The organism is Actinomadura sp. B10D3 (assembly GCF_039871695.1).
Taxonomy (GTDB): domain Bacteria; phylum Actinomycetota; class Actinomycetes; order Streptosporangiales; family Streptosporangiaceae; genus Spirillospora; species Spirillospora madurae.
Window position 1 is genome coordinate 57,672 of the sequence record NZ_JBDPLY010000006.1, and the last position, 229,269, is coordinate 286,940.

Consider the following 229,269-nt stretch of genomic DNA (forward strand, 5'->3'; position numbering starts at 1 on the left):
CGCAACGGGTTCACGCCCGTGGGAACGGCGCGGCGCCACATTCATCTGGACGGGCGCTGGCACGACGAACGGCTTTTCGAGTGCCTTGCCCCGTGGGACGACGGAATCGCCCTCGTTCCACCGACCTGATCAGGGAAGTCCGTACTGCCCTGGTGACAACTGCGCCGTCACGGATAGGTAACAAGCGCAACAGCGATCCGTTTTCGGCCCACTTCTCCCTCTAGTGTCGCGACGCGAATGTGGAGAACCCACGTGAAAGGGGCACAATGCGGCGCGTCTCACGAGGAGCGATGGCACTGCTGCTCGCCGCCGGCATGACCGGGGCGGGCGCCAGCGGGGCGCAGGCGGTCACGACCCGGGCGGGCACCGCCCCGGCGGGTGCCGCCCAGACGGGCGACATCCTCGCCCAGCTCAAGGCGATCCCCGGGATGCAGGTCACGGAGAAGGCCTCGACCCTGCCGGGCCACCGCTGGTTCTGGCTGGAGTACAGGCAGCCGGTCGACCACCGCAACCCGCGCGGGCAGTGGTTCGAGCAGCGCATCATGCTGCAGCACAAGGCGGCCGACCGTCCGATGGTGCTCTACACCAGCGGCTACGACACGCCGGAAGTGATGTTCACGTCCGAGCCGACGGCGCTGGTGGACGGGAACCAGATCTCGGTCGAGTACCGGTACTTCACCCCGTCGCGTCCCGAGCCGACGGACTGGACGAAGGACACGATCTGGCAGGCCGCCACCGACGAGCACCGGCTGATCCGCGCCCTCAAGACCATCTACAAGGGCAAGTGGATCTCGACGGGCGCCAGCAAGGGCGGCATGACGGCCGTCTACCACAAGCGGTTCTACCCGCGCGATGTCGACGGCAGCGTCGTGTACGTCGCGCCGAACGACGTCAGCAACAACGACGACCGCGCCTACGACAAGTTCTTCCAGACGGTCGGCAACGACCCCGAGTGCCGCGCCCACGTCAAGGCGCTGGCCCGCGAATTCCTCAAGCGCCGCCCGGCGATGCTCGAACGTTTCAAGGCCGCCGCCGACGAGAACGGCTGGACGTTCACCATCCTGCGCACGCAGGACCGCGCGTTCGAGAACTCGGTGATGGACTACGAGTGGGCGTTCTGGCAGTACAGCCTGCAGGCCGACTGCGCGGACCTTCCCGCGGTGAACGCCTCCGACGACGAGCTCTACAAGACGCTCGACACGATCTCCGGGCTGTCGTTCTACAGCGACCAGGGGCTCTCCCCGTACATCCCGTACTACTACCAGGCGGGTACGCAGCTCGGCTGGCCGTCGCCGAAGTTCAAGCACCTGCGCCCGCTGCTGCGGTACGAGAGCAGCTACCAGCCGCGCACCTACGTCCCGCGTGACATCCCGATGCGGTTCGACAACGGGCGGGCCATGCGCGACATCGACCGCTGGGTGCGCGGGAACGCGAACCACATGCTGTTCCTGTACGGCTCCAACGACCCGTGGGGCGCCGAGCCGTTCCGCCTCGGGCACGGCAGCCGCGACTCGGCCGTCTACGTCGCCCAGGGCATGAACCACAGCGGCCGCATCATCACCGCGCTGCCCGCCGACGAGCAGTCGAAGGCGATCGCCTACGTCCAGCGCTGGGCGGGCGTCGAGGCCGGCGCGCAGATGCTGAAGTCCGCCCCGCTCGCGGACGACCCGCTCCAGCTCCAGCGTCCTCCGCTGTAGCCGGCACATCCGGAGCGAACTCGCGGTGTGCCGCCCGTGCACTGACCCCTTGCACGGCGCGGCACACCGCGTTCGCTTGCCTGCCCCTTGCGACGAAGCGCGCTGGACGCGTTCATGGGGTTTCGAGCCAGGCCGCCGTGTTTCCGGGAAGCAGGTCGCCGTACAGCGGGGTGCTGGTCAGCAGCGGCGTGCCCGCCGGGACGCGCACGGGATTCTCCCCGAAGTTGAGGGCGACCGTGAGCGGCCCGCGGCGGAAGAACAGCGCCGTTTCGGGGGAGTCGAGCCACTCCACGTCCTCCGGAAGCCCGTCCCGCAGGCGGCGGCGCAGCGCGAGCGCCTCGCGGTACCAGGCCAGCATGGAGGACGGGTCGGACGCCTGAGCCTGCGCGGTCTTGGACGCCCACCCCTCCGGCATGGGCAGCCAGGGCCGGACGCCGTCGGGGGAGAACCCGTACGGCTCGACGGAACCCGACCAGGGCAGGGGCACGCGGCAGCCGTCCCGTCCTGCGAGCTCACCGTTCGTCCGGAACCAGATGGGGTCCTGGCGGGCCTCATCTGGCAGGTCGGTCACCTCTGGCAGTCCGAGTTCCTCGCCCTGGTACAGGTACGCCGACCCTGGAAGCGCCAGAAGTAACAGCAACGCCGCCTTGGCCCTGGCATAACCGGTACCGGGGACGCCTCCCGGCCGCTCGTAACGGGTGAGGTGGCGGACGGAGTCGTGACTGGACAGCACCCAGGTCGGGGCCGCCCCGGTAGGCGCGACGGCCTTCAGCGCGCCGTCGATGACCTCACGGAACGCCGCGGCCGACCACGGAGCCAGTTGCAGATCGAACTGGAAGACCTGGTGCAGTTCGTTGGGACGCAGGTAGAGCGCGAGGTCTTCCGGCCCGTCCGTCCACACCTCGCCTATCGCCATGCGGTCCCCGTCGTACCCGTCGAGGATCTGCCGCCACCTGCGGTACACGTCATGGACCTCCGGACGGCTGTAGATGGGGCCGTTCAGCGCGCGGCGGTCCTGCCCGCCGAGGTCGCGGAACGACTCGTCCTTGAACAGCCCGGCGGCGACGTCGATGCGGAAGCCGTCCACCCCGCGGCCGAGCCAGAACCGCAGGATGTCCTCGAACTCGAACCGCACCTCCGGGTTGCGCCAGTTGAAGTCCGGCTGCTCGGGCGCGTACAGGTGCAGGTACCACTCGCCGTCGTCCAGCCGCGTCCAGGCCGGACCGCCGAACGCGGACGGCCAGTCGTTCGGCGGCACCTCACCGCCGGGACCATCCCCTGGCCTCCCGGACCGGAAGATGTAGCGCGACCGTGCGGGCGACCCCGGCGGCGCGGCCACCGCCTCGCGGAACCAGCGGTGCCGGTCGGACGAGTGGTTCGGGACGATGTCGACGATCAGCCGCATCCCGTGGGCGTGGACGTCCGCCACCAGGGCGTCGAAGTCGTCCAGCGTGCCGAAACGCGGATCGACGTCGCGGTAGTCGGCCACGTCGTAGCCGCCGTCCGCCAGCGGGGAGGTGTAGAAGGGGGTGAGCCACAGCGCGTCCACGCCCAGATCGCGCAGATGGCCGAGCCTCGACCGGATCCCTTGGAGGTCGCCCTCACCGTTCCCGTCGGAATCGGCGAAACTGCGGACGTAGATCTCGTACACGACGGCGTCGCGCCACCACGGGATTCGCGTCATACACGGCGATCTACCCGCTTATGCCGGAGCGTTCACCATGCTCTGCGCCGCCATCGTGAAGTAGCCCCACAGCTGCCGCTCCAGGTCGTCGGGGAGGCCCAGCTCGTCCACCGCGGCCCGCATGTGGCGCAGCCACGCGTCCCGCTCCGCCGACCCGATGACGAACGGGGCGTGCCGCATCCGCAGCCGCGGATGGCCGCGCCGCTGGCTGTAGGTGGTCGGGCCGCCCCAGTACTGGATGAGGAACAGCCGCAGCCTCTCCTCGGCGGGGCCGAGGTCCTCCTCGGGGTACATGGCGCGTAGTTCGGGGTCGCTCGCGACGCCCTGGTAGAAGCGGTGCACCAGGCGATGGAAGGTCTCCTCGCCGCCGACCGCCTCGTAGAAGGTCACCTGTTCAGCCATAGCGCCCCCCACCCTATGTGAGCCGCGCCCCGGTTCTCACCATGATCCACTATGGCGCGGGGGTGGCGACCGTGACGCCCGCCTCGTCGAACGCCCGCTTGACGCGCTCGCGCAGCTCGCGGGCGATGTCGCCCTGCTTGCCCGGCGCCGTCTTCAGCACGACGCGGATCACGATCGCGTCGCCCGCGAGGGCCTGGACGCCCCAGACCGACGGCTCCTCCAGGATCAGCTCGCTCCACGCCGAGTCGGCGGCCATCGTGTCGGCGGTGGCCTGGAGGATCTCCTTGACCTTCTCGGTGTCCTCGTGGATGTCGACCGGGATGTCCAGGACGGCGCGGCCCCAGTTCTGCGACTCGTTCCCGACCTTCTTGATCTCGCCGTTCGGGACGTACCAGACGATGCCGTCCACGTCCCGCATCCGGGTGACCCGCAGCGTGACCGCCTCGACCGTGCCCTTCGCGGTGCCCACGTCGATGAAGTCGCCCACGCCGTACTGGTCCTCCAGCAGCATGAACAGCCCGGCGAGGAAGTCCTTGACGATGTTCTGCGCACCGAAGCCGACCGCGACGCCGATGACGCTGGCGCTGGCCAGGATGGGGGCGAGGTTGAGGCCGAGCGAGCCGAGGATGCTGAACGCGGCCGTCCCCATGATGATGATGGACGCGACGGAGCGCAGCACCGAGCCGAGCGTCTGGGCGCGCTGCGCCCGCCGCTTGTTCAGCAGGGCCGGGCTGCCCTCGAAGACCGTCCGGGACCGCTCCCGGACCCTCTCCGACATGGTGCCCTCGGCCATCCGGAGCGTGACCCTGGTGATCATGCGGTGCGCGATGTTCTTCACGATCAGCGCGATCACGAAGGTGACGATGACCAAGAACAGGGTGCTGAGCGGCGTGTCGAGCCAGGTGGCGTAGAACCGGGTGAAGTCGACGCTGTGGCTGATGTTCCAGACGAGCCGGCACGTCGTGGTGGGGTCCTGGCTGTTGCAGGCCTTCTCGGGGGTGCCGTCCTGGGCCCAGGGCAGGACCCCGGCGGCCGGCGACGCGGCGAGCGACACGCTGAAGGGCGCGGCGAATGACATGTGTGGCAGACCCTCCCCGGCCGTTGTGGTGCCTCGACACCTCGCCGTGGACCCGCGGCGGGTACGAGCCCGATCGTAGGGGACGGGGCCGACCGGTTCGTACGGCGCCTGGGCGAGGTGACGCGAACCGGCCGGGGAGGGACTCCTGGCGAACGTGTCCCGCGGATCCGCGGCTGCCGCGCCGTTCCGCCGCGGCCCGCGGGACACGCCCGGTCTCGGGGGTTAGGAGCGTCCGCCGACCTCGTGGCGCAGCGGCTGGAGGACGTGCGCCAGCTTGAGGGCGGCGCCGCCCACGTCGTCGACGTGATGCATGCGCTCCCCCCACGACCACCAGAAGTAGTGGTCCTTGGTCTCGGGAGCCGGCGCGCAGGTCACGTCCTCCGCGAGGCTCGCGGCCTCGGGATTCACGACCCGCAGGAAGGCCGGGCCCGAGCGGGTCCGGACGACCCGGGCGACGAGCCCTCGCGTGTCGAGCTCGTGCTCCAGCTCCTCCAGGTAGCCGACGCGTCTGTCGCTGACCACCTCTCGCACCCCCTCCGTTAAGGCGAGCACACCTCTTGGCGAGCTCCGCGGCGGGCCCATCCTTGATCGACTCTGCGGATCCGTCCGGTCACTCGCCGCGAGAATTGCAACTCTCACGGTGGCCGGTCAAGAGACCGGCCGTCCCGCGAAGTACCGGATTACCCCACCTCAGGGGAAGGCTCCCTCCCTGCGGAGGAAGAATCTCTACCCGCGGGGGAGAAGGCGGCCCGCGGACCCCGCCGGTTCTCCCGAATCGCTTGGCCGGGAGTGTGACCAGGGTTACGCTGCGTGCGCGAGAGATTATCTGTCGTGGTCGTAAAGCGACCGGTCGCCGTGGCAGGGACGATCGTCCACCCCCGACGGGGCGGCGTCCCGATCCGACGGTGAGGAGGCCGGAGGATGTCGGATCCCCCCCGAAAAGAGACCGACGTGGCTCGCCGGATCCGCGCGCATGCCCTGGCCCGAGGTCGTTCCCCGGTCGAGATCGCGCAGGAGATCCACGAGCAGTGCGGGCCTCTGTTCGGCACGAGCCGGGTCAAGGCGCACCGCCTGGCCCACGGTGTCGCGCTGTCAGACATCGTGGCGCAGGTCAGGGCGCTCTACGAGGTCGACGGCAAGCCGCCGCCCCGGCTCGGGGAGACGCTGCTGTCCGCCTACGAGAGCGGGTACAAAAGGCCCGGTCCCGAGTACCTGCACTACCTCTGCGCCGTCTACCGGGTCGAACCGGACGCCCTCGACTACCAGAGTCCCTGCATCTGCGGCCGCGGCCACGCGGTCCGCACGGGCGCCGTGAGCGTCCCGCAGCCGCGCACGCCGGAACGGCGCGCGGCATCCGACCCCGGCGCCCTCGTCGGGGCCATCGTCCCCAGGAGCGAGGAGCGCCCCTGGGCAACCGTGAACGAGATCCGGGGCGCCGACCGCGCCGGCGCCCCCCTGACCATTGATGTAGGAGAGGAGGACATCGTGCTTCGTAGGACCCTTCTGCAACTTCTGGCCGGAGCGGGCGTGGCGCTCGACGGTCAGTTCCTGGGGGCGGTCGACAACCTGCGCCGCAAGATGGACGACACGCTCGTCGGCGCGACCGTCTCGCCGACCATGCTCGACCAGTGGGAGGAGACCACCTACGGTTACGGCCGCCAGTACCAGGCGACCCCTTCCCTCCGGATGCTCTGCGACGTGCTGCTCGACTTCAGCGAGGTGCGCCGCATGTGCGACAAGCGCCAGCCCGTCGAGTTGCAGGAACGGCTGTGCCGGATCGCCGCGCAGCTGTCCGGGCTGTCCGGCCTGATCATGATCAACCTGGGCGACCACCGGCTGGCCCGCTCGTTCTTCCGGACGGCGCGCACCGCCGCCGACGAGACCGGCGACCGGCAGCTGCGCGCCTGGGTGACCGTCCGGGAGTCGCTGGTGCCGATGTACTACGGCGACCCCCGGGAGGCGCTGCACCTGGCCCGCAAGGCGCAGGACCTCGCCGGCCGCACCCCCGGCGTCGCCGCCGCCATGGCCCCCGCCGTCGAGGCGCGCGCCCTCGGCATGCTCGCGATGCGCGGACGGGGCGACGCCGCCCCGAGCGCCCGCCGCGCCCTCGTCCGCGGACGCTCGGTCTTCGACCAGCTCTCCAAGACCGACACCTCCGACCTCGTGTTCGGGTTCACCGACCGGCAGATGGCCTTCTACGAAGGTGACACGTTCACCAATCTCGGCGACCACCAGCACGGCGACGAGGTGCTCAGCCACGCCCTCACCCTCTACGCGCCCACCGACCGCGTCGACCTGACCCTGGTGCGCCTCGACCGCGCGATGTGCAAGCTGCACGCCGGGGAGCCCCAGGCCGCGCTGACCGCGGGCCGGGAGGCCATCCTCGATCTGCCGACCGACCACCGGTCCGACATCCTCGTCCACCGGGCCCGGCAGATCGGCGCGGCCGTCAACGCCAAGTGCGGTGAGATTCCGGAGCTGAAGGACTTCTACGAGGCGCTGGCCGGCCCCTGGGTGAAGAGTCCGACCCAGAACCAGCCCGCGGTCCGCCCGGGTGAGCAGGTCTGACCGGGCATGGGCACGCCTGACAGCACGTCCTGGCGGGGCCACCCCACCCTCCTCCGCCTCCAGGACCAACCACCGGTGTGGAGCTATGGAGACCTGAGACTGCGCCGCTACAGCGCCCCCGACCACGGCACCGTCCTCGCCCTGCACCGCGCGGGCCTCGCCCAGGTCGGCCTGCGCCCCGGCGACGGCGTCTACTACGACCACGACTTCTTCCGGATGGAGGACATCTATCTCCGCAACGACGGCGAGTTCCTCGTCGGCGAGCTGGACGACCGGATCGTCGCGATGGGAGGTCTGCGCCGCGCCGACCTGATCCCCGGCGGCCACGCCCGCGCCTACGGCGGCTACGCGCCCGGCACCCCCGCCCTCGACGCGGTCGAGATGGTGCGGCTGCGCGTCCTGCCCGCCGTGCAGCGCCGCGGCTACGGCGCCGCCCTCGTCCAGGCCCTGGAGGAACGCGCCGCCGAGTACGGCTACCGCGTCCTCCGCGCCGACACCACCGAGCTCCAGGGCCCCGCCCTCGCCCTCTACCGCAGGTTCGGCTGGACGGAGACCCGCCGCGAGACCATCGGCGGCATCGTCAACATCTACCTGGAGAAACGGCTCCGCTGAGACCCCCGAGCCGCGGCGGCACCGGTAGCGCGGCCCGGTCCCGCCGCGGCTCCGGGTTTTTTGCTTTTTTCTCCTCCTTCGGGCCTGGCGGCCCACAATCAATACGAAACCCCCTCCTGGAGGCTTCCCAACCCCAGGAGGGGGCGTTCGTGGGCACGGTGTCCGTGCGTGTGGTGGGAGGGTAGCGCGAACCTCGGCAGCGTCCTAGAGGCTGGGGGGCGGGCGCCGTCCTCCGACCATCTGCATCAGAGGGTAGCGGCGTCGGCGGATTTCAGTGAATCCCCGGTCGGTGAGCGCGGCGGTGACTTCCTCGTCACCGAAGACGGTGAGTCCGGTGGTGTGGCGGAGGAGTTCACCGCCCACGCGGGTGGTGGGGACCCGGGACGGGCGCCGGGACGTGAGGATGACCAGGCGTCCGCCGGGTTTGAGGACGCGGGTCATCCCGTCGACGGCCGTCCACGGGTCGTCGAAGAGGTAGAGGGCGCCGAAGCAGCAGACGGCGTCGAACACGCCGTCGCGGAAGGGGAGGTCGGCCGCGTCGCCGCGCACGTAGCGGACGTCGTCGCCGGGCGCGGTGTCGGCGACGGCGCGGGCCAGCATGGTCTCGGACGCGTCGAGCCCGACGACCAGGCCGTCCGCGCCGATGCCGGCGGCGAGCGCGCGGGTGACGTTGCCGGGGCCGCAGGCCACGTCCAGCACGGTCGCGGGCGGGCGGGCCGCGTAGCCGGGGTGCGCGAGGCCGAGCCAGTCGCGGGCCATCGCGTGCTCTTCGGCGGTGTCGGGGCCGAGGGGCCAGCCCTTCGCCAGGTTGAACCCGACGGGCCGCCACACCTTCTCGTAGATGCGGGGGAGGAACCTCGACTCCATCACCGACTGGGCGAGCGACGGCGGCGCCTTGGGGGACGGGCCGAGCAGGTCGAGGTACCCGGCGGACACGTCCGGGACTTCCGGCGGTTCGCGGAGCAGGCCGAGTACGCGTTCCATGGTGCCGCGCACCATCGTCTCGCTCATCCCGTTATTAGACCATCCGTCAACTCGTCCGGCCCGCCGGGGTCCAGGGAGAGGCCGGTCTGCGCGGCCATGAAGGTGAGCGTGTCGGTCATCAGATCCACCGACCGGCTCACCGACCGGGCGGAATGCCCCACTTCCGCCTCGTCCCGCAGCAGGATCGGCGCGTCCGACGCCGTCGCGTGCTGCAGCGCCGCGCACAGCTTGCGGGCGTGCAGCGGATCCACCCGGGTGTCGCTGCCGAAGGTCGTGAACAGGACGGCCGGGTAGGCGGTCCCGGCGTGGACGTGGTGGTAAGGCGAGTAGCCGATGAGCCAGCCGAACTCCTCGGGGTCGTCGGCCGTCCCGTACTCGTCGTTCCACGTCTGGCCGAGGCCGAACCGCTCGTACCGCACCATGTCCAGCAGCGGCGCCGAGCAGACGACGGCGCGGTACAGGTCGGGACGCTGGGTGAGGGCGGCGCCGACCAGGAGCCCGCCGTTGGACCCGCCGGAGATCGCCAGCTGCGACGGCGTCGTCAGGCCGTCCGCGATCAGCTTCTCGGCGGCGGCGTGGAAGTCGTCGAACACGTTCTGCTTGTGCTCCCGCATGCCCGCGCGGTGCCACTCCTCGCCCTCCTCGGACCCGCCGCGCAGGTTCGCGACCGAGTACACGCCGCCGGCCTCGACCCACGCGAGGATGCTCGCCGAGTAGGCCGGCGTGAGCGAGATGTTGAAGCCGCCGTATCCGTAGAGGATCGCGGGCCGGGGGCCGGACAGCCCCGGGCGGGACGCGACGAGCATCCGCACCTGCGTCCCGTCCCGCGAGGTGTAGACGACCTGGCGCGTCTCGATGTCCGGAACGTCGACCGTCCCCGGCGCGGACGCCCACAGGGCCGTCTCCCCGGTGCGCGCGTCGTACCGCATCACCGACGACGGCGTCACGTTGTCGGTGTAGCCGAACCACGCCTCGTGCCCGCCCTCGGGACGCTCGATGATCCCGCCGATCGAGCCGAGCCCGGGTGTCGGGACGGTCCCGATCCGTTCCCCCGACTCCAGGTCGTGCACGGTGATCTCGCTGACCGCGTGGCGCGTCCAGCCGGCCAGCAGCACCGGCGAGTCGAGGCCGTCGAGGATCGCGTAGTCGCTGAGGACGGCCTCCGGGTCCTGCGGCACGAGGTCGCGCCACGTCCCGTAGGACAGGTCGGACGGGTCGGCGACGCACAGCCGGGAGCGGGGCGCGTCGCGGTCGGTGAAGACGTACGCGCGGCCGTCGCGTCCCACGTGCACGCTGGTCTCGGCGTCGACGCCCTCCTGCACGGCCCGCAGGGCGGGCGCCTCCGGCGAGGACGCCGACAGGTCCGCGATCCACAGGTCGTTGCGCGGCGCCGTGCCCTGCGACGCCGAGATCGTGAGCCAGCGCCCGTCGCGGCTCACCCCGACCCCGTAGTAGTCGGTCTTGTCCCGCCCCTCACCGAAGATCAGGACGTCGTCGGTGTCGGGCTCGGTGCCGACGCGGTGCAGGTAGACGCGCCGGTGGTACTGCTCCTCGCCCTCCGGGACGTCCCGCGCGGGCAGCCGCCGCGTGTAGTAGTACGCCGCGCCGCCCGGCAGCCACGCGACCGACGAGTAGCGGGCCCGGTCGATCGGCCCCTCCACCCGCGCCCCGGTCGCGACGTCCATCACGTACAGCAGCGACTCCTCGTCCCCGCCGGTCGAGATCTTGTACGCCAGCAGGCGGCCCTCCTTGTCGGGCTGCCAGCCGTCCAGCGTCGTCGTCCCGGCGGGATCGAGGGCCATCGGGTCGACCAGGACCCGCTCGGACCCGTCCGGATCGACCGTGTAAAGCACCGGATGCTCCTGCTCGGCGCTGCGGCGGGTGAAGAACCGCCGCTCGCCCCGCCACACCGGAGACCCGACGCTCCCCGCACCGAGCAGTTCCACGAGCCGCGCCCGCAGCCGCTCCCGCCCCGGCAACGCGTCCACGACCTTGTGGAACAGCCGGTCCTGCGCGGCGAGCCATTCCCTGGTCTCGTCGCTGCCGGCGTCCTCCAGCCAGCGGTACGGGTCCGCGACCCGGTGACCGTGGATGTCCTCGACGATGTCCTGGCGCTGCGCGGGCGGATACGGCGTCATGAATGCACCTTATTGGCCGCCCGTGGTGGACGCTCCCACCAGGACATGCGTTCGAGTCGCCCCCGGCGGGGGATGAATGGGGTAGCGAACGGGCTCCCTCAGACGCCACACTGATGTGGTCGGGTCGCCCCTGGGGAGGTCCTCATGGCGAGTGAGCAGGTGCCGGAGACGATAATCGGGCCTCGGTGGGAGGCGCGCCCAGACGCGCCCACCGAGGCGACAGACCAGCAGAGCCCGGTGGAGGGCGTCTGATGAGACAGGTCCTCCTCCTGAACGCGACGTACGAACCACTGACCACGCTCCCGCTCAGGCGGGCCGTCTGCCTCGTGCTTCGCGAGAAGGCGGAGATCGTCCATCACGACACCTCCGGCGCCGTGCTCCACTCCGCCACGATGACGGTCGAGGTCCCCTCCGTCATCCGCCTCCGCCGCTACGTCCGGATCCCGTTCCGCACCCGCGTCCCCCTCACCCGCGCCGCGCTGATGCGCCGCGACAACTTCCGCTGCGTCTACTGCGGCCGCCGCGCCGAGACGATCGACCACGTCCACCCGCGCAGCCGCGGAGGCAAGCACGTCTGGGAGAACTGCGTCGCCTCCTGCATGACCTGCAACCACAGCAAGGCCGACCGCCTCCTGTCCGAACTCGGCTGGACCCTCAGCGTCACCCCCGCCGTCCCCCGAGGCGCCCACTGGCGCCTCATCGGCCTGGTCCACGACGGCGACCCCCAATGGGCCCCCTACGTCACCGAACCAGCGGCGTGATCTCCCCGGGGGGCGACCCCCTGAAACCCCCGTCACGAGCCGCTCCACGCGCCTGCCCGTAATGGTGGCTGAGGTCGACTCCAAGGGGGCCGGTCCGGGGGCGTTATTCTTGGGGCGTGCCTCGTTATGACTATCGCTGCCGTGCGTGCGGGTCGACCTTTGAGGTGTCCCGGCCGATGATCAACGCTTCCGATCCGGCGCCTTGTCCGGACGGGCATGACGACACGGTGAAGCTGCTCTCGACGGTCGCCGTCACCGGTGCGGCACGGCCTGCCGCGTCCCCACCGGCCGGTGGGGGCTGCTGCGGTGGAGGGTGCTGCTCCTCCTAGCCGTTCTGGGCGGCGCGCAGCGCGCGGCCGGTGGCCGCGGCGTCGTAGTCCTCCGGGACGCCCTGGAGGAGGACGGCCGTGCCCGGGATGTTGTCGGTGCGCATCGGCAGGATCGCCTGGTAGGCGTCCGATTCGTACCAGGCGCGGGCGCTGTCCATGTCGGGGAACTCGATCAGCACGTAGCCGCCGTCCAGCGGGCCCTCGATGACCTCGGCGGCCGTGTTGTGGACGAGGAAGCGGCCGCCGAACGGGTCCATGGTGGCCTGAATGCGCTCCATGTAGGTGAAGACGTCGTCGTGCAGCGGCGACGTGGGGCGCAGGTGGGCGAGGGCGTAGGCGGTCATCGGGATCTCCTTGAGCGGTGGGCGCCGGCCTGTCCGGCACCCACCACTCTGGCGCCCGCAGGGAATGCGGGCGATTACCCGACGGGTAATGCTCAGAGGCGGTCGAGCTGCGACACGTCGCGGGCGGCGCCCGTGGACGCGGACGTCGCCATCGCGGCGTAGGCCCGCAGGGCGGCGCTGATCGGGCGGTGCCGGTCGCGCGGGCGGTAGCCGCCGAGGTCGGCGAGGAGCTTCTCGCGCCGGATCTCCAGCTCGTCGGACGGGACGTCCAGCTCCAGCACCCGGTTCGGGATGTCGATCACGACGCGGTCGCCGTCCTCGACGAGGGCGATGATGCCGCCGCCCGCGGCCTCGGGGGAGGCGTGCCCGATGGACAGCCCGGACGTGCCGCCGGAGAACCGGCCGTCGGTGATGAGGGCGCACGCCTTGCCGAGCCCGCGGCCCTTGAGGAAGCTCGTCGGGTACAGCATCTCCTGCATGCCGGGGCCGCCCTTCGGGCCCTCGTAGCGGATCACCACCACGTCGCCGGCCGTGATTTTGCCGCCGAGGATGCCCTCGACGGCCTGCTCCTGCGACTCGAAGACGACGGCGGGGCCGGTGAAGGTCCAGAGCTCCTCCTCGACGCCGGCGGTCTTGACGATCGCGCCGTCGGGCGCGATGTTGCCGCGCAGGACGGCCAGGCCGCCGTCGGCGGTGTAGGCGTGCTCGGCGGAGCGGATGCAGCCGTTCTCGCGGTCGAGGTCGAGCGACTCCCAGCGGGCGCTCTGCGAGAAGGCGGAGGTGCTGCGGACGCCGCCGGGCGCGGCGTGGAACAGTTCGACGGCCTCCGGCAGCACGCCGGGGGAGCGGACGTCCCACTTGGCGACGAACTCGTCCAGCGACGCCGAGTGGATCGAGTGGGCGGAGCTGTTCAGCAGCCCGGCCCGGTTCAGCTCGCCGAGGAGGGCGGGGATGCCGCCGGCGCGGTGGCAGTCCTCGACGTGGTACTTGCCGGTGGCCGGGGCCAGCTTGCAGATGCACGGGACGCGGCGCGACACCGCGTCGATGTCGGTGAGCCCGAAGTCGACGCCGGCCTCCGTCGCGGCGGCGAGCAGGTGAAGGATCGTGTTGGTCGAGCCGCCCATCGCGACGTCGAGGACCATCGCGTTCTCGAACGCGTCGCGGGTGGCGATGCTCAGCGGCAGGACCGACTCGTCGTCGCCCTCGTAGTAGCGGCGGGCGACGTCCACGACGGCGCGTCCGGCGTTCTCGTAGAGGCCGCGGCGGGCGGTGTGGGTGGCGAGGACGGTGCCGTTGCCGGGCAGCGCCAGCCCGATCGCCTCGGTGAGGCAGTTCATCGAGTTGGCGGTGAACATGCCGGAGCAGGACCCGCAGGTCGGGCAGGCGCTCTCCTCCATCTCCAGCAGCGTGTCCTCGGACGTGGAGGCGTCGGCGGAGGCGATGATCGGGTCGATCAGGTCGAGCTTGTTGCCGCCCATGACGCCCTCGACGGGCTTGCCGGCCTCCATCGGGCCGCCGGAGACGAACACGGTCGGGATGTTCAGCCGCAGCGCGGCCAGCAGCATCCCCGGCGTGATCTTGTCGCAGTTGGAGACGCAGACCAGGGCGTCGGCGCAGTGCGCGTTGACCATGTACTCGATCGCGTCGGCGATGACCTCGCGGGACGGCAGCGAGTACAGCATGCCGTCGTGGCCCATCGCGATGCCGTCGTCCACGGCGATGGTGTTGAACTCGCGGGGCACGCCGCCCGCCTCGCGGACCGCGCCGGCGACGACCTTGCCGACCTCGTCCAGGTGGACGTGGCCGGGCACGAACTGGGTGAAGCTGTTGGCCACCGCGACGATCGGCTTGCCGAAGTCCTCGCGTTCGACGCCGCTGGCCCGCATGAGCGCGCGGGCGCCCGCCATGTTCCTGCCATGGGTGACGGTGCGTGACCTGAGCGGTGGCATTGTGACCTCTCCAACGTGTGACGTGCCGGGACGACGGGCCGCGCATGGTTCGGCGTGGCGGTACGGGTCGCCTGGGAAAGCGTGCTCGCAGCGGCGGGTCGCGGCGCTGCCGCCGGCTCAGCGGAGGTCGCGCGCGGGCCGGCCCGCCCCCGATGCTACCAACCGGCCGACGGCGTGAAAAAAGCCGGGACGACGGTGTCCCGGCCTGATCGTGCGGTGGGCGGCCCGGAAGGCAGGCCGCCCGCTCACTCACTCGGGGTACTTCGGCGGCAGGGCCTGCTCGGCGGCCTGGAAGATCCGCTGGACGTCGCCGTCGGTGAGGATCTTCGGGCGGCGGCGCAGGTACGAGCGCGCCCGGTTGCCCGCGTAGACGTCCACCTCCCGGACCCGCATGACCTTCCACGGGATCGACGGGCCGTAGATCGCCACGGACGGCTGGACGGGCACGTCGAACCCGACCCGCTCGCCGAGGATGCTGCTGGCCTGCTGGGCCTCCCAGCGCGCCTCGTCCAGGCGGTCCTTCTTGTTGAAGGGGCCGTGGAAGAGCTTGAGGTGGGACATGGTGCGCACGGGGAGGCGCTTGTCCCACTTCTCCGAGTCGATGGCGTAGACGCCGCTCGGCCCGATCACCAGGTGGTCGATCCGCCCGTCGCTGACGCCCTCGTCGTCCCGCGGGACGGCCCGTGCATGCAGCACGAGGTAGCCGTTGCGCTGCAGCGACTTCAGCTGCCGCTCGGTGCGCCGTTCGGCGGCCGAGGACTTCTGCCAGGCGGTGACGGAGGAGCTCTTGCGGGACTGCCGGACGACGTCGCCGATGACCACGAGGACCGCGACGGTGAGACCGAGCCGCCAGCCGACCACGAGCACGACCGCGAGGCCGGCGACGACGGCCACGCCGATCCGCCACATCCACCGGCGCATCCGGGGATCGTCGAGCATCGCCGCGGCGGTGCGCTCCTCGGGTCGCTCCTTCACCGGAGCCTGCTGATGGTGCTCACGCCTCTCCTCCGAGCGCGTCTCCTCGGTGCCGGCCTCGGGCCGTGCTCTGGCTGCTCCCTGCATGTTGCCCCGCTCCATGATCGCCATTAGTGACGCTCCGTATTCCTCTCCCATCGGGGGCATGATCCTCCGTGCGCAGAGTAATCACCGATCGGGTCGTCGCCTAGTCATGGGGGGTTCATAGTTTTGTCGCCCCGGGACGGTGATTCACTTACGGCGCGGACGGGTAGGCCGGTATTCTTCGCCTTTCTTTGCTGTTGTCCTGTCTGCCCTCTTTGATGCCCACGCACACGGCGTCTAGCGTTCCGGTTCGTGACACAAACCCATGACCTCAGCGCCACCCGGATGGCGACCGCCGTGCGCACGAGGGAAGTATCTCCGGTCGAGCTCGCCGACCACTATCTGGCCCGCATCGAACGGCTCAACGAGCAGGTCGGCGCCTATGTGACGGTCACCGCCGAACGCGCCCGCGAGGAGGCGCGCCGCGCTGAGAAGGCGGTGACGGACGCCGCAGACCCCGCGGACCTGCCGCCGCTGCACGGCGTCCCGGTGCCGATCAAGGACCTCAACATGGTGAACGGCGTCCGGATCACGTTCGGCTCGGCCGTCTACGCCGACCTGACCGGCTTCGCGGACGACAACGTGGTGGCCAAGCTGGCGGACGCGGGGACGGTGCTGCTCGGCAAGACCACGACGCCGGAGTTCGGGCTGCCCTGCTACACCGAGGGGGACGTGTCGCCCCCGGCCCGGACGCCGTGGGACACCTCCCGGTCGGCGGGCGGCTCCAGCGGCGGCGCCGCGGCGGCGGTCGCGTCCGGGCTGGCGCCGGTCGCGCAGGGCAGCGACGGCGGCGGCTCGATCCGGATCCCGAGCAGCGCCTGCGGGCTCTTCGGGATCAAGCCGACCCGCGGCCGGATCTCGCAGGGGCCGGTCATCCCGGACCTGTTCGGGCTGTCCACCAACGGGCCGATCACCCGGACCGTCCGCGACGCCGCCCTCATGCTGGACGTGATGTCGGGCCACATGCCCGGCGACCTGTTCCGGGCGCCGGAACCGGACGCTCCGTTCCTGTCCTACGCCGACCGGGCGCCCGGCCGGCTGCGCATCGCGCGGAGCCTCCAGCCGCCGGTGCCGGACGTCGAGGTGCACCCGGACTGCGTCGCCGCCTACGAGGACGCGTCCGCGCTGCTGGAGGAGCTGGGTCACGAGATCGTCGACCTGCCGCAGGTGCTCGGCTCGGACCTCGTCCCCCACTTCGCGACGCTGTGGGGCGCGATGGCGACGATGACGCCCGTCCCGGAGGAGAGCGAGCACCTGCTCCAGCCGCTGACCCGCCACCTGCGCGCGTACGGCGACAGGACGCCGGCGCCGAAGCTGTTCCAGGCGCACGCCGCGCTCCAGGGCGCGCTGCGCGCCGCGTTCCCGGTGATGGACGAGTTCGACGCGATCCTGCATCCGACGCTGGCCATGCCGCCCGTCCCGATCGGGTACTTCCACGATCTGGACCCCGCGGAGAACTTCCGGCGCCAGACGCACTTCACGCCGTTCTGCGCGATCTACAACATCTCGGGGCAGCCGGCGGTGAACGTCCCGCTGCACTGGAACGACGAGGGCCTGCCCATCGGGGTCATGCTCGCCGGGCGGCTCGGCGGGGAGGGCACCCTGATCTCGCTGTCCGCCCAGCTGGAGGAGGCCCGCCCCTGGATCGAACGCAAGCCCGCGATCTGGACGGCGTGAGCCCGCCCGCACCGGGCATGGTGCAGGCGTGGCCGACGACGAACTGAGCAGGCTGGCCGGCAGGCACGGGGTGGCGACCCGGTACGAGGACTGGCGCGGGCGCGACACGGCGGTGGCGCCGGACACGCTCGTCGCCGTCCTCGCGGCGCTCGGGGTGGACGCCTCCACGTCCGCCGCCGTCCGGGCCGAGCTGGAGCGGCACCGGGAGCGGTCGCGCGGGCTGCCGCCGAACCTCCTCGTCCACCACGCGGCGGGAGAGACGGCCGGCCGCGTCCGCGCGGCGCTCCGGCGGCATCTGGAGTCCGGCGAGGACGCCGAGGCGGAGATCAAGACCGGTGTGGACGAGGTCCTCGCGCCGCCGCACGATTCCGGGGAGCGGCCGTTCGAGCCGCTGCCGGGAAGCGGGGACGTCCCGCTCGGCTGGCACCACCTGCGCGTCCGGCACGGGTCGACGTGGCTGTCCACGATGCTGCTGGTCGCCCCGGACTCGCTGCGCCCCCCTCCCCGGGAGTGGGGATTCACGGCGCAGCTGTACTCCGTCCGCTCCAGCGCGTCGTGGGGGCTCGGCGACCTGCGCGACCTGGTGGACCTCGCGACGTGGAGCGGCCGGGAGCTCGGCGCGGGTTTCGTGCTGGTCAACCCGTTGCACGCGACGGAACCCGTCCCGCCGGTGGGGCCGTCCCCGTATTCGCCGATGAGCCGCCGCTTCCCCTCGCCGCTCTATCTGCGGATCGAGGACATGCCGGAGTACGCGCTGCTGCCCGCCGAGGACCGGGAGCGGTTCGGGGCCCTCGCGGCCAAGCTGCGCGCCCAGGAGGGCCTGCTGGACCGGGAGGCGGTGTGGGCGGCCAAGCTGGAGGCCTTCGAGGCGATGTACCGCGTCCGGCAGGAGCGCGACCCGGGTTTCGAGGAGTTCCGCCGGCGAGAACGCGACGCCCTCGGCCCGTTCTCCACGTGGTGCGCCATCAGCGAGGAACAGGGCACCACGGACTGGCGGCGCTGGCCGTCCCGCCTGCACGACGCCCGCGACCGCGGCGTCCTGGAGGCCCGCGAGTACGACCGCCGCGCCGCCTTCCACGCATGGCTCCAGTGGCGGCTGGACGGGCAGCTCGCGGACGCGCAGCGGGCCGCCCGCGACGCCGGGATGGCGGTCGGGATCGTCCACGACCTCGCGGTCGGGGTGCCGCACGGCAGCGCCGACACCTGGATGTACGGCGGCCTGTGCGCGCCCGGGATCAGCGTCGGCGCGCCCCCGGACGAGTTCAACCAGCGCGGCCAGGACTGGGGCCAGCAGCCGTGGCGGCCCGGCGCGCTCGCCGGCGGCGGGTACCGGCCGTTCCGCGAGATGGCGGCGGCGGCGCTCCGGCACGCCGGCGGGATACGCCTCGACCACGCCATGCAGGTGTCGCGGCTGTGGTGGGTCCCCGAGGGCGCGTCGCCCGCAGAGGGGACCTACGTCCGCTACGACCGCGAGGCCCTGCTCGGCTGCCTGGCGTGGGAGGCCGAGCGGTTCGGCGCCGTGGTCGTCGGGGAGGACCTCGGCACCGTCGAACCCGGGCTGCGGGAGGAGCTCGCGGACCGCGGCGTCCTCGGCACGTCCCTGCTCTGGTTCGAGCGCGACGCCGGCGGACGGCCCAAGCCGCCCGGCCAGTGGCGCGAGCTGTCCCTGGCGACCGTCGGAACCCACGACATGCCGCCGATCACCGGCTTCGTGCACGGCGACCACATCGCGCTCCGCGACCGCCTCGGCCTGCTCACCCGCTCCCGGGCCGAGGAGGAGGACGACCACCGCCGCCAGCTCGACGACTGGCTGGCGGTCCTGCATGCGCAGGGCCTGCTCGGCAGCGCGCCCGCCGACGTCATGCGGGCCCTGGCGGACGGCTCCACCGCGTACGACGAGGAGATCGTCACGGCCCTGCACGACTTCCTGACCCGCACCCCGGCCCGCCTCATCGGCGTCTCCCTGGCCGACGCCGTCGGCGAACGGCGGACCCAGAACCAGCCCGGCACCACCGACGAGTACCCCAACTGGCGGGTCCCCCTTGCCGATCAGGACGGCGTGCCCGTCCTCCTCGACGACCTCCGGACGGGAAAGGCGCTGAGGCTCTTCAGGAGAGCGTCGACATGATGCGCTTCGTGACGTCGTGGAGCAGCGTGTCGGGGTGCAGCTCGGCCGCGGCGATCGCCGAGAACAGCGCGGGCAGCCCCGGCAGCGGGTAGGAGTCGTCGGTGCCCGCCAGCGCCGCCTTGCCCAGGGGGTGGCGGGACAGGGACGTGCGGGCGCGGCTCCATGCCGCCTGGACCTCCTCCGGGGACGGGACGCCGAAACCGTGGCCGACCGGCGCGGCATGACGCAGCTTCACCAGAGGGCTGTCGGCGAAGTCGGCGGCGAGCTTGCAGCGGCCGGTGAGGTCGGCCCGGACGAGGTCGTCCAGGCGCGTCACGACCGTGCAGGGCGTGCGGCACCGGGCGGCGCAGTCACCGAGGGCGGAGGACACCTGGCTGTGCTGCCGGTCGAGATACGCGCGCCAGCCGGGCCCCGGCTCCTTGGCGACCCGCAGGGTGCGCTCGCAGGCGGAGCGCTCCGGCCGGGTGTGGTCGCACATGCGCGGCGTCCCGGGCTCGATCGGGACGCCGAAGCGGCTGCCGTCCCCGCCCACGGCCGCGCCGATCAGCGCGGGGTCGCCCGCGTGGCCGAGCACCGGCTCCCACGCCAGCATCGGCAGGTACTCGCCGGCGATGTGGACGGCGGCGACGAGCGCGGCCATGTCGCGGCGCCGCCAGCGGATCTCGATGACCTCCAGCAGGAGGCGGTAGGCGGGGCGGAGGCTGGCGAGGGCGCCGCGCGGCCGCTCCCGCGGCGCCTGCGGCATGCGGCTCGCGCGGGCCCGGTCGAGCAGGTCCGGCGACACCTCGCCGGCCTCCTCGGGCATGCCGAAGTCCTCGGCGTCCAGGTCGAGGACGCGCTGCCCGAACGCGCAGAGCGCCGCGACCGCGGTGGAGCGGCCGTCCGCGGCCAGGGTGCCCTGCGTGATCAGCGCCTCCAGGTCGCCGAACGCGTAGCGCCGTGCCAGAGCCGCCAGAACGTCCTGAGCCGTCTCCAAGCCGCCTCCCCGTGACCGTCGTCCCCCGTGGCCTTGCAACTTTCGCACGGTCACGGGGGACGGGAACAGGGGCAGCCGGACACAGGGTCAGGCGGACACAGGATCAGGCGGACGCCGCGTCCTTGGCGCGGGCGCGCAGGGCGCGGGCCACGCCGTCACGGCCCTCCGACAGCAGCCGGGTGAGCGCCGCGGGCGGCTGCTCGTCGGCGATGTAGGACTCCGTGCGGTCGATCGTGGACTGCTCGATCACCAGGAAGGGGTAGGCGGCCTCGGCGAACGTCTGGGACATGTCGCTGGACCACTCCTTCCACACCCGGCCGACCTCGGCGAAGTACCGGTCCACGTAGGGGACCAGCAGGTCGGCCTGGTCGGGCTCCACGAAGCCGCCGAGCGTCGCCCGGTAGACGGCGTTCGGCAGGTCTCCGGCGACGATCCGCTCCCACGCGGCGGCCTTCGCCTCGGCGGTCGGGATCGCGGCCTTGCAGGCGGCGGCGTGCCGCTCCCCGGCGGCGGTCCTGTCCCGCTCCAGCTCGGCGTCGATCTCGGACTCGCCCGCCTTGCCGGTGACGACGAGGCGGCGCAGCAGCGCCCAGCGCAGGTCGGTGTCGACCGTCAGGCCGTCGAGGACCTGCGCGCCGTCCAGCAGGTCCCGGACGAACGCCAGGTGCTCGTCCGTGACGGCGGACGCGGTGAACGCCTGCGTGTAGGCGAGCTGGAGGTCGGAGCCGGGCTCGGCCTCGCGGGCGAGGTCCCAGAGGGTGTCGGCGAGCAGCGCCAGGCCCTCGGCGCGCCACTCCGGCGCCGCGTACTGCTGGACGGCCGTGCGCGCCTGCCGCAGCAGCGTCTGCGTGACCGAGATGTCGGTGACGCCGCGGATGCCCTTCGCGACGAGCCGGACGTAGTCGCGGGTCGCCATCTCGGCGTCGCGGGTCATGTCCCATGCCGACGACCAGCACAGAGCGCGCGGCAGGCTCTCCTTCACGTCGCCGATGCCCGCCTGCTCTTTCAGGGGGGCCGGCCCCCCTGTACCCCCCGGAACCGCAATGAGCGTCTTCAAGGACTGCTCATCCAGCCTGATCTTCGCGTACGTCAGGTCGTCGTCGTTGACGAGCACGAGGTCGGGCCGCTTCTTGCCGACGAGCTGCGCCACCTCGGTGCGGGGCCCGACGACGTCCAGCTCGACCCGGTCGCGCCGGACGATGCCTTCCGCGGTCCTGTCGTACAGCCCGATCGCTAGCCGGTGCGACCGCACGGTCGGGTAGTCGGCCTTGGCCTCCTGCAGAACGGCGAAGGACGTGAAGTTGCCGTCGGCGTCCACCTCGTACTCGGGACGCATCGTGTTGACGCCCGCGGTCTCCAGCCACTCCTTCGACCACGACGCCAGGTCGCGGCCGGACGTCTCCTCCAGCGCGCCCAGCAGGTCGGTGAGGACGGTGTTGCCCCACGCGTGCCGGTCGAAGTAGCGCCGGACGCCCTCCAGGAAGTTGTCGAGGCCGACATAGGCCACGAGCTGCTTCAGGACGGACGCGCCCTTGGCGTAGGTGATCCCGTCGAAGTTCACCTCCACCGCGCGGATGTCGGGGATGTCCGCCGAGATCGGGTGGGTGGACGGCAGCTGGTCCTGCCGGTACGCCCACGCCTTCTCCAGGTTCGCGAACGTCGTCCACGCGCCCTTCCACTTGGTGGCCTCGGCCATGCACAGGACGCTCATGTACGTGGCGAACGACTCGTTCAGCCACAGGTCGTCCCACCAGCGCATGGTGACCAGGTCGCCGAACCACATGTGCGCCATCTCGTGCAGGATCGTCTCGGCGCGCCGCTCGTAGGCCGCGTCGGTGACCCGGGACCGGAAGACGTAGTCCTCCAGGAACGTCACACAGCCCGCGTTCTCCATCGCCCCGGCGTTGAACTCGGGGACGAACAGCTGGTCGTACTTGCCGAACGGGTAGGGACGGCCGAACACCTTCTCGAAGTAGGCGAACCCCTGGCGCGTCACGTCCACGATCGCGGGGGCGTCGAGGTGCTCGGCCAGCGACGCCCGGCAGTACACGCCGAGCGGGATCACGGTGCCGTCGTCGCGGCGGTACTCGTCCCGGACGACGTGGTACGGCCCCGCGACGAGCGCCGTGATGTAGGTGGAGACCTGCGGCGTCGGCAGGAAGTGCCACCGCCCGCCCTCGGCGGTCTCCGGAGCCTCGTTCGTGATCACCTGCCAGTCCTCCGGCGCCTTCACCGCCAGCTCGAAGGTGGCCTTCAGGTCGGGCTGGTCGAAGCAGGTGTACATGCGGTGCGCGTCGGCCGTCTCGAACTGCGAGTACAGGTAGACGCTCTCGTCCACGGGGTCGACGAACCGGTGCAGGCCCTCGCCCGACCGCGAGTACTCGCAGTCGGCCACGACCCGGAGCTCGTTGTCCGCGGCCAGGTCCGGCAGCGGGATCCGGCCCTTCCCGGCGTCGTAGGACGCCGGGTCCAGGGCCGTGCCGTTCAGCGTCACCTCCCGCACGACGGCACCGTGCAGATCGATGAACGTGGACGCGCCGGGCTCGGCGCTCCCGAACCGGACCACGGTCGTGGACCCGAACCGCTCCGCGCCCGTGGTGAGGTCCAGGTCGACCGTGTACGACTCGACGGTGAGCAGCCGGGCCCGTTCCCGCGCCTCGTCGCGCGTGAGGTTGCCTGCCACATGAACTCCTTGGTCGGTTCAATCGCTTGCCGCCCCCATGTCTACCAACCGGACGCCGATCCGGTGGCTCCGCCACGGTGCCCGGCATGGTGCCGGCGGCCGGGAATCGGAAGGGGCGCGCCCCGGTTGTCGCTTCACGTACCCCCGTTTCGCTGTAGGAGGCGACATTGGCCGAGAACGCCCCCACCCCCGTGGACTTCTGGTTCGACCCCCTGTGCCCCTGGGCGTGGATCACCTCCCGCTGGATTCTGGAAGTGGAGCGGCAGCGCCCGATCGAGGTCCGCTGGCACGTGATGAGCCTGTCCGTCCTCAACGAGGACAAGGACATCCCGGACTCCTACCGGACGATGCTGGCCGACGCGTGGGGCCCGGTCCGCGTGTGCATCGCCGCCGAGCAGAAGTACGGCCCGGAGGTGCTCGGACGGCTCTACACCGAGCTCGGCACCCGCCGCCACAACGACAAGCGGAAGTTCGACCGCGCGTTGATCGAAGAGGCCCTGACGGCGGCCGGCCTTGACCCGGCGCTCGCGGACGCCGCCGACTCCACCGACTACGACGAGGCCCTGCGCGCCTCCCACAAGGACGGCATCGACCGCGTCGGCCAGGAGGTCGGCACCCCGGTCATCGAGGTCGAGGGGCACGCCTTCTTCGGCCCGGTCGTCACCCCGATCCCGCGCGGCGAGGCGGCCGTCAAGCTCTTCGACGGCGTGATGGCCGTCGCTTCCACCGACGGATTCTTCGAGCTGAAGCGAACGCGCACCAGGGACCCGATCTTCGACTGAGCGGAGCCAGGGAGCAGGCGGGCAGCAGGTATCGCACCGGTCAGGTAGTTGCGACTTAGTTGCAACTACGAGTCGTACGCCCCAAACTGGTCCTGCAGCCACGAAGAGGTAGGACGGTGAGGGACGTGCACGTACCGGACGGATTCATCGACGCGCCGGTGTCGGTCGCGGCCGGTGCGGTCGCGGTGGCCGGCGTCGGGGTGGCGCTGCGCGGGGCGCGGCGGGAGCTGGACGACCGGACCGCGCCCCTCGCCGGGCTGACCGCCGCGTTCGTGTTCGCGGCCCAGATGATCAATTTCCCGGTCGCGTCCGGGACGAGCGGCCACCTGCTCGGCGGGACGCTCGCCGCGATCCTCGTCGGGCCGTACACGGGCGTCCTGTGCGTGTCGGTCGTCCTGTTGATGCAGGCCCTCCTGTTCGCGGACGGGGGCCTGACCGCGCTGGGCGTCAACATCACGACGATGGCGCTCGTCACGGTCGCCGTCGGGTACGGGTTGTTCCGGCTCCTGCTGCGGGTGCTGCCCAAGACGCGCACGTCCGTCTCGGTGGCGTCGTTCACCGCCGCGGTCGTCTCGGTGCCCGCCGCCGCCGTCGCCTTCACGCTGATCTACGCGGCCGGCGGGACGGCGGACGTCTCCCTCGGCAAGGTCGCCACCGCGATGATCGGCGTCCATGTGCTCATCGGGATCGGCGAGGCGCTGATCACCGCCGTGACCGTGTCCAGCGTGCTCGCCGTCCGGCCGGACCTCGTCCACGGCGCCCGCGGGCTGATGAAGCCCCTGGAGCTGCGGACCGCCGGGGACCGGACCGCCGAGCCCAAGCCCTCCCGGGCCTGAGAGGGGACCGCGATGACCACCAAGCGCTTCTTCGCCGGCTTCCTGCTCGTCTCGCTCGTCCTGGCCGGGGTCGTCAGCTACTACGCCAGCGCCGCCCCCGACGGCCTGGAGAAGGTCGCCGAGGACAAGGGCATCAGCGCCAAGGAGAAGGACCACACGTTCAAGGACTCCCCGCTCGGCGACTACGGGGTCAAGGGCGTCGACGACGCCCGGCTGTCCGGCGGGCTGTCCGGCCTGGTCGGCGTCGGCGCCGTCCTGCTGGTCGGCGGCGGCCTGTTCTGGGCCGTCCGGCGCAGGGGGCCCGCGGACGCGCAGGCGGCGCCGGAGCGGGACGAGCAGGTGCCGTCCGAGACGTCCCAGAAGGGCTGATGGGCGCGGGCCACGCGCACCGGCTGTACGTGCCGGGCGCCTCTCCGGTGCACCGGCTGCCGCCGCAGTGCAAGCTGGTCGCCGTGCTCGCCTTCGTGCTGCTGGTCGTCGCCACGCCGCGCGAGCGCATGTGGGCGTTCGGCGTGTACGCGCTGCTCCTCGCGGCCGTGGCGGCGGCCGCCCGCATCCCGCTCGGGACGGTCGCCCGCCGCATCGTGATCGAGGTGCCGTTCGTCGCGTTCGCGTTCCTCATGCCGTTCGTCGCGAACGGCGAGAAGATCACCGTGCTGGGGCTGCGGCTGAGCGAGAGCGGGCTCTGGGGCGCCTGGAACATCCTCGCGAAGGGCACCCTCGGCGTCGTCGCGTCGATCCTGCTGGCCGCGACCACCGAGCCTCGGCTGCTGCTCCTCGGCATCGAGCGGCTCCGGATGCCGCAGCTCATCACGCAGATCGCCACGTTCATGCTGCGGTACGGCGACGTCGTCACGGCCGAGCTCGGACGGATGAGGGTGGCGCGGGCGTCCCGCGGCTTCGAGGCGCGCGACCTCCGGGCGACGGGCGTGCTCGCGAAATCGGTGGGGGCGCTGTTCCTGCGTTCCTACGAGCGGGGCGAGCGCGTCCACCTGGCCATGATGAGCCGCGGCTACGACGGCCGCATGCCCGTCACGCACGACGTCGCCGCCACGGCCGCGCAGTGGGCGGCGGCGGCCGTACTGCCCGCGGCCGCCGCCCTCGTCGTCGTGGCCGCTTGGACGGCCCCATGACTCCGTCACTGGAGGTCCGGGGCCTCGCGTACGCCTACCCCGACGGCACGCAGGCCCTCTACGGCGTCGACCTGACGATCGGGCGCGGCGAGCGGGTCGCGCTGCTCGGGCCGAACGGCGCCGGGAAGACCACGCTCGTCCTGCATCTGAACGGCATCCTGCACGGCGGGCTGGGCGAGGTGAAGGTCGGCGGCCTCTCGGTGGACCCGAAGGACAGGAAGGCGCTGCGGGAGATCCGGCGCCGCGTCGGCATCGTCTTCCAGGATCCCGACGACCAGCTGTTCATGCCGACCGTGCGGGAGGACGTGGCGTTCGGGCCCGCCAACCTCGGCCTGCGCGGCGCCGAGCTGGACCGCCGGGTGCGGGACGCGCTCGGCCGGGTCGGCATGCTGGACGTCGCCGACCGGCCGCCGCAGCACCTCAGCTTCGGGCAGCGCCGCCGCGTCGCCGTCGCGACCGTCCTGGCGATGGAGCCCGAGATCCTCGTGCTGGACGAGCCGTCCTCCAACCTTGACCCGGCCAGCCGCCGGGAGCTGGCCGAGATCTTGCTGTCCCTGGACGTGACCGTCCTGATGGTCACCCACGACCTCCCGTACGCCGCCGAGCTGTGCCCGCGGTCGGTGATCCTCTCCGGCGGCGTCATCGCGGCCGACCGCTCCACCCGCGAGCTGCTGACGGATGCCGCGCTGCTAGCCGAGCACCGACTGGAGCTTCCGTTCGGCTTCGATCCCGCAGCGGCACTTGCCGGGGGGCGTGGGAGCTCGTCCCCCCACTGAAGGTGGGCTGCCGTTTCCTGAGCCGCCGTCTTCCGGGTCGCGTGTCCGGCCGTTCCGCTTGCCTCGCCGTCCGCGCTCCGCAAGACTCGGTGCTCTGACACTGGTAACGGTTTTCATATCTCCACTTTGGGGGCATTCGTGAAGGTTGCGTTCGTCGGCAAGGGCGGCAGCGGCAAGACCACCCTGTCGTCGCTGTTCGTCCGGCACCTCGCCGGCCGCGGGCTGCCGGTCGTGGCCATCGACGCCGACATCAACCAGCATCTCGGCGTCGCGCTCGGCCTGGACGAGGCGCGCGCCGCCAAGATCCCCGCCCTGGGCGACCGGCTCACCGAGATCAAGGACTACCTGCGCGGCACCAACCCCCGGATCTCCGGCGTGTCCGCGATGGTCAAGACCACCCCGCCCGGTCGCGGCTCGCGGCTGCTGCGGTTCCGCGGCGAGGACCCCGTCCACGAGGCGGGGCAGGAGGTCGACGGCGTCACGCTGCTCGCCACCGGCCCGTTCAACGACGACGACCTCGGCGTGGCCTGCTACCACTCCAAGACCGGCGCGGTCGAGCTCTACCTCAACCATCTCGTCGACGGGCCCGGTGAGTACGTCGTCGTCGACATGACCGCGGGGGCGGACACGTTCGCCTCCGGGCTGTTCACCCGGTTCGACCTGATGTTCCTGGTCGCCGAGCCCACCCGCAAGGGCGTCGGCGTGTACCGCCAGTACACCGAGTACGCCCGCGACTACGACGTCGCCATCCGCGTCGTCGGCAACAAGGTCCAGTCCGAGGACGATGTCGCCTACCTGCGCGAGCACGTCGGCGACGACCTGCTGACCTGGCTCGGCCAGTCCGCCGCCGTGCGGGCGCTGGAGCAGGGGCGGTACGGCGTCGCGCTGGAGGACGGCAACGCCGCCGCCCTCGACCGCATGCGCGCCGAGGTCGACGCGTGCGTCAAGGACTGGGACGGGTTCCAGCGGCAGGCCGTCGAGTTCCACGTCAAGAACGCCCGGAGCTGGGCGAGCCGGGCCGCGGGGGAGGACCTCGAAGCGCAGGTCGATCCGGACTTCCGCTTCCCCGCCGCGGCGGACGCCGCATACTCCGGGTAGTCCGGGGCCTACCGGCGGAGACGAATGGGCACTACTCTGCCCGCCATGACGATGCGGCGGATGCTCGCGATGACGGGCGGCGCGTTGGTTCCCCTTGCCGTCCTCGCTCTTCTCGTGGGCAACCAGTGGGTGCTCGACGCCATCGCGAAGAGCGGCTTCGACTTCGGCGACGGCATCGGGCCGCTCGTCTCCTGGCTGTTCACCCTCGCCTGGCGGTTCACGCCGCGTCCCGCGGCGGACTGGCGCTCGGTGGTGACGGAGGACTTCTCCCTGCTGGTCCTGTTCGCCGTGCTGGTGGTGCTGGTGGCGGTCGGGGTCCGGCTCGCCGACCCCGAGCGCGGCCCGGCCGGCGCCGTCATCACCGGCTGGTGGGCGACGGTCGTCGCGGCCGGCGTGTCGGGCCTGGTGTCCGGGCCGCTGACCTACTGGGCGCTCGAGTTCCCCAGCGGATCGATGGGCAGGGTGGTCTTCGCACAGATCAGCCAGGGCGCATCCTTCGGGCTCGCGTTCGGGTGGCTCGCCGGCCTCGGTGCGCTGGGCGGGCTCTTCCTCGACCGCCGGCGCGGAACCGGCCCGCGGCCCTCGGGCGTCCAGCAGCCCTACGGTCCGCCGCAGCCGTACGTGGTGCAGCCGGGCATGCCCATGCAGCAGCCCTACCCCCAGCAGGCGCCCCCTCAGCAGGCGCCACCGCAGCAGATGCAGCAGCATCCGTCGGCCGTCCCGTACGTCCCCCCGCAGGGGCAGCCGCCGCAGCCCGGCTGGGGCGCCGCGCCCGTCCCGCAGCAACCGGGCCAGCCGGGAGGGCAGTTCGGCACGCCCCCCGTCCCGCAGCAGCCGTCGGCGCCTCCCCAGGAGCAGGCGCCGCCCGTCTCGCCGCCCGCCCCGCCCGCCTCGCCCGCGGAGCCGGAGGAAGCCCCGCAGGACGCGCCGAAGGGCGGCGGTGAGGACGCCCCCGAGGAGGCCGGGGACGACACGCCGAAGGACGACCCGAAGGACGAGCCCGCCGACGGCGGCACGGACGAGGGGGGCCAGGACGACGGGGACGACGACCTCGACCTCGCCGACCGGACGGTGATCGACCGCAGGCGCGACGACACCTGACCCCCGCGCGGCGCACGCTTCCCGGGCCTGCGAGAATCGGGCCCATGCGCGTGTTTCTTGGATCCGACCATGCCGGCTACGAGCTGAAGGAGCACCTGGTCTCCTGGCTGAAGGAGCACGGGCACGAGGCCGTCGACTGCGGGGCGTTCGAGTACGACGCCGCCGACGACTACCCGCCCTTCGTCCTGCGGGCGGCCGAGCGGACGGTGGCGGAGCCGGGCACGCTCGGTGTCGTGATCGGCGGGTCCGGGAACGGCGAGGCGATCGCGGCGAACAAGGTCCGGGGCGTCCGCGCCGCCCTGGTCTGGAGCGAGGACACCGCGACGCTCGCCCGTGAGCACAACGACGCGAACGTCATCGCGCTGGGCGCGCGCCAGCACGATCTGGACACCGCGGCCCGGTTCCTGGAGCTGTTCGTCGAGACGGCCTACTCCAAGGAGCCGCGCCACACGCGCCGCATCCAGATGCTGAGCGAGTACGAGGAGACCGGCGAGCCGCCCCCGCTGCCGCACGAGGGCTGACCGGCGCCGCCGGGCGCTACAGCCCGTTCTCCGGAGGCTTGTGGGGGCCGCGCTTGCCGAGGCGGCGCCGCTCGTTCTTGGCGGCCTTGGTCCGCTTCGCCGGCTCGCCGGACCCCCCGGGTCTCGGACGCGCCGCCGCCGGATCGGCGGGCGGCGCCTCACCGTCGGGCCGCGGGCGCGAGATGTCCCGGGCCCGCATCGCCGCGTCCACCGTGATCCTCATGCCCGGCTGGACCATGCCGCCACTCCTCTCCCGGGGAGATCATCCACCCCGGAGGCATCCCTACCCGGATATCGTGTAGCGGGACCGTCGCGAAGGGTGACCGGTGCGCTCGGATACTGACCGGGCGGGGGCAATGCTCGATACAGTGCCGGAGTCATGCTTCAACGACTGGTGCAGCTGCTCCCGCCGAGAGTCCGAGCCGTGCTGCGCAGGATCCCTTTCCTGGTGATGCTGTACCGGTGGCTCCGGCGCGGGAAACTGACCAGGGAGCGGTACGTCTTCGCCGCGCTGGCGGTCGTCGCGATCGCGATCGGGCTGGCCACCTCCAGCGAGTCGCGCGGGCTGGCGCCGTCCGGCGCGCTGGTGCTGATCGTGCTCGTCGGCGGGCTGCTGCTGAAGGTGCGGAGCCTGGTCGCGCTGCTCGGCGTCGTGGTCGCGGTGACGGCCTACAACGCCTGGGAGGAGGTCGCCTCCATCGGGCCCGGCATGATCGCCACGCTCACCATCACCGCGGTGCTCGCGCTCACCCTCGCGCGGACGCGCCAGCAGCTCGGCGTGCAGGGCCTGCGCGGCGACTCGATGCTGCTGGAGCTGCGCGACCGGCTGCGGCGGCACGGCGAGATGCCCGAACTGCCGGACGGCTGGAACGCCCAGGTCGTGATGCTGCAGGCGGGCGGGTCGTCGTTCGGCGGCGACTTCGTGGTGTCGGCGTCCGACGGCGACACGCTGGAGGTCGCGCTGGTCGACGTCTCCGGCAAGGGCACCGACGCCGGGACCCGGGCGCTGATGCTGTCCGGGGCGTTCGGCGGGCTTCTTGGATCGGTCCAGCCCGACCGGTTCCTCCCTTCTTGTAACGGCTATCTCCAGCGCCAGCGGTGGGACGAGGGGTTCGTCACCGCCGTCCACGTCGTGGTCGACCTGACGTCGGGGGAGTACACGGTCGAGTCGGCGGGCCACCCGCCGGCCGTCCAGTTCGACTCGGGCAGCGGCGCCTGGCGGGTCAGCTCCGCCAAGGGCGTGGTGCTCGGCGTCGTCCCCGACCTGAACTGCGTCCCCGAACAGGGGCAGCTGCGGCCGGGCGACGCGCTGCTGCTGTACACCGACGGGCTCGTGGAGTCCCCGGGCAGCGACCTCGACGCCGGGATCGACCGGCTGCTCGGCGAGGCGGAGCGGCTCGTCCCGCAGGGCTTCGGGAGCGGCGCGCGGGAACTGGTGGAGACGATGGCCGCGACCCGCGACGACGACTGCGCGCTCGTCCTGATCTGGCGCACCTGACCGGGGGCGCGGCGCCGCGTCAGCCGCGCCTGTGCCTGCCCGCCGAAGGCAACGGCGGATGATGGCCCCGGCCCTGCGTGCGGCCGGCGAGGATCGCCCCGATGAGGACGGTGCCGGCGGCCCCGACCCTCGCCAGGAGCCGGGAGCGCGCGGACGGCGGCGGCCCGGCCACGTCGGGCGGCGTGAACGCCATGGTGTCCCTCTCCTCGTGGGGCGCCCGGACCGGCGGCGGGGCGGCGTCCGGGGCGGGCCGCGCGGGCCATCCGCCGGACCGCGGCTGCCCGACCAGGGCGAGCAGGAGATCGGACGCGCTCGGGCGGTCCGCCGGGTCCTCCGCCAGCGCCCACCGGACGGCCGGGACGAGCGCCTCCGGCAGCCCCGACAGGTCCGGGTCGCCGGCGGCGGTGCGCAGCGTCGCGGGGTCCCCGCCGATCGGCATCCGTCCCGTCCCGGCGTGGGAGATGAGGCAGCCCCACGCGAAGACGTCGGCCGCCGGGGTCGCGTGCCCGCCGACCATCACCTCCGGCGCCATCCAGCCGGGGGTGCCGAGGAACCGGCCGCTCGCGCCGGGCGGTCCGGGGGAGTCCTGGCGGGACGCGATGCCGAAGTCGATCACGCGGCAGCCCGACAGGGTGAGCATCACGTTGGCGGGCTTGAGATCGCTGTGCACGAGCCCGGCCGCGTGGATGGCGGCGAGGGCCGACGCGACGCCGACGGCGACGCCGTGCAGGTCGGCGGCCGGCAGCGGCCCGCCGCCGGCGAGCCGGTCGTGGAGCGAGATGCCCCCGACGTACTCGGTGACGAGGTAGGGGCGGCCGTCGTCCTCCCCGTGGGCGATGACCCGCGCGGTGCAGAAGGAGGCGACCCGGCTCGCGAGGTACGCCTCGTCCTTGAAGCGCCTGCGGTAGGACGGGTCGCCGGCCAGGTGCGGGTGGATCGTCTTCACCGCGACCCGGCCGCCGGATTCGGGATCGGCGCCGAGGTAGACCGTGCCCATCCCGCCGGAGCCGAGCCGGCCGAGCAGCCTGTGGCCGCCCACCTGGCGCGGATCGGCGGGTTCGAGCGGCCGGATGTCTGCGTTCATGGGGCGTTCCCGGCCCCCCTTCCGTCTCTCCCGTCCGACCATCCCCGTTCGTGAGCGGATTATGGCGATTCCGCGGAGGAAGTGCGGAAACGTGATTGTCACGCCGATGTAGCACCGCGTGCACCGGACGGGTGCAGAGTGGAGATCAGTTCGGCAGCACGGCCGATCCCGTCGGATCCTCCTCGGCGCGCGGGTGGCGGCCGGCTGGCGGCACCGAAGGCGGTGTCCGCGCGGACGGCTCCCCAGGGGTGGGAGGCGCCGTCCGCGCGGGCGCCGGTCCTATGTTTCGTACGGCAATGGGGAGGTAACAACCAGTTCTGCGCTCACCCCCCGGCGCTGGACGCGGCGCGCGGCGCCGGCCGCCGCGTGCGAGCCGGAAGGGGGAGAAGCGCCGGTTGCGGAGTCTCGGGGACCTGCTGTCGCCGTCGTGCTGGTCGGTAAGGACCCGCGTGACCGCCGCCGCGACCCTGATCGTCGTCATCCTCTTCACCGTCGGCGTCGTGCTCTTCTACCAGACCGTCCGAAACACGGTCTACCAGGGCCTGCACGATCGCGGCACCTACGCCATCGCCGACCTGAGCATGCAGGTCCGCGACAACGACCCGCGCGGCACGCTGCACGTCCATGATCCCGACTTCATCCTCCTGCAGGTCGTGGACGACAACGGCATCGTGCTGGCGCACAGCGAGCCCCTGCGGACGAGCCCTCCGCTCGACGTCCCCGTCACGCCGGCCGAGGGCATGCTCAGGTACCACGCGACGGAGGTTCCGGGGTACGCCGAGGTCTATGTCGTCACCGAGCGGGTGCGGACCCGGGCGGGGCCGCGCACCGTCCACGCCGCCGCGCCCGTCACGGAGTTCCACCGCTTCAAAGGCCTGTTCGTCGCGCTGCTCGCGCTGTCGGTCCTGCTGGCGACCGCGGTGGTCGGCTGGATCGTGTCCCTGGCGATGCGCCGGGCGCTGCGGCCGGTGCGGGAGATGAGCTCCGAGCTCACGGAGATCACCGGCGGGGAGACCGACAGGCGGGTGACCGTCCCGGCGCCGGTGGACGAGGTGTCCGAGCTGGCCCAGTCGGTCAACGTGACGCTGGACAGGCTGGAGGACGTCCTGAGCCGGCAGCGCGCGTTCGTCGCCGACGTCTCGCACGAGCTGCGCAGCCCGCTGACCGGGCTGCGCGCGCAGCTGGAGGTGGCGCTCGAACATCCCGGGGACGAGGACTGGCCCGCGGTCGCGCGGGCGGCCCTCGCGGACGCCGACCGCCTGCAGGGCATCGTCGGCGACCTGCTCATCCTGGCGAAGCTCGGCGCGGGCGTGCACGTCCCGCGGGAGCCCAGGGATCTCGGCGAGCTGGTCCGGGCGGAGGTGAAGCGGCGGCCCCGCCGGGTTTCGGTCGAGGTCGAGGCGGACGAGGGCGTCCAGGCGCTGGTCACCTCGCACCACATGGTGCGGCTGCTGACCAACCTGCTCGACAACGCCGAGCGGCATGCCAAGTCGCGGGTGTGGGTGAGCGTGGCGGCGGACGGGCCGGACGCCGTGGTGGAGGTGCGCGACGACGGCGCCGGCATCCCGCCGGAGTTCCGCGAGCGAATCTTCCGGCGGTTCCAGCGGCTCGACGAGGGCCGCGACCGCGATCCCGGCGGCACCGGCCTCGGGCTGACGATCTCCCGCGACATCGCCCGCGCGCACGGCGGCACGCTCATCGCCGCGGACAGCGACCAGGGCGCTCGGTTCGTGCTGCGCATCCCCCGCGACGAGCTGTGACCTCCGCTAGCCCGCCGCCACGGGCGGGCGGCGCGCCGCGTGCCGGGTCGCCTGCTCGAACGCGTGCCCGATCCGCAGGACGGCGAGGTCGGCGCGGTACGGGCCGACGATCTGCAGGCCGACCGGCAGCCCGCCGGAGGTGAACCCGGCGGGAACCGACAGCGCCGGGCACCCGGTCACCGAGATCAGGAAGCACGACCGCATCCACTCCAGGTAGTCGTGCATCGGCTGCCCGGCGACCTCCTCCGGGTATTCGAGCGCGGCGTCGAACGGCGGCACCTGGCTGACCGGCATCAGGAGCGCGTCGTACCGGCCGAAGAACTCGCGCATCCGGTGGAACAGGGCCGTGTGCAGCGTTTCGGCCCGCGCGAGATCGGCGCCGGTGAGGGAACGTCCGGCATCGATGTTGGCGGCCAGGGACGGTTTGAAATCGGCGCGGCGCTCGTCGAGGAGGGGGCGCAGGGTGGTCTCCCAGTGCCAGGCCCGCAGGGTCCGGAACACCTCGTCGGCGCCGGTCAGGTCGGGCGCCGCCTCCTCGACCGCGCAGCCCAGCTCCTCGAACACCTTGACGGCGGGTTCGAGGACGCCGGTGACGGCGGGGTCGACGGGGATCGTCCCGCCGAGGTCGGGCGCCCAGGCGACGCGGAGCCCGGCGAGGTCGCGGTCGAGCGGGGCGGCGAACGCCGAGCCGGGCGTCTCCAGGGCGATCGGGCTGCGCGGGTCGGGGCCGGCGAGCACCGACAGCAGCAGCGCCACGTCCGCGACCTCCCGGGCCATCGGGCCCTGCACGCCGAGCGTCGACCAGGCCGCCGCCACCGGCCACGACGGCACCCGCCCCGGCGACGGGCGGAGCCCGGCGACGTTGCAGAACGACGCGGGGTTGCGCAGCGAGCCGCCCATGTCGCCGCCGTCCGCCAGCGGGTGCATCCCGCACGCGAGGGCCGCCGCGGCGCCGCCGCTGCTGCCGCCCGCCGACCGCGCCGGGTCGTAGGGGTTGCGGGTGAGCCCGAAGACGGGGTTGAACGTGTGCGACCCGGCGGCGAACTCCGGCGTGTTGGTCTTGCCGAGCGTGACGGCCCCGGCGGCCCGGATCCGCTCGATGACCAGCTCGTCCTCGGCCGGGACGTGGTCGGCGAAGATCGGCGAGCCGGACGTGGTGCGGATGCCCGCGGTGGCGTGGGTGTCCTTGTGCGCGATCGGGAGGCCGTGCAGCGGGCCGGGTTCCTCCCCGGCCGCGAGCCGCTCGTCGGCGGCCCGCGCCTGGTCGGCCGCCCGCTCCGCGGCCAGCGTGACGATGGCGTTGACCCGCGGGTTCGTCCGCTGGATCTGGTCGAGGTGCGCCTGCAGGACCTCGCGCGCGGACAGCTCGCGGGTGCGGATGCGGCGGGCCAGGTCGCGGGCGGACGCGAAGCAGATCTCCTCGGACACGTGCCTTCCCTTCTGCCGGGTTCCTCCCAGTGTCCACCCCGGATACCGGAGGGACCCGCGCTGAGGTCATCATGCAGGGGAGACCGGCGGAAGGGGACCCGTGACGGAACGTTCCGGGGCGCGCGAGCTGCTGCGCCGCGTGCTGGACGGCGGCGCCTGGACGTCATGGGACGCGCCGCCGGCGGAGCGGCCCGACCCCTCGTCGCCGTACGGGCGGGACCTCGCCGCCGCCCGCGAGCGCAGCGGATGCGACGAGGCCGTCCTCACCGGGGAGGGCCTGCTGCGGGGCCGCCGCGTCGCGTTCGTCGTGTCGGAGTTCCGCTTCCTCGCCGGGTCGATCGGCCTCGCCACCGCCGACCGGATCGTCGCCGCCGTCGAGCGGGCCACCGCCGAGCGCCTGCCGCTGCTCGCCGCGCCGTGCTCGGGCGGCACCCGGATGCAGGAGGGGACCGCGGCGTTCGTCCAGATGGCGCGGATCACGGCCGCCGTCATGGCGCACCGCGCCGCCGGCCTGCCCTACCTGGCGTACCTGCGCCACCCGACGACGGGCGGGGTGTTCGCCTCGTGGGGGTCCCTCGCCCATGTGACGGCCGCCGAGCCCGGCGCGCTGATCGGGTTCCTGGGACCGCGCGTGTACGAGGGGCTGCGCGGGGAGCCGTTCCCGCCGGGCGTGCAGGTCGCCGAGAACCTCGCCGCCAAGGGGTTGCTGGACGCCGTGATGGGCGTCGGCGACCTCGCCGAGGTGGCGTCCCGCGCGCTGGACGTCCTGTGCGGAAGCCCGCCCTGGTCCCCTTCCGCCCTGCCGGAGGCCACCCTGCTGGAGGACGCTGTGCCGAGCGGGACGGCGTGGGACTCGATCGAGCGTTCCCGCAGGTCCGACCGTCCGGGCGTCCGCGAACTGCTCTGCCACGGGGCGTCCGATGTCACGCCGCTCTCGGGCACCGGGGAGGGCGAGGCGGACCCGGGCCTGCTGCTCGCGCTGGCCCGCTTCGGCGCGGCGCCGTGCGTCCTCGTGGGCCAGGACCGGCGCAGCCAGCGCGAGGGCCGCCCCCTCGGGCCCGCCGGCCTGCGCGCCGCGCGGCGCGGGATGCGGCTGGCCGCCGAGCTGCGGCTGCCCCTGGTCACCGTGGTCGACACCCCCGGCGCCGACCTGTCGGCGGGCGCGGAGGAGGGCGGCCTCGCGGGCGAGATCGCCCGCTGCCTCGCCGACCTGATCACGCTCCCCGCGCCGACGCTCTGCCTGCTCCTCGGCGAGGGGACGGGCGGCGCGGCCCTGGCCCTGCTGCCCGCCGACCGCGTCCTCGCGGCGAGGCACGCCTGGCTGTCGCCGCTGCCGCCGGAGGGCGCCTCGCTGATCGTCCACCGCACTCCGGACCGGGCGGCCGAGATGGCCGCCGCGCACGGCGTCCGCTCCGCGGACCTGCTGCGCACCGGCCTCGCCGACGCGCTCGTCGACGAACGCCCCGACGCCGCGGACGAGCCCGGGCCGTTCTGCCGCCGCGCCGCCGCCGCGATCGAGGCGGGCCTGTCCGGCCTCGCCCCCACCGGACCCGCCGCCCGTCAGGCCCGCTACCGTCGGGCGCCATGACCGACACCGACACGCGGGCGGCCTACGACGCCGTGGCCACCCTCTACGCCGACATGTTCCGCGACGCGCTCGACGACCTCCCCCTGGAACGCGGCCTGCTCGCCGCCTTCGCGGAACTGGTCCCGGCCGGCGGGAAGGTCGCCGACATCGGCTGCGGCCCCGGCCACGTGACGGCCCACCTGCGCCGCCTCGGGCTGGACGTGTCCGGCGTCGACCTGTCACCCGCGATGATCGCCCGCGCCCGCGCGGACCACCCGCACCTCCACTTCGCCGAGGGCTCCATGACGGCCCTCGACCTCCCGGACGGCGCCCTGGACGGGATCCTCGCCTTCTACTCGATCATCCACCTGGAGCCGGCCGAGCTCCCGGCGGTCTTCGCCGAGCTGCACCGCGTCCTCGCCCCCGGCGGCCACCTGCTGCTGGCGTTCCAGTCGACCGACGGCGCCGAGCCGGACCCCTTCGACCACAAGGTCGTCCGCGCCCACCGCTGGCCCATCGGCCACCTCGCGGACCTGGCGGACCGGGCCGGCCTGGTCGAGATCGGCCGCCTCATGCGACGCCCGAAGGAGACCGAGCACTCGCCGGCCGGTCACCTTCTCCTCCGCAAGCCCTGACAGGGCTAGGAGAGCCTCCGGCCTCCGGCGTCCTGCGGTACGACCCGGCCGTTCCTGGGCTCGGACCGCGGGACGGCGGCGGCCCGGAGCGTGCGGTGCCAGGGACGCGGGCGGCGGCGCCGGCCGCGGTGGCCGCGGGGGGCGAAGGAGGCGATGAGCGCCGCCGCGGCGGCTCCGACGAGGGCGGCGAGGATGTAGGTGGCGACCTTGGGGATCCGCCACCTCCGGGCGGCGGCTCCGCTCGCGAGTTCCGGAACGCTCCCGGAGGAGCCGCCCGTTGCGGACTTGTCGGCCATGTCTCGCTTTCCTGTTCCTCTGGTCCCTTCGCTCTCCCCCGCGCCAGTTTGTCACACCCCGCACACCGACGCCCGGGATCTTCCCACCGACACGCCCGTCACCCGGGCTCGCGCATGGCGTCGTCGAGGAGCCCGGCGCGGTGGGCGAGGATGGCGGCCTGGACGCGGTTGGTGAGCGACAGCTTCGTCAGGATGCGGCTCACGTGCGTCTTCACCGTCGCCTCGCTCATGTGGAGGGCGGCGGCGATGTCGGTGTTGGCGAGACCGCGGCCGACGGCGACGAGGACCTCGCGCTCCCTGGCGGTCAGCGGGCGCAGCCGGGCCTCGGAGCCGGAGCGGCCCTCGGCGGCGAAATCGCGGAGCAGGCGGCGGGTCACCTTCGGGGAGAGCATCGCGTCGCCGCGCGCGGCGCTGCGGACGGCCGCGAGCATCTCCGGCGCCGACGCGTCCTTCAGCAGGAACCCGACCGCGCCGTGCCGCAATGCGGTGCGCACGTACTCGTCCAGGTCGAACGTGGTCAGGACGACGACGCGGTGCGCGCCGGCGAGGCGCTCGGTCGCGGTGAGGCCGTCGGCGCGGGGCATCCGGATGTCCATGAGGATCACGTCCGGGCGGTGCGCCGCCGCCTCCCGGACGGCCTCGCCGCCGTCCGCCGCCTCGCCGACGACGGTGATGTCCGGCGCCGTCTCCATGATCGTGCGGAGCATCGCGCGGACCATCCACTCGTCGTCCACGATCAGGACGCGGATCACAACGGCACCTCCGCGCTGACGCGGTAGCCGCCGTCCCCGGTCGGGCCGGCGGTCAGGTCGCCGCCGAGCAGCCGGACGCGCTCGGCGATGCCGAGCAGCCCGTGGCCCCCGCTCGGCAGCCCGGGGACGGGGGCGCGGCCCCGGCCGTTCGTCACCGAGAGGTGGAGCGCATCCGGCGCGTGCCGGACGACGACCGTGCTGTCGGCGTCCCCGGCGTGCTTGCGGACGTTCGTCAGCGCCTCCTGCACGACCCGGTACACGGCGTGGCCGGCGAGCGCCGGAGGCGGGGTCCCGGCCTCGTCCACCACGGTCAGCGTCACCCGCATGCCGGTGCGGCGGGACTCCTCGACCAGGCCGGCCAGGTCGGCGAGGCCCGGCTGCGGGGCAAGCGGAGCGTCGCCGGCGCGCAGGACCTGCACGAGCGACCGGAGCTCTTCGAGCGCCTCGCGCCCGATCGTGCCGATCCGCCGGCCGATCGCGAGCGCGTCCCGTCCCTCGGACGCCTCCAGCGCGGTCGCGTGCAGGACCATCAACGACACCCGGTGCGTGACGACGTCGTGCATGTCCTGCGCGATCTGGGCGCGTTCGTCGCTGCGGGCGCGCAGGACGCGCTCGTGCTGCTCCCGCTCGGCGCGCTCGGCCCGCTCCCGCATGCCCGCGATCAGGTCGCGGCGCGTCCCGGTGTAGAGGCCGAGCAGCGCGGGGGCGAGGCAGATCGCGGCGATCAGCGGGGCGGTCGCGTCCAGGCCGCCGAGCCGCCAGATCGGCATGCCGACGAGGGCGGCGGCGACCGCCACGGCGGCGGCGGCCGCGCGGCGCGAGCGCGTCCGTTCCGCGAAGGTGTACAGGGCCACGATGACGGCGACGAACGCCGCCAGCGTCACCCACGCGACCAGGGCCAGCGCCAGCAGCGCCCGGTTCCGCCGCCACCAGAGAGCGGCGCCGGCCAGCAGCCCGAGCGGGACCGCGAACCACAGCGGCGGAGTCCAGTCGAACGCGGCGATGTCGCGGTCGCCGATCGACCGTCCCCCGCCGAGGTCGCCGGACGCCGTGCTCGCGGCCACCACGACGGCGAGGACCGCGTCCAGCACCGTCCGCCGCCTCATGCGGCTCACGCTAACCCGGGCCGCGTCGCCCGGTCATCCATAGAAAGTTGTAGACGGCCTCCGGCGGTCCGCCGACCTCGAAGGCTGGGAACGGCCGATGTGCCGCCGCCCGCGCCCGGCGACGCTGGCCGCATGCCGAGAACAGAGACGCCCGGCCGCCCCGACGAGATCAGGCGCGGTATGCAGTTCGCCTTCGCCGCCTTCTCCCTCGTGGCCGCCGCCCTGCTGTGGAGCTACGACGAGACCGCCTACCCGGCCATCAAGACGGCCGGAATGTCCGGCCACCTCCTGGCCTCCGCCCTCGTCGCCGGCGCCGCCCTCGCCGCGGCCCGCCGCACGCTGATCGCCTTTCACCTCCTGTTCCTTCCGGTGCAGTTCCTGTTCCTGTTCGCCGGAGGGCTGGAGGAGGTGGCCGGGATGGTCTTCTCCGCGGTGATCGTCGGGCGGATGCGGCCCCGCTTCCCCCACCTGAAACGCCTCTCCCGCCGGGTGTGGCTGACCCTGCACGTCGGCGTCAGCGTCGGCTGGCTGGGCCTGGCCCTGGCGATGACGACCCTCGCGATCACGGGCGCCACCGCGGACGACCACGCGGTGCGCCACGGCTCCTACGAGCTGATGCACGTCTTCGACCTGACCATCGTGATCCCGAGCGTGGTGCTGGCCGTCATCACCGGGCTCGTGGTGTCGCTCGGCACGCCCTGGGGCCTGGTGAAGCACTGGTGGGTGCTGGCGAAGTTCGTGATCTCCCTGGTCATCCCCGTCATCGCGACGGTCCAGAGCGGCTGGATCGAGGAGCTCCAGCACCGCACGGCCGACCCCGCCGCCGATCCCGGCGGCACGGGGCTCGTTCTCGTCCTCTGCATGCTCCTCTACGCGGCGCTGCTGTGGACGGCGGTGGTCCTCTCCGTCTTCAAGCCGGGAGGGAAGACCCGGTGGGGCCGGAGGGAGCGTTCTCAGCGTCCGCGGCGGGGACCGGTGCGGGCCGATCGGGGCGGAACGCCGGAGAGTACGGTGTCCGCAACCCCCTAGCCGTGGAGGATCGCGTGGCGCAGTTGACCGAGTTGGTTCCGCTTTCAGTGGCGGGTGGGCTTCTCCGTTCCGTGTTCGGACTGCCGGCGCCCGTGCGGCGCCTGATCGCCGGGGCGCCGGTGCGGCGGGACGGGCAGCTGCTCTCCCTGGACGCGCAGCTGCTCCTCCGGATGATGAAGCTGGAGGACGCGGGCCTGACCGCGCCCACGGTGGAGGAGGCCCGAGCCGGGGTGGTCCGGGGGATGGCGTACCTGCCGAAGGTGCCGGCGCGGCCGGTCGCCACGCTGGAGGTGGACGCGGGGGGCGTGCCGGCGCGGCTCTACACGCCGAAGGCGCTGAAGGACGGGTCGCCGCTGCTCGTCTTCTACCACGGCGGCGGCTGGGTCGTCGGGAACCTCGGCACGCACGACACGCTGTGCCGCTATCTGGCGGTGCACGCGGAGGTGCGGGTGCTGTCGGTGGACTACCGGCTCGCGCCCGAGCACCCGTACCCGGCGGCGACCGAGGACGCGCTGGCCGCTTACGCGTACGCGGCGGAGCACGCGGAGGAACTGGGCGCCGACCCGCGGGCGATCGCGGTCGGGGGCGACAGCGCCGGCGGGAACCTCGCGGCCGTCGTGGGGATGCTCGCCGACCGCACGCCCGACTTCGCGCTGCTGATCTACCCCGTGACCGACATGACCGTGCGGCGCCGGTCGCGGGAGCTGTTCGGGGAGGGCTACTACCTGACCGACGCGGACATGGTCTGGTTCAGCGACCACTACTGCCCGGACTTGGAGCGGCGTGCCGACCCCGCGGCCTCCCCGCTGCTCGCCGGGGACCTGAGCGGCTTCCCGCCGTCCTACCTGGTCACGGCGGGATTCGATCCGCTGCGGGACGAGGGCGAGGCGTTCGCGGGGCGGCTCAAGGAGGCCGGCGTGCCGGTCGCGCTCCGGCGGCAGGAGGACCTCATCCACGGATTCGCGAACATGTGGTCTCTCGGCGGGCGGTTCCTGGAGGCGGTCTCGGAGGCCGCGGGGGCCCTGCGCACCGGCCTGTACGCAGGGCCCCGCGTCCGGTCCTAGAGGGGGAGCCCGGTGAAGATCATGACCTTCTCCTCGGTGTAGTCGGCCATCGCCGACCGCAGCCCCTCCCGGCCCACGCCGGAGTCCTTCACACCGCCGTACGGCATCTGGTCGGCGCGGTAGGACGGGACGTCGCCGATCACCACACCGCCGACGTCCAGCTCCCGGTGCGCCCGGAAGGCGATGTCGAGGTTCCGGGTGAACACGCCCGCCTGGAGACCGAACTTGGAGTCGTTGACGAGGGCGAACGCCTCGTCGACGCCGTCCACGGGCTGGACGAACATGACCGGCCCGAAGACCTCCTCGCGGGAGACCTTGGCGTCCGGCGGGACGTCGGCGAGGACGGTGGGCGCGTACGCGGCGCCCTCGCGGGTGCCGCCCGTGAGGACCTTCGCGCCCGCCGCGACGGCCTCGTCCACCCAGGACTCGACGCGCTCGGCGGCCTCCTGGCTGACGAGCGGGCCGACCTGCGTCTTGTCGTCCCACGGGTCGCCGGTGACGAGGGAGGCGACCGTGTCGACGAGCTTGGGCACGAACTCCTCGTACACGGACCGGTCCACGTAGACGCGCTGGACGGCGATGCAGCTCTGCCCCGCCTGGTAGTTGGCGAACAGCCCGACCCGCCTGGCGGCCCAGTCGAGGTCGGCGTCCGGCAGGACGACCGCCGCGCCGTTCCCGCCGAGTTCGAGGGTGACGTGCTTGCGCGGCGCCTGGTCGTTGATCGCCCAGCCGACGGGCACCGAACCGGTGAACGACACGATCGGCAGCCGCGGGTCGTCGACGAGCGCGGGCGCGCGGTCGTTCGGGACCGGCAGGATGGAGAACATCCCGGCGGGCAGGTCGGTCTCGGCGAGCAGCTCGCCGAGCAGCAGCGCCGACAGCGGCGTGGCGGGCGCGGGCTTGAGGACGATCGGGGCGCCCGCCGCGATCGCCGGGGCGATCTTGTGGGCGGCGAGGTTCAGCGGGAAGTTGAACGGGGAGATGCCGAGCACCGGGCCCTTCGGCACGCGGGTGATGTAGGCCATCCGGCCCTCCGCGGCCGGGTCGGTGTCGAGCCGCTGCGTGGTGGCGCTGAAGCGGCGGGCCTCCTCGGCGGCGAATCGGAACGTGGAGACCGCGCGGGCCACCTCGCCGCGCGCCCACAGCAGCGGCTTGCCGTTCTCGCCGGTGATCAGCCGGGCGATCTCCTCGGCGCGCTCGGCGATGCGCGCGGACACGTGCGCGAGCGCCTCCGCGCGCACGTGCAGGGGCAGCGCCGCGGCCTCCTTGCGGATCGCGTCGGCGGCGGCGATCGCCTCCTCGACCTGGGCGGGCGTCGGCACCGCCGCCGTCCCGACCACGCGGCCGTCGTAGGGATGCGTAACGGTCAGCTCACCGTCACCGGTCTCGGGCCGGCCGGCCAGCCAGAATGGGGTCACGTTCATGCGTTCACGCTATCTCCGGCGCGCCCGAATGCGAGTCTCCAGGCTGTCCATTCCGACCCTCCTGATTGGACGCGATGGCGAGCGCGACCCACAGTTCGGCGCGGACGGCCGGGTCGTCGGGATCGCGCCCGAGCACCTCGGCGGCCTTGCGCATCCGCGACCGCAGCGTGTGCCGGTGGACGCCGAGCGCCCGCGCCGCCGCCTCGCCCTGCCCGTTCGCCGCCACGTACGCCCGGACGGTCTCCACCAGGTCCTCGGCGTGCAGCGGGGCGAGGAGCGCGTCGGCGAAGGCGCGGCCGAGGCCGGGGTCCAGCAGCGCGAGCACCCCCTGCCCCGGCAGGTCGGCGTGGTGCAGGACGTTCCGGTTCGCCCGCACGGCCGCGGCCAGGGCCCCTTCGGCCTGCCGCAGCGCCGCCCCGAGGTCCCCGGCGGCGGTGTCGCTGACGCCGACCGCTCCGGTGGAGGCCAGGAGGGGCTCGACCGTCCCGAGCAGCTCGTCCGGGACGATGACGGCGGTGTGCCCGTCGAGCGGCAGCGCCGGGCAGCGCGCCCCCGCCGGGTCGGACTCCAGCGCGTCCAGCACGGCGGACCCGCCCGCGCAGGCCAGCACCCGGACCGGCCCCCGCGGCACGGACGGCCCGTCGTCCGGCCGGCCGAGCAGCAGCGCCGCCAGCGAGGCGCGCAGGTCGCGGGCGGTGCGCGGGGTCTCCGACTGGAGCGTCAGCAGCGCGACGGCCGCCCCGACGATCGTGTGCGCGGCGGGCGGCAGCGGCGCGGCCGTCCCCACCGCGAGGAAGCCGCGGGGCCGCCCGCCCAGCCCGACCCGCTGCACCACGACGTTGTCGTCGGGGACCGCCAGCGCCACGCTCGCGGCCGGGTCGCCCTTCCCGGGGCGCCGCCGCAGCCGGGCCAGCTCGGGCGCGAGGTCGGCGGCGCGGTCGCGGACGCCGGCCGGCTCGGCGTGCTGGACGGCGCCGGACGCGTCCAGCAGCAGCGCCCACCCGCCGAGCAGCCGCGCCAGCCGGGCCACGAGGGCGCCGGGGCCGGTGAGCGCCGCGCGGGTCAGCTCCCGCTGCGCCTGGAACGCGCGGGTCACGTCCTCGTACCACTCGGCGGCGAGCATCCGCGAGACGGCCTTGCCGACGGCGATGAACGGGGTGGGGCGCGGCACCTCCAGCAGCACGAGCCCCTGCTCGCGGGCGGCGGAGAGCAGGGCGGGCGGCACCTGGTCGTGGATGACGCCGACCGCGAACCCGAGCCCGGCGACCCCCCGCCCGACCAGCCGGGACACGTAGCCCGCGGCGCTCGCCGGGGTCAGCCGCATGCCGGTGGTCAGCACCAGCTCGCCGCCCTCCAGGAACGGGGTCGGGTCCTCCAGCTCGCTGACCGCGACCCACACGACCGGGGTGGAGGGCAGCGGCCCGGTGAGCGACCGGAGGCCGAGCTGGGGGAGGGCCGCGACGGCGGCCAGCGTGGGCGGCATGGCAATCCCTGTGCAAAGTGTCTACCTCGCCGGACGGATTTCGCCGTCCCGTACTGTTCATCGTAGGCGGCGCCCGGCTTATGTTCGGCGCATGACCAGCCAGGACCCTGCCCTGCCGCAGGAACGCCGTGTCGTGACCGAGATCCCCGGCCCGCGCTCCCGGGAGCTGCACCGGCGCCGCACCGCGGCGGTGCCGCCGGGCGTCGGCAGCGTCCTGCCGGTGTACGTGACGGACGCCGGCGGCGGCGTCATCGTCGACGCGGACGGCAACTCGCTGATCGACTTCGGGTCCGGCATCGCGGTGACGGGCGTCGGCAACGCGAACCCGCGGGTCGCCGCGCGGGTGAAGGCGCAGGCGGACCGGTTCACCCACACCTGCTTCATGGTCGCGCCGTACGAGTCGTACGTCGCGGTGTGCGAGAACCTCAACCGGATCACGCCCGGCGACCACGAGAAGCGGTCGTTCCTGGTCAACAGCGGCGCCGAGGCGGTGGAGAACGCCGTCAAGATCGCCCGGTACGCGACGGGCCGGCAGGCGGTCGTGGTGTTCGACCACGGCTACCACGGCCGGACCCTGCTGACGATGACGCTGACGGCGAAGAACATGCCGTACAAGCAGGGCTTCGGCCCGTACGCGCCCGAGGTCTACCGGATGCCGCTCGCCTACCCGTTCCGGTGGCCGACCGGCCCGGAGAACTGCGGGCCGGAGGCGGCGGCGCAGGCCGTCGACCAGATCACCAAGCAGATCGGCGCGACGAACGTCGCGGCGCTGCTGATCGAGCCGATCCAGGGCGAGGGCGGGTTCATCGAGCCCGCGCCGGGCTTCCTGCCCGCGCTCGCCGAGTTCTGCCGGGCCAACGGCATCCTGTTCATCGCCGACGAGGTGCAGACGGGCTTCGCGCGGACGGGCGACATGTTCGCCTGCGAGCACGAGGGGATCGTCCCCGACCTCGTCGCGACCGCGAAGGGCATCGCCGGCGGGCTGCCGCTCGCCGCCGTCACCGGGCGCGCCGACATCATGGACAAGGTGCACGCCGGCGGGCTCGGCGGCACCTACGGCGGCAACCCGCTCGCCTGCGAGGCGGCGCTGGCCGTGCTGGAGGAGATCGAGGACGGCAAGCTGGTCGAGCGGGCCCGCCGCATCGGCGAGATCATGCTGCCCCGGCTCCGCGCCCTCGCCGCGCGGCACCCCGCGATCGGCGACGTGCGCGGGCGCGGCGCGATGACCGCGATCGAGCTCGTGCGGGAGGGGACCAAGGAGCCCGACCCCGAGCTGACCGCGAAGGTCGCGCGCCGCTGCCACGAGCGCGGGCTGCTCGTCCTGACGACCGGGACCTACGGGAACGTGCTGCGCTTCCTGCCGCCGCTCGTCATCCCCGAGGACCTGCTGACCGAGGGCCTGGACGTTCTGGAGGAGGCCTTCGAGGGGTAGGTCAGGCCGGGGTGAGGCTCCCGGCGTACAGGTCGGCGAGGAGGTCGTAGGAGCGGAGCCGGTCGGCGTGGTCGTAGACCTGGGTGACCACCATGACCTCGTCGACGGCCGTCCGCTCGATCAGCGCGTCCAGCTGCTTGCGGACGCTCTCCGGCCCGCCCACGACCTGGTCGGCCAGCCGAGCGTCGATCATCTGCTGCTCGAGCGGCGTGTAGGGGTAGGACGCGGCCGCCTCGGGCGTCGGCAGCGGCCCCGGGCGGCCCTGCCGGAGGTGCAGGAACGCGAGCGCCTGCGGGGCGGCGAGCTCGCGCGCCCGCTCGTCGGTGCCGGCGGCCGTGACCGACACCCCGATCATCGAGTACGGCTCGTCCAGCGCGCCCGGCCGGAACGACTCCCGGTACAGCGCCAGCGCGGGCACCGTGTTCTCGGCGCTGAAGTGGTGCGCGAACGCGAACGGCAGGCCGAGCAGGCCGGCGAGCCGCGCGCTGTACCCGCTGGACCCGAGCAGCCAGACCGGCGGCTCGTTCCCGGCGGCGGGGGTCACCGTGCTGTCGGCGCCGAAGTAGCCGCGCAGCTCGATGACCTGCTCGGGGAAGTCGTCCACCGACAGCGCCTCCGGGGACCGCCGCAGCGCCAGCGCGGTCGCCTGGTCGGTGCCGGGGGCGCGGCCGAGGCCGAGGTCGATGCGTCCCGGGTACAGCGCCTCCAGCGTCCCGAACTGCTCGGCGACGACCATCGGCGCGTGGTTCGGCAGCATGACGCCGCCGGAGCCGACCCGCATCCGGGAGGTCGCCGCCGCGACCTGCCCGATCAGCACGGCCGTCGCCGAGCTGGCGATGCCGGGCATCGCGTGGTGCTCGGCCAGCCAGTACCGGTGGTAGCCGAGCCGTTCGGCGTGCCGCGCCAGGTCGAGGGTGTTGCGCAGGGCCTGGCCGGACGTGGAGCCGCTGACGACGGGGGCGAGGTCGAGGACGGAGAAGCGCACGCTCATACCGGGTGCCAACCCGCCGCGCACCCGTCCTCTTCCCGCTAGCCTCCCAGCGCCACGAGGATCCCGGCCGCGACCGCCGCGAGGACGACGGGGACGGTGATGCTGAGCCAGGACCAGTTCACCAGCGTGCGGGCCCGCGCGGGGTCCTCCGCGAACCGGACCTCGGCCCGCGCGTACAGCAGCGCGGCGACGACGACCAGCGGGAGGAAGGCGAAGGTGGTGAGGAGGCCGAGGACGAAGGCGGCGACCTGCCCGAACCGGGTGTACGTGCCGTCCGGGCCGATGCCGAACGCGAGACGGGGAGCCGCCGCGGGGGCGGAGACGGCTTCGGTCATGATGCGCACCGTACCGATCACTAGTGCCACTAGGAATGTGACCTGGATCATACGCTTCGTGATCAGTCGTAACCAGGGGCCGGCCGCCACTTTCTTGGACGGCCGGCCCAATAGGTGCGGTCAGCGGAGGTCGAGGCCGAGGAGCACCGGGTCGTGGTCGGCTGCCGAGCAGCAGGAACCGCAGCGGGCGGCGGCTAGGACGCCGGCTCCTCCAGCAGGGTGATCAGGCGGGCGAGCCCGTCGTCGCCGTGGCCTTCGGCCACCGCGCGGTCGAGCAGGTCCCGCAGCGGGAGCAGGTGCCCGGGGTCGACGCCCTGGTCGCGGCTCGTCTCGATCAGCCCGGGGAGCGCCACCTGGCTGGTCGCCACGCTGGAGACCGCGGTGCCGAAGTCCCCCGCGTCGACGGCGCGGGCCTGCTCGGGGAACGACGCCATCATCGCGGTCAGCCACGCGGTCGCCATCGGCTCGAAGTCGGCCGCCGCGACCTTCTCGGAGCGGACGAGCGCGACCGCGTGCTGGAACCCGGCGAACATCCCGTACATCGCGTCCAGCAGGGCCAGGTCGAACAGCGGCGCCAGCCCGGGGTCGGCGCCGAGGAACCGCGCCCCGCCGAGCACGGCGAGGGTGTCCCGGTGCCGCTCGAAGGCCTCGTCGTCGCCGCTGTAGAGGATCAGCGCCTCGGGGCGTCCGATCATCGGCGGGACGGCCATGATGCCGCCGTCGACGTACCGGCCGCCGTGCCCGGTGACGCGGCCGGCCAGGGCGCGCGCCTGCCGGGGCGTCCCGTTGGTGAGCTGGACGACGGTGCGCCCGGACAGGACGTCCCCGGCGAGGATCTCCTCGGCGTTGGCGTACACGGACAGGCACACGATCACCAGCGGGCTCGCGGAGACGGCCGCCGCGGCGGTCTCCGCCTCCACCGCGCCCTTCACCACGAGCGGCCCGGCCTTGGCGCGCGAGCGGTTCCAGACGGTCACGCTCCGCCCGGCGTCCAGAAGTGCCTCGGCGAGCGCGCTGCCCATCAGGCCCAGCCCGAGCACGGTCACGGATGTCTTCATGGGACTCTCCTTTTCGTCAGGGGGTCCAGCCTGCGGCGGGCGTGTTCGGGAATCGTTCGGGCCCGATTACGGTGGGCGTATGCGCTTCGGGGTCCTCGGTCCGCTGGAGGTGCGGACGGAGGACGGCAGGCCGGTCAAGGTCGCCGACCGGAAGGTGCGCGCACTGCTCGCCGGCCTTCTCGCCCGTGCCGGACGCGTCGTCCCCGCGGACCGGCTCATCGAGGACCTGTGGGGGAGCGCCCTGCCCGCCGATCCCATGGCGACCCTGCGGGCCCGCGTCTCGCAACTCCGCCGGACGCTGGAGGACGCCGAACCGCACGCCCGCGCCCTCATCGAGGCCCGGTCCCCGGGCTACCGGCTGACCGCGCGGACCGACGCGCAGCACTTCGAGGACCTGGCCGGACGGGCGGCGAGCGAACCCGATCCGGGGATCCGGGCGGGCCTGCTCGCCGACGCGCTGGCCCTGTGGCGCGGCTCCGCCTACGCCGACTTCGCCGACGCCCCGTTCGCCGCCGCCGAGATCGCCCGCCTGGACGAGCTGCGCCTCGCGGCCGTCGAGGAGCGCGCCGAGGCCCGGCTTGAGCTGGGCGGGGACGCGGCCCTCGTGGCCGAGCTGCGCGGCATGGTGGCGGAGCATCCGCTCCGGGAACGGCTTCGCGCCGCTTACATGCGGGCTCTGTACCGGTCGGGCCGTCCCGCCGACGCGCTCGCCGCGTACGACGACCTGCGCGTCCGGCTTCGGGACGAGCTGGGTCTCGACCCCGGCCCCGAACTGGCCGGCCTGCACGCGGCCATGCTGCGGCACGACCCGGCGGTCACCGGGGCGCGCCACGATCTCCCGGCCGACGTGACCGCGCTCGTCGGCCGGGAGGAGGCCGTGCGGGAGGTGACCGCTCTGCTGGACGCGTCGCGGCTGGTGACCCTGCACGGAACGGGCGGCGTCGGCAAGACGCGGCTCGCGGTGGCGGTGGCCCGCGGCGCGCGTGCCCCGGGCGGCGTCCGGATGGTCCGGCTCGACGAGGGCCTCGGCGCGGGCGCGTCCGCCGGCGAGGTGGCGTCGTTCGTGGCCGGGGCGCTGGGGCTGCGCGACGACGCCGGCTCCGGCGCGGACCCGGCCGCGAGGCTCGGGGACGCCCTGCGCGGCGCGCGGACGCTGCTCGTCCTCGACAACTGCGAGCACGTGGCCGAGCCGGTGGCGCGGCTGGCGGCGGTGCTATTGCGGGACGTCCCGTCCCTGCGCGTCCTCGCCACGAGCCGGGAACCGCTGGCGATCAGGGGTGAGCGTGTCTGGACCGTCCCGCCCTTGGAGGCCGAGGCCGCCGCCACGCTGTTCGCCCAGCGGGCGGGCATCGCACCGGGCTCCGGGCACGCCGGGGAGATCGCGGCCATCTGCGAACGGCTCGACGGCGTCCCCCTGGCGCTGGAGCTCGCGGCCACCCGCGTGCGGGCGCTCGGGGTGGCCGGGCTCGCGGCGCGGCTGGACGACAGGTTCCGGCTGCTCTCGTCCGGTGCCCGCGACGCCCCGGCCCGGCAGCGGACGCTCCGCGGGCTGATCGACTGGAGCTGGGAACTCCTGGACGACCGCGAGCGGGCCGTCCTGCGGCGGCTGGCGATCCATGCGGGCGGATGCAGGCTGGAGGCCGCCGAACAGGTATGCGGCGCCGATCTCGACGTGCTCGCGAGCCTCGTCGACCGGTCGCTCGTCGTCGCGGCCGATGGGCGCTACCGGCTGCTCGAATCGGTGGCCGCGTACTGCGTCGAGCGGCTCGACGAGGCGGAGGAGTACGACGCCACGCGGCGCCGCCATGCCGCGTACTACACCGGCCTGGCGGAGCGCGCCGACCTGCGCGGGCCCGGCCAGCGAGACGCGCTCCGGCGGCTGCGCGCGGAGACCGGGAACCTGCGGGCCGCGCTCGACGGCGCCGTCCGGGGCGGTGACGCCGGCCTCGCGCTGCGGCTGGTGAACGCGATGGGCTGGGCCTGGTTCCTGTGGGGACGCCCCGGCGAGGCGCGCCGGGCCTTCGAGCGGGCGCTCGCCGTCCCGGGCGGGACCCGCGGCACCGGCACCGCTGCATGGAGGGCACGGACCTGGCACATCGGGTTCACGATGCTCGACGGCGACGCCGCGGACCGCGACGCGCGGGTCCGCGAAGCGCTGGCCTCCGACGACGATCCCTGGGCGCGATGGTTCCTCGGGTTCGTCCGGGCCGGGTTCGGTGACCTGGAGGCGATCGGCGGGCTGGCGACCAGCGCGCTGGAGGGCTTCCGCGCGGCCGGGGACGTCTGGGGAGAGGCGGCGGCGCTCGCCACCCGGGCCGCGCGGGCGCTGTCGGCCGGCGAACCGGGACGGGCAGGACGCGACGGCGAGCGAGCGCTGGAGTTGTTCCGCAAGGCGGGCGACCGCTGGGGACGCCTCCAGGCGACCGAGACCCTCGGCCTTCTCGCCGAGGTCACCGGCGACTACGCCCGTGCCCGGGAACTGCACGAGAGCGGCCTGCGCGACGCCGAGGAACTCGGGCTCTGGACGGAGGTCTCCGGACGCCTGTCCCGCCTCGGCCGCATCGCGCTGCTCGAAGGCGACCTCGCCGCGGCCGACGACCTGCACGAGCGCGCCAGGCGGCTGGCCGTCCGCGAGTCCCACAGGCGGATGGAGAACTTCGCCGACATCGGCCTCGCCCTCGCCGCGCGCCGGCGCGGGCGCCTGGACGAGGCCGAGGCGATCCTGCGCCGCTGGCTCGACTGGTGCCGCGCCATCGACGGCGCCCCCGGCCTGGCGTTCCTGCTGGCCGAACTGGGCTTCGTCGCCGAGCTGCGCGGCGACGCCGGCCGAGCCCTGTCCCTCCACGAGGAGGGCCTCGCGGCGGCCCGCGCCACCGGCAACCCGCGCGCGATCGCCCTCGCGCAGGAGGGCCTGGCGGGCGCGCTGTCCCTGGCGGGCGACCGCGACGGGGCCGCGGCCGCGCTCGCCGCCGCGGCCGGCGCCCGCGAGGCGGCCGGAGCGCCGCTGCCCGCCGCGGAGCGCGGCGACGTCGAGCGCATCAGCGCCCGCCTCGCCGGCTGACCGTCAGGGGCACGGCGAGGAACATCACGCCGGCGGTCAGCGCGAAGGCGGCCGGATAGCCCGTCTGCGCGGCGGCGAGCCCGAACGCGACGCCGCCGACGCCCATCCCGCCGTCGAAGCCGATGTTCCACAGCGCGCTGACCGTCCCGTATCCGGAGGCGGGCGCCCGCTCGAACATCACCGCCATGCTCGCGTTCTGCGCGACCCCGAAGCCCGCGCCGAACAGCGCCATCGACGCGAAGACGGCGACCGGGTGCGGCACCAGGAACAGCAGCGCGATCCCGGAGGCGGCCGCGGCCACCGCGGGCGGGAGCAGCCGGCCCGCGCCGTGCCGGTCCCCGACCCGGCCCGCCCACCAGCGCGACAGCGTGGCCGCCGCCGGCTGGACGAACAGCGCCGCCGCCGCGACGCCGCCGGGGACCGCGTCCGGCAGGAACGTGACCAGGACGCCCGCCGCCATCGCGGTCGCGGCGAACGCCGCCGCCGGGCGCAGCAGCGCCGCGGACCGCAGCCCCGCCGCGATGCCGAACGGCCGGTCCGCCTCCGCGTCCGGGACGTCGACGGTGCGCGGCAGGCCGGGCAGGACCGCCAGCGCGGCCAGGGCGAAGGCCGCGCCCGCGACGAACACCGGCGTGTAGCCGACCTGCCCGGCGAGCCACACGCCGAGCGGCAGCGCGAGCAGCGACGGCACCCCCGCCACGACGCCGAACAGGCCGAGGCCCTCGCCGCGCCGCTCCGCCGGGACGAGCGCCGCGACCAGCGCGCCCGTGACCACCACGGCGACCGCGAACCCGAGGCCCCGTACCAGGCTCACCACCGTGATCATCGCCATCGAGGACGACAGGGGCAGCGCGAGCGCGGGCAGGCCGAGCAGCAGCACGCCCACCACGAGCACCCGCCGCTGCCCGAACCACGTGAGCAGCCGGGGGAGCGAGAGCTCGGCCAGCACCGTCGTCAGCATCAGCGCGCCGGTCGCGGCGCCCGCCCCCACGCCGCCCGCCCCGCCGGCCGCCGCGTACATCGGGACGACCGAGAACAGCAGGAAGAACCCCGTGAGCATGCTGAACGCCGCCGCGAACACGAGCGCCAGGTGCCGCCCGACCAGGCGCGGACGCGGGCTGGCGACCTTCGGAAGCTGGAGTGTCTCGCTCATGTCCACGACCGTATGAGACGATCCGGCCTCCTGTATGGTCCGGTTTCATGGCGATCGAGTGGGCCGGTTCACCACCGGAGCTGCTGCTGCCCCTCGACCGGGGCGCGGCCGGAACGCTGCGCTCCCAGCTGGAGGGCGGGCTGCGCGACGCGATCTGCAGCGGGCGGCTGAAGGCGGGGGAGCGGCTGCCGTCGTCCCGCGAGCTGTCCCGCCAGCTCGGGGTGTCGCGCGGCCTCGTCCAGGAGTGCTACGGCCAGCTGGCGGCCGAGGGGTACCTGTGCGCGAGGGCGGGCTCGGCCACGCGCGTGGCGCCCGTCCGGGTGCACCGGGAGACCGGGCCGCCGGAGGCGCCGGCGCCCGCGCCGCGGCTGCGCGTCGACTTCGCCGCCGGCGTCCCCGACCTGGCGTCCTTCCCGCGCGGCGACTGGTGCTGGGCGCAGCGGGAGGTGACCCGCACGGCCCCGAACGCGGTGCTCGGCTACGGCGACCCGCGCGGCAGCGAGGTGCTGCGGGACGTCCTCGCCGGCCACCTCCGCCGGGTGCGCGCGGCGCTGGCCGAGCCCGAGGACATCGTCGTCTGCTCCGGCTTCGCCCAGGGGCTCGCCATGGTCCTGCACGTCCTGGCCCGCCGGGGCGTCCGGCGTGTGGCGTTCGAGGACCCCGGCTACGGCGACGGCGCGACCATGGCCGCCGCCGAGCGCGCCGGGATCGAGGCGGTGCCCGTCCCCGTCGACGGCCTCGGGCTGGACGTGGACGCGCTCGCCGCCACCGGCGCCCGCGCGGTCGTCGTCACCCCGGCGCACCAGTGGCCGACGGGCGTCGTCCTCGCCCCCGAGCGCCGCCGCGCCCTCGCCGACTGGGCGGCCGACCGGAACGCGCTCGTCGTCGAGGACGACTACGACTCCGAGTTCCGCTACGACCGCGAGCCCGTCGGCTCGGTGCAGGGCCTCGCGCCCGGCCATGTCATCGGCATCGGCACGGTCAGCAAGTCCCTCGCGCCCGCCGTCCGGCTCGGGTGGATCCTGTGCCCGCCCGCGCTGACCCGCGCCGTGGCGGAGGAGAAGCGGCTCGCCGACCGCGGCTCGCCCGTCCTCGACCAGCTGGCGCTCGCCGCGCTCATCGAGTCGGGCCGGTACGGGCGGCACCTGCGGCACCTGCGCCCCCTCTACGCCGGGCGGCGCGCCGCCCTCGTGGACGCCCTCGCGCGCCACGCCCCCGGCGTGCGGCCGTCCGGCCTGGACGCCGGGTTCCACGCCGTGGCCCACCTTCCCGGGGGGAGGGACGAGCGGCACGTCGTCGCCGAGGCGCGCAAGCGGTCGATCGGCCTGTACGGGATGAGCACCTACCGGACGTCCGGCGCGGCCGACCCGCCGCAGATCGTCCTCGGCTTCGGCGACCTCACCGAGAACGCCATCCGGGACGGGATCCAGGCGGTGGCCGACCTCCTCGGTTAGTGAGCTGAGTGCTAATAACGGCGCTTCAGCATGTGAGAGGACTTCATTCCGCGCGTCACGGGCGGTGGGTCACAGTCGTCTGACCCGTCCCCGGAGACAAGGAGTCCTGCCCATGACAGCGGGCGTCGCCGACGTCGGCAGCCGAACCCCGCAGCCGGACATCTCCGGCACCGTCCCGTTGCCCGAGCGCATCGCGGTCGTGGTGTTCGTCGTCGCGCCGATCATCGGTCTGCTGGCGGCCGTCCCCTTCCTGTGGGCTGGGGCCTCGGGTGGACGGATGTCGCCATCTTCGCTTTCCTCTACCCGCTCAACGCCATCGGGATCACGGTCGGGTACCACCGGCACTTCACCCACGGCGGCTTCAAGGCCAAGCGGTGGCTGCGGATCGCGCTCGCCGTCCTCGGCGGGCAGGCCATGCAGGGGTCGGTGGTCCGGTGGGTCGCCGACCACCGCCGCCACCACAAGTACTCCGACCGGGAGGGCGACCCCCACTCGCCGTGGGCGTACGGGCCGGGCGTGTGGGGGCTCACCAAGGGCCTCTACCACGCGCACATCGGATGGCTGTTCACCAAGGAGCGCACCTCCCGCAGCAAGTACGCCCCCGACTTGCTGCGGGACAAGGACATCCGGTTCCTGTCCCTCGATCCCGTGTACGCCGTGATCGTGCTGTCGACATTCCTCGTCCCGATGGGCCTCGGCGCGCTGCTCACCCTCTCCTGGCATGGCGCGCTCACCGCGCTGTTCTGGGCGGGCCTGATTCGGGTGTTCGTCGGCGAGCACGTCACGTTCTCGATCAACTCGATCTGCCACGTGTTCGGCAGGGAGGACTTCACGACCCGCGACAAGGCCCGCAACGTGTGGTGGCTGGCGATCCCGTCGTTCGGCGAGTCCTGGCACAACCTGCACCACGCCGACCCCACCTGCGCGCGGCACGGCGTCCTCAGGGGCCAGATCGACATCAGCGCCCGCGTCATCTGGATCTTCGAGCGGCTCGGCTGGGTCTGGGACGTCCGCTGGCCCGATCCGGGGCGCCTCGCCGCCCGCCGCGTCCGGCGCGGCGAGCCCACCACGCCCCCCTCCTGACCCTGGTCTGGATCGACGTTCATGGACTACTTGGCTTCCTGTCCCGCCCGAAGGCGGGTGAGTCCAGCGGTCACCCATCTGCCCCGGTTTTGCAGAAATATCTTTCCTCCCCCGCCTGCGGCCGGGGGTCTCCATGGAGGAATGCAGATGACCGAACTGCCCGCACTCGACCGTACTCCGCTGATAGAGCGGCTCGCCGGGTTTGTCGATGACTTCCCCGAAGATCGGGCTTACACCTTTATGGATTACAACTTCGACCCCGGCGGCGTCGCCACGGACGTGACCTGGGGCGAGCTGGACCGCCGGGCCCGCTCCATCGCCGCCGCGATCCGCCGCGCCACCGAACCGGGACGGCGCGTGGCGCTGCTCGCCCCGCAGGACCTCCACTACGTCACAGGGTTCCTCGGAGCCATGTACGCCCGGGTGATCGGCGTCCCGCTGTTCTCCCCGGACCTGCCCGGCCACGGTGACCGGCTCCTCGCCGTCTACCAGGACGCCGAGCCCGACGTCGTGATCACCACGAGCGCGTCACTGCCGCACGTGCGGTCGTTCCTGGCCGACAACTCCGTCCGGGAGCCCGCCGAGGTCATCGTCGCCGACGAGGTGGCGGACCGAGACTGGACGTTCGAGCCCATCGACCCCGACGACATCGCCTACCTCCAGTACACGTCCGGCTCGACCCGCACCCCGGCGGGCGTGATCATCACGCACGGCAACTTCGCGGCCAACGCCGAGCAGCTGTGGCGGGCGTTCGACGGCATCCCGCGCGAGTCGTCCGGCGTGAACTGGCTGCCGGTCTTCCACGACATGGGCCTGGTCACCACGGTCGCGCTGCCGCTGGTGTACGGCAACCCGGGCGTGATCATGGACCCGGTGGCGTTCATCATGCGTCCCGTCCGGTGGCTGGAACTTCTGAGCCGGCAGAGGCATGCGTTCACCGGAGGCCCGAACTTCGCCTACGAGTACCTCACCGCGCAGGTCACGGAGGAGGAGAAGGAGACCCTCGACCTCAGCGGCGTGCAGGTCTTCATGAACGGCGCCGAGCCGATCCGGGAGAGCACGCTCACCGGTTTCTACGAGGCGTTCAAGGACTGCGGGCTGCGGCCGGAGGCGCAGGTGTGCGCGTACGGGCTGGCCGAGGCGACCGTCTATGTGTCGGCGTCGTCCCGGTTCAAGGAGCCGACCCGCACGGCGTTCGACCACGAGAAGCTGCGCCGCGGCGTCGCCGAGCCGTGCGACACGGACGCGCCCGGCGCGATCCGGCTCATCGCCTGCGGGACGTCCTGGGGACAGCGCGTCGCCATCGCCGACCCCGAGACCGGCGTCCGGCTCGCGGACGGGACGGTCGGCGAGATCTGGGTGCACGGCCCGAACGTCGCGGCCGGCTACTGGGGACGTCCCGAGGCGACTCGGGAGACGTTCGCGGCCGAGCTCACACAGGTTTCCGGGGAGTCTGGGGGGTCGTCTCCCCAGAAAAGACACGCCGATTCTGGCGAGTTGCCAAGCGGGCCGTGGCTGCGTACCGGCGATCTCGGCGTCCTGCACGGCGGGGAGCTGTTCGTCACCGGCCGCATCAAGGACCTGATCATCGTCGACGGCCGCAACCACTACCCGCAGGACATCGAGGTCACCGTCTCCGGCGCGCACAAGGCGATCCGCCGCGAATACACCTGCGCGGTGTCCGCCGACACCGGCGACACCGAGGGTCTCGTGGTCGTCGCCGAGCGGAACAGGCGCGTGCCGATCGCGTTGCTCGATCCGGACGAGGTGGCGCAGGCGGTGCGCACGGCCGTGAACCAGCAGCACGATCTGCCGGTCCACGACTTCGTGCTGATCGAGCCGGGCGGGCTGCCGCGCACCAGCAGCGGGAAGATCGCCCGGTCCGCCTGCCGCCTCGCCTATCTCGAAGGGCGGCTGCCGGTCACCGAGCGGTTGGCGGCCCGCCTGGAGTGAGCGGCCGGCTCACGCGTGCTCCCCGTCCTGGCCGCTGCTCAGCCAGACGGGGAGCAGCAGCATCAGCTCCAGCCGGATCGCCGGGTCCTCGAGGTCGTAGTCGAAGATCTCGTGGAGCTGCGCGAGCCGGTACCGGACCGTCTGCGGGTGGACGCACAGCGCCTCGGCGGCGTCCGTCGCGTTGAAGCCGTGCCGGAGGCACTCCAGCAGCGTCGCCGCCAGCCGGGCGCCGCGGTGCGGGCCGAGCGCGGCGAGCGGGGCCAGCCGGCGCCGCGCCGCCGCCTCGGCGAGCGTCCGGCCTTCCTGCAGCAGCAGGTCGGGCACGTACCGTTCGGCACGGACGAGCGTGCCGGACCCGGTCGGCCCGAGCCGCCCGGAGGCCACGAGGTCGAGCGCCCGGTGCGCCCAGTGCAGCGAGACCCCGGCCTGGTCCGCCGGCACCGACGGCCCCACCGCGCCCGTCCACCCGCCGAGGGCGGCGGTCAGCCGGCCCGGCCCGCCGGGACGGTCCGGGTCGGGCATCACCAGGCAGGGGCGGCCCCGGTCGAGCCCGCTGAGCAGGGACGGCGGTAACCCCGCCGGGCCCTCCCCGCCGCTGCCGGGACGCGGGCTCAGCACGATCACCGCGAGCCGCTCGGGCAGCGCCCAGCCGGCCAGGTTCGCCTGCTCGACGACGATGTCCTTCGGCGCGGGCGGGTCCGACAGCAGCAGGCTCAGCAGCCGGCTGCGCCGCTGCTCCCGCTCGCCCGCCGTCTTCTCCCGGGCCCGCGCGTAGCCCTGCGCGGCGGCGGACGCCAGCAGGTCCAGGTAGGCGAAGTTCACCTCGGTCAGCGCGATCGCCAGCTCGCGGGGCTTCTGCAGCCGGTCGGCCTCCCGCGACAGGTACCGCCACGCCGTCCGGGACGCGACGCGCAGCGCGTTCTGCAGGTGCTCCAGCCCCCGGCCCTCGATCGCCTCGCCGTAGCCGATGTCGAAGAAGACCTGGTGCACCTCCTGCCAGGACGCGTCCGGATCGGCGATCATCTGCACGAAATGGCCCATGCCCTGCGCGACCGCGAGCCGCATCACCTCGGTGTACACGGGGTCGTCCGGCCGCGCGTACTCGGGGACGTGCCGCAGCACGCCCTCGACCATGGAGTCCACCAGGGCCGGAAGGTGCGGGCGCATCCACTGCGCCTCGTCCCGGGGGACGTCGCGCCAGGGCTCCTTCGACAGGCCGTCCGCGGCGGACCTCTCGTACAGCTCCGTCAAAGTGTCACCTCCATGAGCGGACACCCGGGCCGCCAGGCTAGGTAACACGCGTCACCCACGACACTCATATCGATGACAAGACCGCCGGATTCCTTGTCACATTTGCGTCAGCGCCGCCTGTCAGCGCCGCCCGTCAGCGCGCCGCGAGCGACAGCATGACGACGGCGGCCGCCGCGCCGCCGAGCCCGGCCGCCTGCGTCCGCGAGAGCCGCTCGCGCAGCGCGAGCACGCCGAGGAGCACCGGCACCACCGGGTACAGCGACGACAGCACGACCGCGATCACCACCAGCTGCTCGCGCGTGGCGAGCAGGTAGCAGACGAGCGCCGCCGCCGCGAGGCCCCCGTTCACCGCCGACCAGAACCACAGCCCCGGGGACGGGGACCGCCGGCCGGACGACCACATCATCGGCGCGATCGCGAGGACGGCCGCCGCCCGTCCGGCAGCCACCGGCCAGAGGCCCGATCCGCCGGCCTGCGCGAGGGCCAGGTACTGGATCCCGATACCGCCGCCGGCGAGCAGCCCGTCGACGAGCGCCGCGCGCACCCTGCCCTGGTCGTCCGGCCGCGACCGGGACACCAGCCACAGGGCCGGCGGCACGATGACGATGCCCGCCCACGCCGCCGCCGAAGGGCGGTCGCCGAGGAACACGACGCCGGCGACGACCGGCAGCGCGACCCCGCCGACCGCGCTGACCGGGACGACGACGCTCAGGTTCCCCCGGCCGATGCCGCGGTAGAGGAACACCATCGCCAGGCCCGTCCCGACGCCCGACAGCGCGCCCCATCCGAGGTCCGCGGCGGCGACGCCCGGCGCGGGGACGGCGAGCGCGGCGGCGACCGCGCACGCGAGCCCGCCGACCTGCCCGAGGAGCGCGACGACGGCGAAGTCGGCCCGGCGCGACAGCAGGCCGCCCCAGACGTCGGCGATGCCGTAGAGCAGCGCCGAGGCGAGGGCGGCCAGGATGCCGATCACCCGCCTCCCGCGTCGCGCTCCGCCTGACCGACCGGACAGACCGCGCCGGCGGTGCAGCACCGCCGGTCGCAGAGCCGGCACATCAGCTCCGAGTCGCCGATCCGGTCGTAGAGGCGGGCCAGCAGCGTGGCCAGGAGGCCGGCCAGCGTCTCGCGCTCGCCCTCGTCCAGGGCGGCCAGCGCCTCGGCCAGCGGTGCGTCGCGGGCGTCGAGCATCGCGCGCACCGCGTCCTCGCCCTTCGGCGTCAGCCGCACGTGGACGGCCCGTCCACCGCCGGGCCGGCGGCGGGCGAGGCCGGCGGCCTGGAGCCCGTCGACCATCCGGGCGGCGGCGGACTGGGTCAGCCCGACCCGCCGCCCGAGCTCGGTGACCCCGAGATCGGGCGCGTTCGACAGGACGACCAGCGCCGCGGCACCGGTCGGGCCGACCCCTCCCGCGGCCGTGGCGCCGGACAGGACGAGGTCGGTCACCGCGAGCGAGGCGGCGCCCAGCAGGTTCGCCAGTCGGTCATGCATGACTCATGCATGCTAGCAGACGGCCGGTGTGTCCAGCCTCGGCGGGGCGCCGTTTGCGTGCCATGCTGGCGGGTAACGCTGGTGTTCGGAGGTCGCCTGATGGATCGCGGAGCCGCACCCGACGCGCAGGTCGACGGGCGGCGCAGGATCGCCCGCACGGACGTGCTGCTCGCCGATCCGCGACTCGCCGAGGCGGCCGGCCGGCTCGGGCGCGGCGTGGTGAAGGCGGCCGTCGTCGCGGCCCAGCGCCGGGCCCGGAGCGGCGAGATCCCGCCGGACGCGGTGGCCGCCGCCGCCGTCGCCGCGCTGCCGGAGACCGCCGCCGGGCTCCGCCCCGTGATCAACGCGACCGGCGTCCTGCTGCACACCAACCTCGGGCGGGCGCCCCTGTCGGACGCCGCCCGGGAGGCCGTGGCCGTGGCGTCGGGCGGCACCGACGTGGAGCTCGACCTGGAGACCGGCAGGCGCGCACGGCGGGGGCGGACCGCCCTCGCGGCGCTGCTGGAGCGGGTCCCGCAGGCGGAGGCCGCGCACGTCGTCAACAACGGCGCGGCGGCGCTGGTGCTGGCCGCGACCGCGCTCGCGCCCGGCAAGGAGATCATCATCAGCCGCGGCGAGATGGTGGAGATCGGGGACGGCTTCCGGATCCCCGAGCTGCTCGCCGCGACGGGCGCCCGGCTCCGCGAGGTGGGTACCACGAACCGCACCGCGCCGGAGGACTACGCGGCGGCCGTCGGCGACGGCACGGGCCTCATCCTCAAGGTGCACCCCTCGAACTTCCGCATGACCGGCTTCACCCGGGCCGCCGACGTCGCCGAGCTGACCGGGCTCGGGGTCCCGGTCGTCGCCGACATCGGCTCCGGCCTCCTCGCCCACGAGCCGCTCCTGCCCGACGAGCCCGACGCCGCGTCGATGCTGAAGGCGGGCGCGCACCTGGTCACCGCCAGCGGCGACAAGCTGCTCGGCGGGCCGCAGTGCGGGCTCGTCCTCGGCCGGGACGACCTGGTGCGGCGGCTGGCCCGCCACCCGCTCGCCCGCGCGCTCCGGGTCGACAAGCTGACGCTCGCCGCGCTGGAGGCGACCCTGCGCGGGCCCCGCACGCCCACCGGCGAGGCGCTGCACGCCGATCCGGCGGTGCTGCGGGAGCGGGCGGGACGGCTCGCCGCCCGCCTGCGCGACCGGGACGTGGACGCGGCGGCGGTCGAGAGCGAGGCGGCGGTCGGGGGCGGCGGCGCGCCCGGCGTCGTCCTGCCGAGCGCGGCCGTGTCGCTGCCCGAGCCGTACGCGGCCCGGCTGCGGCGCGGCGCCCCGGCGGTGATGGGACGGGTCGAGGACGGCCGCTGCCTGCTCGACCTGCGCTCGGTGCCGCCCGGCCTGGACGGCGCGCTGGCCGACGCCGTGGCGGCGGCGCGATGACGCACGTCGTCGCGACCGCCGGCCACGTGGACCACGGGAAGTCCACCCTCGTCCGCGCCCTCACCGGGATGGAACCCGACCGGCTGGAGGAGGAGCGCCGCCGCGGCCTGACGATCGAGCTGGGGTTCGCCTGGACGACGCTGCCGGGCGGCGGCCGGCTGGCCTTCGTCGACGTCCCCGGCCACGAGCGCCTCGTCACCACGATGCTGGCCGGGGTCGGGCCGGTCCCGGCGGTCATGGTCGTCGTCGCGGCCGACCAGGGCTGGCAGCGGCAGTCCGAGGAGCACCTCGCCGTCCTGGACGCGCTCGGCGTCCGGCACGGCCTGCTCGCCGTCACGCGCATCGACCTCACCGACGCGGCGACCGCCGGCCGGGTCCGGGACGAGGCGCTCGGCCACATCGCCGCCACGTCGCTCGGCGAGGTCGAGGCGGTCATGGTCAGCGGCGCCGGCGGCGACGGCCTGGACGAGCTGCGCGCCGCCCTGGACCGGCTCACCGCCTCGCTTCCCGGCCCCGACGAGGACGCCGACGTCCGGCTCTGGATCGACCGGGTCTTCACCATCCGCGGCCGGGGCACGGTCGTCACCGGCACGCTCGGCGCCGGGACGATCAGTGTCGGCGACCGCCTCGCCTCCGGCGGCGAGATGCTGCGCGTCCGCGGCCTGCAGAGTCTCAAGGAGGACCACCGGCGGGTCGGCGCCGTCGCCCGCGTCGCCGTCAACCTGCACGGCAACGCCGGCGGCCTGGGCCGCGGCGACGCCCTGCTCACCCCCGGACGCTGGCTGGACGCGGACGTCGTCGACGTCCGGCTGCACGGCGACCCGGCCCGCGACCTGCCGCGCGAGCTGCTCTTCCACGTGGGCTCGGCGGCGGTGCCGGCGCACGTCCGCCCGCTGGGGGACGACACTGCCCGGCTCTCGCTGCGGCGCGCGCTTCCGCTGCGCGTCGGCGACGTCGCCCTGCTCCGCGACCCCGGACGCCATCGCGTCCCGGCCGGGGTGACCGTCCTCGACGTCCGCCCGGAGGCCTTCACCCGGCGCGGCGCCGCGGCGTCCCGGGCCCTCGTGCTGGCCGCGATGACCGGCCGCCCGGACGGTGCCGGCGAGCTGCGGCGGCGCGGCCTGATCAAGCGGGCGGACCTGGTCGCGATGGGCGTCCCCGCCCCGTCCGAGCCGGTGGCGGGCGACTGGCTCGCCGACCCCGGCCACTGGGACGACCTGCGCAGGCGGCTCGAAACGGCCGTCGACGAGCACGCCGCCGCGAACCCGACCGACCCCGGGCTGCCCGCCGACGCCGCCCGCCGCGCGCTCGGCCTGCCCGACCGGGCCCTCGTCGAAGCCCTCGCCCAGGGCATGCGGCGGCGCGACGGCCGGATCTACGGCCGGACGACCGCGCCCGAGCTTCCCCCGGACGTGCGGAAGGCCGTCGACGCCGTCCGCCGCGACCTGGACGAGCACCCGTTCCAGGCGCCGGACGCGGGCCGGCTGGCCGAGCTCGGCCTCACGCCGAAGATGATCGCCGTCGCCGCCGCGACCGGCGCGCTCTTCAAGGTCGCCGACGGGATCGTCCTGCTGCCCGGCGACGACGCCCGCGCCGCCGCGCTGCTCGCCAAGCTCGGCGGCCCCTTCACGCTGAGCGAGGCCCGGCGCGCCCTCGGCACGACCCGCCGCGTCGCCGTCCCGCTCCTGGAGCACCTGGACGAGAAGGGCTACACGGTCAGGGTGGACGACCTCCGCCGCCGCTGCATCGAAGGGACGACATGACGAGGCTGACCCAGTACGCGCACGGCGGCGGCTGCGCCTGCAAGATCCCGCCCGGCGAGCTCGAAGACGTCGTCGCCGGCCTGACCAGGTCCCCGGCCGAACCGAATGCCGAGCTGGTGGTAGGACTCGACACGGGTGACGACGCGGCCGTCGTCCGGCTCCAGGACGGCCTGGCCACCGTCGCCACCGCCGACTTCTTCACGCCCGTCGTCGACGACCCCTACGACTGGGGCCGGATCGCCGCCGCGAACGCGCTGTCGGACGTCTACGCGGTCGGCGGCCGCCCGGTCGTCGCGGTGAACCTCCTCTCCTGGCCGCGCGAGGTGCTGCCGTTCGACCTGGCCCGCGAGGTGCTCCGCGGCGGCCTGGACGTCGCGTCCGAGGCGGGCTGCCATGTGGGCGGCGGGCACAGCGTCGACGACCCCGAGCCCAAGTACGGCATGGCCGTGACCGGTGTCGCCGACCCCGCCCGGCTCCTCCGCAACGACACCGGCAAGCCCGGCACGCCCCTCTCCCTGACCAAGCCCCTCGGCCTCGGGATCCTGAACAACCGGCACAAGGCGACCGGCGAGGTCTTCGAACAGGCCGTCGCGACCATGGTCGAGCTGAACCGCGACGCGTCCGCCGCCGCCCTCGCCGCGGGCGCGGTCTGCGCCACCGACGTGACCGGGTTCGGGCTCCTCGGGCACCTCTACAAGATGGCCCGCGCGTCCGGCGTCACCGCCGTGGTCGACGCGTCCGCCGTCCCCTGCCTGGACGGCGCCCGCGAGTCCCTCCGCGCCGGCTACGTCAGCGGCGGCACCCGCCGCAACCTCGACTGGGTCGCCCCGCACACCGACTTCGGCGCGACCGGCGAGGACGACCGCCTCCTGCTCGCCGACGCGCAGACGTCCGGCGGGCTCCTCGTCGCCGGCGAGATCCCCGGCGCGCCGGTCATCGGCGAGCTGGTGCCCGCCGCCGAGCACCCGCTGGTCGTCCGCTAGGGCTCGGTGCCGGTCCGGTCCGTAACGCCGGCGCGCTCCCGGTACTCGCGGACCAGCGCCACGGCCTCCGCGCCGCGCGGACGGCGGCCCGGCCGGATGTCGACCGACAGCGCCTTCGCCTCCTGGATGTGGGTGTTCGGATCCAGGGAGAGGTGCAGCAGCTCGTTCGCGGCGTCACCGGTGCTGTAGCCGTTCGGTCCCCAGTGGTAGGGCAGGCCGACCTGGTGCAGCGTCCGGCCGTCCACGACGAGCGGCTGCATCCGCCGGGTGACCAGGACCCGCGCCTCGACGACGGCGCGCGGGCTGACGATCGTCGCCCAGCCGCCGTGCTCCAGCCCCCGCCGCGCCGCCAGCTCCGGCGAGACCTCGCAGAAGAACTCCGGCTGCAGCTCCGCCAGGTACGGCTGCCAGCGGGACATGCCGCCCGCCGTGTGGTGCTCGGTGAGCCGGTACGTGGTCACGACGAACGGGTACACGTCCGCGCCCGGCTCCGTGCCGCTCGGCCCGTACCGGTTGTCGGGGTGCGGTTGCAGCAGGTGCCGGACGGGGTTGCGCTGCTGCCCGTACAGCGGGTTGGTGAACGGCGACTCCTGCGGCTCGTAGTGCGTCGGCAGCGGGCCGTCCATCAGCCCGGCCGGGACGTACAGCCATGCCTTTCCGTCCGCCTGCATGATGAACGGGTCGTCGCCGGCGAGCGCGTCCGGGCCCGTCGCCTCCCGCGGAGGCTTGTGGTCCGGAGGACGGTCGGCGATGAAGTCGGGCACGTCGTGGCCCGTCCAGGCGCCCTTTCCGGCGTCCCACCAGACGAGCGCCTTGCGCTCGCTCCACGGCTTGCCGTCGGGATCGGCGGACGCCCGGTTGTACAGGATGCGCCGGTTGGCGGGCCACGCCCAGCCCCATTCGGGCGCCACCCAGTGCTGGTCCTTGCCGGGCTTGCGGCGCGCGGGCTGGTTGACTCCGTCGGCGTAGCAGCCGCAGTAGATCCAGCAGCCGCACGACGTGGACCCGTCGTCCTTCAGCTGCGTGTAGGACGACAGCGGGTTCCCGTCCGCGTCATGCCCGTTGATCTCGGCGAGCACCGCCTCGGCGTCGGGCTCGTCCAGGCTCCCGTGCGTCGGGTAGTCCCAGGTGAGGTCGAGGACCGGCCGGTTCATCTCCTCGGTGGAGCCGGCCAGCTTCTCCCGGATGATGCGGCCGAGGTGGTACATGAACCACAGGTCGCTGCGCGCGTCCCCGGCGGGCTCCACGGCTTGGTGGTGCCACTGGAGCATCCGCTGCGTGTTGGTGAAGCTGCCGTCCTTCTCGGTGTGCGCGGCGGCGGGCAGGAAGAACACCTCGGTGCCGATGTCCTCGGCGCGCATCTCGCCCGTCTCGATCTCCGGGCCGTCCTTCCACCACGTCGCCGACTCGATCAGCGAGAAGTCGCGGACGACGAGCCAGTCGAGGTTCGCCATCCCGAGCCGCTGGATCTTGGCGTTGGCGGACCCGACGGCCGGGTTCTCGCCCATGAGGAAGTAGCCCTTGCACACCCCTTCGATCTGCGCCATCGCCGTCTCGTAGGTGCTGTGGGAGCCGGTCAGCCGGGGCAGGTAGTCGAAGCAGTAGTCGTTGTCCTCCGTCGCGGCGTCGCCCCAGTACGCCTTGAGCAGGCTGACGATGTAGGACCGCATGTCGCCCCAGAACCCCTTGCGCGCCGCCTCCGCCTGGATGAACGCGTCCAGGTCCTCGTTGGTGTGGGCGTGCGGCATCGGGATGTAGCCGGGCAGCAGGTTGAACAGCGTCGGGATGTCCGTCGAGCCCTGGATGGACGCGTGCCCGCGCAGCGCCAGGATGCCGCCGCCCGGACGCCCGATGTTGCCGAGGAGCCCCTGCAGCACCGACGCCGCCCGGATGTACTGGACGCCGACGGTGTGCTGCGTCCATCCCACCGCGTACGCGAACGCCGACGTCCGGTCCCGGCCCGAGTTCTCGGTGAGCATCTCGCAGACCTGGAGGAACTGCTCCTGGGAGACACCGCAGATCCGCTCCACCATCTCCGGCGTGTAGCGGGCGTAGTGCCGCTTGAGGACCTGGAACACGCAGCGGGGATGCTCCAGCGTCGGGTCCCGGTCCGGATGCCCCTCGCCGATCGCCGCGCCGCCGGAGCCGTGCTGCTCGCCGCGTCCCGACTCCGCGACGGCCTCGACCCGGTCCTCGTACTCCATGTCCCGCTCGCCGGCGGCCGACTGGACCGACATGCCCTCGTACTGCCACGTCCGGTGGTCGTAGCTGCGGTTCTCCGGATTCAGGCCGGAGAAGACGCCGTCCAGGTCCTCGGTGTCGAGGAACTCCTCGGAGAGGATCACCGACGCGTTGGTGTAGGGGACGACATAGTCGCGGAAGTACTTCTCGTTCTGGAGGACGTAGTTGATGATCCCGCCGAGGAACGCGATGTCACTGCCGGCGCGCAGCGGGACGTGGACGTCCGCGAGCGCGCTCGTCCTCGTGAACCGCGGGTCGACGTGGATCACCTTCGCGCCGCGCGCCTTCGCCTCCATCACCCACTGGAACCCGACCGGATGGCACTCGGCCATGTTCGAGCCCTGGATGACGATGCAGTCCGCGTTCTGCAGGTCCTGCTGGAAGGTGGTCGCGCCGCCGCGTCCGAACGAGGTTCCCAGACCGGGAACGGTGGAGGAGTGTCAAACGCGGGCCTGGTTCTCGATCTGCACCGCGCCGAGCGCGGTGAACAGCTTCTTGATCAGGTAGTTCTCCTCGTTGTCGAGGGTGGCGCCGCCGAGGCTCGCGACGCCCATCGTGCGCCGCACCCGCACGCCCTCGTCCTCCCACTGCCAGCCGTGCCGGCGCGCCTCGATCACCCGGTCGGCGATCATGTCCATCGCCGTGCCGAGGTCGAGCGGCTCCCACTCGGTGCCGTGCGGGCGCCGGTAGAGGACCCGGTGCTCGCGGGCGGACCCGGTGGTCAGCTGGAGGCTGGCCGAGCCCTTCGGGCACAGCCGCCCGCGGCTGACCGGCGAGTCGGGGTCGCCCTCGATCTGGGTGACCTTCCCGTCCTTGACGTAGACGTCCTGGCCGCAGCCGACCGCGCAGTAGGGGCAGACCGACTTCACGACCCGGTCGGCGGTGCTCACCCGCGCCTGGAGGCGCTCGCTGCCGGCGCTCTTGGCCGCCGCGCCGCGCCCCAGCGGATCGCCGCCGGTGAACTGCCGGTAGACGGGCCACGACTCGATCCATGTGCGAACGCCCACGTCACCGCCCCTTCTCACCTCGGCGCGCGGTCCACCTACCCGCCGCCCGGACCGCGAAACGCACCGGACGGCGGTACCCGGTGTCCGAGGTCACCGGGCGGCGAAGGCGGCCAGGTTCACTGAGATCGGCTCGGGCCTCCCGCCGTTCTGGACGGCGGACGCGGTCAGCACGTCGAGGTGCTGGTACCCGGGCGCGACGACGTCGCCGGGCCGCGGATCGCTGAAGAGTCCGTCGCCGGCCTCCAGGTTGAGCGTCGGGTTGGCGGTGAGGCCGTTCTCGTGGACGGCGTCGTCCGCGATGCCCGGCGCGTCGGCCAGTGCGATGTCGGTGACCATCTTCGTCGGGAAGTAGCGCTCGGTGAAGTCGAGCGGATGCTCCGACAGGCTGCGGGCCAGCTCGGCGATGTCGGTGACCTCCTTGCCCGCGGTCGTGAACGGCGTGCCGTCCTTGGACTTGTGGACGGGGTCGTCGGGCGCGCCGACGCGGTCGAAGTTCCGCCACGTGAAGAGAGGGCCGCCGGGCTCGTCCGGAATCGCCTTCTTCTCCTTGCCGAGCAGCCTGGACAGGCCGCCGAGCCCGATCTCCTCCAGGTCGTTCGGCGCCGGGAACTCCTTGTCGACGATCCTGCCGCCGTCCCAGAAGCCCACGCTGGCCTGCATGAACGCGAGCGGCTCGGAGTTGTCGTCCAGCAGCCCGCCGAGCGCGGCGGCGCCCGCGCCTTCCAGGATGCCCGGCTGCGCGACCAGGATCCGGTCGGCCCGCGCCGAGTCCGCGGGCCCGTCCTTGTGCCGGAACCGCAGGTACGACAGCCAGTCGCAGGCTTCCGGACGCGGTCCCGCCGACGCCGGCAGCGGCACCCTGACCCGGACCACCGACTCGCTGACGGTCACCGGCGAGGTGGAGGCGACCGGTGCCTCGGACCGGCCGGCCTCGCGGGCGCCGGCCGGCCCGGCCGCCGCTCCCGCGATCGGCACGGACGCTCCTGCCACCACAGTGATCCATCGTGGAGTCACCACGTTCTCCTTCCGGGGATGCGCGCCGGATGTCAGGAGCCCACGATGAACCTGTCGTTTTCGTGACGACAGATGCCTATATGCACAACTTGCGGGCCGTTCCTATCGGCCCGTGACAGATGCGCCCGTCAAACCTGGAGAACGGTCAGCGGAGGACGGCGGAGCCGATCGCGCCCATCCGCTCGGCGAACTCGGCGCGCTCGGACGGCGCCAGCGCCCGCTCGTAGACGGCGGCACTGAGCCGGTCGGTGATCTCCTCGGCCTCCGCCCGCCGCGGCTTCAGCGGCGCGCAGTCGGGGAGGTCGCCCTGCCAGCCGAGGAAGCGCGCGGTGTCCGGCCCGTCCTGGGTCAGGATCGCCTCCAGCGGCGACAGGCCGACCGCGGTCGTCGCGACGAGGTGCAGCCCGCCGCGCAGCTCCCGCAGCACCTGCACGAGCTGCATCAGCCGGGCCGGCCCGCTCTCCGGCAGCGGCTCGGCGCGCCAGCCGCAGAACAGCGGCAGCCCGGACCCCTCGGCCGCCCCGGCGACGCGCTCGGCGAGCTCGCAGAGGCGCGGGTCGTCCGGCAGGTGCTCCTCGCCCCAGGCCGCGCAGCCGAGCGTGTACCGCCGCGCCGCCTCGCGCGCCCCGGCGACCGCCACCCCCTCGTCCCACTGGACGCGGACGAACCCGGGCTCGAACCAGCCCAGCGCGGCGGCGACCACGCCGGCGTCCACGTCGCCCAGCACCCCGCCGCGCCCGGCGAAGTAGAACGCGAACGGGTTGGCGTACCCCTGCTCGGCCCCGTGCTCCGCCGTCCGCCGGGACAGCATCCACCGCGAGCCGACATCGTGGATGATCGTGTCGGCCGCGCGGACCGTCTCCGCCGCGCTCAGTTCTCCCATGCTCCGCCTCCCGGATCCTCGTCGCCGAAGTAACCGGCAGGTTACTGGCCGGCCGCGGCGGCCCCCACCCCGGGTCCCGGGGGCCGGCAGTGTTGACATTCGGGCGAGTTAGCGCAAACATTCGGCCTGTAACGATGGGACGGCGCGGGGAGGCGATGTGGCCGCCGAATCACCGGAGGCGCCCGACGGCCGGCGGCTGGCGGTGATGGAGGACGTGGCCGCGATGGCCGGCGTCTCGGCGATGACCGTGTCGCGCGTCCTGAACACCCCCGAGAAGGTCCGCCCGCAGACGCGCGCCCGGGTGATGGCGGCCGTGCAGGCCCTCGACTACCGGCCGAACTCGGCGGCCCGGGTGCTCGCCACCGGCCGGTCCGGAGTGCTCGGTGTGGTCAGCTTCGACACCACGCTGTACGGGCCGGCGTCAACGCTGTTCAGCATCGAGCAGGCCGCCCGCGAGCACGGCTACACCGTCAGCATCGTCAGCCTGAGCTCGCTGAACCGGCGCTCGATCGGCGAGGGCGTGGAGCGGCTCCGCGCCCAGTCCGCCGACGGGATCATGGTCGTGGCCCCGCACGAGTCGGCGGCCGACGGGCTGAAGGAGTTGCCGGCCGACACCCCGCTGGTCGCGGTCGGCGCGGGCGGCGACGTGCCGTTCCCGGTCGCCGCGGTCGACCACCGGGCGGGCGCCGAGCGCGCGGTCCGGCACCTGCTCAGCCTCGGGCACGAGACGGTCGTGCACCTGGCCGGCCCGGCCGACTGGGTGGACGCGACCGGCCGGGTGGAGGGCTGGCGGGCGGCGCTGCGGGACGCCGGGCGCGACCTCCCCGAGATGCCCGCGGGCGACTGGAGCGCCCGGTCCGGCTACGAGCACGGCCGGCAGATCGCCGCCGACCCCGACGTCACCGCGGTGTTCGCGGCCAACGACGCGATGGCGCTCGGTCTGCTGCGGGCCTTGCGCGAGGCCGGCCGGGACGTGCCCGGCGACATCAGCGTCGTCGGCTTCGACGACGTCCCGGAGGCCGCCTACTTCCCGCCGCCGCTGACCACCGTCCGGCAGAACTTCGCCGAGGTGGGGCGGCGCGCGTTCGGCCTGCTCCTGGACCGGATCGGGGGAGGCCCCCCGCCGGCCGGGAAGGCCGCCGCGGCCCGCCGCGTCGTCGAACCCGAACTCGTCGTCCGGGAGAGCACCGGGGTGCGCCGCCGGACCTGATCTCGTCCCGACCGGGCCACGGCTTCTGCCACCGCCAAGATGTTAGCGCTAACAAGGAGTGGACATGCCAGAGTCTCCTCCGGGGGCGGCCCCCGAGACCCCCGGCGCGGAGCGCTCGGACCCGGGCGGGGCGATCGCCGTGCTCCGCACGGAGCTCGCCGCCCTGCACCGGATGCTCGTCGAGAGCGGCCTCGTGGTGTGGACGGCCGGGAACGTCTCCGCCCGCGCCGGCGAGGACGCCTTCCTGATCAAACCCAGCGGCGTCCCGTACGAGGACCTCACCCCGGACGCGATGGTGCTGTGCGACCTGGACGGCGAGCCGGTCGGGGAGGCGGCGCTCGCGCCGTCCAGCGACGTCTACGCGCACGCGTACGTGTACCGGCACCGCCCGGACGTCGGGGGAGTGGTCCACACCCACTCGACCTACGCCACCGCGTGGGCGGCGCGCGACGAGCCCATCCCGTGCGTGCTGACCGCGATGGCCGACGAGTTCGGCGGCGAGATCCCCGTCGGCCCGTTCGCGCTCATCGGCGGCGACGACATCGGCCGCGGCATCGTCGAGACCCTCGACGGGCACCGCAGCCCCGCCGTCCTCATGCGCAACCACGGCGTCTTCACCATCGGCGCCGACGCCCGCGCCGCGGTCAAGGCGGCCGTGATGTGCGAGGACGCGGCCCGCACCGTCCACGTGTCCCGCCAGCTCGGCGAGCCGCTGCCGATGGCCGCCGGCGACGTCGACCGGCTCTACGACCGCTACCAGAACGTCTACGGGCAGAAGGGCCGACCATGAGCTTCCCGAACCGCGAGATCTGGTTCCTCACCGGCAGCCAGGGCCTGTACGGCGAGGACACCCTGCACCAGGTCGCCGCCCAGTCCCGGGAGATCGCCGCGCGGCTCGGCGAGGCGCTCCCCGTCGCGCTGACGTGGAAGCCCGTGCTGACCGGCGCGGACGCGATCCGCCGCACCTGCCTGGACGCGGGCGCCGACGACTCCTGCATCGGCGTGATCGCGTGGATGCACACCTTCTCCCCGGCCAAGATGTGGATCGCCGGCCTGGACGCGCTCGGCAAGCCGCTGCTGCACCTGCACACGCAGGCGAACGTCGAGCTGCCCTGGCGGACGATCGACATGGACTTCATGAACCTCAATCAGGCCGCGCACGGCGACCGGGAGTTCGGGTACGTCCAGGCACGGATCGGCGTCGCCCGCAAGACCGTCGCCGGGCACGTCGGCGATCCGGCGGTCGGGGCGCGCGTCGCCGGGTGGGCGCGGGCCGCGGCCGGGTACCACGAACTGCGCACGCTGCGGCTCGCCCGGTTCGGCGACAACATGCGGGACGTCGCGGTCACCGAGGGCGACAAGGTCGAGGCGCAGCTCCGGTTCGGCGTCTCCGTCAACACCTACGGCGTGAACGACCTGGTGGAGGTGGTGGACGCCGTCCCCGACGACGACATCGCCGAGCTGGTCAAGGAGTACGAGGACGTGTACGACGTGGTCCCCGCGCTGCGGGCGGGCGGCGAGCGCCACGACGCGCTCCGCTACGGCGCGCGGATCGAGCTCGGCCTGCGGACGTTCCTGGACGGCGGCGGCTTCCAGGCGTTCACCACGAACTTCGAGGACCTCGGCGGGCTCCGGCAGTTGCCCGGCCTCGCCGTCCAGCGGCTCATGGCCGACGGCTACGGCTTCGGCGGCGAGGGCGACTGGAAGACCGCCGCGCTGCTGCGGACGCTGAAGGCCGCATCCGCGGGGCTGGCCGGCGGCACCTCGTTCATGGAGGACTACACCTACCACCTGGAGCCCGGCAACGAGCTGATCCTCGGGGCGCACATGCTGGAGGTGTGCCCGTCGATCGCCGCCGGCCGCCCGGCGCTGGAGATCCATCCGCTCGCCATCGGCGGGCGGGAGGACCCGGTGCGCCTGGTGTTCGACGCCGAGCCGGGCCCGGCCGTGGTGGCCGGCCTGGCCGACATGGGCGACCGGTTCCGGCTCGTCGCCAACGAGATCGAGGTCGTCGCGCCGCCGGAGCCGCTGCCGAATCTGCCGGTCGCCCGTGCGGTGTGGCGCCCGCTGCCGGACCTGCGCACCTCCACCGAGGCGTGGCTGACGGCGGGGGCGCCGCACCACACCGTGCTGTCCGCCGCGCTCGGCGCGCAGGAGCTGGACGACCTCGCCGAGATGGCCGGGGTCGAGCTGCTCACCATCGACGCCGGCACCACCCTGCGGCAGTTCACCAAGGAGATCCGCTGGAACCAGGCGTACCATCGCCTGGCCCGCGGCCTGTAACCGGCTTTCTGCGAGGAGGAGCCATGAGCGCGGACGAGCGCTACGTCGTCGGCGTCGACTTCGGGACGCTGTCGGGCCGGGCGGTGCTCGTCCGCGTCCGGGACGGCGCCGAGGTCGGCGACGGGGTGCACGAGTACGACCACGGGGTCATGGACAGGGAGCTTCCGGGCGGCGCGGCGCTCGGGCCCGACTGGGCCCTCCAGGCGCCGGGGGACTGGCTGGACGTGCTGCGCTTCGCCGTGCCGAAGGCCCTCGCCGTCGCCGGGGTCCCCGCCGCCCAGGTCATCGGCATCGGCACCGACTTCACCGCGTGCACGGTCCTGCCGACCACCGCGGACGGGACGCCGCTCTGCGAGCTGTACCCCGACCGGCCGCACGCCTGGCCGAAACTCTGGAAGCACCACGCCGCGCAGCCGCACGCGGACCGGATCAACGCCCTGGCCGCCGAGCGCGGCGAGCCGTGGCTGCGCCGCTACGGCGGCAAGATCTCCTCGGAGTGGGAGTTCGCGAAGGGGCTGCAACTCCTCGACCAGGACCCCGACCTGTACGACCTGGCCGAACGGTGGATCGAGGCCGCCGACTGGATCGTCTGGCGGCTCACCGGCCGGGAGTCGCGCAACATCTGCACGGCCGGCTACAAGGGCATCTACCAGGACGGCGGCTACCCGTCCCGCGAGTTCCTGGCCGCGCTCGACCCCCGCTTCGCCGGCTTCCCCGCCAAGCTGGGCCACGACCTGGAGCCCCTCGGCGGCCTCGCCGGCACGCTGACCGCGGAGGCCGCCGCCTGGACGGGCCTGCCGGAGGGCATCGCGGTCGCGGTGGGCAACGTCGACGCGCACGTCACCGCCGCCGCGGCCGACGCCGTCCGGCCCGGCCGGATGGTCGCGATCATGGGGACGTCCACCTGCCACGTCATGTCGTCGGACCGGCTCGCCGAGGTCCCCGGCATGTGCGGCGTCGTCCAGGACGGCATCGTCCCGGGCCTGTGGGGGTACGAGGCGGGTCAGTCCGGCGTCGGCGACATCTTCGCCTGGTTCGTCGACACCTGCGTCCCCGCCGCCTACCATCAGGCCGCGGCCGCCGCCGGGCGGACCGTCCACGAGCACCTCACCGCGCTCGCCGAGCCCCAGCCGGTCGGGCGGCACGGCCTCGTCGCGCTGGACTGGCACAACGGCAACCGGTCGGTCCTGGTCGACCACGACCTGTCCGGCCTGATCGTCGGGCAGACGCTCGCCACCCGGCCCGAGGACGTCTACCGCGCGCTCATCGAGGCGACGGCGTTCGGCACCCGCATGATCGTGGAGACGTTCGAGGGGTCGGGCGTCCCCGTCGAGGAGCTCGTCGTCGCGGGCGGCCTGGTGAAGAACACCTTCCTCATGCAGGTGTACGCCGACGTCCTGCGCCGCCCGCTGTCCCTGATCGGGTCGTCGCAGGGCCCGGCGCTCGGCGCCGCCATCCATGCCGCCGTCGCCGCGGGGGCGCACCCCGACATCACCTCGGCCGCCGCCGCGATGGGGCGCCGCGTCCCGTCCGCCTTCGTCCCGGACCGGGCGCGGGCCGACGCCTACGACTCCCTCTACGAGATCTACCGGTCGCTGCACGACCACTTCGCCGACGGCGCGATCATGCACCGCCTCCGCGCCCTGCGCTAGATCCGGTACGGGGCGGCGGGGCCGGTGCTGCGGCGCACGATGAGCTTGCTCGGCACGAGCTTGGGCGCGTCCGGCGCGGCCCCGGCCCCGGTGAGCTGCGCGATCAGCAGCTCGACGCAGTGCCGGCCGAGGGCGGTGAAGTCCTGCCGGACGGTGGTGAGCGGCGGGGTGAGGAACGCCGCCTCCGGGATGTCGTCGAACCCGATCACGCTGACGTCGTCCGGCACCCGGCGGCCGCTCTCGTGGATCGCCCACAGCAGCCCGAGCGCGATCTGGTCGTTCGCCGCGAACACGGCCGTGACGCTCCGGTCGGCGGCGAGGACCCGGCCGCGCTCGTAGCCGGACCGGGCGCTCCAGTCGCCGGGCGCGCACCCCGGGACGTCCGCGCCCGCCTCGGTCAGCGCGTCCCGCCAGCCGCGGGTCCGCTCGTTCGCCTCCGACCAGTCGGCCGGGCCCGGCAGGTGGTGGACGGTCCGGTGCCCGAGCTCCAGCAGGTAGCGGGTCGCCTCCCGCGGCGCGAGGTAGTGGTCGGCCGACACGGTCGGCACGGCCGCCCGCGGGCCCAGCAGGACGGTCGGCAGGTCGTCCGGCAGGTGCCGCAGCGCCTCGTCCGCCGGGACGTGCCCGGGGATCATGATGATGCCGTCCACGCCCTGGTCGCGGAACCGGTCGACCGCCCCCGCGACCGCGCCGTGCCCCGGCGACTCCAGGCTCGCGACGCTGGTGAAGAAGTCGGCGGCGCGGGCGTTGCGCTCGATCGCCGCGATGATCGAGGCCGGGCCGAACAGCGCGGTGTCGAAGCTGACCACGCCGAGCGTCCGGGACCGGCCGGTGGCGAGGGCGCGGGCCGCCGCGTTCGGCCGGAAGTCCAGCTGCGCCGCCGCGGCCAGCACCCGGTCCCGGGTCTTCTGGCTCACCATCGGATGGTTCTTGAAGACCCGGGACACGGTCTGGTGGGAGACGCCGGCGAGCCGGGCGACGTCCCGCAGGCCGGGCCGGGCGGGTGGCGTGGCGGTCATGTCCCTCCGGAAGATACCGGGTCGCCCGTCCCGCGGCCGGGTGCTCAGCGCGCCGTCCCGCTGCGCCGCTTGGCCCAGATGTCGAACGCGACCGCCGCGAGCAGCACCAGGCCCTTGATCAGCATGACCCGCTCGCTCGGCGCGCCGAGCAGCGACATGCCGTTGTTGATCACGCCCATGATCAGCCCGCCGGTGATCGCGCCGATCACCTTGCCGACGCCGCCCTGCACGGCCGCGCCGCCGATGAACGCCGCCGCGATCGAGTCCAGCTCGAAGTTCGTCCCGGCGGTCGGGCCGGCCTGGTTCAGGCGCCCGGCGAACACCACGCCGGCGATGGACGCGAGGACGCCCATGTTGACGAACAGCCAGAACGACACCGACTTGACCTTGATGCCGGACAGCTTGGCCGCGAGCGGGTTGCCGCCGAGCGCGTAGAGGTGCCGTCCGAACACGGCCCGGTTGGTCACCAGCGTGTAGCCGAGCACGAGCACGCCCAGCAGGACGAGCACCCACGGCATGTTCTTGAACCGCGCGAGCTGCACGGCGATGAACATGACCACGACGACCGCGAGGGCGTTCTTCAGCGCGAACACCGCGAGCGGCTCGACCCTCTGCCCGTAGCCGATGCGCCCCTGCCGGTTCCGCCATCCGAGCCCGACGTACCCGCCGACCAGCGCGAGCGCGACCAGCAGGGTGAACAGGTCGGCGCCGCCGAGCGGCCCGAGCGCGATGTTGCCGAGGTAGCCGGACAGGAAGCCGTTGGCGATCGTGCGGACCTCGTCGGGAAACGGGCCGATGCCCTGGTTGCCGAGGACGGTCAGGGTCAGCGCCCGGAACACCAGCATCCCGGCCAGCGTCACGATGAACGCGGGGATCTCGAAGTAGGCGATCCAGTACCCCTGCCACGCCCCGATCGCGGCGCCGGCGAGGATCGTCAGCAGCACCGCCAGCGGCCACGGCACGTCGTGGTTGACCATCAGCACGGCCGAGACGGCGCCCGTCACCGCCACCACCGACCCCACCGACAGGTCGATGTGCCCGCCGATGATGATCAGGATCATCCCGATCGACAGGATCAGGATGTAGGAGTTCTGCACGATGATGTTCGAGATGTTCTCCGGCGACAGCAGCCGCCCGTCGGTGAGCACCGCGAACAGCGCCACGATCAGCGCGAACGCGATGTAGATCCCGCTCTGCCGCAGGTTCACCGGCAGGGCCCGGCCGGGGGCCGGCCGCTGCGCCGGAGGCGGGGACACGGCCTTGTCGGCCGGCGCCACGCTGCTCATGTCCTGGTCTCCTCGGTCTGGGTCATGTACTGCATCAGCCGCTCCGGCGTCGCCTCCGCCCGGCTCACCTCGCCGGTGATCCGCCCGCCCGCCATCGCGTACACGCGGTCGCAGATCCCGATCAGCTCGGGCAGCTCGGAGGAGATCACCAGCACCGCACGGCCCTGGTCGGCCATCCGGTTGATGATCGAATAGATCTCGTACTTCGCGCCGACGTCGATGCCGCGGGTCGGCTCGTCCAGGATCAGCACGTCGGCGTCGGTGAACATCCACTTCGACAGCACGACCTTCTGCTGGTTGCCGCCGCTGAGCTGCCCGGCCGGCGTGAGGACGTTCGGCGTCTTGATGTTCATCTCCTTGCGGAACCCCTCCGCGACCTCGTACTCGCGGTTGTCGTCCACCCAGCCCGCCTTCGCGAGGCCGCGCAGCCCGGCCGCGGAGACGTTGCGCTTGACGTCCTCGATGAGGTTCAGCCCGTACTTCTTGCGGTCCTCGGTCGCGTACGCGAGGCCGTGCCGGATCGCGTCGCTGACCGTCCGGACCGCGATCTCCCTGCCGTCCTTGTAGATCCGGCCGGTGATCCCGATCCCGTAGCTGCGGCCGAAGACGCTCATCGCGAGCTCGGTCCGGCCCGCGCCCATCAGGCCCGCGAGCCCCACGATCTCGCCGCGGCGCAGCATGAGGCGGGCGCCCTGCACGACGGTCCGGCCCCGCTGGGTGGGGGAGTGGACGGTCCAGTCCTCGATCCGCAGCACCTCGTCGCCGATCTCGGGCACGCGGTCGGGGAACCGGTGCTCCAGGTCGCGGCCGACCATCCCGGAGATGATGCGGTCCTCGGACACGTCGCCGCTCATGTCGAGCGTCTCGATCGTCCGGCCGTCCCGCAGGATCGTGGTCGAGTCGGCGATCGCGCGGATCTCGTTCAGCTTGTGCGAGATGATCACGCAGGTGATGCCCTCGTCCCGCAGCCCGCGCAGCAGGTCGAGCAGGTGCGCGGAGTCGGCGTCGTTGAGGGCCGCGGTCGGCTCGTCCAGGATGAGCAGCTTCACCCGCTTGGACAGCGCCTTGGCGATCTCCACGAGCTGCTGCTTGCCGACGCCGAGGTCCATCGCGGGCGTCACCGGGTTCTCGTGCAGCCCGACCCGCTCCAGGAGCTTCGCGGCGTCGGCGTTCGTCCGGTTCCAGTCGATGAGCCCGAGCCGTCCCCGGCGCTCGTTGCCGAGGTAGATGTTCTCCGCGATCGACAGGTACGGGCTGAGCGCCAGCTCCTGGTGGATGATGACGATCCCGTGCTGCTCGCTGTCGCGGATGCCGGAGAACCGGCACGGCTCGCCCTCGAACTCGATGTCGCCGCTGTACTCGCCGTGCGGGTACACCCCGGACAGCACCTTCATCAGTGTCGACTTGCCGGCCCCGTTCTCGCCGCAGATCGCGTGGATCTCGCCCCGCCGCACCTCCAGGTTCACGTCCTGCAGGGCCGTGACCGCGGGAAAGGTCTTGGTGATGCCGCGCATCCGCAGTATCGCCTCGGTCATGGTCGTCCTCCGGTGGAGCGGGCGGGCGCCGAGGTGCGCGCCCGCCCGGGTGGCGCTACTGCAGCTGGTTCGCGGTGTAGTAACCGGTGTCGATGAGCTGCTGCTTGTAGTTGCCCTTGTTCACGATCACCGGGTTCAGCAGGTACGACGGCACGACCTTGACGCCGTTGTCGTAGTCCTTGGTGTTGTTGACCTCGGGCTTGTTCCCCTTCAGCACGGCGTCGGCCATCTTGACCGTGACGGAGGCGAGCTGCCGGGTGTCCTTGTAGATCGTCGAGTACTGCTCGCCCGCGATGATCGACTTGACCGAGGCGACCTCGGCGTCCTGCCCGGTCACGATCGGGTACTTCTGGCCGCCCGTGCCGTAGCCGCTGGACTTGAGCGCCGACAGGATGCCGATCGACAGCCCGTCGTAGGGGGACAGGACGCCCTGCACCTTCGTCCCGCCGCCGTAGTAGCGGGTGATGAGGTCCTCCATGCGCTGCTGCGCGCGCTCCGCGCTCCACCGCAGCGTCGCGATGGTCTTGAAGTCCTTCTGGCCGCTCTTGATGACGAGGGTCCCCTTGTCGAGGTACGGCTTCAGGGTGTCCATCGCGCCGTTGTAGAAGAACGTCGCGTTGTTGTCGTCGGGGGAGCCGGCGAACAGCTCGATGTTGAACGGGCCCTTGGCCGTCCCCTCCGAGCCGTCCTCCTTCTTCAGCCCGAGCCCGACGAGCAGCGACGTCGCCTGCTGGACGCCGACCTTGTAGTTGTCGAAGGTGGCGTAGTAGTCGACGTTCGGCGAGTTGCGGATCAGCCGGTCGTAGGAGATGACCGGGATGTCCTTGTCCGCCGCCGCCTGGAGCTGCGTGGTGAGCGCGGTGCCGTCGATGGAGGCGATGACCAGCAGCCGGGCGCCCTTGGTGATCTGGTTGTCGATCTGGTTGGCCTGGGTGGGGATGTCGTCCTGGGCGTACTGGAGGTCGACCTTGTAGCCGAGCTGCTCCAGCTGCTTGCGGACGTTGTCGCCGTCGTGGATCCAGCGCTCGGACGAGCGCGTCGGCATCGTGACGCCGACGAGGGCGCCCGCCGCGGACTTGTTCTGGGCCTTCTCCTTGTCGACGGTTTTCTCCGCCGACCCGCACGCGGTCATGCCGAACGCGAGGCCGAGGCCCAGCGCCAGGGTGACGAGCTTCCTACGCTTCACGTCTCACCTCGGGGGTGGTGCCGGTGTCCCGGGACACACTGTTACCGGTCACACTTCCATGTCAAGAGCCCGCTGTGCGCCGCGTCACCGCCGTGACCGCCCGCCCGGACGAACTCGCCCATCGATTGTTAGCGTTATCACTCCGCGCGTCAACACTCCGGCGGCCCCCGATCCGGCCGGGCGGCCTTGAGCAGTCAAAACAGGCCGAATCAGGCCGATGTCCAGGGGCGACTCTTGACAGTGCGGATGGTTAACGCAAACATCGGCGTGCGTTCGCTCGCACCGGGACGAGTTCCATCTCGACGTGGGGCCGCCGCGTTCCGGCAGGCCGTGGCCGCGGCCGGGGTCCCCGACGACCGCGTCCACTTCGAGCTGTTCGACGGCGGGCACGGCGCCATCGAGTACCGCCACCCCCTCGCGATCACGTGGCTCAGCGGCAGACCGGCCGGCTGACCCGGCGGCCGGTCCCGGACGGTTCGGGAAGGCGTGCCGGTGGGGCCGAACCGGACGTTCCCGCCGCGCGTACGAGCTAGGGGGGTGGTCCCCGCGGGACCCACACGTCGGGACTCTGAATGGACAGCGATTCGTGGAACCAGCGCAGGGCGGCCGGTGTGGGTGAACGGGCGGGTGGCGCCGCCCAGTGGGCGCGGCTTCTGGACGGGCTGGAGACCGACTGCGGGACCTGTGGGGGGACGGGCACGACTCCGAACGAGCGGTGGGTGGAGTGGCACCGGCGGGCCGGCGAGCTCGTCGCGGTCGCCCAGGCCGCGCGCCGCGCCCACGAGCTGCGTCCGGCCCATGGCGCGGTCCCGGTCACGGTGCCGGACCTGCCGCTGGCGGGGGAGCCCGCCATCGTGACCGCCGTGGAACGCGCCATCGACGATCACATGAGGGCCCGCCCGGCCGAGCCGGAGGAGGACACCTGCCCGGCCTGCCGCGGGCTCGGCCGGGAGCTCACCGCCGCCGGGCGCGAGCTCGCCGACCTCCTCGCCCGGCACGGCTTCGTCCGCCGGACCGGTCCCGGCGGGGCGGGCGGCCCGGACTGAACGGGGGTCAGCGCCGCGGTCGCGGCGGGGTGCCGAGGAGGATCTCCAGCATGCGGTCCTGCGGATCGGGGTCCGTCCCCGGGACGAGGTAGCCGCCGGCCCAGGCGCGCAGCATCAGCAGTGCCCGCAGCCGCGCCTCCTCGCCGTCGAAGCCGAGGCCCTCCAGGCAGGCGGAGATGTGCCCGAGCAGCGCCCGGTCGGCGTGCCGGACGGCCTCCTCGGCGGCCGGCTCGTGCTGCGCCCACAGCCGCATCGCCCGGTCGACCGGCGCGATCTCGCGGCCGAGCGCCTGGATGCGGCGCAGCCGCTCGCGCGGGTCGGCGGTGCTGCCGAGGGCGAGCCCCAGCACCTCGTCGGTCCGCTCGTGCGCCCACCGGTCCAGCAGCGCCCGCATCAGCTCGGGGCGGTCCTTGAAGTGCCAGTAGAAGCTGCCCTTGGTGACGCCCAGCCGGGCCGCGAGCGCGGCGATCGTCACGGCGCGCTCGCCGGCGCGGGCCAGCTCGCGGTACCCGGCCTCGATCCAGTCGCGCCGCGCCACCCTGGTACGGGCCGTCATCGCACCACCATTTCCCCCGCCCGGGACGCCGTCACACGAGGACCACCGAGCCGGGGTCCAGCCCCAGCTCGATCCTGCCGTACAGGGTGTACGCCGCGTCCGGGTCGAACACCACGTGCCCGGAGATCGTATTCACATCGCGCTGCGCCCGCTGGAACGGGGAGCTCGTGAACTGGGCGCTCGCCCCGGCCGCCGAGCACAGCTCGTTGACGACGCGGCGGGACGTCCCGGCCACGTGCGCGGCGACGAGCCGGGCCCTGGCCCGCAGGCGCAGGTCGCAGGCCCCGCCGGCGACGGCCGTGACGACGTCGCGGAGCGCGTCCTCCAGCAGCAGGCGGGCGGCGGCGAGGTCCGCGCCGGCCTGCGCCAGCCGGATCTGCGCGCCCGCCAGGTCGCGCTGCCGCTCGCCGGAGTACGCCATCACCCGCCCCCGCATCCGCTCGGCGAACCGCGCCAGGACCCCCTCCGCCACCCCGAGCACGGGCGCCGCGCCGGTCAGGGCGAACACCGGCACCAGCGGGGTCCGATAGAGGGCGCCGGGGTGGACGCGCGACCCGGGCGAGCGTCCCTCGGCCAGGTCCTTGAGCGGCACCGACCGGTGGGCGGGGACGTGGACGTCCGCGACCTCGATGTCGTTGCTGCCGGTGCCCCGCATCCCGCTGGTGTGCCAGACGTCGTGGACGGTCACCTCGGCGCGGGGCAGCAGGAACAGCCGCGGCTCGATGCCGCCGTCCGCGGTGACCAGCGCCATGACCATGACGTGCCCGGCGTGCATCACCCCGCTTCCCCACGACCAGCGCCCGGTGACCCGGTGTCCGCCGTCCACCGGCTCGGCGGAGCCCGTCGGCGCCAGGACGCAGGGGATCAGCGCGTACGGCCGGTCCGCCCAGACCTCGGCCTGCGCCTGCTCGGAGAAGAGCGCGGTCATCCAGTTGTGCAGCGTGTAGATGACCGCCAGCCATCCCGTCGAGGCGCAGCCGGCGCCCGCCTCGCGGCACGCCGCCGCCATGGTCTCGAAGTCCCCCTCGCCGCCGCCGAACCGCCGGGGCACCAGCATCTGCAGCAGCCCCGTGCCGGCGAGGTCGGCGATGGTCGCGTCGGGGAGCCGCCGCGCCTCCTCGGCGCCCTGGGCGCGCTCGGACAGCACCGGCGCCAGCTCCCGCACCCGGCGGACGATCTCGTCTCCGTACTCCATGGTACGGAACCATACTCCAAGGTATGGTACGCGCGCGCGTTCCCCCCGCCGTGCCCATCGGCCCTGGTCCGAGGGACCTTCGGCTCTGCTCCCGCCCGCCCGCGTCCGGTCGTCTGGAGATGAGGGAGGGAGAAGAGATGCAGACCACGAGGAGCACGGTGCGGGACGACATCCTCCGGGCCGTCGGGGACGCGGTGTGGGGGCCCTCGGTGCACAACACCCAGCCGTGGCGGTTCGGCGTCGCCGGGACGCGGATCAGCCTGCGCGCGGACCCCGACCGCCGGCTGGACGTCGCGGACCCGGACGGCCGCGAGATGCTGATCAGCTGCGGTGCCGCCCTCTACACCCTGCGGCTGTCGCTGCGCGCGCTCGGGTACGCGCCCGTCGTCACGATGCTGCCCGACCCCACCCGCCCCCACCTGCTGGCCGACGTCGACCTGGAGCCGGGCGAGCCCGCGGACCGGCAGACGCTGCTGGCGCACGCGCAGATCGCCCGGCGCCGCAGCCACCGCGGCGGGTTCCGGGCGGACCCGGTGCCCCCGGAGGTGCTGGACGCCGTACGGTACGACGCCGGGCACGAGGGCGCACGGCTGATCGAGGCCGTCGACCCGCACGTCACGAACGCGCTGGCCGCCCTGACCGACGCGGCCGAGCACGTCCAGCAGCGCTCGCCGGCGTACGCGGCGGAGATCGCCCGCTGGGCGCCGTCGCCCCGCACGTCCCGCCAGGACGGCGTCCAGGAGCGCGCCTATCCGCAGACCGTTCCGCAGACCACGCCGAACTTCGCCGCCCGGGACTTCGCGCGCGGCCACGGCTGGGGTGTGCCGAGCACTCCGGACGCGGAGGCGGCGGGAGTCGTCCTGCTCCTGGTGACACCCGCCGACACGCCGTCCGACTGGCTGCGGGCGGGGCAGGCGCTCCAGCGCGTCTGGCTGCGGGCCACGGAGAGCGGGCTCTCGGTGGCGCTCCACTCCCAGGCGTTCGAGGTGCCCGAGCTGCGGGAGTTCATCCGCGCCCGGTTCTGCGCGGGCGGCCGGCCGCAACTGCTGCTCCGGCTGGGCGTCGCCGACGCGGAGGCACTGGGGACCGTGCGCCGGCCGGTCGAGGAGGTCGTCACCGAGGAGACGTGACCCCGCGCGGGACGAAGGTCCCTAGCGGCGCCCGGCGGCGTCCAGCAGGGTGAGATCCGGCGGAGATCGATCATGATTGCGCGGTTCCGGACCCGGGAAGGGCCACCGGAAGCGGCCGGACGGCGGAAAGCGGGAAGGCACTGTGGCGGAGATACGGCGGGAGCGCACTCCCGTACCGGCGCGTCCGGGACGGGCGGCGCCGGCGCGGCCCATGGTCATGCTGGTGATGGCCACGGCCGGGTTCGCGGTGAACTTCTGGGCGTGGGCGCTGCTCAGCCCGCTCGCCCCGCGGTTGAAGGAATCGCTGGGGCTGTCGTCGTTCGAGCAGTCGCTCCTGGTGGCCGTGCCCGTGGTGGTCGGGTCGCTCGGGCGGATCCCGGTCGGGGCGCTGACCGACCGTTTCGGCGGCCGGGTCATGTTCCCGCTGGTGTCGGTGGCCACGATCGTGCCCGTCCTGTACTTAGGGCTGGCCGGGAACTCGTCGCTTCCGGCCCTGCTGGTGGGCGGCTTCTTCCTCGGCGTCGGCGGCACGGCGTTCGCGGTGGGGGTCCCGTTCGTCAACGGGTGGTTCCCGCCCGAGCGGCGCGGGTTCGCGGTCGGGGTGTTCGGCGCCGGCATGGGCGGGACGGCGATCAGCGCGCTGACGACCGTGCGGCTCGTCGACGCGCGGGGCACGGCGGCGCCGTTCGTGCTGACGGCCGCGCTGCTGGCGGCCTACGCGGTGGCGGCGTGGTTCGTGCTGCGGGAGGCGCCGGGGCGGACCGCGCCCGCCGAACCGGTGGCGAAGCGGCTCGCGGCGACGGCCCGGCTGGGCGTGACGTGGCAGGCGTCGGCGCTGTACGCCGTGCTGTTCGGCGGTTACGTGGCGTTCTCGGTTTACCTGCCGACGTACCTGAAGACCGAGTACGGGCTGTCGCACGCCGACGCGGCGAACCGGATGGCGGGCTTCGTGCTGCTGGCCGTGCTGATGCGGCCGATCGGCGGCTGGCTCTCCGACCGCGCCGGCGCTGTGCCGGTCCTGGCGGCCGGCCTCGCGGTGACGGTGGCGTGCGCGGCCGTGCAGTCGTTCGCGCCGCCGCTGAAGCCGCTCGGCACCATCGCGTTCCTGGCGATGGCGGCGGCCCTCGGCGCGGGCAGCGGCGCGACGTTCGCCCTGGTGGCGAGGCTGGCGCCGGCGAACATGGTCGGCTCGATCACCGGCGTGGTCGGCGCCGCGGGCGGTCTCGGCGGGTTCGTCCCGCCGCTGGTGATGGGCACGATCTACGGCGCCTACGGGTCCTACGCGTTCGGCCTCGCGCTGCTGGCCGTCGTGGCGGCCGCCGCCGCGCTGTTCACCGGGACGGTCGTGCGGCGCGCCGCGGCCGGCCGCCGGGCCGCGGTCTGAACCCGGCCCGGATCACGACGAGAGGAAGGGTGGCGGAGGGGTGACTTCGACCGAGGGCCGGCCGGGCCTGGACGGCCCGCTGGAGGACGCGCTGGTGAGCACCCGCAGGTTCTTCACCCGCGCGCGGGTGTCGCCCGACCTGCGGACGATGACCAGGAAGGGTGGGCGGCAGGCGGACGCGTTCTACCGGGACCGCTGGTCGCACGACAAGGTCGTGCGCTCCACGCACGGGGTGAACTGCACCGGATCGTGCTCGTGGAAGGTGTACGTCAAGGACGGCATCATCACCTGGGAGGCGCAGCAGACCGACTACCCGTCGGTGGGCCCGGACCGCCCCGAGTACGAGCCGCGGGGCTGCCCGAGGGGCGCGTCCTTCTCCTGGTACACCTATTCGCCGACCCGGGTGCGGTACCCGTACGTCCGGGGCGTCCTGCTGGAGATGTACCGGGAGGCCAGGGCGCGGACCGGTGATCCGGTCGAGGCGTGGGCCGCCGTCGTCTCCGACCCGGAGAAGGCCCGCGCCTACAAGGAGGCGCGGGGGCGGGGCGGCCTGGTGCGGGCTTCCTGGGACGAGGCGACGGAGATGGTCGCCGCCGCGCACGTCCACACCATCAAGGAGTTCGGACCGGACCGTGTCGCGGGGTTCTCCCCGATCCCGGCGATGTCCATGGTGTCGCACGCGTCGGGTGCCCGGTTCGTGTCCCTGGTCGGCGGGACGATGCTGTCGTTCTACGACTGGTACGCCGACCTCCCGGTGGCGTCCCCGCAGGTGTTCGGCGACCAGACCGACGTGCCGGAGTCGGGCGACTGGTGGGACGCCGGCTATCTGATCATGTGGGGGTCGAACCTGCCGGTGACGCGGACCCCGGACGCGCACTGGATGACCGAGGCCCGCTACCGGGGCCAGAAGGTCGTCGCGGTCTCCCCGGACTACGCCGACAACGTCAAGTTCGCCGACGAGTGGCTGCCCGCCCGGCCGGGCACGGACGGCGCCCTGGCGATGGCGATGGGGCACGTGATCCTCAAGGAGTTCTTCGTCGACCGGCAGGTGCCGTACTTCACCGACTACGTGAAGCGCTACAGCGACCTGCCGTTCCTGGTGCGCGTGGAGGAGCGCGACGGTGTCCGCGTCCCGGGCAAGTTCCTCACCGCGGCCGACCTGCCGGGAGCCGAGGCGGAGTCGGAGAACGCGGCGTTCAAGACGGTGATCCTGGACGCGGTGACCGGGCATCCGCTCGTCCCGAACGGGTCGCTGGGCTTCCGCTACGGCGAGTCCGGCGAGGGCCGGTGGAACCTCGACCTGGGCGGCGCGGACCCGCTGCTGTCGGTCGAGGGCGGGGACGCCGTCGAGGTGAGCCTGGCCTGTTTCGACGGCGTCGACGGCTCGCCGGGAACGCTCCGCAGAGGGGTGCCCGTCCGGAACGTCGGCGGCCACCTGGTCACGACGGTGTTCGACCTGCTGCTCGCCCAGTACGGGGTGGGACGGGACGGGCTGCCCGGGTCGTGGCCGTCCGGGTACGGCGACGCGTCCGAGCCCGGCACCCCCGCCTGGCAGGAGGGCATCACCGGCGTCCCCGCACAGGCCGCCGAGCGGATCGGGCGCGAGTACGCCGCCAACGCCGAGGAGTCCCGCGGCCGCTCGATGATCATCATGGGCGCGGGGACGAACCACTGGTTCCACTCCGACACGATCTACCGGACGTTCCTGGCGCTGACCACGCTGACCGGCGGGCAGGGCGTGAACGGCGGGGGATGGGCCCACTACGTCGGGCAGGAGAAGTGCCGCCCGGTGACGGGGTGGGCGCAGCTGGCGTTCGGGCTGGACTGGTCCCGCCCGCCGCGGCAGATGATCGGCACCGCGTTCTGGTACCTGCACACCGACCAGTTCCGCTACGACCGGTTCGACGCGGGCACCCTGTCGGCCGCGACCGGCGGCGGGCGGCTGGCCGGGAGGTCCACCGCGGACGTGATCGCGCAGGCGGCCCGGCTGGGCTGGATGCCGTCCTACCCGACGTTCGACCGCAACCCCCTCGACCTCGCCGACGAGGCGTCGGCTGCGGGCAAGGACGTCGCCGCGCACGTGGTCGACGAGCTGAAGGCCGGGCGGCTGGCGTTCGCCTGCCAGGACCCCGACGCCCCCGAGAACTTCCCCCGCGTCCTGTCGGTCTGGCGGTCGAACCTGCTGGGGTCGTCGGCCAAGGGCAACGAGTACTTCCTCAAGCACCTGCTCGGCGCGGCGTCGGCGGTGCGGGCGGAGGAGGCGCCCCCGGACGTCCGGCCCGAGGAGGTCGTCTGGCGGGACGAGGCCCCGGCCGGGAAGCTCGACCTGCTGCTGTCGCTGGACTTCCGGATGACCAGCACCACCGTCTACTCCGACATCGTGCTGCCCGCCGCGACCTGGTACGAGAAGCACGACCTGAACACCACCGACATGCACCCCTTCGTCCACTCGTTCAACCCGGCGATCGCGCCGCCGTGGCAGACCCGCAGCGACTGGCGGGCCTTCCAGGACATCGCCGCGCAGTTCAGCCGCCTCGCCGGGGCGCACCTGGGCGTGCGCAGGGACGTCGTCGCGATGCCGCTGCTGCACGACACGCCGGACGAGATGGCCACGCCGCACGGACGCGTCCTCGACTGGGCCAAGGGCGAGTGCGAGCCCGTCCCCGGCGTGACGATGCCGAAGCTCGTGACGGTCGAGCGCGACTATCCCGCGGTCGCGGCGAAGATGACCGCGCTCGGCCCGCTGGCGGAGCGGCTCGGCGCGACGACGAAGGGTGTCACCTTCCAGCTGGAACGCGAGGTCGAGTACCTCAAGCACAAGAACGGCGTGGTGCGCGGCGGGCCGGCCGACGGCCGCCCGTCGCTGCGGCGGGACGTGCACGCGTGCGAGACGATCCTGGCGCTGTCCGGCACCACGAACGGGCACCTCGCCACCCAGGGCTTCCGCACGGTGGAGCGGCGCACCGGGCGGCGCCTCGCCGACCTGGCCGCCGAGCACGAGGGCAAGCGGATCACGTTCGCCGACACCCAGGCCCGCCCCGTCCCGGTCATCACGTCCCCGGAGTGGTCGGGGTCGGAGAGCGGCGGGCGCCGGTACTCGCCGTTCACGATCAACGTCGAGCGGCTCAAGCCGTGGCACACCCTCACCGGGCGGCAGCACTTCTACCTCGACCACGACTGGATGGCCGAGCTGGGCGAGCAGCTCCCGGCGTTCCGGCCGCCGCTGAACATGGCCGCCCTGTTCGGCGAGCCCGAGCTGGGCGAGACGGGCGAGCTGGGGCTGACCGTCCGGTACCTCACCCCGCACAACAAGTGGTCGATCCACTCGGAGTACCAGGACAACCTGTTCATGCTGTCGCTGTCGCGCGGCGGCCCGGTGATCTGGATGAGCGGCGTCGACGCGGCGAAGATCGGCGTCCGCGACAACGACTGGATCGAGGCGGTCAACCGCAACGGCGTCGTCGTCGCCCGCGCGATCGTCTCCCACCGCATGCCCGAGGGCACCGTGTACATGTACCACGCGCAGGACAAGCTGATCGACGTCCCGCGGGCGGAGGCCTCCGGGCGGCGCGGCGGCATCCACAACTCCCTGACCCGGCTGCTGATCAAGCCGAGCCATCTCATCGGCGGGTACGCGCAGCTGTCGTTCGCGTTCAACTACCTCGGCCCGACGGGGAACCAGCGCGACGAGGTCACCGTCATCCGCCGCCGCTCCCAGGAGGTGACCTACTGACATGCGCGTGATGGCCCAGATGTCGATGGTGATGAACCTCGACAAGTGCATCGGCTGCCACACCTGCTCGGTGACCTGCAAGCAGGCGTGGACCAACCGCAGCGGCGTCGAGTACGTCTGGTTCAACAACGTCGAGACCCGTCCCGGCCAGGGCTACCCGCGCCGGTACGAGGACCAGGAGCGCTGGCGCGGCGGCTGGACGCTGAACCGGCGCGGGCGGCTGGCGCTCAAGGGCGGCGGCCGGCTCCGCAAACTCCTGACGATCTTCTCCAACCCCAAGCTGCCCGGGATCGACGACTACTACGAGCCCTGGACCTACGACTACGAGACCCTCACCGACGCGCCCCTCCAGGAGCACACCCCGGTCGCCCGGCCGCGGTCGCTGCTGTCCGGCCGGGACATGAAGGTGTCCTGGTCGGCGAACTGGGACGACGACCTCGGCGGGTCCGTCGAGCACGGCGACAAGGACGTCCTGCTCAGGGAGATCTCCGACAAGGTGAAGATGGAGTTCGACAAGACCTTCATGTTCTACCTGCCGCGGATCTGCGAGCACTGCCTCAACCCGAGCTGCGCGGCGTCCTGCCCGTCCGGCGCCATCTACAAGCGCACCGAGGACGGCATCGTCCTGGTCGACCAGGACCGCTGCCGCGGCTGGCGGATGTGCGTGTCGGGCTGCCCGTACAAGAAGGTGTACTTCAACCACCGGACCGGCAAGGCTGAGAAGTGCACGTTCTGCTTCCCGCGCATCGAGGTCGGCATCCCCACCGTCTGCTCGGAGACCTGCGTGGGGCGGCTCCGCTACATCGGGCTGATCCTCTACGACGCCGACAGGGTCCTGGAGGCGGCGTCCGCCCCCGACGACACCGACCTGTACGAGGCGCAGCGGCAGGTGTTCCTCGACCCGCACGACCCGCGGGTCATCGCCGCCGCCGAACGCGAGGGCATCCCGGCCGACTGGATCGAGGCCGCCCAGCGGTCCCCGATCTACGCCCTCATCAACACCTACAAGGTCGCGCTGCCGCTGCATCCGGAGTACCGGACGATGCCGATGGTCTGGTACATCCCGCCGCTGTCCCCGGTCGTGGACGTCGTCCGCGACACCGGCCACGACGCCGAGAACGCCGGGAACCTGTTCGCCGCGATCGACGCGCTGCGCATCCCCGTCGAGTACCTCGCCGAGCTGTTCACCGCCGGCGACACCGCCCCGGTCGACGCCGTCCTGCGGCGGCTGGCCGCGATGCGGTCCTACATGCGCGACATCAACCTCGGCCGCGAGCCCGACGCGTCCATCCCGGAGGGCGCCGGGATGTCCGGGGAGGCGATGTACGACATGTACCGGCTGCTCGCGCTCGCCAAGTACGACGAGCGGTACGTGATCCCGCCCGCGCACGCCGAGCAGGCCCACGGCCTGGAGGAGCTGGCCACCGAGTGCGCCCTGGACTACGAGGGCGGGCCCGGGATGGGCGGCGCCGGGGCGGGCGGCGGCTCCGGCCCCTTCGGCGAGGCGTCCGGCGGCGCCAACCCGATCGCGGTCGAGAACTTCCACATGCTGCGGGAGCGGCAGACCTCCGACAACCCGGTCGACCCGGCCGACAAGCACACCCGCGTCAACCTGCTCAATTGGGACGGCAAGGGCGCCCCGGCCGGCCTGTTCCCCGCCCGCAGGCCCGAGAACCCGCCCGCCGACTCCGGTGACGCCGAAACGGAGCCCAAGCCGTGAGAACCCGACCCGCGAAGACCACCGACGCCCAGCTGGCCGCGGCCTGGCAGGTCGCGTCCCTGCTGCTCGGCTACCCCGACGAGGAACTGCTCGGCCGCCGCCCGCTGCTCCGCCGGGCCGTGGCGGGCCTGCCCGCGACCGTCGCCGAGCCGCTGGGCCGCGTCCTGGACCACCTGGACGCGGCCGCGCCGCGGGATCTGGCCGCCGACTACGTCGCCACGTTCGACCACCGCAAACGGTGCTGCCTCTACCTGACGTACTACGCCTACGGCGACACCCGGAAACGCGGGATGGCGCTGCTGCGCTTCAAGCAGGCCTACGACGCGGCCGGGCTCGTCCTGGACGGCGGCGAACTCCCCGACCACCTCGCCGTCGTCCTCGAATTCGCCGCGACCGGCGACCTCGCCCAAGGGCGCCGGCTGCTGCTCGAACACCGCGCCGGGCTGGAACTCCTGCGGCTGTCCCTCAGCGAGTCCGGATCGCCGTGGGCGCCCGTCCTGGACGCGGTCGCCGCGACCCTGCCGCCGCTGACCGGCCGCACCGAGGGGGCCGTCGCCCGCCTCATCGCCGAAGGGCCGCCCGAGGAGGAGGTCGGCCTCGCCCCCTACGGGGCGGACGCGACCGCCACGGGCCCGGTCCTGCTGCCCGATCCCGTCGTTGGAGCCCGCTCATGACCGGCAGTGCCGGCGTCCTGGCCGCCGAGAACGGAGGCGATCCCGGTGTCGCCGGGATCCTGCTCTGGGTCGTCCTGCCCTACGTCACCCTCGCGGTGTTCGTCCTCGGGCACATCTGGCGGTACCGCTACGACAAGTTCGGCTGGACGACCCGCTCGTCCCAGCTCTACGAGCGGCGCCTGCTCCGCATCGGCAGCCCGCTCTTCCACTTCGGCATCCTCGTCGTGCTGCTCGGCCACGTCGGCGGGCTGGTCATCCCCGACGGCTGGACCGAGGCCGCCGGGATTACCGAGCACATGTACCACGTCGTCGCCGTGGTGCTCGGCACCGTCGCCGGGTTCTGCACGCTCGCCGGGCTCGCGATCCTGATCTACCGGCGCCGCACCGTGGGGCCCGTCTTCTCCGCCACGACCCGCAACGACAAGCTGATGTACGCGGTGCTCACGCTGACCATCGTCCTCGGCCTGGCCGCCACCGTCGCGGCGAACATCGTCGGCGGCGGCTACAACTACCGCGAGACGGTCTCCCCGTGGTTCCGGTCGATCTTCTACTTCCAGCCGGACCCCGACCTGATGACCGATGTCCCCATCCTGTTCCAGCTCCACGCCCTCAGCGCCCTGGCCCTTTTCTGCGTCTGGCCCTTCACCCGTCTCGTCCACATGCTGACCGCACCGCTCGGCTACCTGACCCGGCCCTACATCGTCTACCGGAGCCGCGACGAGCAGCTCGGCATGCACCGCCCGCGCCGCGGCTGGGAGCAGGCCCGCTGACCGGCCCCGAAGGCGGTCCGCAATGAAGTGGAAATAATTCCTCCATTTACCTTGCGGGCGTGCGGCGGCCGTGGCACGGTTAAGTGGAGGAAATTACACCGGTTACTGCTACACGCACTCGATCTGGAGCGATCATGACCGCCGACCTGCCGCCCCGCCTCGCGCGGATGAGCCGCGTGCCCGCCCGCCTGCTCTCCCGGGGCGTCCCGATGGGACCCCTCCGCCTTCTGCGCACCACCGGCAGGCGCAGCGGCCTGCTCCGCACCGCCCCCGTCGCCCTGCTGAAGTTCGACGGCCGGGAATGGCTCGTGTCGCCGTTCGGCGACACCCACTGGGTCCACAACGTCCGCGCCGACGGCCGGGCCGAGCTCGGACGAGGACGCCGCTTCCGGCGGGTGCGCCTGACCGAGGTCACCGGCGGCCGCGAGCAGGCCGTCCTGGACGCCTACCGCCGCAAGTTCAGGATCGTCCCCTTCGTCCGCGACACCTTCGACGCCCGCCCGGACGCTCCCCGCCCGGTCTTCCTGATCGACCCGCCGACGTAGCGCGTCCCGGCGCCGGCACGGAGCCCCGCGCGGTCGCCGGAGTGCGATGGTCGGGACCGGGTAACGAACGCGCCATGGGTCATCCATCGAGCACCACCGCGCGACGGGTCCGCTGGCTGGTGCCGGCCGTCCTGCTCCTCATCTGGCTGGCCATCGGAGGTGCCCTCGGTCCCTACGCCGGAAAGCTCGGTGAGGTCGCGACCAACGACCAGGCGTCCTTCCTGCCGCGAAGCGCCGAATCCACGCGGGTCATCGACGCGCAGCGCGCGTTCAGCCGCGAGGAGGCGCTGCCGCTGATCGTGGTCTGGACCGCCAAGGGCGGCGATGGCCCGGTCGGCGAGGAGCAGCGGGACGACGCCACGCGCGCGCTCGCGTCGCTGGCAGGCGGGCAGGGCATCACGGGGCAGCCGTCCCCGGCGATCGCGTCCCGGGACGGCAAGGCGCTGCAAGGGGTCGTCCAGCTGCGGCCGACCCTCGGCGACGAACTGCCGTCAACGCTCGACGACGTTCGGCGGGCCGCCGCGCAGGTGCCCGGAACCACCGCCCAGCTGGCGGGACCGGCCGCGTCCCAGGCCGACCTGTCCGAGGCGTTCTCCGGAGTCGACGGCCTCCTCCTGCTCGTGGCGGTCGTGACCGTCCTGGTCATCCTGCTGCTGGTCTACCGGTCCCTGCTGCTGCCCTTCGTGATCATCCTGGGCGCGATGTTCGCGCTCGGGCTGGCCGGCGGCGTCGTCTACCCGCTCGCGGACCACGACGTCGTCCGGGTGGACGGCCAGGTGCAGGGCATCCTGTCCATCCTCGTGATCGGGGCCGCCACCGACTACGCCCTCCTGCTGTCCGCGCGCTACCGGGAGGAGCTGTCCCGGGGACCGGACCGCATGCGGGCCATGTGGACGGCATGGCGGCGGTCGCTCGGCGCGATCAGCGCCAGCACGGCGACCGTCGCGCTGGGCCTGCTGGCGCTCCTGCTCAGCGATCTCACCAACACCAGGGCGCTCGGCCCGGTCGGCGCCATCGGCATCGTCTGCGCCCTGCTCAGCACGCTGACCTTCCTGCCCGCCGCCCTCGTCCTGCTCGGCCGGGCCGCCTACTGGCCCACGAAGCCGCGTCCGGGCGAGACGGCCGCCGCGGGCGCCGGCGTGTGGCGGCGGATCGCCGGGCTGGTCGACCGCCACCCGCGGCGCGTCTGGTCCCTCGCGCTCCTCGGCCTGCTCGCCGGCGCGGCCTTCGCGCCGACGCTGAACTCCAAGGGCGTGCCTCTCGACGAGGTCTTCGTCAACGACGCGCCCTCGGTGGCGGCCCAGAAGACCCTCAGCGCACACTTCCCCGGCGGCTCCGGGAACCCGGCCATCGTCATCGCGGGTGCCGGCAAGGCGGAGCAGGTCGTCGCGGCGGCCCACGGCGTCGACGGCGTCGCCCGGGCCGCGCCGACGTCCGACTCCGGACGTCCCGGTGGCCGGCCCAAGGTCGTCGACGGCCGGGTGCGGATCGAGGTGACGCTGCGCGCCGCCGCCGACAGCGACGCGGCGAAGGCCGCCGTGCGGGACCTCCGCGGCGCCGTGCACGCCGTCCCCGGCGCCGGTGCCCTCGTGGGCGGCTACACGGCCCAGCAGTACGACACGCAGCAGACCGCCGAGCACGACCGAAAGATCATCGTTCCGGTCGTGCTGGCGGTCATCGTGGTCATCCTCATCGGGCTGCTCCGGTCCCTGCCGGTGCCCGCCGTCCTGGTGGCCACGGTCGCGCTGAACTTCGCCGCGACCCTGGGCGTCTCCGCCCTCGTCTTCGAGCACCTCTTCGGCTTCACCGGGACCGACGCGTCGGTGCCGCTGTACGGATTCGTGTTCCTGGTGGCCCTCGGCGTCGACTACAACATCTTCCTCATGTCCCGCGTCCGCGAGGAGTCCCACCGGCACGGCGTCCGCCGCGGCGTCCTGCTGGGCCTGACCTCCACCGGCGGCGTCATCACCTCGGCCGGCGTCGTGCTGGCGGCGACGTTCGCGGCCCTCGGCGTCATCCCCCTGGCCTTCCTCGTCCAGATCGCCTTCATCGTCTCCTTCGGCGTCCTTCTGGACACGCTCGTCGTGCGCTCGCTGCTGGTGCCCGCCCTCGTCCGCGACGCGGGACCCCGCATCTGGTGGCCCGGCTCGCTGAGCCGGAGGCCCGACCCGTCCGATCCGCCGCGCTGACGCGCTACTGCGCCGGCGCGCCGGCGCGGTGGTAGACCTTGTTGGCGATCCGCCACTCGCCATCGACCTGGAGCAGCACGAAGCCGTCGGTGAACACGCTGTCCCCGTGGTACAGCGTCATCGTCGCGGTCGCGACGGTGCCGTGCCACCGGACGTGGTCGATACGCCGCCGGCGGGTGGCCTCGTCCTCCGCGGGACGTCCCGTGAAGACCTCGCAGTACTCGTCGAGCGTCCAGGACACGAACCGGCCGTCGCGCACGCCCTCGATGTGGGCGGTCGGCCAGAAGGCCAGGCGGTGATGGTCCGCCTGCCCGGTGGCGTGGCCGGCGACGTAGTGCTGGAGGGGCGCGAGCACTTCCGGTGGGGCGCTGACGCCCGGCGCGAGCGACAGGCCGTGCGGCCGTTCGGTCTCGGGGACGACGGTGAACGCCGCGATGTCGTCGTCCGCGCCGACCGAGCCCCCGTCCAGCGCGCCCTGCACCTGTGCGTGCAGCTCCGCGGCCGAAGGTGCGGTGCCGGCGAGCAGCGCGAGGTCTTTGGCGAGTGCCGCGGCGGTGAAGTCCCCATCGTCGAACGCCCCCTTCTCCAGCCGCTCCCGCTTGGCCCGGACCATCCCGCCGAGCGCCGTGCGCTCGAGCACCGACCAGGCCTGCTCGGAAAGCCCGAGCTCGTCCGCGAACCCCTTGCCGGCGCGCAGTGCCAGGAGCGTGTTGCCGAGTGCGCCGTTGGCCAGCAGCTTGGCCGCCGCGGCTTCGGCGGGGGAGGAGAGCACCACCGTCTCGCCGAGCGCCGTGAGCACCGGCGTGGCGGCGGCGGGCTCCGCGCCACCGCTGAGGATCGTGAGCGTGCCCGCGGCGACCGCGGGCAGCGACCCGATGACCGGCGCATGGACGTATTCGGCGCCGGAGTTCCCGACCGCCCTCGCGAGTGCCTCGGCCTCGCGGGGCGACACCGTGCTCGTGTTCACCACCACGGCGCCGTCCAGCCGTTCGCGTATCCGGTCGATGACGTTGAAGCACGCTTCGCCGTCGAACAGGCACAGCAGCACGACGGACGCGCGGCCGACCGCGGCGCCGGGATCGGACACGGTCGTGACGCCCCGCACCTCGCGCCCGGAACGGGTCCAGCCGACGACGGAGCATCCCTGGCCGGCGAGGCGGGTCGCGATGGCGGTGCCCATCCGGCCGAGGCCGAGGACGGCGATGTCTGGTGTGTCCGCAGAACTCATGCGCCGATCCTCCCGGCGGACGAGCCCCGCAACAAGCGCAGGTTTCTCCTACCTCCCATGCGAGGCGCGCATGCCTTCGCGGCCGTCCACGTTCCGTCCACGTAATGCCCAACGGCCCTTGGCAGCCTTGGCGGATGGACGTCGAGTTCGCCTTGCTGGGGCCGTTCGAGATGCGGGCGGGCGGGCGGGACATGCCCGTGGGAGGCCCCAAGCACCGCTCCCTCCTCGCCGCTCTCCTGCTGCGGGCGGGCCAGCCGATGCCGGTGGAGGACCTGGTCGAGGTGATCTGGGGTGACGAGCCGCCCGGAAACCCGCGCCGCGTCGTCCAGCTGTACGTCACCCGGCTGCGGAAGATGCTCGACCCTTTCGTCTCGTGCGCCGTCATCACCACCTCGGTCGACGGTTACCGCCTCCGCGTCGCGCCGGGACAGACGGACGTGATGCGCTTCCAGGACTGGCTGAGCGCGGCCGAGCGCGCGGCCGCCGAGGACGATCTCGACGCGGAGTCGGAGGCGCTCGGGCGCGCGCTCGCGCTGTGGCGCGGCGAACCGCTGGCCGGTGTGCCCTCCGACCGGCTGCAGCGCGAGGTCGCACCGCAACTGCGCGAGCAGCGGATGCGGACGCTGGAACGACGCTTCGAGGTGGAGCTGCGCCGCGGGATGCACCGTGAGATCGTCGGCGAGCTGTTCGCCCTCACGGCGCAGCACCCGCTCCGGGAGAAGCTGTGGGCACAGCTGATCACGGCCTTGCACGCGAGTGGCAGGCGCAACGACGCTCTGGACGCCTACCACACGGTGCGGCGGAACCTCACCGACGAGCTCGGGGTTGACCCAGGGGAGGAGCTCCGGACTCTGCACGCCGTGGTTCTCGACGGCCGCCCTGGCGCCGCCTCCTCCACGAGGTTCCCGCCGGTGCCGAGGCAGCTTCCACCGGGCGTGTCCGGCTTCACCGGCCGGGGCAGGGAACTGTCCTTCCTCGACACTCTCCTTGGGCATCAGCGTCGGGACGCCTCCGCGACGCGGATCTGCGTGATCTCCGGTACCGCGGGCATCGGCAAGACCGCCCTCGCCGGTCACTGGGCGCACCGTATCGCCGACCAGTTCCCGGACGGCCAGTTGTGGATGGACCTCCACGGCCACGACCCGGCAAGGTGCCTTTCCCCCGGGCAGGCCCTCAAGAGATTCATCCGGGCGCTCGGCACACCTGCCGAACACATCCCCTTCGACGTGGACGAGCAGGTCGACCTTTACCGCTCGCTCATGGACGGTCGGCGCACACTGGTGGTCCTGGACGACGCGGAAAGCGCCGCGCAGGTACGGCCGCTGCTTCCCGGCGCGACGGGCAGCCTCGTCGTGGTCACCAGCCGGGAACCCCTCACCGGCTTGATCGCCGCGGAGGGAGCGCGCCCGCTCGCCCTGGCCCCGCTCAGTCCGGGTGAGGCCCGCTCCCTGCTGACCGCGCGGCTCGGTGCCGGCCGGGCCGCGACCGAGCCCGCCGCGGTGAAGGAGATCATCGAGCGGTGCGCCACCTCACCGCTGGCGCTCACAGTCGCGGCGGCCCACGCCGCGCTAGGCGGAGACGCCTGAGATGAAGCAGATCTGACGCTTGCGCAGTGCAACATATGTTCGGTCGCACGCGGATGGTGAGCGGTATGCAGCGGGTGTCGAAATCCCTGCCTTCGGACGGGCGGACGGCCGCCGTGCCGGACGGCGCGCCGCCGCCGTCGGCGCGGGAGCCCCGGGAATCCCGCGGTTCCGGCATGCGCTTCCGGGTGCTCGGGGCGGTGGAGGTCGCCGACGGGGAGCGCCCCGTCCCCGTCAGGGCCGGCAAGCAGCGCATCCTGCTGGCCACCTTGCTGCTCAACGCGAACCGGATCGTCTCGACCGACGAGCTGATCGAACGGCTCTGGGACGAGCCGCCGGGGGACGCCCGGGGGACGACGCAGACCCATCTCCAGCGGCTCCGCCGCACGCTCGGCGGCGGCCGGGGCGCGGGCCCGCCGATCAAAACCGGGCCCGGCGGCTACCTGATGGAGGCCACCGCCCGGAGCCTCGACCTCGAACGGTTCGACCTGCTCACCGAGCGGGCCCGGGCGGCCGCCGGGAACGACGACCTGCCGGGCGAGCTGGAGCTGCTGACGGAGGCGCTCGGCCTGTGGCGCGGCCGGCCCCTCGCGAACGTCGATTCGGACCTCCTCCAGCGCGTCGAGGTGCCGCACCTGCTGGAACGGCGCGCCCGGGCGACGGAACGGCGCTTCGAGCTCGAACTCCTTCTCGGCCACCACGCGGACGTCATCGCGGAACTGTCGGCGGCGACCCGGGACGAGCCCCTCCGCGAACGGCTGTGGGCGCTGCTGATGACGGCTCTGTACCGGAGTGGCCGCCAGTCAGAGGCCCTGCGCTGTTACGCCGAGGTGAGCCGGCTCCTGCGAGACGAGCTGGGCGTCGACCCCGGTGCCGAACTGCGGGACGTCCATGAGGCGGTCCTGAACCATTCCCCGGAGCTGTCGGTGCCACCGCGAAACCAGCCGGTGAGGCTCGGACGCGCCGAGAGGAGGCCCCGGCCGCACCGGTTGCCTCCGCCCGTCGCCGATTTCGTGGGGCGTGCGGGGGCTCTGGAGCGGCTCGGGTTCCATCTCGGCGGCGGGGGATCCGGCGGCGGCTCGGTCGTGGTGGTCCACGGGCCGCCCGGCGTGGGGAAGACCGCGCTGGCCGTGACGGCGGCGCACGCGTTGCGGACCCGCTTTCCCGGCGGGGTCTTCCATGTCGGGCCCGGCGAGCCGCCGGGCGTGCGGCCCGCTCCGCCGGCCGGCGACCGGCGTGCGCTGCTCGTCCTCGACGGTGCGGCGGATACGGAGCAGGCGCGCCGCCTCGCCGCCGGCTGGACCGGCTGCGACGTCCTGATCACGAGCCGGCGCCGGTTGACCGGCCTGCCGAGGGCCGCGCGGGTGCGGCTCGGCGCCCTGCCGCCGGACGAGGCGCTGGAGCTGCTGGGGCGCCTGGTGGGTGGCCGCGTCCGGAGAGAGCGGAGGGCGGCGGCGGAGATCGCGGCACTGTGCGATCACCATCCGGCGGCCCTGCGAGCCGTCGGCCGGCGCCTCGCCCTGCGCCCCTCGGCCCGGCTCGCCGAATTCGTGCGGCGCCTGCGACCCCGCCCAGGGCGGCTGCACGAGCTGTCGTCGCCGGACGTGGACCTCCCAGGCATGTTCGACAGTGCCTACGCCGCCCTCGGCTCCGGCGCCCGCGCTCTTCTCCGCCGGCTGGGGATGCTCGCGGGGCAGGACTTCGCGGAGTGCGCCGCCTGGTGGCCCGCCGATGAGGCCGGCCCGCGGGCGCTGGACGAGCTGATCGAGGCGAGCCTGGTGGAACCCGCCGACCCCGGCGACGCGGGCGAACAGCGGTACCGGCCGGCGCCGCTCGTCGCCCTGTACGCGGGCGACCTGTTCGGACGGCAGCCTCTCGCCGACCGCGAGCAGGCCCTCGACGACCATCTCGACGCCCTGGAGGGGGTCGCGGCGCTGGCCTACGCGCGGTCCGGACGTTCGTTCGACGCGCTTCCGGCCGATGACGTCCGGGTGATGTCGGCGTCGGCCCAAGGGGCGCGGTGGCACGGCCCAGCGGATCCGTCCCGCCACGTGCTCTCCGAACGCGCCGCCATCGCGGCCGCGGTGGAGGAGGCCGGCCGGAGGGGGCGGCACGAGCAGGCGGCGCACGTCCTGGACACGGTCCTGCCCGTTCTCCTCCGGCACGGGCACTACGCCCTGCTCATCCGGTCGAGCGTCGAGGTGGCGCGGTCGGCACGCGCCGCCGGCGACGACCGTCGCGGCTCCCGCGCCGACCACCAGCGGGCCGTTCTCCTCGCCAGGAGGGGAGAGGTGCGGCTCGCCGCGGATCTGCTCTCCGACTGCGTGACCACGTTCCAGCGCCTCGGAGCGGACGGCGAACTGGCCCGCTCGCTCGCCGTCCTGTCCATGTGCCGGTCGTGCCAGGCTCCCACCGCGGAGCCGTTACGCCTGGCGCGACGCGCGCTCCGGACCGCGCGTGCGGCCGGCGAGCCCGGTGCGGAGATCCTCGGACTCGCGGCCACCGCCCAGGCGCTCGCACGCCGCGGCCAGGACGGGGCCGCGGTCCGCCTGCTCACGATCGCTCTTCGCCGCGCCCGCGAGCTGGCCGAGCCGGAACCGCAGGCCGCCGTGCTCGACCGCCTGGCCTGGGCGGCCGCGCTGGCCGGTGATCCGGGCGGCGCCGACGAGTACGGCGCCGGGTCGATGACGCTCGCGGAGGCGATGGGCGACGCCCACGCGGTCGCATGGGCGCACTGCTGGAAAGCCGCCGTGGAGAACGGCAGAGGCAGGCACGAGGAGGCGATCCGGCGCGTGTGCCGTTCTCGCGAGGTCTTCGCGGATCATGGAGACCGGCGCGGTCACGCCTGGACGCTGCGCATCGAAGCGGAGGCCCTTCTCGCCATGGGCCGTGGGGCGGGCCGGGCCTCCGGGCTGTTGTCGTCCGCGCGCGACCGGTTGCTGGAGGTGGGCGCGGACGCCGAAGCGGCACAGGTGCACGCCCTGCTCGCCGCGAACGGGCTCATGCGGTCCCCGTAGGCCCGCCGCAGCCGCGACCGGCGAGGGCGTCGAGGAGCGAGGTGGGGCCGCCCCGCCGATCGGCCCCGCGAGCGATCACGGTCGTGCCGGAGACGGGTGGACGCGGTCGCGTCCCGGCCCGGCGCGCCCCGGGCGGGCCGCACTGCGCGGGGCCGGCCTGCTGCGGCGCGAGGAGCCGCTCGGCGAAATCGAGGCCGAGGATCTCGCGGAACAGGATCCCACCGCAGCAGTTCGCATACGAGCTGTGGATCGGCAGGCCGAACACGCCGGCCTCGATCGCCCAGGCGAGCCCCTTGTCCTCGGGCGAGTCGCAGATCGTGTCCCGCTGGATGCAGAAGTCGACGACCTTCGACTGGACGTCCGGCGGAAGGGCCCGCCTCGCGAGGACCCCGGCCCCCGAACGGACGGCGGCGCCGCCGGAGATGCCGACGCTCTGGTCGTAGAAGGTGTCCCCGCCCGCGGCGGGGTCGGCGAGCAGCAGGACCGCGTGGATGTGCTCCCTCTCCTGCCGCGTCAGCCCGACCAGCACGGAACTGACCACGTGCGCGCCTTGCGAGTAGCCGATCAGGCCGATCCGGCTGTCCGGGCAGTCCCTCACCAGTGCCCGCACGTCCTCCGTCAGCATGTCGATGCCCACGCCCAGCGAGCGGAGGTAGTCGGGACCGACCGCGCTGGCCGGGTAGGGCAGGGAGATCATCAGGGACCGGTCCTGGGGGAGGTTCTCCCAGGCGACCTCGGCGTACGGGCTCGCCTGCGACCCCATGTGCATCGATCCGTCCTGGGGCTGGCCCGAGCCGCGCAGCCCCCAGGTCACGTAGGGCTTGTCGCAGGGCAGCGGCACTGGGTCGTCGGCCAGGATTCCCGCCGGGCGCGGCTTCGCCGCCAGCGCCGTCCCGGGCAGGGCCGGCACCAGCGCGGCCAGCGTGAGCGCGGCGCCGAGCGAGGCCAGGGCGCTCTTGATCCGGTTGTTCATCGGCCCGTCTCCCGTGTGGCTGCCATCCGGGCGCCGGCAGTGCGGCCTCCGCAGCGTCGCAGCCGCCGCCGACGTCCGCCCGACGCCGGGCCGCGCGGGCGGCGCACCGCTCCGCGTCCCGTACCCGGCCGGAGTCGGCGGGACGCCGGTGCCGGGGGCTAGCTTCGCCGGCGGTTGGCATGTGCAGGCGAACGCGCCGCCGCGACGGAGTTGATCAGATTGACGTTCTCAGCAGGCCCGGGGCGCGCTGCCGGCCCCGGCACGCCGGACGGGCCCGGCCGGACCGCGGCCCGGCCTCCCGCGCAGGCTCTCGCCCGCCGCCGTTTCCTCCGCGCCGCCGGCGCCGTCCTGTCCGGCGCGCTGGCCGCGGTGACCCTCGGCGGGTCGAGCGGCACCACCGATACCCGGAACGCCGCGGGCCGGGGCGCCGGCGGCAGGGGCGCCTCGCCCCCGGCGCCGTCCGGCGGGTCCGGCCCGTCCCGGGCGGGCGGCGACTCGCTGACCGATGCCGAAGTGGCGCTGGTGCTGCAGGTCGCCCGTGTGGGTGCCGCCTACCCGGCACCGTTCCCGCGGTTCGGCGAGCGAGGCCCTGCCACGGGACGCGCGACGAAGGCCCGGCTGGACGCCCGCCTGCCCGAGCTGTCGGCGCAACGGCTCGGCCAGGTCCGCGAGGGCGCCCAGAGCCTCATCTCGGCGGGACTGATGAACGCTCCTCGCGATGCGCTCCTGGACGGCATCGGCGCGCGCATGGCCGGGACGGAGACGAAGGCGCCACCCGGACTCACCGCCCTGCTCGCCCTGGCCATCGCGACCGTGTCCAAGAAGTTCGACCCGCATTCCGATGGCCTGGCCGAGGTCTGGCTCGGCACGGTACGCCGCCGCCACCGGCGGCTGAAGCGTTGAGGGAGCTGGGGATGAGCCGTAGTGATACTTAAATCCGCCCAAAGGAACGAGCTGGCCCTCGCGAAAAAGGCGGTCCTGCGCGCCTTCGGCAAGGACCCCAACGTCACCGCCTTCGGATACGGCTTCCGGCGCCGCGGCGGCCGCCTGACCGACGAGCCCGCCGTGATCGCCTCGGTGGCGAGGAAACGGCCGCCCGGATACCTGTCGCGCGGCCGGATGCTGCCGAAGACGGTGGAGGTCGGCGGGCGCCGGTACGGCGTGGACGTCGTCCAGGCCGGTCCGTTCTCGCTCGCCGGCGGGGCGCTGCCGGCGGCGGCCGGACGGGGCGTCAGCGATCCGATCTCCGACCGGTTCCGCCCGGCGCGGCAGGGCTGCGTCCTCGTCAACCGCGGCACCGGCGAGCAGGCGACCTTCGGATGCCTGGTGCGCGACACCGGATCGGGGAACACCGTGATCCTGACCAGCGGGCACGGGCTCGGATCGCTCGCCGGCGCCCGCCCCGGGGACCGCATCGCGCAACCCGAGGACGATGACGACGTCATCGGAACCCTCCTGCGCTACAACGCGCTCGGGAAGGACCGCGTCAACCCGACGAGCGCGGCTCTCGTCAGCGTCCAGGAGAAGGACGTCGACACGCTGGTCGCCCGCAACCTGATGACCCCGATCCAGCAGAAGCACCCGATTCTCGGGATCCACATCGCCAATGGCAGCGACGGTTCGAGCCTCTTCGCCAGGATCAGGCCGACGATGCGGGAGATGGGCGTCGATTTCTGGGGCAACGAATCATCCCTCATCTGTGACGCCATCGATTTCAACATGAACGTCGACAAGGTCGGCTCGCACACCGGCTACACGTCGAGTGTGGTCGTCGGAATGGGCGTCACCCCGGTGGGGCTGAGCCATTTGGGCGACAGCGACTACCTGGTGTTCGACGACCTGGTGCAGGTGGACATGGGGTTCGCGCTGTGGCGTGACCGGGGCGCGGTGGTCTGCCTGGGAGGGGACGGCCAGACGCGGGCCCCGCTTCAGCCGTTCCCCTGCAGGATGCTGACGGGTGCGGAGGAGGTCACCGGCCTTCCGTTCGCGGGTGACGAGGAGCTGGCCGACAAGTTCCGCGACGGTTTCCTTGGGCAGAGCAAGACCGGCCGGATGCTCACTCGTGCCTTCTATGTCAACTATGAGGAACTCGCAGGCCGGTACGACCAGATGGAACTCACCCCGACGGAGAAGGACCATCTCGGCGCCCTTTACGACCGTTACCGGCAGATCGCGCAAGGTGCCCTGAGCACGCCGAACAGTCCCGGGTACGTGGTGACCACGGAGCACATCGCCGACGCGTCGAACGCCCTCTACTACCTGACCGTCGAGATGCGGCCGTCCTGGCTCAGCGTCGAGGAGCTGAACGCCGCCTGGGAACTTCTCGAGATCTTTCAGCGCACCGAGGGGATGAACCGCGCCCAGCTGACCGCCATGCTCAACGACGACGCGGTGTACCGCGAGGTGCACGGCATCCTGGCGGCGGTTCCGTCGATCAAGCATCTCGGGCCGCTCGGTGCCGACGAGTGAGCCGGAGGGCCCGCCGCCGCCGCTGCGGGAATTCCGCACCGGAGTCGTGGGACGGATCCGGGAGCTCGTGGCCACCCTCCCCGCCCCGCTCGGCCAGGCCACCGCGCCCCTCACCGACAACCCCGGGAAGTGCCTGCGCTCGACCCTGCTCGGAGCCTGCGCCCGGTTCGGGCAGCACGACCCCTCGCGCGCCGTCCGGCTCGGCGCCGTCGTGGAACTGCTGCACCTCGCGTCCCTGCTCCACGACGACGTGGTCGACCGGGCCGCCGTCCGGCGGGGGCGACCCGCGGCCCACCTCGCCTCGGGGAACGAGATGGCCGTGCTGGCGGGGCTGGCCGTCATGGCGCTCGCGGGGATGGAGGCCGCGGACCTCGGCGGCGGCGTGGACGCCGCGGTGGCCGCCGCGGTGACCGACCTGTCCTACGGCGAGATGCTCGACGTCGAGCGGGCCTTCGACACCGGGTTCGGGCTGCCCGGCTATCTCGAGCTCGCCGAGCGCAAGACCGGCGCGCTGTTCCGGCTGAGCTGCGTCCTCGGCGCGGCGGAGGCCGGCCTCGGGGACACCGGGCGGCGCGCGCTCGGGCGGTTCGGTGCCGAACTCGGCATCGCGTTCCAGATCATCGACGACTGCCGCGACCTCGAACCGTCCGCGGCGGACAAGCCGAGCGGGACCGACCACATGCTGGGCCTCTTCGGCGCGCCGACCCTCTGCGCCCTGCGGGAGGACCACGACCGCGAGCTCACCGCGCTCCTGCTGGCGCCCACGCTGGCGTCCCGCGACCTGCCGTCCGTGCGGCGACTCGTGCTGGCGCGCGACGGCGTGGCGGCGGCCATGGAGATCGCCCGCCACCGCCGGGCGCGGGCGCTGGAGGCGCTCGGCGGGCTCGACCCGGCCGTCCACGGCGAGGCGCGCGACCTGCTCGTCCGGGCGTCGGCTCCGGCCTGGCGGATCCCGTGACGCCGCGCGAGACCGCCGTCCTCGTGGCCGGCGCGGGACCCGCCGGCGTCGTGACGGCGGCCGAGCTGCGGCGCCACGGCGTCGACGTCCTCCTGGTCGGGGACGAGCCCGCCGGCGGCGCGTACGACGCCGTGCTGAGCGGGCCCATCATGCGGACGCTGGCGACCCTGGACGGCGGGATCTCCGGCGCACTGCGGCCGATCCGCGCCGTCGACCTGCGGTTCGACGCGGACGGCCCGTCCACCTCGCTGATCGCCGACGCGGCCGCCTGCGACGACCGGCGCCTGCGGGCCGACCTGCGCCGCCTCGTCACGGCCCGCGGCGGCGCCCTCGAACCCGGCCGACTGGTCTCGCTCGACCGGGATCCGTCGGGATGGACGGCCCGGGTACAGGGTGAGGACCGCGTCCGCACGGTCGTCGCCCGCCATGTCGTCCTCGCGCTGGGGTGGGCGGCCGGCTCCCCGCTCCTCCCGCCGAAAGCCCGCCACGCCGTCGGCGTCACCTGCGCACGGCGGTACGGCGGGGTGGACCTCGGCGGCCGCCTGATCCTCCGCCCCCTCCCGCCCTCGCCCGTCGACCCGCACGACCACCCCGCGTGCGTCTGGGCCGTGCCCGGGGAAGGACCCGGCACGTTCACGGTGGGGATCACCGCAGTCGGAGGAGGCGGTGCCGACCGCCCGGAAAGCCTGATGGCGTCGGCGCTGGAGACGCTCGCGGCGTCCGACCCGCGCTTCGCCGCGGCCATGCCCCTCGGCGCCGTGACGAGCGGCCCCGTCAACAGCGGATTCGCGCCGGAACACGCGGTCCGCGACGGCCGGCTGCTCGTCGGCGACGCCGCGGGGCTGGTCAACCCCTTCACCGGCGAGGGCCTCGGCAACGCCCTGCAGAGCGCCCTGGTGGCGGCTCGCGCCATCGCGGAGAACCCGGCCGATCCCGAGGCGGCCCGCGCCGCCTACAAGCGGGGACTCGCCGCCTCCTTCATCGGCTACTTCGAGACCGCCCGGCACGCGGCCCGCCGCTACCACCTCGCCTGGCGCGTGCTGGGGGCCACCGCGGGCGACGATCATCCGTTCTACGCTCTCGGCCGCCGGGCGATGCTCATGCCGGACGGCGTGCTCGGCCCGTTCGCCGGCGAGGCCTCCTTCTCCCGCCGGGACGCGCTCTTCGTCCACCCCTTCCTGGCGGCGTGCGACGAGATCGCGGTGGAGGCGGTTCGCCGGGAATGGCCGTTCATCGCCCGCATACTCGCCGCCGGCCCGCACCGGGCCGTGCGGGTCCGGCCGGCGACGCTGTTCCTCGCCGCGCTCGCCGCGGCCGGCGCGGTCCCCGGCGACGGCCGCGCCGCCGTCGGGGCGGCCATGGACCTCGCCGCCCTCGGCTCGCTGACGTTCTTCGGCCCGATCCGCGGCGCCGGCCCGATCCGCGGCGTCGACTGGGGCGCGGCGGTGATCGTGCTGGCCTGCGACTTCCTGCTCGCCCAGGCCTCACGGCTGGTCTCCCGGGCCGCGCCGGAAGCGGCGTGGGCGTTCTCGGACTGGCTGGCGGAGATGGCGGGGCTGCGCGCCGCCCACCTCGGCGGCGACCCCGCGGTCGGCGCGGCGGACCTCACCGCGTGCCTGTTCGAGTTCCCCGCCCGCCTCGGCGCCGAGCTCGGCGGCGCCGGCCCCGAGACGGTGGCGCGCGTCCGGGAGATCGGCCACCAGTGCGGGCGCGCCTTCCTCTTCGCCGAGGACGCCCTCGCGCTGCGCGGCCTCCGGACCAGGCTCGACACCACGAGCGGCGCCATGCTCGCCGGGAGGATCTCCACCGTCCCCCGCCTGCTCGGACGGGACGACCTCACCGCCGGTGAGTTGTCGGCCGACCCGCACCTCCGCGCCGCGGCCGTGGCCGCCGCGACGGCGGCCTGCCGGGACGCCGCCGGGACGGCCCTCGACCTGGCCGCCGGCGTGCCGCATCAGGCCGCCGCGCGGATCCTGCGCGCGCTGGTCAGGGCGATCGCGCCGCCGTTCGTCCTCGCCCCCGAGGACGCACCACCCCCCGCCGCCCTTCGCGGAGAGGAGTCAGCCCGATGAGAGACCGGACCGTCCTGAGAAGATTCGCCGTGCTCGCCGCCCTGCTGGCCGGACTCACCCAGGCGGGCGGCGCGCCCTCCGCGGCGGCGCAGCCCCGTCCCGGCCCCCGGGAACTGGCCGTGGCGGCGGCCGACCGGCTGGTCGCGGGCGATCCCGCCCTCGTCCACCGATCGCCCCGCGACGCGATCGTCCGGCTGGGCGTGGTGGCCGGCGCCCGCGGCCTGCACTACGTCTCCTACGGACGCACCTACGCGGGCCTCCCGGTCCGGGGCGGTGACTTCGTCGTCGTCACCGACGCGGCGGGCCGCGTCCTGAGCACCTCCGTCGCGCAGACCCGGGAGCTGTCGGTGCCGACCGAGCCGACGATCCCGCCGGCGATGGCCGCGAAGCGCGCCCGCGGCCCCCTCGACGAGGTGACGGACCGCACCGATCCGCGGCTGGCGGTGGTCGCGGAGGGAGCGGGCCGGCTGGTCTACGAAACGGTGGTGAGCGGCGTCCGGGACGGGAGGCCGAGTCGCTTCCACATCTTCGTGGACGCGAGAACGGGGGAGGTGACGGAGAAATGGGACGAGGTGCTCGACGGGATCGGCAACAGCCACTTCCACGGCAGGGTCGAGTTCCAGACCACCCGCTCCGCCACGTTGTTCGGCATGTCCGATCCGGTCCGGCCGGGACTGCGGTGCGGCGGCACCGACGGCCGCACCTACACCGATTCCGACGACACCTGGGGTAACGGGAGCGGGACCGACCTGGTGACCGCGTGCGTCGACGCGATGTACGAGGCGCAGAAGCTGTGGGACATGCTGGGCGGCTGGCTCGGCCGGTCCGGCCTCGACGGGAACGGCCGCGGATATTCGATGCGGGTCGGCTACGACATCGTGAACGCCTTCTTCAACTACTACTTCGCCGGATTCGGGCGTAACGCGGCCGGAACGAAACAGATGACCGCCACGGACGTGGTCGCCCACGAACTCGGGCACGCGATCTACAACGCTTCTCCGGGCAGCACCGTGCCGTCCTCCCTGCACGAGTCGACGGGCGACATCTTCGGCACCCTGACCGAATGGTATTTCGGCGATTCACCCGACTACACGGTGGGCGAGGACGTCGACACCGTCGGCGACGGACCGATCCGCTATATGTACAACCCGGCGATAATGCCTTATCACGCGAGTTGTTACGATGATCTGATCGGCGAGCCGCATGCGGACGCCGGAGTGCAGAACCACTGGTTCTACCTCCTGGCGGAGGGATCGCACCCGAACGATCCGTCCCACGGCAGGCCCAACAGCCCGACTTGTAATGGTGCCTCGGTGTCCGGCGTCGGCATCGTGCGGGCCGGCATGGTCTTCATGGAGACCCTCAACCGGAAGACCACGGAGTGGTCGCACATAAAGGCACGGCGGGCCTCGCTGGAGGCGGCGCGGCAGCTCTTCCCCGAGGAATGCGCCGTGTTCACCACCGTCCGCGACGCATGGGACGCCGTGAGCGTGCCCGCCGACCCCTACGAGCCGCCCTTCTGCTCGTGAAGCCGATCTGAAGTCGCCGGATGCTCTGATGGAGGTCCGGCAGGCACCTCGGGCCGGAAGGCCGAGGTGGGTCAAGGAGGGTGGAAGGCAATGCTCACGAAGATCGAAAGGCTCGGCGACCGGCTGCTCAGCCTGGTGGTCCCGCACGCCAACGCGTCCGCCGAATGCACGTGCACCTACGTCGGGGACTGCGACATCAGCCGCATCAGGTGGTACTGCTGCCGGTACACCCCGGCGGGGCAGAGCTGCTACTACGAGTGCAACTACCGCAACCCCTGCTGACCACGGTGCCACGAAAGGGATTCGTTCGATGATGCCCGCCACCGCCGCGCTGGCCGTCCTCGCACTCGCGGTCGGTCTGCTGGACCTGGTTCTCACGCTCGGCGTGATCCGGCGGCTCCGCGAGCACACCGAGCTGATCTCGAACCTGTCGTCCGGGGGGCGGCGGCCCTACGCGATCCTCGGCGAGGGCGAGACCGCCGGGCCGTTCGAGGCCGTCGCCACCACCGGTGAGCCGGTGTCCCGGGACCTGCTGTCCGGCCGGACCCTGGTCGGCGCCTTCACTCCGCGCTGCTCCGCCTGCGAGGAGAAGCTGCCCGCCTTCCTCGACTCCGCGCGGACGTTTCCCGGCGGACGCGACCAGGTGATCGCCGTCGTCGTGGGGCCGGAGGACGAGGCGGAGACCTACCGCGAGCGGCTGGAGCCGGTCGCCCGGGTCGTCGTCGAGCCGCCGGCGACCGGTGCGGTGGGCACGGCGCTGGCGCTCGGGTCCTTCCCCGCGTTCGGCGTCCTCGACCAGTCCGGAACGGTGGTCGGCAGCGGCGTGGAGCCGGGCGGGGCGCCCGCCGGCGCCTCGCCCGCCGGCACCGGCGTGTGACCGTCGCTCATGGGCGACGGTCTGGGCGGGGCCAGGACGGGGCCCAGGGCCGGTGCCGCCAGGATCGGGCACGCGCTGGCTCTGGCCTGGCGCGCCGGCCGGTACCAGATCCTCGGCTACGGGACGCTGGAGCTGACGGCGGCGGTTGTGCCGGTCGCGGTGGCGTGGCTGACCAAGCTCGCGCTGGACGCGATCGTGGGACCGTCCACCGGTGACCCGCGTCTGGCCTGGATGGGCGGCGGGCTCCTGGCCGCCGGAGTGCTGGCCGCCGTGCTGCCGCATCTGTCCCGTTACCTCCGGCAGGAGCTCGAACGCCGGATCGGCCTGACCGCCCAGGACCGGCTCTTCGCGGCGGCCGAGCGGCTTCCCGGTCTGGCCAGGTTCGAGGACCCGGTGTTCCTGGACCGGCTGGCGCTGGCCCAGGGGGCCGGCGGCAGCACACCCGGCATGGTGGTGTTCGGCGTGCTGGCCGTCTGCCGCGGCGCGATCACCATCGTCGGGTTCCTCGGCTCACTGCTGCTGATCAGCCCGTGGCTGGCGGTGGCGGTGACGCTCGCGGCCGTCCCCGCGCTCGCCGCCGAACTGCGCCTGTCCCGGCTCCGTGCGGCGATGATGTGGCGGATCACCCCGATGGAGCGGCGGGAGATCTTCTTCCAGCGGATGCTGTGCAGCGCGCAGGCGGCCAAGGAGCTGCGCCTGTTCGGGACCGCCCGCCATTTCCGCGGGCTGATGACCGGGCAGCGGCGGGAGGCCAACGTGGAGCGGCGCCGGATGGACCGGCGCGACCTGGTCACCCAGTCCGGCCTCGGGGTGCTGGCCGCCGGGATCGCCGGGACCTGCCTGCTGTGGGCGCTCTTCACCGCCCGATCCGGCGGCTTCACGGCGGGCGACGTCCCGCTGCTCATCGCCTCGGTAGCGGGCGTCCAGGCCGCCGCGGCGTCCCTGGTGAGCGAGGTGACGCAGGCCGATCACAAGCTGGTGCTCTTCGACCATTACCTCACCATCACGGCGGGCGGGCCGGACCTGCCGGTGCCGACCGAGCCGCAGGCGATCCCGCCGCTGCGGCGCGGCATCGAGCTGCGCGGGGTGTGGTTCCGCTACTCGCCGGAGCATCCCTGGGCGCTGCGCGATGTGAATCTCACGATTCCGCACGGCCGGGCGGTAGGCCTGGTGGGCCGCAACGGCGCTGGGAAGAGCACGCTGGTCAAGCTGCTGTGCCGGTTCTACGACCCCGATCGCGGCGCGATCCTGTGGGACGGAGTGGATCTGCGCGACATGGACCCGGCCGACCTGCGGTCGCGGATCGGGGCGGTGTTCCAGGACTACATGGAGTACGACCTGACCGCGGCCGACAACATCGGGCTCGGTGACCTCCGCAACCGGGACCGCGACCGCGTGCGGGCCGCCGCACGACAGGCCGGAGTGGACGACGTCCTGGCCGCTCTGCCCAACGGCTACGACACGCTGCTGTCGCGCCTGTTCTCGGCGAAACCCGGAGACGACGACCCCGAGGTCGGGGTCCCCCTGTCCGGGGGACAGTGGCAGCGGCTGGCGCTGGCCCGCGCCTTCCTGCGCGACCAGCGCGACCTGCTGATCCTCGACGAGCCCAGCTCCGGCCTGGACGCCGAGGCCGAACACGAGATCCACACCGGCCTGCGCGGGCATCGCGCCGGGCGCACCAGCGTACTGATCTCGCACCGGCTCGCGGCCGTCCGGGACGCCGACCTGCTCGTCGTCCTCGACCAGGGACGGATCGTGGAACAGGGCACCCACGCCGAACTGATGGCGGCGGACGGAAAGTACGCCCGCCTGTTCACGCTGCAGGCCGACGGCTACCAGCCGGACCACCCGGTCGTGGACGTGCCGGCGCCATGACCTGGATCGCCCTCGCCGCCGCGACCGCGCTCGCCGGGACCGCCGCGCTCATCGCCTGGCTGCGCCGCCGCTACGTCGTCATCGACGTGGACGGCCCGAGCATGCAGCCCACGCTTCACGAGGGCGACCGCGTTCTGGTGCGGCGCCGTCCGCTGGGCCACGTCCGGGCCGGCGACATCGTCGTCGTGAAGAAGGCCGCACGCCACCGGGCGGCCCGCCGCCCCGGCATCGCCGCGCTCGCCCGGCCGAGGGGCTCCGGGCGTCTCTCCCGCCACAGGTGGGTGATCAAGCGGGCGGCCGGGGTGCCCGGAGATCCGGTGCCGTCGGTGATGGCCGCGACGGTCTCGGTCGCCGCCGACGTCACCGTGCCGGACGGGCGGCTGCTCGTCCTGGGCGACAACCCCGACCGCAGCCTCGACTCCCGCCACTACGGCTACCTTTCCGGCGACGGCGTGCTCGGCGTCGTCGTCCGCCGGCTGGAGCTCCCGGAGAAGGAGCCCGTTCATCACCGAGCCGCCGGCCGCCGTGTCAGCCGCCCTTCCCGCGGCATCCGAGGGCGATGAGGCTGGCGTGGACGTTCTCGGCCTTGACCTCGCCCTCGTAGGCCAGGCCGAGGTCGTCGAGAATGGTCAGGGCGCGCTGCCAGTGGTGGCAGGCGCGGTCACGGTCACCGAGCGCGTGGTGCGCGTGGCCCAGGCCGTCATGGGCGCGGGCCTGCTGCCCTTGCTGGTGGAGGTTCCGCGCCATTTCGAGGGCTCGCTCGTGCAGGTTGAGCGCCTGGCCGGACCGGCCGGTCGCGACGCATGTTCTGCCGAGACCGTAGAGCGCCTCGAACTCGTAACTGGGTACTCCGATGTCCCCGGCGAGGTCGAGAGCTCGTTCGTAGTACCCGGTGGCGCGGTCGTATTGCTCGCGGAACCGGTAGGTGTGGCCGAGTCCGCACAGCGCCTGGACCTCTCCGGAGCGGTGGCCGATCTCATCGGCGATGCCGAGCGCCTGCTCGTAGCGGTCGATGGCGCTGTCGTACTCCGCTCGCACCCTGTGGGCGTGGCCGAGCCCGCACAGCGCCTGGAGTTCCCCGCCGCGGTCGCCGATCTCGCGGGCGATGCGGAGCCCCCGGCTGAAACAACGGCTCGTCTCCTCGTGCCGTCCCGTCTGGTAGTGCAGCAGCCCGAGCGTGCAGAGGACCTGGAGCTCGCCCCTGCGGTCGCCGATCTCACCGGCGAGCCGGAGGGCCTGCCCGAGGATGTCGGTGGCCGGTCTGTTCCGGCCGGCCAGGTAGCGGCTGCGGCCGAGACCGCGCAGCGCGGCGAGTTCGCCGCCGCGGTCACCGATCTCGCGGGCGAGGGCGAGGGCACGCTCATGGCCTTCGGTCGCCGCCGCCAGACGGATGGTCGCCTGGTACGCGTCGGCAAGGCCGATCGTCGCCCACATCTCGCCCGCGCGATCACCGGTCTGGAGAGCGGCGTCACGGGCCCGCTCGTGCAGGGTTTCGGCGTGCGAGAAGTGCGCCCGGGTATGCAGGTGGACCTGGAGCGTCCGGGACAGGCTGAGGACGTGGCCGGGCGCATCGTGGTCCGCGGCGTGTTCGGCGGCTGCGAGCAGGTTGGCGAGCTCGGCGTCGAGCCAGGCCGCGGCCTGGGGCGGTGTGGCCGGCCCTGGAGCGGATCCGACCGCCGGTGCGGTATCGCGCCGCTGCGGCGTCCGGGGAGCGTAGAGCACGTCCACCGCCAGGGAGACGGTGCGTGTGTAGTGGTCGAGCAGGCGGGCGAGCGCGTCCTGGCGGTCCGGCTCGCGTTCCTCTTCCCGCGCGATCCGCATGGCGTGGAGGCGGACGAGGTCATGGAACGTGTACCGGCCGGGGGCGGTCTCGTTGAGGAGCTGAGCCCCCAGCAGATCGTCGAGCGCCTCCTCGGCGCGCTCCCGGGGCATGCCGGTCAGGGCCGCGGCCGCGTCTGTGCCGAAGACGGCACCGGGATGCAGGCCGAGGAGCCGATAGGCACGCCGATGCCGGGCGGTGAGGTGACGGTAGGACATGTCGAGGGCGGCGCCCATGCTGCGCTGCCCGGCCTGGAGTTCGGCCAGGCGCCTGTCGTGGTCGCCCAGCCGCTCGATGAGCTGTTCGGCAGTCCAGGCCGGGTGCGCGCGCAGGCGGGCGGCCGCGATGCGGATGGCCAGGGGCAGCCGCCCGCACATGTCCACGATCTCGCTCACCAGGGGCGACCGGGCGGTCAGATCGTCCCGTCTGACGGTACGGGCGAACAGGTCGGCCGCCTCGGAGAGGGACAGGACGCCGACCGACACCAGGTGCGCGTCGTCGAGACCGGCCAGGCGGTGCCGACTGGTGATCAGCGTCAGGCATCCGGGCGTTCCGGGGAGCAGCGGCCGAACCTGGACGTCGTCGGCGGCGTTGTCCAGCAGGAGCAGCACCCGCCGTCCGGCCAGGGTGGAACGCAGCATCGCGGAGCGGTCCTCCAGATGGGCCGGAATCCACTCGCCCGGTACCCCCACGGCGCGCAGCATCCGCTCGAGCGCGTCGGCCGGATCGAGCGGGGCGACGCCGGGGGTGAAGCCGTGGAGGTCGAGGAAGAGCTGACCGTCCGGGTAGTGAGCGGCAAGACGGTGCGCGGCCTGCACCGCGAGGGCGGTCTTGCCGATCCCGGCCATCCCGTCGATCGAACCGATCACGACCGTCCCGGCGTCCGGCAGACCGGTGAGTTCGGTCAGCTCGCCGGCGCGGCCCGTGAAGACCGGGGAGGCCGCGGGCAGCTGACGCGGCGTCAGGCCGGATCTCGCCGGCCCGGCCGGGTCATGGGGCGCCGTCCGCGGGGCGGGGTCCAGTTTGGACCAGGGGGGAGGCGCCGGCCGGTCAAGGGAGGGGTCGTTGCGCAGGATGCCGAGGTGGAGCCGCTGCAACTGGTCGCCGGGGTCGACCCCGAGCTCGTCGCTCAGCCGCTGCCTGACCTCCTGGTGGACGGTGATCGCATCGGCGGTCCGCCCGCTGCGATGCAGTGCGAGGATGAGCTGGGCCGCCAGATGCTCCCGGAACGGATGGCGGTCGACCAGCTCCGTCAGCTCGGCGACGATCTCGGCGTCCTCGCCGCAGGCCAGCGAGGCGTCGTACATCTCCTCCAGCATGGTCAGCCGGAGCTCGGTGAGGCGGCCGACGGTCGCGGTGATGGAATGGCTGGGAGGCACGTCGGCGAACGGGGCACCGCGCCACAGCCGGTGCGCCCGCCGGAGCGTGGCGAGACGGTGCTCGGCCCGTCGCGTCCGCCGCTCCTTCCGGGCGTCCGCGACCAGCTTCTCGAAGACGTGCAGGTCGAGTTCCTCGTCGTGCACCTTCAGGCAGTAGCCCGGCTTCCGGGTGATGATCCGCTCGGCGGCCGCCTGCCCGGCCTCGCCGGTCCGCAACGTCCGCCTGATCCGGGAGACGTGACCGCGCACCAGCGCCCGTGCCTGCGAAGGGGGCCGGTGCGGCCAGAGCTCGTCGACGAGCTGGTCGACGCCGACCAGGTCGTTGGCGTGCACCAGCAGGATGGCCAGCACGGTGCGGTCCTGCGGGGCGCCCAGAGGCAGGGACGTACCGTGGTCGCCGACGACGAGCGGTCCGAGAACGCCGAATCGCACGTGCACCTCCGGCGAGAACGGGTTTCGCCATTCTGCCCGCGGCGCACCGCCTTCCAGCGCTCTCCGGGCAAGCGTCCCCTCGATGCCCGGTCAGTGTCCGCTGTATGCCCCTTCTCACCCGGTGGCGCCGGGTGCGGCGGCCCTTTCGCCGGACGGGCCGGCGGCCAGGCCGGCGAACGGCAGGGGGCAGTCCTCTTCGGCGGCGCAGGCGACCAGGTCGTCGCATCCGGCCTCCAGGGCCTGGCGCAGCGTGCCCGCGATGACCCGCAGATCGCTGATCTTGGCTTCGACCTCGGCGAGCTTGCTCCGGGCGCGGCTCTGCAGCCCCGCGTCGGGCCGCCGGTGCCGGTGCGTGCCGGCCTCCAGCAGCTCGGCGACCTCGTCCAGGGTGAAGCCCAGCCGCTGCGCGGTCTTGATCACGCGCAGCAGCGTCACCGCCTCGGCCGGATACAGCCGGTGCCCGCCCGGGCTGCGGTCGGGTTCGCGCAGCAGGCCGCGCCGCTCGTAGTAGCGCAGCGTCTGCGGGCCGATCCCGGCGGCGGCCGCGAGCTGCCCGCTGCGCAGCCGGCCGTCCGGCTCCACGGCGGGACCGGTCATGGCCGTGCCCCCGGGGAGGCCGCGCTCATCCGGGTGGCGCGGCTGGTCAGCGCGTCCAGCACCCCGGCGTGCCGATCACCGGCACTGACGTCGAGGGTCAGCTCACCACCGGTCGCGGTGAGGGTGAAGGTGAAGAAGGAGCAGCAGCCGGTCTCCCGCGCGGCCAGCTCGGCCGCCCGCCCGGCCACCTCGGGCCCCGGACGCAACACGAACCGGACCCGGCCCGGTCCGTCCGGCCGCACCTCCCGCACCGCCTCGGTGAACAGCGCGTCGAACTCGGCCACCCGCAGTGGCCGCTCGGCCGTCGGCAGGGTGCACGCCCGCGGCGCCCACCCCTGGTCGTCCTGCCCGGCCGGTACCTGGTGGAGTTCCATGTCTTCGACGGTAAGCCTGTACCCGGGTACCGGATGCAACTCCCGGCCACCGATCCGACCCGATGGCCGAGGTCGGCCCTCCGGAGCCGGTGCGTACGACCCCGGGACCGCTTATTCTGCGATCCTCCGCCTCCGCTCGACGATCACGGAGGGCATCGTGGCGATCGGCGCGCTGGTCATCTACCTGGTCTTCGCCGCGCTCGCGTTCGGGCTGCGCACCTGGGTGCAGTGGCGCCGCACCGGCGACACCGGCTTCCGCGGCGGCGACCTGGCCAAGGGCAGCACGCAGTGGTGGGCCCGGGTGCTGTTCACCGCCGCCTTGCTCATCGGCGCCGCGGGCCCCATCGCCGCGCTGGCCGGGCTGCCCGCCGTCGGCTTCCTCGACCATCCCGCCGTCCAGGCGGCCGGTGCCGTGCTGGCCGTCGCGGGCCTCGCGGGCACGCTCGCCGCGCAGGCCTCGATGGGCTCCTCCTGGCGGATCGGGGTGCAGGAGGAGGAGCGCACCGAACTGGTCACCGCGGGCGCGTTCGCGCTGGCCCGGAATCCCATCTTCACCACGATGGCCGTCACCGCGGCCGGGCTGGCGGGCATGGTCCCCAACGCCGTGACGCTGTTCGGCCTGGCGCTGACCATCGTGGCCGTCCAGATGCAGGTCCGCGCCGTCGAAGAGCCGTACCTCCTGCGAGCCCACGGCGACGCCTACGCCGCTTACGCCGCGCGGGTCGGCCGGTTCCTGCCCGGCATCGGTCGCCTCGGCCCCTGACCCGCGGCAGTGACGCGCTTCCCGTGCCGCGTCCGCCACCCGTGGAGCGGAGGGGAAGCGATATGCCGATTCATCCCGCCGATGCCGGGGTAATCAAGATCGGGGCCACCGCCGTCGAATTCCAGGAGTTCGTTGTGCTGATCCTCACCGGTGCGGCCGCCGCCGCGATCCGCAACCTGTCGTCGCAGTCGGGACTGGCGCGGGACGGCGGGATGCGCATCGCACCGGGGCAGGACGACCCCTCGCTTCTCACGATGGCCGTCACCGACCGCCCCGCGTCCACCGACGAGGTGATGGAGGTCGACGGGACCCGGCTGTTCCTCGAGCCGACCATCACCGCGACCCTCCGGGGCAAGGTGCTCGACGCGCGGATCGGTGAGCACGGTCACGTCGTCTTCGTCATCAACGCGCCCTCGCGCTGACCGGCGGGGCGGCCGTCATGAACGCGACCGGGCGCTCTCCCGGTCGTTGGCCTTCTGGATGGCCTTCACGAGCTCCTTCTTCGACATCGTCGAGCGGCCGGAGATGTCCAGCTTCTTCGCGACGTCGTACAGGTGCTTCTTGGAGGCGTTGGCGTCGACGCCGCCCGCGGTCGCGCGCGACGTCCCCACGCCGCCCTCGGCCTGCTCGTCGGACGGTCCCTTGGCGCCCTTCTCCTTGGGCTCCCAGTGATCACCGATCTTCTCGTGGGTGTGCTTGAGCGCCGCGTACGCGACCCGGTGGGCCCGCTGCCCCTCGCCGTACTCCTTGACGGCCGAGTCGTGCGCCTTGGCGAAGGTGCGCTGGGCCTTGGCGTCCGACCGCTTGATGGTGTCGGGAAGCTCGCTCTTCTTGGCCTGTCCCTTGCGGGTGCTCTTCGGCATCCCTCTGACTCCTCAGTCGCTGCGAATTCTTGGGCGCCTGCTTACCCGTTGCAGGCCGATATCCACATGTCACGGTCCGTGCAACCATCGGCCACGTCGGGCGGGTCGTTAGAGGCGGACGTGGCCGGGTAGCCGTAGCGCGACGGCCGGGCGAGCCGGCCGGTCATGCGACAGAGGGGGGCGGATGACCACGCCGGAGGAGAACGCGCCGAAAACCGAGGACACCGATCAGGTGGTGATGAAGCCGGGCGGAGACCCCGACCGGGACCCTGATCAGAACCCCGAGCCGCGACGTCCCGACGTGCGGACCGAACTCGGCGCAGAGCTCGAAGACAAGATGGCGGAGAAGGGACTGTCGCGGGACGACTTCACCGAGTCCTGAGCCGATCCCGACCGAGGAGCGCCGCTTCTAGCTGCTCCGCGTGCCGTCGGGGCGGATGACCGCCCGCACGCAGTCGTCCTTCTTGTGCTTGAACATGTCGTAGGCCTGCGGTGCGTCGTCCAGGGCCACTTCGTGGGTGGCGAGGTGGCGCGTGCTCAGTTCTCTGTTGGCGATGCGATCCAGGAGCATCGGGATGTAGCGCTGCCCGTGCATCTGGGCGCCGCGCAGGGTGAGCCCCTTGTTCATCAGGGCGCCAAGCGGGAACTTGTCGACGGCGCCGCCGAAGACCCCGAGGACGAACACCGAGCCGCCCTTGCGGCAGGCGTAGATCGCCTCACGGACGGCGGTCGGCCGGTCGGTCTGCATCCGGAGCTGGTGTTTGACCTGGTCGTAGGCGTGCTCAGGGCCGGGGCCGTGCGCCTCCATGCCGACCGCTTCGATGCACACGTCCGGGCCGCGCCCGCCGGTCCGCTCGCGGAGTTCGGCGCCGACGTCGGTGGAGGTGTAGTCGATGGTGTCGGCGCCGGCGTGCTCGCGGGTCATCGCCAGCCGCTCGGGGAACCGGTCGATCGCGATGACGCGTTCGGCGCCCAGCAGCATCGCCGCGCGGGACGCCATCTGCCCGACGGCCCCGCAGCCCCACACCGCCACCACGTCGCCGGGCCGGACACCGCCCAGGTCGGCGCCCATCCAGCCGGTGGGCGCGGAGTCGGAGGCGAACAGCGCGCTGATGTCGTCCACCCCGTCCGGGACGCGGAACGCGCCGTAGTCGGCGAACGGGACGCGGGCGTATTCGGCGTGGCTGCCGCGCAGGCCGCCCATGGCGTGGGAGTACCCGAAGATCCCGCCGGGGTCGTATCCCCACATGGCCTGGGTGATGCCCGGGTTGGTGTTGGAGTTGTCGCACAGCGACCACAGGTCGTTGGCGCAGTACCAGCACCGCCCGCAGCCGACGAACGAGCACACCACGACCCGGTCGCCGACCTGGTGGCGCCGGACGGCCGGACCGGTCTCGACGACCTCGCCGAGGAACTCGTGGCCGATGACGTCGCCCGCGCGCATGGCGGGGATGTAGCCGCCGATCAGGTGCAGGTCGGAGCCGCAGGTCGTCCCGGCGGTGACCTTGACGATGACGTCCTGGTCGTTGCGGATCCGCGGCTCCGGGACGTCCTCCACCCGCAGCTTGTTCACGCCTTCCCAGCACAGTGCCTTCACAGCCGTCCCTCCCCACCCGCGCGGCGGGTCGCCAGGGCCACCAGCTTCCCGCCGGGGGTGCGACGCGCGGTGGCGGGCGCGTCCGCCTGGAAAATCTCGCCCGTCTCGATCAGGGACTTGGCCTCGCGCAACGCCTGCCGGACGCGCTGCCGGGGATCGTCGCCGGTCAGCCGCTCCAGCGTCCCGCCGGCGGTGCTCTCGCGCAGCCGCGCGGCGAGCTCGGTGCCCTTCCCGCCGGGCGCCGGCGCGGTCCTGATCTCGACGTGGTCGGCGAGCCTGGCCAGCGGGGCCGGGAGCTCGCCGAACCGTTCGGGCGGCCGGTTGACGGTGACGGTCAGCCACCGGTTCGGCTCGGGCCCGGACCCGGCGGTCCGGGACCGCAGCCGCCGGACGGCGACCCCGGCGCCGACGAGCGCGGCGGCCGTGGCCAGGGCGCGTTTCATGAAGTCTCCAGACTGAGTGGGGCCGTCCTCGCTTCGATCACTTGCCGTCGCGGGCGTCGCGGATCATGTCGCGGACGCGGTCGACGGTGGCGGCCATGGGGCCGGCGAGCAGGTTCTTGGTGGCGCTCTCGGTGCCGGGGTGGGGGCGCGTGGGTGCGGTGGCCTGCGCGGCGCGGACGGCGGCGGCGAAGCCTCTGAGCTGGGCGGAGCTGAACTCGTCCTTGAGCCGGTCGAACTCGTAGCGCTCTTCGGCGCGGGCGTGCGTGAGGACGTCGATGCGGAGTTTGTCGACCGATTTGAGGAACCGGGGGTCGTCGGTGTCCATGCCGTCCAGTTCGGAGAGCAGTTCCTTGGCCTCGCGCTCTTCGGCCAGCCGGTCGTCGACGATGCCGTCGCCGCCGGGCAGCCGCCGGGCCATCGGGTGGATGAGTTCCTCTTCGGCGGTTTCGTGAATGGCCAGGAGTTTGACCAGGTCCTGGAAGGCGTTCTTGCGGTCGTCGCCGTCAGTGTGCAGGACCTCGTCGAACAGGTCCCGGATCTGGCCGTGCTGAGCGCGCAGCAGGTCGACGACGTCTTCGGTGGTTTCGGCATTGGCGGGCGTGGTCTGCATGAATGTCCCCTGCTCGGTGGTGCGGGTCCGGTGATACCCGCCGTGCCGTACCCGAGCCCGGCGCCCCTATGCAGCCCGATTCGGTGGGGGTGGACTGGGATGTCCACTCGGTGACAAAGATCGTGTAATGCCGGGCCGGTAAAGGTGCGGAACGTCTCGTGCCGGGTACCGGCAGCGGGTGTCGCATCCGATCTCGTCTCGAGACGAAAGGTGAGCCTGGTGGCCTTCAACCCGCTCGAACATCGCGGTATCCCGCTGGACGACCAGTTGCGGAACTGGGCGCAGCTGGACGTCGCCCCCGTCGATCCCGACAGCTCTGATCCCTACACCAAGTGCCGGATCATCACGATGAACGGGATCGAGGTGGAGGCGATCATGTTCAGCCACCACTTCGCCCGGGTCTGCCCGGACGTGGAGGTCAAGCAGCAGCTGGCCGCGGTGCGCTACATCGAGGCCCAGCAGCAGAAGGTCGTCAACTGGCTGCTGCCCGGCCAGGCCTCGGTGCTGGAGACCACCATCAGCTACGAGCAGGTCGCCGTCGACCTGACCGGATGGGTCGCCCGCCAGGAACCCGACCCCTACCTCAAGCAGGCCTACAACTTCGGGCTGCTGGAGGACTTCGACCACCTGTACCGGTACTCCAACCTGTACGAGATGATCGAGCACCGCAAGGCCGAGAAGGTCATCGACCAGCTCACCGAGGTCATGCCGGGCCGCCCCGGCTACCTGCAGCACCGCAACCCGCTCGACAACGTCCGCGAGCCCTACGACCGCGAGGCCGCCGAGCCGATCTCCAAGCTGCACGCGCTGACGATCATGTCGGCCGAGCAGCAGACGATGAACTTCTACATGAACGTGGGCCCGATGTACATGGAGCCCATCGCCCGGCAGCTCTACCAGGAGATCGGCCTCGTCGAGGAGGAGCACGTCACCCACTACGAGTCGCTGGTGGACCCGGGGGAGACCTGGTGGGAGCGGCTGGTCAACCACGAGTACAACGAGTGCTACATGTACTACTCGTTCATGCAGACCGAGTCCGACCCCCGCGTCAAGGGGATCTGGGAGCTACACCTGAACATGGAGCTGGAGCATCTGCGGATCGCCTGTGACCTGATGCGCCGCCACGACGGCCGCGACCCCGAGAGCGTGCTGGCGCCGCACCTGCCCGAACCGGTCACCTTCGAGCCCAACAAGCAGCTGCTGCGCGAGCTGCTGGCCACCCAGATCGACTGGACCACCCTCGGCACCGGCTACGTCCAGGAGGCCCACCAGCGGTTCGAGGCCTACCAGGACAAGATCAACGCCGAGCGCGGCGCGCAGGAACGCGTCATCGACGAGCACCGCGACAAGTTCGGCGACGAGTACCGCCTGGAGACCGACGGTCCCCACCCGGTCGAACGCCTCCGCGACAAGCCCGCCAGGTGACCGTCCGGCCGAGGCAGTCTCGCCATCAGTGGGAGCGCCCTGCTACGGGCGCGTGCTGCCTCGGCGGACGATCGACCACGAAGCTGATTCGCCGGGTTCCTGCCCCAGCGCCGCGTGCGCGCAGGCCGCGCCCTGCTCGCGCAGCGACTGCGCGACCGTGGTCAGGCCGAGCTGGGCGGCCACTGCCGCGTCGTCCCACCCGGTCACCGCGACATCGTCCGGGACGGCGCGGCCGGCGGCCCGAACCGCGCGGACGACGCCGGCCGCCTGCTGGTCGCTCATGGCGGCGATCGCGTCGGGCGGCGCGGCGGAGGCGAGGAGGGACGCCGCGGCGCGCTCGGCCTCGGCGGTGTCGTTGCGGGCGCACACCGCGATGACGACGTCGCGCCACGCGGTACCGGCCGCCTCGATCGCCTCCCGGTAGCCGTCCAGCCGGTCCCGGGTCACCGGGAACGAGACCTCCGGCAGGTCCGCGCCGCCGATGACCGTGCTGACGCGGTCTCGGGTAAGCGGAAAGCTCACGATCGCGGGACGCTCGGCCCCCGCGAACGCTAGCGTGCCCACCGCGCGTGCCGCGGCGCGGTTGTCGATGCCCACCGACCCCATGCCCCGGACGGCCGGCCCGCCGTGAACCACCGCGGGGCGTTTCATCGCCTCGACGGCGGCCAGGACCGGATCGTCATCGGACGTGGTCCAGACGATGAACCCGTCGACGGCGGCGTCGGTGATCCGCGAGATGTCCGCGGCGGCGCCGGTGATCGGCAGGATCGTCATGCCGTAGCCGTGGTCGGCGCAGACGTCCGCCACCCCCGCCAGGAACGACACCGCCTCCGGGTCCTCGAACGCGTAACTCAGGTGCTCGCCCATCACGACCCCGAGCGTGCGGGTGCTGCCGCGGCGCAGCGACCGGGCGCTCGGGTCCGGCCCGGCGTACCCGAGCCGGTCCGCCGCGGCGAGCACCTTGGCCCTGGCCTGCTCCGAGACGCGGCCCGGCCGGTTGTAGGTGTAGGACGCGGTCATGACCGACACTCCGGCCAGCTCCGCCACCTGCGCGAGCGTCACCCGCTTCGAGCCCCGGGACGACGATGCCATGCGGCCAGCCTAACGGTCCCTTCCGAGGTTGTGTATCGTTACACACATGCATGCCCCCTCGTCCCGTCACATGATCGTTTCGGTGGTCGTGGCCTTTGCCGTGTTCGGTGCGTTCTGGGGGGTGTGGGGAGCCTCCGTCCCGCGGGTCCAGCACCAGGCCGGCGTCAGCGACGGGCAGCTCGGTTTCGCGCTGCTGTTCGTGGGCGCCGGAGCTCTGCCCGCGATGCTGCTGACGGGCAGAGCGCTCGATCGATGGGGCCTGGCGGTCTCGGCCGTGGTCATCGCCGCCCTCGGCGTCGCGGGCGCCGCGCTGGCCCTGACCGCGGTGGACGCCGCGAGCCTGTGCGCCGGACTGGCCGTCGTCGGTGCCACCAGCGGGGCGGCGGACGTGTCCATGAACGCCGCCGCCGGACGGGCCGAGAAGGCGGCAGGCCGTCCCGTCATCACCCGGGCCCACGGCGTCTTCTCCAGCCTGGTGGTCTTCGGGAGCCTCGCCACCGGGCTGGCGTCGTCCGCGTCGCTACCGCTCGCGGTCCCGTTCGCGGCGGTCGCCGTTCTCGGCCTGCTGGCCGGTGGCTTCCTGGTCAGGGCGCTGGCCGGTCATGCGTCCACTCCTCTGCAGGAGCGGACCCCGACCGCGGACGCGGCACCGTTCGGGCGCCGCGAGATCGTCCCGTACCTGCTCATCGGGGCACTGGGCGCGCTCGCGTTCGCCAGCGAGAACGCGCACCAGAGTTGGAGCGCGGTCTTCGCGCACGACGAGCTCCGGTCGAGCACGGGGCTGAGTGCCGTCGCGCCCGCCGTGTTCGCCGGCACGGTCGCGGTCACGCGGTTCTCCTTCGGAGGCCTCAGGGCCGAACACGCACGGACCGTCCTTCTCATCGGCGCGTCTGCCGCCGCAATCGGCGCCGCCCTCATCGCCGCCGCGCCCACATTGCTCATCGCCGGGCTGGGGCTCGCGGTGGCCGCCGCGGGAACCGCGGTGCTGTTCCCGACCCTCCTCGGCGTCGTCTCGCGGAACGTCGACGAGTCCCGCCGGGGCCGCGCGACGTCGATCGTCACGAGCGTCTCCTACCTCGGCTTCCTCGTCGGTCCGGTCTACGTCGGGCTCTGGGCCGATGCCGTGGGACTGCGCGGCGCCATGGTCGCGGTCGCGGTCTTGGCGGTCGCGCTGGTCGTCCTCACTCCGGCGCTACTGCACCTCAGCGGCTTCGGTTCCCGAGGCGTGGACGTGTCGGCACGCCAGGAGCCGATGAGCTCCCAGAGGGAGGACCGGCCCGCAGCCAGGCGCTGATCCACACCGCTCCCGCTAGGGTCTGCGGTTGTGGAAAGTGCGGCGTAGGTCGCTCACCCAGGCCTCGGGGTTCTCCCAGGGGATGAAGTGGCCGCCGTGGTCGTGGGCATTGACGTTGACGTGGTTGAAATAGGCGGCCAGCGGGCCCGCCTTGAACGCCTGGACGCGCTCGTCGGCGGTGTGAATGCCGGGCGGGTTCTCGTAGGAGACGAAGGTGAGCCCCACCGGGGCCTCCACGACGGGAGTGCGGTCGTGGGCGGGGACCCAGGGGTAGCGGTTGGCGTTGGCGTAGTAACGCATCGACGTCGCGATGGAGTTGTTCACCCAGTAGATCGTGGCGTGGGTGAGCAGATCGTCCTTGGTGAAGACCGACTCGACGTCCCCGCCGTTGTCGCTCCAGGCGTTCCAGCGCTCCAGCAGCCAGGCGAGCAGGCCGGCGGGCGAGTCGCTCAGCCCGTGGGCCAGCGTGGCGCCGTCGAGCATGTGCACGGTGAGGTGGGACGCCCAGCGGTGGTCCATCTCGATGATGCGGGCGCGGACGTCGTCCGGCTGGTCGTTGGTGAGGGGCCGGTTCCGGGCGAAGTCCCAGGCGCGGGGCCCGGAGAAGAAGTTGAGCGGCAGCCCGGAACCGATGTGGACGCCGTACAGCTCGCCGGCGTATTTGTGACCGAGTTGGCTGGAGACGATCCCGCCGATGTCGCAGCCCCCGGCGGCGTACTTCTCGTACCCCAGGGTCTCGGTCATCAGGGTGTGCCAAAGGTCGGCGACCTTCCAGAAGTTCACGTCCGGGAAGCCGGCGAGCGGGCCGGGGAAACCGAAGCCGGGCAGTGACGGCACGATGACGTCGAACGCGTCGGCGGGGTCACCGCCGGACGCGCCTGGATCGGCGAGCGGATCGATCACCTTCGACCAGTGCCAGAACGTCCACGGCCAGCCGTGGGTGAGGATCAACGGGATCGGGCGAGGCCCGCGGCCGGGCTTGCGCATGAAGTGCACCGGAACACCGGCGACGTCCACCTGGTAATGCTCGTAGGCGTTGATGGCGGCCTCGGCCTTGCGCCAGTCGTATCCGTCCCGCCAGTAGGCGACCAGCCCGCGGAGATAGCTGTCCGGCACGCCGTAAGACCAGTCCTCGTTCCCCTCGTCCAGCGGCGGACGGGTCGAGGCGAGACGGGCGCGCAGGTCATCAAGGGCCTCGTCTGGCACATGGATCGGTGTCGGCTCCAGCGGGAAGCCGTGTGAGGAGGTCATGGCGTGGTTCCTTAGCGTGGAAAGCGGTGCCGTGGGCCTGTCGGCGATCGATCCGCCGACAGGCCGACAACGCCATGCTGTCGCTGGCCCTCCGACCACCGCAACCTGCGATGGACCAGCGCACTACCTGATCAGCCGGCGGGCTCGCCGAACCAGCGGGAGAAGTGGGCGTCCAGGTCCTGCTGATCGTCGCCGACCCAGGCGACGTGACCGTCAGGACGTAGCAGGACGCAGGGAACGTCCAGCGCCGCGGTCGGATCCGCGAGGTGGTCGACCCGGTCCGACCAGCCGCCGGCGGTGAGGCGTCCGGTGCGGTCCAGCAGCAGGCCGCGGCCGCGATGCAGCAGATCGTAGAGGCGGCCCTGCTTCACCTCGATGTCGCGCAGGCGGCGGCCGAGCAGGGCGGGGCCCTCGCCGACGTCGTAGCGGACACCGATCCCGGCGATCTTCTCGATCAGGTGGCGGTTCACCTCGTCGAAGTCCATCAGCTCGGTGAGCAGCCTGCGCACGGCCTGCGGGCCCGGTTCGGGGGAGAGCAGTTCCATCTGGGCGCGGGTGTTGTCCAGCACATCCGCGGCGACCGGATGACGTTCGGCCTGGTAGGTGTCGAGCAGTGTGTCCGGGGCCCAGCCGCGGATCTGCGCGGCCAGCTTCCAGCCCAGGTTGAATGCGTCCTGAACGCCCAGGTTGAGGCCCTGACCGCCGATGGGCGGGTGGATGTGCGCCGAGTCCCCGGCCAGCAGCACCCGGCCGACCCGGTAGCGCTCGGCCAGCCGGGTGGCATCGCCGAAGCGGGACAGCCAGCGCGGGGAGTGCACGCCGAAATCGGTTCCCGCGATGGCGCGCAATTGCTGTTTGAATTCCTCGAGGGTCGGTGGTTCCGCGCGATCGCTGACTCCCGCGGCGGGGACGACGACGCTGTAGACCTTCTCGCCGAAGGGCCTGAGCCAGAACCGCCTGTGGATCTCGCCGATTTCCCTCACCCTGGCGCCGATCTCGTCCCGCGGCGCGCCCACTTCCATCTCGCCCATCAGCGTGTCGTTCCGCGAGGGCTCGCCGGGGAAGCCGACGCCGAGCAGTTTGCGTACCGTGCTGCGCGCACCGTCGCAGCCGACGAGGTAACGCGACCGCAGCCGTTCCCCGCCGGCCAGTTCGACGGTCACGCCTTCGTCGTCCTGCGTGAAGCCGGCCACGGCACAACCGTGCCGGACCTGCGCACCCAGGTCGATCGCGTGGTCTTCGAGCAGGCGGACGATGACCGGCTGCGGGATGCCCACCAGATAGGCGTGGGCGGAATCCAGCCCCTCGGGAGCGGGTTTGTTGATGGCCGCGAAGAAGCCGCCGGCCGGACGCCGCCTTCCGTGTTCGAGAAGGCGATCGAGGAGCCCGCGCATGGCCATCAGCTCAAGGCTGCGGATATGCAGCCCGACGATGCGGACGAACGACGCGGGCTCGGTGTCCTTCTCCAGAAGGAGTACCCGTACATCGTGCAGCCGCAGCTCGGCGGCCAGCATCGCACCGGTCGGCCCGCAGCCGGCGATGATCACGTCGAACGTGGGGGGCGTGCCATCGGGGGAGGCCGACCGCCGTCCGGGGACGGCGTCGCGCTCGGCCGCATCGCTGGACGACGGCTCGGGGGTGAACTGCGAAGAGTGCATGGGTGTTGCCTTTCGAGAGTGCCTTTGGCGAGGCGCTCCCGGCGACACCTACATCGATCGCCCGACCGTAACGGGAAGGGGGAGCACCCCCATCGATACAGCGTTCATGGGGACTCACCTCCTCGGTCAGCGTCACGGCCACCCGCAAGCTACAACCCGGCCCTCACCGCGTCCACTCTTTTTCCACTCGCATGATCATTCCGTCAAGAGGGCACGGCCATGCTTATGTGTCAGCTAGACGTCGTTCGTCGACATTTCTGCACGCGTCGCCGTCGGGGTGGACAGGCCCGCGACCTCGTCGTAGAAGCGCTCGGCGGGAGGACCGAGCAGGGAGTGCGCCTCGAGGAACATCTCGTGGGCCTCGCGGCCGACCCAGCCCGCCGGGAGCAGCTCGACCGGCAGGTCCGGGTCGCGGAACGGGAACTTCCGGTAGTCGTACGTCAGCCGCATCCGCTCGATCAGCGCCTCCTGCGGGCTCAGGTGCCCCGCGCGGTAGGACGCCAGCCGGCCGCGGTAGGTCCGCATCAGCGCCCGGTAGTCCTCGTTGAGCGTGTCCAGATCCCAGCAGCGCGCGGCCATGTCGCGGTCGACCGGCAGGCCGCGCGACTGGCAGCGCAGGGTGTCCAGCCGCACCACCGGCTCGTCGGCGAAGTTCTCCAGCACCTGCTGGACGCGGTCGTGCGGGCAGATGTACGTCGAAGGCGCCAGCGGCCCGAACCCGAGCCACGCCAGCTCCTTGCGGATCCGGTCCCGGACGGCGCGATCGGTCTCGGGCACCGAGTAGATGACCATGTGCCAGGTGCGGTCCCACTCGTCCCGCACCCGGTCGAAGATCCGCGAGCGGCCCTCGTCCAGCAGGCGCAGGCTGCGGGGATTCAGCGCGTAGACGCTCTCCCGCCCCTCCCGGTGCGCGTCGAACCAGCCCTCCTTGCGCAGCCGGGACAGCACCACCCGAACCGTGCTCTCTCCGATGTCGAAGCACCCCATCAGGGTGCCGAGGGTGCGCATCCGCGCGGACCCTCCGCGGTACCGCACGTAGTCACCGAAGAGATCGAACACCACGGACCTGGGCTTCACCGGTGGACTCCTCCTGTCGACGCGTGCTCACCGACTATCTCATGCTCGGCGGCCGTCGCCAGAGTGACTGATGACGGAGCAGAACCAGTACTGGCTCGCCCTCGATCAGTTTCATTCTATTGACGTACGTCATTCAGATGACACATACTCCTGGACATCTTCCCCCCGGCCCTGGAAGAGGGAGGCCGCCATGAGCCCACCACCTGCGCGAATCGCCCGGCGCACCGAGCTGACCGTCATGTCCCTGTGCTTCGCGGTGATCGTCTTCGACGGCTACGACCTGATCGTTTACGGGGCGACCCTCCCCGGCCTGCTGGAGTACCAGGACTGGGGGCTGACCAAGACGGAGGCCGGCGCGATCGGCAGCTACGCGCTGATCGGGATGCTCGCCGGGGCGCTCGTCGCGGGCGCGGTCACCGACCTCATCGGCCGCCGCCGCGTCCTGATGATCGGGGTCGGCTGGTTCTCCGTCGCGATGATCGGCTGCGCCCTCGCCCCGGGCCCCGGCTGGTTCGGCCTGTGCCGCCTGCTCGCCGGGCTCGGCCTCGGCGGAGTCATGCCGACCGCCGTCGCCCTCACCGCCGAGTACTCGCGGGCCGACCGGCGGAGCCTGAACAACGCGATCATGTTCTCCGGCTACTCGGTGGGCGGCGTGCTGGCCGCCGTGCTGACCATGAAGCTCATGCCCGAGCACGGCTTCCGCGTCATGTACTGGACGGGCGCGGCCCCCTTGCTGCTGGTGCCCGTGCTGTGGCGGCTGCTGCCGGAGTCGGCGAGCTTCTTGGCCGCGCGCGGCCGCCACGCGACCGGGGCCCGCGCCGGCGCCCGGCCCGGCACCGCGGCCGGAACGTCCCGGCGGCACCTGGCCGAGCTGTTCGAACGGCGGCACCTGACGCCGGCCCTGCTGTTCGCGCTGACCAGCTTCCTCGGCCTGCTGCTGGTGTACGGCCTCAACACCTGGCTCCCGCAGATCATGAAGTCGGCGGGCTACCCGCTGTCCGGCTCGCTGCTGTTCCTCGTCGTGATGAACGCCGGCGCGGTGTTCGGCACGATCCTCGTCGCGCCGCTGGGGGACCGGCTCGGCATGAAGCCCGTGACCGCGTCCGCGTTCCTCACCGCGGCCGTCTCCATCACACTGCTCAGCCAGACCACGGCCAAGCCGGTCATGTACGCGCTCGTGGCGGTCGCCGGCTTCGGCACCGTCGGCACCCAGATCATGGTCAACGCCTATGTGGCGATGCACTTCCCCGCCCAGGTCAGAGCGACCGCCCTGGGGTGGACGCTCGGGATCGGCCGCCTCGGCGCCATTCTCGGGCCGACGTTCGGCGGGTACCTGCTGGCCGCGGACGTCGACGTGTCCTGGAACTTCTACGCCTTCGCGATCCCGGCCGCGGCCGGTGCCGCCCTGGTGCTATTCCTGCCCGCGAGGGAGAAGGCGGCCGTCCCGGCCGAGACGGGGGTCAAGATGCCCGCCTGACGTCCGGACGGCCGCCGCCCCCGGCGACCGTCCAGACCTGCAACAACCGGCAAAGACCGGCGGCGCGGCAGATTGCCGGAACGGCCGTACGGGGAGCTTCGACAGGAGGCAGGTGTCCCAATGGTGTCCAGGATCGCGTGCGTGGGAGGCGGCCCCGGCGGGCTGTTCTTCGCGACGCTGATCAAGCAGGCCGACCCCTCGGTCGAGGTCACGGTCTTCGAACGCAACCGGCCGGACGACGTGTTCGGGTTCGGCGTGGTGTTCTCGGACGCGACCCTCGCCGGCATCCACCGGGCCGACCCGGTGCTGCGCGAGGCACTGGCCGACCAGGGGAGGCACTGGGATTCCATCGAGGTCCGGCTGAAGGGCGAGCGGGTCACCTGCGGCGGCAACGGCATGGCGGCGATCCACCGCAGGACGCTGCTCGCCCTGATGCGGGCCCGCGCCACCGAGGTGGGCGTCGACCTGCGTTACGGCGCCGAGGTCTCCGGCCCCGAGGAGCTGGCCGGCTACGACCTGATCGTCGCCGCGGACGGGACCAACTCGCGGTTCCGCGAGCGCCTCGCCGCGGAACTGCGCCCGCGGGTCGACGTCGCGACCGCCAAGTTCATCTGGTTCGGCACCGACTACATGTTCGACGGGCTGACCTTCGTCCATCAGCGCGGCCCGCACGGGGTGTTCGCCGTCCACGGGTACCCGATCGGCCCGGACGTCAGCACCTTCATCGTCGAGACCGACGAGGAGACCTGGCGCGCCGCCGGGCTGGACGAGTTCGACGTCGCGAGCCCGCCGGGCCCGAGCGACGTGAAGACGAGGCGCTACCTGGAGGAGCTGTTCGCCGAGCAGATCGACGGCCGCCGGCTGCTGGTGAACAACTCGCGCTGGGCCAATTTCCGCACCCGGCGGGCGCAGCGCTGGCACGCGGGCAAGGTCGTCCTGCTCGGCGACGCCGTGCACACCGCCCACTTCTCCGTCGGGTCGGGGACGAAGATGGCGATGGAGGACGCCGTCGCGCTCGCCGCCGGCCTCGCCGCCCATCCCGGCGACCTCGAAGCCGCGCTGGCCGCCTACGAGGCGGCCCGCAAGCCGCCGGTGGACAGGATCCAGGGCTCGGCCCGCCCGAGCCTGGCCTGGTGGGAGCATTTCGGCCGGTACCACGACGCCTTCGAGCCGCTCCAGTTCGCCTTCCACTTCCTGTCCCGCAGCATCGGCAAGTCCAAGCTGGCCCGCCGAGACCCGGCCTTCGTCGCCGACGTCGAAGCGGACTGGCGCAGGCGGCAGGGCTCGGCGCCGCTCGACTCACCGTTGAAGGTCGGCCCTCACCTCTCGACCGGACGCCTGGCGACCGTCGAAACGTCCCAGGACGGTGCCGTCGCGGCCCTGCCGGGCGGCGCGCGTGTGCCGTTGCGGGACACGACGGCACCCGGCGCGGGCCAGGGCCTCTGGCTCGCCGCACCGGAGGCCGAGTCCGACCTGTCCGGCGTGTTCGGACGCCTCGCCACCGCCGTGGAGGCCGGCCCACCACCGCTGGTGGCCGTCCACGGCGGGACGCCGCTCACCCGCGTTCTGCTCGGCGAGCAGGCCCGGCTGGGACACGGCGTCCCGGCCCTGATCGTGGAGGAATCGCTGAACGACGACCGTGCCGAGACGCTGCTGCTGTCCGGCCGGGCCGACCTGGTCGGCTCGCAGACCGCCGGGCGGCCCGCGTGAACGGAGACCTGACCCCCCTGTTCGCTCCCTCCGGCGTCGTCGTGGTCGGCGCCTCCCAGCAGGGGAACAAGCTCGGCGCGGCCATGGCGCGCTCGCTCGCGGGGTTCCCCGGCGCCCGCGCGCTGGTCAACTCCCGCAACCCCGACCCGGCGGCCGGCGTCTTCGCGTCCGTCGCGCAGGCCCGCGCGCACACCGGCGCCGGCCTCGACCTGGCCGTGCTCTGCATTCCGGCCGCGGCCTGCGCGGACGCGCTCGCCGAGGCCGCGGCGGCCGGCTGCCGAGCCGCGCTCGTCTGCGCGGGCGGCTTCGGCGAGATCGGCCCGGCCGGGCGGGAACCCGAGCGCGCCCTCCGCCGGGTCGCCGCGGAGACCGGCGTCCGGCTGCTCGGCCCCAACACCTCCGGCTTCCTCGCCCCCGCCCGGGGCCTCACCGCGAGCTTCGTGCCCGGCGCGGCCCTGGTGCCGTCCGGCGGCATCGCCGTCGTCGCGGCCAGCGGCGGGGTCAACCACGCGCTGGCGTTCGAGCTCGCCGCCGCCGGCAACGGGCTCAGCCTCGGCGTCGGCATCGGCGCGGGGCTGGACGTCACCGCCGCCGATGTGCTCGACCATCTCGCCGGGGACCCGGAGACCGCGGCGGTCGCCCTGCATCTGGAGACCGTCCCGGACGGGCCGCGGCTGGTGGCCGCCCTGCGCCGGCTGACGGCGGTGAAACCGGTCGCGGCCCTGGTGGTCGGCCGGACCGACGTCGGCGACTTCGCCCGCTCCCACACCGGCGCGCTCGCCACGTCCTGGCACACCACCCGCGCCGCCGTCCGCGCCGCCGGAGCCGTGGTGGTCGACGACGAGCGGGAACTCGTCGACGCGCTCACCGCGCTGTCGCGGGTCCGGCTGCGTCCGGCCGCCGATCCCGGCCTCGGCATCGTCACCGCCCAGGCGGGCCCCGGGCTGCTCCTGACCGACCGGACCCGGGCCGACGGCGTCCGCGTCCCCGAATTCTCCGCCGGCACGCAGGCCCGCCTCGGCGAACTGCTCCCTCCGCTGACGTTCCAGCGCAACCCGGTGGACACCGGACGTCCGGGCGAGACGTTCCCCGCACTGCTGGAGACGGTCACCGCGGACGAGCAGGTCGACCTGCTCGCGGTCTACGCGCTGACGGAGCCGGGCAGCGTCGACCTGGCCGCGGCCGCGGAGGCGGCGGGCCTGCCATCGGCGGCCCCGGCCGTCGTCGCCGCCGGCGGCCCGGACGATGAGGTGCGCGAGCAGCGGGCCCGGCTCCACAAGCTCGGTGTGCCCGCGCTCACCACTCCGTCGGCCGCGGCGAACGCCGTCCGGGCGCTGGTGACGGACGCCCGGCAGCGCGCCGAACGCGGCACCGGCGAGGAGCCCGCGCCCGGACACCCCCTCCCGCCGGGCCCCCTCGATGAGCACGCCGCCAAGACCTTCCTGGAGAAGCTCGGCGTACGTACCCCGCGACGCCGCGCCTGCGGTTCGCGGGAGGAGGCGCACCGGGCGCTCGCGGACCTCGGCGCGCCGGTGGCGGTCAAGGTGCTGGACGCAGGGATCCTGCACAAGACCGAGGCGGGCGGCGTGCGGCTCGACGTCCGCACCCCGGCCGACCTCGACACCGCCCTGGACGCCATCGGCGCGGACCGCGTCCTCGTCGAGGCCATGGCGCCCGCGGGCGTCGACCTCGTGGTGGGCGTCCGCCGCGACCCGGTGTTCGGGCCCGTCGTGCTCGCCGGCCTCGGCGGCACCGCGGCCGAGGCGCTCGCGGACGTGGCGATCAGGCTCGCCCCCGTCTCCCCGGCGACCGCCGCGGCCATGCCGGACGACCTGGCGGCGGGCGCGCTGCTGCGCGGATGGCGCGGTGGCCCCGTCCTTGACCGGCGAGAGTTCGGCGTGCTGGTCTCGGCCCTGTCCGCCGCGCTGGCCGCGAGCCCCGACGTCGCCGACATCGAGATCAATCCACTGCGGCTCACCGCCGACGGACTCATCGCACTGGACGCCGTCGTCGTCCGCCAGGAGGAAGAGGATGCCTGAAACGACACGCCCCGCAGGGCCGAGCCCGACGTCCGACCATGTCGTCCCGTGGCCGGAGGACGCGGCCCGGCGCTACGTCGAGGCGGGCTACTGGCGCGGCCGGACCATCGGTGACGAGGTGCTCGCGGTCGCCGACGCCCGCCCCGACGCGGTCGCCCTCGTCGAGGACGGTCGCAGGCTGACGTACCGGGACCTGATCGAACGCGCCGACGCCGCCGCCCTGCGCCTCGCCGGACTCGGGCTGCGTCCGGACGACCGGATCGTCCTGCAACTGCCCAACACCATCGAGTTCGCCGTCCTGACCCTCGCCTGCCTGCGCCTCGGGGTGATCCCCGTGATGGCGCTGCCGGGCCACCGCAGGCACGAGATCGCCTACCTCACCGAGCACGCCGAGGCCGTGGCGATCGCGGTCCCGGACGAGCTCAAGGGCTTCGACCACCAGGCGATGGCCGCCGCGATCCAGCAGGACGCCCCGTGGCTCCGGCACCTGCTGGTGCTGGGCAGGCCGGCGGCTCCGGGCGCGGTGGACATGCACGCGCTGTGCGCCCCGCCGGACGGGCCGGCCCCGCGGGCGACCGTGGACTCCTACCGTCCGGACAGCCGGTCGGTGGCCCTGTTCCTGCTGTCGGGCGGCACCACCGGCCTTCCCAAACTCATCGTCCGCACCCACGACGACTACGTCTACAACGCCAGGCGCAGCGCCGAGGTCTCCGGCTTCGGACCGGACACGGTCTACTACGCCGCGCTCCCGCTCGCCCACAACTTCCCGCTGGCCTGCCCCGGACTGCTCGGCACGCTGCTGTGTGGCGGCCGCACCGTGATGGGGTCGCACCGCCCCGAGGACGCGTTCGCCGCCATCGAACGCGAGCGCGTCACCGCCACGGCCGTCGTCCCCGCCATCGCCCAGCGCTGGATCGACCACCGTCCCGCCGACCCGGACCGCGACCTCGGCTCACTGAAGGTCCTGCAGGTCGGAGGCGCACGCCTGGCCGACGAGGTGGCGCGCCGCGTCCGGCCGGCACTCGGCTGCACCCTCCAGCAGGTCTTCGGGATGGCGGAGGGTCTGCTCAACTACACCCGCCTCGACGACCCGGACGACGTCGTCTGCACCACGCAGGGACGGCCGATGTGCGACGACGACGAGATCCTCGTCGTCGACGAGGCGGGCCGGCCGGTGCCCACCGGCTCCCCGGGCCTCCTCCTGACCCGCGGTCCCTACACGCCGCGGGGCTACTACCGGGCCGAGGAGCACAATGCGCGCGCGTTCACCGCGGACGGCTGGTACCGCACCGGCGACATCGTGCGGCTGCGCCCGGACGGCAACCTCGTCGTCGAGGGCCGCGACAAGGACATGATCAACCGTGCCGGGGAGAACATCTCGGCCGAGGAGATCGAGAACTTCGCGTACCGGGTGCCCGGCGTCAGCCTGGCCGCCGCCGTGGCGATGCCCGATCCCGAACTGGGCGAACGCGTCTGCCTGTACGCCGTCACCGACCCGGGTCACGGCCTGGCGGTGCAGGACGTCCACGACGTCATGGAACGAGCGGGCGTGGCCCGCTTCAAGTTCCCCGACCGGGTGGTCGTGGTGGACGCCCTTCCCGCCACCAAGCTCGGCAAGATCGACAAGAAGGCGCTGCGGGCCGACATAGCCCGGCGGCTGGACGAGGAGCACCAGGCAGCAGGCTCGGCGCAGATGAGATGACGGTTCTCGCCGATGAGTTTCGCTTCGGTCGACGGTCACCATCAGCGACAGCCCGTTCGAATTGAGCTGGGGGAGCAGCATGGTCATCGTCGCAGGACACATCGTCGTGGATCCGCAGCAGCGCGAAACCTACCTCGCGAGCAGCGTGAACGTCGTGGAGCTGGCCCGTCATGCACCCGGCTGCCTCGACTTCGCCATCTCCGCGGACCTTGTCGATGCGGGTCGCATCAACATCTTCGAGCGCTGGGAGTCGCAGGCGGCCGTCGAGGCGTTCCGAGGCAGTGGCCCCAGCGACGAGCAGAGTGCGGCGATGCTCGCCGCCTCGGTGGCCGAGTACGACGTCGCCGACGTGCGCTCACTGATCTGAGCGGAGTGCGGACGATGTGATCCTAGAATCGGCCGCCGAGCTTCCTGCTGGAGTGGTCATAGTGAGTTACATCTTCGACATCGACGACGAGACGGTCTGGAGTCCGGCACTGCGGGTTGGGAAGCTGTACGTCAACCTTGCAGAAGCGCTCGCTCGTACGTTGGAGATTCCGACGGGCCTGGAGGCGGTCGCTGAAGACATGTACGACATCAATACCGCTGTCTTCAGTGACTTCACCCGTGCCCTCATGTCCACACGCCACGTCATCGCTCAGGAATTGTTGCGCGGTGTACTGCTGACCTCCCTGGTGATGCTTCAACGAGGCGGCGTGGAGATCACTCCCGACAGCGAAGAGCAAGAAGCCTTCTGGCAAGCTCTGCCGGAGTTCGCGAGAAGAATGCCGACGTGACGATGTTGCGGAGGAGCTGCTCAGCGCAGGACGGCCGCCAGGAGGTCGGTCCCCAGCGCCGTCAGATCGGGCAGATTGACGCTGTAACGGACGTAGCGACCCTGCCGCTGGGACGTGAGCAGGCCCGCGCGGCGCAGGACGGCGAGGTGGCGGGAGACCTCCGGGGGTGACAGGCCCCACGCGTGGGCCAGCTCACCGGTGGTGTGCGGGCCGCGGGCCAGGGTGCGCAGCAGCCGCAGCCGCACCGGATGCGCGAGGGCCTCCAGCCGTAGCGTGACCGTCTCCAGCGTTACCGGCTCCGACGGACTCGGCTCCGCGACGGGGTACTGCACCACCGGCCGCCATCCGCGCGCGTGAATCGCCACCAGGTGCGGGCGGCCGAAGACGCTGGGGACGAACGTGACCCCGGTGTGGTGGGCGGCGATCGCGTTGTCCTGCAGCTTGTCCACGATGATGCAGTCGCCGTCCGGCGCCAGGGTGACGGCGCTGGAGACCGACGCGAGCGCCGCCTCGATGCCCTGGCGCTTCAGCAGGTCGTTCTTCAGGCGCAGATCGGTGGCGAGTTGCACGGCGACGCTCGTCCAGGCGGCGTCGAAGAAGGCCTCGGCGCACTGTTCGAGGGTGTGACGCACCCGCGCCCGCACGGCGGACGGGTCTGCGAGCAGCCGTTCCGCGAAGGCCTCTTGGAGCGCCCCGCGGGCCTGGGCCAGGTCCAGGGCCCGCTCGCGCGCCACCGCGTCCGCGAGCGGCGACGGCGCACCGAAATGGACCCGGTTGCTGCCGCACGTCGTGGTGAGCGCGGCGGCCACATAGGCCTCATCGTCGATCTGGTCCATGTCGTCCAACTCCTCGGCGAGGGTCGGCCGGGGACGAGCAGGGACCAGGAAGTCTGCTCGTGAGGAGCGCCAGAGGAACTCCGCTTCCCGGAGCCGCTCGGCCAGTTCCGGCGGCAGCCCGGCCCAGACGTCCCCGGCCCACCCGGCGAGCCGCGGGTGATGCCCGGGCTCGGCCAGCACGTGCAGCATCGCGGTCAGCTCGGCCAGCGGGGAGGCGGCGAACCGCAGCCGCCCCGACGGCCGGCCGCCGATGTCGATCCTCAACGCCATTCGCACATTGTCCCTGGTCGGACGATCGACGACCGCGTCGATTGACGGTGTTCGTCAATCGACGCGGGCTGTCCGGCGGCCGAACGCACCGTTGACGCCATGGCCACCACCACCCGAATCCGGCCGCGCGCCTTCGTCCGCGCCTCCGGAGGCCCCCGCTATGCCGTCGCACTGGCCGTTGACGCGCTAGGCACCGGCTTGCTGCGGCCCTTCCTGCTGCTCTACGGCGTGACGGTCCTCAAGCTGTCCGCGCCGGTCACCGGCACCGCCATGACGGTCGGCATCGTCGCGGGTCTGGTGTGCATGCCCGCGGTGGGCCGATGGCTGGACCGGGGCGCACGCAGCACAGTCGTGGCTGCGTCGATGCTCGTGCGAGTTCTAGGTGTGGCGCTGCTGCTGGCGGCCCCCGCGGGCCACGTCCTGCTCTTCGCGATGGCGGCGCTCTTCCTCGGCATCGGCAACCAGGCTTGGCCGGCCGCCCACGCAGCCCTCGTGGCCACGGTCGCCCACGACCGCGAACGCGACGCCGCCCTCGCACTGGCCCGCGCACTGCGCAACGCCGCCCTGGGGGTCGGAGCACTCCTCGCCACCGTCTTCCTGGCAGGCGGCACCACCGCCCTGCGGGCGCTGGCAGCCGTCACTGCGCTCACCTACCTTGCCGCAGCCGCCCTGGCGTGGTCAGTCCACGTGAGCGCGAATCCAGTGGAGACCGCTCAGGCCCAGGACCGGGACGGCGAGCCCCCACCCCGGATGTTCACGCTGCTCGCCGCCAACGTGATCTACGTCTTCTGCCTCAACGTCCCCGAGATCGCGATCCCCTTGGTGCTGGTGACGCAGTTCCACGCATCCCCGGTGTGGTCGGCAGCCGTCTTCGTGGCCAACACGGTGCTGGTCGTCACCCTGCAGGTGCCGGTCACCGTCCTGATGTCCCGCTTCTCCCGGCGGACCGTGCTGGCCGTCTCCGGCGTGGTCCTCACCGCGTCCTACCTCGGCTTCCTCGCGGCCGCCTCTTTGGGACGCGGCTGGGGTACCCCGGCCATCGCCGCGATGTCCGTACCCTGCACCCTCGGCGAGATCCTCTACGCCGGCAGCGCCACCGCGCTGGTCACCGCACTCGCCCCGCCCCACCTGCTGGGACGCGCCGTCGCCCGCTTCCAGCTGTCCACGGGCTTCGGCCTCGCCGTCTCCCCGGCGGTGATCACCGCTCTCGCCACCCGCGGCCCGGCCGCCCTCTGGGGCACCCTCGCCGCCGCGACGCTCCTCTCCGCCTCCGCCGTCCGCGTTCGCGCTCAACGGCTCGTCCGCCCGTGAGTGGTGCACGACCAGCTCGCCGTCAGCAGCGCAGAGTCCTCCGCATAGAGGTACCGGCAAACAACGACAGAACTGAGCTTCAGTGCGAGAGCGGCGGCGAGCCCGTGAGGAGAGTGCCCGGCAGCCGCGCCCCCGCCGTCGCAGTGGACAGGGAACCCACTGCGACGGCGGCGCGCCACGGTCAACGGCCGCTCGGTCGCCACCCGGTGTCGCGGCCCGAGGCGGCAAGCGCCCGCTCGAAGGGCGATGCGTTCTCGCCGACGGGGACAGGGCCGGCGAAACCGTCGTACTGGCGGTACATCTCGGCGTTCTTCTCCACGATTTGGAGGATGAACCGACCGGTTTCGGGTGAGACGCGGTACTCCTCGCCCACGGCCTTCGCGACGTCCCAGCCGTGCAGGGCCATCTCCATGATCATCATCACGGCGATGTCGGCGGCGGGAGTGCCGGCGATCTCCCCGTCCCATACGGACGGGTCCGCCCAGGCCGCGACCGCGCGGTCGAGCTGCACGGCGTACTCGTGCGACCAGGTGGCATCGGCGGTGAAGTCGCGTTCGGTGAGATCCTCCGGAAGCTCCTTGCGCAGCGCACGATGCTCAAGCCCATGGGACGTGTAGAGCACAAGGTGGTTCACGAGCGTCCGGAGGTCGAACGCTCCGCACGGGGTCGGATCCGTCAACCGGTCCTGCTGGACGGTGTGGGCGACGCGGGCGGCCTCGGAGGCGCATTCCTTCATGTAAGCGTGGTTTTCATTCATGTGCTGCACGCTATGAGGGCCCATGGGTGCATCTCTTGGACAAACGCGCCAAGTACCCTGGTCACGTGGGTGGTGAACTGGGGCGAGGGGTGCTGTACCCACGGGAGCAGGCGACCGTCGCCACCGTCGACAGGGCGTCTCCGAGCCCCGCCCTGGCGCGTTTCGTGGACTTCTACTGGCACGTCCGATGGCGGACGGAGCAGCCGTACGAGACGAAGGTGCTGTCCCACCCGAACGTCCATCTCGTCTTCGAGGAGCCGTCTCCGCTGATCTACGGCGTGGACAGGACGTTGTTCGTCCGGCGGCTTGAGGGGCGCGGCCAGGTCCTCGGCGTGAAGATCCGGCCCGGCTGTTTCCGGTCGTTCACGGCGGGGCCGGTCATCGACCTCGCCGATCGAAGGCTCCCGGCCGCAGACGTCCTCCGTCCCGATGTCGAGGACGTTAACCGCGCCGTCCTCCAGCACACTGATCTCGATGCGATGGTGAAACTGGCCGAGGAGTTCCTCCAGGAAATCCTTCCCGAACCGGATCCCGTAGCCGAAGAAGTGGCCGGCATGGTCGACGCCATCACCGCCGACCCCAGTCTGTTCCGGGTCGACCAGGCGGCGGAAGCGCTGCATGTCTCCGTCCGAACCCTGCAGCGGTTGTTCGCGGAGTACGTGGGCGCGAGCCCCAAATGGGTGCTGCGCCGGGCACGTCTCCACGAGGCCGCGGCCCGCGCTGACCAGGGCGGCGACATCGACTGGGCCACGCTGGCCGACGACCTCGGCTACTGCGACCAGTCACACCTGACCCGCGACTTCACCGCAGCGGTAGGCGTCTCACCGGCCAAGTACGCCGGGGCCGCCATTCTCCCCGAGCCACAACAGCATCAGTAAGCCTTCAGCCGCCGCAGGCATACGGGCGGCCGCGCCGTGGGCTCGTCGGGACAGCATCGGCGCCCGGCGTGAGGGTGAGCCTGCACCGCAGAGGCCTGTCGGGGAAGGACCTTTGCCCCTAGGACAGGCACCATCCGGCGACGAACTCTGGAAACAGGCGGCCAGCAGCTTCGATGTGCCCCGGTTCGGCCCAAGAGCGAGATGAGGGGAGTTCGATGCCCGCACCGATCGTCATAGGCACCGACGGTTCGGATGAGGCGACGCGTGCCCTCGATTGGGCTGCCGCCGAAGCCGTCTTGCGTGAGCGTCCACTGCACATCGTCCACGCCATCGAGAGCTGGCCGCCCCAGCCGCCGTACTCCGCCCGGCCCGAGACCACAGAGTTCATGAGACGCATGGGCCACGCGATCCTGGCGACCTCCCGCGAACGCGCCCGGAAGCGGTGGCCGGACCTTGAGACGGCGACCGCTCTGCTGACCGGGGAACCATGGCAGGTCCTGACAGAGCAGTCGGAGAAGGCGTTCGAGCTGGTGGTGGGAAATCGCGGCCAGGGTGGTTTCGTCGACCTGTCGCTGGGGTCCACGAGCCTGCGCACGGCTGAACGCTCCGCCGTCCCGGTGGTGATCGTGCGCGGGGACGCCCCCGAGGGCGGCGAAATCCTCGTGGGCATCGACCCGGTGCGGGATGCAAGCGCGATCCTCGAATACGCATTCGGCGCCGCCACGCTCCACCAAGCAAGGCTCCACGTCATCCACGCTTGGCAGAACCTCGCGACCTTCATCGAGGTGGGTTACTCCAACGCCGACCAGGTCGAGGCAGATCTAAGGCAAGAGGTCGTTAACGCATACCAGCCGTCACAAAACAGGTACCCGGAAGTCGAAGTCATCGACGACACCGTCTTGGAGCATCCGGTGACCGCCTTGTCCAAGGCCTCCAGTAAGGCCTACTTGCTGGTCGTAGGTGCCTACGACTGGCACTGGAGCTCGCCCCAGCTCGGTTCTGTCAGTCACGGTGTCGTGCACCACGCGCAGTGCCCCGTAGCGGTCGTCCCTCCCCGCTGATCGGCCATGGGCGGGACCTTCGTCCCCGACCTGGGGACCTCAGCCCCCTCGTGCCGCCAGTGCGACCCGGCCAGTCTCGATAGCGAAGGGTGGACTCGACATCTGGAAGGGAGACCCGTGCCCGATGAAGCGACCGACGGTGGAGACGGTCATGACATCCGATGTCGTGACGGTATCGCCCGAAGACTCCCTCAAGGACGTGATCACCACTCTCGCCGATCAGGAGATCAGCGGGGCGCCTGTCGTGGACGGCGAGGGCCGCGTCGTCGGCGTGGTCACCGAGGCGGACCTGCTCCGCAATGCGCCTGCCGGCCGGGAACGGGCCGACGCCACCATGGTCGGGGAGGTCATGAGCACGCCCGCGATCACCACGACTCCCGGCACCACGATCGCCGAAGCAGCACGAACGATGAGCCGCTATGGCTACAAGCGGCTTCCGGTCGTCGAGCCGGACGGCCGCCCAGTCGGCATCGTCAGCCGAGCCGACGTGCTGCAGGTCTTCTTGAAGCCGGACGCGCAGATCCAACAGGAAGTGACCCACGAGATCGTCATCCGAAGCCTCTGGCTCGACCCTGCCGAAATAGAGGTCGAGGTGCACGACGGCGTAGTCACCCTGCGAGGCCGCGTGCCGCTAGCAAGCCTCGTCCCCATCGCCGAACGCCTGACGGCGTCCGTCGACGGCGTCATCCAGGTGATCAACAAGCTCGACTACGACGAAGACGACACCGCACACCCCCACCGCCCCCGCCCACTAGCGACCCACCGATCCGTCTAAAGGACGGCGCGGACGTCAGGAGGCGCCCCCTCGCGGCATCTCCTCCGGACGGCCGGATCGGCAGAACGGGATCGGAAGAGCCCAGCACTACAAGTCCGTGGCGTACCCCTCGATGAAGTAGGACTTGCCGGCCTCGGGAGGTGGGCAGGCCAGCACCTCAATGAGTTGTGGCCAGTGCTCGGCCGCGACCTTGTACGAACCCGCCGCGAACCACTCGTCGTCGCCGTTGTCGAAGATGCGAAGCTCGCGTACCCGGATGAACTGCTGCCGGGTGATGGGGGAGGTCCCGCTGAGCCGCCCGTCGCTGTCATCGAACCAGATGAGCTGCCACGCCATCTTCAGACCGTCGGCGTAACGAGCAGGGTCCCCAGGCACACTGCGATTCTGGCAGTGACTCGGACTGCGGTGCGCCCGGCGTCCGGATGATGACGATCCGGCGCATGATGCATGCACGGCCAACGCCGCCGCCGGTGCTCGGCGCCCCCACCGCACGCCCGAGCGACCAGCCGCGACGCCGCGCAGCCCCCCAAGCGCCCGGCCCCTTGACTGATGCCTGGCTACTGCATGCCGTCCTCGCTGATCAGTCGGTCGCCCAGCACACCAATACAAGAACTGCGCCCTGTGCTGCTGCGGTCGCAGTTCTTTCCACTCGCCGGTCCCACATCCCCTGGTATCGAATTACCTCGGGCTACTGAGGTACTTGGAGGTGATCGTGTGGCTGCCACGAAGCCCACAACGGGACGGGCCACCGTGCCCCTGAAGGTGGACTGGGACACAGATGAGCTGATCACTAATGGTGCTCACTTCCTCTCCACCTCGGACATTAACCGGTCATCCTGCCCGAACCTTGGCCTCCACATCAGTGTCGCCGCCGCCTGGCAACGCACCCGCGCCGGCGACTGGACTGCCTACGCCGCCGAGTTCAACCGACGAACTCCGCAGCCCTGACCAGACCACCTAAACCGAAAGGCACCATGGCCCCCATGCCGAGCGAGGGACCGCACGAGGAACCGTTGATCGGGGATGGCGTTACTCCCAACATCGTCCGTGTCGCCGGCACCGTCCGCCGTCCGGTCAGGCCCTTCACCACCACCATCCAGGCCTACCTCGCACACCTGCACCAGGCCGGCTTCTCCGCCGCCCCAAGCCCTTGGGGATCGACGAACAGGGCCGCGAAGTTCTGTCCTTCGTGCCGGGTGAGGTCCCGCGCGAGCCGCTCCCACCCGAAGCGACCGGCGAAGACGTCCTCGTCGCCTTGGCCCGCCTCATCCGGCGGCTGCATGACGCCGCGCAAGGCTGGACACCACCCCAAGGCGCAGTCTGGGCGACTCTGCCCGGGACAGAGGCCATCCCGCTCGTCGACACCGACGCCGAACTGGTCAGCCACCGCGACTACTGCCCCGGCAACGTGGTCTTCCGCGACGGACTCCCCGCGGCCCTCATCGACTTTGACCTCGCCCGACCGACCACCCGGATCTACGACATCGCCAACGCCCTCTACTGGTGGGCGCCGCTGCTGCACCCCACCGACCGCACCCCCGCCCTCGTCGATGCCGACATCCCCCACCGCGCAGCCGTCTTCGCCGACGCTTACCAAATGACCGAACAACAGCGCCACGACCTGATGCCCCTGGCCGAACGGATGGTTCACCGCTTCCATCTGACCAGCCGCGCCGCCGCGGAAGCCGACCCCGCGTTCCGGCGCTTCTGGAACCAAGGCGTCAAAGACCGCATGCCCCGCGCCGAGGCATGGCTCGCGCAGGAAGGCCCCGCCATCGCCGCCCGGCTCACCGGAACCACCCCGGACCGGAACCCATGAAGCAAGCATCCGCAGAGTTGAGACATCTGAGTCCGCCCGAGCACACCCTCCCCACCGCCGACGAAACCGCCCTAGATGGTGCCCACTTCCTCGGATGACCAAGAAAGATCTGGCGTTGAGGTCGGGACTGTACGGTTTCCGGTGTAACTCCTGATCAAGGAGTGACACCTGATGATGACCGGAGTGAACACGGAGGCCTTGGTGGCCGAGCCCGACATGAAGCCCGGTCCGGCGGCCGCGGTTGAGCAGGAGCTGGTCGGCCGACTGGTCGCCCAAGCCCGCGAGCAGGGCCTGGAGCTGACCGGCGAGGGCGGTCTGCCGGCCGAACTGACCAAGCGGGTGCTGGAGTCCGCGCTCGAGGGCGAGATCACCGATCACCTGGGCCGGGACCGCCACGAACGGGCCGGCGACGGCGGGGGGAACACCCGTAACGGGCACCGGTCCAAGACCGTCACCACCGAGGTCGGGCCCGTCGAGATCGACGTCCCGCGGGACCGGGACGCCACGTTCGAGCCGAAGATCGTCCGCAAGCGGCAGCGGCGGCTGACCGGCGTGGACGAGATGGTGCTGTCCCTGAGCGCCAAGGGCCTCACCCACGGGGAGATCTCGGCGCACCTGGCCGAGGTCTACGGTGCCTCGGTGTCCAAGCAGACGATCTCGACCATCACCGACAAGGTCCTCGACGGCATGACCGAGTGGCAGAACCGGCCGCTCGACCCCGTCTACCCGGTCATCTTCCTGGACGCCATCCACGTCAAGATCCGGGCTCTGGCGCAAAGTCCGTGATCTCACGCGGCGTGAAGCGTTCGTTTTCGGAGGAGGTCGAGCTTTGCTCTTCCGAACATTTGGCGTTTGAGCATTTTAGAAGTTACGTGGAATCTGGCTGTGGGGGTGATCATGTCTCCCCGGTCCTGACCACGTGACTTGGGAGATGACTTGAGCGGCACGGTGGTGCTGGAGGAGAAGTGGCCGGTGCTGGGCCGGCACGAGCGGGCGGCCGAGTGGTTGCGGATCTGGACGGATCTGGGGAGGGCGCCACGGACGATCGACGCCTACGCGCGCGGACTGGCTGAGTACCTGGAGGTGTGCGAGCGGGAGGGCGTCGCCCCGGTCACGGCGAGCCGGGCGCACATCGGTGTGTTTGTACGGGAGTTGACCGAGCGGCCCAGCCGTCGCGGCGCGAACGTTGTCGCGCTTGATTCTGGCTCGGGCTTGTCGAACGCCACCATCCAGCAGCGGATCGTGCCGGTGCGGCTGTTCTACGACCACCTGATGGAGGAGGGGCTGCGGGACTCCAACCCGGTCGGACGCGGTCGTTACATGCCAGGCCGTCGTGGCGGATCTGGTGGTGGGCGTCAGCGCGGCCTGGTGCCGCGGCTGACGAAGCTGCCGTGGATCCCCACCGAGCAGCAGTGGAACGCTGTCCTGGCGGTCGCGGCCGAAGAGCAGATCCGTAACCGCGTCATGCTCGCCCTGGCCTACGATGCTGCGCTGCGGCGCGAGGAGTTGTGCTCGCTGCGCACCGACGACCTGGACCCCGCGCATCGCACCCTGCGGATCAGGGCGGAGACCACCAAGAACCGGCTGGAACGGGTGGTGCCGTACTCGGCGGCGACCAGCGTGCTGCTGTCGGGCTATCTGGCGCATCGGGCGACGATCAGCCGGGCTCGGGGGCCGCTGTTGTTGTCGGAATCGCGGCGCAACCACGCCCAGCCGCTGAGTTTGTGGACTTGGTCGAAGGTCGTGCGCCGGATCGCCCTTGCCGCCGAGGTCCCGCAGTTCTCCACGCACACGACTCGGCATCTTTGCCTGACGGACCTGGCCAGGATGGGCTGGGAACTGCACGCGATCGCGACGTTCGCCGGGCATCGCCATACCGACTCCACGCGTCCAGTACATCCACCTGTCGGGTCGGGATCTGGCCGACAAGCTCAATCGGGGCATGGAGCACATCCACGCCTGGCGGATCGCGGCGCTCACCGGGACCGCCCCCGCGACGGCCCGGCCTGCTGGGACGACGCGGTGACCGCCGCGCAGCATGAGACCGTCGAAGACTCCGGTGATCGTTGGCGGTCACCGCTGGCGGGTCACCGTTTCGACACCACGATCGAGATCCGGCCCGAAGAGATGCGGGCCATCGGCGAGTTGGGCGTCCGCAATCTGCGGCGGCTGCAGTATCACGACTCCTCCGCGCCCGGATGGACGGTGATCAGACGGCTGCTGCGGCCGCTGGAGGTTGTCAACGCCGGGCTCGACGGCCCGGTCACCCGGCATCGGCACCGCGCCATGCTGGACGTCGTCGCGGTCCTGCTGCTGCGATGCGCCGACCAGAGGCGGACGTTCTGGGGCTGGACCGACCAGGAATGGGTGCGTCTCCTCGGCCGTGACCAGGCCGAGTTCCATCGGAACGCGCCGGCTTGGGCCGGCGACGAGGTCCGCCCCTACCTGGCGACGCACGCCTACCTGCTCGGCTCGTTCACCGGCTTCGACCAGCTGGTCAGCTTCCAACGGCTCACCCTGGCGCGTCAGATCTTCGGGCGTGCCCGGCTGAGCACCGAGATCTCCCGAGTTCGGGCCGTGCTGTCCGAGTGGGGCTACCGCCTGGGCAGCGACGATGACACCCTGCTGCCGATGGTGGCCTGCCGGTTGTTCCTGCTCAACCGCAGCCCGCACCTGGACGATCTGACGACCGAGCTGTTCGACAACGTCCGCCGAGATCGTCTCCTGCCCGACACGCAGATGAACACGCTGCACGCCCTGCAACGCGCGGTGAGCGTGCTCGGGTTCTGCGACCCGCCCCGCCAAGGCACCGGCCGCCACTCGGCCCGGGCCAGCGGCGGCGCACCCGAATGGGAACGATGGGTGGACCGCTGGCACGCCACCTCGACATTGACGCCCCGCACCCGCGGCAGCGTCCGCTCCAACCTTCTCAAAGTCGGCCGCTGGCTGCAGGCCGAACACCCTGAGGCAGCCGACCCGGCGAACTGGACACGGCAGACCTGCGCGGCCTGGGTCGCCCGGCTCGAGCGGATGAACGTCGGCGACTACGTCCAACGCACCGTCGGCCTCAAGGACCGCATCGGCAAGCCGCTGGAGGCCAGCAGCAAGGAGGGCCAGCTCGCCGCACTCCGGAAGTTCTTCACCGACTGCCAGGAATGGGAATGGCTGCCCCGCCGGTTCGATCCGCTGCGCGCGCTGGCAACCCCACGCAGCATCGCCGCCCTACTGGGCCCGAACCCCCGCGTGATCGCCGACGAGATCTGGGCCAAGCTGCTCTGGGCGGGCCTCAACCTCGACTCCGGCGACCTCCCGCAGACCAAGTCCGGGCACTTCTATCCGATCGAGCTCGTCCGTGCGATCACCGTGACCTGGCTGTTCAGCGGGCTGCGCAGCGACGAGATCGCCCGGCTCCGGGTCGGATGCGTCCGCTGGCAGCACGACGACGTCCCGATCTCCGGCGACTCCGACCAGGTCCTGGTCCGCGACGCGGTCTGCCTCCTGGACGTCCCCACCCACAAGACCGGGACCGCGTTCACCAAACCCGTCGACCCGATCCTCGGCCAGGCCATCGAGGCGTGGCAGGCCGTCCGCCCCGACCAGCCGACCTTCGTCGACCGCCGCACCGCCGAACAGGTGCACCTGCTATTCGCCTTCCGGGCCCGCCGGGTCTCCTCCTCCTCCTACATCAACAACACCGTCATCCCGATGCTCTGCCGCAAGGCCGGCGTCCCGGTCGCCGACGTCCGCGGGAACATCACCAGCCACCGAGCCCGATCCACCATCGCCAGCCAGCTCTACAACGCCAAGGAGCCCATGACGCTGTTCGAGCTGCAGGCCTGGCTCGGGCACCGCTCGCTGCAATCCACCCAGTACTACGCCAAGCTCACCCCCACCACGCTGACGCGGGCCTACACCGACGCCGGGTACTTCGAACGCAATGTCCGCACCATCGAGGTCCTGCTCGACCGGGACGCCGTCACCTCCGGCCAGGCAGCCGCCGGGGAATCGTGGCAGTACTACGACCTCGGCCACGGCCTGTGCTCATACACCTTCTTCGAGCAGTGCCAGCACCGCATGGCCTGCGCCAAGTGCGACTTCTACACTCCCAAGGACTCGACCGAGGCTCAACTGCTGGAAGCCAAGGACAACCTGCAGCGCATGCTGGTGAGCATCCCCCTCACCGATGACGAACGCGCCGCCGTCGACGACGGCCAGGCCGCCTTGGACAAGCTCCTCGGCCAGCTCACCGACATCCCTACTCCGGCCGGGCCGACTCCCCGCCAGATCGGGGTCCCGGCGAGCGCGACCCTTCTACCGATCATCTCGGTGAAGCCGACCGAAACGGAGTCGAACCGAAGATCGTGATCCGCATAGGCTGCCCGATGGCGGCAGCCACCATAAGCAGGCGAGATGGGGATCTTGCACATGAACGACGGCCAGGGCGGGTCCGCGCGGACCCGCGAACGAGGATCACCGCTCATGCACGCTTCCCTGGCGGGGTTGTCGGTCGGTGACGCCTTCGGCGACCAGTTCTTCCTGCACACCAATCGCCATCTGACCGCCGCAGACCTTCCTTCGCCGCCATGGGAGTGGAGCGACGACACCGAGATGGCCTGCTCGGTCGTCGGGTGCCTCGACATTCACGGCCGCATCGACCAGGACGCCCTGGCCGCCGCGTTCGCCATCCGCATGGACACCGGACGACGCTATGGAGCCGGGGCTCTGGAACTCCTCGAACGCATCCGCGACGGGCACCCCTGGCGGGTCGCTTCAGTCGAGTCATTCGGCGGGAACGGCTCCTTCGGCAACGGCGCCGCCATGCGCGTCGCCCCCTTGGGCGCCTACTACGCCGGAGACCCCGAACGCGCCGCCGCCGAGGCCGCCCTCCAAGCCGAGATCACCCACGCCCACACCGAGGGAATCGCAGGAGCCGTTGCCATCGCCGTCGCCGCCTCCCTCGCGGCCACCAACACCACTCACGCCCTGATCGAGGCAGCACTTGATCACACCCCTGGGACCTACGTCCGACGAGGTCTTCAACGGGCGCAAAGCCTTAAGAGAGCGACACCGGAACAAGCGGCACAGGCCCTGGGCAACGGATCCCGAATCACCGCCCAGGACACCGTGCCGTTCGCGCTCTGGGCGGCCGCTCGGCACCTGGAGGACTATCCGGCCGGAATCCGCGCCTGCGTCACCGCGGGCGGCGACATGGACACCACTGCCGCAATCGTCGGCGGGATCATCGCCGCCAGAACCGGAACCGACGGCATCCCACCCGACTGGCTCGCCTCCCGCGAACCCCTCCCAGAATGGCTGGAGAACCACCCAGTCGCTTGACATTTCTGATTCCACATAATCACGCGGTTGACGTGTCCTTCGACTGGGCCGGAGCTATGGGACATGGTCAGTCCGTTACGGACGGCGTCGTAGTCACGCCGCAGATTCCGCGCGAACCCGGCTATCGCGGTGAGGTTGTCCTTTTCGACGCGGGTAATCCAGTCATCGAGTTGGTGGCCTTCAAGTTGGGTGAGCATCACAGCGAAATCCTTCACGTGCCTGGTCAGGCTGCGCAAATCTCGGCTGAGGCGCTGCATCTCCCGGAATCTGACAGCCGACTCCTGGTCGAGGTTTTCGGGATTGGACATGATCCAGCGTGTGAGGTCCCGGACGGCCGGTGGCCGGGGAGGTGGAATCTCGACCTCGCTCGTTCCAGCAGGCCGGAAACGACGTAGATAGCGTTGGACTTGTTGTGCTGTTCCGCGATAACCCAGTGCGGTGATCTCTCTGGTGAGTTGGGTGGCGTTGCGGATGCCCTCGTTCCACCTGCGGTGCAGATGCTCGTGATAGCCGTCTAGAATGCTGGCGCGCTGCTGGTTGGCCGCAGTGACCTCCTCGACCGTCGCGTTGGCGTATTTGCGGACCGTCGCCTGATGCAGGCCGAGCCGTCGTCCGATCGCGGCCTTACTCAGTCCCTGATTGAGGAGTTCGTGCACAGCGGCATGATGCTTCCGGATCCGTGCCACCACCTGCAGCTCACGATGATTGACCACCGTGGGGGCGTCGCTGGTGCGCCGTGACTCCACAGCGGCCGCCAACGCCGCTGCCAAGCCCGCCCGGACTGCCGAGACGTCCTTCTCCACCGCTTGGCCGAGATTGCGCCACAAGTGGAAACGGTCGGCGACCTGCAATGCGTCCGGCGCTCCCTGCCGGGCTCCCTCCGCGTAGCCGCCGGCTCTGTCCCGGCAGATCACCTCCGGCAGCGGCCGGGAACGCAACCATGCGGCCAGAGCGTCGCCGTCCCGGCCATCGATCAGATCGACCGGACGCCGCGTTCCCAGATCGATCAGGATGGTTCCGTAGTTATGTCCTCGCCGAATGGCGAAATCGTCCACACCCAGGATCTGAACCTGGCCGACAGGTGGATCCGGGATCGCTCTGATCAACCGCAAGAGCGTGTCCTTACCGACTGCGATCCCCAAGGTCGCAGCCATCCGAACTCCTGCCCGGCCGGCAAGTGCGAGCCCGATTTCGGTGAGCAGGTTCCGCAAGGACGTGGTCGCCCGGGCATACGGCCGAGTCAGTCCCGGGATCTGCTCGGTAAACGTGTTCACCGAGCACTCGCTGCTCATGCACCGGAAACGGCGAACCCTCAATTCAAGTCTTACGGAACAGCCGGACGCGGCGACGTCTTGGAGGCGCCGCACATACCAGCCATGCCTTCGACCCGACACCACCTCGCACCGCCAGCATGACGCGGCCGCCGAATTCGCCCTCGCCTGGACCACCACAGCGCCGTCACGTCGTTCGCAGTGCTCCACCTGCAGCGATGCCCATTGAGGGAAGAAAAGCTCGACAACGTCTGAATCACACAGAGATCATCTTCGTGCATCAGGTTCCCCGAGATCACACGGTTTGCGCCAGAGCCAAGATCCGCGACGGGCAGGTCGCCAACCGGCCGATCTACGTCGCGCTGGCGGTGACGGTCGACGGCACCCGCGACATCCTCGGGCTGTGGGCCGGCGACGGCGGGGAGGGCGCCAAGTACTGGCTGCAGGTCCTCACCGAACTCAAGAACCGGGGCGTGGACGACGCCTGCATGGTGGTGTGCGACGGACTCAGCGGCCTGCCCGACGCCGTCGGCAACGTGTGGCCCCGAGCGCTGGTCCAGACGTGCATCGTGCATCTGCTGCGCGGCTCGTTCCGGTACGCCGCCCGGCAGGACTGGGACAAGATCGCCAAGGCGCTCAAGCCCGTCTACACGGCCCCGACCGAGTCGGCCGCGACCGAGCGGTGGCTGGAGTTCGCCGAGACCTGGGGAACCAAGTACCCGGCGATCGTGCGGTTGTGGGAGAACGCCTGGGCCGAGTTCGTCCCGTTCCTGCAGTTCGACCCCGAGATCCGCAAGGTGGTGTGCTCCACCAACGCCATCGAGAGCGTGAACGCCCGCATCCGCCGGGCGGTCAAGGCCCGTGGGCACTTCCCCAGCGAGCAGGCCGCGCTCAAGTGCGTCTACCTCGCGGTGATGAGCCTGGACCCCACCGGCACCGGCCGCAAACGCTGGATCATGCGCTGGAAGGCCGCCCTCAACGCCTTCGACATCGCCTTCGAAGGCCGCCTAACCGCCGCCCGCAACTGACCCGAGCAAGATCGAGTTACACCGTTAACTGGACAGACCCCGTCGGCTCAACGGGTCCTGCGAGCGACCGCGGCATCCCGCTACTGACCCCCCCCGACAGGCACTGGGCTGTCTGCAAGCTGGGGATTAGCGGGTGATTGCGTAAGTGCGGAGCGCGTTGTCGTGAAACATTGCGCGGCGTTCCGCCTCCGTGAAGTCTGAGGTGAAGTCATCGAATGCCGACCAGAGGCCGCGGTAGGAAGTGAGGGAGCGGTCGACCGGGTAGTTGCTGCCGAACACGCACCGGCTCGGGCCGTAGGTCTCCACGGTCTGCTGAACCAATGACCGCGCCCCGCCCGCGGTCCACGACTCCGCGCAGAGTCTCATCCCGGATAGCTTGACGACGGACCATGGAACCTCGCGGGCGAAGCGGGTGAGGTTCGTCCGCCACAGATGGTGGCCGCCGGCGCTGCCGGGCAGCCCCATGTGTTCCACAATGACCGGCAGATCCGGTAGTTCTCGCAGCAATTCCGCGGCCCGGGGCAACTGATCGGGCCACACCATCAGTTCGAAGAGCAGCCCCCTGCTCGCGAGGAGCCGTAGTCCCCTGGCCCATGCGGGGTCCGCCAGCAGGTCGGTGTCAGGCATATCCGCCCTGTGCTGGGCTCCCGGGGAGAACCACGCCTCCTGCCGGATGCCGCGGAACAGGGGGTACCTGGCGTGTCGATCGAGCACGTCGGCGAGCGCCGGGTCCCGGAGGTCGGCGTAGCCGACGCACACCGTTGGCACGCGGTCGCCGGGACCGTCGTCCGCGAGGGTGTCCAGCCAGGACGTCTCACGGACCGGGTCGACGTCGTGGTCCATTTCGGCCTGGACGTGCACCGTCGCGACGATGTCCAGCCCGTCGGCGTCCGACGCCCAGTCCGCTGGGAGGTAATCGCTTCGAAGGTCCGACACCCCCTCGTCGTCGAGCCAGGGATACCGGAACCTGCCGAGGTCCCAGAAGTGGAGGTGGGTGTCGACGATCTCCAACGGGGACGTCATGAGCTGAACTCGAACGTCGACAGCCCGTCGGGGCTCATCGACACGAGTCCGCCGTCGACCAGGACGTCGGTGCCCGTCACGAAGGACGAGGCGTCGGAGGCGAGGAACGCGATCACCTCCGCCACCTCGGAGGGTTCCCCGCACCGCCGCATCGGGCAGTACGCCCCCCAGACCGGCTCCCACTTCTCGCGATCTCCGCCGGCGCTCCGGTCGAGTACCTCGGTCCAGATGTAGCCGGGGCTGACGCTGTTGACGCGGATGCCGTGCGGCGCGAGGTCCAGGGCCTGGCAACGAGTCAGGGACAGGATCGCGCCCTTGGCGGAGTTGTAGGTCCACCGGTCGGCCTGTGACACATGTCCGGAGACGCTGGCCACATTGACCACGGCGGCGCGCCGCGAGCGGGCCAGCGCGTCCGCCGCGGCGGCCACCAGTTGGGCGGGTGCCTTCAGATTGACGGCGAGAGTGCGATCCCAGTCGGCCTGTGAGGCGGAGACGCCGGCCAGCAGGAACACCGCCGCGTTGTTGACCAGGACATCGAGGACCCCGTCGCCACCGGCCGCCTGGGTGATGAGATCGGGATGCCGCTCGGTCTCGGTGATGTCCGCGACGAGGGGAGTGAACGTTCCGGGCCCGCCGAGCGAGCGACCCACTCGCTTCAGTCCCTCGGCGTCGATGTCGACGGCCGTGACATGGGCACCCTCGTGGACGAACTGCTTCGCCGTCGCGGCTCCGATCCCGCTGGCGGCCCCGGTCACGAGGACGCGTGCATCCGCGAACCGTTCCGGGACGGCGTCCTGCTGAGGCGCCTCGGCAGGACGGGTGAGGGTCGAAGGGTCGTTGTACGTGGTGAGCGAGCCGATGCGGTCCCCCTCCAGCCGCATCACGTTCACCCCCGAGAGGGGATAATGCTCCCCCTCCCGGTCGGTGAACACCGCGGTCCATTCGATGGCGGCCTCGCGGTCGTCGCCCAGCACCCGGCCGACCTCGACCCGCAGGCCGGGGAAGCGCTCGATACTCTGCTCGTAGAAGCTCCGGATCTCCTCATGCCCGGTGAGGTCCGATCCCGGCCCCTGCCATTGCGCGTTCTCGGTGAAGAAGGACAGGATGCGGTCGATCTCCCGGGACTCCTCGGCGCGCCAGTAGTTCCGGGCGACCTCACCGATAGTGCTCACGGTCTTCCTTTCGACGTGCGGGTCCGCGTTCGTGCTGATCGGGGGCCTCCAGCGGGTGCCGGGCCAGGGGCCGGACGCGGATCGTCATGAATTCGAACAAGGGCAGCGACGCCAGGTGCCCATGGAGCTCGCTCGCGTCGGACGCGGCCCAGACTCCGATGTTGTTCGCGGTCCCGGGCACGCGCCAGATGCGCTGGATGACGCCGTCCGCGGCGAGCCGGGCGCCTTGCGCCGCCTCGTCCGCGTAGCGCCGCTCGCGTTCTTCAACGGGCAGGTCCGCGGGAACGGCGATGTCGATCTCAACTAGGAACTCCATGGTCTCCGTCCCACCGCCTTCCGGAACGGTCATCCGCTGATGAACTGGCCTCCGTTGACGTCCATGGTGTGGCCGGTCACGAAGGAGCTCTCCGGCCCGGCGAGGAACGCGATCGCGCGGGCCACCTCGTCGGCCGAGCCCAGCCGGCCCAGGGGGATCTTGCCTCTCAGCAGTCCCAGCCGCTCGTCGCCGAACGTGTCGGTCATCGGGGTCTCGATGATTCCGGGTGCCACGCTGTTGACCCGGATACCGCGTGCGGCGAGCTGGCCGGCGAGGCTCATGGTGAGCCCGATCACGCCCGCCTTGGAGGCGACATAGGCGGGGGAGGAGAAGGTGGACGCGGTCCGCCCGCTGATCGACGCGACCGTGGTGATCGTGCCGCCTCCCGGAGAGAAGTGGGGCAGTGCGGCACGGCATACCCGCATGGTGCCGGTGAGGTTGACCTCGATGACCCGGGCCCAGGCGTCATCCGTGCAGTCGTCGATCGATCCGGTGTGCACGATGCCGGCGCAGGTGACGAGTGCCGTCAGAGGCCCCTGGGCGGCCACGGCCTCCATCAGGGCGTCGACGCTCTCGCGCGAGGTGACATCGAGCGTCCGGCCCTCGGCGGTGAATCCGTCCGACCTCAGCTCCGCCACCGCCGCCTCGACGCCGTCCGCGTGCACGTCCGCGACGAGGACACCGAACCCCCGGCGCGCGAGTTCCCGGCAGGCCCGCAGGCCGATGCCGCCCGCGCCGCCGGTGACGACCGCCAGCCCGCCGCCTGTTTCAGCCACGGTCCACGCTCCCGATCATGCTGGAGATCGCGGCGAGCCGCGCGGGGGACGGCTGCAGGAACTCCAGGGTGTTCCCGTCGGGGTCGTGGACGTAGCAGGCCGCGCCACCCGAGTTCGCGCCCTCGGTGATGCCGACCGGCGGATTGCGCAGGACGGCGCCCGCCTCTCCGGCCCGCGCGGCCAGCGCCTCGACATCGTCGACGAGAAAGCCGAGATGCGCCACGCCTACCTGGTTGACCGCCGTTGCGGGGGCCTGGTGCCCGGCCTGGACGTACTGGATGAGTTCGATGTCGTGGGTCGAAACGCGCCCGAGTCCGTTGGGGATCCGGAGCTGGGCCACTTCGAGCACGGCGGTCGGAACACCAACGAGCACGGGGGTGTAGGCGTTCTCCTGCCGCTGGCGATGCACGAGTTCCAGGCCGAGCACGCGGGTGTACCAGTCCACGGCCACGTCGATGTCGCTCACTGTGATCCCGTGGTGCAGGACTCCCAGAATGGTCATGTGTTCCTCTTCGTCGTTTCGTACCGCGTCACCGTGCACCCGCCGGTCACGCGGGGAGCGCGGAGACCCGCTCTCCGGACAGGAGCCGCCGGGCCGCGTCCACGATCGTCGCCTCGCCCGGGACCACCGCCTCCCTGAGCGCGGGAGCGGACGGGAGCCTGGTGTCCGGTGCGCCTACGCGCATGACCGGCCCGGCGAGGTCGGCGAAGTGCCTCTCGGTGATCCGCGCTGAGATCTCGGCACCGAAGCCGCCGGTGACGTTGGCCTCGTGGGCGACCAGGACGTGCCCGCCGCCCTGCCGTACCGCGGCGCTGATGGCCTCGTCGTCCAGCGGATTCAGCCAGCGCAGGTCCAGCACCCCGGCGTCCACACCGGACGCGCTCAGCGTCCCGGCGGCCGACAGCGCTCGATCGACCATCGCGCCCCACGTGATGATCGTGAGGTCCCGGCCGGACCGACGCAGTCGGGCATACGCGGCGGACTCGACGGAAGCGCTCCGGTAGACGTCCCCCGTGTTCTGGTACAGCTCGCGGCATTCGATCAGGACGGTCGGGTCGGGATCGGCGATCGCGGCACGGGTCATCGCGTAGGCGTCGGCAGGGCTGGACGGAAGCCCCACCCGCAGGCCGGGAATGTGGGCGATCAACGCTTCGAGGCTCTGGGAGTGCTGCGCGCAGCTCCCCGGGGTCGAGCCCTGCTGGGTGCGTACGACCAGGGGGGCGCTCAGCTCGCCCCGGCTGATGTAGCGGACGTTCGACGCCTGGTTCACCAGCTGGTCGAACGCGACCCACAGGAAGTCCATCCACATGATCTCCGCGACGGGTCGCAGGCCCGAGATCGCAGCGCCGACCGCGGAGCCGAGTATGGCGCTCTCGGCGATCGGCGTGTCGAACACCCGGTCCTGGCCGTACTTCTTCTGCAGGCTCCGCGACACCCCGAAGATGCCGCCGGCGGTCCCGACGTCCTCGCCGTACACCACCACTTCGGGCCGGGCTTCGAGTTCGTCCTGGAGTGCGGTGTTGACGGCCCGTTGGTAAGTCAGTTCCGTGGCCGCTCCACGATCCTCCACCGCGGGGGGCCTGGGGCGGGCGGCGGGTGCGGCGTAGACGTGGGTGGTCGCGTTCGCGGGCTCGGGGACGGGCATCGCGAGCACCTGACGGGTGGCGTCATCGATGGCGGAGGCTACGTCACGGTCGATCTGGTCGATATCGGCCTGCGTGACACCGAGTTCGCGGAGGCGCGAACGCAGCAGCTTCATCGGGTCGCGACCGGCGGCGGCCTGGATGTCCTCCTGCGGGCGGTAGTGCTGGATGTCCCGGTTGTAGTGGCCGGACAAACGCCCCGTCTTGCACTCGATCAGCGTGGGGCCCCCGCCCGACCGAGCGCGCTCGGCCGCCTCGCCGGCCGCCTCGAACACCGCCTGGGGGTCGGAGCCGTCGACGATTCGCGCCGGGATGCCGTAACCGGCCGCGCGGTCGGCGAGGTCCGGGGTCAGGGAGGTGAGTGAAGCGGGGGTCATCTCGGCCCAGCCGTTGTTCTCGCACATGATGACGAGGGGGAGCTTGTTGGCCGCGGCGAAGACCATCCCTTCGTGCACCGATCCCTGGCTCATCGCGCCGTCACCGATGGAGGCGACCGCGATTCCGGACGTCCCCTTCTGCTTCGCCGCCAGGGCGACCCCGGAGGCGATGGGGACCCCCGCGCCCACGATGGAGTTCTCGCCGACCAGGCGATGGGCGGGGGAGGAGAGGTAGGCCGATCCCCCTCGCCCGCCGTTGACTCCGTCGCCGCGATGGCAGATCTCAGCGAGCAGCGGGACGACCGGAACACCGCAGGCGAGCGCCCATCCATGTCCGCGATAGGTGGGGAGGACGCGGTCGGCGTCGCGAAGAGCGGCCATCACCCCGGCGGGGACCGCCTCCTGGCCCAGGCAGACATGGACCGAGCCGGCGACCTCCCCGTCCTTGCTGAGCTCAAGGATGCGCTCCTCGAAACGCCGGATCGTCGATACCTGACGGTACATGTCGGTCAGGAACCCTCGGGGATCGGCGTCTGGCACGTGCTGCTCCTCATTTGAAGATCGTTTCGGGAGTGCAGGGTGCCAGCCTGACTTCGCATCACCTCCATGTCAATATCTGCTCACGCCTTCATATAGTGAAATCGAGGCGGTTTCACAGCGCGTTGACGCCGGATCGCGCCCCTCCCTACTGTTAACAATGTGAAATCCGGTGCAACAAATGAAAAGCGGACCACGCTTCAAACGGTGGATCGTGCCCTGTCGGTGCTCGAGTACGTGGCCCAGGCGCCGTCGCCCCAGACCATCCCGGACGTCTCGGCCGCACTCGGCCTCAACATCACCACGACGTATCACCTGTTCAACACGCTTGAGGCCTGCGGTTACCTGGCGCGAAACGCCGACAGGACGATCCGCATCGGCTCCAGGGTCGGCATGCTCTATCGCGCGATGCTGTCGGACCTGGCCATTCCCCGGGATCTGAGACCGTGCGTCGAAACCCTCTCCTCACGTGTGTCCGAGAGCGCCTACCTGACCGGTTGGACCGATCAGGCCGTGATCATCCAGGCCGTGGTGGAACCGCCTCAGGCGCTCCGCGTCACGGGGTTGTATATCGGGTATCGGGAGAACGAGGTGTACCGGGCCTCCGGCAAGGCGGTGCTGGCGTATCTGCCCCCGTCGGAACGGGCGCCGGTCATTGAGCGGAACCTTGCCGAACGCCCTCGGGACGCCGACTACATGACGAACGATCTTCCCGCCGAGCTGGCCGCGGTCGCGAAGCACGGCTATGCCGTCGACGACGAGGAATACACGCCCGGCGTGTGCTGTGTCGCCGCGCCCTACTTCAACGCCGATGGCTCGATCAGCGGTTCCGTGGCCGTCTCGTTGCCCGCTTTCGGGTTTTCCCAGCGCAGGCGGGAGCTGATCGAGGCCGTCCGCGCCACGGCGAAGGAATGCTCGGCTCTCCTCGGATACGTAGGACAGGAGCCCTCGTCCGCGCCGGCGGAGTGACCCGTGGCTTGAGACGGCGTCCTGACGGCGTTCGACAGAGTCGCGGACGCCATCACCCTCCGCATCTGTCGGGATCTGCCACAGTCTCGGGCCCCTGCGTGCAGTGGGTGGTCGACGTCATCTCTAGGGGATCCTCGGCTGTCCCGATGTTGTGAGCCGTCTCACTCTGAATCGGTACGGAACCCCCGCAAGACGGGAGAAGCCGATGAGACCACGACCCGGGCCGCTGTGCGCGGCCGCACTCCTCCTGTCGGCGGCAGTCACGTCACCAGGAAGGAGGAGGGCATGGGAAAGACGGCGACCAGAGGTGGGGTTGAAGGGTGAAGCGCAGAAGCTGGTGGTCAACGACCGCCGCGACGCTGATGGTAGCGCTGCTCTGCTCGGTCGGAGCCTCCCCGACGCACGCGGACGCGCGGGCCCGGAACGACGACGTGGTGAATACAGAAGGAGGACTCGTACGCGGCCGAGTCACCACCGAACATCGCATTTTCGAAGGCGTTCCGTATGCGGCACCCCCCAAGGGACAACTTCGGTGGAGTGCGCCCCAGCCGGTGCAGCCCTGGACGGGGATCCGTGATGCGACCTCACCGGGTAGCCCGTGTCCGCAACTGCCGTCGCAGATCTCCCCCATCTCGAGCGAAGAGGAGGACTGCCTCTTCGTGAACGTGACCGTGCCACGCGGAGGCGACCCGGCTGCGAAACCAGTGATGGTGTGGATTCACGGAGACGGCGCGGTCGGGGCCGGCCACTTCTTCGACCCGCGGCGATTGACCGCCGACGGGGACGTCATCGTGGTGACGGTCAACTATCGGCTGGGCCTGTTCGGCGGGTTCGGCTTGCCGGGCCTGCAAGGCTCGGGCACGTTCCAGCTGCAGGACCAGCAGGCCGCCATGCGGTGGGTCCGGTCCAACATCGCCGCGTTCGGTGGTGATCCGAGAAATGTGACCCTGTTCGGAGTCTCCTACGGGGCCACGGCCACCAGTGCACACCTGACGGCTCCGCAGTCGAGGGGGCTGTTCGATCGCGCCATTCTCGAGAGCGGGTTCGCCCTGATGAACATGCTCCCGGAATCGATCGCTCCGGGCAGCCCGGGCCTGCCGTGGTGGGCCTGGAGGACGGAACCCGAGACCGACCAGACCGGCTTGACGGTGGCCAGGGAACTCGGCTGCGGCCAGGTGGATCCGGCGGCGGTGCTGGCCTGCATGCGGGCGTTGCCGGTCAAGACCCTTCTCGGATATCCGCAGGTGATGCAGATATTCCAGCAGATGGCGTACGGCGGATCGACGCTCCCCGAACTTCCCGCTCTGGCGCTGCGCGGGGGACGGTTCCACCAGATGCCCATCATGGCCGGAGGCACCCGCGACGAGCACCGCACGTGGGTCGGACTGCTCCGGGACGGCATCGGCCAACCAGTCACCGCCGACCAGTACCCGACGTTGCTGGCCAAGGCCTTCGGTCTGCAGAACGTTCCCGCGATCGAGCAGCGATATCCGCTGAACAACGCCGAGACGCCCAGCATCACGTGGGCGACCGTCCTCACCGACGCGACGTGGGCCCGTCGTACGCAGGAGCTGAACGAGCTGTTCGCTGCGAAGATGCCGACCTACGCGTACGAGTTCGCCGACCGGAACGCTCCGTCGTATCTGCCGTTCCCGCCCGGTTTCCCTGCCGGCGCCTACCATGCCGCGGACACGCCGTACACATTCCGGGACGCGAAGTTCACCGAATCCGCCACCCCTGAACAGATCGCTCTGTCCGACAAGATGATCAAGTACTGGGGCAACTTCGCCCGCAACGGGCATCCGAACGGCACCGGTGTTCCGACGTGGCCGGAGTTCGATGCGAACTCGCCGACCGTGCAATCGCTGGCACCGGAGCAGATCGGGCCGATCGATTACGCCACGGCGCACAAGTACGACTTCTGGCGGCGATCGTCCGCTTAGGTGCGGAGGCGATCCCGAGGGGACAAGTCACCCGGGACGGGCAGCGTGCCTGACGCCGCCCGTCCCGGGGTCTCTCTTCCCGGGCAGCCTGCACCTGGCGCACGTCCGCCAACACGGTCACGGTGCCGTAGCCCGCCAGGTCGTGGAGCAGGATCAGGCGCCTGACCCCGAAAATGGAGATCATCTTAAAAGAATGTTCAGAACATGTAGCTGGACTTCACTGTCCTGCCTGGCCGACCATCCGTGCATGAGGATCCTGCTGACCGTGCAGGCGGCACCGCCAGGCGCGTGCCTGGTCGTCGCCGGCGCCCGGCCGAATGAAAGGCTGCACGGCTTTCGCGCCCCGGCGGCCGATGCCGCCGGGATCGGCGATATCCGATGAGGGCGGTGGTCTTCGAGAGAATCGGGCCCCCTCGCGTTCTGGACATCGTCGATCTTGACCGGCCGTGCCCGGGGCCCGGGCAGGTGCTGGTCCGAGTGCTGGCCGCTGGGGTCCAGCCTTTCGATACCGCTGTGCGGCGGGGGGTGATGGGGGTGCCCGTCAGCTTCCCGCAGCAGATCGGCAACGAGTTCGCCGGGGTCGTGGACCAGGTCGGTGCGGGGGTGCACGCCTGGTCTGAGGGGGACGAGGTGCTCGGCTGGTCGCACATGGCACTGCTGACCGAGTACGCCGTCGCGGGTGCGGACGCGATCGTGGGCAAGCCCGCGGGCATGCCCTGGGAGGTGGCGGGCTGCCTGTCGGCCTCAGGCCAGACGGCGCTGACCGCGCTGCGGGAGCTCGGCGTGGGCTCTGGGGACACTGTGCTGGTCCACGCCGCCGCGGGGGGAGCGGGAACGATGGCGGTGCAGATCGCTCGGGCCTACGGTGCCGAGGTCATCGGCACTGCCGGCGAGGCCAATCACGAGTACCTGATCGAGTTGGGCGCCACACCGATCGCCTACGGCGACGGGCTCGTCGACAGGGTGCGCGCCGCTGCGCCGAACGGTGTGGACGCGGTCCTGGACGCGGTCGGCGGGCAGGCCCTGCGGGACTCGCTCGCCCTGGCCCGGGACAGGAGCCGCATCGGCACGCTGGTCGATCTCGATCTGGCCGTGGAACTGGGCGTCCGCGGCATCCGGGCGCGGCGTGCCGCCGAACAACTGCAGCAGCTCGTCACGCTTTATGAGAGCGGTATGCTGCGCGTCCACATCCGCGCGACGTACCCGCTCGAAGCGGTCGCCGACGCGCATCGCGAGGTCGAGACCGGCCACGGGAGAGGAAAGGTCGTTGTCACATTCGAAGAGTGACCGGGCGTCGGCCTTCGCTGACGTGCCGGCCGACGCTGCACACGCAGAGGTGCTCCGCGGGCCACGCTCGGCGGGCTGAGCATGTTCGCGATCGTTCTGGCGCTTGGCTCAAGCCTCGCGTACGGCCTCTCCGACTTTCTCGGCGGCGTCAAGAGCCGCTCGGCAGCGGCCACGCTCACGGTCCTCCTCGTGTCGCAGAGCACCGCTTTGGTCCTGCTCATCGCGATCGTGACCGCCCTCGGAGAGGGAATGCCGAAAGGCCTGTACCTCTTCGCTGCGCTCGCCGGGCTGTGCGAGACGGTCGGCATCGCGGCGCTCTACCGGGGGCTTGCCTCCGGAACCATGAGCACCGTCGCGCCGATCGCGGCGGCCGCGCCGGTGGTGCCCGTCGCGATCGGCGCGATACTCGGCGAGTACCCCACGCCTGTCCAGGGCATCGGCATCGCACTCGCGGTCACGGGCATCGTCCTCAGTTCCCGCTCGCGTCCCTCACCGGATGCGGCCGCGGCCGGCGGAGGGTCGAGCATCGTCCTGGGGCTGGTGGCCGCGCTGGGCTTCGGCGGCTTCTACGTCTCCATGGACGCGGCAAGTGACGCCAGCGTGCCCTGGGCCCTGCTCACCGCGCGATCCACCGCCGTCGCGGCCCTGCTCGCAGCCTTCCTCGTGGTCCGGCCGGCGGCGGTCCGCAGCACCGACCTTCCACCGCTCGCACTCATCGGAGCTCTGATCGTCAGCGCGGACGGGATGTTCGCGCTCGCCTCGACCATGGATTTCCTGGGCGTCGTCGCGGTGCTGAGTTCTCTCCACCCGGTCGTGACCATCGCCCTCGCCCGTGTCTTCCTGCACGAGCGCCAGGAGCGGGTCCAGCAGATCGGCATCGCCTGCTGCCTTGTGGGAGTCGTCGCCATTTCCGCCGGATAAGCCGCGCGACGGCCATCGGTGGACGTCCTGCCGCACGGGGCGCCCTAACAGGATGGTTGGCCAGACGACGCCGCTGCGCGGTGTGTCGACTCGATAGTCGGTGGCACGCTCATCGAACAGCCGCGCACCAAGGTCGAAGGCCTGGGTGAGCGGTCGTGAGGGATCGCGCTCTACCTCGCCGCGGGTGTTGCCAATCCCGCTTCTCGTGCTGGAGCGCCGATTGAACGGCCGACGAGCGCGCCCGACGAGGCATCTCCGGCAGCATGATCCGCGTGTCCATCGCCCTGATGACCTCAGTGGCGACGATAGAAGGCGTCGACCTTGGCCTGGACCTCAGCGGACGGCGGCGCGAGCACGCATCGGCCTCCGAGGTCCACGAGTTCTTCGTCTACGGGTCGGGTGAGGATGAGCGAGTTGTGGCGGCCGTGCAGGACTTCGAGCGGGCGCGCCAGCTTGAGGGTCAGCAGCATGGAGGCGCTACCGCACGCCTCGTCTTCGCCCTTGCCGATGCGTGGCGCCCAAAGCCGGGCACGGATCCGGCCCGCCGGTTCGTCGATCCAGGCCCAGACCTGGGTGAAGTCCTCTCCGGCGGGAAGCTCGGTCAGCGCGTCGATCTGCTTGGGATCGTCCATCTGGTAGTGCCGCCAGGGTTTGGACCAGGCCGCCGGGGCGGTCAGCCAGACGGTGGCGTCGGAATCGCGGCGGCTTGAGACGCGGCCTGCTTCAGTTGCGATGGCGGTCACGGGGAAGCCGAGATGATGCAGGACCTCGACCGTGGCCAGCACGGGATGGCCGCCGAAGCGGATGGGCGACCCATAGTTGCCGTGGATGCTCACCCGGCCCGCAACGGCGTCTTGGACGAACACGGTGGCGGGGATCGCGAGATCGTCCGCCAGGTCCTGACGCTGCTGAGACGTCGCCGTCGCACCCTCTGGCTCGACGATCACCAGAGCGGGGTTGCCATGAGCGCCATCAGCGTTCACGAACGCCCGCGCCAGCATGCATGTGGTCATGATGCGGCAACGTAGCAGCCCTCACCGAGGACGGTCCGAACGCGCGGGTCTTCGTCGGCTCTCGGGGCGGGCCTCTCCGACGCTCCGGGGTCCGGCGTATCTGGAACAAGGTCCGGGCTGACGTCGGCCTCCTGACCTTCACTTCCATGACCTCCGGCACGTCGGCAACACCATGGCCGCCTCGACGGGCGCCAGTCTCAAAGAGCTGATGGCCAGGATGCGGCACGCCTCGACGCGAGCGGCGCTGATCTACCAACACGCCGGCCAGGACCGAGACAGGGTCATTGCGGCGGCTCTGGGGGAGGCGTTCGACGTGGGGCACGGGAGCCGTAGCGATCATGAGAGACCGCAAGGCTCAGGTGGGGAAACAGGGTGCTGATCGACTTCGGGCTGGCGACCTCGACCGGCGACGAGTTCTCCCGCATCACCCAGACCTGCCGGGTCCCCGGCACGGCGCGGTACATGGCGCCCGAACTGCTGTGCGGTGAGGAGGCCAGCCGGCCGGCGACCTGTACGCCGTCGGCTGCACCGCCGCCCTGGCCCACCTGCGGTGGGCGTGCCGGGCCGGCGTAGGTGTCGTCGACCTCCCAGCCCACCTGCGCCTCGGCGACGCGACGCCCTCGACGCGGCGGATCCCGTGCAGCACGCCGGGACGATCGACTGGCGGTCGTCGATGGGACCGAGCGTCCCGGCCCGGGAGACGCTTTTACCAGGCCGGGGCGCCGGGGCCGTCACACCGTGAGACTAGGTGTGCCGTTCACGATGAGGTGCAGGTGGGGCTGAGCGATGTGGCCGTGCCGGTGGCGGTGAAGCCGACCTGAACGGACGCGCCGGGGGCGAGCGCGCCGTTCCACGAGGTGTTGGTGACGGTGGGGGTGGACCCGCTGGTGGTCAGCGTGCCGTTCCAGAGCTGGTCGATCGAAACGCCGCTGGGCAGCGAGAAGGTCAGCTTCCAGCCGTTGATCGCCGAGGTTCCGGCGGTGACGGTGAGATGACCTTGGAAGCCGCCCTGCCAGGAGTTGTCCGTCTGGTAGGTCGCCGTACAGGCGTCGCCGTCCGGCGGGTCGGTCGGAGTTGGCGAGGCAGGCGGATCGGGCGCGTTGCGTGCGAGGGTGTAGGCGAGGTCGGGGACGAAGGATCCGGCCGCGTAGGCGCAGCCGTCCGCCTCGCCTGGCGGCTTGACCCACAGGTAGCCGTCGATGTTCTGGTCGCCGGTGTCGAGGGTCGGGTAGGCGCCGATGCGGTGGTCGGTGTTGTCGTCGCCGCACCAGTCGCCCTGGGCGCCGGCGGCCCCGCCGTTGCGGCTGGTGTCGACGACCTGGTGTTTGCCGGATATGCCCTGGGACTGCAAGTAGGAGATGATCGACCGGCCGTATGCCGCCTCGTTCGACAACGGCTGGAAGTTCGACACATTGGTGAAGAAGCCGTCGGCGTACTGGACACCGGCGGCCTTCAACCGACTGCCCTGCTCGGCGGCGGAGTTCCAGGCCGAGTGGCCGCCGTCGAGATAGACCTTCGCGTTCGGGTCGGCGCTTTTGATCGTCTGTACCGCCTGGGTGAGCGCCTGGTTGCGCGCCGCGAGCTCGGAGCCGTCCAGGCAGGTCTGCAATGCGAGCGCGTCGGTCTCCAGAATGACAATGACCGCACGGCCGCCCAGACCCTGCGCGAACTTCGAGATCCACTGCTGGTACTGGCCGAGGTCGGGGGCGCCGCCGGCGCTGGCGCCGCCGCAGTCGCGGTTGGTGATCTCGTACACCGAGAGCAGGGGAGTCTGGTTCGCCGCGCTCGCCGCGTTGACGAACGAGGAGACCTCCGATGTCACGGTGTCCGGCTTGAACACCGACATCCAGCGCGCCTGCGGCTGGCTGGCGATCCTGTCGCGGATGACAGGGGTCCGTGCGTCGTTCGGGTTGGCCGCGACCCATCGAACGACCTGCGAGTCCGGATCGCGGTAGAGGGTGCCGGACAACGTGCCGGCGATCGCCCGGCCGTCGACGATCAGGCCGGCGGCGGCGGCGAGACAGGCGGCGGCGATGGCGACGATCAGCGCTCGCCAGCGGCTGTCACCCCGCGGATGATCGGACATGACCCGTCCTTTCCGTATGAGGCGTCGATGAATGCCAGGGCGGCGCCTCCGACCGATCCCTGATGGAAGCCCGTCATACGCGGTGATGTTCCACCGGCCGTCTCGATGATCGGCCACTTCTTCCACCCCGGAATGGGGTGCTGCGCGGCACTCATCTGCGGCATGCAGGTATGACGCATTCGTGCATGTGACTTCTATACCTGCAACACGCACGACTGCCCAGCACAATGTGGAAGCGCCATGAAATGTGCTGGTGGCACGCGTGAAACAGATGAAATCTCGCGACACCGATCTACCGATCATGACCTACGGACGAGCCAGGGCGACGCTCGTTGCCGTTCTCACAGACCTGTACGACCCAGTCGGATACCGGCATCCAGGGCGTTGGACCCTGGTGGCCCCCGGGCCATACAGCGGTCAAGCCCGAGAGCTGGTCGGCGGAGACAGGATCGGCGACCTCGCGGTCGGGTTGAGGACTGAGCTCGAACGGGGTGGCGACTCTGGCGATGGTGTGCCGCGATGCGCGGCCCCGGCGCCGGCCCCCTGGTGCGGGCCGATCAGCACGCAAGCCAGGATCGAGACCAGGTGATCGCGGCGGCGCTCGGGGAGGCGTTCAAGGTGGCTCGGGTCAGTGACAAGAGTGACGAGAGGCGCCGGAACGATCGGGCACGGAAGCCGTAGCGATCATAAGAGACGGCAAGGCCCAGGTGGGGAAACAGGGTTCCTACCTGGGCCTTCTTGGTGGGAGCGGGCGACGGGAATCGAACCCGCGTAGCCAGTTTGGAAGACTGGGGCTCTACCATTGAGCTACGCCCGCGAGCGGAGGCCGGTGGGCCTCGGTCGCCATCCCGTAGCGTACAGGGTTCCGGGGGTGGACGTGCCGCGCGGAGCGGGGCGGGCTGATCGGCACTAGACTGCTCTCGCGATCCGCGGGCTGTAGCGCAGTTTGGTAGCGCACCGGCTTTGGGTGCCGGGGGTCGTGGGTTCAAATCCCGCCAGCCCGACATGGAGCCCCCGTCCCTGGGACGGGGGCTCTCGCGTTAGCGGTCGGCGAGGAGGGCGCGGGCCTCCTCCGCGGCGGTGGTGATCGCCTGGGGGAGGTTCTCCGGGTGGCGGCCGCCGGCGCTGGCGATGGGGCCCTTGCCGCCTGCGCCGCCGCCTACCTCGCGCGCCGCGGTGGTCAGGATGGTGCGGGCCTGGACGCCGGTGTCCGCGCCTACGGCGGCTACGAGTGCTGCTTTGCCGTTTGCTTCCGTGCCCAGGACGACGATGCCGTGCCGGTCGCGTCTGGAGAGGACGCCGGTCGCGATGGTGCGGAGGTCGGTGCCGGTGAGGTCGGGGATGGTTCGGGCCACCAGCCAGCCGCCCGGTACGGGCTCGGCGAGGGACGCCAGGTGGTCTGCGTGCTTCTCGAGTTCTGCGTGGTGGAGTTTCTCCAGGTGGCGCTGGGTCTCCGCGAGGGTGGCCAGGCGTTGCCGCAGGCGGTCGGGGGCCTGGTCGGGACGGACGTTGAGGAGCGCCGCGAGTTCGTGCAGCACGTGGCGCTCGTGGTCGTGGTGGCGGAGGGCGTCGGCGCCGGTGAGCGCCTCGATGCGGCGCAGGCCGGTGCCGATGGACGACTCGCCGACGATGTGGACGGGGCCCGCCTGCGAGCCGTGGCCGACGTGGGTTCCGCCGCAGAGTTCGCGGGACGCGTCGCCGATGTCCACGATGCGGACGTCCTGGCCGTACTTCTCGCCGAACAGCGCGAGTGCTCCTGCGGCCTCCGCCTCGGCGCGGCTCGCCTCCCAGACGCGGACGTCGGGGTCGTCGAGGAGGTAGTCGTTGACGAGGGTCTGCACGGGCTCGGTGTCGACCGGGGAGAAGTGCGCGAAGTCGAAGCGCAGGCGGCCGGGCTCGACGCGGGAGCCGCGCTGGGCGGCGTGGTCGCCGAGGACGCGGCGCAGCATCGCGTGCAGGACGTGGGTCGCACTGTGGGAGCGTGCGGTCGCTGCGCGGCGGTCCGCGTCGACGGCCGCCTCTGCCTGGTCGCCGGGCCGTACTTCGCCGTCCAGAATGCGGACGGTGTGGACGTGCAGGCCGTCGAGTCCGGGGCGGGTGTCGAGGACGCGAAGGTCCCCGTCGGGTGTGCGGATCGTGCCCGTGTCGCCGACCTGGCCGCCCGACTCCGCGTAGAACGGGGTGCGGGAGAGGACCAGTTCGATCTCGTCGCCCTGGGTCGCGCTGGGCAGCTCGCCGTTCGGGCCGAGGAGCGCGAGCACCTGGGTCTCCGCGGTTTCCGACGTGTGGCCCACGAAGTCGGTGAGGCCGTGCCGCGCGGTGATGCGGCGGTAGGCGTCCTGCCGGGCGACCGCGTCCGACTTGCGGCCCTGGCCCGCGCGGTGCGCCTGCCGGCGCTGGGTTTCGAGGAGTTCCGCGAACGCGTCCTCGTCGACGGTGAGCCCGGCCGAGCGGGCCGCGTCGATGGTCAGGTCGATCGGGAAGCCGTAGGTGTCGTGCAGCTCGAACGCCGTGCGTCCCGGGATGGTGGTCGTCGCGCGGCCGATCGCCGCGTCGAGCAGTTGGGAGCCCTGGCGCAGGGTGCGGTCGAACGCCTCTTCTTCGGCGGTGGTGACCTGTTTGATCAGCTCGGACTGGCGGGTCAGCTCGGGCCACACCCCGCCGAGGGTGTCGATGACGCTGGACGTCAACCCCGGCAGGACCGGGTCGTCGATGCCGAGCCGGCGGGCGTGCCGGACGGCCCGCCGCATCAGCCGCCGCAGCACGTAGCCGCGGCCGTCGCGGGCGGGCATGACGCCGTCCGCGATGAGGAAGGCGATCGACCGGGAGTGCTCAGCGACCACACGGAAGGACATCGAGTCGTCGCTGCCGTCCCGTCCCGGGTACGCGCGTCCCGCCATTTCTTGGACGAGTCGGAAGGTTGGCGCGAGAAGGTCGGTCTCGCATTCTGTGTCCACGTCCTGGAGCACTGCCGCGAGGCGGCCGAGGCCGAGCCCGGTGTCGATGTTGCGTGCGGGGAGCTCGCCCAGGATCGGGTATTCGTCCTTGCCGGAGCCTTCACCGCGGAGGTTCTGCATGAAGACGAGGTTCCACAGCTCCTGGTAGCGCTCGCCGTTCACCGCGGGGCCGCCCTCGCGTCCGAAGGACGGGCCCCTGTCGTAGTGCAGTTCGGAGGACGGTCCGCAGGGGCCGGGCATCCCCATCGACCAGTAGTTGTCCTCCATGCCGAGCCGCTGGATTCGGGAAGAAGGGACGCCGACGCTCTGCCAGAGTCTCGCCGCCTCGTCGTCGTCCAGGTACACGGTGACCCAGAGACGTTCCGGGTCGAGGTTGTAGTGGCGCGTGAACAGCTCCCACGCCCAGGAGATCGCCTCCGCCTTGAAGTAGTCGCCGAAGGAGAAGTTCCCGAGCATCTCGAAGAACGTCGCGTGCCGCGTGGTGCGGCCTACGTTCTCGATGTCGGACGTGCGCGCGCACTTCTGCACGGACACCGCGCGAGGGTGGTCCGGCGTGGTCTCGCCGAGGAAGTACGGCTTGAACTGGTTCATGCCCGCGTTCGCCAGCAGGAGCGTGGGATCGGACGGGATCAGCGGGCTGGACGGCACGACGCGGTGGTCGCGCTCCTGGAAGAAGTCGAGAAAGGTCGAACGGATGTCAGTCGAACGCATGGGACGGCCTCACGAGGTCGATGGGATGACGGCGCACACCGCCGAGCCGGGCCGGGCACGACTGCTCGTTCCCCAGCTCGGCGCGGCTAGCTCGCCGTCCCACCTCGTGAAGGTCCATCGCCGTTAACGCTACCTCTGTGCGCTTACCTGCGGCACACGGTTTTCGGGCGCCGCGCCTGCCTTTATGGCCTCCTCCTCGGCGGCACGGGCGTCGTAGGCGGCGCGGGCGGCGTCGATCTCCCCCAGACGGGACTCGGCCCAGTGGACGAGGGTGGTGGCCACCTCCATGAGGGTCGCGCCCATCGGGGTGACCGCGTACTCCACGCGCGGCGGCACCACCGGGTAGACGGTGCGGGTGACGATCCCGTCGCGTTCGAGGCCGCGCAGCGTGACGGTGAGCATCCGCTGGCTGATCCCGTCGATCTCGCGCTTCAGCTCGTTGAAGCGCTTGGGCCGCTCGCCGAGCAGCGAGATGACGTACAGCGACCACTTGTCGCCGACCCTGTCGAGGATCTCGCGTGCCCGGCATCCGGCGGCTGTGTGCTCCACGGTTATCTCCAAGTGACCAGGGCAGAAAAAAGTGCCTTCTTGTGCCGACTCCTGGGGTGTCCGCACCATGGAGGCGGTTCCTGACGAGAACCGCCTTACCATTCATAACCACTAGGAGACACGATGACCGCCGAGCTTGTCGAGATCCCCGGCTATGTCGCCGGCGCCTGGACCATCGACCCCGTCCACTCCGACGTCGGCTTCACGATCAGGCACCTGATGGTCAGCAAGGTCCGCGGCCGGTTCGGGTCGTTCGAGGGGACGATCGTGACCGGCGAGAACGTGCTGGACTCGTCGGTGACCGCGACCATCGAGCTGTCCTCGATCGACACCGGCAACCGCATGCGCGACGAGCACGTCCGGTCGGGCGACTACCTGGACGTGGTGACGTACCCGACGATGACCTACCGCTCCACGGGCCTGCGCGCGGACGGCGAGGACTTCGTCCTGGACGGCGAGCTCACGCTGCGCGGTGTCACGAAGAACGTCCCGCTGAAGCTGGAGATCGGCGGCTTCGGCCCCGACCCGTTCCGGGAGGACGACCCGTTCAAGGGCGCCCGCGCGGGGTTCACCGCGACCGGCGAGATCAGCCGGCTGGAGTTCGGGGTCGGCGACACCGCCAAGATCCCCGGCAGCAACGGGCTCGGGCTGAGCGAGAAGATCCAGATCGTCCTGGAGATCCAGGCGGTTCTCACGACCGACTGACCGGGCGGCGGGCGGCCCCGGCCGGAGGGCCGCCCGCGCCGTCACACGGCCAGCTCGCCGGGGAGGGCGTCCAGGGTCGTGATGCGGGGGACGTTCAGGTCGCCGGGTGCCGGATCGCCCGAGCGATCGAGCCACACGCCGGTGAGGCCCGCGGCGACCGCGCCCCAGGCGTCGGTGGCGAGCCGGTCCCCGACGTAGGCGGCGGCGCCGGGCCGGACGCCGAGGGCCGCGCACGCCGTCCGGAAGATGGCGGCGTCCGGCTTGGCGGAGCCCGCCTCGCTGGATGCCACGACGACCGGGAGCCGGTCGGCGAACCCGATCCGCTCGACCTTCGCGCGCTGCTGCTCCGCGTCGCCGTTGGTGATCACCCCGAGCCGGAGCCCGCGCGCCGCGAGGGCGTCCAGCGCTCCGGCGGCGTCGGGGAACGGGCGCCAGGCGGCCCGGTAGCGGGGCAGGAACTCGGCGAGCCACGCGTCGGCGCGGGCGTCGTCCCAGTCGCCGAGCCCGAGTTCCCGGGCAAGAGTGACGATCCGCAGGCGGCGCTGCGCATCCAGGGTCAGCTCGCCGGCCAGGTACCGGTCGACGGCCTCCTCGGTGAGATCCGACCAGTGCATGACGAGCCACGCGGGGTCCGCGTCCGGGAAGGAGCGGACGATCGCCTCGGCCGCGGCGCTCTCGTGGTCGAGGAGCGTCCCGTCCAGGTCGAACAGCACGGCCTCGATCATGAGAGGAAGCCGAGGAGCGCGGCGGTCAGCTCGGCGGGCGCGTCCTCCTGGACCAGGTGTCCGGCCCCCGCGATCGGATGCAGGCGCGAGCCCGGGACGAGGCCGGCCAACTCGCGGCCCTTCTCGATCGGTATCCAGGTGTCCTCGGCGCCCCAACAGATCAGGACCGGGAGGGACAGCTCGCCGTACCGTCCCTGGACCTCGTCGGTGTAGCGCTGGTCGGCCTGCGCGATCTGCCGGTAGAACGCGGGCTGCCCGGCTTCTCCCAGCCAGGGCTCCACGAGCGCGTCGAGGGTGGCGGGGTGCAGGCCGCGGTGGCTCGCCGACGTCACGTACTCCCGCACGAGGGCGGCGTGCAGCGCGGGCGGGAGCTGCTCGAACACCGTGGCGTTGGCTCCGACCAGGCGGAAGAACGGCGACCCCCACGGAGCGAGCGCGACCGGATCGACGAGGGCGAGACGGCGGTAGCGCGCACCGTGCAGGAGATGCGCCCGCAGGGACACGGCACCGCCGAAGTCGTGCGCCACGACGGACGGCTCGTCCAGGCCCCAGTGCGCCAGCAACTCGGTGAAGACCTTGCCCTGCGCCGCCAGTGAGACGTCCTGTCCATCGCTCATCTCGGACGTCCCGTACCCCGGCATGTCCCAGACGTACACGCGGTGGGTCGTCGCCAGAGCGCGCGCCACACCACGCCACACGTAGGACGAGAACGGTGTGCCGTGCAGGAGGACGACCGGGTCTGCATCATCGCTCCCGAGCACGTCCCACCGAACCTCACCACTCTGGCTCTGGTAGGTCTCACGCAGCGTCCAGTCTTGCAAGGCGACTCCCAATGTCGTCGAAACCGATCAGCCGAACCCGTGTGATTCGGCGAGCACCCGCGCCGCCTCCATGACGGACGCGCGGCGGCGTTCCAGGGCGGCCGCCTCGTCCTCCTCGTCCAGGATGATCCGACGCAACTGCGGGACGGCGAAGTTCCACGCGATGAGGCCGAACACGGTGAACATCAGGTCCTGGACGGCCTGCGACCGGGCCGGGTCCGGTACGCCGCCGGCGCCGTGCTCGGTGAAGTACCCGGCCTTCCGCTGGACCTCCTCGCGGAGCTCCGCCTGGCCCTGCACCTCGCGCGGGCTCTCCAGGGCCTCCCAGAGCAGCAGCCTGACCAGCTCCGGGTGCTCCCGGTACCAGTCGAACAGCCGGCCCACGGATTCCGCCAGGGCGTCAGGATCGATCTCGGTCGCGTCGCTGATCTCGGCCATCTTGGCGCGCACCACGGCCCCGAACAGCTTCTCCTTGCTGCCGAAGTACAGGTAGATGGCCTGCTTGTTGGCCCGCGCCTCGGTGGCGATGCGATCGATCCGGGCGCCCGCCAGCCCGCGCGCGGCGAACTCGGCGGTGGCGGCCTCGTCTGAAGCTCGCCAGAAAGCACGAAGCAAGGGGAGGGCCCCTGACCGGCGTCCAGGTGGTCAGGGGCCCGAAGTCCCGGCTGTCTGAGGGGCTGGGAGATCCCCTTCTGCGAACAGCTCAGCCGAGACCGTTCTTGATCGCGGTGATCAGCTCACCGCCCGCCGTGTCGCCGCTCAGCTCCCAGAAGAAGGCGCCCGCCAGGCCCTGGTCCTTGGCGTAGCCCATCTTCCCGCCGATGGTGGACGGGGTGTCGTAGCTCCACCACTCGCTGCCGCACTTGGCGTAGGCGGTGCCGGCGACGGTGCCGGTCGCGGGGCACTTGCCCCTGAGGACCTTGTAGTCCTCGATGCCGGCCTCGAACGTGCCGGGCGCCGCGCCGGTCGCGGTGCCGCCGGGCTCGGACTGGGTGACGCCCGTCCAGCCGCGCCCGTAGAACCCGATGCCGAGCAGCAGCTTGTTCGCCGGGACGCCCTTGGCCTTCAGCTTCGCGATGGTCTCGGCGGAGTTGAAGCCGGCCTGCGGGATGCCCGGGTAGGAGGTGAGCGGCGAGTGGGGCGCCGTCGGCCCCTGCGCGGCCCAGGCGCCGAAGTAGTCGTAGGTCATGGGGTTGAGCCAGTCGACGTACTGGGAGGCGCCCGCGTAGTCGGCCGAGTCCATCTTGCCGCCGTCGCTCGCGTCGGCGGTGATCGCGGCCGTCACGAGGTTGTTCGACCCGAACTTGGAGCGCAGCGCCGACAGCACGTTCTTCAGCGCGTCCGGGCCGCTGGTGTCGCAGGTGAGCCCGCAGGCGTTGGGGTACTCCCAGTCGATGTCGATGCCGTCGAACACGTCCGCCCAGCGCGGGTCCTCGACCAGGTTGTAGCAGGACTCGGCGAACGCGGCCGGGTTGGCGGCCGCCTGGCCGAAGCCGCCGGACCACGTCCAGCCGCCGAACGACCACAGCACCTTCAGGTTGGGGTGCAGCTTCTTCAGCTTGCGGAGCTGGTTGAAGCTGCCGCGCAGCGGCTGGTCCCAGGTGTCGGCGACGCCGTCGACGCTCTCGGCGGCCGTGTAGGTCTTCTCGTAGTCGGCGAAGCTGTCGCCGACGGTGCACCGGCCGCCCTGGACGTTGCCGAACGCGTAGTTGACGTGGGTCAGCTTGCCGGCGGACCCGCTCGTCTCGATGTTCTTGACGTGGTAGTTCCGCTGGTACACGCCCCACTCGGCGAAGTACCCGATGACCTTGTCGCCGGCGACCGGGTCGCCGCCGCCCTCGTCGGTGGTGACCGACACGGCGCCGGACGCGGGGGAGGTGTTCCCGGCCGCGTCGCGCGCCTTCACGGTGAACGTGTAGGCGGTCTTGGCGGACAGCCCGCTGATCGTGGCGCTGGTGCCCGTCACCGACGCGGCCTTCGCCGAGCCGTTGTAGACGTCGTAACCGGTGACGCCCACGTTGTCGGTTGCCGCGTTCCAGGCCAGGCTCACGCTGGTGGCGGTCTTGCCGGTCGAGCGGAGGCCGGACGGGGCCGAGGGAGCCTGGGTGTCGCCGCCGGGGCCGCCGGAGCCGTCGCAGGCCGCGCCGTTGACCGTGCAGCCGGTGAACCAGCCGGAGCCGCTGCCGCCGAACCCGAAGCTCGCGCTGGCCCCCGCGGCGATCGTCCCGTTCCAAGTCGCGTTGGTGAAGGTGTAGTGGTTGCCGGAGACGGCCTTCGTCGCGTCCCACACGTTGCCGACGGACGTGCCGGCCGGCAGGTCGGCCTCCAGCCGCCAGCCGTTGATCGCGGCGCCGGTGCCGTTGGTGATGGTGCAGGTCCCGTCGAAGCCGGTGCCCCAGTCGGAGGCCTTCTTGCAGGTGGCGGTGACCGCCCCCGCCGACGACGCCGGCGGCGCCGTGAGCAGGGCGGTGGCCACCGCCAGGGTCGCTGCGCCGGCGAGCGCGATGGCCCGCCGTCCGCCCGGTCTGGACATGATTCTCCGTTCGGTCCGGCCCCCGAAGCAGACAGGAATCCCCGCTCAACTCTTAGGAAAGTTTCCTAAGAATTGGCCAGATGGTAACCGGGCCGGACGGCGCCGACAAGGCCTGATGGCAGGCCAGAGGGCGCCCGGGGGAGTGGTCTAAGCGGCTGCCTGGACTCGTACGGTCACCGGACGCGGAAGATTTTTCAGGCCGTCCCGAACCAGCCGGGCATGTCGAGGCGCCACAGGTCCGCGGGGGTCATCCTGCGGAGATCGTCCTCCAGGGCGAGCATGCGGTCCGCGCCGAGCCGCCGGGCCCAGTCGGCCCGGATCCGGTCGAAGATGCGCGCGGAGCGGGCGAGTGCGTCCACACCCCGCCCGGTCAGCCGGACGATCTTGCGCCGAGCGTCCCGCGGGTCGGAGGCGCGCTCGACGTACCCGGACCGCTCCAGCGACTCGACCATCTTGCCCGCGGCCTGCTTGGAGACCCCGAGCCGGCGGCCGAGCTCCACGGCCGTCGTGCCGTCCGGGCCGATGGCCTGGAAGACGAAGCCGTGCATCGGCCGCAGCTCCGGGTGCCCCTCGCGGGCCAGCTCGGCGTGCAGCTCGTCGATGATCGCGCGGAAGGCGAGGAACAGCCGCAGCGGCAGCTCGAAGCCGGAAGGCTCGCTTGACATAAAAGACAACCTCGTTGACTATATGGACAACCTTGTTGTCCAACTTAGGGGATCGGGACCATGACGCTCGTCCGCGACGCCGAGAGCCGCCGCACCGAGACGCCCAACGGCGTGATGACCACCTTCGCTACACCGACCCAGGGAGGCACCGGCGGCATCGCCGTCTGGCGGGTCGACATGGTGCCCGGCAAGACGGGGCCGCGGCACGCCTTCGACACCGAGCAGGTGTGGACGTTCCTGGACGGCACGGCGACCGTCGACCTGGACGGCCGCAGGCTGGAGGCGCGGCCCGGCGACACCGTCGTCCTGCCCGCCGACGCCCCGCGCCAGATGACGGCCGGCGACTCCGGGTTCACCGCAGTGGTCGCCGCTCACGCCGGCTGCCTCGCCTACGACCCGGACGCCGTCGTCGACCCGGAGAAATGCGCGCTCGCGCCGCAGGGCGACGAGCGGATCGTCCCGCCGTGGGCGCGGTGAGCCGGCGAGGGGACCGCGGGGGTGATCAGGCGCCCAGGTACGCCAGGACGGCGAGGACGCGGCGGTTGTCGTCCTCCGACTGCGGCAGCCCGAGCTTGCCGAAGATGCTGTTGGTGTGCTTGCTGATCGCCTTCTCGGTGACGAACAGCTTCGCGGCGATCGCGGCGTTCGACCGCCCCTCCGCCATCAGCCCGAGCACCTCGCGCTCGCGGGGCGTCAGCTGCTGCAGCGGCTCCTCGCGGGCGTGCCGGGTGAGCAGCTGGGACACCACGTCCGGGTCGAGGGCGGTGCCGCCGTCCGCGACCCGGCGCACCGCCTCCACGAACACCTTGACGTCCGACACGCGGTCCTTCAGCAGGTAGCCGATGCCGCCCGTGCTGTCGGACAGCAGCTCCCGCGCGTACAGCTGCTCCACGTGCTGCGACAGCACCAGCACCGGAAGCCCCGGAATCCGCTTGCGGGCCTCCAGCGCGGCTTTCAGGCCCTCGTCGGTGAACGTCGGCGGGAGCCGGACGTCCACCACCGCGACGTCCGGACGGTGGGTGGTCAGCGCCCGCAGCAGGGAGGGCCCGTTGTCCACCGCCTCCACGACGTCGAATCCGAACGCGCCGAGCAGGCGGATCAGCCCGTCTCTGAGGAGGGCGAGATCTTCGGCGATGACAACGCGCACGGCAACTCCATGGTCACGACGGTCGGCCCGCCGGGCGGGCTCGTCACGGCCATCGTCCCATCGAACGCCGCGAGCCTGCGCTCGATCCCGTGCATGCCGCTCCCCGCCGCGGGGTCGGCGCCGCCGCTCCCGTCGTCCCCGATGATCATGAGCAGCCGGTCGCCGGTGTGCTCGATCTGGAGCCAGGCCCGCCGCGCCGCCGAGTGCTTGACCACGTTGGCGAGCATCTCCGCCACCGCGAAGTACGCCGCCGACTCGACCGGCGCGTCGGCCCGTCCGGGCACGTCGATCCGGACGTCCACGGGCAGCGGCAGGGTCAGCGCCAGGGCCCGCACGGCACCGTCCAGTCCGCGCTCGGCGAGCACCGGCGGGTGGATGCCGCGGACCAGGTCGCGCAGCTCCGTCAGCGCGGTCCCGCTGGCCTCGCGCGCCTCGGCCAGCAGCTTCTGCGCGGTCTCGGGGTCGTGCTTCATCATCTCCTCGGCCAGCCCGATGTTCATGCTCAGCGCGACGAGCCGGGCCTGCGCGCCGTCGTGCAGGTCCCGCTCGATGCGGCGCAGCTCGGCGGCCGAGGCGTCCACCGTCTCCGACCGCGTCTCGGTGAGCCGCTGGACGCGCTCGGTCAAGGCGCCCTTCGTCGGCGCGAGCAGCGACCGGGAGAACAGCGCGTGCGCCTTCACGAACATCGGCCCCAGCGGGACGGACGCCACCGTCAACGCCGCGCCCAGCACGATCGTGCCGACGATGCCGAACATCCCGTAGTCGCTCAGCATCCAGAACGGCCCCCACCCGTAGTCGGCGACCATCGCGATCCAGGGCGCGACGAAGACCCCCTCCAGCCCGTAGATCGTCGAACCGGCCGCCAGCACGCCGAGGACGAGCGCGATCGGCACGTTCAGCAACGTCCACAACAGGTCACGCCAGGACGCCGGATCACCGAGCATCCACCCCAGCCGCTTGAACGGCCCCGCCTTGGGCGGCTCAGGCCGGTACGGGAGGGGGATCGTCACGCCCGACCACTCCGCCGCCCACGCGCGCTGCTGGTTGGCGATCGACCGGATCGCCTGGAACACCACCGGCGTGAGCACGATCCCCGCCCCGAGCGGGATGAAAGCGATCGACAGCACGGCCAGGATGAACAGAGGCAGGTTCACCGTGTACGCCAGCACGATCTGGACGATCCCGCGGACGACGCTGAGGACGACGCGGCGCCCATAACCGCGGAGCTGCTCGCTCACCTGATCCTCCAAGAAGTCGCCATGACCGTGGACGTGCCCCCATTCTGGCCGCTGGCGTGCGAAGGCTCGGTGGTGCTAGACCCCCTCTTCCACCCGCGGCGGGTGGAGTTAGGCCCACCGTCCTCGGGCGGCGAGAAGACAACAGGCCCCGTTCCCTGGACAATGCACTGGCGACATCCAGGGGAGAAAGCGAATCCAAGCTGTGACAGCGACCATCAGCCAGACGCCCGACGGCCAGGGCACCGAGCCCGCCATCCGGCCCATCACCGAGCGGATCGCCGGAGAGATCGGCGTCCGCGAGGGACAGGTGCGGGTCGCGGTGGACCTGCTCGACGGCGGGGCGACCGTCCCGTTCATCGCCCGCTACCGCAAGGAGGCGACCGGCGCGCTCGACGACGCCCAGCTCCGCGCGCTGGAGGAGCGGCTCCGCTACCTGCGCGAGCTGGACGAGCGCCGCGCCGCGATCCTGGAGTCGGTGGAGTCGCAGGGCAAGCTCACCGATGAGCTGAAGGCCCGCATCATGACGGCCGACTCCAAGGCGCGGCTGGAGGACATCTACCTCCCGTACAAGCCGAAGCGGCGCACCAAGGCGCAGATCGCCCGCGAGGCCGGGCTCGAACCGCTCGCCGAGGCGCTGCTGGACGACCCGAACCGCGATCCGCGGACCGAGGCGGCCGCCTACGTGGACGCCGAGAAGGGCGTCGCGGACGAGACCGCCGCGCTGGAGGGCGCCCGCGCCATCCTCGTCGAGCGGTTCGCCGAGGACGCCGACCTCATCGGCGCGCTGCGCGAGCGCATGTGGAACCAGGGCCGGATGGTCTCGCGCGTCCGGGACGGCAAGCAGGAGGCGGGCGCGAAGTTCGCCGACTACTTCGAGTTCTCCGAGCCGTTCGCGAAGCTGCCGTCGCACCGCGTCCTCGCGCTGTTCCGCGGCGAGAAGGAAGAGGTCCTCGACCTCGACCTGGAGCCCGAGGACGCCGGCGACGACCCGGCCGCGCGCAGCTCCTACGAGGTGGAGATCGCGCGCCGGTTCCAGATCACCGACCAGGGCCGGCCGGCCGACACATGGCTCTCGGACGTCGTCCGCTGGGCCTGGCGCACCCGGATCCTCGTCCACCTCGGCATCGACCTGCGCACCCGGCTGCGGCAGGAGGCCGAGGACGAGGCGGTCCGCGTGTTCGCCGCCAACCTGCGCGACCTCCTGCTCGCCGCGCCCGCGGGCACCCGCGCCACCATGGGCCTGGACCCGGGGCTGCGCACCGGCGTGAAGGTCGCCGTCGTGGACGCCACCGGCAAGGTCGTCGCCACCGACACGATCTACCCCCACGAGCCGCGCCGGAAGTGGGACGAGTCGATCGAGACCCTCGCCCGGCTCGCCCGCGAGCACAAGGTCGACCTGGTCTCCATCGGCAACGGCACCGCGTCCCGGGAGACCGACAAGCTCGCCGCCGACCTGATCGCCCGCCACCCCGACCTCAAGCTCACCAAGATCATGGTGTCGGAGGCGGGCGCGTCGGTGTACTCGGCGTCGGAGTACGCCGGGCGCGAGCTGCCCGGTATGGACGTCTCGCTGCGCGGCGCGGTGTCGATCGCCCGCCGCCTCCAGGACCCGCTCGCCGAGCTGGTCAAGATCGACCCCAAGTCGATCGGCGTCGGCCAGTACCAGCACGACGTGTCCGAGATGAAGCTGTCGCGCTCCCTCGACGCCGTCGTGGAGGACTGCGTGAACGCGGTCGGCGTGGACGTCAACACCGCGTCCCCGCCGCTGCTCACCCGCGTGTCCGGCATCGGCGAGGGCCTCGCGGAGAACATCGTCGCGCACCGCGACGCCAACGGTCCGTTCCGGAGCCGCGCGGGGCTGAAGACCGTCCCGCGGCTCGGCCCGAAGGCGTTCGAGCAGTGCGCGGGCTTCCTGCGCATCCCCGGCGGCGACGACCCGCTGGACGCCTCCAGCGTGCACCCGGAGGCGTACCCGGTCGTCCGCCGGATCCTCGACACGGCCGGCAACGACATCAAGGGGCTCATCGGCAACACCGCCGTCCTGCGCTCCCTCAAGCCGGAGGACTTCGTCGACGACACGTTCGGGCTGCCGACCGTCACCGACATCCTCGCCGAGCTGGAGAAGCCCGGCCGCGACCCCCGCCCGGCGTTCCGGACCGCCACGTTCAAGGAGGGCGTCGACAAGCTCTCCGACCTCGAACCGGGGATGATCCTCGAAGGCGTCGTCACCAACGTCGCCGCGTTCGGCGCGTTCGTGGACGTCGGCGTCCATCAGGACGGGCTCGTCCACATCTCCGCGATGTCCGACAAGTTCGTCTCGGACCCGCGCGAGGTCGCCAAGCCGGGCGACATCGTCCGGGTGAAGGTCCTGGACGTCGACCTGCAGCGCAAGCGGATCTCGCTCACCCTGCGGCTGGACGACGAGCCCGGCCGCGACCAGCAGGGCGGCGGCGGCCGGCGCGGCGAGCCGGGCGACCGGGGCCGGCGGCAGAACCGCGGCGCCCAGAACCCGCGCGGCGGTGGGCGCGGCGGGCAGAACCGCGGCGCCCAGGGAGGCGGCGGTCAGCGAGGCGGCGGTCAGCGAGGCGGGGGACAGCGAGGCGGGGGGCAGAGAGGCGGCGACATCTCCGGTGGCGGCGCCATGGCCGACGCCCTGCGCCGCGCCGGCCTGGACAAGGGCCTCCCCGGGAAGGACCGCAAGGGCCGCTGAGCCCGGCGGACGCTACTCGCCGAAGCCGCGCCACCGTCCGTCGGAGCCCGTCTCGGTCGGGCTCTGCGGACGGACGGGCCGCCGCGGATGCGGCGGCTCGGCGCGGCTCGGCGAGCCCTCGGGACGGCCGGGCTGGTCCTGCCCGAGCGGCGAACGCTGCGGCGGTATCCGCGGCGGTACCTGCCCCAAGTGCGGCACGCCGAGTACGGGCCCGCCGATGGACGGGCTTCCGAACGGGTCGGCGGAGGCGGACACCTCGTCCGCCCTGGCGCGGGACGGGTCGGCCGGCTCCTCCGGGATCGGCCGGTGCCGTGGGAACTGCAGGACGGCGACCGCGCCCAGCGCCAGCGCGCCGAGCCGTATCGCGGAGTGCGCCGCGTCCTGCGGCCACGGCTCCCCGTAGAGGAAGGTGCCCATGATCAGCAGGTAGGTCTTGGCGGTGACCGTCATCACGGTGGCCACGATCGACACCCGGCACCGCTGGAACGCCATGACCATGATCCCGAACCCGATGGCCGCCGCCAGCACGGTCAGGTACGGCCAGGCCGTCGCGGCGATCCGCAGGCTGGACGCGTGCGCGTCGTCGCTCCACCCCTTGATCGCCAGCTCCGCGGTGCCCACCGGGAACCCGCAGCTCAGCCCGTAGGCGATCCCGGTGATCGGGCGGGCGTGCCGGCCGTCCGGCCGGTGGTCGCCGAGGACGAGGATCAGCACCGGCACCGCGACCGCCGGCGCGACCACCACCGCGATCTTCCACAGCGGAGCGTCCGCCGAGCTGATCGGCTCGTCCCCGCTGAGCGACCCGGTCAGCAGCAGGATCGCCGCGCCGATCAGCAGCAGGCTGAGCCACTCGCGCCCGGTCAGCCGCTCGCCGAAGAAGACCAGCGCGATGAGGAGCAGCGGGACGACGCCGGACATGAAGATCGGCACGGCGGTGGACAGCGGCAGGTTCCGCAGCGCGATGATCTGCAGCGTGAGCCCGCCGAGGACGACCCCGAGCGCGATGAGGAAGATCCAGTTGCTCACGATCGACCAGATCATGTGCGGGATGCGGTTGCCCCGTACGGGCGGCATCCGGTCCGCCGCCAGTTTGAAGACGGCGAACCCGAGGTAGTAAAGAGCGGTCGCACTGAACGCCGCGGCTATCCCGTTCATCCCGGACGAGTATGGGGGCTTGGGTCCCTTATGTCACCGCCTGTGCGGCGTCGTTGACGCGATTCGCCGGTCTTGTAGGCGTCCGATGTCCGCAGCCGGGGCCGCGACCCCATAGACTGGCCGCGCGAAGGCGCGGAGCCGTATCTTGGCGTGCCCGCGCCGCTGAGAGACTGACCGGCCGACAAGCACACCGGCGCAGCCCGCTGCGCGCAGGCCGAGGGGCTCGCAGGCAGAAGAGGAAGAGCACGCGTCGAACGCCGCGGCCGAGACAGCGCCCGATCAAGGAGACCGACCCCAGTGAAGACCGATGTCGAGGAGCTGACCCCCACGCGGGTCAAGCTCACCGTCGAGGTTCCGTTCGACGAGCTCAAGCCGAACCTCGACAAGGCGTACAAGGAGATCTCCCAGCAGGTGCGGATCAAGGGCTTCCGGCCCGGCAAGGTCCCCGCCCCGCTGATCGACAAGTACGTCGGCCGGGGTGCGGTCCTGCAGGAGGCGGTCAACGACGCGCTTCCGGAACTGTACGGCCGCGCCGTCGAGGAGACCGAGATCTTCGTGCTCGGGCAGCCCGACGTCGAGGTGACCGAGCTGGAGGACGGCACCCAGTTCGCGTTCACCGCCGAGGTCGACATCCGGCCGAAGTTCGAGGTGCCCGACTACGACGGCCTGGAGGTCGTCGTCGACGACGCCGAGGTCACCGACGAGCAGGTCGAGGAGACCCTCGGCAACCTGCGCGAGCGGTTCGCCTCCCTCACCGGCGCCGAGCGCGCCGCCGAGGAGGGCGACTTCGTCACCATCGACATGGCCGCGAAGATCGACGGTGAGGAGGTGGAGGACGCCTCCACCACCGGCTACTCCTACGAGGTCGGCAGCAAGTCGTCCGTCGAGGGGCTGGACGAGGCGATCACCGGCCTGGCAGCGGGCGAGGAGACGACCTTCACCGGCACCCTGCCCGGCGGCGAGCACGCCGGCGAGGAAGCCGAGATCACCGTCACCGTGCAGAGCGTCAAGGTGAAGAACCTGCCCGACCTGGACGACGAGTTCGCCCAGCTCGCCAGCGAGTTCGACACGATCGAGGAGCTGCGCGAGGACGTCCGGACGCGGCTCGGCCGGCAGGTCAAGGCGCAGCAGCTGTCGGACGCGCGCGACAAGGCCCTCGAGGCGCTGCTGGAGAAGGTCGACATCCCGCTGCCCGACAAGGTCGTGGAGGAGGAGGTCGGCCGCCGCAACCAGCAGCTGGAGCAGCAGCTGCAGATGGCCGGCATGTCCAAGGAGGACTACCTCAACGAAGAGGAGAAGTCCGAGGAGGAGTTCGACGCCGAGGTCGCCGACGCCGCCCGGCTCGCGGTCAAGGGCGGGTTCGTCCTCGACCAGCTCGCCGTCCAGGAGGAGCTGGGCGTCGAGAACGAGGAGCTCAGCGAGTACGTCGTCACGCAGGCGATGCAGATGGGCGTCCAGCCCCAGCAGCTCGCCGAGTACCTCACGCAGAACAACCAGCTTCCGGCGATCGTCTCGGAGGTCCTGCGCAGCAAGGCGCTGAATCTCGTCGTCGAGCACGTCACCGTCAAGGACGAGTCCGGCAACGAGATCGACGTCGATGCCCTCCAGCGCGAGCTGAACGGCGAGACCGTCCAGGCCGAGGACGCTGAGGACGCTGAGACCGCTGAGGACGCCGAAAGCGCCGAGGGCGCCGACGAGGCGGCCCCGGCAGAGGCGACTGAGGCGGCTGAGGACGCCGCTGAGGAGGCCCCGGCCGCCGAGGCGAAGGACGAGCAGGACGCGAAGGACAAGGACGCCTGAGGCGTCCTCCGCGCACCGGGCCGCCCCGCATCCGTTCCCAGGGTGCGGGGCGTCCGTTTTGCGTGGGGTGAACCGGGTGCCGCGCGGGCGAAGATCGTCCGGAACGCGAGGGTCGGCGGGACGGCCCGGGGTACGCCCCTGGCGAAAAGCCGGGTCCCCCGGCTTAACCGGGCCCTGGCGCGCGTTAATGTCCAATCATCCGAACCGAGTAAAAGGACCGGAGGAACACCCGGTGAGCATGCCTCCGACTTTCGACGAGTCGTCGCGGATCCAGGCGCGGGTGGCCGAGGCGCCCCTGCTGCCTCTCGGCGACCAGCTGTTCCAGCGCCTGCTGCGCGAACGCATCGTCTTCCTCGGCCAGCAGGTCGACGACGACATCGCCAACCGCATCTGCGCCGAGCTCCTGCTGCTGTCGGCCGAGGACGGCCGCCGCGACATCACGCTCTACATCAACTCGCCCGGCGGCTCCGTCACCGCCGGCATGGCGATCTACGACATCATGCAGTACGTCCCCAACGACATCGTCACGGTCGGGATGGGCCTGGCCGCGTCGATGGGCCAGTTCCTGCTCTGCGCGGGCACCCGGGGCAAGCGGTACGCCCTGCCGCACGCGCGGATCATGATGCACCAGCCGTCCGGCGGCATCGGCGGCACGGCGTCCGACATCAAGATCCAGGCCGAGCAGATGCTGTACGTGAAGAAGACGCTCGCCGAGAAGATCGCCGAACACACGGACCAGGCGCTCGAGCAGATCGAGCGCGACTCCGACCGCGACCGCTGGTTCACCGCCGACGAGGCCAAGGACTACGGCTTCGTCGACCACGTGGTGCTGAGCGCGACCCAGGTGCCCTCCGAGGGCCCGGTCTCCTGACGGCTCGAACTCTCATCGGAGGCACACCATGAGCGACCTGATCCGCCCCGGCTTCACCGATACGGTCCGGCCCGACGCCGGCCCGAAGCCGGTCGACAACCGCTACATCATTCCGTCGTTCGTCGAGCGCACCACGTACGGGGTCAAGGAGATGAACCCGTACAACAAGCTGTTCGAGGAGCGCATCATCTTCCTCGGCGTGCAGATCGACGACGCGTCCGCCAACGACGTGATGGCCCAGCTGATCACGCTGGAGTCGATCGACCCCGACCGCGACATCAGCATCTACATCAACTCGCCCGGCGGCTCGTTCACCGCCATGACGGCGATCTACGACACGATGCAGTTCGTCAAGCCGGACATCCAGACGGTGTGCATCGGCCAGGCCGCGTCCGCGGCCGCGGTCCTGCTCGCCGCCGGGACGCCGGGCAAGCGGGCGGCGCTGCCCAACTCGCGGATCCTGATCCACCAGCCCGCGACCGAGGGCACCTACGGCCAGTCCAGCGACATCGAGATCCAGGCACGCGAGATCATGCGCATCCGCGAGCTGCTGGAGAGCATCCTGGCCGAGCACAGCGGCAGGAGCATCGACCAGGTCCGCCGCGACATCGAGCGCGACAAGATCCTCACGGCGGAGGAGGCGAAGGACTACGGCCTCATCGACGACGTCTTCGCCAGCAGGAAGCGTAAGGCCGAGGTAGTGTCGTCCTGAGACGGCACGAGGACGAGGGAGTCCCCCAGCCCGGTCGTCACACTTCCGGGCGAGGGGCTTTCCAAGTCCGCTGGAGGCGGTAACGTCGAACCAACGTCGTGAGCCTTCGGGACGCAACCAGCTGCGCCGCATCCTCCAAGGCGGACGGCCCCACGAAAAGGAGACGGTTGGGTGGCACGCATCGGCGACGGTGGTGACCTGCTCAAGTGCTCGTTCTGCGGGAAGAGCCAGAAGCAGGTCAAGAAGCTCATCGCGGGTCCGGGCGTGTACATCTGCGACGAGTGCATCGATCTCTGCAACGAGATCATCGAGGAGGAGCTCTCCGAGACCTCCGACCTCAAGTGGGACAACCTGCCCAAGCCGCGGGAGATCTACGAGTTCCTCGACTCCTACGTCATCGGGCAGGAGACGGCGAAGAAGGCCCTGTCGGTCGCCGTCTACAACCACTACAAGCGGATCCAGTCGGGTGACACCGGCCGGGACGACCCGGTCGAGATCGGCAAGTCGAACATCCTGCTGCTCGGCCCCACCGGATCCGGTAAGACGCTGCTCGCGCAGACTCTCGCAAAGCTCCTCAACGTCCCGTTCGCCATCGCGGACGCCACGGCGTTGACGGAGGCCGGCTACGTGGGGGAGGACGTCGAGAACATCCTCCTCAAACTGATCCAGGCGGCCGACTACGACGTCAAGAAGGCCGAGACCGGGATCATCTACATCGACGAGGTCGACAAGGTCGCCCGCAAGAGCGAGAACCCGTCGATCACCCGGGACGTCTCCGGAGAGGGCGTCCAGCAGGCCCTGCTGAAGATCCTGGAGGGCACCACCGCGAGCGTTCCGCCGCAGGGCGGCCGCAAGCACCCGCACCAGGAGTTCATCCAGATCGACACCACCAACGTGCTGTTCATCTGCGGCGGCGCGTTCGCCGGCCTGGAGAAGATCGTCGAGTCCCGGGTCGGCAAGCAGGGCATGGGCTTCGGCGCGCAGATCCGCTCCAAGTCCGACTTCGAGGAGTCGTCGGCGGTGCTCGGCGACGTGATGCCGGAGGACCTGCTCAAGTTCGGGATGATCCCGGAGTTCATCGGCCGGCTGCCGGTGATCACCTCGGTGCACAACCTGGACCGCGAGGCCCTCATCAACATCCTCACCGAGCCGAAGAACGCGCTGGTCCGCCAGTACCACCGCCTCTTCGAACTCGACGGGGTCGACCTGGAGTTCACCGACGACGCCCTGGAGGCCATCGCCGACCAGGCCATCCTGCGCGGCACCGGCGCCCGCGGCCTCCGCGCGATCATGGAGGAGGTGCTGCTGTCGGTGATGTACGAGGTACCGAGCCGCCAGGACGTCGCCCGCGTCGTCATCACCCGCGAGGCCGTCCTGGAGCACGTCAACCCGACCCTCGTCCCCCGCGACCGCCCCAAGCGCGAGCCGCGAGAAAAGAGCGCATGACCGAACGGAGACACCCCCGGCCGCCCGGCCGGGGGTGTTCCCGTGTGCGGCCGGCTTTCCGTGTGGTCGGTACGGCTAGCGGGTGGTGGACTCGCCCAGGCCGGCCTCGCGGGCGAGGACGATGGCCTGGGCGCGGTCGGCGACGTGCAGCTTCATGAAGATGTTCGAGACGTGGTTGCGAACGGTCTTCTGGCTGAGGAAGAGCGTCGCGGCGATCTCGGCGTTGCTGCGGCCCTGCGCGATCAGTTCGAGGACCTCCCGTTCCCGCTCGGTGAGCTGCGGGAACGCGGCCTGCCTCGGGTCGGGCATGTCGGTGAAGTAGGTGAGGACCCGGCGCGCGATCTCCGGGCCGTAGATGGCCTCGCCCGCCGCGACCGCCTTCACCGCGCGGGCGATCTCCTCGGCGCCGGACTCCTTCAGCAGGTAGCCGCGGGCGCCGGCGCGCATCGCCGCGAAGACGGAGTCGTCGTCGCGGAACATCGTGAGCACCAGCACGCCGATGCGCGGGCTGGTGCGGGTGATGGTTCGGGTCGCCTCGATGCCGTTGCCGCCGGGCATGTGCAGGTCCATCACGACGACGTCGGGTTGCAGGTCGGCGGCGAGCCTCACCGCGTCCGGCCCGTTCTCGGCCTCGCCCACGACGTCCACCCCGAGCGCCTGCAGCAGCCCTTTCAGCCCCTGCCGGAACACCGGGTGGTCGTCGGTGATGAGGACCCGGATGGTCTCCGTCATCTCCGTCCGCCCTCTCCGGTCGAGGGACGATGGTACCCGGCGGCGGTCTCCGCTGCGGCGAGCGGGAGCCGGACGGTGACGACGGTCCCGCCGCCGTTGCGGGACGAGAACACGCAGCTTCCGCCGACCTCGGCGGCCCACTCCTTCATCGAGGCCATGCCGCGACGCGGCCGCGGCTGCCCGCCGTTGCGGGCGGACTCGGGCAGGCCGGGCCCGGTGTCGGCGACCATCAGGTGCAGTGCCTCGTCGCGGCTGAGCCGGACCGTCGCGGTGCTTCCGGGCGCGTGCAGCCGGATGTTCGTCAGGGCCTCCTGCGCGATCCGGTACGCCGCGACCTCCACCGCCGCCGGCAGCCCGGCCGGCTCCCCGTCGAACCGGACGTCGACGCGCTCGCAGCAGCCCTCGGCGAACGACTCGATGGCCGCGACGAGGCCGAGGTCGTCCAGCGCGGGGGGCCGCAGCCCGTGCGCGAGGTCGCGGATCTCCCCGACGGCGGTCGCCAGCCGGTCCCGGACGTCGGCGAGGAGCGGGTCCATCCGCTCCGGTTCGCAGGCGAGGGTGATGCGGGCGGCGTCCAGCGACATCGCGAGGCTCGCCAGCGTCGGGCCGAGGCCGTCGTGCAGGTCGTTGCGCAGCTGCCGCCGCTCCTCCTCGCGGCTGGCGAGGATCCGCTCGCGGGAGCGCTGCAGGTCGGAGGTGAGGCGGCGGAGGTGGGGCAGGGTCGCGGCGCGCGCCGCCACGGCCCCCGCGGTGAACGCGCCGGCCAGCACGGCGGCGCGTGCCAGTACCGCTCGCATCCCGTCCCTCTCCCTCTGCCCCGGCCTGGCGGTCGTCGCCCTCACCCTTGCGGGCGGGGCGACCCGATGTCAGGTGACCTGTGTCCCGACCGCCACGGGAAAACGCTCTCTGGGGACGTCCGGGCCGCCTGCGCCCGCCACCCCTCCGGTCCCCGTAGAATCGTCAGCCGTGACACAGCCCAGCACTGAGCGCGGCCGGGAGGCCGCCGCGGACGTCGACCTGCCCACCCAGTACCGACCGGCCGATGTCGAGGGCCGGCTCTACGAGCGGTGGGTATCGGAGGGGCTGTTCACCGCCGACCCCGAGCGCGCCCCCGGCCGTCCCGCGTTCTCGATCGTGATCCCGCCGCCGAACGTCACCGGCTCGCTGCACATGGGGCACGCCCTCGACCACTCCATCCAGGACACCCTCGTCCGGCGGCGCCGCATGCAGGGCCACGAGACCGCGTGGGTGCCCGGCATGGACCACGCGGGCATCGCGACCCAGAACGTGGTGGAGCGCGAGCTGGCGAAGGAGGGCCTGTCGCGGCACGACCTCGGGCGCGAGGCGTTCGTCGAGCGGGTGTGGCAGTGGAAGGCCGAGTCCGGCGGCCGGATCCTCGGCCAGATGCGCCGCCTCGGCGACTCCGTCGACTGGACGCGCGAGGCGTTCACGATGGACGACGACCGGGCCCGCGCCGTCCGGACGATCTTCAAGCGGCTGTTCGACGACGGGCTGATCTACCGCGCGGAGCGCATCATCAACTGGTGCCCGCGCTGCCTGACCGCGCTGTCCGACATCGAGGTCGAGCACGAGGAGGTCGACGGCGAGCTGGTCTCGATCCGGTACGGCTCCGGCGAGGACGAGATCGTCGTCGCGACCACCCGGGCGGAGACGATGCTCGGCGACACCGCCGTGGCCGTCCACCCGGACGACGAGCGCTACGCCCGCATGGTCGGGCGGGAGATCGAGCTTCCGCTGACCGGCCGCCGCATCCCGGTCGTCGCCGACGAGCACGTCGACCCGGCGTTCGGCACCGGCGCGGTGAAGGTGACCCCGGCGCACGACCCGAACGACTTCGAGATCGGGCGGCGGCACGACCTGCCGTCCCTGTCGGCCATGGACGAGCGCGGTGTCGTCACCGCGCCCGGCCCGTTCGAGGGGCTCGACCGGTTCGAGGCGCGCCCGGCGGTCGTCGCGGCGCTGCGCGAGCAGGGCCGGATCGTCGCGGAGGTCCGTCCCTACAAGCACTCGGTCGGGCACTGCCAGCGCTGCTCCACGGTCGTCGAGCCGCGCGTGTCGCTCCAGTGGTTCGTGAAGGTCGAGACGCTCGCGCGGGCGGCGGGCGACGCCGTCCGCGACGGCCGCGTGGCGATCCACCCGCCGGAGATGGCGGCCCGCTATTTCGAGTGGGTCGACAACATGCACGACTGGTGCATCAGCCGGCAGCTGTGGTGGGGGCACCGCATCCCGGTCTGGTACGGGCCGGACGGCGAGGTCGTCTGCCCCGGGCCGGAGGAGGAGCCGCCCGCCGGCTGGACGCAGGACACCGACGTCCTCGACACCTGGTTCTCCTCCGCGCTGTGGCCGTTCTCCACGCTCGGCTGGCCGGACGAGACACCCGACCTCAAGCGGTTCTACCCGACGTCCGTGCTGGTCACGGGCTACGACATCCTGTTCTTCTGGGTTGCCCGGATGATGATGTTCGGGCTCTACGCGATGGACGGCGTCCAGCCGTTCGACGCCATCGCCCTGCACGGGATGGTCCGCGACCAGTTCGGCAAGAAGATGTCCAAGTCGTTCGGGAACGTCATCGACCCGCTCGACTGGATCGACCGCTACGGCGCCGACGCGACCCGCTTCACCCTGCTGCGCGGCGCGAACCCGGGCGGCGACGTCCCGGTCGCCGAGGACTGGGCCCAGGGGTCGCGCAACTTCTGCAACAAGCTGTGGAACGCGACCCGGTTCGCGCTCATCAACGGCGCGCACGTCCGCGGCGAGGTCCCGGCCGAGGTGTCCACCGTGGACGCGTGGATCCTGTCCCGCCTGCAGGCCGTCATCGCCGAGGTGGACGGGCACCTGGAGGCCTACGACTTCGCCAAGGCGTGCGAGGCGCTCTATCACTTCGCGTGGGACGAGGTCTGCGACTGGTACGTCGAGCTGGCGAAGGTGCAGCTCGCCGACGAGCGGGCCGGGACGACCCGGCGCGTCCTCGGCGAGGTGTTCGACAACCTGCTGCGCCTGCTCCACCCGGTCGTCCCGTTCGTCACCGAGGAGCTGTGGACGTCCCTCACCGGCGGTGCGACGGTCGTCACCGCGCCCTGGCCGGCCGCCGAGCGGGGCCGGGCGGACGGCGCCGCCGAGGAGCTGGTCGGCTCGCTGCAGCGGATGGTGACCGAGGTGCGGCGGTTCCGGGCCGACCAGGGGCTCAAGCCCGGCCAGCGGGTCGCCGCGCGCATCGAGTGGAACGGCTCGGCCCTGCAGGACCACGAGGACGGCATCCGGGCGCTGCTGCGGCTCACCGAGCCGGGCGAGGAGTTCTCATCGACGGCGTCCCTGCCGGTCGAGGACGTCAAGGTGCACCTCGACACCGCGGGCGCGATCGACGTCGCCGCCGAGCGCAAGCGGCTGGAGAAGGACCTCGCCGCCGCCCGCAAGGAGGTCGACCAGGCGCGCCGCAAGCTCGGGAACGAGGCGTTCATGGCGAAGGCCCCGGAGGCGGTCGTGGCGAAGAACCGGGAGCGGCTCGCCCAGGCGGAGGCGGACATCGGCCGCCTGGAGGCGCAGCTCGCCGGGCTCCCGGCGGACCGGTCCTGACAGCGGTGCCCCCGACCGGGCGATCTTTCGGCGCGGCGGGCGCCGCCGCGGTTACCATCCGGGTGGGCCTGCGGGCCTGTGGCGGTACGTGAACCATCGGGAGTGCAATGGCCGAGTCACCAGGTCGGTCCGGCGCGCCGGACTCCCCGTCCGGCGATGACCTCGACGGCGCGCAGGTCATCGAGGACGGGGACGCCCCGGAGGCCGGCGCCGAGCCCCTGCGCGGCCTGCGCCCGTGGTGGTCGGTGGACTACGGCGACGGGAAGGGCCCGCACGCGCCGGTCAACGGCACCGGGCCCCAGGTGCTGCCCGCGCCGCGGGACGGGTCGGGCCCGTTCCCGGTCCTCCGCGACGGCACGGGCCCGCAGGTGATGCCCGGCCCGGCGAACGGCTCGGGCGCGCATCCGGTCGTCCGCACCGGCCCGCAGGGCGTCCTTCCGGACGGGTCCGGCGCGCACCCGGTGCTCCCGGACGGGACCGGCCCGCTGCCTCCGGTGACGGGTGCGCCACCCGTCCGGCGCAGGCGCCCGCCGAAGATCCTGCTGCTCGCGGGCGGCGTCATGGTCGCCGTCGTGATGCTCGCCGCGGCCGCGCTCGCGGTCCGGACGGTCGGCGGCGCCGCCAAGGACGCCCGCACGACGGGCACGCCCGCGTCCAAGAAAGTGATCAACGCGGGCGCGGTGGCCGGCGGGCTGCGCCGGGACGGCCTGACCGCGCCGCAGGCGAGCGCCGCCTACCCGTTCGTGGCGGGCGCCGTCGACGCGGGCGGCGTTCCGGTCGCCAAGAACGGCCTCGCGGTCTACACCGAGGAGCCGGTGGGCCGGCTCAACGTGCTGTTCGCGGGCGGGACGGGCCAGGTCGGCAATCCGGCGGACTTCCTGCAGAAGGCGCAGCCGACGACGTTCATCTCGGGGCAGGACGCCGATCCGGGCTCGAAGGGCGGCAAGGCGGTCTGCGGCCAGTTCGCCGTCCTCGCCGAGACCCACACGTACTGCGCCTGGGCGACCAAGGACTCCTTCGGCATCGTCGCCTCCAACCTCCCCACGCTGAACCCGCAGTTCCCGCTGGTGGCGGACGTGATGCGCCGGATCAGGAAGGACGTCGAGAAGTCGAAGTGACGTAGAGGCGTTCGGTTCCGGCGTCCACCACGTCCAGGACGAACCCCGTGAAGTAGACCGTGCCGAGGACGAGCACGCGGTGCCCGAGCGTCGCGAGCGACTCCGGTGTGATGGCGTGCGCGTCGACGACGTCCCACGTGTCCGGCAGGGGACGGGTGAAGCGGAGGTGCGGCAGCGGCAGCCGCACGAACGTCACGGGCAGCGCGCCCAGCTCGGTGACGGCCCCGTCCAGGTCCTTGTGGTCGGGGAGGCAGACGACGGCGTGGTCGATCGCGCCCCAGGCCTTCCGCGCGGCGCCGAGCGCGGCGGCGATGCCGGTCCGGTCGACGGCGGAGTCGACGAGCAGCCGCGTCGCCGACCCGGGGACGTCGTGCTGGGACAGGCGTCCCGGCAGGATCACGGAGGACAGCACCTCCCGCAGGTCCGCGGCGGGCGGTTCGGTGGTGCCGGGGAGGCGGCGCGCGGCCACGACGCCGAGCTCCGCCGCGGCGCGTCCCAGACCGGGAGGCAGTACTTCGACGGGGACGCCGGCGGCGCCGGGCTCGGCGACCTCCGCCCCGCCGAGGACGCGGGCGACCTCGGCGGACTGCGGCGCCGACACGACGCGCGTCGAAGGACCGGCCACGCCGAGCTTCTCCGCGGCGATCTCCGGCACCGTGCCGCCGAGGACCCCGGCGTGCTCGTTGAAGATCGGCGTGACGGCGGCGACGTCCGGCGGGAACAGGGCGACCTCGTCGGAGCGCCCGCCCATCCCGGCCTCAAGGACGATCGCGTCCGCGCGGTTCCTCGCGGCGTGCAGGACACCGGCGATCGTGAACAGGCCCGACGGCGACAGGTAGCCCCCGGACGGCGGGGGGAGCTCGGCGACGGCCCGTTCAAGGGCGTCCCCGAGGACGGAGAGTTCCTCGGCGGTGACGGCCTTACCGTCGACCCTGATCCGCTCGCGGTCGCTGCGCAGAGCGGGGCTCGTGACGGTGCACACGCGAAGACCGGCGGCCCCGAGGAAGGCCGATGCGTACGTCGCCGCCGTTCCCTTTCCCTTGGAACCGACGACGGTCAGGACGGGAACGCCCGGTTCGAGGAGGCCGAGCACGCCGGCGAGCGCGCGGGCCCGCCCGAGGTCGCGGGCCTCGCCCGGAGCGCGCCGGTCCCACTCCCGGTAGAACACCTCCATGCCTCCAGTGTGGGGCCTCCAGTGTGGGGGTGGGCGGGGGCACGGGTCCCGCCGAGTAGGCTCTGTGACCGTGAGTCAGGTAACCGAGCCGTCCGACTACAGGGCCACCGTAGGCGCGATCATGGGACGCGGCGTCGAGTGGGAGATCGACCCGACCCTCGACCGGATCCGCGACCTGGTGGACGTCCTGGGGGAGCCGCACCGCGCGTACCCGGTGATCCACATCGCCGGGACGAACGGCAAGTCCAGCACGGCCCGGCTGATCGAGGCGCTGCTGCGCGAGCGCGGGCTGCGCACCGGGCTCTACACGAGCCCCGAGATGACGACGCTGCGGGAGCGCATCGCGATCGACGGCGAGCCCGTCTCCGAGGAGCGGTTCGTCGAGACGTTCAACGACGTCCTGCCCTACCTCCAGCTGATCGACGACAAGCACCCGGCGCGGCTGTCGTTCTTCGAGGTCCTCACGGCGATGGCGTTCGCGGCGTTCGCGGACGCGCCGGTCGACGTCGCGGTGGTCGAGGCCGGCATGGGCGGGGTGTGGGACGCCACGAACGTGGCGGACGGCGCGGTCGCGGTGATCACCCCGATCGGGCTGGACCACACCCGCTACCTGGGCGACACGCTGGAGGAGATCGCCGGGGAGAAGGCGGGCATCATCAAGCCGGGATCGGTCGCGGTGCTGGCGCAGCAGCCGGTCGAGGCGGCCGAGGTGCTGCTGCGGCGGGTCGTGGAGACCGGCGCCGCGGTGGCGCGCGAGGGCGTGGAGTACGGCGTCCTCGGCCGGGACGTCGCGGTCGGGGGCCAGCAGCTCAGCCTGCGGGGCCTGCACGGCGTCTACGACGAGATCTTCCTGCCGCTGTTCGGCGAGCACCAGGCGAGCAACGCGGCCACCGCGCTCGCCGCCGTGGAGGCGTTCGCGAGCGGCGCGCCGACGCGGGGGGAGCCCAACCTGGAGGCCGCGACCCGGATCGCGCCGGGGGAGACCTACATCGGCGGCGACGAGGGCCAGCTGGATCCGGCGCTCGTGCGCAGCGGCTTCGCCAAGTCGGCCTCGCCGGGACGGCTGGAGGTCGCGCGGACGGGCCCGACCGTCCTGCTGGACTCGGCGCACAACCCGGCCGGGATGGCGGCGACGGTCGCCACGGTCACCGAGTCGTTCGGCTTCACCCGGCTCGCCGGAGTGGTCGCCATCGGCGCCGACAAGGACGTCGCGGGCGTCCTCGACCAGCTCGAACCCGTCCTGGCGGAGCTGGTGGTCACCCGCAACTCCTCGCCGCGCTCGATGGCGCCCGAGGAGCTGGCCGAGCTCGCCGAGAGCATCTTCGGCCCCGAGCGCGTCCATGTCGCCGAGCGCCTGGACGACGCGATCGACCGGGCGATCGGGCTCGCCGAGGAGACCGGCGAGTACCGGGGCGCCGGCGTCCTGATCACCGGCTCGGTGGTCACGGCGGGCGACGCCCGGGTCCTGCTGCGCGTCGGGGAAGGCCGGTGACGGCGATGCGGACGGGGACGGCCCCGAACCCGGCGCGGCGGCTGCTCGCCACGGTGCTGGCCTGCGAGGCCATCGTGATCGCGCTGGCGATCCCGGTGGCGGTGACGGTGCTGGACGTGGACGGCGCGACCGCGGGCGGCGTGTGCGGCGGGCTGGCCGCCGTCTGCCTGGTGATGGCCGGGCTGCTGCGGTTCCCGTGGGCGGTTCCGGCGGGCACCGTCCTGCAGGTGCTCGTCATCGCGACCGGGTTCATGGTGCCGGCCATGTTCTTCCTCGGTGTCGTGTTCGGGGCGCTCTGGGCGACGGCCATTTGGCTGGGACGCAAGGTGGGGAGCGCGCAGCCGCGCTAAGTTCGCGGGGAGCAGCATTCCGTCCGCCCCGCGAATTCCATTTAACGCTTATTTTGGACATCTTTCTCTTTTGGGAAATGCGCGTGCGGTGGATGACGTCCCAAGGAGCAATCCGTGTCCTCTCGCTCACGCGCGCACGCGCCACGGTCCCCGGCCGCCGGCCCTCCCACCGGGGACGCCGCACAGGAAGCCGCCGAGGGGGCCGCGCGGCGCCGGTTCGCGGCGCTCGGCACGCTGCTGCTGACGCTCACCGCCGTGCCGGCCGCCGTCCTCGTGGTCCCCGACGCGTCGGTCAACGTCGTGCCCGCCGCCGCGCACGCGCTCGGCCTGGGCCGCGGCGACGTCCCCGCGCTGCTGCGCGCCACCGGCCTGTCGCTGCCCGCGCTGGTCGCCGCGGTCCCGCTCGGCGCCGTCGCCGCGCGCAGGCTCCCCGCGTGGGCCGTCCTCGTCGCGGGCCTGGTCGCCCTGCTGGCCGGGCTGTGGGCCGCCCGGTTCGCCCACTCGGTGGCCCTCGCCGGGACGGTCCGCGCCGTCCAGGGCGCGGGTGCCGGGATCGTCCTGCCCGCCTCGCTCGTCCTCGTGTGGGAGCGGCGCAGCCGGACCCTGGCCGCGGTCTGGGCGGGCGCCCTCGCGGGCGCGCTCGTCCTCGCGATGCCGCTGGCGCTGGGCGCCGTCCCGCCGGAGGGCGGCATCGCCCGCGACTGGAGCGCCGCGCTCGCCCCCTCACCGCCGCTCGCGGTGGCCGCCGCCGGAGCCGCCATCGCCTACCCGCTCCTGCGCGGGCGCGGCCCGTGGAGGCTGCCGCCGTCGAAGCGTCCCGAGCGCGGCCGGCTCCTCCTCGCGGCCGTCCCGGTGACCGGTTCGGCCTACCTCGGCGTCGTCGCCGCGCACGGCTGGTCGCCCGGCGCGCGGCTTCTCGTCGCCGGTCTCGCGCTGCCGGCCCTGGTCGGCCTCGCCCTCGCCGGCGGGCGGGAGGCCGAGGCGGCCGACCCGTCGGGCTGCGCGATCGTCATGATCGCCGCCGGCCTGCTCTGCCAGCCCGTCGCGGGCCCGCTGGCCGGGCTCGCCGGGGCCGGTCTCCCTCTCGACGGCGCCGCGGGCCGGCCGCCCCTGCCGTTCGCCGCGGGGGCCTGCGCCGCGCTCGCCGGGGCGCTCGCCGCCGCCCGCGCGGGCCGCGCCGCCGTCCCCGCCGGATGCCTCCTGATGGCGGCCGCCCCGCTGACCGGCCTCGCCGCCGGGACCCGGGACGGCAGGACGCTGCTCGCCGCCCTCGTCCTCCTCGGCGCCGGGGCCGGCCTGGCCCTGGCCGCCTCGCTGCGGGACGCGGGCGCCGGCGGCGCGCTGTTCGGCCTGTCGCTGTGCTTTCCCGCCGTGCTGGCCGGGCAGCTCGCCGTCCTGTCGCTGCAGGCCGGACGGCTCCAGCGGCTGCGGCCGACGACGGAGGCCCAGCGGCTGGACGCGCTGCTGGAGGGCTACCGCGTCTGGCTGGTCGCCGCCGGGGTCGCCGCCGCGCTGCTCGCCGGCGTCACCGCCCGCCTCCGCGTCCGGCGCGCGGAAAACGCCCGCCCGGCCGCCGTGCAACTCTCCGGGAATGCCGCTCCCGGCCCGCGGGCCGGGTAGTATTCGCGCGCTCATCCAATCCGAAATTCGTCGAGGAGAAACACCCGTGTCCGAGCGCACTCTTGTCCTGGTCAAGCCCGACGGCGTCCGCCGCGGTGTCATCGGGGAGGTCATCTCCCGGATCGAGCGCAAGGGCCTGACGCTCGTCGCGCTGGAACTGCGCACGCTCGCCCGCGAGACCGCCGAGGCCCACTACGAGGAGCACTCCAGCAAGCCCTTCTTCGGCGAGCTGGTCGACTTCATCACCGGCGGCCCGCTCGTCGCCATGGTCGTCGAGGGCCCGCGCGCCATCGAGGCGTTCCGCGCCCTGGCCGGCGCGACCGACCCGGTCAGCGCCACGCCCGGCACCATCCGCGGCGACTTCGCCCTGGAGATCGGCGAGAACATCGTGCACGGCTCCGACTCCACCTACTCCGCGGAGCGCGAGATCAAGCTCTTCTTCCCCGAGCTGGGCTGACCTCCGAAGGCCCGCCCCCGGAGCCCCGTCGTGACGGGCAGGCGCGTCGCGCTCGCTGCGCTCGCGCCGCGCGCCTGCCCGTGAATGGCGGCACCGGGGTGCGCCCGAAGGGGTGGTGCCGGACTCGCCGGAGTGGGGGCCGGAGGTCAGGCCCGCGTGGTTTCTTTTATGGAAAACCGGGCTGGTCAGGGAGCGTTTTTTTCGCGACGCGCGGCGCGGGGGTGACTGCCCGCGGGCGGGGGTGCACGTTACGATGGACACGCCGCTATACACGCCCGTCAATCATGAAGGGCTCCCTTTCTTCATGGGTAACAAGCTGTCGTTTCTTGGCCGTGACATGGCGGTCGATCTAGGCACCGCCAACACCTTGGTGTACGTACGCGGGCGTGGCATCGTCCTCAACGAACCCTCCGTCGTGGCGATCAATAGGAACACCGGAAGGATCGTCGCGGTCGGCATCGAGGCGAAGCGGATGATCGGCCGAACGCCCGGCAACATCGTCGCGGTCCGCCCGCTGAAGGACGGCGTCATCGCCGACTTCGACGTCACCGAGCGGATGCTGCGCTACTTCATCCAGAAGGTGCACAAGCGCCGGCACTTCGCCAAGCCGCGGATCGTGGTGGCGGTGCCGAGCGGGATCACCGGGGTGGAGCAGCGCGCGGTGAAGGAGGCCGGCTACCAGGCCGGCGCCCGCCGGGTCTACATCATCGAGGAGCCCATGGCCGCCGCGATCGGCGCCGGCCTGCCCGTCTACGAGCCGACCGGCAACATGGTGGTCGACATCGGCGGCGGCACCACCGAGGTCGCGATCATCTCGCTCGGCGGCATCGTCACCAGCCAGTCGGTCCGCGTCGGCGGCGACGAGCTCGACCAGGCCGTCATCTCGTTCTCCAAGAAGGAGTACTCCCTGATGCTCGGGGAACGTACCGCCGAGGAGATCAAGATGGCGATCGGATCGGCCTATCCCGGCGGCGACGAGGAGCCGCACGCCGAGATCCGGGGCCGCGACCTCGTGAGCGGGCTGCCGAAGACCGTGGTGATCTCCGCCGAGGAGGTCCGGCGGGCCATCGAGGAGCCGGTCAACGCCGTGGTGGACGCGGTGAAGACCACTCTCGACAAGTGCCCGCCCGAGCTCTCCGGCGACATCATGGATCGCGGGATAGCCCTGACCGGCGGCGGCGCGCTGCTGAAGAACCTCGACGAGCGGCTCCGCGAGGAGACCGGGATGCCCATCCACCTGGTGGACAACCCGCTCGACTCGGTGGTGCTCGGCACCGGCAAGTGCGTCGAGGACTTCGAATCGCTCCGGCAGGTGCTCGTGCCGGAGCGGCGGCACTAACCCCGGCTGACCAGAGAAACCGGAGGTCGGTGGGTGAAGGACACCCGGCGCACCCGTGTGATCCTCGGCGCGCTGCTGGTCGTGGCGCTCACGATGATCACCGTTGACTACCGCGGCGGGGCGGACTCCCCGCTGCGCGGCCTGCGCGGCCTCGGCGCGACGGTGTTCGGGCCGGTGGAGCGGGCGTCGGCGTCCGTCGTCCGGCCGGTGAGCGACACCTTCGACGCGATCACCGACGCGCCCGGCGAGCGGCGCCGCGCCGACCGGCTGGAACGACAGAACCAGAAGCTGCGCGAGCAGCTGCGCTCCACCCGGCTCGACCAGGACCGCTCCGCGCAGCTCCAGCGGCTGCTCGGCACCGCCGGGATGGGCGGTTACAAGATCCGCGCCGCGCAGGTCATCTCCGCCGGGCAGGGCTTCGAGGACACCGTCACCATCGACGTCGGCAGCCGCAACGGCATCAAGCCCGACATGACCGTGATGAGCGCCGACGGGCTCGTCGGCCGCGTCACCCGGGTCGGGCCCGCGACGTCCACCGTGCTGCTGGCCACCGACCAGACGTCCTCGATCGGCTCCCGCCTGGAGGACTCCAAGGAGATCGGGATCACCCAGGGCCGCGGCCGCCGCGGCCTCGGCAGGGGCGGCGTGACGCCGCTGCGGTTCCAGCTCCTGGACGCCGCCGCGCCGATCCGCGTCGGCCAGCGGATCGTCACGCTCGGGTCGCAGGGCCAGCGGCCGTACGTCCCGGGCGTGCCGATCGGCGTGGTCGAGCGGATCGAGAAGGCCACCGGCGGGCTGACCCGCACCGCCTACGTGCGGCCGTTCGTCCGGTTCACCAGCCTGGACGTCGTCGCCGTCGTGGTCGCGCCGCCGAAGACCGATCCGCGGGACGCGGTGCTGCCGCCCAAGCCCCCGCCGCCTCCGACGCCCTCGGCGAGCGCGAGCGCGAGCCCGAGCCCGTCGGCGAGCGGCGGCCCGAGGGCGCGGCCGAGCGGCACGAGGAGCCCGTCCACGAATCCGAGCCCGGGGGACTGACGTGCTGAATCCACCCGAGCCATCGCCGGCCGGCCGCACGGCCGTGACCGCGATGGTGATCGCCGTGACGCTGATCCTGCAGGTGTCGGTGGCCAACCGGCTGCCGCTGCCCGGCGGCGTCCAGCCCGACCTCGTGCTGCTCGCCGTCGTGGCGCTGGCGCTGGTCGCGGGGTCGATGACGGGCATGGTCACCGGGTTCCTCGCGGGCCTCGCGGCCGACATCATCCCGCCCGCCGACCACACCCTCGGCCGCTACGCGCTCGTCTACTGCCTCATCGGGTACCTGTGCGGCGCCGCGTCCGCCGAGATGGACCGCCAGTCCGTGGTGCCGTTCTTCGCCGTCGCCGCCGGGGCGCTCGCCGGGACCGTCCTGTACGCCGGGACGGGGATGATCCTCGGCGACCCGCGCGCCGAGTGGGCCACGGTGTCCAGCATGGTGCCGCTCCAGGTGCTCTACGACGTCATCGCCAGCCCGTTCGTCGTGTGGGCGGTGCTGCGCGTCACCCGCCGGTACGAGCGGGGCGAACGGTCCCGGGGAGACCGCCTCTCGGTGCCCGTCGCCCGCTACCGCGCGATGTCGGAGCGGGGCGGGAACCTGTGAACCCGCGCACCCACTTCCGGCTCGTCGTCCTGTACGTGCTCGTCGGGGCGCTGCTGCTCGTCCTCGTCGGGCGGATGTGGGCGCTGCAGGTCCTGGAGGGCGAGAAGTACCGGGGGATCGCCGCCCAGAACCGCATGCGCGACATCGTCGTCCCCGCCACCCGCGGCATGATCCTCGACGACCGGGGCAAGCCGCTCGTCCGCAACCGCAGCGCGCTCGTCGTGTCGGTCGACCGCACGACGCTGTCGCGGCGCAAGGACGGCGGCGAGCCCGTGCTGAAGCGGCTCGCTGGCGTCCTCGGGACGAGCTACGACGAGATCTCCAAGCGGATCAGGCTGTGCGGGCCGGGGATCAAGCGGCCCTGCTGGCCCGGGTCGCCGTACCAGCCGATCCCGATCGAGGACCACGTCGACCCCAAGCGCGCCCTCCAGATCATGGAGCGGCAGGAGGACTTCCCCGGCGTCACCGCACAGGTCCAGGCCGTCCGGGAGTACCCGGAGCCGGACGGCGCGAGCGCCGCGCAGGCCCTCGGCTACCTCCAGCCCGTCACGCAGGAGGAGCTCGACAAGCGCAAGGGCCTCAAGGTCACCGGCTACAGCGGCGTCGACCTGGTGGGGCGGGCCGGCCTGGAGGCGCAGTACGACGCGGCGCTGAGCGGCGAGCCGGGCTTCCGCCGGGTCCTCGTCGACAGCCAGGGACGCGTCACCGGCACCGCCGAGGAGCAGGCGCCGGCGGCCGGCCACAACCTCGTCACCAGCATCGACGCCGGGGTGCAGGGCGCGGCCGAGAAGGCCCTCAAGCACGCGATCGACGGCGCGCGCAGGGCGGGCCGCCCCGCCGACGCCGGCGCCGCGGTCGTGATGGACGTGCAGACCGGCCGGATGATCGCGATGGCGAGCTTCCCGACCTACGACCCGAGCATCTGGACCGGCGGCATCTCCCAGGAGGAGTACGACGCGCTGCTCGGCAAGAAGAAGGGCGAGCCGCTCATCTCCCGCGTCACCCAAGGGCAGTTCGCCCCCGGCTCCACCTTCAAGATCTCCTCGGTGTCCGCCGCGGTGAAGGACGGCAACAGCCTGAGCGGCATCTACCCGTGCCCCGGCTCCTACAACGTCGGCAACCGCGCGTTCCGCAACTTCGAGGGCCAGTCGCTCGGCCCGATGTCGCTGCACACGGCGCTCGTCAAGTCCTGCGACACGATCTTCTACCGCTTCGCCTACCAGGAGTGGCAGCGCGACGGCGGGATGAAGCCGAAGAAGAACCCGTCCGACCCGATGGTGAAGATGGCCCGCGAGTACGGGTTCGGGTCGCGCACCGGCATCGACCTCCCGAGCGAGAGCGAGGGCCGCATCCCGGACCGGAAGTGGAAGAAGGGCTTCTGGGAGACCACCAAGGCCGCCAACTGCAAGGGCGCCAAGGAGGGCTACCCGAACGTCGCCAAGACCGACCCGGCCCGCGCCGCCTACCTGAAGGCGGTCGCGACCGAGAACTGCACCGAGGGGTACGTGTGGCGGCCCGGTGACGCGGCGAACTTCTCGGTCGGGCAGGGCGACGTCCTGGTCACGCCGCTGCAGCTCGTCCGCGCCTACGCGGCGCTGGCGAACGGCGGCAAGCTGCTCACCCCGCGGCTCGGCGTCGCCGTCGTGCGCGCGGACGGGACGGTCGTGCGCCGGATCGAGTCCCCGCCGCCGGAGAAGCTGCCCGTCGAGGCGCGGACGCTGAAGTACATCCGCAAGGCCCTCGCCGACGTGCCGAAGAGCGGTACCGCGTCCGGCGCGTTCTCCGGGTTCGACTTCAAGCGCGTCGACGTGGGCGGCAAGACCGGCACCGCGGAGGTGTACGGCAAGCAGGACACCTCCTGGTTCGCCTCCTTCGGCCCGGTGAAGAAGCCGCGGTTCGCGGTGGTCGCGATGGTCTCCCAGGGCGGGCAGGGCGCGCAGACGGCGGGCCCGGCCGTGCGGGAGATCTGGGAGGCCATGTACGGGACGAAGGACAGGAAGCCGCTGCTCGACGACGGCAAGCTCCCGTCCGAACTGCCGAAGATGCCCGGCGAGGGGGCCGCCCCGTGATCACCCCCTCGAAGGCGGGGACCGTCGAGGGGTACGGCGGCCGCCGGACGTGGCGGAGCCGGCTGGCCGGGCTGCGGCGGCTCGACATGCCGCTGCTGCTGTCGGTGGTGGCGCTGTCGGTGGTGGGCGCGCTGCTGGTGCGGTCGGCCACCTTCCAGCTGCTGACCGAGCAGGGCAAGGACCCGGAGGGGTTCCTCAAGCGGCACATCCTCAACCTGGTCATCGGGTTCGTGCTCGGCGGCGTGGTCACCCTGCTGGACTACCGGCTCCTGCGCGCCTACGTCCCGATCCTCTACGGGGTCGCGTGCGTCGGGCTGGTCGCCGTCCTCACCCCGCTCGGCGACACGATCAACGGCTCGCACTCGTGGATCGTGCTCGGCGGCGGGTTCCAGGTGCAGCCGTCGGAGTTCGCGAAGGTCGGGCTCGTGGTGCTGCTGGCGATGATCCTCGGCGAGCCGCGGGACGGGGAGATCGGCCCCGGCCGCCGCGACGTGCTGCTCGCGCTCGTCCTCGCCGGCGTGCCGGCCGTGCTGATCATGCTGCAGCCGGACCTCGGCACCACGCTGGTGTTCATCGCCGTGGTGCTCGGCATGCTGGCCATCTCCGGCGTGCAGAAGCGCTGGCTGTTCGGGCTCGTCGGGGGCGGCGCCGCCGCGGCGGCGGCGGTGTGGTTCTTCGGGCTGCTGGAGGACTACCAGATCGCCCGCTTCACCGCGTTCATGAACCCCGAGGCCGACCCGCGCGGCGCCGGCTACAACGCCCAGCAGGCGCGGATCGCGATCGGGTCGGGCGGCGCGTTCGGCAAGGGCCTGTTCAACGGCGAGCAGACCGGCGGCCACTTCGTCCCCGAGCAGCAGACCGACTTCATCTTCACGGTGGCGGGAGAGGAGCTCGGGTTCGTCGGCGCCGCCGTGATCGTCGCGCTGCTCGGCGTGGTGATGTGGCGGGGCCTGCGGATCGCCACCCAGGCCGCCGACCTGTTCGGCACGCTCGTCGCGACCGGCGTGGTGTGCTGGCTGGGGTTCCAGACGTTCGAGAACGTCGGCATGACGATCGGGATCATGCCGATCACCGGGTTGCCGCTGCCGTTCGTGTCCTACGGCGGTTCCGCCACCTTCGCCAACATGATCGCCTTCGGCCTCCTGCAGGCGGTCCACGTGCGGCGTCGTCCGTTCGATTAGCCGGTCGCCACGGCGTAGGCTGGACGTTCATCCCAATGTCCCCTGCTCGGAGGAATCCGTCATGCCGGTCGAGTCGCTCTTCCCGCGCCTGGAGCCGCTGCTCCCGAGCGTGCAGAAGCCGATTCAGTACGTGGGCGGCGAGCTGAACTCCCAGCTCAAGGACTGGGACGAGACCGAGGTCCGGTGGGCCCTGATGTACCCGGACGCCTACGAGGTGGGGCTGCCGAACCAGGGCGTCCAGATCCTTTACGAGATCCTGAACGAGCGGGACGGCGTCCTGGCGGAGCGGACCTACTCGGTCTGGCCCGACATGGAGGCCGTGATGCGCGAGCACGGCATCCCGCAGTTCACCGTCGACGCGCACCGCCCGGTCGCCGCGTTCGACGTGTTCGGCGTGTCGTTCTCCACCGAGCTCGGCTACACCAACCTGCTGACGGCGCTCGACCTCGCCGGCATCCCGCTGGAGGCCGCCGACCGCACCGGCGACCACCCGATCGTGATCGCGGGCGGGCACGCCGCGTTCAACCCCGAGCCGATCGCCGACTTCATCGACGCGGCCGTCCTCGGCGACGGCGAGGAGATCGCGCTCGCCATCACCGAGGTGATCCGCGAGTGGAAGGCCGAGGGCGAGCCCGAGGGGCGGGATGGGCTGCTCCTGCGCCTCGCCGCGTCCGGCGGCGTGTACGTCCCGCGCTTCTACGACGTCACCTACCTGCCGGACGGCCGGATCCAGCGGGTCGCGCCGAACCGCCCGGGGGTGCCGTGGCGGATCGAGAAGCACACGGTGATGGACCTCGACCAGTGGCCGTACCCGAAGAAGCCGCTCGTCCCGCTCGCCGAGACCGTGCACGAGCGGTTCAGCGTGGAGATCTTCCGCGGCTGCACGCGCGGCTGCCGGTTCTGCCAGGCCGGGATGATCACCCGTCCGGTGCGGGAGCGGTCGATCACCACGATCGGGGACATGGTCGAGCACGGCCTCAAGGAGTCCGGCTTCCAGGAGGTCGGGCTGCTCAGCCTGTCCAGCGCCGACCACAGCGAGATCGGCGACGTCGCGAAGGGCCTCGCCGACCGCTACGAGGGCACCAACACCTCGCTGTCGCTGCCGTCCACCCGCGTGGACGCCTTCAACATCACGCTCGCCAACGAGTTCTCCCGCGGCGGCCGGCGGTCCGGCCTGACGTTCGCGCCCGAGGGCGGCTCCGAGCGGATGCGCAAGGTGATCAACAAGATGGTCACCGAGGACGACCTGATCCGCACCGTGACCACCGCGTACGAGAACGGCTGGCGGCAGGTCAAGCTCTACTTCATGTGCGGCCTGCCCACCGAGGAGGACGAGGACGTCCTCGCGATCGCCGACATGGCCAAGCGCGTCATCCGGGCCGGCCGCGAGGCGACCGGCCGCAAGGACATCCGCTGCACGGTGTCCATCGGCGGGTTCGTGCCGAAGCCGCACACCCCGTTCCAGTGGGCCGCGCAGTGCGACCACGAGACCGTCGACCGGCGCCTGCGCGCCCTCAAGGACGCCCTGCGCGGCGACAAGGAGTACGGCCGCGCCATCGGCCTGCGCTACCACGACGGCCAGCCGTCCATCGTCGAGGGCCTGCTGTCGCGCGGCGACCGGCGCGTCGGCAAGGTCGTCCGGGCCGTCTGGGAGGACGGCGGCCGGTTCGACGGCTGGAGCGAGCACTTCTCCTACGAGCGCTGGACGGCGTGCGCCGAGAAGGCCTTCGCCGACGAGCCCGTCGACCTCGACTGGTACACCGTCCGGGAGCGCGACGAGGTCGAGGTGCTGCCCTGGGACCACCTCGACGCCGGCCTGGACCGCGAATGGCTCTGGCAGGACTGGCAGGACGCGGTCGACGAGACCGAGGTCGAGGACTGCCGCTGGACGCCCTGCTACGACTGCGGCGTCTGCCCCACGATGGGCACCGAGATCCAGATCGGGCCGACCGGCCGCAAGCTGCTCCCGCTGAGCGTGGTCTAACCGGATTCGGCCTCGTCAGCGCCCTGGCCTGCGGGGGTCCGGGGCCCTGCGGGGGCCGGGGCTGGCGGAACCGGGCCCGGCGACCCGTACTCTATAGGGAGACCTTTATTTCGACTCGACACGAGTAGGAAGGACCAGAACCCTGGCACCCATGCCGGAGGGTCCGGCGCCGGCCCCCGTGACCCAGCGACTGCGCGTCCGCTACGCCAAGCGGGGCAGGCTGCGGTTCACGAGCCACCGCGACATATCCCGGGCCGTGGAACGCGCCGTGCGGCGCGCCGGGATCCCTGTCGCGTTCAGCGGCGGATTCACCCCCCACCCGAAGATCTCGTACGCGGGTGCGGCGGCGACAGGGGTGGCCAGTGAGGCCGAATACCTCGAACTCGGACTTACCGCGACCTGCGACCCTGCGCGGGTGCGGGCCGATCTCGACGCGGCCCTGCCCCCCGGGCTCGACATCCTGGATGTCGTGCCGGTCCGGGCGGGACGCGGTGACGCGCCGGCCAGGCCGGGCGCGTTCGCCGATCGGCTCGAGGCGTCCGAATGGCGGATCAGGCTGGACGGCGTCGCCGAGCGCGACGCCGCCGAGGCCGTGGCCGCCTTCATGGCCGCCGAGACGATCGAGGTGGAACGCCTCACGAAGAAGGGGCGGCGCCGTTTCGACGTGCGCGCCGCCGTGTCCGCCTTCGAGCCGGACCGGCGCGCCGCGGAGGCGGCGGATGCCCCTTGTGCGATACTTCGAATGGTTGTTCGGCATTCCACACCCGCCGTACGACCCGACGACATCCTCACCGGACTGCGCCAGGTCGCCGACCTCGCGCCGCCGTCACCACCGCTGGTGACCAGGCTGGCGCAGGGGCCCCTCGACGCGGACACCGGTGGCCTCGCGGATCCCCTGGATCCCGACCGGGAGATCGGCCTGCCGTCCGGCGACGACGCCGAGACGGCCCGCGGCTTGGAGCGGCCGCAGCCCGGGGACGCCGCGAGCGCGGATGCCGTCAGCGCCTGACCGTGGAACCGAAGCCGTGGCAGCACGGAACCGGTCCCGCAGGGTACGGCGGGCGCGCCCCCGACGACTTCGTCGTCATGACCGGGCCCTGCCCGGCCGTGGCGACGCCGACGATTGACGAGGTGCTCCCGTGCGGCGCACCGCACCGATCCGCCCCCGGGCGGACCGGGCGGACGCGCCCGGGAGCCTGACGGGAGATTGCCCGCATGCTTGAGAACGAAGCCGATCCGGCCACGGCCGAAGGCACCGGTAACGAGAACGTGGAGAACGAGAGCGCGGAGGCCGCGCAGCCCGAGGCCTCGGGCGTGACGTCGCGCCCGCGCCGTGCGAGCCGCCCGGCCGGGCCGCCGCCCGACGTCGACGACGCGCCGTCCGCTCCCGCCTCCCCGGCGGCGGCCGACGCGTCCGACGCGTCCGCCGAGGAGGCCGCCCCGGCGGCCGAGGCCCCCGAGCCGCCGAAGCGCGCCACGAGGACCCGCACCCGCACCCGCGGCGCGAAGGCCGCCGAGGCGCCCGAGCCCGTCCCCATGACCGGCGCGGAGACCACTCCGGAGGCCGAGCCCGAGGGGGCCGCTGCGGAGCCCGCCGGCGAGGCGCCGGCTCCCCGCACCCGGACCCGCCGCCGCTCGGCCGCGTCCGCCGCCTCGGAGGCGCCGGGCGTGCCCGCGGTCCCGCAGGTCCCGTCCGTCCCGGTCGCCGGCACGGAGCCGGTGCTCGACGCGGCGTCCGCCGAGCAGGTGTCGGAGACCGAGCCCGCGAGCGGGGTCGGGGTCCCGGGCGTGACGTTCCAGCCGCCCATGGTGGTCTTCCAGCCGCCGCAGCCGACGGCGGAGACGCCCGCCCGCCGCGAGCCCGCCGAGACCGAGCCGGCCGAGCCCGCCGAGCCCGCCGACCGCGACACCGGCGACGAGGACCTCGATCACGATTCCGCGGACGAGGACGAGTCCGACGACCGCCCGTCCCGCCGGCGGCGCCGCCGCGGCGGCCGCGGCCGTGGCCGGGGCGGCAAGGAGGGCGCCGACGACGAGGCCACCGCCGAGGAGGCCGAGGCCGAGGAGCCCAAGGACGAGCAGCCCGCCAAGGGCGGCAAGTCGGCCAAGGGCAAGTCCGGCAAGGCCGCCAAGGGCAAGGGCAAGGACAAGGAGAAGGAGAAGGACAAGGACAAGGAGCCCAAGGCGGAGGAGCCCGAGCAGGACTCCGCCGACGGCGAGGACGAGGACGAGGGCCAGACCGGCGGGAGCCGCCGCCGTCGCCGCCGGCGGCGCCGTTCGGGCACCGACGCCGAGACCGGCAACGGCACGGACGACCCGCCGAACACCGTCGTGCACGTCCGCACCGCCCGCGAGGAGCGGGCCGCCGCCGAGGACGAGGTCCGGTCCGTGCGGGGCTCGACCCGGCTGGAGGCCAAGAAGCAGCGCCGCCGGGAGGGCCGCGAGCAGGGCCGCCGCCGCCCGCCGGTGATCACCGAGGCGGAGTTCCTCGCGCGCCGCGAGGCCGTGGAGCGCGTCATGGTGGTGCGGCAGGAGGGCGAGCGCACGCAGATCGCCGTCCTGGAGGACGACGTCCTCGTCGAGCACTACGTCAACCGCGCGACGCACCAGTCGTACGTGGGCAACGTCTACCTGGGCAAGGTCCAGAACGTGCTGCCGTCGATGGAGGCGGCGTTCGTCGACATCGGCAAGGGCCGCAACGCCGTCCTGTACGCGGGCGAGGTCAACTGGGACGCCTCCGGGCTGGAGGGCCAGCCGCGCCGCATCGAGTCGGCGCTGAAGTCGGGCCAGTCGGTGCTCGTCCAGGTCACCAAGGACCCGCTCGGCCACAAGGGCGCCCGGCTGACCAGCCAGGTCTCGCTGCCGGGCCGCTACCTGGTGTACGTGCCGGACGGCTCGATGACCGGCATCAGCCGCAAGCTCCCCGACAAGGAGCGCAGCCGCCTCAAGTCGATCCTGAAGAAGGTCATGCCGGAGAACGCCGGCGTGATCGTCCGCACCGCGGCCGAGGGTGCGACCGAGGAGGAGCTCGCCCGCGACGTGTCCCGCCTGGCCGCGCAGTGGGAGAACATCCGGAAGAAGGTCAAGACGGCCTCGGCCCCCTCCCTCCTCTACGGTGAGCCCGACCTGACGATCCGGGTCGTCCGCGACATCTTCAACGAGGACTTCACCAAGCTCGTGGTGTCCGGTGCGGAGGCCTGGGACACCGTCTCCGAGTACGTCGAGTACGTCGCCCCGCATCTCGCCGACCGCGTCGAGCGCTGGACGGGCGACCAGGACGCCCTCTCCGCGTACCGCATCGACGAGCAGATCGCCAAGGCGCTGGACCGCAAGGTCTGGCTGCCGTCCGGCGGCTCCCTGGTGATCGACCGGACCGAGGCGATGACGGTCATCGACGTCAACACCGGCAAGTTCACCGGGCAGGGCGGCAACCTGGAGGAGACCGTCACCCGCAACAACCTGGAGGCGGCCGAGGAGATCGTCCGCCAGCTCCGGCTGCGCGACATCGGCGGCATCGTCGTGATCGACTTCATCGACATGGTGCTGGAGAGCAACCGCGACCTCGTGCTGCGCCGCCTCGTCGAGTGCCTGTCGCGGGACCGCACCAAGCACCAGGTCGCCGAGGTCACCTCGCTCGGCCTGGTGCAGATGACCCGCAAGCGCGTCGGCCAGGGCCTGCTGGAGGCGTTCTCGGAGACCTGCGAGTCCTGCAACGGCCGCGGCATCCACGTCCACCTCACGCCGGTCGAGCCGAAGGCGGACAAGGCGGCCGGCAAGGAGAGCGGCCGCCGCCGCAAGCGCAAGGGCGACGTCGAGAAGGCGGTCGAGGAGAAGCTGGCCCAGGCCAAGCCGAAGGAGCCCGCAGCGCCGGAGCCCGCAGCGCCGGAGCCCGCACCGCCGGAGCCCGCGCCGGAGCCGGTCGCCGCCGCCCCGGCCCCCGTCGTGGAGGCGAAGCCGGAGCCGGTCCGCTCCCGGCCGAAGAAGTCGGGCCCCGCCAAGCGCCCGGCCGGGCCCCCGCCCGAGATCGACGAGTCCCCGGCACAGGCGGCCGTGGAGGCCGCCGAGGCCGCGGCCGAGGCCACCGACACACCCCCCGGCACCCTCGACTCCACCGAGCCGGTGGCGGTGACCCCCAACGGCACCGACCCGACCGAACCGTCTGAGTCGCCCGAACCGGCCGGATCGGCTGAGCCGGCGGCACCGGTTGAGCCTGCCGCATCGGTCGAGCCTGCCGAGCCGGCCGGACCGGCCGAACTGGCTGAGCCTGCCGAGTTCGCTGGTTCGGCTGAGCCTGCCGAGGGTGCCGAGCCGGCCGAGCCTGCCGAGGCTGCCGCACCGGCCGAGGCTGCCGCACCGGCCGAGCCTGCCGAGCCTGCCGAGCCGGCCGGACCGGCCGAGCTCACCGGCCCGGACCTGAACGGCACCGAGGTGACCGCCGACGCGTCCGCCGCCGAGCCGAACGGCTCCGTCCCGGGCGCGGCCGAGAAGACTCCCCCCATCCGCCCGCACGTCCACGCCGCGACCACGATCCAGCACGGTTCGCTTTGTGCTGGGGGAATCCGGTATTCTTATAGCTCGGCGCGTCGTGGGCGCGTCGTCCGAACCTGCACCGCGAACCCGTCCGGGGCTCGTTCGGTGCTCACCTCGCCGATCCGGTGAGGCCAAGCAGAGAGCGCCAGGGGTCTCTCCTGGTGTGCCGCCCTCGGCCCGGTGCCGGGGGTAGGCCCCCATCCGGGGGCTGGTAAAGCCACGCGTGGGACCGGTTCAGTCCGGAAGCGCGCGCAGACGAAGGGTTTCCGCGGTGTACGCGATTGTCCGCGCAGGCGGCCGGCAGGAGAAGGTGGCCGTCGACGACGTGCTGACCGTCGACAAGCTGGCCGGTGAGGTCGGCTCGACCGTCAAGCTTCAGGCCCTGCTGGTCGTGGACGGCGACGACGTCGTCAGCAAGGCGGCCGACCTCGCGCGCTACGAGGTGACCGCCGAGATCCTCGGCGCGGTCAAGGGCCCCAAGATCAACATCATGCACTACCGGAACAAGACCGGGTACAAGCGGCGGATGGGCCACCGCCAGCCGTACACCGAGGTCAAGATCACCGGTATCAAGGCCGGGAAGTAAGGGAGAGCGGTCACATGGCACACAAGAAGGGCGCATCGTCCAGCCGTAACGGTCGCGACTCCAACGCCCAGCGCCTCGGTGTGAAGCGGTTCGGCGGCCAGGTCGTCAACGCGGGCGAGATCATCGTCCGGCAGCGCGGCACCCACTTCCACCCCGGGCCGGGCGTCGGCCGCGGCGGCGACGACACCCTGTTCGCGCTGGTCGCGGGTGCGGTGGAGTTCCGCCGCTACCGTGGCCGCAACGCGGTGAGCGTCGTCCCGCCGGCGGAATAGTCCGCCGGGGCACCAAGCGTTCTCGAAGGGGCGGACCGTTCTTCGGTCCGCCCCTTCGCCATTTCCGACCGAGGAGAGTTCACCGTGGCCGCTGGAGCGGGATCGGGCGCGCAGTTCATCGACCGGGTGGTGCTGCACGTCGCCGCGGGCAAGGGCGGCAACGGCTGCGCGTCGATCCACCGGGAGAAGTTCAAGCCGCTCGGCGGGCCGGACGGTGCGAACGGAGGCCGCGGCGGCGACGTCGTCCTCGTCGTCGACTCCAATGCCGCGAGCCTCCTCGAATACCACCGGCGCCCGCACCGCAAGGCCGGGAACGGGCGGCCCGGCCAGGGCAGCCTGCGCACGGGCGCGGACGGCGAGGACGTGGTCCTGCCCGTCCCGGACGGCACCGTCGTGAAGCAGGGCGACACGGTCCTCGCGGACCTGGTCGGCGAGGGCACCCGGTTCGTGATCGCGAAGGGCGGCAGCGGCGGTCTCGGGAACGCCGCGCTGGCGTCCGCCAAGCGCAAGGCGCCCGGGTTCGCGCTGCTCGGCGAGCCCGGCGAGGAGCGGGACGTCGTGCTGGAGCTGAAGAGCGTCGCCGACGTCGCGCTCGTCGGGTTCCCCAGCGCCGGGAAGTCGTCGCTGATCGCCGCGCTGTCCGCCGCCAAGCCGAAGATCGCCGACTACCCGTTCACGACGCTGATCCCGAACCTCGGCGTGGTGAGCGCGGGCGACACCACGTTCACGGTCGCGGACGTCCCCGGCCTGATCGAGGGTGCCAGCGAGGGCCGCGGCCTCGGGCTGGACTTCCTGCGCCACATCGAGCGCTCGTCCACCCTCGCCCACGTCCTGGACTGCGCGACGATGGAGCCCGGACGCGACCCGGTGAGCGACTTCGAGGTCATCGAGCGCGAGCTCCAGGCCTACGACCAGGTGCTGGGCGACCGCCCGCTGTCGGACCGGCCGCGCATCGTCGTGCTGAACAAGGTGGACGTGCCGGACGGCCGCGACCTCGCCGAGATGGTGCGGCCCGAGTTCGAGGCGCGCGGCCTTCGGGTGTTCGAGGTGTCCGCGGCGACGCACGAGGGGCTGCGCGAGCTGTCGTTCGCGATGGCGGCGATGGTGACCGAGCACCGCGCGTCCCTGCCGCCGGCGGAGCCGACCCGCGTCGTGATCCGTCCCGAGCCGGTCGGGAGCGACGCCGACTTCGAGATCAAGAGCCTCGGCGACAACACCTACCTGATCACCGGGACGAAGCCCGTGCGCTGGCTGCGGCAGACGGACTTCGCCAACGAGGAGGCCGTCGGCTATCTCGCCGACCGGCTCGCCCGGCTCGGCGTGGAGGACGCGCTCACCGAGGCGGGCGCCGCGGCGGGCGCGACCGTGTTGATCGGCACGGCCGACGACTCGATCGTGTTCGACTGGGAGCCGGACGTCCCCGCGGGCGAGGCGGCGATGGGTCCGCGCGGCACCGACCGCCGCCTGGACGGGTACGTCTAGATCTGCGAGGAGACTGCTCGATGAGCGAGCGCGAGGCGATCGCGAAGGCCCGCCGCATCGTGGTGAAGGCGGGCTCGTCGTCGCTGACCACGCCGCAGGGGACGATCGACGCGAACCGGATCGACGCGCTGGTGGACGTCCTCGCCGACCGGCGCACCGGCGGCACCGAGATCGTGTTCGTGTCGTCCGGCGCGATCGCCGCCGGGCTGGGCCCGCTCGGGCTGACCCGGCGCCCGCCGGACCTCGCGACCCAGCAGGCGGCGGCGAGCGTCGGGCAGGGCCTGCTGTTCGCCCGCTACACCTCGTCGTTCGCCCGGTACGCGCTGACGGTCGGGCAGGTGCTGCTCACCGCCGACGACATGATGCGCCGCTCGCACCATCGCAACGCGCAGCGCACCCTGGCGCAGCTCCTCGCGATGGGCGTTCTGCCGATCGTGAACGAGAACGACACCGTCGCCACCGACGAGATCCGGTTCGGCGACAACGACCGGCTCGCCGCGCTCGTCGCCCACCTGATCCGCGCGGACGCGCTGGTCCTGCTGTCGGACGTGGACGCGCTCTACACCGGCGATCCGCGGCGGCCGGGCGTCCACCGCATCGACGACGTGCACGGCCCGGGCGACCTGAAGGGCGTCGAGCTCGGCGGGTCCGGGCGCGTCGGCACCGGCGGCATGGTCACCAAGGTCGAGGCGGCGCGGATCGCGGGCATCCCCGTGGTGCTGACGAACGCGGCGTCGGCCGCCCGCGCCCTCGCCGGCGACCGGGTCGGGACGCTGTTCCACCCGGCCGAGGGGCGCCGCATGTCGACCCGGAACCTGTGGCTCGCGCACGCCACCACCGGGCAGGGCCGCGTCACGCTGGACGCGGGCGCGGTCGAGGCGATCGTGCGGCGCCGCAAGTCGCTGCTGCCGGCGGGCGTGACGGGGGTGGACGGCGACTTCGCCGCGGGCGACCCCGTCGACCTGTGCGACCCCGGCGGCCGGGTCGTCGCGCGGGGGCTGGTGAACTACGACGCGTCCGAGATCCCCGACCTGATGGGGCGCTCGACGCGCTGGCTGGCCCGCGAGCTGGGCGCCGAGTACGAACGCGAGATAATCCACCGCGACCACCTGGTGGTGCTGACATGACCGGTGCCGACATGAATCGGGGCTCGTCCCGCGGGGACGACCGGACTGAGGGAGCCTGATGATGAGCGAGGAGCGCGAGGAGTTCCTGCGGGTGGCGCGGCGCGCCCGGGAGGCCGCGGCCGGCCTGGCCCCGCTGCCGCGGGCGGCGAAGGACGCGGCGCTGCACCGGATCGCGGACGCGCTGGTGGCGGCCGCGCCGGAGATCGTCAAGGCGAACGAGGCCGACGTGGCGCGGGCCCGGGAGGGCGGCATCTCCGAGTACATGATCGACCGGCTGAGCCTGTCGGAGGAGCGGATCGCCGCGATCGCCGACGCGGTCCGCAAGGTCGCCGTGCTGCCGGACCCGGTGGGGGAGACGGTGCGCGGGAGCGTGCTGCCGAACGGGCTGGAGCTGCGGCAGGTGCGGGTGCCGCTCGGCGTCGTCGGGATGATCTACGAGGGCCGCCCGAACGTGACCGTGGACGCCGCCGCGCTGTGCCTGAAGAGCGGGAACGTGGCGATGCTGCGCGGCTCGTCGTCGGCGCACGACTCGAACACGGCGCTGGTCGAGGTGATGCAGGGCGCCCTCGCCGGCACCGAGGTCCCGGCGGACGCGGTGCAGCTCGTCCCGGGGACGTCCCGCGAGTCGGTGAAGCACCTGATGCGGGCGCGCGGCCTGGTGGACGTGCTGATCCCGCGCGGCGGCGCCTCGCTGATCAACTCGGTGGTGGAGGAGTCGACCGTCCCGGTGATCGAGACGGGCGTGGGGAACTGCGCGGTGTACGTGGACGCCGCCGCGGACGTGGACATGGCCGTGGAGCTGCTCCTGAACGCCAAGACGCAGCGCCCGTCGGTGTGCAACGCCGCGGAGACGTTCCTCGTGCACGCCGACATCGCCGACAGGTTCGTCCCGCGCGCGCTTGAGGCGCTCAAGGACGCGGGTGTCACGGTGCACGGCGACGACCGCATCCGCTCGTACGGCGACGGGGTCGTGGAGGCGACCGAGGACGACTGGTACGCCGAGTACCTGTCGCTCGACATCGCCGCCCGCGTGGTCGACTCGCTGGAGGACGCCGTCGCCCACATCCGCCGGTACGGGTCGGGGCACACCGAGGCGATCGTCACGGCGTCCCAGCCGGCCGCGAAGCGGTTCGTCGCCCTGGTCGACTCGGCGGCCGTGATGGTGAACGCCTCGACGCGCTTCACCGACGGCGAGGAGTTCGGGTTCGGCGCGGAGATCGGCATCTCGACGCAGAAGCTGCACGCCCGCGGCCCGATGGGGCTGCCGGAGCTGACCTCCACGAAGTACGTGGTGACGGGCGAGGGGCACGTGCGCGGCTGACGCCGGGCGGCGGGACCGGCAGCGGCCACCGTCGGAGTTGTGACATTTTTGCCATTGATGTCACGTTCCCGGTGTGGTCTGATTCACGATTGTGACTCGTGAGTACAGCCGCCGCCGCGTCCTGAAGGGCGCCGCCCTCGGCGCGGGGATCGCCTCCACCGGGCTGGCCGCGTTCCCGGCCCGCCCCGCCGCCGCTGCGCCCGCGCTCCGCGGCCCCGTGGCCGGCACCACCCTCGACCGGACGTACGTGCTCGGCGCCGCGGGCGCCGGCGGGTACCGCCCGGTGATCACCGGGCCGGGCGAGCCGCACGTCCTGCGCCGCGACCTCGGCGGCACCGCCTCCGCGCGGCGGGCCGCCACCCGCCGCGGCGTCCTGGCGTTCGGCCATCTCACCGACGTGCACGTCATCGACGCGCAGTCCCCGGCCCGCGTGGAGTTCGTCGACCGGTTCAAGGACGCCCTGAACGTGCTGCCCGTCGAGGGCGCGTACCGGCCCCAGGAGATCCTGTCCACGCAGGTCGCCGAGGCGATGGTGCGGGCGGTCAACGCGGTCGGCCGGGGCCCGGCGACCGGGCTGCCCCTCGCGTTCACCATCAACACCGGCGACGCGGCCGACAACGTCCAGTACAACGAGGTCCGCTGGATCATCGACCTGCTGGACGGCGGCCGCATCCGCCCCGACTCCGGCGACCCGGACCGGTACGAGGGCGTCATGGACTGGACGTCCTACGACCGGGCGTTCTGGCACCCGGAGGGCGCGCCGCCCGGCGCGGAGGCCGACCTGCCGATCAGCCGGTACGGGTTCCCGCGGGTGCGCGGGCTGATCGAGGCCGCCCGCCGGCCGTTCCAGGCGACCGGGCTGGACACGCCCTGGCTCGCGGTGTTCGGCAACCACGACGGCCTCATCCAGGGCAACCTGCCGGTCAACCCGATCGTGTCGGGCCTCGCCACCGGCGGCATCAAGATCGGCGCCCCGGCGGACGACGGGCAGGCCGAGCGCCTCGCCCGGATGCTCCGCGACGCCGACGCCGCCGAACTCGTCCGGCTCAGCCGCGAGCGGGGCGGCGCCGGCGGCCTGTTCCGCCCGGTCACCCCGGACCTGAACCGCCGGATGCTGTCGCGCGGCGAGGTCGTCGCCGAGCACTTCAAGACCACCGCGTCCCTGCGCGGCCACGGCTTCACCCTGGACAACCTCCGCGAGGGGACGGCCTACTACGCCTTCGACCGGGGCGTCGTGCGGGGCCTCGTCCTCGACACCGTCAACCCGAACGGCTACTCCGAGGGGTCGCTCGACCGCAAGCAGTTCGCGTGGCTGGAGGCCCAGCTGAAGGCGGGGAGCGGCCGCTACTTCGCCGCGGACGGCTCGGTCGTGCGGCACGCGGTGAAGGATCGGCTGTTCGTCCTGTTCAGCCACCACCCGATCGGCTCGCTGGAGAACCCGATCGGCGGCGACCGCGTCCTCGGCGACGAGATCGAGGCGCTCCTGCTGCGCTACCCGAACGTCGTCCTGTGGGTGAACGGCCACACGCACCGCAACGAGGTCATCCCGCATGCTCGCGAGGGCGGGGGAGGGTTCTGGGAGGTCAACACGGCCGCGCACATCGACTTCCCGCAGCAGAGCCGGATCGTCGAGCTGGCCGACAACGGCGACGGCACCCTGTCGGTCTTCGCGACCATCCTGGACTCGGCCGGGCCCGCGTCCTACGGCGGCCGCCTCACCGAGCCCGTCCGGCTGGCGTCGCTGTCCCGGGAGCTGGCGGGCAACGACTGGCAGGACCGGGAGGAGAACCGCCGCGGCGAGGTCGCCGACCGCAACGTCGAGCTTCTCGTCCCCGCGCCCTTCTAGGACGCCGGACGCCAGGAGACGGCACGCCAGGAGACGGCACGCCAGGAGACGGCACGCGAAAGGGCCGCCGCGTCCGTGTCGCGGCGGCCCTCGTCCACGTGGTCAGTTCCGGTCGGTCGGCCCGTTGTCGCGGCGGGTGAACCGGTCGAACAGCCCGCCCGCCGCGCCCGCCGCGGCGTCGGCCATGTCGCGGACCTTGCCGACGAACGGGTCGGCGGTGCGCTCCCACGACTCACGGTAGGACTTGGCGGCGTCCTTGATCCCGTCGCTGACCGACGCGCTGTCGTCGTCGCCGCGGCGCGGGTAGTCGCCGGCCAGGATCCGCTCGTACTCGCCGCTGCGCGCCCACTGGTCGATCTCGGCGAACCGGATCACCGCGAACGGGTGCGACTGCCCGAGCAGGTTCAGGAACTTCAGGATGCCGTCCCGCACATCGCCGGCCGCGTCGTACTCGCGCGCCTGCTGCAGGAACGCCTCGCTGCTCATCTCGCCCAGCTTCGTCCCGCCGGCGAGCTTCATGTTGACCCGCTTGGCCGCGTCGAGGTCCTGCCCGACGAGCAGCCCCGCCCGGTCCGACGACAACTCCGCCTTCCGGAACCACTCGCGCAGCCCGATGATGATCGCCGCGATGCCGACGTTGCCGAGCGGCAGCCACGCCAGCCGCGACCCGAGCTGGAGCAGGATCTGCATCATCGTCTGGTAAACCGCGTGCCCGGACAGGATGTGCCCGACCTCGTGCCCGACGACGAACCGCAGCTCCTCCTCGTCCAGCAGGTCGATCAGCCCGGTGTTCAGGACGATGAACGGGTGGTCGGAGCCGAGCGCCATCGCGTTCGGGGTCGGGTCCTGCCGGACGTACAGCTCCGGGACCTCCGGCATGTCCAGGATGTAACAGGCGTCGCGGACCATGTCGTGGATGTGGCGGAACTGGTCCTCGCCGACGCGCACCGTCCCGCCGAGGAACATCAGCCGCAGCGACCGCTCGTTCACCAGCCCCGACAGCTTGCGCAGGACGACGTCGAACCCGGACAGCGAGCGCAGCGCCACCAGCGCCGAACGGTCCGCGGGGTGTTCGTAGGCCCGGGAACTGATCCCGGGGAAGCGTGTGCGTGCTCGATCCGGCGTGTTCTCCGTCATACCTGGCATGGTAGTTCCGACGAACCACCGTGCCGCAGGGTTCCCCCTAGCGGGGGCCCCGTCCGGCTCTGGACGTGTCCTGGAGGCCCCATGTTCGACCCCAAGGCCGAGGCGATGTCCCTCGACGAGCGCGCCGCGCTGCAGCGGCACCGGCTGTGGGGGATGGTCGACCGGCTCCTCGCCGCGGACGGGGTGCAGGGACGGCGGCTCAAGGGCACCGGCGTCGAGGGCGGCGCGGACGTGACGCTCGCCGAGCTGCGCAACCTCCCGTTCACCACGAAGCAGGACCTCTGGGACAACTACCCGTTCGGGATGCTCGCCGTCCCGCGCGACCAGGTCGCCGCCGTCCACGGGTCCAGCGGGACGCGGGGGCGCCCGACCCTCGTCGCCTACACCAGGGCCGACCTCGACCTGTGGGCGGCGATGTGCGCGCGTTCGCTGTCGTGCGCCGGGGCGTCGCCGGGCAGCATCGTCCACAACGCCTACGGGTACGGGCTGTTCACCGGCGGCATCGGCATCCACCAGGGGGCCGTCGCGTTCGGCGCGACCGTGGTGCCGATGTCGGGCGGCATGACCGACCGGCAGGTCCGGATGCTCGCCGACCTGCGCGCCGACATCCTCACCTGCACCCCCGCGTACGCGCTGCGGCTCGGCGAGGCCGTCGCGGAGGCCGGCGTCGAGCTGCCCGCGCTGAAGGCGGGCCTGTTCGGGGCCGAGCCGTGGTCGGAGGAACTGCGCACCGCCATCGAGGACGTCCTGCCGATCAAGGCGATGGACATCTACGGCCTCTCGGAGGTCATCGGGCCGGGCGTGGCCACCGAATGCCTGGAGCAGGACGGCCTGCACGTCAACGAGGACCACTTCATCGTCGAGGCCGTCGACCCCTCCACCGGCGAGCCCGTCGAGGACGGGACGCCCGGCGAGCTGGTGTTCACCACCCCGACCAAGCAGGCGCTGCCGCTGCTGCGCTACCGGACGGGCGACATCGCGTCGCTGACCCGCGGCGAGTGCCCCTGCGGCCGGACCCTGGTCCGGATGAGCAAGGTCCTCGGGCGCGCCGACGACATGCTCGTCGTCCGCGGCGTCAACGTGTACCCGAGCGAGGTCGAGCGGGTCCTGCTCGGCTCCGGGCTCGTCCGGCCGCACTACCAGCTCGTCGTGGACCGCCGCAGCCCGTCCGTCCGGCTCCTGGTGGCCTGCGAGGCCCTCTCCGGCGACCCGAAGGACGCGCTCGCGCACGCCCTCCACGAGACGCTCGGCCTCACCGCCGAGGTGGCCGTGCTGCCCGCCGGCACCGTCCCGCGGGTCGAGGTCGGCAAGGCCGTCCGGGTCGTGGTCTGGGAGGACGGCGGCCCACCGCTGCCGGGCCTGGCCTGACCCCGGGGCCGGGCGTTCCGGGCGCCGGGCCGCTGGCTATTCTCGTCGGCATGACGCAAAAGCGGCGCCTAGGGATCATGGGCGGCACGTTCGACCCGATCCACCACGGGCATCTCGTGGCCGCCAGCGAGGTCGCGCACTTCTACTCCCTCGACGAGGTCGTGTTCGTGCCGACCGGCATCTCCGCCCACAAGGAGCGGGGCAAGGTCGCCGCCGCCGAGGACCGCTACCTCATGGCCGTCATCGCCACCGCGTCCAACCCGCGCTTCTCTGTCAGCCGCATCGACATCGACCGGCCCGGCCCCACCTACACCGTCGACACGCTGCGCGACATGCGCGAGATCCAGGGCCCCGACGCCGACCTGTTCTTCATCACCGGCGCCGACGCGCTGGAGAAGATGCTGACCTGGCACGACACCGAGGAGCTGTTCGAGCTCGCGCACTTCGTCGGCGTCACCCGCCCCGGCCACCGGCTCGCCGACCCCGGCCTGCCCGACGGGCGCGTCTCGCTGATGGAGGTCCCCGCCCTGTCGATCTCCTCCACCGAGTGCCGCGAGCGCGTCCACTCCGGCGAGCCCATCTGGTACCTCGTCCCGGACGGCATCGTCCAGTACATCAACAAGCGCGAGCTGTACCGCGCCACCGGCTGACGCGCGCTCCGCCCGCCCGGCGGCGGGGGCAGGGGGCCCGGCGCGCCGGGGCACATATTCTGGAGAAGGAAGGGGCCGCAGCTGCCATTTGCGGTCGAACAGCGACAAAGAGGTCGGTCGACCGCCACCCGTGAGAAGGTGTAGGCGAGACGACCCCTACAGGGAGGATCGCGAGCGCATCGTGACCGCATCCGAGAGGGCGGCGCAGCTCGTCCGGATCGCCGCCGAGGCGGCGGGCGACAAGCTGGCCGACGACATCCTTGCCTACGACGTGAGCGAGCAGCTCGTCATCACCGACGCGTTCCTGCTCTGCTCGGCTCCGAACGACCGGCAGGTCCGCGCCATCGTCGACGAGGTCGAAAAGCGCCTGCGCGAAGAGGCCGGAGCCAAGCCCGTCCGCCGCGAAGGCGAACGCGAGGGCCGCTGGGTCCTGCTGGACTACGCGGACATCATCGTGCACATCCAGCACGAGGAAGACCGCATGTTCTACGCCCTCGAACGGCTCTGGAAAGACTGCCCCCTCATCGTCCTGCCGGACAGCGTCACCGCCCACCAGGCCCAGCGCGCCCGCGCCGTCGGGAGCCCGAGTGACTGACAGCCGCCCCGCCCGCGAACCCGGCAGGCGGCGGCTCGTCCTCTGGAGGCACGGCCAGACCGCCTGGAACGTCGAACGCCGATTCCAGGGCAAGACCGACATCCCCCTAGACGGGACCGGCATACGGCAGGCCCGCCGCTCCGCCGCCCTCCTCGCCGGGCTCCGCCCCACCGCGATCCTCGCCTCCCCGCTCCGCCGCGCCGCCGACACCGCCCAGGCCCTCGCCGACCTCACCGGACTCCCCATCCGGTACGACAAGGACCTCATCGAACGCGACGGCGGCGCCTGGGAAGGCCTCACCGCCCACGAGATCCGCGAACGCTACCCCGCCGAACACGCCGCCTGGCAGCCGCCCGGCGGCGAGACCAGCGCCCAGGTCGCCAAACGCGTCGGCGCCGCCCTCGAACGCGCCCTCGACGACCTGCCGCCCACCGGCCAGCTCGTCGTCGCGTCCCACGGCGCCGCCCTCCGCCTGGGCATGTCCCACCTCATCGGCCTCCCCGAAGAGGTCTGGGAACGCCTCGGCGGCCTCTCCAACTGCTGCTGGTCCGTCATCACCGAAATGCGCGACGGCGGCTGGCGGCTCGCCGAACACAACGCCGGCACCCTCCCCGAACCCGTCCTCAGCGACGACCGCCCCGACGCGGGCACCTGACCGCAAACGATTCGAGCACCGCGCCGTCCGTCCGATACACTGGCGGGGCGCTGCGGGATGAACGTCCACGCAGCGGCGGGGCTATGGCGCAGTTGGTAGCGCGCCTCCATGGCATGGAGGAGGTCTGGGGTTCGAATCCCCATAGCTCCACGAACGAGTTGGGAGTGGTGTGCCCGCGGAAAGCGCGGGCCGCCACTCCTTCGTCGTGTTGGCCCAGGGGGGCGACCCCCTGGAACCCCCGATGTGGGGGCTCCGCGTCCACGCCCCCTCCGTGCGGGTTGGGTGGTGATGCCTCTCATGTCGAGGTGGGCGGGTCCGCCGCGGCACAGGCTGAGCGACCGGGTTCCGTGAGGCGGCCGAAACACGCGGGACGGGATGGTTTCATGCGGGGTATGGGAAGACACCGCAGGGGACCGAAGCGCGAGGTCACCGTGGCCGACCTCATCGCCGAACTGCGCCGGTACGAGCCCGGGACCGAGGTCCGGCTCGCCATCCAGCCGCGGATGCCGCAGGAGCACGGCGTCGGGCCCGTCGCCGAAGCCGACGGCATCGTCTGGATCGGCGACGGCGGGCACCGCGGCTACGCGCCCGACGAGGTCGGCGACCGCCTCGGCTGGGCCTGACCGCAAAGCCTTCACCATGGCGGCGGCTACCTTTCTCCCGGCCGCGCTTCACCATGTCGATCATGCGGGAACGCCAGGTCGTGGCGATGCATGATCGAGATGAGGGCTGACCCCATGAACATCCGGACCAGGGCGAGAACACCGCTGCTGACCGCCACCTTCGCCGTGGCGTCCGCCATGGCCCTGGCGGTGCCGGCGTCCGCGCACGCCGCGCCGCCGCCCGCACCGGAAAGCCAGCAGATGGACGACTGCATCAAGGCGCTCAGCGTCCTGAGCTACTTCGATCTGCTTCCGGCCCGGCCCGACCTCAACCGGGCCCTGTGCTCGACGAACGAGGCCGAGCTGACCGAGGTGCACCAGACCCAGGTCGAAGGGAAGCAGGCCGACCAGACGCAGGCCGACCAGACCCGGGCCGACCAGATCCGCGCCGAGCAGATCCGCGCCGAGCAGATCCGCGCCGAACTGACCAAGGCCGGCCTGGGCCGGCCGGCCCAGGTCCGGACCGAGCGGGACCCGAACACCTCGTACATCAACGAGATCGAGATCGAGTACACCGACAGGAACGGCAGGACCGTCGAGACCGAGCGTCCACTCGGCTCCGTCGTCGCATGGCCCAGGGACCTCATCGTCAAGATGCCGGTGCTCGACGAGGTCACCCGCACCTACATCTACCGGTCCGGCAACCACTGACCGGCCGCGGGCCGCGGAGTCATGACACTCCGCGGCCCGCGCGTCCCAACCGCTCCCCGCGTGCACTAAGCTTTTCCACGACCGAGGGGCTATGGCGCAGTTGGTAGCGCGCCTCCATGGCATGGAGGAGGTCTGGGGTTCGAATCCCCATAGCTCCACGAACGAGTTGGGAGTGGTGTGCCCGCGGAAAGCGCGGGCCGCCACTCCTTCGTCGTGTTGGCCCAGGCGGCGACCCCTGGAAACCCCGATGTCGAGGCTCCGACCCTTGCCCCTGTTCTCTAGGCGGTGTAGCGGAGGACGGCTCCTACCTGGTCGTTCTTCGGGGTGCCGTTCGTGGGGAGGAGGACCAGCTCGCTGTCGGTTGCGGTGGCGGCCCTGATCAGGGCGGCGTCTGCTCGGTCCTCGCGGGGGGCGTCCACGCCGAACTCGTCCCGGAGCTCTTCGGCCGTGGCCGCCACGTGCAGCGGGTCGGGGCCGATCCACAGGTGGTCCTTTACTTCCTCGTCCGACAGCAGCAGCGTCTCCACCCTGGCCTGGCGGACGGCCTCGACGGTCGGGGTCAGGCCCGAAACGGCGCGCTGGCCGTTCGCCAGCTCGCGGTCGAAGCGCTCGGCGACGGTCATGACGCGCTCCGCCGTCTTCAATCGCAGGAGGCGGCGCAGCTCGGCTTCGAGGTCCGGGTCGTCGACCGTGGTGTTCTTGTCGGCCTCGACGGTGTGCTCCAGGACGTGCTCCGAGACCTCCTCCAGGACGGCCGTCCGGGCGCGGGTATCGCCGGCGATCAGGATGGCCTGGGCGCCGCAGCGCTCCGCCGCCCGGTCGATCTCGTGCGCGACCTTCTTGGCGTTCAGCTTCCACACGTTCTCCGAGGAGCGCTGGAAGCGCGACTGGTTCCAGTCGCCCGCCTTCGTCTTACGGATGGGGTACTCCTCGTCGCCCTCGACGTCGACGTGGTCGTGCCTCCCGTCGGCGGTGACGCAGTCGATGGCGCCGCCGCGGCGGTCCACGACCGCCAGGAGATGCGGGAACCGCTCGCCGCGTTCGGCCAGGTAGGGCAGGACGTCGGGAAGCGGCGCGACGGTGGCGTGGGGGGTGCGGGGGCCGTGGGGGAGACGCTCGCTGTACACGACCGCGCCGTCCGCGGCGAAGAGGACCATGCCTTCGGAGCGGCGGAGCGTCAGCTCCTCGTCGATGGTCTGCCCGACCGCGCGGAGCGTGTCCTTCGGCGCGCCCTGCGCCTCCAGGTCCGCGCGCAGCGCGCGCCACCGCAGCTCCGCGGCCTTGGTCGCGTCCTCGGTGGTCCGGGTGAGGTCGGCGTACACCGACACGTAGGGGCCCGGACGGTGATACAGCGGCTTGAGGAATGCGAGATCCATGAACTCGCCGTACCCGGCATCACTGGGGCAAACGTAAAGAACGTGGCGATTGGGGCATCAGTCCTGGGCGGACCGCTGCAGCCGCGCGTACGCCAGCTGGAGCCAGTCCGAGCCCGCCACCGCCGTCATCGTGGTGCCGGCGAGCCGGGTCGCCTCCGGCGCGAACACCAGGCCCGCCGCGTAGGCCGTCGCGACCCACTGGCTCGTGCAGAACGGGCAGGTGACCAGCTCGCCGACGGCGTGCCGGACGCCCTTCCCGCGCACCTCCTCCGCGACCTCCGCTGGACCGGCCGTCCCCGAGTAGCGGGTGAACGGGGCGCGCAGCGGGCTCGTCACCGGATCCTTCGCGATCAGGCGGGACAGCTTGTGCGTCGTGACGGTCATCAGCGCCAGGTCGGCGAGGCCGATCGCCGGGGGCCGGTCGCGCAGCCGCCGGCCCAGCAGCGCCAGCGTGCCCGCCGTGACGCCGTAGACGGCGAGCGTGCCGAGGTAGGAGCCGAGGGGGCGGTCATCGTCGCCGGCGTACTCCTCGGCCTGCCTGCGCGCGGTGTCCACGACCGCGTTCATGGGGTCTCCTCTCCGGGCGGGACGATCACACAGAACTCGTTGCCCTCGGGGTCCGCGAGGACCGTCGTCGGCCAGCCGTCGTCCACGAACGGGCCGCGGACGACGGTGGCGCCGAGGCCTGTGACACGGGCCAGTTCCGCGTCCATGTCGGCCACGCGGAGGTCGAGATGCATGCGGTTCTTGACGGTCTTCGGTTCCGGGACGCGCTGCAGGAGCATGCGCGGCCCGTTCCCGGACGGGTCCGTGAGCTTCACGTACGGGGGGTCGAAACCGCCGCGCTCGTAGCCGAGCGCGGCGGCCCAGAAGTCGGCCAGGGTGTCGGGGGCGCGGCAGTCCAGGACGAAGACGAGTTCCATTCAGTGGTCGCGCAGCGCCTTGACCAGCTGGGACTTGTTCATCGAGGAACGTCCCTCGATGCCGATCTCGCGGGCGCGCTTCATCAGCTCGTCCTTCGTCCACTCGTCGTACGAGGGGTTCTTGCCGCCCTTGCGGCCGACCTTCCTCGACCCCTGACCCGCGGACGCGTTCGCGATGCGCGCGGCCTTCTCCTTGCTCTCGCCCTTCTCGCGGAGCTTCTGGTACTTCTTCTCGTCCTTGATCTGTGCTCTGGGCATAGCGGACAGGTACCCGGCACGCGAGAACCACACATCGGCGACAATGGCAGGCGGGAAGGGGGCACCGTGCGCATCGGCATCCTGGGCCCGCTCGACGTGCGGGACGCGGCCGCGCGGCCCGTCGAGGTCGGGGGCCGGAGGCTGCGCGCCCTGCTGATCCGGCTGGCGGCCGAGGCGGGCCGCCCGGTGTCCGCCGACCGGCTCCTGGACGACCTGTGGGACGGCGCGCCGCCCGGTGGGAACGCGCTGCAGGCGCTCGTGTCCCGGCTGCGCGGCGTCGCGGGACGGGACGTCGTCGAGCACGGCCCCGCCGGCTACCGGCTCGGCATCGACCCGGGCGAGATCGACGCGGTCGCGTTCGAGCGCGGGGTCGCCTCCGCCCGCGCGGAGCGGGACGCCGGGCGGCGGGCGGACGGCCTGCGGGCGGCGCTCGCGCTGTGGCGGGGTCCCGCGCTGGCCGATGTGGCCGACGCCGACTTCGCCCGCGCGACGATCACGCGCCTGGAGGAGCTGCGCCTCGCCGCCGTCGAGGACCGGATCGACGCCGAGACCGCCGCGGGCCTGCCCTTCCCGCCCGTCGCCGAGCTGGAGCCGCTGGCCGCGGCGAACCCGCTCCGCGAGCGGCTGCGCGGCCAGCTGATGCGCGCCCTGTACGCGGCGGGACGGCAGGCCGACGCCCTGGAGGTCTACGAGGAGACGCGGCGCGCCCTCGCCGACCGGCTCGGCGTCGATCCGTCCCCTGAACTGGCCGGCGTCCACCTGTCGATTCTGCGGCGCGAGCCCGCGGCCGCTCCTGCGGCGCTCGAACCCGCGTCGGCCCTGCCGCGGTCCGCTCGGACCAACCTGCCCGCGCAGCTCACCAGCTTCGTCGGCCGGGAGGAGGAGTCCAAGCGGGTCTGCAAGCAGCTCCGCGAGACCAGGCTCGTCACCCTCACCGGCCCCGGCGGCGCCGGCAAGACGCGGCTCGCGGAGGAGAGCGCCGCCGCGCTCCTCGACGAGATGCCGGACGGGGTGTGGTTCGTCCCGCTCGCCCCGGTCACCGACCCGGACGACGTCGTGCAGGCGCTGCTGTCGGCGCTGAGCGTCCCGGAGACCGTCCGCCCCGCGGAGACACGCGCCGCCGTGCGGCCCCTCGAACGCCTCACGGACTTCCTCGCCACCAAGCGGACGGTCGTCGTCCTCGACAACTGCGAGCATCTCGTCGACGCCGTCGCGCGGCTCGCCGACCACCTCGTCGCGCAGGCCGACGGCCTCCGCATCCTCGCGACGAGCCGCGAACCGCTCGGCATCACCGGCGAGGCGCTGTGCCCGGTGCCGTCCCTTCCGCTGCCGGACGAGGACGTCACCGCCCCCGCCGACGCCCTCGGCTACGCGTCGGTGCGGCTGTTCGCCGACCGCGCCGCGGCCGTCCGCCCCGGCTTCGCCGTGGACGGCTCCACCGTCGCCGACGTCGTGGCGATCTGCCGGGCGCTCGACGGTATCCCGCTCGCCATCGAGCTGGCCGCGGCCCGGCTGCGCTCCCTCACGTCCGGGCAGGTCGCGGCCCGGCTCGGCGACCGGTTCCGGCTGCTCGCCGGCGGCAGCCGCACCGCGCTGCCGCGGCACCGGACGCTGCGCGCCGTCGTCGACTGGAGCTGGGACCTGCTGGACGACGTGGAACGCGTCGTCCTGCGCCGGCTCTCGGTGTTCGCGGGCGGCGCCACCCCGGACGCCGCCGTCCACGTGTGCGCCCTGGACGCGCCCGACCCGCACGACGTCATCGACGTGATCGCCGCCCTGATCGACAAGTCGCTGGTGATGGCGGACGGCGACACCGACGTCCGCTACCGGCTCCTGGAGACCGTCCGCGTCTACGCGGGGGAGCGGCTGGAGCAGGCCGGCGAGACCCGCCGCGTCCGCGACGCGCACGTCGCCTACCTGGTCGGCCTCGCCGAACGCGCCGAGCCCGAGCTGCGCCGCCGCGACCAGCTGCGGTGGGCGTCCAGGCTGGCCGCCGAACGGGAGAACTTCACCATCGCGTTCCGGCACGTGACCGAGACCCGCGACGTGGAGTCGGGGCTGCGGCTCGTCGCCGGGCTGGTGTGGTTCTGGGTCGTGCGCGACATGGAACGCGAGGCGAGCGGCTGGACGTTCGCCGTCCGCGACATGGCCGGCGACACCGCCCCGCCCGGGCTGGAAGAGGAGTACGCGCTCTGCGTGGTCGCCGCCAACGTCGTCCGCGAGATGACCGTGGAGCCGGGGCCCACCGCCCAGTCGATGCACCGGACGCTGGAGGACGCCACCGCCCGGATGCCCGAAGCGCCGATGCATCCCATGCTCGCCCTGGCCCGGCCGGCGTTGAGCATCTTCACCGGGGACATGGAGGAGATCCGCGGGCGGATGGGCGGCATCAAGGAGCACCCGGACCCGTGGGTCCGCGCCGTCGCCCGCGTCGTCCTCGCCCACGTGGGCATCAACCTCGGCGACCTCTCCGAGGCCGCCGAGGGCGCCGCCGACGGCTACGCCCGGTTCCACGAGCTGGGCGACCGGTTCGGGATGATCGTCGCGCTGAGCGCGATGGTCCATCTCGCCATGGCCCGCGGCGAGATGGAGGAGGCGGTCCGGCTCGGCGACGAGGCCTACGAGTACGCGACGACCGGGGTCAGCCCCGAGCAGGGCTCCGCCATCCTCGCCCAGCTCGCCAAGGCCCGCGCCCAGCTCGGCGACACCGTCCGCGCCCGCGCCGAACTCGAACGCGCCGTGGCCCAGACGGAACGGATCGGCGAGTTCGCGGACGCCGCCGGCTGCTCGCTCCTGCTGTGCGAGCTGGCCCTCCTGGAGGGGGACCGCGACGACGCCCGCGAGCACGCCGACCGCGCGTACAAGTGGGTGGAATCGCGCGGGCACCGTGCCGACTTCGTGCAGGCGTCCCGCCGGACCTTCAGCCGCCTCGGCTGCCTCGCCGAGGAGGACGGCGACCTGGAGGCGGCGCGGCGGTGGCACGGCCGTGCGCTGGGCGGCCTGGAGAACGACCCGCTCATGGGCAATCCGAACGTGGCGTCCCTCATCGAGGGCCTCGCCGCGTACGCCGCCGCGTGCGGCGCGCACGTCCGCGCCGCCGAGCTGCTCGGTACCGCGCACAGCCTGCACGGGTATCGGGACATGACGAGCCACGAGGTCCGGCGCACCCTGCCGGCCGTCCGCGAGGTCCTCGGGGAGGACGCCTTCAGCGACGCGTACGAGCGAGGCCGCCGGATTACCCGTGGCGAGGTCTTCGAGCAGGCGGGCGATCTGGTCGCGTCCGTGTGAGGTGGTGGGCGCGGGCGGTTCGCTTGAGGCCTGCCGCCGCGCCGGCCCGGGAATCGAGTGTCCGGGCCGGCGCGACGCGCGGCATGGCGGTCAGGCCCTGCGCGAATACATGCGCATGGCCAGCGGGAACGTCACGACGACGATGCCCGCCGCCCACGCGAGCGTGTACCAGACGTGGTTGCCGACCGGCCCGCCGATGGTCAGCGCGCGCACCGACTCCGCCAGGTGCGTCACCGGGTTCACCTTCGTCCACGCCTCCAGCCAGCCCGGCATCGTGGACGTGTCCGGCACCAGGACGCTGCTGCCGAACGTCAGCGGCATCACCCAGATGAACGCGAGCCCCTGAACGGTCTCCGGTGTCGGCGCGACCAGGCCGACCAGAACGGAGATCCAGCAGACGGCCAGGTAGAACACGTACGCCAGCGCGAACGCCCCCAGCACCGACAGCGGATCGGTGTGGAACCGGAACCCGAGGATCGACCCGAACCCGACCAGCACGGTCATCACGGTGATGAACCGGGCCGTGTCTCCCAGCACCGAGCCGATCAGCGGTGCCGACCGGGCGATCGGCAGGCTGCGGAACCGATCGAACACCCCCTTGTGGATGTCCTCGTTCAGCGCCGTCCCCAACCCCATCGTCGCGAACATCGCCATCTGCGCGACCAGGCCCGGCAGCAACTGCTGCAGGTAGGAACGCGTGTCGCCGGCGACCGCGCCGCCGAACACGTACAGGAACAGCAGCAGGAACACGATCGGCATCAGCGTCGTGTCCAGCAGCTTCTCCGGCGAATGCTTCAGCTGGGCCAGGTTCCGCCACGCCAAGGTCAGGCCGTGCCGCAGCGTCCGGCGCGGGCTGATACGCGCCGGCGGCTCCCCGGCGGCCGGACGGCTGTCAACGGTGATCGCGGTCATGCCACGCTCCCCTCGGTGACGAGTTCGGGCCCGGGGTCATCGGCGAGGTGACCGGTCAGTGTGAGGAACACCTCGTCCAGGCTCGGCATCCGCAGCGCCAGCTCGGCCGCCACGATGGACGCGTCGTCCAGCCGCCGGACGAGCGCCGACAGCAGCCGCGGATCGTGGACGGGCGCCGTGACGAGACCGGTGGGCGCCTGCACCTCCGGCCGCTCCCCGGTCAGCTCGGCGACGATCGCGGCGAGCTGCTCGACGCGGTACGGCTCGGCCGCGCGGACCACGAGGGTCTGCTGACCGATCCGCCCCTTCAGGTCGTCCGCCGTGCCCTGCGCGATGACGCGGCCGTGGTCGAACACCGCGATCCGGTCGGCGAGCGCGTCCGCCTCCTCCAGGTACTGGGTGGTCAGCAGCACCGTCGCCCCGTCGGCGACCACCTCCCGGACGGTCTCCCAGACCTCGTTGCGGGCGCGCGGGTCGAGCCCTGTCGTCGGTTCGTCCAGGTAGATGACCTCGGGATGGTTGATCAGGCTCGCCGCCAGGTCGAGCCTGCGGCGCATCCCGCCCGAGTACGTCTTCACCGCGCGCGACCCGGCCTCGGTGAGCCGGAACCGGTCGAGCAGCTGCCGCGCCCTCGCCTTCGACTCCCGGCGGCCGAAGTCGAGCAGGCGCGCGATCATCACCAGGTTCTCGGTGCCGGTCAGTTCCTCGTCCACCGATGCGTACTGCCCCGTCAACCCGATCTTCGCGCGGACGCGTACCGGCTCCTTGAGCACGTCATAGCCGCACACCTCCGCCCGGCCGGCATCGGGTTCGAGCAACGTCGCCAGCACGCGCACGGCCGTCGTCTTGCCCGCCCCGTTCGGCCCGAGGACACCGAGCACCATGCCCCGGCGCGCGGTGATGTCCACCCCGTCCAGCGCGATGGTGTCCCCGAACCGTTTGCGCAGTCCCTCTGCGCGGATCACTTCGTCCATGTGTCGTGTGCCTCTCGCATGTCCTTCGTTGTGACGATCACCACCGTGGGGCAGGCCGCTGACAGCACGCGCACATCGGCGTCCGGACACTGACATCGCGCTGACATGGCCTTGATCCCGATTGCCTGAACCGGGCGTGACCTGGGCATTCCGGCACGGTGGCGCGCGGGCGGCCAGGCCGATTTGACGGACACTCCGGGGCTGCTTAATCTCTGTCGTGCCCCAAGGGGATGCGGGACGCCGACAGGCGGACGGCCCCGGGGGACGCCAACAGAGGAAAACGGTTCGCAGCTTGCTTCGGGCCGGGGTACTCTTGAATGGCAGGCCCGGACGGGATGCAGGACGCCGCAAGGTGGCCGGCCCGCAGGGCACTCCCTACGAAACGATCTCGCCAGGTTCTCGACCTGGGGATGTTTCGTCGCGTGGGGCCTGGAACGTCCTCGAACCGTCGAAAAGATCTTCGCCGATCGACTTGACAACGGGAACGAACCAGGTAAGTTAGAAGGGTTGCCCCGGAGTCGGGACCGTGAGAGCGGGGTCCGGCGCGGTGGGTGTCCGTTTCTTGAGAACTCAACAGCGTGTTAAAAGCCAGTGCCTTTATCGGTCCGGCCTGTGGGCTGGACCGCCCCGTGATCATCTTTTGGATGGTCTGGGATTTCTTTGAGGCAA

191 protein-coding genes, 4 tRNA genes and 4 pseudogenes (1 of these 199 cut by a window edge) are annotated in these 229,269 nt (G+C 72.3%); 118 read left to right on the top strand and 81 right to left on the bottom strand.

Features of this window, described 5'->3' with window-relative positions:
• Together ABGB11_RS12535 and ABGB11_RS12540 are read left to right on the top strand one after the other, a co-directional pair.
• A protein-coding gene (locus ABGB11_RS12535) for a GNAT family protein (protein WP_347632075.1) crosses the window boundary here: on the top strand, positions 1-129 show its 3' end. The gene continues 465 nt to the left of window position 1, outside the view; the window shows 129 of its 594 coding nt (coding positions 466-594); the start codon falls outside the window, past its left edge; its stop codon occupies positions 127-129.
• Between the two features lie 161 nt (positions 130-290).
• The gene (locus ABGB11_RS12540; RefSeq protein ID WP_347632077.1) at positions 291-1,697 is read left to right on the top strand and encodes a S28 family serine protease; all 1,407 of its coding nucleotides are present in this window, start codon (positions 291-293) and stop codon (positions 1,695-1,697) included.
• A gap of 112 nt (positions 1,698-1,809) precedes the next feature.
• Here ABGB11_RS12540 and ABGB11_RS12545 read toward each other — a convergent pair whose 3' ends face one another.
• The 4 genes from ABGB11_RS12545 to ABGB11_RS12560 form a co-directional block, all read right to left on the bottom strand.
• Positions 1,810-3,381, bottom strand: a complete 1,572-nt coding sequence (locus ABGB11_RS12545) for a glycoside hydrolase family 13 protein (RefSeq protein WP_347632079.1) — start codon at positions 3,379-3,381, stop codon at positions 1,810-1,812.
• Positions 3,382-3,399: 18 nt separating this feature from the next.
• Positions 3,400-3,783: a globin gene (locus ABGB11_RS12550; RefSeq protein WP_347632081.1), complete on the bottom strand. Its 384-nt coding sequence runs from the start codon at positions 3,781-3,783 to the stop codon at positions 3,400-3,402.
• Between the two features lie 49 nt (positions 3,784-3,832).
• Positions 3,833-4,861 carry a mechanosensitive ion channel family protein gene (locus ABGB11_RS12555; protein ID WP_347632083.1) on the bottom strand — a complete coding sequence of 343 codons (1,029 nt, stop codon included), beginning with the start codon at positions 4,859-4,861 and terminating at the stop codon, positions 3,833-3,835.
• A gap of 222 nt (positions 4,862-5,083) precedes the next feature.
• The gene (locus ABGB11_RS12560) at positions 5,084-5,383 is read right to left on the bottom strand and encodes a hypothetical protein (protein ID WP_347632085.1); all 300 of its coding nucleotides are present in this window, start codon (positions 5,381-5,383) and stop codon (positions 5,084-5,086) included.
• Positions 5,384-5,812: 429 nt separating this feature from the next.
• On the opposite strand from ABGB11_RS12560, the gene ABGB11_RS12565 reads away from it, so the two are divergent.
• Together ABGB11_RS12565 and ABGB11_RS12570 are read left to right on the top strand one after the other, a co-directional pair.
• The gene (locus ABGB11_RS12565) at positions 5,813-7,429 is read left to right on the top strand and encodes an XRE family transcriptional regulator (RefSeq protein ID WP_347632087.1); all 1,617 of its coding nucleotides are present in this window, start codon (positions 5,813-5,815) and stop codon (positions 7,427-7,429) included.
• Between the two features lie 6 nt (positions 7,430-7,435).
• Positions 7,436-8,041, top strand: a complete 606-nt coding sequence (locus ABGB11_RS12570) for a GNAT family N-acetyltransferase (protein ID WP_347632089.1) — start codon at positions 7,436-7,438, stop codon at positions 8,039-8,041.
• Positions 8,042-8,245: 204 nt separating this feature from the next.
• Here ABGB11_RS12570 and ABGB11_RS12575 read toward each other — a convergent pair whose 3' ends face one another.
• Both ABGB11_RS12575 and ABGB11_RS12580 read right to left on the bottom strand, forming a co-directional pair.
• Positions 8,246-9,052, bottom strand: coding sequence for a methyltransferase domain-containing protein (locus ABGB11_RS12575; RefSeq protein ID WP_347632091.1), 807 nt, complete (start codon positions 9,050-9,052; stop codon positions 8,246-8,248).
• A complete protein-coding gene (locus tag ABGB11_RS12580; protein ID WP_347632093.1) occupies positions 9,049-11,163 on the bottom strand; it encodes a prolyl oligopeptidase family serine peptidase in 2,115 nt (704 codons plus the stop codon). The genes ABGB11_RS12575 and ABGB11_RS12580 overlap by 4 nt, the downstream gene beginning before the upstream one ends.
• Before the next feature lie 251 nt (positions 11,164-11,414).
• Between ABGB11_RS12580 and ABGB11_RS12585 the strand changes: the two genes are divergently transcribed.
• Together ABGB11_RS12585 and ABGB11_RS12590 are read left to right on the top strand one after the other, a co-directional pair.
• Complete coding sequence (locus ABGB11_RS12585; RefSeq protein WP_347632095.1) at positions 11,415-11,924, top strand: HNH endonuclease; 510 nt, start codon at positions 11,415-11,417, stop codon at positions 11,922-11,924.
• A 116-nt stretch (positions 11,925-12,040) separates the two neighbouring features.
• Complete coding sequence (locus tag ABGB11_RS12590) at positions 12,041-12,253, top strand: zinc ribbon domain-containing protein (RefSeq protein WP_081842740.1); 213 nt, start codon at positions 12,041-12,043, stop codon at positions 12,251-12,253.
• On the opposite strand, the gene ABGB11_RS12595 is transcribed toward ABGB11_RS12590, so the two are convergent.
• From ABGB11_RS12595 to ABGB11_RS12605, 3 genes are all read right to left on the bottom strand, one after another.
• Positions 12,250-12,597 (bottom strand): DUF1330 domain-containing protein, encoded by a 348-nt coding sequence (locus ABGB11_RS12595; protein WP_347632097.1) that lies wholly within the window; start codon positions 12,595-12,597, stop codon positions 12,250-12,252. The two genes, ABGB11_RS12590 and ABGB11_RS12595, sit on opposite strands and share 4 nt — an antisense overlap.
• Positions 12,598-12,689: 92 nt before the next feature.
• Positions 12,690-14,546, bottom strand: coding sequence for a dihydroxy-acid dehydratase (gene ilvD, locus ABGB11_RS12600; protein ID WP_347632099.1), 1,857 nt, complete (start codon positions 14,544-14,546; stop codon positions 12,690-12,692).
• A 249-nt stretch (positions 14,547-14,795) separates the two neighbouring features.
• Positions 14,796-15,659: a nuclease-related domain-containing protein gene (locus ABGB11_RS12605; protein WP_347632100.1), complete on the bottom strand. Its 864-nt coding sequence runs from the start codon at positions 15,657-15,659 to the stop codon at positions 14,796-14,798.
• A gap of 198 nt (positions 15,660-15,857) precedes the next feature.
• On the opposite strand from ABGB11_RS12605, the gene ABGB11_RS12610 reads away from it, so the two are divergent.
• Positions 15,858-17,282 carry an amidase gene (locus ABGB11_RS12610; protein WP_347632102.1) on the top strand — a complete coding sequence of 475 codons (1,425 nt, stop codon included), beginning with the start codon at positions 15,858-15,860 and terminating at the stop codon, positions 17,280-17,282.
• A 28-nt stretch (positions 17,283-17,310) separates the two neighbouring features.
• Positions 17,311-19,410 (top strand): 4-alpha-glucanotransferase, encoded by a 2,100-nt coding sequence (malQ, locus tag ABGB11_RS12615; RefSeq protein ID WP_347632104.1) that lies wholly within the window; start codon positions 17,311-17,313, stop codon positions 19,408-19,410.
• Here the strand turns inward: malQ and ABGB11_RS12620 are convergent.
• Both ABGB11_RS12620 and pepN read right to left on the bottom strand, forming a co-directional pair.
• Complete coding sequence (locus tag ABGB11_RS12620; RefSeq protein ID WP_347632106.1) at positions 19,391-20,386, bottom strand: hypothetical protein; 996 nt, start codon at positions 20,384-20,386, stop codon at positions 19,391-19,393. The two genes, malQ and ABGB11_RS12620, sit on opposite strands and share 20 nt — an antisense overlap.
• A 103-nt stretch (positions 20,387-20,489) precedes the next feature.
• A complete protein-coding gene (pepN, locus tag ABGB11_RS12625) occupies positions 20,490-23,069 on the bottom strand; it encodes an aminopeptidase N (RefSeq protein ID WP_347632108.1) in 2,580 nt (859 codons plus the stop codon).
• A gap of 167 nt (positions 23,070-23,236) precedes the next feature.
• On the opposite strand from pepN, the gene ABGB11_RS12630 reads away from it, so the two are divergent.
• The 8 genes from ABGB11_RS12630 to ABGB11_RS12665 all read left to right on the top strand — a co-directional run bounded on the left by ABGB11_RS12630 (position 23,237) and on the right by ABGB11_RS12665 (position 29,316).
• Entirely contained in the window at positions 23,237-23,851 is a 615-nt protein-coding gene (locus ABGB11_RS12630; RefSeq protein ID WP_347632110.1) for a DsbA family protein, read from the top strand.
• Positions 23,852-23,976: 125 nt separating this feature from the next.
• Positions 23,977-24,687, top strand: a complete 711-nt coding sequence (locus ABGB11_RS12635; RefSeq protein WP_347632112.1) for an energy-coupling factor ABC transporter permease — start codon at positions 23,977-23,979, stop codon at positions 24,685-24,687.
• A gap of 12 nt (positions 24,688-24,699) precedes the next feature.
• On the top strand, positions 24,700-25,056 hold the full coding sequence (locus ABGB11_RS12640; RefSeq protein WP_347632114.1) for a PDGLE domain-containing protein: 357 nt from the start codon (positions 24,700-24,702) through the stop codon (positions 25,054-25,056).
• Positions 25,056-25,820 (top strand): cobalt ECF transporter T component CbiQ, encoded by a 765-nt coding sequence (gene cbiQ, locus ABGB11_RS12645; protein ID WP_347632116.1) that lies wholly within the window; start codon positions 25,056-25,058, stop codon positions 25,818-25,820. The genes ABGB11_RS12640 and cbiQ overlap by 1 nt, the downstream gene beginning before the upstream one ends.
• Complete coding sequence (locus ABGB11_RS12650) at positions 25,817-26,596, top strand: ABC transporter ATP-binding protein (RefSeq protein WP_347632118.1); 780 nt, start codon at positions 25,817-25,819, stop codon at positions 26,594-26,596. The genes cbiQ and ABGB11_RS12650 overlap by 4 nt, the downstream gene beginning before the upstream one ends.
• A gap of 138 nt (positions 26,597-26,734) precedes the next feature.
• Positions 26,735-27,694, top strand: coding sequence for an ATP-binding protein (locus ABGB11_RS12655; protein ID WP_347632120.1), 960 nt, complete (start codon positions 26,735-26,737; stop codon positions 27,692-27,694).
• A 45-nt stretch (positions 27,695-27,739) separates the two neighbouring features.
• A complete protein-coding gene (locus ABGB11_RS12660) occupies positions 27,740-28,795 on the top strand; it encodes a hypothetical protein (RefSeq protein WP_347632122.1) in 1,056 nt (351 codons plus the stop codon).
• Positions 28,796-28,839: 44 nt separating this feature from the next.
• Positions 28,840-29,316, top strand: a complete 477-nt coding sequence (locus ABGB11_RS12665) for a ribose-5-phosphate isomerase (protein ID WP_347632123.1) — start codon at positions 28,840-28,842, stop codon at positions 29,314-29,316.
• Between the two features lie 16 nt (positions 29,317-29,332).
• Here ABGB11_RS12665 and ABGB11_RS12670 read toward each other — a convergent pair whose 3' ends face one another.
• On the bottom strand, positions 29,333-29,554 hold the full coding sequence (locus ABGB11_RS12670; RefSeq protein ID WP_347632125.1) for a hypothetical protein: 222 nt from the start codon (positions 29,552-29,554) through the stop codon (positions 29,333-29,335).
• Between the two features lie 141 nt (positions 29,555-29,695).
• On the opposite strand from ABGB11_RS12670, the gene ABGB11_RS12675 reads away from it, so the two are divergent.
• Positions 29,696-30,814, top strand: coding sequence for a PP2C family protein-serine/threonine phosphatase (locus tag ABGB11_RS12675; protein WP_347632127.1), 1,119 nt, complete (start codon positions 29,696-29,698; stop codon positions 30,812-30,814).
• A gap of 19 nt (positions 30,815-30,833) precedes the next feature.
• Here the strand turns inward: ABGB11_RS12675 and ABGB11_RS12680 are convergent, their stop codons facing one another.
• Positions 30,834-31,898, bottom strand: coding sequence for a serine/threonine-protein kinase (locus ABGB11_RS12680; RefSeq protein ID WP_347632129.1), 1,065 nt, complete (start codon positions 31,896-31,898; stop codon positions 30,834-30,836).
• Between the two features lie 449 nt (positions 31,899-32,347).
• Here ABGB11_RS12680 and ABGB11_RS12685 point away from each other — a divergent pair, with 449 nt between their 5' ends.
• Entirely contained in the window at positions 32,348-33,658 is a 1,311-nt protein-coding gene (locus ABGB11_RS12685; RefSeq protein WP_347632131.1) for a HAMP domain-containing sensor histidine kinase, read from the top strand.
• A 6-nt stretch (positions 33,659-33,664) separates the two neighbouring features.
• On the opposite strand, the gene ABGB11_RS12690 is transcribed toward ABGB11_RS12685, so the two are convergent.
• Positions 33,665-35,086, bottom strand: coding sequence for an amidase (locus tag ABGB11_RS12690; protein WP_347632133.1), 1,422 nt, complete (start codon positions 35,084-35,086; stop codon positions 33,665-33,667).
• Between the two features lie 100 nt (positions 35,087-35,186).
• On the opposite strand from ABGB11_RS12690, the gene ABGB11_RS12695 reads away from it, so the two are divergent.
• Both ABGB11_RS12695 and ABGB11_RS12700 read left to right on the top strand, forming a co-directional pair.
• Complete coding sequence (locus ABGB11_RS12695; RefSeq protein WP_347632135.1) at positions 35,187-36,674, top strand: carboxyl transferase domain-containing protein; 1,488 nt, start codon at positions 35,187-35,189, stop codon at positions 36,672-36,674.
• Positions 36,671-37,288: a methyltransferase domain-containing protein gene (locus ABGB11_RS12700; protein WP_347632137.1), complete on the top strand. Its 618-nt coding sequence runs from the start codon at positions 36,671-36,673 to the stop codon at positions 37,286-37,288. Before ABGB11_RS12695 ends, ABGB11_RS12700 begins: the two co-directional genes overlap by 4 nt.
• Positions 37,289-37,293: 5 nt before the next feature.
• Here ABGB11_RS12700 and ABGB11_RS12705 read toward each other — a convergent pair whose 3' ends face one another.
• The 3 genes from ABGB11_RS12705 to ABGB11_RS12715 form a co-directional block, all read right to left on the bottom strand.
• Positions 37,294-37,584, bottom strand: a complete 291-nt coding sequence (locus tag ABGB11_RS12705) for a hypothetical protein (protein WP_347632139.1) — start codon at positions 37,582-37,584, stop codon at positions 37,294-37,296.
• 98 nt (positions 37,585-37,682) lie between these two features.
• Complete coding sequence (locus ABGB11_RS12710) at positions 37,683-38,336, bottom strand: response regulator transcription factor (protein ID WP_347632141.1); 654 nt, start codon at positions 38,334-38,336, stop codon at positions 37,683-37,685.
• A complete protein-coding gene (locus ABGB11_RS12715) occupies positions 38,333-39,442 on the bottom strand; it encodes a histidine kinase (RefSeq protein WP_347632143.1) in 1,110 nt (369 codons plus the stop codon). Before ABGB11_RS12715 ends, ABGB11_RS12710 begins: the two co-directional genes overlap by 4 nt.
• 132 nt (positions 39,443-39,574) lie before the next feature.
• Here ABGB11_RS12715 and ABGB11_RS12720 point away from each other — a divergent pair, with 132 nt between their 5' ends.
• Positions 39,575-40,471: a hypothetical protein gene (locus ABGB11_RS12720; RefSeq protein ID WP_347632145.1), complete on the top strand. Its 897-nt coding sequence runs from the start codon at positions 39,575-39,577 to the stop codon at positions 40,469-40,471.
• Positions 40,472-40,542: 71 nt separating this feature from the next.
• A complete protein-coding gene (locus ABGB11_RS12725) occupies positions 40,543-41,535 on the top strand; it encodes an alpha/beta hydrolase (RefSeq protein ID WP_347632147.1) in 993 nt (330 codons plus the stop codon).
• On the opposite strand, the gene ABGB11_RS12730 is transcribed toward ABGB11_RS12725, so the two are convergent.
• Both ABGB11_RS12730 and ABGB11_RS12735 read right to left on the bottom strand, forming a co-directional pair.
• Positions 41,532-42,959 (bottom strand): aldehyde dehydrogenase family protein, encoded by a 1,428-nt coding sequence (locus tag ABGB11_RS12730; RefSeq protein WP_347632149.1) that lies wholly within the window; start codon positions 42,957-42,959, stop codon positions 41,532-41,534. The two genes, ABGB11_RS12725 and ABGB11_RS12730, sit on opposite strands and share 4 nt — an antisense overlap.
• 4 nt (positions 42,960-42,963) lie before the next feature.
• Positions 42,964-44,442 carry a PucR family transcriptional regulator gene (locus ABGB11_RS12735; RefSeq protein ID WP_347632151.1) on the bottom strand — a complete coding sequence of 493 codons (1,479 nt, stop codon included), beginning with the start codon at positions 44,440-44,442 and terminating at the stop codon, positions 42,964-42,966.
• Between the two features lie 91 nt (positions 44,443-44,533).
• On the opposite strand from ABGB11_RS12735, the gene gabT reads away from it, so the two are divergent.
• Positions 44,534-45,874 (top strand): 4-aminobutyrate--2-oxoglutarate transaminase, encoded by a 1,341-nt coding sequence (gene gabT / locus ABGB11_RS12740; protein WP_347632153.1) that lies wholly within the window; start codon positions 44,534-44,536, stop codon positions 45,872-45,874.
• Between the two features lies 1 nt (position 45,875).
• Here gabT and ABGB11_RS12745 read toward each other — a convergent pair whose 3' ends face one another.
• The 3 genes from ABGB11_RS12745 to ABGB11_RS12755 all read right to left on the bottom strand — a co-directional run bounded on the left by ABGB11_RS12745 (position 45,876) and on the right by ABGB11_RS12755 (position 48,258).
• Complete coding sequence (locus ABGB11_RS12745; protein WP_347632154.1) at positions 45,876-46,865, bottom strand: LLM class flavin-dependent oxidoreductase; 990 nt, start codon at positions 46,863-46,865, stop codon at positions 45,876-45,878.
• A gap of 38 nt (positions 46,866-46,903) precedes the next feature.
• On the bottom strand, positions 46,904-47,200 hold the full coding sequence (locus ABGB11_RS12750; protein ID WP_250357114.1) for a hypothetical protein: 297 nt from the start codon (positions 47,198-47,200) through the stop codon (positions 46,904-46,906).
• Positions 47,201-47,394: 194 nt separating this feature from the next.
• On the bottom strand, positions 47,395-48,258 hold the full coding sequence (locus tag ABGB11_RS12755; protein ID WP_347632157.1) for an NAD(P)-binding domain-containing protein: 864 nt from the start codon (positions 48,256-48,258) through the stop codon (positions 47,395-47,397).
• Positions 48,259-48,337: 79 nt separating this feature from the next.
• Here ABGB11_RS12755 and ABGB11_RS12760 point away from each other — a divergent pair, with 79 nt between their 5' ends.
• Positions 48,338-51,319: a BTAD domain-containing putative transcriptional regulator gene (locus tag ABGB11_RS12760; RefSeq protein WP_347632159.1), complete on the top strand. Its 2,982-nt coding sequence runs from the start codon at positions 48,338-48,340 to the stop codon at positions 51,317-51,319.
• Here the strand turns inward: ABGB11_RS12760 and ABGB11_RS12765 are convergent.
• Positions 51,297-52,472: an MFS transporter gene (locus tag ABGB11_RS12765; RefSeq protein ID WP_347632161.1), complete on the bottom strand. Its 1,176-nt coding sequence runs from the start codon at positions 52,470-52,472 to the stop codon at positions 51,297-51,299. The two genes, ABGB11_RS12760 and ABGB11_RS12765, sit on opposite strands and share 23 nt — an antisense overlap.
• Before the next feature lie 47 nt (positions 52,473-52,519).
• On the opposite strand from ABGB11_RS12765, the gene ABGB11_RS12770 reads away from it, so the two are divergent.
• The 3 genes and pseudogenes from ABGB11_RS12770 (at position 52,520) to ABGB11_RS12780 (ending at position 56,962) form a co-directional block, all read left to right on the top strand.
• Positions 52,520-53,926: a PLP-dependent aminotransferase family protein gene (locus ABGB11_RS12770; protein WP_347632163.1), complete on the top strand. Its 1,407-nt coding sequence runs from the start codon at positions 52,520-52,522 to the stop codon at positions 53,924-53,926.
• A 112-nt stretch (positions 53,927-54,038) separates the two neighbouring features.
• A pseudogene (locus ABGB11_RS12775) lies at positions 54,039-55,009 on the top strand (acyl-CoA desaturase).
• Between the two features lie 147 nt (positions 55,010-55,156).
• Positions 55,157-56,962, top strand: coding sequence for a fatty acyl-AMP ligase (locus ABGB11_RS12780; protein WP_347632165.1), 1,806 nt, complete (start codon positions 55,157-55,159; stop codon positions 56,960-56,962).
• A gap of 9 nt (positions 56,963-56,971) precedes the next feature.
• On the opposite strand, the gene ABGB11_RS12785 is transcribed toward ABGB11_RS12780, so the two are convergent.
• The 3 genes from ABGB11_RS12785 to ABGB11_RS12795 all read right to left on the bottom strand — a co-directional run bounded on the left by ABGB11_RS12785 (position 56,972) and on the right by ABGB11_RS12795 (position 59,701).
• Positions 56,972-58,213, bottom strand: a complete 1,242-nt coding sequence (locus ABGB11_RS12785; RefSeq protein WP_347632167.1) for a helix-turn-helix domain-containing protein — start codon at positions 58,211-58,213, stop codon at positions 56,972-56,974.
• 133 nt (positions 58,214-58,346) lie between these two features.
• Complete coding sequence (locus ABGB11_RS12790; protein ID WP_347632169.1) at positions 58,347-59,186, bottom strand: EamA family transporter; 840 nt, start codon at positions 59,184-59,186, stop codon at positions 58,347-58,349.
• On the bottom strand, positions 59,183-59,701 hold the full coding sequence (locus ABGB11_RS12795) for a MarR family transcriptional regulator (protein WP_347632171.1): 519 nt from the start codon (positions 59,699-59,701) through the stop codon (positions 59,183-59,185). The genes ABGB11_RS12790 and ABGB11_RS12795 overlap by 4 nt, the downstream gene beginning before the upstream one ends.
• 99 nt (positions 59,702-59,800) lie before the next feature.
• Between ABGB11_RS12795 and selA the strand changes: the two genes are divergently transcribed.
• Genes selA through selD form a run of 3 tightly spaced genes read left to right on the top strand, consistent with a single transcriptional unit; the run spans position 59,801 to position 63,863 of the window.
• Entirely contained in the window at positions 59,801-61,117 is a 1,317-nt protein-coding gene (gene selA / locus ABGB11_RS12800) for an L-seryl-tRNA(Sec) selenium transferase (RefSeq protein ID WP_347632173.1), read from the top strand.
• Complete coding sequence (locus ABGB11_RS12805; RefSeq protein ID WP_347632175.1) at positions 61,114-62,880, top strand: SelB C-terminal domain-containing protein; 1,767 nt, start codon at positions 61,114-61,116, stop codon at positions 62,878-62,880. The genes selA and ABGB11_RS12805 overlap by 4 nt, the downstream gene beginning before the upstream one ends.
• Positions 62,877-63,863, top strand: a complete 987-nt coding sequence (selD, locus tag ABGB11_RS12810) for a selenide, water dikinase SelD (RefSeq protein ID WP_347632177.1) — start codon at positions 62,877-62,879, stop codon at positions 63,861-63,863. The genes ABGB11_RS12805 and selD overlap by 4 nt, the downstream gene beginning before the upstream one ends.
• Here selD and fdh read toward each other — a convergent pair.
• The 3 genes from fdh to ABGB11_RS12825 form a co-directional block, all read right to left on the bottom strand.
• Entirely contained in the window at positions 63,860-67,111 is a 3,252-nt protein-coding gene (gene fdh, locus ABGB11_RS12815; RefSeq protein WP_347632179.1) for a formate dehydrogenase, read from the bottom strand. The genes selD and fdh overlap by 4 nt on opposite strands.
• Positions 67,112-67,201: 90 nt before the next feature.
• Positions 67,202-68,086, bottom strand: a complete 885-nt coding sequence (locus ABGB11_RS12820; RefSeq protein ID WP_347632181.1) for a hypothetical protein — start codon at positions 68,084-68,086, stop codon at positions 67,202-67,204.
• Positions 68,087-68,270: 184 nt separating this feature from the next.
• Positions 68,271-69,008, bottom strand: coding sequence for a hypothetical protein (locus tag ABGB11_RS12825; RefSeq protein WP_347632183.1), 738 nt, complete (start codon positions 69,006-69,008; stop codon positions 68,271-68,273).
• A gap of 205 nt (positions 69,009-69,213) precedes the next feature.
• Between ABGB11_RS12825 and ABGB11_RS12830 the strand changes: the two genes are divergently transcribed.
• The 4 genes from ABGB11_RS12830 to araB all read left to right on the top strand — a co-directional run bounded on the left by ABGB11_RS12830 (position 69,214) and on the right by araB (position 74,153).
• A complete protein-coding gene (locus tag ABGB11_RS12830; RefSeq protein ID WP_347632430.1) occupies positions 69,214-70,218 on the top strand; it encodes a LacI family DNA-binding transcriptional regulator in 1,005 nt (334 codons plus the stop codon).
• A gap of 64 nt (positions 70,219-70,282) precedes the next feature.
• Entirely contained in the window at positions 70,283-71,008 is a 726-nt protein-coding gene (locus ABGB11_RS12835; RefSeq protein ID WP_347632185.1) for an L-ribulose-5-phosphate 4-epimerase, read from the top strand.
• Positions 71,005-72,501: an L-arabinose isomerase gene (gene araA, locus ABGB11_RS12840; protein ID WP_347632187.1), complete on the top strand. Its 1,497-nt coding sequence runs from the start codon at positions 71,005-71,007 to the stop codon at positions 72,499-72,501. Before ABGB11_RS12835 ends, araA begins: the two co-directional genes overlap by 4 nt.
• A gap of 23 nt (positions 72,502-72,524) precedes the next feature.
• The gene (araB, locus tag ABGB11_RS12845; RefSeq protein WP_347632189.1) at positions 72,525-74,153 is read left to right on the top strand and encodes a ribulokinase; all 1,629 of its coding nucleotides are present in this window, start codon (positions 72,525-72,527) and stop codon (positions 74,151-74,153) included.
• Here the strand turns inward: araB and ABGB11_RS12850 are convergent.
• From ABGB11_RS12850 to chvE, 4 genes are read right to left on the bottom strand one after another with little or no spacing between them, the layout of a single operon-like run.
• Complete coding sequence (locus ABGB11_RS12850; protein WP_347632191.1) at positions 74,150-75,172, bottom strand: LacI family DNA-binding transcriptional regulator; 1,023 nt, start codon at positions 75,170-75,172, stop codon at positions 74,150-74,152. The two genes, araB and ABGB11_RS12850, sit on opposite strands and share 4 nt — an antisense overlap.
• 44 nt (positions 75,173-75,216) lie before the next feature.
• Positions 75,217-76,458: a multiple monosaccharide ABC transporter permease gene (gene mmsB / locus ABGB11_RS12855; protein ID WP_347632193.1), complete on the bottom strand. Its 1,242-nt coding sequence runs from the start codon at positions 76,456-76,458 to the stop codon at positions 75,217-75,219.
• On the bottom strand, positions 76,455-77,993 hold the full coding sequence (mmsA, locus tag ABGB11_RS12860) for a multiple monosaccharide ABC transporter ATP-binding protein (RefSeq protein WP_347632195.1): 1,539 nt from the start codon (positions 77,991-77,993) through the stop codon (positions 76,455-76,457). The genes mmsB and mmsA overlap by 4 nt, the downstream gene beginning before the upstream one ends.
• A 55-nt stretch (positions 77,994-78,048) precedes the next feature.
• Complete coding sequence (gene chvE, locus ABGB11_RS12865; RefSeq protein WP_347632197.1) at positions 78,049-79,179, bottom strand: multiple monosaccharide ABC transporter substrate-binding protein; 1,131 nt, start codon at positions 79,177-79,179, stop codon at positions 78,049-78,051.
• A 267-nt stretch (positions 79,180-79,446) separates the two neighbouring features.
• Between chvE and ABGB11_RS12870 the strand changes: the two genes are divergently transcribed.
• A complete protein-coding gene (locus ABGB11_RS12870; RefSeq protein WP_347632199.1) occupies positions 79,447-79,632 on the top strand; it encodes a hypothetical protein in 186 nt (61 codons plus the stop codon).
• Between the two features lie 119 nt (positions 79,633-79,751).
• The gene (locus tag ABGB11_RS12875) at positions 79,752-80,225 is read left to right on the top strand and encodes a hypothetical protein (protein WP_347632201.1); all 474 of its coding nucleotides are present in this window, start codon (positions 79,752-79,754) and stop codon (positions 80,223-80,225) included.
• 7 nt (positions 80,226-80,232) lie between these two features.
• On the opposite strand, the gene ABGB11_RS12880 is transcribed toward ABGB11_RS12875, so the two are convergent.
• Together ABGB11_RS12880 and ABGB11_RS12885 are read right to left on the bottom strand one after the other, a co-directional pair.
• Positions 80,233-80,781 carry a TetR/AcrR family transcriptional regulator gene (locus ABGB11_RS12880; protein WP_347632203.1) on the bottom strand — a complete coding sequence of 183 codons (549 nt, stop codon included), beginning with the start codon at positions 80,779-80,781 and terminating at the stop codon, positions 80,233-80,235.
• A 31-nt stretch (positions 80,782-80,812) separates the two neighbouring features.
• A complete protein-coding gene (locus ABGB11_RS12885) occupies positions 80,813-81,976 on the bottom strand; it encodes an acyl-CoA dehydrogenase family protein (protein ID WP_347632205.1) in 1,164 nt (387 codons plus the stop codon).
• A gap of 137 nt (positions 81,977-82,113) precedes the next feature.
• On the opposite strand from ABGB11_RS12885, the gene ABGB11_RS12890 reads away from it, so the two are divergent.
• From ABGB11_RS12890 to ABGB11_RS12925, 8 genes are all read left to right on the top strand, one after another.
• Positions 82,114-83,106 (top strand): nitroreductase family protein, encoded by a 993-nt coding sequence (locus ABGB11_RS12890; protein ID WP_347632207.1) that lies wholly within the window; start codon positions 82,114-82,116, stop codon positions 83,104-83,106.
• 142 nt (positions 83,107-83,248) lie between these two features.
• Complete coding sequence (locus ABGB11_RS12895) at positions 83,249-84,490, top strand: MFS transporter (RefSeq protein WP_347632209.1); 1,242 nt, start codon at positions 83,249-83,251, stop codon at positions 84,488-84,490.
• A 94-nt stretch (positions 84,491-84,584) separates the two neighbouring features.
• Positions 84,585-88,223, top strand: a complete 3,639-nt coding sequence (locus tag ABGB11_RS12900; protein ID WP_347632432.1) for a nitrate reductase subunit alpha — start codon at positions 84,585-84,587, stop codon at positions 88,221-88,223.
• Between the two features lies 1 nt (position 88,224).
• A complete protein-coding gene (narH, locus tag ABGB11_RS12905; protein ID WP_347632211.1) occupies positions 88,225-89,943 on the top strand; it encodes a nitrate reductase subunit beta in 1,719 nt (572 codons plus the stop codon).
• A complete protein-coding gene (gene narJ / locus ABGB11_RS12910; protein ID WP_347632213.1) occupies positions 89,940-90,617 on the top strand; it encodes a nitrate reductase molybdenum cofactor assembly chaperone in 678 nt (225 codons plus the stop codon). The genes narH and narJ overlap by 4 nt, the downstream gene beginning before the upstream one ends.
• Entirely contained in the window at positions 90,614-91,387 is a 774-nt protein-coding gene (gene narI / locus ABGB11_RS12915) for a respiratory nitrate reductase subunit gamma (protein WP_347632215.1), read from the top strand. The genes narJ and narI overlap by 4 nt, the downstream gene beginning before the upstream one ends.
• Before the next feature lie 134 nt (positions 91,388-91,521).
• Positions 91,522-91,932, top strand: a complete 411-nt coding sequence (locus ABGB11_RS12920; protein ID WP_347632217.1) for a nitroreductase family deazaflavin-dependent oxidoreductase — start codon at positions 91,522-91,524, stop codon at positions 91,930-91,932.
• Between the two features lie 74 nt (positions 91,933-92,006).
• Complete coding sequence (locus ABGB11_RS12925; protein ID WP_347632219.1) at positions 92,007-94,121, top strand: MMPL family transporter; 2,115 nt, start codon at positions 92,007-92,009, stop codon at positions 94,119-94,121.
• Positions 94,122-94,125: 4 nt separating this feature from the next.
• On the opposite strand, the gene ABGB11_RS12930 is transcribed toward ABGB11_RS12925, so the two are convergent.
• Positions 94,126-95,349: a nuclear transport factor 2 family protein gene (locus ABGB11_RS12930; RefSeq protein WP_347632221.1), complete on the bottom strand. Its 1,224-nt coding sequence runs from the start codon at positions 95,347-95,349 to the stop codon at positions 94,126-94,128.
• Between the two features lie 134 nt (positions 95,350-95,483).
• On the opposite strand from ABGB11_RS12930, the gene ABGB11_RS12935 reads away from it, so the two are divergent.
• Together ABGB11_RS12935 and ABGB11_RS12940 are read left to right on the top strand one after the other, a co-directional pair.
• Entirely contained in the window at positions 95,484-96,935 is a 1,452-nt protein-coding gene (locus ABGB11_RS12935; RefSeq protein ID WP_347632223.1) for a BTAD domain-containing putative transcriptional regulator, read from the top strand.
• Between the two features lie 65 nt (positions 96,936-97,000).
• Complete coding sequence (locus tag ABGB11_RS12940; RefSeq protein ID WP_347632225.1) at positions 97,001-99,949, top strand: AfsR/SARP family transcriptional regulator; 2,949 nt, start codon at positions 97,001-97,003, stop codon at positions 99,947-99,949.
• Here ABGB11_RS12940 and ABGB11_RS12945 read toward each other — a convergent pair.
• On the bottom strand, positions 99,933-100,922 hold the full coding sequence (locus ABGB11_RS12945; RefSeq protein ID WP_347632227.1) for a cutinase family protein: 990 nt from the start codon (positions 100,920-100,922) through the stop codon (positions 99,933-99,935). The two genes, ABGB11_RS12940 and ABGB11_RS12945, sit on opposite strands and share 17 nt — an antisense overlap.
• Before the next feature lie 219 nt (positions 100,923-101,141).
• On the opposite strand from ABGB11_RS12945, the gene ABGB11_RS12950 reads away from it, so the two are divergent.
• The 9 genes from ABGB11_RS12950 (at position 101,142) to ABGB11_RS12990 (ending at position 111,265) form a co-directional block, all read left to right on the top strand.
• Complete coding sequence (locus ABGB11_RS12950; RefSeq protein WP_347632229.1) at positions 101,142-101,825, top strand: hypothetical protein; 684 nt, start codon at positions 101,142-101,144, stop codon at positions 101,823-101,825.
• Between the two features lie 21 nt (positions 101,826-101,846).
• Complete coding sequence (locus tag ABGB11_RS12955; RefSeq protein WP_347632231.1) at positions 101,847-103,391, top strand: hypothetical protein; 1,545 nt, start codon at positions 101,847-101,849, stop codon at positions 103,389-103,391.
• Positions 103,378-104,349 carry a polyprenyl synthetase family protein gene (locus tag ABGB11_RS12960; RefSeq protein ID WP_347632233.1) on the top strand — a complete coding sequence of 324 codons (972 nt, stop codon included), beginning with the start codon at positions 103,378-103,380 and terminating at the stop codon, positions 104,347-104,349. Before ABGB11_RS12955 ends, ABGB11_RS12960 begins: the two co-directional genes overlap by 14 nt.
• Positions 104,346-106,421, top strand: coding sequence for an FAD-dependent monooxygenase (locus tag ABGB11_RS12965; protein WP_347632235.1), 2,076 nt, complete (start codon positions 104,346-104,348; stop codon positions 106,419-106,421). The genes ABGB11_RS12960 and ABGB11_RS12965 overlap by 4 nt, the downstream gene beginning before the upstream one ends.
• A complete protein-coding gene (locus ABGB11_RS12970; protein ID WP_347632237.1) occupies positions 106,418-107,950 on the top strand; it encodes a M4 family metallopeptidase in 1,533 nt (510 codons plus the stop codon). Before ABGB11_RS12965 ends, ABGB11_RS12970 begins: the two co-directional genes overlap by 4 nt.
• A gap of 90 nt (positions 107,951-108,040) precedes the next feature.
• Positions 108,041-108,232: a hypothetical protein gene (locus ABGB11_RS12975; RefSeq protein ID WP_347632239.1), complete on the top strand. Its 192-nt coding sequence runs from the start codon at positions 108,041-108,043 to the stop codon at positions 108,230-108,232.
• Positions 108,233-108,260: 28 nt separating this feature from the next.
• Positions 108,261-108,827, top strand: coding sequence for a hypothetical protein (locus tag ABGB11_RS12980; RefSeq protein ID WP_347632241.1), 567 nt, complete (start codon positions 108,261-108,263; stop codon positions 108,825-108,827).
• Between the two features lie 9 nt (positions 108,828-108,836).
• The gene (locus ABGB11_RS12985; RefSeq protein WP_347632243.1) at positions 108,837-110,702 is read left to right on the top strand and encodes an ABC transporter ATP-binding protein; all 1,866 of its coding nucleotides are present in this window, start codon (positions 108,837-108,839) and stop codon (positions 110,700-110,702) included.
• Entirely contained in the window at positions 110,699-111,265 is a 567-nt protein-coding gene (locus ABGB11_RS12990; RefSeq protein ID WP_347632245.1) for a S26 family signal peptidase, read from the top strand. Before ABGB11_RS12985 ends, ABGB11_RS12990 begins: the two co-directional genes overlap by 4 nt.
• On the opposite strand, the gene ABGB11_RS12995 is transcribed toward ABGB11_RS12990, so the two are convergent.
• From ABGB11_RS12995 to ABGB11_RS13005, 3 genes are all read right to left on the bottom strand, one after another.
• The gene (locus tag ABGB11_RS12995) at positions 111,231-114,332 is read right to left on the bottom strand and encodes a BTAD domain-containing putative transcriptional regulator (RefSeq protein WP_347632247.1); all 3,102 of its coding nucleotides are present in this window, start codon (positions 114,330-114,332) and stop codon (positions 111,231-111,233) included. The genes ABGB11_RS12990 and ABGB11_RS12995 overlap by 35 nt on opposite strands.
• Before the next feature lie 114 nt (positions 114,333-114,446).
• On the bottom strand, positions 114,447-114,929 hold the full coding sequence (locus tag ABGB11_RS13000; protein WP_347632249.1) for a MerR family transcriptional regulator: 483 nt from the start codon (positions 114,927-114,929) through the stop codon (positions 114,447-114,449).
• Positions 114,926-115,303, bottom strand: coding sequence for a hypothetical protein (locus ABGB11_RS13005; protein WP_347632251.1), 378 nt, complete (start codon positions 115,301-115,303; stop codon positions 114,926-114,928). Before ABGB11_RS13005 ends, ABGB11_RS13000 begins: the two co-directional genes overlap by 4 nt.
• Before the next feature lie 157 nt (positions 115,304-115,460).
• Between ABGB11_RS13005 and ABGB11_RS13010 the strand changes: the two genes are divergently transcribed.
• Together ABGB11_RS13010 and ABGB11_RS13015 are read left to right on the top strand one after the other, a co-directional pair.
• On the top strand, positions 115,461-116,066 hold the full coding sequence (locus tag ABGB11_RS13010) for an isoprenylcysteine carboxylmethyltransferase family protein (protein ID WP_347632253.1): 606 nt from the start codon (positions 115,461-115,463) through the stop codon (positions 116,064-116,066).
• Positions 116,067-116,128: 62 nt separating this feature from the next.
• Positions 116,129-116,488 (top strand): hypothetical protein, encoded by a 360-nt coding sequence (locus ABGB11_RS13015; RefSeq protein WP_347632255.1) that lies wholly within the window; start codon positions 116,129-116,131, stop codon positions 116,486-116,488.
• A 15-nt stretch (positions 116,489-116,503) separates the two neighbouring features.
• Here ABGB11_RS13015 and ABGB11_RS13020 read toward each other — a convergent pair whose 3' ends face one another.
• Positions 116,504-116,929 (bottom strand): ChaB family protein, encoded by a 426-nt coding sequence (locus ABGB11_RS13020; protein WP_347632257.1) that lies wholly within the window; start codon positions 116,927-116,929, stop codon positions 116,504-116,506.
• A 184-nt stretch (positions 116,930-117,113) separates the two neighbouring features.
• Between ABGB11_RS13020 and ABGB11_RS13025 the strand changes: the two genes are divergently transcribed.
• The gene (locus ABGB11_RS13025) at positions 117,114-117,311 is read left to right on the top strand and encodes a hypothetical protein (protein ID WP_347632259.1); all 198 of its coding nucleotides are present in this window, start codon (positions 117,114-117,116) and stop codon (positions 117,309-117,311) included.
• Between the two features lie 27 nt (positions 117,312-117,338).
• On the opposite strand, the gene ABGB11_RS13030 is transcribed toward ABGB11_RS13025, so the two are convergent.
• Genes ABGB11_RS13030 through ABGB11_RS13040 form a run of 3 tightly spaced genes read right to left on the bottom strand, consistent with a single transcriptional unit; the run spans position 117,339 to position 119,579 of the window.
• On the bottom strand, positions 117,339-118,526 hold the full coding sequence (locus tag ABGB11_RS13030) for a zinc-dependent alcohol dehydrogenase (protein WP_347632261.1): 1,188 nt from the start codon (positions 118,524-118,526) through the stop codon (positions 117,339-117,341).
• The gene (locus ABGB11_RS13035; RefSeq protein ID WP_347632263.1) at positions 118,523-118,969 is read right to left on the bottom strand and encodes a hypothetical protein; all 447 of its coding nucleotides are present in this window, start codon (positions 118,967-118,969) and stop codon (positions 118,523-118,525) included. Before ABGB11_RS13035 ends, ABGB11_RS13030 begins: the two co-directional genes overlap by 4 nt.
• A 37-nt stretch (positions 118,970-119,006) precedes the next feature.
• On the bottom strand, positions 119,007-119,579 hold the full coding sequence (locus ABGB11_RS13040; protein WP_347632265.1) for a hemerythrin domain-containing protein: 573 nt from the start codon (positions 119,577-119,579) through the stop codon (positions 119,007-119,009).
• 219 nt (positions 119,580-119,798) lie between these two features.
• Here ABGB11_RS13040 and ABGB11_RS13045 point away from each other — a divergent pair, with 219 nt between their 5' ends.
• Entirely contained in the window at positions 119,799-121,004 is a 1,206-nt protein-coding gene (locus tag ABGB11_RS13045; protein WP_347632266.1) for a hypothetical protein, read from the top strand.
• A gap of 42 nt (positions 121,005-121,046) precedes the next feature.
• Here the strand turns inward: ABGB11_RS13045 and ABGB11_RS13050 are convergent, their stop codons facing one another.
• On the bottom strand, positions 121,047-122,096 hold the full coding sequence (locus ABGB11_RS13050) for a LacI family DNA-binding transcriptional regulator (protein ID WP_347632267.1): 1,050 nt from the start codon (positions 122,094-122,096) through the stop codon (positions 121,047-121,049).
• Positions 122,097-122,166: 70 nt separating this feature from the next.
• On the opposite strand from ABGB11_RS13050, the gene ABGB11_RS13055 reads away from it, so the two are divergent.
• A complete protein-coding gene (locus tag ABGB11_RS13055; RefSeq protein WP_347632269.1) occupies positions 122,167-123,390 on the top strand; it encodes an MFS transporter in 1,224 nt (407 codons plus the stop codon).
• 15 nt (positions 123,391-123,405) lie between these two features.
• On the opposite strand, the gene ABGB11_RS13060 is transcribed toward ABGB11_RS13055, so the two are convergent.
• The 3 genes from ABGB11_RS13060 to ABGB11_RS13070 all read right to left on the bottom strand — a co-directional run bounded on the left by ABGB11_RS13060 (position 123,406) and on the right by ABGB11_RS13070 (position 127,376).
• Positions 123,406-124,641 carry an epoxide hydrolase gene (locus ABGB11_RS13060; RefSeq protein WP_347632271.1) on the bottom strand — a complete coding sequence of 412 codons (1,236 nt, stop codon included), beginning with the start codon at positions 124,639-124,641 and terminating at the stop codon, positions 123,406-123,408.
• A 131-nt stretch (positions 124,642-124,772) separates the two neighbouring features.
• Positions 124,773-126,299, bottom strand: coding sequence for a rifampin monooxygenase (gene rox / locus ABGB11_RS13065; protein WP_347632434.1), 1,527 nt, complete (start codon positions 126,297-126,299; stop codon positions 124,773-124,775).
• Positions 126,300-126,533: 234 nt separating this feature from the next.
• A complete protein-coding gene (locus ABGB11_RS13070) occupies positions 126,534-127,376 on the bottom strand; it encodes a PaaX family transcriptional regulator C-terminal domain-containing protein (protein ID WP_347632273.1) in 843 nt (280 codons plus the stop codon).
• Between the two features lie 190 nt (positions 127,377-127,566).
• Between ABGB11_RS13070 and ABGB11_RS13075 the strand changes: the two genes are divergently transcribed.
• The 6 genes from ABGB11_RS13075 to ABGB11_RS13100 all read left to right on the top strand — a co-directional run bounded on the left by ABGB11_RS13075 (position 127,567) and on the right by ABGB11_RS13100 (position 135,080).
• Positions 127,567-128,853 (top strand): aromatic acid/H+ symport family MFS transporter, encoded by a 1,287-nt coding sequence (locus ABGB11_RS13075; RefSeq protein WP_347632275.1) that lies wholly within the window; start codon positions 127,567-127,569, stop codon positions 128,851-128,853.
• 120 nt (positions 128,854-128,973) lie between these two features.
• Positions 128,974-130,563, top strand: coding sequence for an FAD-dependent monooxygenase (locus tag ABGB11_RS13080; protein WP_347632277.1), 1,590 nt, complete (start codon positions 128,974-128,976; stop codon positions 130,561-130,563).
• Positions 130,560-132,602: an acetate--CoA ligase family protein gene (locus tag ABGB11_RS13085; RefSeq protein ID WP_347632279.1), complete on the top strand. Its 2,043-nt coding sequence runs from the start codon at positions 130,560-130,562 to the stop codon at positions 132,600-132,602. The genes ABGB11_RS13080 and ABGB11_RS13085 overlap by 4 nt, the downstream gene beginning before the upstream one ends.
• On the top strand, positions 132,595-134,304 hold the full coding sequence (locus tag ABGB11_RS13090; protein WP_347632281.1) for an AMP-binding protein: 1,710 nt from the start codon (positions 132,595-132,597) through the stop codon (positions 134,302-134,304). The genes ABGB11_RS13085 and ABGB11_RS13090 overlap by 8 nt, the downstream gene beginning before the upstream one ends.
• A 79-nt stretch (positions 134,305-134,383) precedes the next feature.
• The gene (locus ABGB11_RS13095; protein ID WP_347632283.1) at positions 134,384-134,671 is read left to right on the top strand and encodes an antibiotic biosynthesis monooxygenase family protein; all 288 of its coding nucleotides are present in this window, start codon (positions 134,384-134,386) and stop codon (positions 134,669-134,671) included.
• Positions 134,672-134,732: 61 nt separating this feature from the next.
• A complete protein-coding gene (locus tag ABGB11_RS13100; RefSeq protein ID WP_347632285.1) occupies positions 134,733-135,080 on the top strand; it encodes a DUF6086 family protein in 348 nt (115 codons plus the stop codon).
• Between the two features lie 20 nt (positions 135,081-135,100).
• Here ABGB11_RS13100 and ABGB11_RS13105 read toward each other — a convergent pair whose 3' ends face one another.
• The gene (locus ABGB11_RS13105; protein WP_347632287.1) at positions 135,101-136,186 is read right to left on the bottom strand and encodes a helix-turn-helix domain-containing protein; all 1,086 of its coding nucleotides are present in this window, start codon (positions 136,184-136,186) and stop codon (positions 135,101-135,103) included.
• Positions 136,187-136,285: 99 nt separating this feature from the next.
• On the opposite strand from ABGB11_RS13105, the gene ABGB11_RS13110 reads away from it, so the two are divergent.
• The gene (locus ABGB11_RS13110) at positions 136,286-137,497 is read left to right on the top strand and encodes an MFS transporter (RefSeq protein WP_347632289.1); all 1,212 of its coding nucleotides are present in this window, start codon (positions 136,286-136,288) and stop codon (positions 137,495-137,497) included.
• Between the two features lie 181 nt (positions 137,498-137,678).
• Here the strand turns inward: ABGB11_RS13110 and ABGB11_RS13115 are convergent, their stop codons facing one another.
• On the bottom strand, positions 137,679-138,254 hold the full coding sequence (locus tag ABGB11_RS13115; RefSeq protein ID WP_347632291.1) for a TIGR03086 family metal-binding protein: 576 nt from the start codon (positions 138,252-138,254) through the stop codon (positions 137,679-137,681).
• Positions 138,255-138,319: 65 nt separating this feature from the next.
• Here ABGB11_RS13115 and ABGB11_RS13120 point away from each other — a divergent pair, with 65 nt between their 5' ends.
• The 3 genes from ABGB11_RS13120 (at position 138,320) to ABGB11_RS13130 (ending at position 140,968) form a co-directional block, all read left to right on the top strand.
• A complete protein-coding gene (locus tag ABGB11_RS13120; protein WP_347632293.1) occupies positions 138,320-139,132 on the top strand; it encodes a helix-turn-helix domain-containing protein in 813 nt (270 codons plus the stop codon).
• Between the two features lie 215 nt (positions 139,133-139,347).
• Complete coding sequence (locus tag ABGB11_RS13125) at positions 139,348-140,193, top strand: universal stress protein (RefSeq protein WP_347632295.1); 846 nt, start codon at positions 139,348-139,350, stop codon at positions 140,191-140,193.
• 124 nt (positions 140,194-140,317) lie between these two features.
• Positions 140,318-140,968, top strand: coding sequence for a CBS domain-containing protein (locus ABGB11_RS13130; RefSeq protein ID WP_347632297.1), 651 nt, complete (start codon positions 140,318-140,320; stop codon positions 140,966-140,968).
• 87 nt (positions 140,969-141,055) lie between these two features.
• On the opposite strand, the gene ABGB11_RS13135 is transcribed toward ABGB11_RS13130, so the two are convergent.
• On the bottom strand, positions 141,056-141,304 hold the full coding sequence (locus ABGB11_RS13135) for a hypothetical protein (protein WP_347632299.1): 249 nt from the start codon (positions 141,302-141,304) through the stop codon (positions 141,056-141,058).
• Positions 141,305-142,118: 814 nt separating this feature from the next.
• Here ABGB11_RS13135 and ABGB11_RS13140 point away from each other — a divergent pair.
• The 4 genes and pseudogenes from ABGB11_RS13140 (at position 142,119) to ABGB11_RS13155 (ending at position 148,124) form a co-directional block, all read left to right on the top strand.
• Positions 142,119-142,787, top strand: coding sequence for an aminoglycoside phosphotransferase family protein (locus ABGB11_RS13140; protein WP_347632301.1), 669 nt, complete (start codon positions 142,119-142,121; stop codon positions 142,785-142,787).
• A 216-nt stretch (positions 142,788-143,003) separates the two neighbouring features.
• Positions 143,004-143,552, top strand: a pseudogene (locus ABGB11_RS13145) (transposase); the annotation flags it as partial.
• A 171-nt stretch (positions 143,553-143,723) separates the two neighbouring features.
• Entirely contained in the window at positions 143,724-147,152 is a 3,429-nt protein-coding gene (locus ABGB11_RS13150) for a tyrosine-type recombinase/integrase (protein ID WP_347632303.1), read from the top strand.
• Positions 147,153-147,266: 114 nt separating this feature from the next.
• A complete protein-coding gene (locus ABGB11_RS13155) occupies positions 147,267-148,124 on the top strand; it encodes an ADP-ribosylglycohydrolase family protein (RefSeq protein ID WP_347632305.1) in 858 nt (285 codons plus the stop codon).
• Between the two features lie 23 nt (positions 148,125-148,147).
• Here the strand turns inward: ABGB11_RS13155 and ABGB11_RS13160 are convergent.
• A pseudogene (locus ABGB11_RS13160) lies at positions 148,148-149,605 on the bottom strand (ISL3 family transposase); the annotation flags it as partial.
• A 107-nt stretch (positions 149,606-149,712) separates the two neighbouring features.
• Between ABGB11_RS13160 and ABGB11_RS13165 the strand changes: the two are divergent.
• Positions 149,713-150,423 (top strand): annotated as a pseudogene (locus ABGB11_RS13165) (IS256 family transposase); the annotation flags it as partial.
• A 126-nt stretch (positions 150,424-150,549) separates the two neighbouring features.
• Here the strand turns inward: ABGB11_RS13165 and ABGB11_RS13170 are convergent.
• Genes ABGB11_RS13170 through ABGB11_RS13195 form a run of 6 tightly spaced genes read right to left on the bottom strand, consistent with a single transcriptional unit; the run spans position 150,550 to position 156,271 of the window.
• Positions 150,550-151,434: an amidohydrolase family protein gene (locus tag ABGB11_RS13170; protein WP_347632307.1), complete on the bottom strand. Its 885-nt coding sequence runs from the start codon at positions 151,432-151,434 to the stop codon at positions 150,550-150,552.
• 8 nt (positions 151,435-151,442) lie between these two features.
• Positions 151,443-152,618 (bottom strand): SDR family oxidoreductase, encoded by a 1,176-nt coding sequence (locus ABGB11_RS13175; RefSeq protein WP_347632309.1) that lies wholly within the window; start codon positions 152,616-152,618, stop codon positions 151,443-151,445.
• Entirely contained in the window at positions 152,602-152,967 is a 366-nt protein-coding gene (locus tag ABGB11_RS13180) for a muconolactone Delta-isomerase family protein (protein ID WP_347632311.1), read from the bottom strand. Before ABGB11_RS13180 ends, ABGB11_RS13175 begins: the two co-directional genes overlap by 17 nt.
• Positions 152,964-153,710 (bottom strand): SDR family NAD(P)-dependent oxidoreductase, encoded by a 747-nt coding sequence (locus ABGB11_RS13185; protein ID WP_347632313.1) that lies wholly within the window; start codon positions 153,708-153,710, stop codon positions 152,964-152,966. The genes ABGB11_RS13180 and ABGB11_RS13185 overlap by 4 nt, the downstream gene beginning before the upstream one ends.
• On the bottom strand, positions 153,703-154,212 hold the full coding sequence (locus ABGB11_RS13190) for a VOC family protein (RefSeq protein WP_347632315.1): 510 nt from the start codon (positions 154,210-154,212) through the stop codon (positions 153,703-153,705). Before ABGB11_RS13190 ends, ABGB11_RS13185 begins: the two co-directional genes overlap by 8 nt.
• 46 nt (positions 154,213-154,258) lie before the next feature.
• Positions 154,259-156,271, bottom strand: a complete 2,013-nt coding sequence (locus ABGB11_RS13195) for a thiamine pyrophosphate-dependent enzyme (protein WP_347632317.1) — start codon at positions 156,269-156,271, stop codon at positions 154,259-154,261.
• Between the two features lie 204 nt (positions 156,272-156,475).
• On the opposite strand from ABGB11_RS13195, the gene ABGB11_RS13200 reads away from it, so the two are divergent.
• The 5 genes from ABGB11_RS13200 (at position 156,476) to ABGB11_RS13220 (ending at position 161,388) form a co-directional block, all read left to right on the top strand.
• Positions 156,476-157,237, top strand: coding sequence for an IclR family transcriptional regulator (locus ABGB11_RS13200; RefSeq protein ID WP_347632319.1), 762 nt, complete (start codon positions 156,476-156,478; stop codon positions 157,235-157,237).
• A 362-nt stretch (positions 157,238-157,599) separates the two neighbouring features.
• Positions 157,600-159,180 carry a carboxylesterase family protein gene (locus ABGB11_RS13205; protein ID WP_347632436.1) on the top strand — a complete coding sequence of 527 codons (1,581 nt, stop codon included), beginning with the start codon at positions 157,600-157,602 and terminating at the stop codon, positions 159,178-159,180.
• A 247-nt stretch (positions 159,181-159,427) separates the two neighbouring features.
• On the top strand, positions 159,428-159,562 hold the full coding sequence (locus ABGB11_RS13210; protein WP_347632321.1) for a hypothetical protein: 135 nt from the start codon (positions 159,428-159,430) through the stop codon (positions 159,560-159,562).
• Positions 159,559-160,467, top strand: a complete 909-nt coding sequence (locus ABGB11_RS13215) for an NADP-dependent oxidoreductase (RefSeq protein ID WP_347632323.1) — start codon at positions 159,559-159,561, stop codon at positions 160,465-160,467. Before ABGB11_RS13210 ends, ABGB11_RS13215 begins: the two co-directional genes overlap by 4 nt.
• A gap of 81 nt (positions 160,468-160,548) precedes the next feature.
• Entirely contained in the window at positions 160,549-161,388 is an 840-nt protein-coding gene (locus ABGB11_RS13220; RefSeq protein WP_347632325.1) for a DMT family transporter, read from the top strand.
• 293 nt (positions 161,389-161,681) lie between these two features.
• On the opposite strand, the gene ABGB11_RS13225 is transcribed toward ABGB11_RS13220, so the two are convergent.
• Positions 161,682-162,401 (bottom strand): PhzF family phenazine biosynthesis protein, encoded by a 720-nt coding sequence (locus ABGB11_RS13225; RefSeq protein WP_347632327.1) that lies wholly within the window; start codon positions 162,399-162,401, stop codon positions 161,682-161,684.
• A gap of 372 nt (positions 162,402-162,773) precedes the next feature.
• Between ABGB11_RS13225 and ABGB11_RS13230 the strand changes: the two genes are divergently transcribed.
• Positions 162,774-162,974 carry a hypothetical protein gene (locus ABGB11_RS13230; RefSeq protein WP_347632329.1) on the top strand — a complete coding sequence of 67 codons (201 nt, stop codon included), beginning with the start codon at positions 162,774-162,776 and terminating at the stop codon, positions 162,972-162,974.
• 184 nt (positions 162,975-163,158) lie between these two features.
• On the opposite strand, the gene ABGB11_RS13235 is transcribed toward ABGB11_RS13230, so the two are convergent.
• Positions 163,159-164,487, bottom strand: coding sequence for a glycoside hydrolase family 6 protein (locus ABGB11_RS13235; RefSeq protein WP_347632331.1), 1,329 nt, complete (start codon positions 164,485-164,487; stop codon positions 163,159-163,161).
• Positions 164,488-165,233: 746 nt separating this feature from the next.
• Positions 165,234-165,304: transfer RNA gene (locus ABGB11_RS13240), tRNA-Gly, on the bottom strand.
• Positions 165,305-165,417: 113 nt separating this feature from the next.
• On the opposite strand from ABGB11_RS13240, the gene ABGB11_RS13245 reads away from it, so the two are divergent.
• Positions 165,418-165,491: transfer RNA gene (locus ABGB11_RS13245), tRNA-Pro, on the top strand.
• 36 nt (positions 165,492-165,527) lie between these two features.
• Here the strand turns inward: ABGB11_RS13245 and alaS are convergent.
• Complete coding sequence (gene alaS, locus ABGB11_RS13250; RefSeq protein ID WP_347632333.1) at positions 165,528-168,155, bottom strand: alanine--tRNA ligase; 2,628 nt, start codon at positions 168,153-168,155, stop codon at positions 165,528-165,530.
• A 129-nt stretch (positions 168,156-168,284) separates the two neighbouring features.
• Complete coding sequence (locus ABGB11_RS13255) at positions 168,285-168,704, bottom strand: helix-turn-helix domain-containing protein (RefSeq protein WP_347632335.1); 420 nt, start codon at positions 168,702-168,704, stop codon at positions 168,285-168,287.
• Positions 168,705-168,827: 123 nt separating this feature from the next.
• Here ABGB11_RS13255 and ABGB11_RS13260 point away from each other — a divergent pair, with 123 nt between their 5' ends.
• Positions 168,828-169,409, top strand: coding sequence for a YceI family protein (locus ABGB11_RS13260; protein ID WP_347632337.1), 582 nt, complete (start codon positions 168,828-168,830; stop codon positions 169,407-169,409).
• 41 nt (positions 169,410-169,450) lie between these two features.
• Here ABGB11_RS13260 and ABGB11_RS13265 read toward each other — a convergent pair whose 3' ends face one another.
• The 5 genes from ABGB11_RS13265 to ABGB11_RS13285 all read right to left on the bottom strand — a co-directional run bounded on the left by ABGB11_RS13265 (position 169,451) and on the right by ABGB11_RS13285 (position 174,153).
• Positions 169,451-170,134: an HAD family hydrolase gene (locus ABGB11_RS13265; RefSeq protein ID WP_347632339.1), complete on the bottom strand. Its 684-nt coding sequence runs from the start codon at positions 170,132-170,134 to the stop codon at positions 169,451-169,453.
• Positions 170,131-170,955: an alpha/beta hydrolase gene (locus ABGB11_RS13270; RefSeq protein WP_347632341.1), complete on the bottom strand. Its 825-nt coding sequence runs from the start codon at positions 170,953-170,955 to the stop codon at positions 170,131-170,133. The genes ABGB11_RS13265 and ABGB11_RS13270 overlap by 4 nt, the downstream gene beginning before the upstream one ends.
• 27 nt (positions 170,956-170,982) lie before the next feature.
• Positions 170,983-171,570, bottom strand: a complete 588-nt coding sequence (locus ABGB11_RS13275) for a TetR family transcriptional regulator (protein WP_347632343.1) — start codon at positions 171,568-171,570, stop codon at positions 170,983-170,985.
• Positions 171,571-171,658: 88 nt separating this feature from the next.
• Entirely contained in the window at positions 171,659-173,488 is a 1,830-nt protein-coding gene (locus ABGB11_RS13280) for a glycosyl hydrolase family 18 protein (protein ID WP_347632345.1), read from the bottom strand.
• Positions 173,489-173,682: 194 nt separating this feature from the next.
• Positions 173,683-174,153 carry a MarR family transcriptional regulator gene (locus tag ABGB11_RS13285; protein ID WP_347632347.1) on the bottom strand — a complete coding sequence of 157 codons (471 nt, stop codon included), beginning with the start codon at positions 174,151-174,153 and terminating at the stop codon, positions 173,683-173,685.
• Positions 174,154-174,213: 60 nt separating this feature from the next.
• Between ABGB11_RS13285 and ABGB11_RS13290 the strand changes: the two genes are divergently transcribed.
• Positions 174,214-174,630 (top strand): cupin domain-containing protein, encoded by a 417-nt coding sequence (locus ABGB11_RS13290; protein WP_347632349.1) that lies wholly within the window; start codon positions 174,214-174,216, stop codon positions 174,628-174,630.
• Positions 174,631-174,655: 25 nt separating this feature from the next.
• On the opposite strand, the gene ABGB11_RS13295 is transcribed toward ABGB11_RS13290, so the two are convergent.
• Complete coding sequence (locus ABGB11_RS13295) at positions 174,656-175,300, bottom strand: response regulator transcription factor (protein ID WP_347632351.1); 645 nt, start codon at positions 175,298-175,300, stop codon at positions 174,656-174,658.
• Entirely contained in the window at positions 175,252-176,538 is a 1,287-nt protein-coding gene (locus ABGB11_RS13300; RefSeq protein WP_347632353.1) for a sensor domain-containing protein, read from the bottom strand. The genes ABGB11_RS13295 and ABGB11_RS13300 overlap by 49 nt, the downstream gene beginning before the upstream one ends.
• Positions 176,539-176,740: 202 nt before the next feature.
• Here ABGB11_RS13300 and ABGB11_RS13305 point away from each other — a divergent pair, with 202 nt between their 5' ends.
• A complete protein-coding gene (locus tag ABGB11_RS13305) occupies positions 176,741-179,248 on the top strand; it encodes a Tex family protein (RefSeq protein WP_347632355.1) in 2,508 nt (835 codons plus the stop codon).
• Between the two features lie 12 nt (positions 179,249-179,260).
• Here the strand turns inward: ABGB11_RS13305 and ABGB11_RS13310 are convergent, their stop codons facing one another.
• Positions 179,261-180,403 (bottom strand): hypothetical protein, encoded by a 1,143-nt coding sequence (locus ABGB11_RS13310; protein WP_347632357.1) that lies wholly within the window; start codon positions 180,401-180,403, stop codon positions 179,261-179,263.
• 297 nt (positions 180,404-180,700) lie between these two features.
• On the opposite strand from ABGB11_RS13310, the gene tig reads away from it, so the two are divergent.
• The 4 genes from tig to clpX all read left to right on the top strand — a co-directional run bounded on the left by tig (position 180,701) and on the right by clpX (position 185,232).
• Positions 180,701-182,203 carry a trigger factor gene (gene tig / locus ABGB11_RS13315; protein ID WP_347632359.1) on the top strand — a complete coding sequence of 501 codons (1,503 nt, stop codon included), beginning with the start codon at positions 180,701-180,703 and terminating at the stop codon, positions 182,201-182,203.
• 238 nt (positions 182,204-182,441) lie between these two features.
• Positions 182,442-183,074, top strand: coding sequence for an ATP-dependent Clp protease proteolytic subunit (locus tag ABGB11_RS13320; protein ID WP_347632438.1), 633 nt, complete (start codon positions 182,442-182,444; stop codon positions 183,072-183,074).
• Between the two features lie 28 nt (positions 183,075-183,102).
• Positions 183,103-183,786, top strand: coding sequence for an ATP-dependent Clp protease proteolytic subunit (locus ABGB11_RS13325; RefSeq protein WP_347632361.1), 684 nt, complete (start codon positions 183,103-183,105; stop codon positions 183,784-183,786).
• Positions 183,787-183,957: 171 nt separating this feature from the next.
• Positions 183,958-185,232, top strand: coding sequence for an ATP-dependent Clp protease ATP-binding subunit ClpX (clpX, locus tag ABGB11_RS13330; protein ID WP_089329243.1), 1,275 nt, complete (start codon positions 183,958-183,960; stop codon positions 185,230-185,232).
• 75 nt (positions 185,233-185,307) lie between these two features.
• Here the strand turns inward: clpX and ABGB11_RS13335 are convergent, their stop codons facing one another.
• Together ABGB11_RS13335 and ABGB11_RS13340 are read right to left on the bottom strand one after the other, a co-directional pair.
• Positions 185,308-185,964: a response regulator transcription factor gene (locus tag ABGB11_RS13335; RefSeq protein WP_347632363.1), complete on the bottom strand. Its 657-nt coding sequence runs from the start codon at positions 185,962-185,964 to the stop codon at positions 185,308-185,310.
• Positions 185,961-186,761, bottom strand: a complete 801-nt coding sequence (locus ABGB11_RS13340) for a sensor histidine kinase (RefSeq protein ID WP_347632365.1) — start codon at positions 186,759-186,761, stop codon at positions 185,961-185,963. Before ABGB11_RS13340 ends, ABGB11_RS13335 begins: the two co-directional genes overlap by 4 nt.
• Positions 186,762-186,930: 169 nt before the next feature.
• Between ABGB11_RS13340 and ABGB11_RS13345 the strand changes: the two genes are divergently transcribed.
• Positions 186,931-189,558: a valine--tRNA ligase gene (locus ABGB11_RS13345; RefSeq protein ID WP_347632367.1), complete on the top strand. Its 2,628-nt coding sequence runs from the start codon at positions 186,931-186,933 to the stop codon at positions 189,556-189,558.
• 107 nt (positions 189,559-189,665) lie between these two features.
• Positions 189,666-190,676 carry a hypothetical protein gene (locus ABGB11_RS13350; RefSeq protein WP_347632369.1) on the top strand — a complete coding sequence of 337 codons (1,011 nt, stop codon included), beginning with the start codon at positions 189,666-189,668 and terminating at the stop codon, positions 190,674-190,676.
• Here ABGB11_RS13350 and ABGB11_RS13355 read toward each other — a convergent pair.
• Entirely contained in the window at positions 190,648-191,850 is a 1,203-nt protein-coding gene (locus ABGB11_RS13355) for a hypothetical protein (RefSeq protein ID WP_347632371.1), read from the bottom strand. The genes ABGB11_RS13350 and ABGB11_RS13355 overlap by 29 nt on opposite strands.
• A gap of 121 nt (positions 191,851-191,971) precedes the next feature.
• On the opposite strand from ABGB11_RS13355, the gene ABGB11_RS13360 reads away from it, so the two are divergent.
• The 18 genes from ABGB11_RS13360 to ABGB11_RS13445 all read left to right on the top strand — a co-directional run bounded on the left by ABGB11_RS13360 (position 191,972) and on the right by ABGB11_RS13445 (position 215,142).
• Positions 191,972-193,342, top strand: coding sequence for a folylpolyglutamate synthase/dihydrofolate synthase family protein (locus ABGB11_RS13360; protein ID WP_347632440.1), 1,371 nt, complete (start codon positions 191,972-191,974; stop codon positions 193,340-193,342).
• Positions 193,343-193,347: 5 nt separating this feature from the next.
• The gene (locus ABGB11_RS13365; protein ID WP_347632442.1) at positions 193,348-193,692 is read left to right on the top strand and encodes a DUF4233 domain-containing protein; all 345 of its coding nucleotides are present in this window, start codon (positions 193,348-193,350) and stop codon (positions 193,690-193,692) included.
• Between the two features lie 114 nt (positions 193,693-193,806).
• Positions 193,807-195,312, top strand: a complete 1,506-nt coding sequence (locus ABGB11_RS13370) for a hypothetical protein (protein ID WP_347632373.1) — start codon at positions 193,807-193,809, stop codon at positions 195,310-195,312.
• A gap of 46 nt (positions 195,313-195,358) precedes the next feature.
• A complete protein-coding gene (gene ndk / locus ABGB11_RS13375) occupies positions 195,359-195,769 on the top strand; it encodes a nucleoside-diphosphate kinase (RefSeq protein ID WP_347632375.1) in 411 nt (136 codons plus the stop codon).
• Between the two features lie 316 nt (positions 195,770-196,085).
• Positions 196,086-197,108, top strand: a complete 1,023-nt coding sequence (locus ABGB11_RS13380; RefSeq protein ID WP_347632444.1) for a rod shape-determining protein — start codon at positions 196,086-196,088, stop codon at positions 197,106-197,108.
• Between the two features lie 33 nt (positions 197,109-197,141).
• Positions 197,142-198,143, top strand: coding sequence for a rod shape-determining protein MreC (gene mreC / locus ABGB11_RS13385; protein WP_347632377.1), 1,002 nt, complete (start codon positions 197,142-197,144; stop codon positions 198,141-198,143).
• A gap of 1 nt (position 198,144) precedes the next feature.
• Positions 198,145-198,744, top strand: a complete 600-nt coding sequence (gene mreD, locus ABGB11_RS13390) for a rod shape-determining protein MreD (protein ID WP_347632379.1) — start codon at positions 198,145-198,147, stop codon at positions 198,742-198,744.
• The gene (mrdA, locus tag ABGB11_RS13395; protein WP_347632381.1) at positions 198,741-200,813 is read left to right on the top strand and encodes a penicillin-binding protein 2; all 2,073 of its coding nucleotides are present in this window, start codon (positions 198,741-198,743) and stop codon (positions 200,811-200,813) included. The genes mreD and mrdA overlap by 4 nt, the downstream gene beginning before the upstream one ends.
• Positions 200,810-201,994: a rod shape-determining protein RodA gene (gene rodA, locus ABGB11_RS13400; RefSeq protein WP_347632383.1), complete on the top strand. Its 1,185-nt coding sequence runs from the start codon at positions 200,810-200,812 to the stop codon at positions 201,992-201,994. The genes mrdA and rodA overlap by 4 nt, the downstream gene beginning before the upstream one ends.
• A 61-nt stretch (positions 201,995-202,055) precedes the next feature.
• Positions 202,056-203,978: a TIGR03960 family B12-binding radical SAM protein gene (locus ABGB11_RS13405; protein WP_347632385.1), complete on the top strand. Its 1,923-nt coding sequence runs from the start codon at positions 202,056-202,058 to the stop codon at positions 203,976-203,978.
• A 151-nt stretch (positions 203,979-204,129) separates the two neighbouring features.
• Complete coding sequence (locus ABGB11_RS13410) at positions 204,130-204,987, top strand: TIGR03936 family radical SAM-associated protein (RefSeq protein ID WP_347632387.1); 858 nt, start codon at positions 204,130-204,132, stop codon at positions 204,985-204,987.
• A 206-nt stretch (positions 204,988-205,193) separates the two neighbouring features.
• Positions 205,194-208,637 carry an Rne/Rng family ribonuclease gene (locus ABGB11_RS13415; protein WP_347632389.1) on the top strand — a complete coding sequence of 1,148 codons (3,444 nt, stop codon included), beginning with the start codon at positions 205,194-205,196 and terminating at the stop codon, positions 208,635-208,637.
• A gap of 142 nt (positions 208,638-208,779) precedes the next feature.
• On the top strand, positions 208,780-209,094 hold the full coding sequence (gene rplU, locus ABGB11_RS13420; RefSeq protein WP_021595696.1) for a 50S ribosomal protein L21: 315 nt from the start codon (positions 208,780-208,782) through the stop codon (positions 209,092-209,094).
• Between the two features lie 14 nt (positions 209,095-209,108).
• Positions 209,109-209,366, top strand: coding sequence for a 50S ribosomal protein L27 (gene rpmA, locus ABGB11_RS13425; RefSeq protein WP_075899989.1), 258 nt, complete (start codon positions 209,109-209,111; stop codon positions 209,364-209,366).
• 84 nt (positions 209,367-209,450) lie between these two features.
• Entirely contained in the window at positions 209,451-210,848 is a 1,398-nt protein-coding gene (obgE, locus tag ABGB11_RS13430) for a GTPase ObgE (protein ID WP_347632392.1), read from the top strand.
• Positions 210,849-210,868: 20 nt separating this feature from the next.
• Complete coding sequence (gene proB, locus ABGB11_RS13435) at positions 210,869-211,975, top strand: glutamate 5-kinase (RefSeq protein ID WP_347632394.1); 1,107 nt, start codon at positions 210,869-210,871, stop codon at positions 211,973-211,975.
• Positions 211,976-212,036: 61 nt separating this feature from the next.
• Positions 212,037-213,296 (top strand): glutamate-5-semialdehyde dehydrogenase, encoded by a 1,260-nt coding sequence (locus ABGB11_RS13440; protein WP_347632396.1) that lies wholly within the window; start codon positions 212,037-212,039, stop codon positions 213,294-213,296.
• 91 nt (positions 213,297-213,387) lie between these two features.
• Positions 213,388-215,142, top strand: coding sequence for a TIGR03767 family metallophosphoesterase (locus ABGB11_RS13445; RefSeq protein ID WP_347632398.1), 1,755 nt, complete (start codon positions 213,388-213,390; stop codon positions 215,140-215,142).
• 102 nt (positions 215,143-215,244) lie between these two features.
• Here the strand turns inward: ABGB11_RS13445 and ABGB11_RS13450 are convergent, their stop codons facing one another.
• Positions 215,245-216,279: a M48 family metallopeptidase gene (locus ABGB11_RS13450; protein ID WP_347632400.1), complete on the bottom strand. Its 1,035-nt coding sequence runs from the start codon at positions 216,277-216,279 to the stop codon at positions 215,245-215,247.
• A 90-nt stretch (positions 216,280-216,369) separates the two neighbouring features.
• Here ABGB11_RS13450 and ABGB11_RS13455 point away from each other — a divergent pair, with 90 nt between their 5' ends.
• From ABGB11_RS13455 to ABGB11_RS13490, 8 genes are all read left to right on the top strand, one after another.
• Positions 216,370-217,656: a phenylacetate--CoA ligase gene (locus ABGB11_RS13455; RefSeq protein ID WP_347632402.1), complete on the top strand. Its 1,287-nt coding sequence runs from the start codon at positions 216,370-216,372 to the stop codon at positions 217,654-217,656.
• A 50-nt stretch (positions 217,657-217,706) separates the two neighbouring features.
• Positions 217,707-218,306 carry a nicotinate-nucleotide adenylyltransferase gene (gene nadD, locus ABGB11_RS13460; RefSeq protein ID WP_347632404.1) on the top strand — a complete coding sequence of 200 codons (600 nt, stop codon included), beginning with the start codon at positions 217,707-217,709 and terminating at the stop codon, positions 218,304-218,306.
• 181 nt (positions 218,307-218,487) lie between these two features.
• A complete protein-coding gene (rsfS, locus tag ABGB11_RS13465) occupies positions 218,488-218,901 on the top strand; it encodes a ribosome silencing factor (protein ID WP_347632406.1) in 414 nt (137 codons plus the stop codon).
• Positions 218,894-219,556 carry a histidine phosphatase family protein gene (locus ABGB11_RS13470; RefSeq protein ID WP_347632407.1) on the top strand — a complete coding sequence of 221 codons (663 nt, stop codon included), beginning with the start codon at positions 218,894-218,896 and terminating at the stop codon, positions 219,554-219,556. Before rsfS ends, ABGB11_RS13470 begins: the two co-directional genes overlap by 8 nt.
• Positions 219,557-219,633: 77 nt before the next feature.
• Positions 219,634-219,706: transfer RNA gene (locus ABGB11_RS13475), tRNA-Ala, on the top strand.
• A gap of 242 nt (positions 219,707-219,948) precedes the next feature.
• Positions 219,949-220,179 (top strand): hypothetical protein, encoded by a 231-nt coding sequence (locus ABGB11_RS13480; protein ID WP_347632409.1) that lies wholly within the window; start codon positions 219,949-219,951, stop codon positions 220,177-220,179.
• A gap of 114 nt (positions 220,180-220,293) precedes the next feature.
• Positions 220,294-220,869, top strand: a complete 576-nt coding sequence (locus ABGB11_RS13485; RefSeq protein ID WP_347632411.1) for a hypothetical protein — start codon at positions 220,294-220,296, stop codon at positions 220,867-220,869.
• 85 nt (positions 220,870-220,954) lie between these two features.
• Positions 220,955-221,027, top strand: a tRNA-Ala gene (locus tag ABGB11_RS13490).
• A 120-nt stretch (positions 221,028-221,147) separates the two neighbouring features.
• Here ABGB11_RS13490 and ABGB11_RS13495 read toward each other — a convergent pair.
• From ABGB11_RS13495 to ABGB11_RS13510, 4 genes are read right to left on the bottom strand one after another with little or no spacing between them, the layout of a single operon-like run.
• The gene (locus ABGB11_RS13495) at positions 221,148-222,245 is read right to left on the bottom strand and encodes a Vms1/Ankzf1 family peptidyl-tRNA hydrolase (RefSeq protein ID WP_347632413.1); all 1,098 of its coding nucleotides are present in this window, start codon (positions 222,243-222,245) and stop codon (positions 221,148-221,150) included.
• 57 nt (positions 222,246-222,302) lie between these two features.
• Entirely contained in the window at positions 222,303-222,812 is a 510-nt protein-coding gene (locus ABGB11_RS13500) for a DUF1360 domain-containing protein (RefSeq protein ID WP_347632415.1), read from the bottom strand.
• Positions 222,809-223,168, bottom strand: coding sequence for a VOC family protein (locus ABGB11_RS13505; RefSeq protein ID WP_347632417.1), 360 nt, complete (start codon positions 223,166-223,168; stop codon positions 222,809-222,811). Before ABGB11_RS13505 ends, ABGB11_RS13500 begins: the two co-directional genes overlap by 4 nt.
• Positions 223,169-223,426: a Rho termination factor gene (locus ABGB11_RS13510; protein WP_347632419.1), complete on the bottom strand. Its 258-nt coding sequence runs from the start codon at positions 223,424-223,426 to the stop codon at positions 223,169-223,171. It lies immediately after the preceding gene.
• 66 nt (positions 223,427-223,492) lie between these two features.
• Here ABGB11_RS13510 and ABGB11_RS13515 point away from each other — a divergent pair, with 66 nt between their 5' ends.
• Positions 223,493-226,714 (top strand): BTAD domain-containing putative transcriptional regulator, encoded by a 3,222-nt coding sequence (locus tag ABGB11_RS13515; protein ID WP_347632421.1) that lies wholly within the window; start codon positions 223,493-223,495, stop codon positions 226,712-226,714.
• 90 nt (positions 226,715-226,804) lie between these two features.
• Here ABGB11_RS13515 and ABGB11_RS13520 read toward each other — a convergent pair whose 3' ends face one another.
• Together ABGB11_RS13520 and ABGB11_RS13525 are read right to left on the bottom strand one after the other, a co-directional pair.
• Complete coding sequence (locus ABGB11_RS13520) at positions 226,805-227,626, bottom strand: ABC transporter permease (RefSeq protein WP_347632423.1); 822 nt, start codon at positions 227,624-227,626, stop codon at positions 226,805-226,807.
• Positions 227,623-228,600, bottom strand: a complete 978-nt coding sequence (locus tag ABGB11_RS13525; protein ID WP_347632424.1) for an ATP-binding cassette domain-containing protein — start codon at positions 228,598-228,600, stop codon at positions 227,623-227,625. The genes ABGB11_RS13520 and ABGB11_RS13525 overlap by 4 nt, the downstream gene beginning before the upstream one ends.
• Between the last annotated feature and the right edge of the window lie 669 nt (positions 228,601-229,269).

What these genes read in the sequence shown, in the direction of transcription:
- selA (WP_347632173.1), top strand. Translation starts at nt 59,801, where the DNA reads ATGGATCGCGGAGCCGCACCCGACGCGCAGGTCGACGGGCGGCGCAGG.
- ABGB11_RS12770 (WP_347632163.1), top strand. Translation starts at nt 52,520, where the DNA reads ATGGCGATCGAGTGGGCCGGTTCACCACCGGAGCTGCTGCTGCCCCTC.
- ABGB11_RS12890 (WP_347632207.1), top strand. Translation starts at nt 82,114, where the DNA reads ATGCAGACCACGAGGAGCACGGTGCGGGACGACATCCTCCGGGCCGTC.
- ABGB11_RS13365 (WP_347632442.1), top strand. Translation starts at nt 193,348, where the DNA reads ATGCGGACGGGGACGGCCCCGAACCCGGCGCGGCGGCTGCTCGCCACG.
- ABGB11_RS13495 (WP_347632413.1), bottom strand. Translation starts at nt 222,245, where the DNA reads ATGGATCTCGCATTCCTCAAGCCGCTGTATCACCGTCCGGGCCCCTAC.
- ABGB11_RS12580 (WP_347632093.1), bottom strand. Translation starts at nt 11,163, where the DNA reads ATGACGCCGTATCCGCCCGCGCAGCGCCAGGACATCGTCGAGGACATC.
- ABGB11_RS12920 (WP_347632217.1), top strand. Translation starts at nt 91,522, where the DNA reads ATGACCGCCGACCTGCCGCCCCGCCTCGCGCGGATGAGCCGCGTGCCC.
- ABGB11_RS13050 (WP_347632267.1), bottom strand. Translation starts at nt 122,096, where the DNA reads ATGGCATCGTCGTCCCGGGGCTCGAAGCGGGTGACGCTCGCGCAGGTG.
- ABGB11_RS12545 (WP_347632079.1), bottom strand. Translation starts at nt 3,381, where the DNA reads ATGACGCGAATCCCGTGGTGGCGCGACGCCGTCGTGTACGAGATCTAC.
- ABGB11_RS12925 (WP_347632219.1), top strand. Translation starts at nt 92,007, where the DNA reads ATGGGTCATCCATCGAGCACCACCGCGCGACGGGTCCGCTGGCTGGTG.
- ABGB11_RS12755 (WP_347632157.1), bottom strand. Translation starts at nt 48,258, where the DNA reads ATGAAGACATCCGTGACCGTGCTCGGGCTGGGCCTGATGGGCAGCGCG.
- ABGB11_RS13095 (WP_347632283.1), top strand. Translation starts at nt 134,384, where the DNA reads ATGGTCATCGTCGCAGGACACATCGTCGTGGATCCGCAGCAGCGCGAA.
- ABGB11_RS12640 (WP_347632114.1), top strand. Translation starts at nt 24,700, where the DNA reads ATGACCACCAAGCGCTTCTTCGCCGGCTTCCTGCTCGTCTCGCTCGTC.
- ABGB11_RS12735 (WP_347632151.1), bottom strand. Translation starts at nt 44,442, where the DNA reads ATGCCGCCCACGCTGGCCGCCGTCGCGGCCCTCCCCCAGCTCGGCCTC.
- rox (WP_347632434.1), bottom strand. Translation starts at nt 126,299, where the DNA reads ATGCACTCTTCGCAGTTCACCCCCGAGCCGTCGTCCAGCGATGCGGCC.
- ABGB11_RS13005 (WP_347632251.1), bottom strand. Translation starts at nt 115,303, where the DNA reads ATGGAACTCCACCAGGTACCGGCCGGGCAGGACGACCAGGGGTGGGCG.
- ABGB11_RS12660 (WP_347632122.1), top strand. Translation starts at nt 27,740, where the DNA reads ATGACGATGCGGCGGATGCTCGCGATGACGGGCGGCGCGTTGGTTCCC.
- ABGB11_RS13265 (WP_347632339.1), bottom strand. Translation starts at nt 170,134, where the DNA reads ATGATCGAGGCCGTGCTGTTCGACCTGGACGGGACGCTCCTCGACCAC.
- ABGB11_RS12885 (WP_347632205.1), bottom strand. Translation starts at nt 81,976, where the DNA reads ATGGAGTACGGAGACGAGATCGTCCGCCGGGTGCGGGAGCTGGCGCCG.
- ABGB11_RS12700 (WP_347632137.1), top strand. Translation starts at nt 36,671, where the DNA reads ATGACCGACACCGACACGCGGGCGGCCTACGACGCCGTGGCCACCCTC.
- ABGB11_RS12930 (WP_347632221.1), bottom strand. Translation starts at nt 95,349, where the DNA reads ATGAGTTCTGCGGACACACCAGACATCGCCGTCCTCGGCCTCGGCCGG.
- ABGB11_RS13440 (WP_347632396.1), top strand. Translation starts at nt 212,037, where the DNA reads ATGAGCGAGGAGCGCGAGGAGTTCCTGCGGGTGGCGCGGCGCGCCCGG.
- ABGB11_RS13405 (WP_347632385.1), top strand. Translation starts at nt 202,056, where the DNA reads ATGCCGGTCGAGTCGCTCTTCCCGCGCCTGGAGCCGCTGCTCCCGAGC.
- ABGB11_RS12670 (WP_347632125.1), bottom strand. Translation starts at nt 29,554, where the DNA reads ATGGTCCAGCCGGGCATGAGGATCACGGTGGACGCGGCGATGCGGGCC.
- ABGB11_RS12990 (WP_347632245.1), top strand. Translation starts at nt 110,699, where the DNA reads ATGACCTGGATCGCCCTCGCCGCCGCGACCGCGCTCGCCGGGACCGCC.
- gabT (WP_347632153.1), top strand. Translation starts at nt 44,534, where the DNA reads ATGACCAGCCAGGACCCTGCCCTGCCGCAGGAACGCCGTGTCGTGACC.
- ABGB11_RS13225 (WP_347632327.1), bottom strand. Translation starts at nt 162,401, where the DNA reads ATGACCACATGCATGCTGGCGCGGGCGTTCGTGAACGCTGATGGCGCT.
- ABGB11_RS13360 (WP_347632440.1), top strand. Translation starts at nt 191,972, where the DNA reads ATGGGACGCGGCGTCGAGTGGGAGATCGACCCGACCCTCGACCGGATC.
- ABGB11_RS12970 (WP_347632237.1), top strand. Translation starts at nt 106,418, where the DNA reads ATGAGAGACCGGACCGTCCTGAGAAGATTCGCCGTGCTCGCCGCCCTG.
- ABGB11_RS12975 (WP_347632239.1), top strand. Translation starts at nt 108,041, where the DNA reads ATGCTCACGAAGATCGAAAGGCTCGGCGACCGGCTGCTCAGCCTGGTG.
- ABGB11_RS13015 (WP_347632255.1), top strand. Translation starts at nt 116,129, where the DNA reads ATGCCGATTCATCCCGCCGATGCCGGGGTAATCAAGATCGGGGCCACC.
- ABGB11_RS13000 (WP_347632249.1), bottom strand. Translation starts at nt 114,929, where the DNA reads ATGACCGGTCCCGCCGTGGAGCCGGACGGCCGGCTGCGCAGCGGGCAG.
- ABGB11_RS13260 (WP_347632337.1), top strand. Translation starts at nt 168,828, where the DNA reads ATGACCGCCGAGCTTGTCGAGATCCCCGGCTATGTCGCCGGCGCCTGG.
- ABGB11_RS12705 (WP_347632139.1), bottom strand. Translation starts at nt 37,584, where the DNA reads ATGGCCGACAAGTCCGCAACGGGCGGCTCCTCCGGGAGCGTTCCGGAA.
- ABGB11_RS13215 (WP_347632323.1), top strand. Translation starts at nt 159,559, where the DNA reads ATGAGGGCGGTGGTCTTCGAGAGAATCGGGCCCCCTCGCGTTCTGGAC.
- ABGB11_RS12665 (WP_347632123.1), top strand. Translation starts at nt 28,840, where the DNA reads ATGCGCGTGTTTCTTGGATCCGACCATGCCGGCTACGAGCTGAAGGAG.
- ABGB11_RS13040 (WP_347632265.1), bottom strand. Translation starts at nt 119,579, where the DNA reads ATGCAGACCACGCCCGCCAATGCCGAAACCACCGAAGACGTCGTCGAC.
- ABGB11_RS12595 (WP_347632097.1), bottom strand. Translation starts at nt 12,597, where the DNA reads ATGACCGCCTACGCCCTCGCCCACCTGCGCCCCACGTCGCCGCTGCAC.
- mmsA (WP_347632195.1), bottom strand. Translation starts at nt 77,993, where the DNA reads ATGACCGAGGCGATACTGCGGATGCGCGGCATCACCAAGACCTTTCCC.
- ABGB11_RS13505 (WP_347632417.1), bottom strand. Translation starts at nt 223,168, where the DNA reads ATGGAACTCGTCTTCGTCCTGGACTGCCGCGCCCCCGACACCCTGGCC.
- ABGB11_RS12570 (WP_347632089.1), top strand. Translation starts at nt 7,436, where the DNA reads ATGGGCACGCCTGACAGCACGTCCTGGCGGGGCCACCCCACCCTCCTC.
- ABGB11_RS12730 (WP_347632149.1), bottom strand. Translation starts at nt 42,959, where the DNA reads ATGAACGTGACCCCATTCTGGCTGGCCGGCCGGCCCGAGACCGGTGAC.
- ABGB11_RS13090 (WP_347632281.1), top strand. Translation starts at nt 132,595, where the DNA reads ATGCCTGAAACGACACGCCCCGCAGGGCCGAGCCCGACGTCCGACCAT.
- ABGB11_RS13155 (WP_347632305.1), top strand. Translation starts at nt 147,267, where the DNA reads ATGCACGCTTCCCTGGCGGGGTTGTCGGTCGGTGACGCCTTCGGCGAC.
- ABGB11_RS13285 (WP_347632347.1), bottom strand. Translation starts at nt 174,153, where the DNA reads ATGTCAAGCGAGCCTTCCGGCTTCGAGCTGCCGCTGCGGCTGTTCCTC.
- ABGB11_RS13520 (WP_347632423.1), bottom strand. Translation starts at nt 227,626, where the DNA reads ATGACCGCGATCACCGTTGACAGCCGTCCGGCCGCCGGGGAGCCGCCG.
- ABGB11_RS13080 (WP_347632277.1), top strand. Translation starts at nt 128,974, where the DNA reads ATGGTGTCCAGGATCGCGTGCGTGGGAGGCGGCCCCGGCGGGCTGTTC.
- ABGB11_RS12780 (WP_347632165.1), top strand. Translation starts at nt 55,157, where the DNA reads ATGACCGAACTGCCCGCACTCGACCGTACTCCGCTGATAGAGCGGCTC.
- ABGB11_RS13190 (WP_347632315.1), bottom strand. Translation starts at nt 154,212, where the DNA reads ATGACCATTCTGGGAGTCCTGCACCACGGGATCACAGTGAGCGACATC.
- cbiQ (WP_347632116.1), top strand. Translation starts at nt 25,056, where the DNA reads ATGGGCGCGGGCCACGCGCACCGGCTGTACGTGCCGGGCGCCTCTCCG.
- ABGB11_RS13110 (WP_347632289.1), top strand. Translation starts at nt 136,286, where the DNA reads ATGGCCACCACCACCCGAATCCGGCCGCGCGCCTTCGTCCGCGCCTCC.
- ABGB11_RS13180 (WP_347632311.1), bottom strand. Translation starts at nt 152,967, where the DNA reads ATGACCGTTCCGGAAGGCGGTGGGACGGAGACCATGGAGTTCCTAGTT.
- ABGB11_RS12650 (WP_347632118.1), top strand. Translation starts at nt 25,817, where the DNA reads ATGACTCCGTCACTGGAGGTCCGGGGCCTCGCGTACGCCTACCCCGAC.
- ABGB11_RS12585 (WP_347632095.1), top strand. Translation starts at nt 11,415, where the DNA reads ATGAGACAGGTCCTCCTCCTGAACGCGACGTACGAACCACTGACCACG.
- ABGB11_RS12825 (WP_347632183.1), bottom strand. Translation starts at nt 69,008, where the DNA reads ATGGGAGAACTGAGCGCGGCGGAGACGGTCCGCGCGGCCGACACGATC.
- ABGB11_RS13020 (WP_347632257.1), bottom strand. Translation starts at nt 116,929, where the DNA reads ATGCCGAAGAGCACCCGCAAGGGACAGGCCAAGAAGAGCGAGCTTCCC.
- ABGB11_RS13325 (WP_347632361.1), top strand. Translation starts at nt 183,103, where the DNA reads ATGAGCGACCTGATCCGCCCCGGCTTCACCGATACGGTCCGGCCCGAC.
- ABGB11_RS13500 (WP_347632415.1), bottom strand. Translation starts at nt 222,812, where the DNA reads ATGAACGCGGTCGTGGACACCGCGCGCAGGCAGGCCGAGGAGTACGCC.
- ABGB11_RS13220 (WP_347632325.1), top strand. Translation starts at nt 160,549, where the DNA reads ATGTTCGCGATCGTTCTGGCGCTTGGCTCAAGCCTCGCGTACGGCCTC.
- ABGB11_RS12720 (WP_347632145.1), top strand. Translation starts at nt 39,575, where the DNA reads ATGCCGAGAACAGAGACGCCCGGCCGCCCCGACGAGATCAGGCGCGGT.
- ABGB11_RS13455 (WP_347632402.1), top strand. Translation starts at nt 216,370, where the DNA reads ATGTTCGACCCCAAGGCCGAGGCGATGTCCCTCGACGAGCGCGCCGCG.
- ABGB11_RS12945 (WP_347632227.1), bottom strand. Translation starts at nt 100,922, where the DNA reads ATGAACAACCGGATCAAGAGCGCCCTGGCCTCGCTCGGCGCCGCGCTC.
- ABGB11_RS13355 (WP_347632371.1), bottom strand. Translation starts at nt 191,850, where the DNA reads ATGGAGGTGTTCTACCGGGAGTGGGACCGGCGCGCTCCGGGCGAGGCC.
- ABGB11_RS13060 (WP_347632271.1), bottom strand. Translation starts at nt 124,641, where the DNA reads ATGACCTCCTCACACGGCTTCCCGCTGGAGCCGACACCGATCCATGTG.
- nadD (WP_347632404.1), top strand. Translation starts at nt 217,707, where the DNA reads ATGACGCAAAAGCGGCGCCTAGGGATCATGGGCGGCACGTTCGACCCG.
- ABGB11_RS13410 (WP_347632387.1), top strand. Translation starts at nt 204,130, where the DNA reads ATGCCGGAGGGTCCGGCGCCGGCCCCCGTGACCCAGCGACTGCGCGTC.
- araB (WP_347632189.1), top strand. Translation starts at nt 72,525, where the DNA reads ATGAGCGCGGACGAGCGCTACGTCGTCGGCGTCGACTTCGGGACGCTG.
- ABGB11_RS13055 (WP_347632269.1), top strand. Translation starts at nt 122,167, where the DNA reads ATGATCGTTTCGGTGGTCGTGGCCTTTGCCGTGTTCGGTGCGTTCTGG.
- ABGB11_RS13450 (WP_347632400.1), bottom strand. Translation starts at nt 216,279, where the DNA reads ATGACGGAGAACACGCCGGATCGAGCACGCACACGCTTCCCCGGGATC.
- rpmA (WP_075899989.1), top strand. Translation starts at nt 209,109, where the DNA reads ATGGCACACAAGAAGGGCGCATCGTCCAGCCGTAACGGTCGCGACTCC.
- ABGB11_RS12555 (WP_347632083.1), bottom strand. Translation starts at nt 4,861, where the DNA reads ATGTCATTCGCCGCGCCCTTCAGCGTGTCGCTCGCCGCGTCGCCGGCC.
- ABGB11_RS12985 (WP_347632243.1), top strand. Translation starts at nt 108,837, where the DNA reads ATGGGCGACGGTCTGGGCGGGGCCAGGACGGGGCCCAGGGCCGGTGCC.
- mmsB (WP_347632193.1), bottom strand. Translation starts at nt 76,458, where the DNA reads ATGAGCAGCGTGGCGCCGGCCGACAAGGCCGTGTCCCCGCCTCCGGCG.
- araA (WP_347632187.1), top strand. Translation starts at nt 71,005, where the DNA reads ATGAGCTTCCCGAACCGCGAGATCTGGTTCCTCACCGGCAGCCAGGGC.
- ABGB11_RS12835 (WP_347632185.1), top strand. Translation starts at nt 70,283, where the DNA reads ATGCCAGAGTCTCCTCCGGGGGCGGCCCCCGAGACCCCCGGCGCGGAG.
- proB (WP_347632394.1), top strand. Translation starts at nt 210,869, where the DNA reads ATGAGCGAGCGCGAGGCGATCGCGAAGGCCCGCCGCATCGTGGTGAAG.
- ABGB11_RS12745 (WP_347632154.1), bottom strand. Translation starts at nt 46,865, where the DNA reads ATGAGCGTGCGCTTCTCCGTCCTCGACCTCGCCCCCGTCGTCAGCGGC.
- ABGB11_RS12830 (WP_347632430.1), top strand. Translation starts at nt 69,214, where the DNA reads ATGGAGGACGTGGCCGCGATGGCCGGCGTCTCGGCGATGACCGTGTCG.
- ABGB11_RS13235 (WP_347632331.1), bottom strand. Translation starts at nt 164,487, where the DNA reads ATGTCCGATCATCCGCGGGGTGACAGCCGCTGGCGAGCGCTGATCGTC.
- ABGB11_RS13510 (WP_347632419.1), bottom strand. Translation starts at nt 223,426, where the DNA reads ATGCCCAGAGCACAGATCAAGGACGAGAAGAAGTACCAGAAGCTCCGC.
- ABGB11_RS12880 (WP_347632203.1), bottom strand. Translation starts at nt 80,781, where the DNA reads ATGACGGCCCGTACCAGGGTGGCGCGGCGCGACTGGATCGAGGCCGGG.
- ABGB11_RS13025 (WP_347632259.1), top strand. Translation starts at nt 117,114, where the DNA reads ATGACCACGCCGGAGGAGAACGCGCCGAAAACCGAGGACACCGATCAG.
- narI (WP_347632215.1), top strand. Translation starts at nt 90,614, where the DNA reads ATGACCGGCAGTGCCGGCGTCCTGGCCGCCGAGAACGGAGGCGATCCC.
- ABGB11_RS13130 (WP_347632297.1), top strand. Translation starts at nt 140,318, where the DNA reads ATGAAGCGACCGACGGTGGAGACGGTCATGACATCCGATGTCGTGACG.
- ABGB11_RS12540 (WP_347632077.1), top strand. Translation starts at nt 291, where the DNA reads ATGGCACTGCTGCTCGCCGCCGGCATGACCGGGGCGGGCGCCAGCGGG.
- ABGB11_RS13075 (WP_347632275.1), top strand. Translation starts at nt 127,567, where the DNA reads ATGAGCCCACCACCTGCGCGAATCGCCCGGCGCACCGAGCTGACCGTC.
- ABGB11_RS13135 (WP_347632299.1), bottom strand. Translation starts at nt 141,304, where the DNA reads ATGGCGTGGCAGCTCATCTGGTTCGATGACAGCGACGGGCGGCTCAGC.
- ABGB11_RS12715 (WP_347632143.1), bottom strand. Translation starts at nt 39,442, where the DNA reads ATGAGGCGGCGGACGGTGCTGGACGCGGTCCTCGCCGTCGTGGTGGCC.
- ABGB11_RS12805 (WP_347632175.1), top strand. Translation starts at nt 61,114, where the DNA reads ATGACGCACGTCGTCGCGACCGCCGGCCACGTGGACCACGGGAAGTCC.
- ABGB11_RS13105 (WP_347632287.1), bottom strand. Translation starts at nt 136,186, where the DNA reads ATGGCGTTGAGGATCGACATCGGCGGCCGGCCGTCGGGGCGGCTGCGG.
- ABGB11_RS13525 (WP_347632424.1), bottom strand. Translation starts at nt 228,600, where the DNA reads ATGGACGAAGTGATCCGCGCAGAGGGACTGCGCAAACGGTTCGGGGAC.
- ABGB11_RS13310 (WP_347632357.1), bottom strand. Translation starts at nt 180,403, where the DNA reads ATGAACGGGATAGCCGCGGCGTTCAGTGCGACCGCTCTTTACTACCTC.
- ABGB11_RS13290 (WP_347632349.1), top strand. Translation starts at nt 174,214, where the DNA reads ATGACGCTCGTCCGCGACGCCGAGAGCCGCCGCACCGAGACGCCCAAC.
- alaS (WP_347632333.1), bottom strand. Translation starts at nt 168,155, where the DNA reads ATGCGTTCGACTGACATCCGTTCGACCTTTCTCGACTTCTTCCAGGAG.
- ilvD (WP_347632099.1), bottom strand. Translation starts at nt 14,546, where the DNA reads ATGCCACCGCTCAGGTCACGCACCGTCACCCATGGCAGGAACATGGCG.
- ABGB11_RS12750 (WP_250357114.1), bottom strand. Translation starts at nt 47,200, where the DNA reads ATGACCGAAGCCGTCTCCGCCCCCGCGGCGGCTCCCCGTCTCGCGTTC.
- ABGB11_RS13115 (WP_347632291.1), bottom strand. Translation starts at nt 138,254, where the DNA reads ATGAATGAAAACCACGCTTACATGAAGGAATGCGCCTCCGAGGCCGCC.
- ABGB11_RS12980 (WP_347632241.1), top strand. Translation starts at nt 108,261, where the DNA reads ATGATGCCCGCCACCGCCGCGCTGGCCGTCCTCGCACTCGCGGTCGGT.
- selD (WP_347632177.1), top strand. Translation starts at nt 62,877, where the DNA reads ATGACGAGGCTGACCCAGTACGCGCACGGCGGCGGCTGCGCCTGCAAG.
- ABGB11_RS12550 (WP_347632081.1), bottom strand. Translation starts at nt 3,783, where the DNA reads ATGGCTGAACAGGTGACCTTCTACGAGGCGGTCGGCGGCGAGGAGACC.
- ABGB11_RS12680 (WP_347632129.1), bottom strand. Translation starts at nt 31,898, where the DNA reads ATGAACGCAGACATCCGGCCGCTCGAACCCGCCGATCCGCGCCAGGTG.
- narH (WP_347632211.1), top strand. Translation starts at nt 88,225, where the DNA reads ATGCGCGTGATGGCCCAGATGTCGATGGTGATGAACCTCGACAAGTGC.
- ABGB11_RS13335 (WP_347632363.1), bottom strand. Translation starts at nt 185,964, where the DNA reads ATGACGGAGACCATCCGGGTCCTCATCACCGACGACCACCCGGTGTTC.
- ABGB11_RS12760 (WP_347632159.1), top strand. Translation starts at nt 48,338, where the DNA reads ATGCGCTTCGGGGTCCTCGGTCCGCTGGAGGTGCGGACGGAGGACGGC.
- ABGB11_RS12575 (WP_347632091.1), bottom strand. Translation starts at nt 9,052, where the DNA reads ATGAGCGAGACGATGGTGCGCGGCACCATGGAACGCGTACTCGGCCTG.
- ABGB11_RS12605 (WP_347632100.1), bottom strand. Translation starts at nt 15,659, where the DNA reads ATGGGAGAGGAATACGGAGCGTCACTAATGGCGATCATGGAGCGGGGC.
- ABGB11_RS13415 (WP_347632389.1), top strand. Translation starts at nt 205,194, where the DNA reads ATGCTTGAGAACGAAGCCGATCCGGCCACGGCCGAAGGCACCGGTAAC.
- ABGB11_RS13350 (WP_347632369.1), top strand. Translation starts at nt 189,666, where the DNA reads ATGGCCGAGTCACCAGGTCGGTCCGGCGCGCCGGACTCCCCGTCCGGC.
- ABGB11_RS13210 (WP_347632321.1), top strand. Translation starts at nt 159,428, where the DNA reads ATGAGGATCCTGCTGACCGTGCAGGCGGCACCGCCAGGCGCGTGCCTG.
- ABGB11_RS12935 (WP_347632223.1), top strand. Translation starts at nt 95,484, where the DNA reads ATGGACGTCGAGTTCGCCTTGCTGGGGCCGTTCGAGATGCGGGCGGGC.
- ABGB11_RS13480 (WP_347632409.1), top strand. Translation starts at nt 219,949, where the DNA reads ATGGGAAGACACCGCAGGGGACCGAAGCGCGAGGTCACCGTGGCCGAC.
- ABGB11_RS12795 (WP_347632171.1), bottom strand. Translation starts at nt 59,701, where the DNA reads ATGCATGACCGACTGGCGAACCTGCTGGGCGCCGCCTCGCTCGCGGTG.
- ABGB11_RS12940 (WP_347632225.1), top strand. Translation starts at nt 97,001, where the DNA reads ATGCAGCGGGTGTCGAAATCCCTGCCTTCGGACGGGCGGACGGCCGCC.
- ABGB11_RS13125 (WP_347632295.1), top strand. Translation starts at nt 139,348, where the DNA reads ATGCCCGCACCGATCGTCATAGGCACCGACGGTTCGGATGAGGCGACG.
- ABGB11_RS12850 (WP_347632191.1), bottom strand. Translation starts at nt 75,172, where the DNA reads ATGACCGCCACGCCACCCGCCCGGCCCGGCCTGCGGGACGTCGCCCGG.
- ABGB11_RS13280 (WP_347632345.1), bottom strand. Translation starts at nt 173,488, where the DNA reads ATGTCCAGACCGGGCGGACGGCGGGCCATCGCGCTCGCCGGCGCAGCG.
- ABGB11_RS13035 (WP_347632263.1), bottom strand. Translation starts at nt 118,969, where the DNA reads ATGAAACGCGCCCTGGCCACGGCCGCCGCGCTCGTCGGCGCCGGGGTC.
- ABGB11_RS12875 (WP_347632201.1), top strand. Translation starts at nt 79,752, where the DNA reads ATGGACAGCGATTCGTGGAACCAGCGCAGGGCGGCCGGTGTGGGTGAA.
- ABGB11_RS13320 (WP_347632438.1), top strand. Translation starts at nt 182,442, where the DNA reads ATGCCTCCGACTTTCGACGAGTCGTCGCGGATCCAGGCGCGGGTGGCC.
- ABGB11_RS12675 (WP_347632127.1), top strand. Translation starts at nt 29,696, where the DNA reads ATGCTTCAACGACTGGTGCAGCTGCTCCCGCCGAGAGTCCGAGCCGTG.
- ABGB11_RS12765 (WP_347632161.1), bottom strand. Translation starts at nt 52,472, where the DNA reads ATGAGCGAGACACTCCAGCTTCCGAAGGTCGCCAGCCCGCGTCCGCGC.
- ABGB11_RS13485 (WP_347632411.1), top strand. Translation starts at nt 220,294, where the DNA reads ATGAACATCCGGACCAGGGCGAGAACACCGCTGCTGACCGCCACCTTC.
- ABGB11_RS13340 (WP_347632365.1), bottom strand. Translation starts at nt 186,761, where the DNA reads ATGCGAGCGGTACTGGCACGCGCCGCCGTGCTGGCCGGCGCGTTCACC.
- ABGB11_RS13205 (WP_347632436.1), top strand. Translation starts at nt 157,600, where the DNA reads ATGGTAGCGCTGCTCTGCTCGGTCGGAGCCTCCCCGACGCACGCGGAC.